Genomic DNA, 201,804 nt, shown 5'->3' with positions numbered 1-201,804 from the left:
TTCATCGGCTCGCCGCGCATGAACTTCGTCAAGGGCGAGGCGGCCAAGCCGTACAATGCGCCCACCGTCGGCATCCGGCCGGAGCACATAAAACTCTCGAAGGAGACCGGCAGCTGGAAGGGCGTGGTCGGCGTCGCCGAACATCTCGGCTCCGACACGTTCCTGCACGTCAATGTCGACGGCATCGGCATGCTCACCGTCCGCGCCGACGGCGACTTCCCCGTCACCCACGGCGATACCGTATGGCTCACGCCAGACGCAACACGCATCCATAGATTCGATGACAACGGATTGGCTGTGCGCGGTTGAAGCGCACGAAGCGCGGCCTTGTGCGGGCCGCGCCTGGCGGGGTCAAGCGAGGTATCTGCCTACGGCTGCCAATGGAGCGTCGGCGCGGTTAAGCTGCAGGCGCCTTACATCAGCATCAGCTTGTCGTTCAACGCCATCCAGCCGGCGGGCTCCCTGATCAGGGCGGCAGTGTCGTGTTTGCCGAAGATGCGGGTGAAGCTGCGTTTGGTGAAGATTTCGTAGAACATCGCCGAGGCGGGGCCGACGGGACCGTTGCGCCCGCCGAAGGCGCCGGCGATCACGGTTTCCTGGTAGGCGCGCCAATGCACCTCCATTGCGGTGCGGGCGACGAGCTTGCTGAGCGTGACCTTGATGCCGAGTTTCGCGACCGTCGTGGCGACGCTCGTGGCAAGGCCGACGGCGGGGATCGGAATGGCGGCGCCGGCGAGGCCCACGCCGCGAACGCCGATCTTGGCGACCTTGGCCTTCAGCATGGCATCGACCCAGCGGGTCACCGTCTCGCTCTTCTTGAAGCCCTTGCCGGCGGCCTTGATGCCAACGAGGTGGGCGGCGGTGGTGCCGACGGCGCTGCCTTCGCGAAGGATACTGCCGACATCGACAGCCGTCACGCCGGAGGCGAGACCGCCCGCGAGGCTGACGGCGCTGCCGCCAAGCCCCTTGAAGGTGCGGCCGGTAAAGTACTTGCGAGTCTTCGGCGACATGCCGTCATGACCGTTGGCAAGGAACGCCGGATTCGGGATGACCTTCTCGTCCGCGTCATCGGCGCCGTAGACTTCGCGCAGGAAGTGCACGAGGGCAATAACGCTGGATGCGGTGTCGTCCATGTCGGCGATGGATTCGACCACGCACCAGCAGACATCTTCCGCGTCGCTCTTGTCCAGAGCGCCAAAATTGATATTCGGCACGACTTTTCCTCCTCCGTGCGAGGCTTCGGGCAGCAGCCGTCCGCTCGCGGCGGCGCTACCTCATTGTTTTCACTGGATTGCGCAGGCGTCGCGTGATTCCCCTGCGACGGCGCAAGGCCCACGACAAGGCTACTGCAATGTCCCTGGGATTGACAGGGGGCAGTCGCGTTCCGGCTGCACTTTTCGTGCCTAACGCAACCGTCTGACGACCAGTACGGTGATGTCGTCGAATTGCGCGGCGCCGCCGGCAAAAGCCTGCGCCTTTGCGAGCACCGCGCCGGCCAGTTCCGCTGCCGGAAGCGTCCTGCTTGCGGAGATTTCGGCAAGGACGGCGTCGGTGCCGAATTGGGCCTGCTCGGCGTTCTGCATGTCCGAAAGACCGTCAGACGTCAGAAACAGGCAATCGCCCAGGGCAAGCATCAGATCATGGTCGTTGAAGTCGAGCCCGTCGATGACGCCGAGAGCGGGATCGGGCGGTGTCGCCACCTCGCTGACGCCGCCTGCGCCCGCCAGGACCGGATAGACATGGCCGGCATTGCAATAGGAAAGGCGCCCGGTCGACAGATCCAGGAAGGCAAGGAACAGGGTGACGAAGCGCGACTGCGGATTGTTCTTGTTGAGTTCGTCGTTGACGAGCGCGACGATTTCCGAGGGGCGCGGCACTCGGCCGGAGACGGCGTGGAACTGCAGCGTGCCGGCACGCAGCAGGCTGCGCGTGCGGGCCATGAACAGAGCCGCCGATGCGCCCTTGCCGGCGACATCGCCGATGGCAAGGGCGATGAGACCGGGCGTTACCTCGAAGACGTCATAGAGATCGCCGCCGATTTCCAGCGCCGGATCGACACTGGCGAAAATGTCGAGCACCGCCGGATCGACCGGAAAGGCGGTCGGCAGCATGGATTGCTGGCACAGCCAGGCTTCCGCAAGCTCACGTTCCAGCCGCTCTAGCTGGCGGCGGTTCAAGTCGCGCAGCAGCTTTCGCTCCAGAACCGCGCCGACGCGGGCGGCGAGCAGCGCGGGATTGAAGGGTTTGGGCAGATAATCCTCCGCGCCAAGCTCGATGCAGCGCACCACGGTTTCGATTTCCGAGGCGGCCGAGATCATCACGACTGAGGTGGTCTGAAGCCAGCCTTCATCCTTCAGCGCCTGGAGCGTATCGATACCGTTCATGCGCGGCATCATGACGTCGAGCAGGATGAGATCGAACGGTGCGTTACGGATCTTTTCGAGCGCATCAAGGCCGTCGCACGCCTGCTGGATATCGACGAGGCCCTGCCGTTTCAGGCGACGCGCCAATACGTCCCTGTTGTCCTCGACATCATCGACGATGAGGATTTTCGCCTGGGAGAAATCCAAAGAGGGCCTCATGAATGCGGTAAAAAAACAAACCCTAGAGTGTTCCCGATTACTGAGAGTTCACCGAATACTCTCGGGGAAGCAGTGCTTCGTGCGCCACGTTACGCCAGTCGCGAAACGTTGCAAGACGCTAGCGGCCGTTGATCGACATCGTGCCGGTGACGGGATCGATGGCGGTGTTGAAGATGACAGCCTCGCTGGAGGAATCCGTCTCGAGCAGCGCGTTGATCTGGAAGCGCAACACGCGTTCGATCTGGTTTTCCGGCACGATCAGCGAGACGGAAAGCTCTCGGAAACGCGGCTCGAATCGGCGGATGACCTCTTCGAGGGTCTTGCGGAACTGTTCCTGCTGGGCGGGCGAGGCGAGATGCTGGCTTTGTACCTCCTGCAGACCGTAGGAGAGGATCGACTGGCGAAGCTCGGTCAGCCGCGCGTCGTCGGACAGCCGGCCGGGCCGGGTGTTGAAGAGGATTTCGAGGTCGCGGCGCACGGATTCGTGCAGCTCCTGCATGGCACGGTCGGCGCTGCGGTCCGTCTCGATATTGTCGCCCTGCAGCAGCCGGTCGAAGAGCGGCAGGCGGGGTGGGACCTTGTTGGGGAGGCGAGCCATTGATGTCCCTTATCGTGTCCGCATGGTCTGCACTTCCGTGCGCATGCGAAAACCAGAGACGACCTGGTCGAACTGGAAATGCGGTTGGAGATGCAGCACGCAATTCATGACGCCGTGGCGACCGCTCACCTCGCTCATCTCGATGCGCGCGCCGGCAAGCGGATAACGCGCCTTCAGCTCCGGACCGGCGTCGGTGTTGCCGATCGTGTAGTTGCGCAGCCAGTCTTCCAGGTAGCGTTCCAGCTCATGCGGTGTCGTATATGCGCCGACACGGTCGCGAGCCATGATCTTCACATAATGGGCAAAGCGGCTCATGCACATGACATAGTGCAGCATGGCGGAAAGCCGGCCGTTAACTTGGGCGGGAAGCGCGCTGTCGGCGGGTGCCGCATAGAGCGATTGCGCTCCGAGGAAGACGACGGAACGGTCGAAATTCTGCGGCGTGAGCGCGATGAAGCCGAGCGCCTCCAGAATCTTCTGCTTCTTGTCGGTCAGCTCCACTTCCAGCGGGCGACGATAGGCGACGGCCTCTCCGGTCGAAAAACTGGCGACGGGAAGCTGGGCGACCACGCCGCCGGATTCGCGCTCGGTGCCGCGCGTTCCGCAGAGATCGGCAAACCAGCCCCGCTCGCGGAAGGCTCGGATGGCGATGACGCCGAAAGCGAAGGCGGCATTGCCCCAGAGCCAGGAATCGACGCCGGTGCCGCCCTCGCTGTAGCGGAAGCCGTCGAGCCGGGAGGCGCTGTCGCGATAGCGGTCGCGCAGGAGGATGCGGGGCATGGCGATGCCGAGGAAACGGCTGTCCTCGAGATCGCGCAATTGCCGCCAGCGGTGATATTCGGCGAGCTGGAAGCCGGAATCGAGCCGTTGCGCATAGGAAAGGTCGGCGAAGGTGGTGACGCCAAACAGCTCGGGTGCCGCACCCAGGATGCAGGGCGAAAAGGAGGCGGCCGCGACCTGGGCAAGGCCGGTCAGAGTACCGACATCGTCCTGGGTGCCCGTGCCGGGTGCCGGGCGGTGGCGCACGGCGTGATCGCAGAGCAGCAGGCCGTACGGCACGCCGCCGGGCATGCCATACTCTTCGTTATAGACCTTGGCGAAGAGCGTGCTCTGGTCGAACTCGATGGCACGGTCGAAATCGCGCGACAGTTCCGACCATGTGGCGTTGAAGAGTTTGACGCGAACCTTGTCGTCATTTCCCGTTTCGGAAAGCAGCAGGTCGACGCCGCGCCAGGAGGCTTCGAGGCGCTTGAAGTCCGGCTGGTGGATGATCGTGTCGATCTGGTCGCCGAGAAGAACGTCGAGGGCTGCTATGTCGCGCGTGAGAACCGAGCGGCGTGCGGCCTTGGGGCCGAACCAGAGACGGAGGCATTCTTCGGGGTCGTCGCTTGTCAGGAAGCGGTCGAGCGCATCGGTCTCGCCGTCCGCGCCGCTGCCGAGAGCGGCAGCGACAATGCGAAGCCGGAGACCGGCCTCGCGTTGTCCTGCACCATCGCCGCCGGAGGCGGAGTCCACGGCGATGGTGACATCTTCATCCATCCAAGCGTCAGCCCATCTGCGGGATGCGGGCGACGAGGCGCATGGAAGCGGTGAGTTCCTCCATCTGCAGCCATGGACGCAGGTAGGCGACGGCGTTGTAGGCGCCCGGCGAACCGGGGATTTCCTTCACCGTGACCTGGGCTTCGGCCAGCGGATACTGCGCCTTCATTTCGGCGCTCGCATCCGGATTGCCGTTGACGAAGTTGCGGATCCAGTTGTTCAGCCAGGTTTCGCAGTCGCTGACCTCGAGGAAGGAGCCGATCTTGTCGCGGCCCATGACCTTGAGATAGTGCGAGAAGCGCGAGGTGGCCATGATGTAGGGAAGGCGGGCGGAGATCGCCGCATTCGCCGTCGCATCCGGCTTGTCGTACTTCTTGGGGCGCTGCGTCGTCTGGGCACCGAAGAACACCGCATAGTCCGTGCTCTTGTAGTGGCAGAGCGGCAGGAAGCCGAGCTTGGAAAGCTCCGCTTCGCGACGGTCGGTGATGCCGATTTCCGTCGGGCACTGCTGGTCGGCATCGCCATCGTCGCTGGTGAAGGTGAAGGTCGGCAGGTTTTCCACCTTGCCGCCGCCTTCCGCACCGCGGATAGCGACGCACCAGCCGTATTTCGCGAAGGCCGAGGTCAGGCGCTCGCCCAGCGCATAGGATGCGTTCATCCAGGAAAATTCGTTCGATTTCATCTTCGATACGACGCCGTTGTCGTCGATCGGCGCTTCCTCGAACTTGAATTCCTCGATCTGCTTGCCCTGCGAACCGTAGGGTACGCGGGCCAGAACGCGCGGCATGGTGAGCGTGACGAAGCGGCTGTCGTCGCTGTCACGGAAACCGCGCCACTTGATGTATTCCGAGCTGTCGAAGATCTTTTCGAGATCGCGCGGCTTGGACAGTTCCGTGAAGTTTTCCAGGCCGAACATCTTCGGGCTTGCGGCCGAGATGAAGGGCGCGAAAGAGGCGGCGGCGACGTTCGACATGCCCTGCAGCACTTCGAGGTCTTCCGTGCCGTTGCCGAATTCGAAGTCGCCGATCAGCGCACCGTAGGGCTCGCCGCCGGGCGTGCCGAATTCGTTTTCGTAGAGCTTCTTGAAGATCTGGCTCTGGTCGAACTCGACGGCCTTCGTCAGGTCCTTGTGCAGTTCCTTCTTCGTCATGTTGAGAACGCGGATCTTCAGCGTGGAGCTGGTCTCCGAGTTCTTGACGAGATAGTTGAGGCCGCGCCAGGAGCCTTCCAGCTTCTGGAACTCCTCGTTGTGCATGATCGCGGTCAGCTGCTTGGAGAGCTTCTCGTCGATGGCGGCGATCGCCTTGTTGAAGGTCTGCGTCAGGTTCTTGCTGAAGGTGACGGTGCCGGAAAGGGCTTCCGACGTCAGCGTGCGCAGGAGGTCCTGGATCTCGTCCGGTTCGGCAGTCTTGGTGACCTGGATGGCCTGGTCGAGAAGGCTCAGCGAACCGGTTTCCTCGGTGGCGGCTGTACTGCTGGCTGCTTGGGTCTCGGCGCTCATATCCTTACTCCTTCTCTGCGCCAAGCTGGCCGGCGAGCGCCGTCAGCTTGTCGGTGTTCTGCAGGACTTCCTCGAGCAGGCTTTCCAGCTCTTCGGAGCGGTCGACCTTGGACATGAGGTCGCGCAGCTTGTTGCGCACGGCGAGCAGCTTGCGAAGCGGCTCGACCTGGTCGACGATCGCGCCGGGCTCGAAGTCGTCGATCGACTTGAACTTCAGCGAGACCGGAAGCAGCGATTCGTCGCCGGCCAGCGTGTTCTCGACCTTGAATTCCGCGCCGGGTGTCATGCGCTGCATGACATCGTCGAAATTGTCGCGGTCGACTTGGATGAACTTGCGGTCCCGCAAGGCCTTCTGCGGCTCATAGGGCTTGCCGGAGAAATCGCCGATCACACCGACGACGAAGGGCAGTTCCTTGCGGACCTGTGCGCCTTCGGTCTCCACGTCGTAGGTAATGTGGACGCGCGGTGCGCGCACTCTCTTCAGTTTCTGTTGAACGCTCTCTGCCATGGTGGCCCCCTCTTCAAGCGGTGGATGATGTGCAACTCGTTATCAGTAACCCTGTTCGGCCGGCTCCGGCGGCTTGATGCCCGCCGCCAGCAGGATCCGCTGCAGATGGGACGGGTCCTCGACCAGTTCCAACAGCAGTTCGGGCAGGCTCATGCGCGCTCGCCGGACGGCGTCGTCGAGCGTATAGGACATGGGCGAATGGGGCTCCGTCTTGCGGAAGTAGGCGGCGATGCGGGACAGCTCCGCCAATGCCTCTTCTCTCGACTGGTAGCCTTCGATCTTGCGCACGACGACGGTGGTGGTTTCTCCCGTCCCCGATCCGGCCGTCTCGCCCTCTTCCGCCGGACCGGATTCCTCGCTGGCTGCAGAGTAATTCGCGACGGCCAGCTTGTCAGCGGCGAAGTGGGTGATCGACCTCGATATTTCCTCCAGCAACTCCCGCAACGCCGAAACGGGCGGCGCATCCGCGCCGGCCGCCACATCGAAGGCGCTGGACATGTCCGCCAGCGCCGCCAGGGCTTCCACGATGGCCGCCTGGGTTTCGGCGAAGAACGAGGCCGGGGTATCGGCCACGCTCTCCATGAACTGCTCCATGGTCACGGCGCCGTTATCGATACGCTCCTGGCGACGGTTGTTGTCGGTGACCTTGGCGAGATCCGTCGCCTGCTCGTAGTTCCACAGCGAGAAGCTGCCCTGGGATCCCTGGGTGATCGACACGAGCCGGATCGGCTGGATGAGCGTGCCGACAGCGCCCGAACCGTTGAGACCGGCGACCGCGGAGACCTTGCCCTCCACACCATCCTCGTCGAGTTCCGGATAGCAGCTTCCCCAGAAACCGGTCACGAGGCCGGTCATCACTTTCAGCCCGTCGCGCAGACCGGCAAATCCCTCCTGGCGCAACAGCGCCTCGATCAGCCAGGCGGCGATTTCGAGATCCTTGCCATGGCCGCCGAGGATCTCACCTGCCGTATCCGCTACGGTGCCCCATTCTTCCGGCGGCGCGCCACCGATTTCGACGGTGGCGCGTTCGGCCGACCGGGCAGCGTTGCGGGCGTCCTTCGTGCGATAGTAGAGCGAGGTGGACGAACTGTCCGAGCGCGGGTCCACGCCCGAAGGTGCTTCCTCCGAGATCGGCTGGAGCAGAGCATCGACATCGATAACCTGCGGCAAAGCCATGGGTAGAGATCCCTTCTTCCCTCGCGGGGCGATCACGGGGTATCGGCTAAAGGCCGCTTCCGCCGCACGTCAAAATCAGAATGCACTCGTCTTGTTCATGCAGGCCCGGCCGCAAGTCGCTGCGCATTGTGGGCCTGCTTACTCGGGTACCGCTGTTTACGCGGGGCTGGAGTTGAATGCTTAGCCCCAAATACTTAATCGATCTTGAAGCGCATCTTGCGATTCCTTCAGGTTCCGGTTGCGCCCGTCGGCCGCTCTCCAGGTAGCCATCCGTTGCCCCCATTGGCAACGCTGACCCCCCGCACGATGGCCGTTTCGAACCGGTCGGTCAGTGTCGTCGCGTCTCCCGCCGTGATCGACAGAAGCACGGAAGCGCCCACGCCGATCGGGCCCAACCGAGGGTCCGCGTCCGCATCCGGCATGCCCTGCGGCGCAAGGCTCCCGCCCGACCAGAAGACGGCGAGTGCCGCATAGGCCGCAGCACCCGTGAAGTTGGCCGATTCGGCGCATTCCATGCAAGAGCGGCGATGGGCTTCGTCCGGCGCGTAGACCCAGGCGGCCGCGCGCTCCATGCACAAGAGTTCCAGTTCGGTCGGGGCATGCAGATTGGTCTTCGCCACCACATAGGCCCACCAGATCGCCTCGCGAATCGGCAGGGCGAAGGCCAGGAAGCGGATGGCGTCGCCAATATTCTCCGCATCGACGAGCAGCGACAGGAAACCCTGCGGCGAGAGATTGGGCAGCAGGAAAGGCCGGGCCTCGGCAGAGAGGTCCGCCCGGCCGCAGATCTCCTGCGCCGTTTCGGCCGTCACCTTGCGGAAGGCTTCCGTCTGGATCTTCACCATCTGCCCTTCGTTCTATCCAATGTCCCTGCACGACCCGCTTGCGGGCCGGGCCTAGTTGATTTTCACGATGCCGCCCTTGACGACGACCATGCCGTCGCCGGCGACGTTGACGATCGGTCCCTTGACGTCGGCCTTGGCGGAGCCCTGGATGGTCAGCGTTACGCCCTTCATGGTGATACCGGCCGGTGTCAGTTCGATCGTGCTGCTGCCGCATTTCAGCGTGATGCCCTGCATCGCCTCCAGCGTGATCTTGCCGGCACTCGCCTTGGTCGTCTGGTTTCCCTTGGTCAGGGTCAGACTGTCGTTGCCCATGGACAGCTCGACGGTCCGATTGCCCTTCTTGAGGGTCAGCCCGTCATTGCCGGTGGACAGCGTGACGGCGCGGTTGCCCGTGTCGATATCGAGCGTCTCGTTGCCCTTCTCGATCTTTTCGGTGCGGTTGCCCTTCTTGATCGTCAGGCTTTCATTGCCTTCGGTGATCGTCGTGGTGCGGTTGTTCTTGATCGTGCGCTTCTGGTCGTGGCCGACATCCAGAGTGTCGTCGTTCTCGACCTCGCGCAGAAAGTCCTTCTCGGCGTGGAAGGCTATCTTTTCCTCGCCCTTCTTGTCTTCGAAGGAGAGCTCGTTGGCGTTCGCCGTCTGGCCGGATTTGGTGCTGCGGGTCAGAAGCCCGCTCTTCGTCATGTTACCGGGCAACGCCCAGGGCGGCATGTTGTCGGCGTTGTAGACGGCACCCGTCACAAGCGGCCGGTCCGGGTCGCCGTCAAGGAACTGCACCACCACTTCCATGCCGATGCGTGGCACGAAGACCGAGCCCCAGTTGCTGCCGGCAAGCGACTGCGCCACGCGCACGAAGCAGGAGCTTTTTTCATTTTTCTTGCCGTAGCGGTCCCAGTGGAACTGGACGCGGATGCGGCCGTATTTGTCCGTATGGATCTCCTCGCCCGAGGGGCCGACCACGACGGCGGTCTGCGGTCCCTGAACGACGGGCTTGGGCATCGGCAGCGGATTACGGGCGATCCGCGATGCGGGCATGCACGTGAAACTGTTGCGATAATAGGGCTTCACCTCGGTGCCGGGCCGCGTGGTGAAATGCGCGCGGTCGATGGCCTCGTGGTGGACCTCCGTCAGCACGAGGCGCCGGTTTTCCGCGGCGACGGGATGGCCTTTCAGGGTGAAGGCATGTCCGCCGGTGAAGCTCGCGCATGTGCCGGCGCCCGTGGCGGTCTCGAAGCCGGCCTCGGCAGCGTCGATGGCGATGGCGGCGAATTGCTTGAGGCTGGCGGCCTTCACCGAGGCGCCGGGGAAGCGGTAGTGCTCCCATTTCTTGGTCGATGCGGGCGGCTGGTTCGTCTTGCGCTCGCCCTCGATATTGTTGGCGGGCTTCTCGAAATCGTAGTCCTCTATATGCCAGACGGCATCGGTGAGGCTGGCGCCGGTATCGAAGGCATGTACGCTGTCGACAGCCTCTTCCTGCGCCTGGCGATACTCGACCGTCGCCTGCAGGCCATCGGCATAGGCGGAGGCATTGTCGGCCAGCACCAGCTTGTGCTCGCCATCCTTGTGCTTGAAGAAATAGAAGATGCCCTCTTCGGCGAGGATGCGCTGGAAGAAATCGAAATCCGTCTCGCCGAACTGGACGCGATATTCCGAGGTCTCGTAGGTCGCGTTCAGCTTTTTTTCGAAAGGCACGTCGCTGTCGCCCAGCAACTGTTCGGCAATAGCGACGACGGTTTTTTCCTGAAAGACCTTGTGGTCGGAAGTGCGCTGCAGGAGCCAGAGGCTCGGCGAGATCGTCAGCGTGTAGAGCCGATGGTCGTTGCGTGTGAAGGCGCCGGCCGAAAAGGACGTGACGATGCCGTTGACGAAACGACGCTTGCCACCGGGCCTTGCAAGCGACAGCGTCACGCTCTTGCCGAGCAGCGTCTTCGGATCGATTGTGGTGCGAGGGGAAAGGGCGCTGACCGTGAAGGAAAAGAGGCTGGAAATGCCTTCGGTGCCGCGGGCTTCGGTCGCGACGAAGGCGTTTTCCCCGAGCGGTGTCTCGAGGGTGATCCAGCGGTCCTCTTGAACTAGGGTCGTCGCCATAGGGGATTATTGCCCGATGGATGCGCGTCGGGCACGCATCGCCGTAGGAATGCTGTCGAAATCGGAGCACGGCCGCGGCATCTGGCGGCGGCCGTGCCCTGAAGGGGCCTGAAGCGGGCGATCAGCCGCTCTTCGTCGTGGTGAGGTCGTAGTTGACCGTAACCGGCGTGCCGCCCTTGTTCTTGTCATCATAGGGGATGAACTTGAACTCGAGCTTGGTGAAGTTGATCGAGATCGATTCCGTCGGACGGTCGCCGCCCGACGAGACGCTGTAGCCCGAGATGAGGGCGTTGGTCAGCACGTATTCGACATAGGTGTTGCCCGGATTGCCGGTGCTGACGAGGTGGATTTCCACCTTCTTGCCGGCGGTACCCGTCACCGATTCCGTGAACAGCTTCGGCGAGGCGCCGTCGAGCTGCTTCGTCACGACGACTTCGCTGATGTTCGGTTCGCTCGCTTCGCGGTTCGCGGTCGAGCCGGCCGGCGTGGAAATGCCGCGGCCGGTGCCGAACGACAGCGATGTGATGTCGATCCACTTCTTGTGGGTATCGTGTGTCGCTTCCCCGTCGATGCCTTCGTATTTCAGATAGATTGCCATTGTGCGCTCCCTTCGTATTCGGATTGAGATCGATCGATATGTCCGGGGCGGCATGCGGCCGCCCGGTATGCCTTACTTCGCTGCCGCCAGTTCCGCCGGCTGTTCCGGTTGCACCACCGTACCATCCGAGGGTTGCGCGTGGAATTCGAATTGACCGTTCTCGTCGAGAACGGCTTTCAGACCGCCGACCTGCCCGCCCTCCGCCATGACGGCGAGCACGTGGGAGGAAAGGCGCGGCAGAAGCCCACGCGAAAGAATATATTCGATGTTGCGCGCACCGCTTTCCACCTCGGTGCAACGGCTGGCGATCGCCTCGACGAGCGAGTCGTCCCAGGACAGCGTCGCGCTGTAGTTTTCCGCAAAACGCTTGCGGATGCGGCCGAGCTGAAGTGCGACGATCTTGCGGATGACGTCGTCGGCAAGCGGAAAATAGGGTACGACCGAGCAGCGGCCGAGGAAGGCCGGCTTGAAGCTCTTCAGGAGTTCCGGCCGGATGGCCTCCGTCAGCTCCGTCACGTCAGGGCGCTTGTCCGGATCGGCATAGAGCTTGTGGATGAGATCGGTACCGGCATTCGAGGTCATGATGATGACCGTGTTCTTGAAGTCGATGTCGCGGCCTTCGCCGTCGCGCAGCATGCCCTTGTCGAACACCTGGTAGAACACGTCCTGCACGCCCGGATGGGCCTTTTCCATCTCGTCGAACAGAATGACCGAATAGGGGCGCCGCCGTACGGCCTCCGTCAGCACACCACCCTCGCCATAACCGACATAACCGGGAGGCGAGCCGACGAGCATCGAGACCTTATGCTCTTCCTTGAATTCCGACATGTTGATGACGGTGAGGTTCTGTTCGCCCCCATAGAGCAGATCCGCCAGCGCCAGGGCCGTTTCGGTCTTGCCGACACCCGACGTGCCAACCATCAGGAAGACGCCGATGGGCTTGCGCGGGTCGAGCAGTTTCGCACGCGAGGTGCGGATCGTCTCGGCGATGGCTTCCAGCGCATGCGACTGGCCGATCACGCGCTCGCGCAGCTTGTCGTTGAGGCCGAGGATCGTCTTGATCTCGTTGGAGACCATCCGGCCGACGGGGATGCCCGTCCAGTTGCCGACGACTTCGGCGATTGCCTGGCTGTCGACGGTCACCCGCATCAGCGGGTTTTCCCCCTGGAGCGCTTCCAGTTCGCCGTTGAGGGTGGAAAGCTCCGCCTTCATCTCCTCGGCACTTTTGTCCGCTGGCGTATCGTCCGGTGCGGTCAGGGCATCGTGCAGGCCGCGAATGCGGGAGACGAGATCCTGCTCGCGCTTCCACTGATCCTCGAGTTTTTCAAGCTCTTCGGCAACGCGCACACGCTCGTCGTTGAGATCGGCGATGCGGGTCTTGTGATCGGTGCCGATCCTGGTTTCGCGGGCGAGCACGCCCAGATCGACGTCGATCATGTCGAGCCGGCGGCGGCGGTCTTCAACAGCGGCCGGAATGGCGTTGCTGGCGATGGCGACGCGGCCGCAGGCCGTGTCGAGCAGGCTCACGGCCTTATCAGGCAATTGGCGGCTTGGAATGTAGCGGCGGGAAAGGCGCACGGCGTCTTCCACGGCTTCCGCCAGAACGCGCACGCCATGATGGCGCTCGAGCGTGGGAATGAGGCCGCGCATCATGGCGATGGCCGCCTCGTCGCCGGGCTCCTCCACCTTCACCACCTGGAAGCGGCGGGTCAGCGCCGGGTCGCGTTCGAAGTATTTTTTGTATTCGGCCCAGGTCGTGGCGGCGATGGTGCGCATCTCGCCGCGCGCCAGAGCGGGCTTCAACAGGTTTGCGGCGTCGTTCTGGCCGGCGGCGCCACCGGCGCCGATCAGCGTATGCGCCTCGTCGATGAACATGATGATCGGCTTGGCGGAGGCCTTGACCTCCTCGATCACCTTCTTCAGGCGGTTTTCGAATTCACCCTTCATGCCCGCACCGGCCTGCAGAAGGCCGAGATCGAGCGAGAGAAGTTCGACATCCTTGAGGGCGTCGGGCACTTCGCCGGCAGCGATCTTGAGCGCAAAACCTTCCACGACCGCGGTCTTGCCAACGCCTGCCTCGCCGGTGAGGATCGGGTTGTTCTGGCGCCGCCGCGTGAGGATGTCGACGATCTGGCGCGTTTCTGAATCGCGGCCGAGCACCGGGTCGATCTTGCCGTCGCGCGCGCGCGCCGTGAGGTTGATCGTATATTGGTCGAGCGCCGAGCCGCCCACCGCGCCACCGGCGGAGGAGGCGGCGGCCGACGTGCCGTCGGATGCGGCACTTCTGCTGCTGCCTGCGGCCGACTGGCCGGATTCGCTGCTGCCCGAGACGATCTTGAGAAGGCTGGTCTTCAGCGTTTCCGCATTGATTCGGGCGAATTGCGCGGAGGCGTCGCGGGCAAGTGCCGAAAGGCTATCGTCGCCGAGCAGGCTGACCAGCAGATAGCCGCTGCGGATCGACGTGTCGCCATATTGCAGCGAGCCGTAGATCCAGGCCTCCCGCACCCATTTCACGACATTGGGCGTTAGCGCCGGCGAACGGCTGTTGCCGGTCTTCATCCGGTCGAGGACCTTGGTCAGGTCGGCCGCAAGCCGGCTTGTATCGATCTCGAAATGGCGCAGGATCGCCGCGACATCATTGTCCGACGCCTCGATGAGCTTGGCGAGCCAATGCTCGATCTCGACATTGTAGTGTGTGCGCGACAGCGTCAGGCCGACCGCACCTTCGAGCGACGAACGGCAATACGCATTCAGTCGCCCCACGAGCGATTGCAGATCCACGTTCAGCAAGAAAGCCCCCCAGCTTTTGCCGCGCTGATCAGACAACCACAGATCAGCGCAAAAGACGAATCACATCAAAACACATATGGCGGAATTGTAACCAACTTAATTCCGAGTTCCCGTAAAAGTCCACGGACCGGATCGCTTCAGCCAACGATTGCGGCGTCGACCGTCGCATAAATCGGAAACAACCTTAAGAAACCGCTCATTTCGAACACCAGCCGGATACGGCTGTTGAGGCCGGCCAACGCCATGCTGCCGCCGGCCGCGCGAATTTTCTTGGCGGCGGACAGGAAGGCGGAGAGGCCGGTGCTGCTGATATAGTCGAGACCTGTCAGATCGATGACAAGATGCACGTCTCCCCGCTCGATGACGGCGGTCAGGTGCCGGTCGAAGAGGGGCGAGGTCTGGCTGTCGATCCGCCCGCTCGGGGTGACGACGAGCTTGTTGCCCTGCCGGGCCTCGGCGATGTTCATGGTGATATTGACCTTACGCTTTTCGTTGATCACTCTGCACGTCGCCTGACGGCGTCGAATGCGGGCGATGATTCCAGAAAGTTGTATCACTTGCCACAACCTTTTTTGAAACTCCGCGGTGGGCCGGCGTGATGGCGGGCGATCCGCTGTCGGACGCCGCGCTGGTCGCGCAGCTGCGCAGCTCGCTTGCGCCGCAGCGCTTTCCCGTGCGCCGCGAAACGGAGCTCGAAGGGGGCGCCTGCGACGCGGGCGACACGGTTTCCTTCCACGATCATTTCTGGCCGGCGCGCTCGGTGCTGGCCGTCAGTGCGGTGCGGGTTGCGGGTGCCGACATCGCCGCCGCCTTGCGGGCGACCGGCGTCAAACAGTTGATCCGCGCCATTCTCAGCAAGGTGCATACCGCCGGTGAGGCGCTGGAGGCGCTTTCCGCACGGATCGATACGGCCGGCCTCGACATCGCCCTTCTGGTCATCGACGTCGTGGCCGGCGTCGCCTCGGGCGCCGCGCGCGGCAAGGCGGGGGTAACGATCGGGAGCCATACGGCCCTGGCGGCCGGCGACATGTTGTGGCTTGCGGCGGGTGACATGGGCACCCCGGAGGAAGCGACTTTCGCTTCTGTCGAGGGGATCGCTGCCCCGGTGCGTGCCCGGATCGGCCACGGCAAATCGGGTGCGGTCTGCGCGCTGCTTTTCAAGACGCGTGGCCGTCTTGCGGAGGAGACGGTCTTTTCGATCGGCAATACGCATGGCGATATCCAGGCGGCGAGCGAGAAGGTGCGGCGCTTTCTGGAAATGCACGGAACCGGCGAGGAGGAGCTGACCGGCATCGACGTCGCGCTCGACGAGGTGCTGACCAATACCGTCAACTACGGCTTTGAGGACGGCAATGCGCACGAAATCCTTCTTTCGCTTGCCGTCGATGCGGGACATCTCACCATCGAGGTGCAGGATGACGGGCGGCCTTTCGACCCGCTCGGCATTCCCGCCCCCGATCTCGACGCCGATCTCGAAAGCCGGCAGATCGGCGGGCTCGGTATGCATTTCGTCCGCACGCTGCTTGACAGGGTCTCCTATGAGCGCCGTAATGGCTGGAACGTCTTGAAACTGGAAAAGCAGCTCGCCGGCCGGGCGGAGAAGGCATCATGAACGCCGCGCGCATGGGGGATATGGTCAAGCAGGACGCGCCGCATTGCCATGCGCCGATTCATCCGGCGGCGCTCGTCCCGACGCCCCAGCCGCATCCGGCCCTGCCGATCCCGATCATCAAGGGCCAGCCCAATGTGCTGATCGGCAACATGCCGGCGGCACGGGTGACCGACACGACGCTGATCTGCTCGCTGCCGGGCTGCATTCCCGGCGGTCCCGGCATGATCTCGAAGGGCTCTGCCACCGTGCTGGTCGGCGGCCTGCCGGCGGCGCGCATCAACGACCTGACGCTGCATCCCGCCTGCGTCGCGCCGATCCCGAGCCCTGTCGGAAAGATCCTGCCGCCCGGCTGCCCGACCGTGATGATCGGCGGCTAAGGTGCGGCTTTCTCATTTCGAAACACTGCGGCCGATCTGCCCCGTCTGCCGGCTGAACGGTCAGGACGGTCCGCTGGCCTTGACCACCGTCGAGGCTGAGGCGGCCGGCGATGTTCAGAGCGGCATTCTTACCTGCCAGAGCTGCGGCTCGGAATATCCCATTCTCGACGGCATGCCGGTCATCGTGCCGGAGGTGCGCCGTTTCGTGCAGGAGAACCTGTTTTACCTGCTGGCACGCAACGACCTCACACCGGCCGTCGAAAGTCTGCTGGGCGACGCGGCAGGGCCGGGAAGCGGTCTCGAATCGATCCGCCAGCATGTGTCCTCCTATGCCTGGGACCATTGGGGGGATCAGGATCCCGCTCCCTTCACGCCGGCGCCGGGCGGTGGCCAGCCTGGAGCGGTCTCGCGCAATCTTGCCGAAGCGTTCGACAGGCTTGGCGATAATCTGCCGGAGGGGCCGGTGCTCGACATCGGCTGCGCGGCGGGGCGCACGGTCACGGATGCAGCCGTACGGCTTGGCCGCGACGTCATCGGTATCGACCTTTCCGTGCCGCTGGCCCGGATCGGCCGGCGGGCGGTGGTGGATGGACGCATCGACTACGGTCTGCGCCGCGTCGGCCTCGTCTACGACCGGCGGTCCTATCGGCTCGGACATCAGGCAGGGGCGCGCGGGGACGTGTGGCTTTGTGACGCCCTGGCGCTGCCCTTTGCCGCCGGCAGCTTCGCGCTCGCCATCGGCATGAATGTCGTGGACTGCATGCGCGATCCGCGCGCCGGGCTGATCGAGATCAGTCGCGTGCTGGCGGATGACGGGCGGGCGGTTCTTTCCGTTCCCTTCGACTGGGCAGGGCAGGTGACGCCGGTGGAGGCATGGCTCGGCGGCCATTCGCAGCGTTCCGGTCACGCCGGCAGTCCCGAGGCGATCCTCGATCTCCTGCTTTCCGAGGGGCCGCTTGCGGCGGGCCATCTCAGGCGCACGGGCGCGGTCGGGGAGGTTCCCTGGCACGTGCGGTTGCATGACCGGTCTTGCATGTATTATTCCGCTTATCTTGTAGTCGCCCGAAAAACGGTAGGGTAAGATTTCCGCCAGCGATTCTGTCTATTCGTGTCGGCGGGGAGAAGCGGATCGCAAGCGGGGGTGGACCATGCGATTGCGACTCGTACTCAGGGGGCCGGAGCGCCTGACGGCTGGTCTGCGGGAAAGAACCGTAGAGACGGGATCCATTGTCATCGGCCGGTCGGACGAAGCCGATTGGGTCCTTGCCGACCTTGAACGCATTGTTTCCAAGCGGCATTGCCGCATCGAGCGTCAGGCCGGCGGTTTCCTCCTCACGGACATGTCGACCAACGGCGTTCTGGTCAACGGCGTGCCGCTCGGCCGTGAGGTGGGCAAGATGCTGGTCGATCGGGACGTGCTGACCCTCGGCGACGCGGTCATTGCCGTCGCCATCGAAACGGATCCCCCGATGGAAAGCACGCCGAGCGTGCAGGCCGTTCCGGCCGGCGATCCCTTCGCGGACGGTCCGTTCGGTTTCGACGAGGCGGCGCAAGGCGCTGCAAAGACGGCCGTCCTGCCGGAAACGACAGCGGAGAATGCCCGAGGCAAGGTTGCTGTCCTACAGGATTGGTGGGTGCCGGAAGCGACGGGGCGAGAGGGCGACACGAAACCTGTGGATATCTCCGGGGGTGTGGACGTTGCCTCGAATGAAAATACCAATGTGGCGGGCGCGGCGGTAGCCTCTCCGGTGACTGCGGAGGCGAATCTCGTTGCTGAAGCGGAAGGGCTTGATGTGGCGGTGTTCGCCAGGACTGTTGAAATGGCGATGTCGGTCTTGTCGATAGACGAAAAAAGAAAGTTTGAGGGGCAGTTGCGTGACCTTCTTCGCAAGGAGAGGGTGGGTTGACGACTGGATTGTCTCCAGCGGTATCGGGGTTGAACGGGTTGCGCGCGATTTTCTCGCGCCTTTTCGTGTTGGTATGCCTATGCGTCGTCGCGGTGTCGCTTGCCGGCTGCGGCCTTGGGCAGAAAAAGCCGCCACCGACGGAGATCGAGATCAAGCCGGCGCCGGCAGCGGCGAGCCTCGACGTGATCGCCGTCGCGTCGCCGCTGGTCAATCCGGGGCCCGATGGTCTGCCGCAACCGGTCGTGATGCGCCTCTATCAGTTGAACGGCGAGACGGCATTCGCCAATGCCAGCTTCCGCCAGCTCTGGGAGGCGGACGCCGAGACGCTCGGACCGACCATGCTCGGCAAGACGGAACTCTATTTCGCGCCGGGCGAGGTGCAGAGGGTGAAGGCCAACCTGATCGAAGGCGCCACGATCATTGCCGTGGTGGTCGGGTTCCGCAATTTCGAGGAGGCCAAGTGGCGTGCGATGGTCGGGCTTCAGGGGGACAAGAAGTTCAAGCTCAAGGTCGACCTGAAGACGCTATCCGTCGAAATGGGTCCGCAGGACTGAGATAGCCGAGGGGCATGGCGGTGTGCGGGCGGGGCCCGTGTCGCCAGCATAGGGAAGGGTACGGATGTCGTTCGATGACAAGGTGATCTGGTCGGAGGGGATGTTTATCCGCGCCCAGCACTTCCAGCAGGAAGCGCGCCATTTCGAGCGCCAGCTGCGCGCCCGCACGAAGGCCCTCGTGCCCTATGGCTGGGGCCTGACGGACCTGCGCCTCAACCGTGAGCTCCTTTCCATCGGCCAGTTCGCCGTCGAGCGTGCCGCCGGCGTCTTTGCCGACGGGACGTCCTTTTCTCTCCCCGACGATGGTGTCCGCCTGCCGCCGCTGATGTTGAACGAGAACGTCCGCAACGCCGTCATCTACCTCACCGTGCCGCTGACCGAACCGGGCGGGCGCGAGGTGGCCGAGGTCGAGGCCGAACTGACGACACGATATACGCTTGCCGAGATCGACATCGCCGACGCCAACAGTTCCGATCTTTCGGCGGCCCCGATCAATGTCGGCAAGCTGCGCCTGCGTTATGGCCTGGAGACAAGCGACCGCAGCGGCTTCGTCAGCATCGGTCTCGCGCGCATCGTCGAGGTGCGCAGCGACAATTCCGTGGTGCTCGACGAAAGTTACGTGCCGCCAGCCATGGACTGCGCCGTTTCGCCGATCCTGTCGGGCCTGCTGACCGAGATCGTCGGCCTGCTCAACCATCGTGGCGAGGCGATTGCCGGTCGGCTGGCCGGCACCAATGTCGGCACGGCCGCCGAAATCACCGACCTGATGATGCTCCAGACGATCAATCGCTGGCAGCCGGTCTTTGCCCATATGGCTTCCGCCACCCTTGTGCATCCCGAGCGGCTGTTCGTGGCGATGATCGGCCTTGCCGGCGAGCTTGCCACCTTCACCACCGCCGGCCACCGGCCGCGCCCCTTCCCGACCTATGATCACGAGCGCCTGCACCTGTCCTTCGCACCGGTGACCGCCGCCGTGCGCCAGGCGTTGAGCGCCGTCTTGGAGCGCAGCGCCATCACCATTCCGCTCATCGAGCACCGCTACGGCATCCGCGTCGCCGACGTGCCGGATCGTTCGATCTACGGGAAGTATTCCTTCATTCTGGCGGCCAAGGCCGACATGCCGGCCGATGCCTTGGTGCGCCGGCTCGTCGGGCAGATCAAGATCGGTGCGGCCGAACAGATCACGGAACTGGTGAATGCGGCCCTGCCGGGTATCATGCTGCGCGCGCTTCCGGTCGCTCCCCGCCAGATCCCCTACCACACCGGCAAGGCCTATTTCGAACTCGACCGCTCCAGCCCGATCTGGAAACAGGTCGCGGCCGGCAACGGTCTTGCCATCCATGTCGCCGGTGACTTTCCGGCGCTCGAACTCGACCTTTGGGCCGTGAAGGATTGAGGAGGCGCATGTGAACGACCCATTCGCCGGTCTTCCCGGCGCCGACGATACGATCCGCAGACCCCTGGGCGGAGCGCAGCCGCGCCAGACGGTCGGCTTCGGACAGGAGGCACTTGGAGGCAACGCCTTTTCCGGTGGCGGAATGGCCAATGACGGCGGGTTCTTTGCCGCCCGCCCGGCGGCTTCCGAGCGCCAGGACCTCGATTTCGGGCTCGACGTGCTGCCCGTGGAGCGGGCGCGTCACCGCGGGGATCCCGCGATCGAAAAGGCCTTCGACCTTGCGGCCGTCAATCCGCTGGTCGGTGCTGCTTCGCCGCTGCTCTGGCTCGCCGGGCGGCTGAACGAAAGTGCAGCGCCCGACGACATCGCAGAATTCCGCCGCCGCGTGCTGGAGGAAATCCGCAATTTCGAGACCGCCGCCATGGCGCGCGACATACCGGACCGGTTGGTGCGCGTCTCGCGCTATGCGCTCTGCGCCGTTATCGACGACATCATCCTCAACACGCGCTGGGGTGCGACGACCGGCTGGGCGAGCCAGAGCCTCGTCTCCATCCTCTACAACGAGACCTGGGGCGGCGAGCGGTTCTACGATCTGCTGCAGCAGCTTCTGCAGCAGCCGGAACAGAACATCGACGTGCTCGAACTGATGGCGATCTGCCTTGCCATCGGCTTCAGCGGCAAATACCGCGTCATGGATGGCGGGCAGGGGCAGTTCGCACGTCTGCGACAGGATCTCTACCGCGTCATTCGCCGCGTGCGCGGGCCTTATGAGCGAAATCTCTCGCAGGTCTGGCAGAGTGCGGCCGCACCGCACCGCGCCCCGCGCAGCATGGCGGCGCCTTGGGCGGCGGCACTCGCGCTGCTGGCGCTGCTCGCCGTCGTCTGGGCCTTCTCCTCGATCAGCCTGCGCTCCAGCATGGAAGAAACCGCCGCCGAGATTGCAGCCCTCGTTCCGGGCATTCCCATGCTTGTCGAGCGTGCCGGTATCCCGACCATTCCCGATCCGGTGCCGCCGGTGCGCAAGACGCAGATCCAGCGGCTGTCGGAGGCGCTCGCGGCCGAGGTTTCGGATGGCCGCGTCGAGGTAGCCGGCATCGGCGACAAGGTCGCGATCCGCATGCTGAAGGCTTCGTTCCCGTCCGGTGGCACCGATCTCGCGCTCGGCGAAGAGCCGCTGATCACGCGGATCGGCGACGCGCTGGACAGCGAAAACGGCGCCATCGTCGTCGTCGGCCATACGGACAATATTCCCGTCGGCGCGGGCAGCCCGCTTGGCGACAACATGGCGATCTCTCTGGCGCGCGCCCGTTCGGCGGCACAGATGCTGCAGCGTCATGTCGATGATCCCGCCCGGATCACCTTCGAAGGGCGCGGCGCCAACGATCCGATCTTGCCGAACACCAGCCAGGAGAACCGCGCGCGCAACCGTCGCGTCGAATTCCAGATCCCGGCGGAAAAAGTCCCATGAGGCCATGGCTGCTGCTGTTCTGGCTTCTCGGGCTTGCGGCCGCTCTCGCCGCGAGCTGGTTTCTGACGCAGCAACCGCTTGTCGCGGATCCGAATATCCGCCCGCTTCTGCCGCTCGTGCCCGTCGTGCTCTGGGCTCTTGTGCCGGTGCTCTTCTCCCGCTTTTTCCTGAAGCGTGGCGCTACGCCGGAAACGCCGGCCCTGCGCGAGTTGCGCCGGCAGGTCTCGGCCTTTCTCGCCGATCGCGGCCTGAAGGGCGCGCGCGGGCGCTATTCGGTGCCGTTCTTCCTCGTCGTCGGCCCGCCGGGCAGTGGCAAGACCTGCCTGCTGGAGGGGGCGGAGATGCGCCTCGGCATGCCGAAAACCATCGGACCCGCCAATTGGTGGGTGGGGCCGGATGCGGTCTTCATCGAGGCGCAGATTTCGGAAGGGGCGGGTGAGTTGTTCCGTCTTTTGCGCGCCGTCAAGCCGAAATTGCCGGTCAACGGCATATTGTTCGTTGTCAGCCCCGCCGATCTTGTGCTCGCCGACCAGCTCGAACAGCGCATGACCGCCGAGACCGTGGCCGCCTGGTTCCGTCAGGCCGATGAAATGCTCGACCAGACGCTGCCGGCCTATGTGCTCCTCTCGCGCACGGACCTCGTGCCGGGTTTCCAGGAGATTTTCGAGCGCATCGAGCCCGCCGACCAGGCGCAACCCTGGGGATTTGCCCTGCCCTACGACCCGAAGGAGCCGAAGACGGTCGAGGCGCTGCATGCGGAAATCGACGCCGGTTTCGGTGATATCGTCGAGACCATGCGCCGCCGGCATATCGAGCTGCTCTCCAAGGAAGCCGACGCGATCCGTTGCGGGCATATAAACGGTTTTTCCGCGCAGATCGCCGCAATCCAGCGCATCGTCATGCCGATCATCGACGCCATGCTGCCCGGAGGCAGCGGCGCATGGCGGGGTGTGCTGCTGCGCGGCATCTTCATGACCAGTGCACGTCAGGAAATGCTCTCCATCGACGCCTTACTGCCGGAGCTGTCACGCCGTTTCGCCATGCCGAGAAGCGGCATGCTGCCACCGGACCTCGGCGTCGATGACGAGTTGAACCGCGGTTATTTCATCAGCGGCGCCGTCAAAAAGGCGATCCTGCCGGAAGCCGGGCTCGTGCTGAAGGAGCGGCAGGGTTCCTCGCATCCGCTGCTGCACTGGCTACCGTTTGCGGCCGCTTTTCTCCTTTGTGCAGCAGGTGGCTACACGCTGTTTTCGACCTTCGACCATGAGATCGGCCTGCGCCGTCAGGCGCAGGAGGCGATTGGCGACGCGGCGCCGCTCACCAGTCCCGCCAAGCGCAGTGATGTACCGCGCATGCTCGCCACCCTCGACCGGCTCGATGCCGTCGGTGCGCGGCTGGCGGCGGAAAAGCCGGTGCCGGCCTATGCCTTCTGGCTCGACAAGCGCGACATGCTGCGAAACGGCATTGCCGACGCCAAGCGGGCGGTGCGGGTCAATGCGCTCGTGCCGGAGGTGGCCGCCTGGCTCGAGGCCGATCTTGTCGACGACACCAACGATACGGCGACCCTCAACGACCTGATCACCCTCGCCGACATGGCTGGTGATCCGGCATCTCCGGCGCTGAAGGCCTGGCTCGAAAGACGTGCCGTAAAAATCGCAGGCGACGCGCAGGATCGCTTCGTGGAAGAGGCGCTTGCCGCCATCGACGAAGCGGGCGGCCTTGCGGTAGACCGGGCCTATGTCGACGCGGCACGCCGGCGTGTCGCCTATCGGGAAAGCCTGACGTGAGCGTGCGCGGGCGGATCAGGAAAGGATTTCGGACGCTGCGGCGGCCGGGTGTCGTCCTGACGCTCGCCGTGCTGTTTCTGGCACTTCTCATCTGGTTCGTCGGCCCGCTGATCGCCTTTGGCGACATGCGTCCGCTGGGTTCCGCCGCCGCGCGCCTGTCCCTTCTCCTGATGCTTGCTCTTCTGTGGGGCGGTCTCGGTTTTCTCATTCGAATCAAGCGCAGCAATGAAGAAGAGGCCTTGATCTTGGCCCTGCGCAAGCAGGAGGAAGAGGCCGCGTCCCGCACCGACAAGGAGAAGGCTGCCACTGAGGCCGAGATTTCCGCCTTCCGCGAGGCTGCGGGCCGGGCCATGGGCCTCTTGCGCCGGGGCCATGGCGATCTCTTCGTTAGCGCACGTTATGCACTGCCCTGGTACATGCTGCTCGGTACGGACGGTGCCGGAAAGACTGCGCTGGTGCGTGCCAGCGGCCTGACGCTGCCGTTCGACGGAGACGGCCCGGTGGAGGCGCCCTCAGCCCGCTTCCACATCAGCGACCAGGCCCTGCTGATCGAGTTTGCCGGCAGGCTGACCGCAAGCGAAGAGCCGCAGGCGAGGCAGCTCTGGTTCGAAGCGCTCCAGCACATCAGAGGCCTGCGCTCCCGCCAGCCGGTCAACGGCATCATTGTTGCGGTGAGCGTCGATGAACTGCTTGCCATGCTGCCGGAACAGGCGGCGGCCTATGCCACATCCATCCGCCAGCGGCTCGACGAGGCCGTGCAGCGCCTGCGCGCCAATGCGCCGGTCTATATCGTCGTCACCAAGCTCGACCGGGTCGTCGGTTTCGAGGAATTGTTCGAAGACTTGACGACGGAGGAGCGCGCGGCCGCTTTCGGGCTTCCGATCGCGCCCGATATCGGCGGCGACGTGCGGGGGCCCTCGGAAGCGCTCGACCGCGGCTTTGCCGGGCTGACCGAGCGGATCATGCAGCGCCAGTTCGTCTGCCTTCAGGAGGAGCCGGACGAACTGCGTCGTCGGCGCGCCTTCGAATTCCCGGCGCAGTTCGCACTGTTGCGCGAGCGCATCCAGCCCTTCGTACAGCAGCTCGCCACGCTGCACCGTTTCGGCACCGCGACGAACCTGCGCGGTGTCTTCTTCACCTCCTGCCGGCAGTCGGGCGATAATGTCGATGCGCTGGCCGGCTCGCTCGCTCCGCTGTTCGGCCGCTCGCCCGCGACATTGTCGCTGGTGCCCGATCCCGGCATGCGGCGGGTACGGCCCTTCTTCCTCTACGGCCTGTTTCGCAAGGTCATACTGCCCGAGGCCGACCTTGGCGGCCTGACGCGACCGGCGCTGGTCGCGGCGCGGATGAAGGACCTCGCGATCAACATCGTACTCGGCGTCGCGGCCTTCGCGCTCCTTGTTTTCTGGTGGTTCGGTTTCAGCGACGGGCGAAGCTATGTCTCCGGTATAAGGGATCAGACGACGACGGCGCGCGGCGAGATCGCCGAGGCGGTGCCGGGCGGTGCGCTTTCCATGCGCTTCGAGCCTGTCCTGACGGTGCTCGACCGGTTGGCGGCCATCGCCGCAACGGAGCCGCGTGGCTCGACTTTCGGCCTCTACAGTCCCGGGCCGGTGCAGTCGGAGGCGCGCAAGGCCTATGACAAGGCGCTGGCGAACCTGTTTTTTCCCTTCGTTTGGCAATATCTGCGGCAGGGGCTTTCCAATCCCGCGACGCCGGCCGCACTGCGCTTCACCCAGTTGAAATTCTACCTGATGCTGACGGGCGAACGCCCGGCGGGCCGCGAGACGGCGGCGCTGCTCGGCCCGGATTTCGCAGCCAACTGGATGCTCTACGACCGTAGCGAGGCTGTCGACCGCCGCCTTGCCGCGCATTTTTCCGAACTCGCCTCGATCTCATTTTCGACGCCCGATGCGGATCCGGCGCTTGTCGAAAAGGCACGTGCGGAAATCACCAACTACAGTCTCGCGCGGCTTGCCTACGATCTTGCGCTCGATCTTCCCGAGGTGAAGGCGATGGCGCCGTGGCGGCCGGTCGATCACATGGGGCTGGCTGGTCCCGAGGCGCTGGCGCGCGTCAGCGGCGCCAGTTTCTTCGATGGGATCGAAGGCATCTACACCAAAGCCGGCGTCGGCGTGATGATGCGGGCCTCGGGCGAGGCGGCCGAGACGCTGGCCGATGACCTCTGGGTGATGGGGCGGCCCGATACGGCGCTCGACCGCGAGCGGGAAGCGGGCCGCATCCGTGACGGCCTCGCCGATCTCTATCGCGTCACCTATATGAGCCGCTGGGACAGCCTGCTCGCCGATCTCGGCATTGCCGGGGATACCGACCCGCGCCGCCTCGCGGATGCCGTCGCCATCGTTGCCGGCAACCCGTCACCTGCCAAGGAGTTGCTCGTCGCCGTCGCCTCCGAGGTCGACCTGCAGGATCTCTCGACGAGTGCCGCGGATGCCATCGAAACGCTTGCCGCCGAGCGGCTGTCGCAGGTCACGAAAACCGTGCGTGCGCCGCGCCGTGTCGTCAATGTACCGCAGTCCGTCACCAGCCATTTCAAGGCGTTCCGCCAGGCCGTCGTGCCGGCGGCGGAGGGCCAGCAGGCGCCGCTCGACGACATGCTGGCAGCGCTCGAACCGCTCTATCGCCAGCTCAACCACGTGGCGGCTGGCGGCGATGTGCTGGAACTTGGTGCCGAGCCGCAGACGCTGCTTGCCCAGTTGACCGACCGCAACGGCAAGCTTCCGCCGAGCCTTCAGCCGTTCTTCGCCCGGATTCTCGCCCAGGCCGGCGCGATCACCGGCGGCAGTTCTCGGGCGCGTCTGGTGGAAATCTGGAACTCGACCGTGCTGCCGCTCTGCACGGCAACGACGAGCGGGCGTTATCCCTTCGATCCGGAGAGCATCAATGACGCTTCCCTCGACGACTTTTCCCGCCTGCTTGGCCCGCAGGGCGCGATTGCCGGTTTCCGCGACACCTATCTGAAGCCCTATATCGACCGGACCACGAAGCCGTGGCGCTGGAAGACCGGCCAGCAATTCGGACTGGGTTTTTCGGATGAGGTCCTGGCGGCTTTCGAGAAGGCAGACGATATCACGACGGTGTTCTTTGCCGGACAGGAAAAGCCGAATGTCGATTTCACCGTCGAGGTCGGCAAGCTCGATCCGACGGCGCGCGCCTTCCTCATCGATATCGGCGGCAAGGTGGCGAGCTATACGCATGGCCCGCCGGCCGGTACGCAATATCTCTGGCCGCCGGAAAATCTCGTGGCCGGTGTCGCCATGTCCATGACGCCGGAGATGGAGGGCCAGCGCAATATCCTGACGGAGCAGGGTGCCTGGGCGCTCTTCCGTCTGTTCGACCAGGGCAGGAAGATCGAGAAGAACCCGACCGACGTCGTCACCTACCAGTTCCGGCTCGGCAAGCGTGCGGTCCTGATGCGCCTCACCGCGCCCGCAACGCGCAATCCCTTCGCCCGCGACGTGCTCTCGCCGTTCACCTGCCCGGCGCTGCTATGACGAGGCGTGGTTTTCTTGACAGGACGCGGACGTCCATGAAACCGTCTTGGCGCGCCCGGTTCGAATCGGCAAGGCGGCTTTTGAGAGGGAAACGGCCAGCCCATGTCGGATGATCTGCTCGTCCACTACAATCGCGAACTGCTCAGCATCCGCCGGGCGGCGGCGGCCTTTGCGGCTGAAAACCCGCGCATTGCCGGCAGGCTGCGCCTTTCCGAGGATGCCATCGAGGACCCGCATGTCGGCCGGTTGATCGAGGCCTTCGCCTATCTCACCGCCCGCGTGCGGCAGAAGATGGACGACGATTTTCCCGAGCTGACCAATGCGATGCTCGGTATCCTCTATCCGCATTTCGACCGGCCGATCCCCTCGATGTCCATCCTCCAGCTCGACCCGAAAGCGGAGCTTGCCGAACCCCATCATGTGCCATCCGCCACGCTCCTCGACACCGAGCCGGTCGATGGCGAGCGCTGCCGCTTCTCCACCGCCTTCGACGTCACGCTGCATCCGGTCGCCGTGCGCGCGGCCACATTGACCGGCCGTCCGATCACCGCGCCCGAAACACCGCAGGCGCAGAATGCGGCGGGCTGCCTGCGCCTGACGCTGGAAATGGCCGGCGAGGATCTGACCTTCGCGAGCTATAACCCGGGGCGCCTGCGTTTCTTCCTGCGCGGCCAGCCCCAGCTGGTCTATCCGCTCTACGAACTGTTGCTCAACGATGTGGTGGCTGTCGCCTTCGCCGAGGGGGCGAACGATCGCACGCCGGCGGTGCTCGATGCTTCCGCGCTGTCGCCCGGCGGTTTTGGGCCGGAGGAAAACCTGCTGCCCTACCCGCAGGCTTCGCATCCCGCCTACCGGCTGTTGACGGAATACTTCGCCTTTCCGGAAAAGTTTCTGTTCGTCGATCTCGCGTTTCCGGAGGCGGCAAAGCTTGCCGGCAAGGGACGCACGCTCGATGTCTTCCTTTATCTCAACCGTGCCGCGCCGACGCTGGAGCGTTCGCTGACGGCGGCGGCCTTCGCGCTCGGATGCACGCCGATCGTCAACCTTTTCCCGCAGACGGCCGAACCGATCAAGCTCGACCAGACCGTGACGGAGTATCGCGTCGTGCCGGACAGCCGGCGGCTGCATGCGCTGGAGGTCTATGGCATCGAGACCGTCTCCACCGTCACCGCCGATGGCGACGAGCGGACGCTGTCGCCCTTCTATGGCATCCGCCATGGCGTTGATGCCGATGAGGCGCTGGGCGAGGAAAAATCGGCCGTCTGGTGGCTTTCGCATCGGCGGCCGGCCGAGGAGGAAAATCCCGGCAGCGAGGTGTTCCTCTCGCTCTCCGATCCTCAGTTCAATCCGAAAGGCCTGTCCGACGACGTTCTGTCGGTCGAAACGCTCTGCCTCAATCGCAACCGGCCGGAGCGGCTGCCCTTCGGCGGCGGCCAGCCGCAATTGCGTATGGTCGAGCCCGTGCCGATGATGAAGGCGATGCGGCTCCTGACCGTACCGACCGCGACGATCCGGCCGGATTATGGCCAGGGCGGGCGCTGGCGGCTGATCTCGCATCTTGCGCTCAACCATCTCTCCCTGGTCTCGGATGGCGGGGTGGAGGCGCTGAAGGAAATCCTGCTGCTTTACGATTTCCGCAACTCGGCGGAAACGCGAGCCTTGATCGACGGTATCACGGCCTTGTCGTCGCAGAGCGGCACCGCGCGCGTCAGAAGCTTCGGCCAGAGCGCTTTCTGCCGCGGCGTCGATGTCACCATGACCTTCGAGGAGAGCAATTTCTCCGGCAACGGCGTGTTTCTCATGGCAAGCATAGTCGAGCGCTTCCTTGGCCTCTATGCGAGCGTCAACTCATTCTCGCGGCTCACCGCCCTCGTTCGGGGGCGAAGCGGAAAGCTGAAGACATGGCCGGCACGGGCAGGCGATCGCATTCTTCTCTGATCTCGCGGGCCTTCGATGCGCCGCAGGATTTCGAGCTGTTCCAGATGGTCCGGCTGCTGGAGGCGCTTGGCGCGCGGGAGGGACGCGACCTTGCCCATCCGCCGGTCGATCCGGTGGGGCAGGGGGTCGATCCGGAGCGTGCAACGCTGAAAATCCGCTCGTCGGTGCCCCTCGGTTTCGCCTCGGCGGAAGTGCTTTCGGTGCGCCGGCCGCGTGGTGGTGGCCCTGTGGAGATGACGCAGACGCTGGTCGGCCTCACCGGTCCCTCGGGTGTGCTGCCCCATGCCTTGAGCGAGCTCGTGCAGATGAGCGTGCGAGAGCGCAATTTCGCCCTGCGCGAATTCTTCGATGTCTTCAACAACAGGCTGTCCGGCCTGTTGTTCAACGCCTGGGCCAAGTATCGCCCGGTTATCGAGCGCGAGCGGACGGCGCAGGTGGGGGTGCCGGCTACGATCGACCATGCGTTGAAATCCATCGTGGGCCTCGGCTTGCCGGCCATGACGAACCGAACCGGGGTGGGCGACCACACCTTTGTCTTCTTCGGCGGGCTTCTGGGGCGTCAGGGCCGTTCGGCGGTTGCCATCGAGCGGGCGCTGGCGGGCGCGCTCGGCCACAGGCTGCGCGTCGAGCAATTTGCCGGCGAATGGTATCCGATCGCGCCTTCCGACCGCACGCGCCTTCCGGATCGCGCCCAGCCGCGCGGCGCCTTCGCCCGGCTCGGCGACGATGCCGTGATCGGCGTGAAGACCTTCGATATCCAGTCCGCCGTCACGCTGCATGTCGAGGCGCTGGACTATCCCGATTTTCGCGCGCTGCTGCCGGATGGTCGCCGATCGCGGCTGCTGACGGATCTCGCCGCCAGCGCGCTCGGTGCCGACAAGATGTTCAACATCCGCCTCGAGCTGAGGCCGGAGCAGGTGCCCAGCCTTCGTCTTGGCGGAAGCCGCGAAGCACCGAAGGCGAGCCGTCTCGGCTGGAACACCTGGCTCCATCAGGCGCGTCCGCGCACAGCTCCCGCCACCGTCGCTTTCCGCCCGCCGCCGCATCTTACCTGACAGGACTGCCCATGAACGACTGGACGCAAGGCTACGTCTCCGACATTGAATATCTGCCCGGCTTCTATGCCGAGCAGACGCCTGCCCATCTCGATGTCGCCTGTCTTCTGCGCGGCGTGGAGCCGCCGGTCGGCGAGGGGGAGCCCTTCTCCTACTGCGAACTGGGTTGTGGCGTCGGTGAGACGGCACTGACCATCGCTGCCGCCAACCCGCAGGCCGATGTCTGGGGCTTCGATTTCAATCCGGCGCATATCGCGCGTGGCCGTGCGCTGGCGGCGGCTGGCGGTGTCGGCAACATTCGTCTGGAGGAGGCCTCCTTCGAGGACCTGGCAGGTGGAAAACCCGGCGACCTGCCGATGTTCGACTATATCGCGGCGCATGGCGTCTGGAGCTGGGTGAGCTCGGAGAACCGCCGCTACATCGCCGCGTTCGCGGCCAAATATCTCAAGCCCGGCGGGCTGTTCTACGTGACCTACAATGCCCTGCCGCGCTGGACGCCCTCCATGCCGATGCAGCGGCTTCTGCGTCTTGCCGCCTCGCTCGACACCGACCGCAGTGACCGGCGCGTCATGAAGGCGCTCGATATCGCCCGCGCCTTCACCGACGCCGGTGCCGACATGATCCCGGTCGAAATGCTGGACAAGCTCGACAAGGAGCGTGGCGAGGGCACCGCCTATCTCAGCCACGAGTATCTCAACGCCCATTGGTCGCCCTGCTATCAGGTGGATGTCGCCCAGGACCTCGCGGAAGCAAAACTCTCGTTTGTGGCGACGGCCAATCTCTTCGAGAACTATCCGGATCTTTCCATGACCGACGAGCAGCGTCGTCTGGTCGAAAGTTTCCCCGCATCCTATGCAGAAACCGCGCGGGACTATTTCCTCGTCCGTAGTTTCCGCCGCGACATCTATATGCGCGGGCCGCGCCCGATTGCGGCGCGGCGGCTGGAAAAACGGCTGGCGGCGCGAAGCCTCTGCCTCGTCGTTCCACCGTCGGCGATCAAACTTTCGGTGAAGGTGCCGGTCGGCGAGGCGACTCTGAACGAGAGCTTTTATGGCCCCGCGCTGCGGGCACTTGTCGAGAAGCCGATGACGATCGGCGAATTGCGCAGCCTGCCCGAGGCGGATGGATCCAGCGCCACGGAACGCGAGGTTCTGGGCATGCTGATCGGCTCGCGCCAGGCGATGGCCTTGCCCAACGCCGAGAGCGAGGCGGCGATCGCGGCGGTGCGACGCTACAATCGCGCCCATCTTGCCATCTGCGCCGATGAGGGCCGGGCCGTCTGCGCGCTTGCCGCTGCCGGGCTCGGCTCCGGTATCACGGTGCGGCTTTTCGAGATGCTGGCCTATGAGGTGCTGCTCGACGGTGTCGCGCCGGAAGCGGATGCCGTCACGAAGGCTATCCGGACGCTGCTTGAGGCGCGCGGCGACAAGTTGCGCAACGAGGGCGTGCCCATCGAAGACGAGGCGGAGGTGCTTGCCGTCATCAGGGAGAACGTCGATCTCATCCTGACCATAGCCCTGCCGATGTGGCGGCGGGTCGGAGCTATCTGATCATGGCCGGTGCGCCTGACGCCGGCGAGATCCTGCGCGGGAGCGGCCCGGTGCTGGTCTATCGCCCGGCGGGTGGGGACCAGACCGTTGTCAAGCGCCTCGCCGATGCAGGCGATATCATCGCGCTCAGGCGCTTCGAGCGGGAACGCCGTTTCGCACGTCTGTTGCGGCACCCCTCCCTGCCGCGGCTGCTTGCCGAAGGCGACGACTGGATCGCCTTCGACGCGCTGGAGGCCCGGTCTCTCCAACATCGGGGCCTCGACCCTGCTGCGGTGCGGGCCATTCTGCTGGCGCTTGCCGATGCGCTCGCGTTCATTCACGCGCGAGGCATCGTCCATCGCGACATCAAGCCGGCGCATGTGCTGTTTCGCGGCGCGACGCCTGTTCTCATCGATTTCGGCATTGCCGGCACTCCGGACGACGATCTCCAGCAAGCGGAACTGTCCGGAACCCCGGCATGGATGGCGCCGGAGCAGCTTTTTGGCGGAGCCGTCGGGCCTGCGGCGGATATCTGGTCCTTCTCGGCGCTCGGTCTGTTTCTGTTGACGGGAGAAAAGCCCTATGCGGGGGATGCGGATACGGTGCTGCGTCTCAGGCGGGCGGGAGAGCCCCCGGCTTTCGCAATGCCGGCGACGTGTGTGCGGGACGATCCCGCTCTTGCCGGCTTGCTCAAAGCCGGGCTGGGGTCTGCGGCGGGGCGTCCCGCCGCCGCCGATTTCGTGCGGCGCCTGACCGTCAGGCGATGACCAGATTGACCGCCGGATGCAGCTTCTTCAGGTTCGGCAGCGACTTCGACTGCCACGGGATCTGCGTGCTGCCCTTGACCATCAGGCCGATGCCCGGCTGCTTGCGCACGTCGATGGTGAATTTGGCGAGCAGGTTGATGCCGGAGCTGTTCAGGAATTCCAGGCTCGACAGGTCGAGCGTGATGGTGTCCGGCTTGTCGTTCAGCACCTGCTGCATCAGATCGAGGATGGGCGCATAGGCTTCCGTACCGGAAAGGCGCATCGTGCCTTCGTAGTGGATCGTCGCACCCTCGCTCCAAACCCGGTATTCGTTGGTCTTGATTTCCATTTTCTGTAATAAACTCCCGGTGATGTCCGCTCAGACGATGTCGAGCGCGGCGTAGGTGTCGAGGCGCAGGACATCCGTACCTGCCGCCGGCTGGAAGCGCCAGCCGAGACGGGCGCCATAGTCGCTCATTAGGGTGAGCAGGCCAAGTCCCGAACCGCTCGATTCCATGTTCTCGGCGTTCTGTTCGATACGTTCGATCAGAAGCTCGCCCGGATCGCGCGTCGTCAGGTCGGCCAGCAGCGCCTGGAAACGGCCCGCGGTCTCGCTGGTGATGACGTTGCTGATACGGATCTCGAACGAGCTGCCTTCCAGCGATGCCTCCAGTGTGATGTCTGCGCCGCGGCGGAATTTCACCGCGTTCTCGAGCAGTTCGTTGGTAAGGTAGCCGATACTGTGGCGCGCCTCGTTGTAGTCGCCGCCCTCCGCCGCGCGGCGCAGGGCAAAGAAATCGCCGAGGAATTCCGACGTCACGCCGCAATGTTGCCAGGCGAGTTCGAGCGGGCCGTCGGCAAGACGGATGCGGTTCTGCAGCGCGTCGGCGCCGTTGGTGAGGTCCACCTGTCCGAATGTTGCTTCCATCGCGTTACCTGTGTTTCATGACGACGAGCGTGATGTCGTCGTGGATCTTCTGCGTGCCGATATGGGCCATCAGGTCGGAAATGATGCCGTCCTTGATCGCGTCGGCATCCTTCTGGCGGTGCCGTCTGGCGCTCTCGCACAGCCGGTCGAAGCCGAACAGCTCGCCCGCCGGATTTTCCGCCTCGGTGACGCCGTCCGTGTGCAGCACGATGACGTCGCCGGAATCGAAGGGGAATTCGTGCGTGCCGACGAACGGACCGATGTCGCTTTCAAGGCCGATGGGGAAGCCGAGGTCGATCGTATCGATGCGCTCGACCTCGTCATTGTCGCGCAGCACGAGCACTTCCTCGTGCTGGCCGGAAAGCGTCATCTTGCGGTCCTCGTAGTCGAGGAAGGCAAGCGAGAGATGCTTGTCCGTCTTGGTGCGCTGGATGTTCTTGAAGACGGCCCGATTCAGGACCTCGAGGAATTCGCGCGGATTCTCGTCGCCCTGTTCCTGCAATGCGCGAGCCACGGACTGTACCATCAGCATGAGCACGCCGCTTTCCAGGCCATGGCCGGTGACGTCGCCGATGCCGACCTTCATGCGACGCTCGTCATGCAGCACGTCGAAATAGTCGCCACCCACCTCGTCGGCGGGCTCCATGTAGCCGGAGACATCGATGCCCTTGATCTCGTCCAGCTCGTCGCGCTTCGGCAGGACCATCATCTGGATATGCCGGGCGACGTCGAGTTCGGCGCCGAGGCGCAGGTTTTCGCTTTTCAGCTTTGCGTTCAGCGCGTTGATTTCGCCATTGGCGGTTTCAAGCGCCTTCGTGCGCTCGGCCACGAGGTTTTCAAGGTTTTCCGTATGGTAGCTGATCTCTTCCGCCATGCGGTTGAAAGCCACGCCCACGGCGGCCACCTCGTCGCGCGCGGGAATGGCGACGCGTACCGAATAGTCCTTGTTCTGCAGCCGCTGCGCGGCATCCGCTAGCGCCCTGAGGCCGGCGGTAATGCGGCCGGAAATGGCGAAGACGGCCGAGAGCACGACGAGCAGCGACAGGATGACCGTGCCGATCTGCCAGCTCACGACCTGACGCGTCTCGTCGGAAATACCTTCCTTGGCCGCGATCAGCGAGGCGTAGATTTCGTGCTCCGGCACCATGAAGCCCAGCGACATGACCTCACGGGTGACCGGCACCTTGCCGGTATAGAGGTTTTCGGCGTCGAGCTGCTTCATGAGCACGACGTAGGGCACGTCCTCGCCGTTCTCCTTCAGCGTCAGCGTGGTGAGCACGGTTTCCTTGTCGGAGGGCATGGCAAGCGAGGCGAGCGCCGGTTGGCTGCTATGAGCCAGCCGGCGGTCGAAGCCGGCCTCGTTGTTGATCTTGAGGCCGAGAGTCTTCTCGCCCTGTTCGGTGACGGCCAGAACGTTGCCGTTCGACATGGTGAGGAAGGCGAAGCCGGTCTCGGCGATCTTCACGCTCTTGACGATGTCGGCAAGCTGGTCGAGCGTCAGATCCACGCCGACGATGCCGTTGAGCTCCTTGCGGTCGGGTGTCGTCAGCGGCTGGAAGAAGCTGACGATGATCTTGCCCGTGATACCGTCGAGATAGGGCGACAGCATCGTGATCGGGCTGTCGACCGGGCGCTCGGACGGGTTGGCAAGCCATGATTGCCAGGTTTCATAGAGGCCGGGGAAATAGAAGTCCCACCAGTTCGTCTGGTTGTGGCCGGGATAGACCTTGTCGAAGACGGAACCCTGGTCGTTATAGGGCGTCGAGCGGAGGATCGGGTTTTCGCGCGGGCCGATGTAATACATCTGCAGCTTCGGCGGGCCGGCGGAAAGGAAGCTCGGACCGACGAGGTTGAAGGCGGCGCTGTCGCGCACGGTCTTCATGGCCTCGGGTGTCGGCTGCTTGTTGTCGTCGAGCAGATAGCCCCAGACGGTAACGGCGGAGGCTTCCCCCGGCTGGTTCTGCCACCAGTTTCCGGCCTGGTTGTAGGTGAGCGGCGTCGTTAGCTTGCCGTCGCCCTGCAACTGCTCGCCGAGCTTGTCATAGAGCGAGGGGTTGTCCATCAGGGTCTGCATGGACCCGGCAAGACCGCTTACCTCCGAATGATACCGCTCGAGCAGCAGGTCGGTGCGCTCGACCGTCGTTTCGATGTAGTTCTGGAGGTATTCGATATTCGCCTTTTCCAGGCCGCGGCCGACTTCATCCATCGCATTGGTGGAAAGACGGTTGACGTTCCACAGCGCGATGCCGCCGGCGACCAGCAGATCCACCAGCACGGCACCGCCGACGACCAGAACGAACTTCGCTCGGAAAGAGGTGAGGGAGAACCCCCAGCGCGAGGGGTTGGTTTCCGCGACGTCGCTCATAGGGGCTTGCGCCCCGAGGCCACCCAGACCGGCCAACCGGCATAGCCGCCCGGATGCAGTGCTGCGGCGATATGATCCTCGAAACCGCGGCGGAATTTTTCGACGAAGGCGGCATCGTCACCGCGCTTTTCGCACATGCCGCCGGCAAACATCTCTTCCCAGGCCATGACCATGTCGGCAAAGGCCTGCGCATCGCCGTCGCGGTTGGTCACCATGAAGCTTTCGATGCGGATGTCCTCGAGGCCTGCCTTCTGCAGGGCCTGATAGCTTTTCGGACCGAACTCCAGGTCCATGTCGAAATCCGCAAAGAGCTTGGAAAGCTGTTCGTAGGTCCACTGGATGGAGGGACCGCGCGGCTCGCCGAGGCACTGGGAGATCTTTTCGTTGGAAACATAGACCCGGCCGCCCGGCTTGCAGATGCGCACCAGTTCGCTGACGATCATTTCCGGCTTGTTGAAGATCTGCAATGCATGACGGCAGGAGACGAAGTCGAACTGGCCATCCTCCAGCAGCATTTCGGCGGCGTCGCCATAGATGTATTCGATGCCGCCGATGTCGAACTCGCTGGCGACCTGGCGCGCATAGGCGAGGCTCGACTTCGAATGGTCGAGCGCCACGATGCGCGAGGGGGCGAATTCCTTGGCGACCAGTACGGCGAAATCGCCGATGCCGCAGCAGATGTCGGCCATCGTCACGCCGGGCGTCAGGCCATGGCGCGGCAGGATGGAGCGCTCGTGTTTCCAGGTCAGCTTCGTCTGCGTGCGCAACACCGGCACGAAGCCGCCCTCTTCGAGGAAGGACTGGCCCGGATAGAACTCGCTGTCATACTCCTCAACGACGATGCGCGGGTTCTTGGCCGTCAGCGTGCCGAATTTTTTCGTCGACCAGCCGATGACGCTTGACGTGATAATCGAGATCTTCACGTCCGGCCGCTCGTCTGCCGCCTTCAGAAGCGCGCCGGCAAGGGCGTGGAAAGCGACATTGTTGAGCCGCACCAGGCGTTTCACATTGATGTAGAACGTGCCGCGTATCGAAGCGATCGACGTTTCAAGCAGGCGGATGCAGGCCTCCATCTCGGCGCCCCGTTCGGGACGCAGCGAGCCGGAAAGCGCGAACTCCTGATTGTTGTCGTCGAAGGAAACCTTATAGGTCTGGACAAGCGTGTCGGCGATCATGCGTCGGATTCCTCCAGCTTGAGATCTGCGATGAGGCGGATGGCGTTTCCGTCGGCCGGTTCTATGGAGAAGCGCGCGGCATAGTCGACGGCGAGTTCCAGGAGGCCGATATTGGGTTGAAGCGGACCATCGGTGAAGAGCGCATTGTGGTAGCGCGAGGCGACGTCGCCCTCGTTGAGCACCCTCACGGCGCCGCGATAGAATTCGGCCGTTCGTGCGTCGACCGGGACGGTAAGAACGATCCGTTCGCTCGCCGCCTTGCGCGCAACCGAGCAGACGAACCTGCCCGATGGGGCGTGCAGCCGGTAGACGGTTTCCAGCAATTCGTTGAGCGCGGAGGAGAACAGGTTGGAATACAGCAGCGAGTCGCTGCGGTTGTGGCTGATCATGCGCGCGAAATAGGTCGATACCCGGTCGCAATACGCCCAGTTGGAGGCAAAGCCGTCCATGTCCATGTCAAATTCGAGAAGCTCGGCATATTCGCCGGCTCCCGTTGATGCTGCCCCCAGATCCATTGGCCCCTGCCTTATGATCCCGCAAACGGGCGTGCGGTCGCACGCTCTATCTTTCGCGAATAGACTATGTAATGTCCGAAGTGCCGGCACAAGCGCAGAGGTGGCCAGCGAGGCCGGCTTACGCGATATGATATCGGTGGTTGCGCCGTCCCCTTCGAACTCCAGCCGGAACCTTTCCATACAATCATGAAAGATTCGTCAAACCCAAGCCTTGCTTCTTCAGGATCCAGCGAAAGCGCGGAGACCGCCGAAGTCACCCAGCTGCGTCTCGATTTTGCGCAACTGCAAGCCGAATACGACGATCTGAAGCTGCTCTACGAAGCGATGATCGAGCATGGTGAGGCGGTGGAGGATCAGCTCGCCGAGCAGAACCTGCTGCTGGAAAGCACGCAGGCGCGCCTGGACGCGGAACTGAATGACGCCGGCCGCTACGTCTTCTCCATCCTGCCGGACAAGCGTGCGGCCAGCCCGGCGACCGATTGGCTGCTCGTGCCCTCCACGGAACTCGGCGGCGATTCGTTCGGCTATCACTGGATCGACGACGATCATTTCGCCATCTACCTGCTCGATGTCTGCGGCCACGGGGTCGGCGCGGCGCTGCTTTCCGTCACCGTCATCAACGTGCTCAGGGCCTCGGCGCTGGCAAACGCTGATTTCCGGGATCCCTCGACCGTGCTGAAGGCGCTCAACGACACCTTCCCGATGGAAAAGCAGAACAATATGTTCTTCACCATCTGGTATGGCGTCTACCGAAAGAGCACAGGAGAGCTGCGTTTTGCCACCGGCGGTCATCCGCCTTCGATCCTGCTGCGCGCCGACGGTGCCGGCCATGAAATGCTCATCACCGTCGGCGGCGTCGCGATCGGCGCCCTGTCCGACATGGACTACGACAGCAGCGTGACCCGCATCGCGCCCGGCGACCGCCTGCTCGTCATCAGTGACGGCACCTTTGAGGTGAATGGCCCCGGCGATGCCATGCTGAGCGTCGATGCACTGGCCGAGCAGGCCGCAGCACATGGCAGCCGCCCGCAGGATATCCATGAATGGGTCCGCTCCTTCAACGCGGCCGGCCCCTTGCCGGACGACTTCTCGTTGCTGGAAGTTCGCTTCTGACACACATCTTGGGATGGCGTTCACGCAATTGTGTTCGCGTGCCCCAGGCGACGCGCCCTTCCTGATTTGTCGATTGCCGGGCGGTGGAATTGCGCTATGTTTCCATCAGCGTACTGCCGGTTTGCTGTCTGTGATGAGGGAGGCGGCCATCATCCCGTTCGTGAAAAGCGGCCTTGCCGCATTCCTGGTTTTTCCGCTGCTTGCGGGCAGCGTTTCAGCTGAAGAAGCGGGACCGGAGGATCTTGCCATCGCGCGCAGCGTCGCGACGATGCTGCAGTCGGCGCGCGCGGTCGTTTCCGTCAATCAGGCGCGGATCAACGATCCCAATATCGGTGACAAGGGGCTTTCCGGCGCCGTCGTGCTGGCGGAGGCCATCGCCAATTACCAGAAGGCGACCCGGCGCGATCCCCGTACGGTCGATCCGGCCTCCTATGAGGGACGGCTGCTCAAGGCGCAGATGGATGCCGTGGTCGCGGTGATGGATGCCAACCAGGCGACGATCAACGCAAAGGGCAAGGGTTTCAAGGGTTTCATTCCCGCCACCTTCACCCGCCTGGTCAACGAGGCTTTCGAGGCTCGCATCGGCACGGAAGCCAGCATGAAATTCACTGCGCCGCCCGTGCTGATCCGCAACCGCAAGGCCCGGCCGGATGCCTTCGAGGCTGCGGCGATCCGCGACTATCTCGAGGCCGCCGACTGGCCGAAGGGCCAGATCTATTCGGCGACGGTGGAAGAGGATGGCCGGCGTCGGACGCGCGTGATGGTGCCGGAATATTACGCCCCCTCCTGTCTGACCTGTCACGGTGACCCGGCCGGTGAACTCGACATCACGGGCTATCCCAAGGAAGGCGCGCACGAGGGCGATCTCGGCGGTGTGATCAGCATCGGGCTGATACCGCAATGACAGCTGCGGCGGGTTCGGCCCTTTCGCTGCGACGCCTGCCGATCCGCGTGCGTCTCGTCCTGCTGGCGGCGGTGTTGCTGGTTGCCACCATCGGCAGCAGCCTCTTCACCCGCAGCGAGCTTTCCGAGGCGCTGCGCTCGGAGGACGAGGCGAACCGCATCGCCCAGATCATCGCCGTCGCGCATGAGGTGCGCGCCGATTTCAACAGTCTGCGTTACTGGCAGGCCGACCTCTCGGTCAGCCTGCTGACGCTCGCCGAAACCCGTGCCGAAGAGGCGCGCACGCGGCTTCGCGAACGGCTCGACACGCTGGCCGAATATCGCCCGACGGAGGCTGCGGCGATCCGTAAGGAGGTGGAGCGGTTTGACGATCTCGCCAACCAGGCCGTCGAGGCCTATACGGACGACCAGCGCGTCATCGGCAACACACATTTCGCAGAGGCGCGGCGGTATGGCATCGGCGTCGAGGACCAGCTCGCCGCGCTCCAGGCCGATCTCGGCCGGCAGGCGGCGGCGGCGCGGGCAAACATCCTTCTGCAGTTCGAGCGGGCCGCAAATGTCGCCTCGCTTCTGTCGATTGCCGCCGTCATCATCGGGACGGTGCTGACGGTCGTCATCCTCGGGTCAATCCTGAAGCCGCTCGGCGAGATCGTCACCGCCGTGCGGGGGCTGACGAACGGCGACACGAATGTCGCCGTGCCGCCGGCCGGCGCGGATGAACTTGGCCGGGTGAGCGAGGCGTTGCAATTGCTCAAACAAGGCCAGCGGGAGCGCGAGCGGCTGACGCGTGAAGCGGAAAACCAGCGCCGGACGATGGAGGACGCCATCGAAAGCATTGCGGAGGGCTTTGCGCTTTACAGCCCGGACGAGCGGCTGATCATCACCAATCAGCGGTTTCGCGACATGCATCCGATCCACGAAACCTTCGTGCCCGGCACATCGACGTTCCGCGATGTCATCGAGGCGGGCGGGCGTGACATCGTCGTGCTCGAACAGCCCTTCGACGAGTGGGTTGCGACACGGCTCGCCGCGCATGATCACAGCGCCACCCGCGTCGTTCCCTTCCGGGACGGCCGCTGGATGCAGATCAGCGAGCGGCCCACCCACGAGGGCGGCTTCACCATCGTCTATGTCGACATCACGGAGCTGCGCCGCCGGCAGGAGGAGCTGGAGCTTGCCCGCGACGAGGCGCAGCGCGCCACGCAGGTCAAATCCGAGTTCCTCGCCAATATGAGCCACGAGCTGCGCACACCGCTCAACGCCATCATCGGCTATGCGCAGATCTTGCAGGAGGACGCGCAGGATACAGGCCAGAGCGACTTCCTGCCCGACCTCAAGAAGATCGAGAGCGCTGGCAACCATCTGCTCGGCCTCATCAACGGCATTCTCGACCTTTCGAAGATCGAGGCCGGCCGCATGGAGGTCTACAAGGAGCGCTTCGGCATTTCGGCGCTTGTCGGTGATGTCGCGGCGTTGATCCGGCCGCTCGCCGCCAAAAACGGCAACAGTTTCGTGGTGGATTGCCCCGATGACATCGGATCGATCGAGACCGACGTCACCAAGGTCAAGCAGGCGCTGCTCAATCTACTTTCCAACGCCTGCAAGTTCACCGACAAGGGAACGGTCACGCTCGCCGTCGTACGACAGGGAACGGGCGCAGAGCGGCAGCTATTTCTGACAGTGACGGATACCGGCATCGGCATGAACGAGGAACAGCTCGGCCGGCTCTTCCAGGCCTTTTCGCAGGCCGACAGTTCGACGTCGCGCAAATTCGGCGGTACGGGCCTTGGCCTTGCGATCAGCCGCAGCTTCGCGCTGATGCTCGGCGGCGACCTCATCGTTGAGAGCCATCCGGGCGAGGGCTCGCGCTTTATATTCACGCTGCCCGATCCGGATGAGACCGCAGCGCTCAGCGAGGCCGCGGAGGAGAAGGTCACGCCCGCGAAAGCGGAGCCTTCCGACCGCCCGTCCGTGCTTGTCGTTGATGACGACGAGGCGTCGATGAACATCATCGGCTCGCACCTGAAGCGCGACGGCTACCGCGTGCTCTATGCCAGCAGCGGTGAGCAGGCGCTGGAAATGGCGCGCAAACACCGCCCGGCGGCCATCACGCTCGATATCCTGATGCCGCAGATGGACGGCTGGTCGGTGCTGGTCGCGTTGAAATCCGATCCCGATCTTTCGGGCATTCCCGTCGTCATCGTCAGCATCAGCAATGAAAAGGCGCTCGGCTTCACGCTGGGGGCCGCTGCCATGCTCACCAAGCCGGTCGATCGCGGCGAACTCAGCGATTTCCTGTCGCGTCTCACCGGCGGCGGGGAGGAGGGCACGGTGCTGGTCGTCGAGGACGACGCGGCGACGCGGCTTTTGATGCAGCGCACGGTGGAAAAGCTCGGCCGCAGCGCGGCTTTGACGGAAAACGGCCGGCAAGGCATGGCCTGGCTTGCCGAAAACCCGCCGCCGATCGCCATCCTGCTCGACCTGCAGATGCCGGAAATGAATGGTTTCGAATTTCTCGCGGCACTTCGGGGACGAGCGGAATGGAACGCCGTGCCGGTGCTTGTCGTCACGGCAAAACACCTTTCCAATGCGGAGCGCGAGCTTTTGAGTGCGCGTGCCACGCAGATCATCGGCAAGGGCGGCGCGCATGTCGAATTGACGCAGGCGCTGCGCGACGTGCTTTTCGCGCGCTCACCGAACGCCGACGGGAGTTGATGCCATGCCAAAAATTCTGTTGGTCGAAGACAACGAGATGAACCGCGACATGCTCTCGCGCCGACTGGAGCGCAAGGGCTACGCTGTGATCTTCGCGATCGATGGCGAGGAGGCCGTCATGCGGGCCGCCTCCGACGCGCCCGACCTCGTCCTCATGGATATCGGCCTGCCCGGTATCGACGGCTGCGAGGCGACGCGCCGCATCCGCGACAATCCCGCCAATGCAGGTCTGCCGATCATTGCGCTGACTGCCCATGCCATGAGCGTGGACGAAGCCCGCGCCCGCGATGCCGGTTGCAATGACTTCGACACCAAGCCCATCGATTTGCCGCGCCTGCTTGGCAAGATCGAAGCGCTGCTTCCCAGCGCCGGCTGATCCAATCTCAGCCCGCCTGCGCGGCGCTGGCCTCCGGCCCCTTTTTCCGCTCCGCATAGACGCGGGCGAGCCAGGCGCAGACCATCAGCTGGATCTGGTGGAAGAGCATCAGCGGCAGCACGATGGCGCCGATAGACTGGCCGGCGAAGATCACGCTCGCCATGGGCACGCCGCTGGCGAGGCTCTTCTTCGAGCCGCAGAAGACGGCGGTGATGCGGTCCTCGCGGTTGAAGCCGAAGAGCTTGCCGCCGAAGCTGGTAATGGCGAGGACGGCGGCCAGGAGCAGGCAATCGACGACGATGAGAAGGGCGAGGTCCTCGATGGCAAGCTTCTGCCATATGCCTTCCGTCACCGCCTCGGAGAAGGCGAGATAGACCACCATCAGGATGGAGCCGCGATCGAAGGGGTTGAGCAGGGTCTTCTTCGAGCGGATCCAGTTGCCGATGAACGGCTGCAACACCTGGCCCGCGACGAAGGGCAGGAAGAGCTGCAGCATGATCTTCCAGACCATGTCGAAGGACATGCCGACATGGCCGCCGGCGGAAAACAGCAGGGCGACGAGCGCCGGCGTCAGGAAAATTCCGAGAATGTTGGACGTGGAGGCCGCGCAGATCGCGGCCGGCACATTGCCGCCGGCCATCGAGGTGAAAGCGATCGACGACTGTACGGTGGACGGTAGAACGCAGAGAAAAAGCAGGCCGAGATAAATCGGCTGGTCGATCAGCCAGGGCGAGAACAGGCCGAGCCCGAGGCCGAGCAGCGGGAAGGCCACGAAGGTCGTGACGAGGATGAAGAGTTGCAGGCGCCAGTGCAGGAAGCCGGCGATCACCACATCCGTGGAAAGGCGCGCACCGTGTAGGAAGAACAGGAGCGCGATCGCGGCATTGGTGGCGATGGAGAACCATTGCGCCGGTTCGCCTGATATCGGCAGCAAGGACGCGAGCAGCACGGCGCCGACAAGCAGCAGCGTAAACGTATCAGGCAGGAGGCGTTTCATTGGTTACGGTCCGGAAGGTCTCGACAGGTTTCCAAAATGCGCTATCCTGTTTTGCGATGCAATCCGATAATGCTTATCGAGAAACGTGATATGCTCGATCTTGCCCAGTTGCGCAGCTTTGTCATGGTGGCCCAGACCGGAAGCTTCACGCTTTCGGCCGAGCGGCTCAACCTGGGCCAGTCGACGGTCAGCCAGCATCTCCAGCGGCTGGAGCGCAGCCTCGGCCGGCGGCTTCTCGACCGCGACACCCATGCGGTGCGGTTGACCAGCGACGGCGAAGCGCTTCTGCCGAATGCGCGCCAACTCCTCGCGTTGGAACGTCAGACGGTTGCGCGCTTCGATGCGCAAGCGCCGCGCGGCCCCTTCCGCCTCGGCATTTCCGAGGATCTGGTGAGCGGACAATTGCCGGGACTGCTGGAGGATTTCATCGCGGATCATCCCTCCGTCGATCTCCAGCTTTCCGTGGCACTCTCCAAGACGCTGGCCGACATGCAGGATCGTGGTGAGCTCGATCTCGTCATGGCAAAGCGCCGGATCGGCGAACAGCGCGGCGATGCCATCCTGCGCGAGCCGCTTGTGTGGCTGGCGAGCGATCCGGATGCGATTCTGACCAAGCCGACACTGCCGCTGATCGTGTTTCCGCCGCCGAGCCTGACACGCGTGCTGTTGATGGAGGCACTGGAGCGCAGCGGCGTGTCCTGGCGCATCGTCTGTTCCTGCCAGAGCCTCAGCGGGCTGACGGCGGCGGCAAGGGCGGGCATGGGCGTGCTGGTGCAGCCGCGCAGCCTGGCGCCGTCAGGTCTTCGCGAAATCGCCCCGCCCTCGCTGCCGGCGCTGGAGGATGTGGAATTCGTGCTCGTCACGGCGCGTTCGGCCGACCACGCCACCGTCTCGGCCTTTTCCCGCAAGGTGCGCGAGCGCTTCGGCAAGGGCTTCGCCCTCAACGCACGCCCCTGAAGCCAAACCATAAGAACCTGCCGATCCGGCGGGGTAAAAACATCCGAGGAGAACGAAGAGAATGCGCAATTTCGAAAGGCCGACCCGCTCCGTGGCCGTGTCCCGTCATGCGATGGCGGCGACCTCGCATCCCTCCGCGACGCTCTGTGCGTTGCAGATCATGGAGGCCGGCGGCAATGCGATGGATGCGGCCATTGCCGCTTCTGCCGTGCAATGCGTCGTCGAGCCGGGCTCGACGGGCATCGGCGGCGATTGTTTCGTGCTTTTTGCGCCTGACGGCTCCGACAAGGTGGTCGCCTATAACGGTTCCGGTCGCACGCCTGCCGCGCTGACGCTCGACTGGTTTGCCGAGCGTGGCCTTGCCGAAGTGCCGCGCCAGTCTCCGTCATCCGTGACCATTCCCGGCGCCATCGATGCCTGGACGCGGCTGCATGCCGATCACGGCCGCATGTCCTTTGCCGAGGTTCTGGCGCCGGCCGTCCGCTTTGCCGAGGAGGGCTACGCGATCAGCCCACGCGTTCATCGCGACTGGCAGCTGGAGGAGGAGCTTCTGGCCGCCGACCCAACGGCCGCTCGCATCTTTCTTCCGAATGGCCGTGCGCCAAGAGTTGGCGAGGTGCATCGCCAGCCGGAGCTTGCCGCCACGCTGAAACGCATTGCGGCAGAGGGGCGCGACGGGTTCTATACGGGGGCGGTTGCGGAGGACATGGTGTCCTATCTGCGCTCGCTGGGCGGGCTGCACACGCTGGAAGATTTTGCCGGCGCCCGGGGCGACTACGTGACGCCCGTGACCACGGATTTCCGCGGCTATACGATCCACGAATGCCCGCCGAACGGCCAGGGCATCATCGCGCTATTGATCCTCAACATACTGAGCCGCTTCGAGGCCAAGGGCGATCCGCAGTCGCCCGACCGGCTGCACCTGGAGATCGAGGCGACGCGGCTTGCCTATGCCGCACGCGACGCCTGGATCGCCGATCCGGACAAGGTGCATGTGCCGGTCGAGGAACTGCTGTCGGACGGTCTTGCCGACCGGCTGGCCGGCATGATCGATCTTAGTCGCGCGCTGACGGACCTGCCGGCCTTCGACATGCCGCTGCATCGCGACACCGTTTATATTTCCGTCGTCGATCGCGACCGCAATGCCGTCAGCTTCATCAACTCGGTCTTCGACAGTTTCGGCACCGGTCTCGTTGCACCGCGCTCCGGCGTGGTTCTGCACAATCGCGGCCAGAGTTTTTCGCTGAAGGCTGGCCACCCCAATGTCGTGGCGCCGGGCAAGCGGCCGCTGCACACCATCATTCCCGGCATGGTAACGCGCGGCGGGCGGGTGGAAATGCCCTTCGGCGTGATGGGAGGCTACTATCAGGCGCTGGGCCATGCCCATCTTATCTCGAAAGTCTTCGACTACGGCATGGACCTGCAGGAGGCGATCGACCTACCACGCCTCATTCCCAAGCCCGATGGCACGCTTGTCGAGACAGAACACACATTGCCGGCCGCGACGGCAAGCGAACTGACGCGTCGCGGCTTCTCGCTCGTTCCGGCGGAAGGGCCGATCGGCGGGGCGCAGGCGATCCGCATCGACTGGGAGAACGGCACGCTGATCGGGGGCTCCGAATCGCGCAAGGATGGCATTGCGCTCGGGCTTTGAAGGGAACGGCACATGGATACGGAACAGCCTAAACTGGACCTAGTGATGCGCATCGAGGCGGAGATCGCGCCCGCCCTCATCGTCGGCGAGATCGGCGGCGGCGTGCGCGAAATCATTCCGATCACGGGCGGACGCTTCACAGGGCCGGATATCCATGGCGAAGTCCTGCCGGGTGGCGCGGACTGGTGCCTGACCCGACCGGACGGCATCAGCGAAATATGGGCGCGCTATACATTGCGCACCCATGATGGCGTGCTGATCTCGCTGATCAACGCCGGAACCGTGCAGGCCGATGAGAACGGCGATTTCCGGGGGCGGACGGTGCCGCAATTCGAGGTAGCGGAGGGAGCCTATGCCTGGCTTCGCGATGCGGCTTTTGTCGGGACGTTGCTGACCAACGGCGCGGGGACGCTGGCCAAGGCCACCTTCTTTCGCGTGGTGTGAAACCGACGGACCGGCCGTCAGAAATGGCGGCCGGCGTCCAGGATGTTTTCGGCCTCCTCCAGTGTCATGGCGAAGACCTGTCTGCCGATGTCGAAGCTGAAACCGCCGCGGGCGAAGGCGGAAAACTCCTTGGCCTTGCGCTTTTCGTCCAGCCCCACCTTGCGAAACGGGCCGAAGGCGCGTTTGCGGGCGAGCACGATGGCGGCGTAGAGATCGTCCATTTCGGCGACCGCGGCGGCGGCTGTTTCCTTGGCGATGCCCTTCTGTGAAAGCCTCTGCACGACCGCGCGCTTCGACCTGCCGCTGCGCATGCCGGAGCGGCTGCTCATCTCGGCGAAAGCCGTATCGTCGAGCGCCTTGTTGTCATAGGCGAATTTCACCGCTGCATCGGCCAGCGCCTTCACCTGTGCGTCGCTGATGTCCTCGAATTTTTCGCGCGCCTTGCGGGCGATGGCATCGTAGAGCTGCTTTTCCGTGTGCATGCGCCGTTCGATACGATAGATCGTCGAATTGCGCGCCCAGGAAAACATGCGCGGGGTGGGCACATCGGCGGGCGTGTCGTCTTCCGGGCTCAAGGCGGGCTTTCGGCTACTGCGGTGCTTCGGATCCGGATCCTTATGGAAGAAGTTCCGCGCCCTGTCACCCTTTCGTCTCCGTCAGTTCTTCGCCACGACGAGATCGATCTCCACCAGCGCGTCGCGTCCGAGGGCGGCAACACCCACTGTCGTACGCGCCGGCAGATGCGCGTCTTCGCTGAAATGCCGGTGATAGACGGCGTTGAGGCCCACATAGTCGCGGGAGAAATGGGTGAGATAGATGCGGGCGAAGACGGTGTTTTCCAGCCGGTAGCCCGTGGCGTCGAGGATGCGGCGGAGGTTGAGGAAGACAAGCTCCGCCTGCGCTTCGATCGATGCGGGCAGCGATTCTTCCGGGCTGTCGGGGTAGATCGGCAGCTGACCGGTGACATGGAGCAGGCCAGCGGCTTCCACGGCATGGGCATAGCGAGCGGTGGCCGGCGGTGGAGCAGCATTGGCGACGACGTGGCGACGAAGCGACATGGCGGGAGTTTCCGGAAAACAGTCGGGTGCCGGCGGGGCCGGCACCCGGGATGATGTTCAGCTCCAGGCGTGACGCGGGGCATTGATGCCGTTGAGGTAGAAGTTTCCGATGTGGAAGAACTTCCAGCGCACGGGATCGTGCAGCGTATGCGCGCGCGCATTGCGCCAGTGGCGGTCGAGATTGTGCTTGGCGAGCGTGGAGCGCGTACCGGCCAGTTCGAACAGCTTGTTCGTGGCGAGGATGGCGATCTCGGTCGTCAGCACCTTGGCTTCGGCGGTCTTGACGGTCGCGTCGTTGATCGTCTCCTCCGTCGCGTTCTTCAGGCCGGCGTCGATTGCCTCGCCGGCAATGTCGAGCAGGGCTTCAGCGGCGTGCAGCCTGATCTTCAGGTCGCCGATGGCGGCAATGGTGAAGGGATCCTCGCTCGCAGTCTCCTTGCCGCTGTCGACCCACGGGCGGCTCTGGGTCTTGATGAAGGCGATGGTGTCGTCAATCGCACCGCGCGCGATGCCGGCATCGATCGCAGCCTGGATGATTTGAGAAACCGGGCCAGCGATGGTCGGCCGGTCGAAAGCGGCGACCGGCAGCAGCCGGCTTTTGGGCACACGCACATTCTCGATCTTCACCGCGCCGGAGGCCGTGGTGCGCTGGCCGAAACTCGACCAGTTGTTGCTGACCGTGAGGCCGGGCGTCTCGCGGTCGGTAAAGACCAGATAGCCCTTTTCGTCAGCATCGACGGCGACGATCGGGATGATGTGCGAAAGGAGTGCGCCGGTCGTGTAGAACTTTTCGCCATTCACGACCGCCTCGTCGCCCTCATGGACAACGCGCGTTTCGAAGGCGCCGACGGTCTTGCTGTTCAGCTCGGAAAAGGCATTGCCGAAGCGCAGGCCGGAGAGAACCCAGCCGAAAAACTCCCTCTTCTGCTCTTCCGTGCCGTCGAGGTCGATATGGCCGTTGATGGCGAGATGGTTCTGGGTGATCTGGGCGATCGAGGAGTCAGCGGCGGCGAGAATGGCGATCACGCGGGCCAGTGTCTTGTAGGAAACGCCGGGGCCGCCATAGGCCTTGGGTACGTTGATGCCCCATAGACCACTCTGAGAGTAGGTGTCGATTTCCTTGAGCGGCAGCAGGCCCTCCCGGTCGCGAAGGGCAGCTCCCTGCGCGAAGTCGGCGGCCAGCCGCTTTGCGACGGCAATTGCCTCTTCATCGCTCTTGATGACGTGGGCGGGTGCCGCAGGGCGTGGGCGCGGCGGAACCGGATCGTCCGAGTTCACGCGCGGATGCTGCGTATAGTCGATCGGCTGTTTTTCGATAATCCCCATGGCGAAACTCTCCGGTTGGTTTCGGGAGAGTTTCGCAGTTAAAAATAAAATCGATAGATATTATGTATTATAAAGAGGCCGCCCCGGGGAAAATCCTTCGAAGGGGCATGCTGCATTTCATGCCGCTCAGGCCTTTGCGCCATAATATTTCTGCGCGATGCTGGTCGCAGCCGCCATCGTCTTCTGTCCGATATCCAGCATGCGCGCCCTGTTCGCCCTCGGGGTCGGGGCGGCGACCGCCAGGGCGCCGACGGGCTTTCCGCTTGGAGCGAGGACAGGGGCCGCGGCACTGATGACGCCCATTTCAAACCCCTGCTGGTTGATCGAAAAACCGCGCCTTGCAGTTTCCTTCAGGAGAAGACGTACGGCGTCCGGTTCGGTGACCGTCTCGGCGGAAAACCGCTCCATCGGCCGTTTCAGCGCCCGTTCGATCTCCTCGGCCGGCAGGAAGGCCAGATAGGCAAGACCGGATGCCGTGGCATGGAAGGGCAGCGGCGTGCCGAGGTCGACAATCACGCGGTGGGCCTGTGAGGAATCCTCGACATGAATGGTGGAGAGCCGCCCGCCGGTAAATTCCGAGAGATGGACCGTTTCGTCGACCTCGTCCGCCAGCGCCTTGACGAAGGGGGCAGCGACGGACACGAAGGGAAACCGTGCCTGGCGAATACGCGCCAGCCGCACGGGGGCAGCCCCCAGCCGGTATTTCCGCGTCTCCTCGTCCTGCTCCACGAAGCCGTGTTTTTCCAACTCCACCAGGAAGCGGCGTGCCGTCGCCTTGTCGAGTGCCGCAAGCCGCGCGATGTCGGTCAGTCCGATGTCCTTACCGAGCTGGGAGATGGTGTCGAGGAGGGAAAGGGCCTTTCCGATGGTGCTCATGCTTCTTTTCCGCGCGTTTCGTTACGGCCTTGTCGCACCGGACGATCGGTGTTGCCAACCCCGCAGACTGCCTCCCACGCTTCTCCCATCTCTGTCGAGATACTTAACATGAGAATTAACTTGACGCGGGTACGAGCTTTTGCAAGTCTAATATTAAAATAAAGGTTCAATTAATGAACCGCAATGCAAATCTTCGAGTGGGAACCGCCGGACGCCTTGCGCACGGCAATGGAGGCGGCAGCCGTGTGGAGCGAGCCGTCAGGATGGGAGCAAGATCATGAGCAATGAAACCGTGTCGCCCGGCGGCACGAACCAACTGCGCAAGAACAGCCTTGGTGTCGGGGCCGTCACCTTTCTCGTCGTCTCGGCCGCAGCGCCGCTGACGGCTGTCGCCGGCGGCGTGCCGCTGTCGATGATGCTCGGCAACGGTGCGGGCATTCCGCTGACCTTCGCCTTCGTGACGGCTGTGCTGCTGCTGTTTGCCGTCGGCTATGTCGCGATGGCCCGCCACATCAGCAATGCCGGCGCCTTCTACGCCTACACGGCACAGGGTCTTGGCGGCCTTGCCGGCGGTGCGGCGGCGCTGATCGCCATTCTCGCCTATAATGCCATGCAGATCGGCGTTCTCGGCCTGTTCGGTGCCGCGACCGCCGGGTTCTTCGCCGGTTACGGCATTGACCTGCCCTGGTGGGTCTGGACCTATATCGGCATCGCGCTCGTCGCGGTCTTCGGTTATCGCCGGGTCGATTTTTCCGCCCGCGTTCTCGCCGTGCTGGTCGTGCTGGAATATCTCGTGGTGCTGGTCATCGACGCGGCGATCTTCGTCAAGGGCGGCGACAGCGGCCTGTCCGCCGTACCCTTCACGCCGTCGGCCTTCATGAGCGGCACGCCGGCCATCGGCATCCTGTTCTGCTTTGCCGCCTTCATCGGTTTCGAAGCCACGACCATCTATTCGGAAGAAGCCCGCGAGCCGGAAAAGACCGTGCCGCGCGCCACCTATATCTCGGTTCTGATAATCGGCCTCTTCTACATGCTGACCTCCTGGCTGATGGTCAACGGTGCCGGCGTCGACAAGCTCGTGCCGGAAATCCAGGGTCTTGCCGATCCGACGACCTTCCTCTTCGGTCTGGCGGACCGCTATGTCGGCAATGGTATCACCACCATCATGGGCATCCTCTTCATCACCAGCCTGTTTGCCGGCGTCGTCGCCTTCCACAACGGCGTTGCCCGCTACATGTATGTCGCCGGTCGTGAGGGTCTGCTGCCCAGGGCGCTCGGCGTCACCCATCCAGTGTTCCAGAGCCCGCATGCCGGTTCGGTCGTGCAGACGGTGATCGCCGTCGTCGTGGTCGCGCTCTTCGCCTTCACGGGGCTGGATCCGGTGCTGGCGCTGTTCTCCTGGCTGACGAATGTCGGCACGCTGGCGATCATTCTGCTGATGGCATTGACGGCCTTCTCCATTGTTGTCTTCTTCAGCCGCAATCCCGGCCTTGAAGGCAACAAGCTGGCGACAGTCGTGCTGCCGGTTTTGACGGGGCTGATCCTTGCCGCGCTGGTGTTCTATATTGCCACCAATTTTGGCGCGCTGGCCGGCGCGGAGGGGCCGCTTGCCGTGTTCCTGCCCGGTCTCGTGTTGATTGCCGCGGCCATCGGCCTCGTCTGCGCGCTGCGCCTGAAGTCCGGCGACGCGGCTGCCTTTGCGCGGCTTGGCGTCGGCCGCGAAGTCTGAAAAGTGGGGTGGCGCTTCGGCGCCACCCGTTCTTGCGAGGGAATGTCATGCAGGAAAAGATCGAAGCGCTCCGCAACCGCGCCATCGCCCCGCAGGGGCTGTTTATCGACGGCAACTGGCGGGAGCCCGCCGAAGGGGCGGCACTGGATGTCATCTCGCCTATCGACGGGCGTCGGCTGACGACCATCGCCGATGCCGGCCCTGTCGATGTCGACCGCGCGGTGAAGGCAGCGCGTGCCGCTTTCGAAAGGGGCCGCTGGGCGAAAGCCGCACCGGCCGAACGCAAGCGGGTGCTGCTCAAGATCGCCGAGCTGATCGAAAAGCATGCGCTGGAACTCGCCGTGCTGGGCGTGCGCGACAATGGCACGGAAATCGCGATGGCGCTGAAGGCCGAGCCCGGCAGCGCGGCCGGCAGTTTCCGCTATTATGCCGAGGCGATCGACAAGGTCTATGGCGAGATCGCCCCGACGGCGGGCGATATTCTCGGCTTGGTGCATCGCGAGCCGGTCGGCGTCGTCGGCGCCATCGTGCCGTGGAATTTCCCGCTGATGATCGGCGCCTGGAAGATCGCTCCGGCGCTCGCCGCCGGCAATTCCGTGGTGCTGAAGCCGGCGGAGGTGGCGTCGTTATCGCTGTTGAGGCTTGCCGAACTCTGTGCCGAGGCCGGCCTTCCCGAAGGTGTGCTCAACGTCGTGACCGGCCGCGGTGCCGTCACGGGCGAGGCGATGGGGCTGCATCCGGATATCGATGTGCTCGTCTTCACCGGCTCCGGCCCGGTCGGGCGGCGTCTCCTGGAATATTCCGCCCGCTCCAACCTGAAGCGCGTCTATCTCGAGCTCGGCGGCAAATCGCCGAATGTCGTCTTTGCCGACGCGCCCGATCTCGACAAGGCGGCGAAGACCTCGGCCTACGGCATTTTCCGCAATTCCGGTCAGGTCTGTGTCGCCGGTTCGCGCCTGCTGGTCGAGCGCTCGATCGTCGACGACTTTTCCGCCAAGGTAGCGGGAATTGCCGCCTCCATGAAGGTCGGCGACCCCCTTCTGCTGTCCACCGAGGCTGGCGCGATCTCCAACGAGATGCAGTTGCGCAAGGATCTCGGTTTTGCCGAGCAGGCGCTGGTCGAGGGCGCGAAGCTGCGCACTGGAGGTAAGCGTATCCTTACGGATACGGGTGGTTTCTACATGGAGCCGACGGTCTTCGACGTCACACCGGGCATGACGCTGGCTCGCGAAGAAGTGTTCGGCCCGATCCTCTCGATTATTCCTTTCGACACCGAGGAGGAGGCGCTCGCGATCGCCAACGGCACCGATTACGGCCTCGCCTCCGCCGTCTGGACATCCAACCTTTCGCGGGCGCACCGCATGGTGCGCGGCATCCGCGCGGGTGTCGTGCATGTGAACACCTATGGCGGAGCGGACAACACGGTGCCGCTCGGTGGTGTGCGCCAGTCCGGCAACGGGCATGACAAGTCGCTGCATGCGCTGGAAAAATATCTCGACCTGAAGACGGCCTGGATCCAGCTCTAAACGACCGTACCGACAGTGCGTCAAGATCGCCGCGATGCCGAACGCATCTGCGGCGGTTTCTGTTTCGGGGCTTCTGCGTCGCGCAGGGAAATCCTTGTCCATCCGGTCAATGTATTTAACGTGTGAACTATGTTGACAGCCGCCCCCGACTGCGGCACTCTCATATTGAATAGTAGGTTCAAATAATGAACCACAAGGGAACATCGCTATCATGACTGGGACGTCGCACGCTGACCTCATCCTCACCAGTGGCCGTATCTATACGGTCGACGCCGCCAATTCCTGGGCGGAAGCCGTCGCCATTGCCGGCGGACGCATCCTTGCCGTCGGCAGCGCCGCCGAGATCGACGCCTATCGCGGCGCGGCGACCGAGGTCGTCGATCTGGCCGGCCGCATGGCGATGCCGGGCTTCGTCGATATTCACAATCACATCATGATGGGCGGGCAGGCCGATCTCTTCGAAACGCAGATCGCCGCCGGTGCGTCGGTGGATGCGATCTGTGCCCATGTGACGGCGCAGGCGGAGGCCGCCGCCCCTGGCCAGTGGATCGTCGCCAACCAGTGGGGCGCCGACATGATCAGCGCGCTCAACTCGGAAGCGGCGCTTGCGAAACTCGATGCCGCCAGCCACGGCCATCCCGTGCTGCTGCGCGACGAGACCATGCACAACCGCTGGGTCAACAGCGAGGCGATGCGCCTTTCCGGCATTTCCGACAACCAGCCCGACCCACCGGCCGGCGCCTTCGGCCGCGATCCGGTGACCGGCAGGCTGACGGGCCTTCTCATCGAATCCGCCGCCGGTATCGTCGAGCGTGTCGCCGCTGATCATTTTACCGAGGATATGGGCGAGGCCGCCGTCGCCCGTGCCGTCGAGATCGTCAATTCCTATGGCGTCACCGCCTTCCAGGATGCTGCCTCGGTTCTCTCCATCCTCAAGGCGCTGAAGGGCCTCGATGACAAGGGCGATCTGACGGCCTGGGCCGTGACCTCGCTGCCGCTGATCGAGCCGTCCTTCATGTTCGGGCTTTCCGGCGACGAACTGCTGGCGCTGCGTGACGACTATCGCTCCCGGCATGTCCATCCCAACTACACGAAGATCTTCCTCGACGGCGTGCCGGGTGCCCGCACCGGCGCCTTCCATGACGCCTATATCGACGATGCCGCGCATCCGCATGGCTATCGCGGCGAGGTTCTGGTCAGCTATCCCGATCTCGTCAAATATATCGACAAGTCGGAAAAGCTCGGCATGGGCCTGAAGATCCATTGCGCCGGCGACTATGCCGTCACCGAAATGCTCGATGCGGTCGAGGCCGTGCGCCACTTCAACGGCCCGACCAAGGTCCTGCACCACATCGCCCATGCCAGCTATGTCCTGCCCGCGGATATCGTGCGTTTCGCATCGCTGAATGTGGTGGCCGATCTCTGCCCGATGATCTGGTATCCGACGACCTTCCTCGAAGGTCACAAGGAAGCGATGGGCGAAGAGCGCGCAACCCGCTTCTGGCCGATCGCCGATCTCCACAAGACCGGTGCGCTGCTGGCCGGCGGTTCCGACTGGCCGGTCATTCCGATCCCCGATCCGCTGAACGGCATCGAGGGCATGGTGACGCGCCAGAACCCGTCCGGTGCCTTCCCCGGCGTTTCGCTCTGGCCCGAACAGGCGATCGATGTTGCCACGGCCATCCGCATCTTCACGTTGAACTCCGCCATCGCCATGGGCCTTGGCGAGGAGACCGGCTCCATCGAGCCCGGCAAGTCGGCGGATATCATCGTGCTTGACCAGAACCTCTTCGATATCGAGGCCAAGCGCATCGCCGCCACCAAGGTCCTCACCACCTATTTCGAAGGCCGCGCCGTCTACCAGCGCTAGGCCTTTGTCGACAACAACAAGAAAGGGAGCAGCATGACCAAGACCCGTAATCTCCTCCTCGCCTCTGCGGCGATCCTCCTGGCCGCCACTGTCTCGGCCAAGGCCGCGCCGACCTGCGAAAACGGTCCGATCCAGATCGGCGCCGTCTCTACCGTGACCGGTGTCGTTGACTTCTCCGACGCGCCGCGCGCCACCCAGGCCGTCTTCCAGCAACTCAACGATGCCGGCGGCATCAACGGCTGCAAGATCGAGTTCACCATCGCCGACGACAAGGGCGACCCGCAGGTCGCTGCCCAGGCGGCGCGCGACCTCATCGACAACAAGGGCGTCGTGGCGCTGGCCGGCGGTGCGAGCCTGCTCGACTGTGCTGTCAACGCGGCGACCTATGACCGCAACGACGTGCTCGCCGTGCAGGGCGTCGGCGTCGATCCACTGTGCTTCAACGCGCCGAGCGTCGCACCCGTCAATGTCGGCCCCTACACGCTGACCACCGCCGTGCTCGACTATGCCACGAAGGATCTCGGCGCGAAGAAACTCTGCACCTTCTTCTCGATCATCGGCGGTACGCAGGAAGCCTATGCCGCGGCCGTCGCGCGCTGGGAGAAGATCAGCGGCAACACGATCACGCTCAGCGACATGACGCTGCCGCTGCAGGGCGATCTGACGCCCTATCTCGTCAAGGCGCGCGATGCCGGCTGTGACGCGGTGCTGACCAACCAGGTCGAGCCGGGCGTCGTGCAGTGGATCAAGACGGCCGATGCCCAGAAGATCACCGGCATCAACTGGCTGTTCCTGGCTCCCGGCTACACGGAAGGCGTCTCCAAGGCGCTCGCCGACAGCAAGCAGCCGATCTATGTCGGCACCGAATGGGAGCCCTATACGGAAGCGACCGAAGCCAATGCCGACTGGGCCAAGACCATGGAGACGGCGGGTCTCGCCAAGACCGCCTTCTCGCAGGGCGGCTATATGGCGGCAAAGGTCCTGATCGACACGATTTCCGGCATCGAAGGCGAAGTCACCCGCGAAACGGTGACGGCGGCGCTCAAGGAAGGCAAGGAACTGACCTATCCGATCGCCGGCAACGCCTATTCCTTCGGTGATGCGAAAGCCCATTCGCCCATGCAGGCCACCAAGATCATGCAGCTCGTCGACGGCAAGTGGACGGTGAAGACCAAGGATTGGTTCGTTTTGCCTGCGGCTGAGTGAGGTGCTGAGGGGAGAGGGCAAGCCGTTGCCACCTCCCCCCTTCTCCCCATGGGGAGAAGGGGGCTGGAGAGCCATCTCGTCTCTACCGCGAGGTCTGAAATGGCTCCCGCATGATAACGGACGGATCCCATGCGTGGGACCGGAGACCATGAGTGACTGACGCGGTGCGCCGCGCGCATCGACCCGGAGTTCCGGAATGGATTCATTGTTCACTGCCGCCGTTGCCGGACTATCGGCCGGCGGGGCCTACGCCATCCTTGGCGTCTGCGCCATCTTCACTTACCGGCTCGTCGCCGTGGTGAATTTCACCGGTGCGGCCATCGGCGCCGCAGGCACTTTCGCCATGGTCGCGCTGTTCGAGCTGGGCATGCCGCTGCTGCTGGCCGTGCTTTTCGGCGTTGCGGCCGGCGCGCTTGCCGGCCTGGCGATCGGCCTCGTTATGACCACGTGGTTTGCCGGCAGCAATGCCTCGACCAAGGCGGCCGTGACGGCGGCGCTGCTCGTCGGCATCATCGCGGTGGGCCTGCGCCTCACCGGCGGCCAGCATCCGCATTATTTCCCCGAGATCATTCCCGGTTCCGCCTTCCGGCTTGCCGGCGTGGAAGTGACCTGGGCCGCGGTCACGACGCTCGTGCTCTCCGTCGCCTTCACCCTTCTGACCGAACAGTTCCTTGCCCGCACCCGCACCGGGCTGCAATTGCGCGCGCTTTCGCAGCGGCCGATGGCAGCCGAGCTGATCGGCATTCGCGTGCGGCTGCTGGCGCTCGGCGTCTGGGCCGTCACCGGCGGCGTCACGGCCTTTGCGCTGATGATCATCGCGCCGCTGCGCTCGCCGGATTTCGCCTCGCTCAGCCTGCTCGTCGTGCCGGCGCTGGCCGCCGCGCTGATCGGCGCTTTCTCGAGTTTCCGTGCGGCCCTGATCGGCGGCGTGATGATCGGTCTGCTCGAAGGCAGCGTCAGCGCCATCGGGCCGGTCAGCCAATATCGCGGCGCCGTGCCGTTTCTTGTCATTCTTGCCGTCCTGCTCTGGTCGCAAAGAGGAGCCCGCTGGGATGAAGCACGCTAGTTTCCGCGCCGCCGCCACCACGGCCCTGTCGCTCGCCGTCCTCGGCGCCCTCATCTTCTTCCTGCTGCCGAAGTACTGGGTGTTCCTCATCACCGCCGTCTTCATCGTCGGCATCGCGCTGCAAAGCCTCGGTCTCGTCACCGGCCGCACCGGCATGATCTCGCTCTGCCAGATGTCCTTCGCCGGCGTCGGCGCCTGGGTGACGGGTTATCTGAACCTGATCGGCGCACCGGGCGGGCTCGCCGTCTGGATGTTGATCGGCGGGCTTGCCGCCGTGCCCGTCGGCATCGCCATCGGCCTACCGGCACTGCGCCTGCGCGGCATCAACCTCGCCATCGTCACGCTCGGCTTTGCGGCGGCCTTCGATACGGTGCTCGCCACCATCACCTTCCCCGGCCAGACGACCTTCACCCAGGTCGTCCGCCCGGCGGCCTTCGACAGCGACAAGGGCTATTTCCTCTTCGTGCTGCTGACCTACGGCGTCATCGCCGTTGTGCTGGAGTTCGTCAGCCGCTCGCGTCTCGGTGCCGCCTGGCTTGCCGTGCGCCATTCCGAGCGCGCCGCCGCCGCCAACGGCATCAGCATTCCGCGCGCAAAGCTCAGCGCCTTCGCCATCAGCGCCTTCATATCCGGCATTTCCGGCGGCTTGCTGGCCGGTTATCTCGGTACGCTGGTGTCGGAAAACTTCTCGATGATGCAGTCGCTTGCGCTGTTTGCCGTCGCCACTATGGCCGGCGCGCATTTCGCGCTCGGCGCCATTGCGGGCGGCATGATGATCGTGCTGTTCCCGGAACTGCTGCGCAGGCTCAACCTGCCACAGGATGTCGGCAACGTCTTATTCGCGCTCGGCGCCGTGCAGGCGCTCTCGACCGGCGAGACGATCGCTGAAACGTGGATGCGGCTTGCCCGCAAGCTGCGCCCGAAGCGCGTGGTGGAAGCGGCGACCGCCGCCGGCAGCCTGCCGGAAAAGACCAGCCATCCCGCCGGCATCGCGCTGGAAGTGCGTGACCTCACCGTGCGCTACGGTACGGTCACGGCACTCGACAAGGTCAACCTCAAGGTGCCCGCGGGTACCGTCGTCGGCCTCGTCGGCCCGAACGGCGCGGGCAAGTCAACGCTGGTCGATGCCATTGCCGGCTTCCTCTATCGTTACGACGGTTCGATCCTGCTCAACGGCAAGGCGCTCGAAGGCGTCTCCGCGACGTCCCGTTCCAAGCTCGGCATCCGCCGTACCTGGCAGACGACGCGCATCGCGCCGGAGCTGCGTGTCGGCGAATATATCCGCCTCGCCGCCGGTCCGATCAACGAAAGCGCGCTGGAAAGCCTGCTCGCCTGGTTCGGCTGCCCCGGCCCGGAAACGCCGATCTCGACCGTTGATGTCGGCACGCGCCGCCTGCTCGACGTGGCGGGTGCCGTTGCCTCCCGCGCGCCGGTCATCCTGCTCGACGAACCGGCTGCCGGTGTGTCCTATGACGAGGCATTGAAACTGGGCGAGCGCATCGCCGCCATCCCTGAAACCTTCGGCAGTGCCGTGCTCCTCATCGAGCACGACATGGATCTCGTGCGGCGGGCCTGTACGGCGATCACGGTGTTCGATTTCGGACGCGTGATCGCCGCGGGCGCGCCCGCCGCGGTGCTGGACATGCCCGTGGTGCAGAAGGCCTATATGGGCGTCGAATTCGAGGAGGCCGCAGAGTGACCACGTTTTCCATCGGTGCGTTGCAGGTCGACCGGTCCGGCATTCCCGTCATCCGCGGTGTGGATCTGGAAGCCAAGGGCGGCGAGATCAGCGTGCTGCTCGGTTCCAACGGCGCCGGCAAGACGACCTTTCTCGAAAGCCTCTCCGGCATCATTCCGGTCCGTTCGGGCTTCATCAATCTCGACGGGGTCGAACTCGCCAAGCTGCGCCCCGGCGCCCGCGCCAAGACGGGGCTGAGCCATGTCGAGCAGGGCCGCACCGTCTTCCCGGCCATGACGACGGAGGAAAACCTCAAGGTGGCGCTGCATCCCGATGCGGACCTGAAGGAGGCCTATGACCTCTTTCCGGAGCTTTTGCAGCGCCGGAATGTCGAGGCCGGCATGCTGTCGGGCGGCGAGCAGCAGATGGTCGTCATCGCCCGCTCCATCGTCAACCGGCCGCGTGTCATCCTCATCGACGAGATGTCCTCGGGCCTCGCACCCGTCATCGTCAGCCGCCTGATGCGGGCGGTGCGGCAGCTCGCCGATGATGGCATCGCCGTGGTGCTGGTGGAGCAGTTCGCGGCCTTGGCGCTTGCCATCGGCAACCGTGCCTATGTGCTGCGGCGCGGTCAGATCGTTTATGACGGTGACTGCGCAGCGTTGGCCAGGGATCCAGCGCATCTGCACCGGCTTTATCTCGGCGACGCCGCAGCCTGATTTGCTTAACAGGTGAACCACATTGACTCGACGGCAAGCGCGGCGCATCCTTGCCGTCCGTTCCGCACGCCCCGTGCGGGGCGACCGACCTTTGTTGGGAGGCAAAGTTGGATCTCGTTCAGCACAAGACCCTCGTGCCGGAAGCTTGGGCGCCGGTATCCTACGATCAATGGACCGACGACCTGCGTTCGATCTGCGGCAATTTCAATCCGAAGACCATGGAGCGCGGCGATAACGTGCTGGGCGCGGCGCGGCGCATCGATGTCTGCGGCATGGAGTTCGCCCATGTCTCAAACGATCTCGAATATGTCCGCCGCGGCTGGGACGATATCCGCCGCGACCCGAAGGAGCACCTGTTCCTCATCGTCCAGATAGAGGGGAGCTGCGGGCTGGAGCAGGGCGACCGGCAGAACGTGCTCGATGTCGGCGAATGCATCCTCGTCGATTCCACTCGCCCGACGACCTTCCATTTCGGCGGGCATTTTTCCAACCACATCTCGCTGCATCTGCCGCGCCAGATGATGTATTCCGACAGCCGCATTCATTTCGACGTGGCGCGCAAGCTCTTCGCCTATGATCCGATGGCGCAGATGCTGCATGCGCTGATCGCCAAGATCATGACGACGGCGGAATCGGATTCGGCCTCGCCGCATCTGCGCCAGCTGATGTTCACCGCAACACGCCAGGCTTTCCATTCCAGCCGCGAGACGGAGCCGCTGCATGCGCTGCATGACAGTGCGAGCAAGCGCCTGCAGATGGTCGATATGCTGATCGACCGGCATCTCACCGAAAACGATCTCTCCGCCCGCTGGCTGGCAACGCGGCTCGGGGTCTCGATCCGCACGCTGCAGCAGGATTTCCAGGGCATGGGGGTGACCTGCACCACCATTATCAGAGACAAGCGCCTGCGGCTCGCCAAGGAAAAGATCGAGCAGCTGAAAGAGCAGAAATCCGGCGGCACCATCGCAGAGGTCGCCTATTCCGCCGGCTTCAATGACATTTCCTATTTCAACCGCAGCTTCAAGGAACTGTTCGACTGCGCGCCGACGGACCTCCTGAAGGGCGCGGAACGATAAGGATCTGCGCTCCGGTCCAAGCCGGCGCGCGCTTCTCCCCAAGACGGCCGTGAGCCGCCCGGCGATACTCCTCCCGACAGTCAAGGGAGGACATGACTTTGAAGCAGTACACGCTGCTCATCGGCGGCGAACGCGTCGCCACGCCCAACCATGCCGAGGTGCGCAATCCGTCGACCGGTGAGGTCGTCGGGCTGATGCCGCTGGCGAGCGAGGCCGATCTGGACCGCGCGGTGGCCGCTGCCGCTGCCGCTTTCGAGACCTGGTCGAAGACGGATGACGCGCTGCGCGCCAACGCCTGCCGCACCATTGCGGAAAAGCTCGCTGAAAATGCCGAGGAGGTCGCCCGCCTGCTGACGCTGGAGCAGGGCAAGCCGCTCAACGGCCTCGGCTCGCGCTTCGAACTGGGCGGCGCGCTCGCCTGGACGCGCCACACTGCCGAACTCAGCCTGCCCGTCGAACTGGTGCAGGACGACAATGAGGGCCGGGTCGAGATCCACCGCAAGCCGGTCGGTGTAACGGGTTCGATCACACCGTGGAACTGGCCGGTCATGATCGCCTGCTGGCACATCATTCCGGCAGTGCGTGCCGGCAACACCGTCGTCATCAAGCCGTCGCCGCTGACGCCGCTCTCCACCATCCGTCTCGTCGAGATCATCAACGCGGTCCTGCCGCCGGGTGTCGTCAATGTCGTGACCGGCGAGAATGCCATCGGTGCCGCTTTGTCGGCCCATCCGGGCATTGCCAAGATGACCTTCACCGGCTCCACCGAGACCGGCAAGAAGGTCATGGCCTCGGCCGTCGCCACCCTGAAGCGCCTGACGCTGGAGCTTGGCGGCAACGATGCCGGCATCGTGCTGCCCGATGCCGATCCGGCCCGCATCGCGGAGGGCCTGTTCTGGGGCGCCTTCATCAACAACGGCCAGACCTGCGCGGCGCTGAAGCGGCTTTACGTGCATGACAGCCTCTATGACGACGTCTGCCAGCGGCTTGCCGATTATGCGGCGAACATTCCCGTCGGCGACGGCCTCGACGAGAAGAGCATTCTCGGCCCCGTCCAGAACGCCATGCAGTTCGACAAGGTGCGTGAACTGGTCGAGGACGCCAAGGCGAAGGGCGGCCGCATTCTGATCGGCGGCGAAGCGCCTGAAGGTGAAGGCTATTTCTACCCGATCACGCTGGTCGCCGATGTCGACAACGGCGTGCGGCTGGTGGATGAGGAGCAGTTCGGCCCCGTCCTACCCATCATCCGCTACAGCGATCTCGATGAGGTCATCCGCCGCGCCAACGACAACCCCGCCGGCCTCGGCGGTTCGGTGTGGTCCGGTGATGCGGACAAGGCGCGGGCCGTGGCGCTCCAGCTCGAATGCGGCTCCGTCTGGATCAACAAACACGGCGCCATCCAGCCGAACGCCCCCTTCGGCGGCGTCAAGCAGTCGGGCATCGGCGTCGAGTTCGGTGTCGATGGTCTCAAGGAATTCACCACGATCCAGACGGTGCTGAGCTGATGAGCGCGACCTACGATTATATCGTCGTTGGTGGCGGCTCGGCCGGATGCGTCGTCGTCAACCGTCTTTCGGAGAATCCCGCGAACCGGGTGCTGCTGATCGAATCCGGCCGGCGCGACAAGGATCCGTGGATCCATATCCCGGCGACCTTCTTCAAGGTGCTTGGCAAGGGCATCGATATCCACCCCTATGCCTCCGATCCGCAGGCGGGCCTGAACGGCCGTCCCAGCATCGTGCCGCAGGGCAACGTGCTGGGCGGCGGCTCCTCGCTCAATGCGATGATCTATATCCGCGGTCATCGCAACGACTACGATACCTGGTCGCAGATGGGTTGCCGCGGCTGGTCCTATGACGAGGTGCTGCCGGTCTTCAAGGCGCTGGAAAACAACCAGGCCTTCAACGGGCAATATCACGGGCAGGACGGCACGCTCACTGTCTCCAATCCCCGCCACCGCCATCCCTTGTCTGAAGCCTTCGTCAAGGCAGCCGTCGAATCCGGCCTGAAGCCGAATGCCGATTTCAACGGCGCGGAGCAGGAAGGCGTCGGTTTCTATCAGAGCACCACGAAAAATGGCCGACGTTGGAGCTCGGCTATGGCCTTCCTGCGCGAGGCGGAAAAGCGGTCGAACGTGACCGTGCTGACCGAGCGCAAGGTGGCGCGCGTGCTGTTCGAGGGCCGCAAGGCCGTCGGTGTCGAGCTCATTGACGGCATGGTCTATCGCGCGAACCGCGAGATCGTGCTTGCTGCCGGCGCCATCGCGACGCCGCGGTTGTTGCAGCTCTCCGGCATCGGCAACGGTGCGCATCTCGCCTCGCTTGGTATCGATGTCGTGGCGGACCTGCCCGGCGTCGGCGAGAACTATCAGGACCATATGGAAGTCCCGGTTCAGGCCGAAACGCGCGAGCCGATCTCCATCCTCGGTCACGATACCGGCTTGAAGGCTGTCGGCCACATGCTGCGTTATCTCACGTCGAAGCAGGGGCTCCTGACCTCGAATGTGGTGGAATGCGGTGGTTTCGTCGACACGCTGGGCGTCGGCCAACCGGATGTGCAGTTCCATGTGCTGCCGGTGCTGATCGGCTTCGTCGATCGCGAACCGGAGCCAGGCCACGGCTTTTCCATCGGCCCCTGCTATCTGCGGCCACGCTCGCGCGGTTCGATCCGCATCACCGCTGCCGATCCCGCGGCGAAGGTCGATTTCAACGCCAATGTGCTCTCCGACCGCGAGGATGTCGAAACGCTGGTGCGCGGCGTCAAGGCGGCGATCCGCATTCTTGATACGCCCTCGATGCAGGCGATCGTCAAGCGCCGCGTGCTGCCGCGTCCCGGTGTCGAGAACGATGCGGCGGCGCTGGAAGACTACATCCGCCAGAGCGCCAAAACCGTGTTCCATCCGGCCGGCACGGCGAAGATGGGCCGCGACGACGACCCGATGGCCGTCGTGACGCCGGAGCTGAAGGTGCGCGGCGTCGAGGGCCTGCGCATCGCCGATGCCTCGGTCATGCCGACGCTCGTCTCCGGCAACACCAATGCGCCCTGCATGATGATCGGCGCCCGCGCCGCAGCCTTCATGACCGCACGCTGAAAAACGGCCGGCGCGGAGGAGCGCCGGCCGGTCAAAACCAAGGAGGAGGAAACCATGATGAAAGTGTTGAAGGGACTGCTGGTCGGCCTGGCGTTCAGCCTTGCCGGTGCGGCAGGCGCACATGCTGCCGCATCCTGCGGCGATGGTACGGGCGCGGCCGCGACCGGCGAGCCGATCGTCATCGGCGCGATCACCGGCAAGACCGGGCCGGACGACTTTTCGAACTCTACCAAGGCGGCAAAAGCCTATTTCGATTGCCTCAACGCCAATGGCGGCATCAAGGGCCGTCCGGTGAAATATCTCGTCGAGGACGACCAGTGGGATCCGGAAAAGGCCGCCCAGCTTGCGGCAAAGCTCGTCGATGACGAGAAGGCCGTGCTGATGGTGGGCAATTCGAGCTATGTCGAATGCGGCGCCAATGCTGAGTACTACAAGAAGAGCGGCATCTATGTCGTGGCCGGCGTCGGCGTGCCGCGTGAATGTTTCTTTGCCGAAAACTATGCGCCGACCAATGCCGGCCCGCGCGTCTCCATGCTCGGCGCCATGGGCTTTGCGCTCGACCAGCTTGCCGCCAAGTCGGTGGTCTGCATCGGCCCGAACATCCCGAATGTCGGCACCTGGTCCTGCGACGGCGTGATGCTGCTCGCCAAGGAAAAGGGCTTTGCCGCCGAGACGATCCTGATGGATCCGGGCAGTGCGGATGCGACCTCGATCATGCTGCAGGCCGCTGCCAGCAAACCTGACGTCATCGTGCTCGGCATGTCCAAGGGCGTCGCCATTCCGCTCCTCGTCGCTGCCGAGGAACAGGGTCTGAACGAGCAGATCAAGTTCCTCTCGGCCGCGTCCGCCTATGACCTCTCCGTGCCGGAAACGCTCGGCGCCGGCTGGGATGGCAAGTTCTATGTCAACATGGAATTCAACGATCTCGAAGCCACGACGCCCGACAATGCCAACTGGCTTGCCGTGATGGACGAATACGGCCAAGCCTCCGACCCGCGCGACACCTTCGCCCAGGCCGGTTATCTCGCCGCGCGCATCGCCGAAAAGGCCCTGATGAGCCTCGACGGCGCCAACATCACCCGCGAGACCGTTTCGGCCGCGGTGCGCGGGGTCAAGGACTTCAAGAGCGATATCTTCTGCGCACCCTGGTATTTCGGCGAAGGCCAGCCGCGCCACAATGCCAACTCGACGACGCGCATGGCGATCAGCGAAGGCGGCAAGTGGAAGGTCGTCTCCGATTGCACCCCGTCGCCGGATCCGGAGCTGAAGGATGTGCGTGCCTTCGAAGCCAGCCTGAAGTGATCGATCGACCCTGCGGGCATCGCGCCCGCAGGGTCTCCTTTCCCGCATGATCGAGGGCCTCATGTCTCTCCTGCCATTCCTGATTTCCGGCCTGGGGATCGGCGCGGTCTACGCGCTGTCCGGCGTCGGCCTCGTCATTCTCTACCGCTCGACCGGCGTTCTCAATTTCGCCTTCGGCGCCTTCGGTGCGCTCGGCGCCCATGTCGCCTGGCAGGTCCTGCAATGGAACTGGCCGCTGGCGCTGGCCATTCTCTTCGGCGTGCTCACCTCGACTTTGGTGAGCTTCCTCTACGGCCGCCTTTTCGCGCCGCTACTCTCCCATCGGGACATCGTCGTGCGCGCCGTCGGCACGCTGGCGCCAGCACTGGTGCTGATCGCCGCCATGGGCGTCATCTGGGGCGAGCTGCCGCGCCGCCTGCAATTCCCGACCGACCAGATGTATCTCACCGTTTTTGGCGTGCGGCTCACTTTTACGCGGTTGATCGCGCTCGTCCTGTCGCTTGCCATGGTCGGCGCCATCACGCTGCTTTTGAACCGCACCCGCCTTGGCCTCGACATGCGCGCGCTTGCCAATGATCGTGACCTCTCCGCCATTCTCGGCGTGCGCGTGCTGCATACGGAGACGGCGGCCTGGGTCATCACCGGCCTGTTCTCCGGCCTCGCCGGCCTGCTGCTTGCCGATCTCGTACGCCTGCAGGGCACGTTCCTGACCTTCGTCGTCATCCCGGCCATCGCCGCCGCGATCCTCGGCCAGCTGCGGTCGCTCTACATCACCGCGATCGCCGGTGTCGGCATCGGCCTTGCCGAGGCCGTGCTGACGCCGATCACGCTGATCTCGCCCTATCGTGCCGCCGCCCCCTTCGTCATCGCGCTCATCGCCGTGACCATCCTCGGCAGCACCTCCCGTGCCTCGATGAGGGACCGATGAACACCCAGAGAACCCTTGTCCCGGCCGCCGTGCCGCTTGCCCCGGAAGCGACCGTTCGAAAGCCGCGCCCGCTGCTTGCCGTAGCCCTTGCCATGGCGATCTTTTCCGCCGCCATCGCGCTTCTCGCCAATGCCTTCTGGCTCTCGGCGCTGACCTCGGCCATGGCGCTGTCGCTCTCCGTTGCCGGCGTCGCCGTGCTCTATGGCCAGCTCGGGCTCGTCTCGCTCTGCCAGTTTGCGCTGGTCGGCGTCGGCGGCTGGGTCACGCTGCGCATCGGCCATGGTTTACAGCCGCCCTTCGAGGTGAGCCTGCTTGCCGGCGGCGTGGTCGCGGCGCTGCTCGGCCTCCTGTTCGGCGTGCCGGCGCTGCGCCTGCGCGGTCTCTATCTCGCGCTGGTGACACTGATGCTGGCCGGTGCCTTCCAGATCGTCATTTCCGCCTGGGGTTTTCCCGATGGCGGCCCCGGCTTCCTCGGCCGTGCCGATGGGGTAGGGCGCTCCATGCTCGCGCGCCCGGCGCTGGCGACCGAGGCGGTGCCGTATTTCCTCTATTGCGCCGTCATCGCCACGCTCGGCCTGATGCTGGTGCAGGCCCACAAGATCACCCGGCCGGGTCGCGCCTGGGCGCTGATCCGCAAGGGTGAGACGGTGGCGATCGCCTCCGGCGTCAATGTGCTCGCCTACAAGGCCTGGGCCTTCGCGCTCTCGGGCTTTCTCGCGGGCATCGCGGGCGGTCTTCTCGCCGGCAATGTCGGCCAGCTGGAAGGCCGTGCCTTCTCCGCCTTCGAGAGCCTCAACCTCTTCGCATTGGCGACGGTCGGTGGCGCTTTCCACTGGTACGGCGCCGTCATCGCCGGCCTGCTGCTGCGGGCGCTGCCGGCCCTGCTCACCGATCTCGGCATCGACGGCTATGTCACCATCGGCATTTTCGGCGTCGCGCTGTTCCATGCGCTGGCAACAGCGCCGACCGGCATTGCCGGCAAGATCGCCAGCCTTCTTGAGCGCGTTAGCAGAGGAGCCGAGCGATGATCGAAATCGAGACGCTCTCGGTCCGTTTCGGCGGCATCAAGCCGATCGACCAGCTGACCGCCATGTTGAGCGCACCCGTCTCCGGCCTGATCGGTCCGAATGGTGCCGGCAAGACGACGCTGCTCAACGTGCTCTCCGGTTTCGTGCGCCCCGTCGAAGGCGCCATCAGGCTGGATGGCCGCTCATTGCTGCCGCTTTCGCCGCTGCAACGGGTGCGGGCCGGCCTGCGCCGCTCCTTCCAGACGGAGCAGGTGGTGGAAGACCTGACCGCCCGCGACAATCTCGCGGCGCTTGCCGACAATGTCGCTGCCGTGGGCGAGCGCAGCCGCACGACGGATCGTGCGCTGGATTTCGTCGGGCTTGGCAGCGTCGCCCACCGCCTCGGCGCGCGGCTGAACCTCTTCGAGCGGCGGCTGGTGGAGCTCGGCAAATGCCTGATCGGCACGCCGCGCCTGATCCTGCTCGACGAACCCGCCGCCGGCCTGACAGACGAGGAGGGCGCACGGCTGCGCGACCTCGTGCTCGCCATTCCCGATGCTTTTGGCGCGCAGGTCATCGTCATCGACCACGACGTGGAGCTCATCCGCGCCATGTGCGCGGAAACGCTGGTGCTGGACTATGGCAAGCGCCTGGCGCTCGGCCGCACCGAAACGGTGCTCGCCGATCCCGATGTCCGCCGTGCCTATCTGGGAGAACTGTGATGAGCAAGGATACCATCACCGTCGACAATCTCGTCGTCGAGCGCGGCGGCAAGCGCGTGCTGCACGGCATTTCCTTCGCGCTCCAGCCGGGTGCGATCAGCACCCTTCTCGGCGCGAACGGTGCCGGTAAATCCAGCACTGTCATGGCGCTCTCCGGCGCCATTCCCACGGCATCGGGCAGCGTCTCGCTCGGCGATTTCAGGCTGACGGGGCTTTCGCCGGATGCGGTGCGCCGGCGCGGTGTGGCCATGGTGCCGGAAGGGCATCGCGTGCTCGGCCAGATGAGCGTCGAGGACAATCTGCTCGTCTCTGTGCTGGAGCGCGGAGCCGCTGCGCGACGCGACGGGCTGGCGCGGGCCTTCGCCATCTTTCCGGAACTTGAGGCCCGCCGCCACCAGCTTGCCGGCGATCTCTCGGGCGGCCAGAAGCAGATGGTGGCGATGGCGCAGGCCTTTCTGGCGAAACCGCGCTTCATGATCGTCGATGAACTCTCGCTCGGCCTTGCGCCCGCCATCGTCAAGCGGCTGGCGGAGGCGCTCACGCTTGCCGCCCAAGACGGCATCGGCGTGCTGCTGATCGAGCAGTTCGCCAATCTGGCGCTCGGCCTTGCCAGCCATGCGCTGGTGATGGAGCGCGGCCGCATCGTCTTCGACGGATCTTCGCAAACCCTGCGCCAGCAGCCGGATATCCTGCACGGCGCCTATCTGGCGGTGTGAGCCATGGGCACGCTTTCGCCGCTCGAAGCCGCAACCGGCACGGATGTCCGCTTCGTCGCCCGCCGGCTGTTCGGCTCCGTGCGGCTGCATTTCTCCGAGGGGCGGGAGCGGGCGAGCCGTATCGTTTCGGCCAAACTCGGCCAGTGCCGGCTGACGCGGCTGAATGCGGAGGCGCATCTGGTCGATGGCAGCCGTGTGCTGTCGGACGGCAATCGGCCGGATATGGTCAAGTTGATCATCCAGCCGCACGGCCGCTCCGTCTTCCACCAGGGCGGCTGCAATCTGACCGTCAGTTCGCAGGCCTTGGTGATCTACGATCCCGCCTATAGCTACCGGCTCGAAAACCCTATGCCCGTCGAGGTGCTGATGTTGCAGGTGCCGCGCGAGACGCTGCCGCGCGCGGTGGTCGGACGCCTGCGCCGGCCGATGGCGGCGCCGTTTGCGCCCGGCGGATTGCAAAACATTCTGCTCTCGATGATGCAGGGGGCTGTGGTCGAGATGGACCGGCTCGACGCCGCCGGCCGCGAAAGCCTCGGCCGGGCGCTTGCCGACCTGACGCGCACCATCATCACCGATTGCTCACTGGTCGATCACCCGGCCGATGCGCCGCCGCTGGCTTTGCTGTTCGATCGCATCAAGGCTTACGTGGCGGACAATATCCAGCGGACCGATCTCGACGCGGCGGATATTGCGCGGCGCATGGGCTGTTCGGTGCGCTATGTCTATCGGGCTTTCGAGGCGCAGGGGCAGACGCCGGCCGATTTCATCTGGGAACAACGCCTTCAGACGGCGGCCGAAGCCTTGCGCAACCGTCCGGTCCGTCCCGGCTCCATCGCCGAAGTCGCCTTCGAGTTCGGCTTTTCCTCCAGCGCGCATTTTTCGCGGCTCTTTCGCCAGCGTTACGACCGCACACCGTCGCAATGGCAGGAGGTGGCGGAGTGATCCGCCGCCTCCATCGGTGATTCAGGCTTGCATCGCCTCGGCAACGCGCAGCGTATCGGTGAACTGCTCGAAGCGGCGGATCTTGTCATCCGCCACGCCCCAGACATGCACGACGCGCACATTCATCGCTTTCCCGGTCGCTTTGAAAGTGGCCGTGTAGGTGCCGATGGCGACCACGTCGTTACCGGCATCGAGAAGGCGCTCCAGCGTGAAGGTGTAGTCGTCCCAGGCCGCACCCAGCGCTGCGAAGACGTTCTGCACGATGGCATCGGGGCCGACATAGGTGCCGGCGCAGGGAAAGCCGTCCATCTCCGTCCAGCGGCAATCCTCGGCGATATCGGCCAGCATGCCGGCCATGTCGCGGCGGGCATTGGCGTCGTAGTGGGCTTTGACGATCTCGTAAGCGGTGCGCATCAGACGGGTGCCTCGCCGGGTTGGTAGAAGGTCACGGAGGCCTTGCGGATGAAGGCGCCGGCATTGCTGTTCTGGATTGCGCCATCACCGTTGATGCCGAGGAACTTACCCGTCGAGCGCATGTCGGCGAAATTGTAGAAGAAGGTCGAGGCGACCGGAATCTTGAACTCGCGGAAGGTGAAGATGTACTGCCCCTCGGCGAATTTGTAGGTGGTGGCGAGGTCCACGTCGCCGTGGCCGCGCTGCACGCCGACCAGGCACTGCCAGGCATACCGCTTGGAGGACAGGTAGGTGTGCTCGTAGACATGGTTGGGGCTGTAGGTGAAATGGGCGCGCAGGCCGATCAGGTCGCGCGTCTCCTCCGGCACCATGCCGCTGGCTTCGCCACCGGCAATCACGCCTGGCCGGAAGATCTGGCCGACCTGCGGTTCGCCCACCGTCTCCTCTTTGGACCGCACGATCGAGAGGATCGACAGCGCGCGGCGGGAGGCCAGATTGAGGATGATGGTCTCGGCCTCGAGCGGTTTTCCAGCGAAAGCGATCTCGACGAAGTAGGTGTCGGGCGCGACCTCGACCACCTCGACGCTGTCGGTGCCCGAACCGGAGGCATCCGCCCAGGTCACCTTGTCCCCGGTGAAATCGAGGGCGAGTTCGCGGCCGTCGTCGAAATGGACGGTGTGTTTCGTGCCGGCCAGCGCTTCGGTCAAAGGCAGGCGGTTGGTGTCGATGCCATAGGCGAACTGGTCGTAGGTCTTCCAGTCCTTGGGGTTTTGCTGCGCCATATCGGGTTCCTCCTATTCCACAAAGGCAAGGGTCGGCAGGTCGACGGTGCCGGCGCCGCCGTCGACCGTCAGGATCGCGCCGTTGATCATCGCCGCCTCGCCGGAGGCGAGGAAGCAGACCGCATTAGAGACGTCTTCGGCGCTTGCCGGGCGGCCGAGCGGCACGTCCTTGGTGACGAGCGCATAGGCCTCGGCGATCGAGGCAAGCTTGTGCTTCTCGACCAGCATTTCCATCTGCTCGTCGGCCATCGCCGTCGTCACCCAGCCGGGGCAGACCGTGTTGGTGCGAACGCCGAGGCGGCCGTAGTCGCGGGCGAGTGATTTCGCCAGCCCGATGCAGCCATGTTTCATCGTGACGTAGCCCACGGCATCCGGCCCGGCGAAGAGGCCGGCAATGGAGGACAGCACGACGATATTGCCCTTGGAGCGGATGAGGTGCGGCAGGCTCTCGCGCGCCGAGACGAAGGCGGTGTTGAGGTTGAGGCGGACGGCGAGCTCCCAGGTCTCGTCGCTCATCGAGACCGTCGGGCCGACGCCGTGGCCGCCGGCATTGGCGATCAGGATGTCGATACCGCCGAATTTTTCGGCCGTCGCCGTGACGGCAGCCTTCATGCTCTCCGTGTCGGCCGCATCCGCCGCGAAGACGGCCGCGCCGATTTCCTCGGCGACGGCCTGCAGCGGCTCCGGCCGCCGCCCGACCAGCGCCACTTTGCCGCCCTCGGCGGCGATGCGCCGAGCGACCGCAGCGCCGATACCCGTGCCGCCGCCCGTGACGATGGCAACCTTGTTGTCAAAACGCATGGTTTCCTCCCTTTTCCGGATCGATCATGCAGCGATGGCGCGCGGTCGTCGCGTCCGGTTCTGCACATTCTCTTGTCCAGGACTGCACGAAGGCCGCCGGGAGGCGCGGCCCTTCGCACAAGAAAAAGGCGGCCCGCTGGGACCGCCTCTGGTTCAGTAGACCTTTGCGCCGGATGGCGCTTCGGCCGGCTCGGCGGCCTTGAAGTCTTTGAGCAGTTTCGTCGTGGCAGTGGCGAGCAGCGTCACATCGTTACCGATGGCGACGAAGGTCGCTCCGAGTTCGAGATAACGCTTGGCGAGGCCAAGATCGCCGATCAGGATACCGGCCGCCTTGCCATGCGACTGGATCTTCTTCAGCGCCTTCTCCACTTCTGCCTGCACCTCCGGCGCACCGGGCTTTCCGAGGAAACCCATATCGGCGGCGAGGTCGGCCGGGCCGATGAAGACGCCGTCGACGCCGTCCGTGCCGGCGATGTCATCAAGCGCTTCGAGGCCGGCACGGCTTTCAACCTGCAGCAGCAGGCAGACTTCGTCATTGGCCGTCTGGAGATAATCCACCGTGCGGTTGAAGGCCGAGGCTCGGGCGAGCGCTGCACCGACGCCGCGCACGCCATGCGGCGGATAGCGCACGGCCTTCACCATCGTCTCCGCCATCGCCTTGCTGTCGACCATGGGGATCAGCAGCGTCTGCGCGCCGATATCGAGCAGCTGCTTGACGATCCAGGTCTCGCCGATTGGCGGGCGGATGACGGCGTGGCTGGAAGAGCCCTTCATCGCTTGGAGCTGCGAGACGAGCAGCGGCACGTCGTTCGGCGCATGTTCGGCGTCGAGCAGCAGCCAGTCGTAGCCTGCCTCGGCGCAGATCTCCACCGTGTACGGATTGGCAAGCGCCTGCCAGAGGCCGATCTGCGGACGGCCTTCCTTCAGCGCCTGCTTGAAGCGGTTTTTCGGGGCGGGCATGACAACTCCTATGCGAAGAACAGGCTGACCGTGCCGTAGGGGCCGAAATCGCCGACGATGGTATCGCCGTGACGGGCCTCGACGGGGCGAATGAACGAGCCGGCGAGCACGATCTGCCCGGCCTCGATGCCGTCGCCGTATTGCGCGAGGCGGTTGGCGAGCCAGGCGACGCCGCGGGCGGGCTGGTTGAGCACGCCGGCGCCAAGGCCGGTTTCCTCGACTTCCGCATTGCGGCTGACGATGGCGCCCATCCAGCGCATGTCGATCTGGTCGGGACGCACCGCGCGGCCACCCGTGACGATGCCGGCATTGGCGGCATTGTCGGAGATCGTGTCGCAGATGCCGCGCGCCTTCTTCGTCTCGGGATCGACGCGCAGGATGCGCGTGTCGAGGATTTCGAGCGCTGGCGTCACGTAATCTGTGGCGTTCAGCACGTCGAAGGCCGTCACGCCGGGACCTTTGAGCGGCGCCTTCATGACGAAGGCGATTTCCGCCTCGACGCGCGGCTGGATGAAACGGTCGGCCGGCACGGCCGCGCCGTCCTCGAAGACCATGTCGTCGAACAGCACACCGGAATCGGGAATGTCGATATTCAAGGCATATTGCATGGCCTTGGAGGTGAGGCCGATCTTCCAGCCGATGACCTTGCGGCCGTCGGCGATCTTCTTTTTCACCCAGGCGCCCTGGATCGCATAGGCATCGTCCATGGTGATGCCGGGGTGTTTCAGCGAGAGCAGGCCCGTCTGGACGCGCGTGCGCTCGGCCTCGTCGAGGCCAAGCGCTGCGGCGCGGATCTCGTCTTGCGTCATCATGGTCAGAAAACCTCGTCGGCGATGGTGTTGCGCAGAAGGCCGATGCCCTCGGCCTCCACTTCTACCACGTCGCCCGGCTTCAGCCAGATTGGCGGGTCGAAGCGCGCGCCGGCGCCCGTCGGCGTGCCGCAGACGATGACGTCGCCGGGTACGAGTGTGGTGAAGGTGGAGATGTAATTGATGATTTTCCGGAAGGAGAAGATCATCCGGCTCGTGCGATCCTGCTGGCGCACCTCGCCATTGACGCGGGTTTCCAGCTTGATATCTGCAAGCTGGCTTTCGTCCTTGTAGGGGACCAGCCAGGGGCCGATGGAGCCGGTGGCGTCGAAATTCTTGCCCTGGGTGACGTTGAATTTCGCATGCCGCACCCAGTCACGGATCGTGCCTTCGTTGCAGAGGGTGAGGGCTGCGATGTGATCGAGCGCATCCGCCTCGGAAATGCGGCGGCCGCCCTTGCCGATGACGATGGTGACTTCGCCCTCGTAGTCGAGCTGCGGGCTTTCCGGCGGGCGGATCAGCGGCCGGTCGTGGCCGGTGAAGGAGCGCGGGAAGCGGATGAAGAGCGACGGGTTGGCGGGGGCCGCCTGGCCGTCCTTGTATTCCTCGTTACGGTCCGGAAAGTTCACGCCGACGCAGATGATCTTTTCCGGTGCCGGGATCGGGATCTCATAGGTGATCTCGGAGAGCGGGAAATCCGGCTGGTGGCCGGCGACGGCCTCGAGAAGCTCGTCGAAGGCATTGGCCTCGACGACCTCCCGAAGGGTCGGGTACCGGGCACCGAACCGGGCCGAGAGGTCGATCACGCCGGTCTCGGTGATCAGGCCATAGGCGTGGCGCTTGCCCGTGGTGAAGCTGGCAAAACGGGGATGGCTCATCTTCTCTTCCTTCACGCAATACCGCCGAGGCAGACATATTTGATCTCTGTGAACTCCTCGATGCCGTAGCGCGAGCCCTCGCGGCCGAGGCCGGAGAGCTTGACACCGCCGAACGGCGCCTCGGCGGTGGAGATCAGACCCGTGTTGACACCCACCATGCCGTATTCCAGCGCCTCGGCCACGCGGAACACCCGCGACAGCTCCTTGGCATAGAAATACGAGGCAAGCCCGAATTCGGTGTCGTTCGCCTGGGCGATCACATCGTCCTCGTCCTTGAACCGGAACAGCGGTGCGACCGGGCCGAAGGTCTCTTCCTTTGCCACGGCCATGTCCGGCGTCACATCGGCAATGACGGTCGCCTCGTAGAACGTGCCGCCCAGCGCATGGCGCTTGCCGCCCTGCACCACACGGCCACCCTTCTTCACCGCATCCGCGACATGCTCCTCGACCTTCTCAAGGGCTGCATTGTCGATCAGCGGGCCGAGGATGACACCCTCGTCGAAACCGTTGCCGGTCTTCAGTTTGCCAACGGCCGCCGCGAGTTTTGCCGAGAAGGCATCATAGACACCCTCCTGCACATAAAGACGGTTGGCGCAGACGCAGGTCTGGCCGTTGTTGCGGAATTTTGCGATCAGCGCACCTTCCACCGCCGCATCGAGATCGGCATCGTCGAACACGATGAAGGGCGCATTGCCGCCAAGCTCCAGGCCGAGCTTCTTGATGGTCGGCGCGCATTGCTTGTAAAGCTCCGCACCGATCTCCGTCGAACCGGTGAAGGTCAGCTTGCGCACGGTGGGGTTCGCCGTCATCTCCGCGCCGATCTCGCGGGCCGAGCCGGTGATGACCGAGAACAGGCCGGCGGGAAGGCCGGCGCGTTCGGCCAGCACGGCAATCGCAATCGCCGAGAACGGCGTCTGCGAGGCGGGCTTCAGCACCATGGCGCAGCCGGCGGCAAAGGCCGGGCCGGCCTTGCGGGTGATCATGGCATTGGGGAAGTTCCACGGCGTGATCGCCGCCACCACACCGATCGGCTGCTTCATGACAAGAATGCGCTTGTCCTTCTGGTGGCCGGGTACGATATCGCCATAGAGACGGCGCGCCTCTTCGGCGAACCATTCGACGAAGCTTGCGCCATAGACGATCTCGCCGGTGGCTTCGGCCAGCGGCTTGCCCTGTTCCATGGTGAGGATACGGCCGAGATCGTCCTTGTTGTCGATCATAAGTTCGAACCACTTGCGCAGGATGCCCGAGCGCTCCTTGGCCGTGCGCGCCGCCCAGCCCTTCTGGGCAACGGCGGCGGCATCGATGGCTTCCTTCGTCTCGGCCGCGCCGAGCTTTGGCACATAGCCGACAAGCTCACCCGTCGCGGGGTTCTTCACCGCGATGCCGCTACCATCCGCTTCGATCCAGCGTGTGCCAACCAACGCTGCCTGCCGCAAAAGGCTCGGGTCGTTCAAGGTCATGGTCACTTCCTTACGGTGCGATGATCGGCTGGGACTTCAGCTTGGCTTCCTCGGGCTCGACGCCGGCAAAGAGGCTGCCGTGCTCGAACCAGGACTTCGGCGCCGCGGCACCCCACAGCGTTTGGCGCTGCGGGTCCTTGAGATCCCACTTGATCGGCTCGAGGTCCGGATCGACGGTTTGGTAGTCCGAGCAGTAAATCTCGATGCGATGACCATCGGGATCGAGGATATAGAGGAAGAAGGCATTGGAGATGCCGTGGCGGCCGGGGCCACGCTCGATGTTGGACACCCAGCCGGTCGTCGCCATCAGGTCGAGCAGATCGATGATGTTGAGCGGCGTCGGCACCCAGAAGGCGGTGTGGTGCAGGCGCGGGCCGCGGCCGTTGGTGAAGGCGATGTCGTGCACGCCGCCCTTGCGATGCGTCCAGGCGGCCCAGAGGCGGCCGGTTTCGGCATCCTCGGTATATTCGGTCACACGGAAGCCGAGCTCGTTGTAGAAGCCGACGGAGGCATCGACGTCAGGCGAGAAGCAGTTGAAGTGATCGATGCGCAGCGGTTTCACGCCGCGATAGAGCGCGTATTTCTGGTGGATCGGCGGCAGGCGGTCCATCTTGGTGTAGAATTCGAGCGGAATGCCCATCGGGTCGCGCGTGCGGAAGGTGCGGCCCTGATAGGGACGTTCGACCCATTCCACCGGCAGGTCCTTGCCCTTGAAGAAATGCGCGGCCTTGTCGAGATCGTTTTCGTCGAAGACCTTGAAGCCGAGGTCGCGGGCTTCCGGCTTGTCGGATTTCTTGAGAACGATGCAGTGGTGGCCGCGCTCTTCCATGGCGCGCAGATAGATCGTGTCCTTGTCTTCGTCCGTCACCTGCAGGCCGAGCGTATCGACATAAAAGGCGCGCGATTTAGCGAGATCGGTGACGCCGAATTCGACGTGGCTGAGGCGCACGATGTTGAAGGGCGGGTAGAGATTGGGCTGCGGTACGGGCATGTTGTCCTCCTCAAGCCCGCCTCGCGAACGAGGACGGGCGCAGTCTTTTGGAATAAGCGGGATGAGCCGCCGAGTTTCGGGCCGGCGGCTTAACCGCCGAGTTTCGGGATCGCGTGGGCGCGGGTGGCGAAGGCGATGTTCTTCGTTTCCATGTAGAAATCGAAGGACCAGTCGCCGCCATCGCGGCCGATGCCGGAATTCTTGACGCCGCCGAAGGGCGTCGGCAGGTGGCGGACGTTTTCCGAGTTCACCCAGATCATGCCGGCATCGAGATGATCGGTGAAGCGGAAGGCACGGGTGACGTCAGCCGTCCAGAGATAGCCCGTGAGGCCGTACTGGACGTCGTTGGCGAGTGCCAGCGCCTCGGCTTCGTCCTTGAACGGGATGGCCGTCAGCACGGGGCCGAAGATTTCTTCCTGGGCGATGCGCATCTGGTTGTTGGCGCCGGTGAACAGCGTCGGCGAGACATAGCAGCCGCCGCCGGGACCGGCGAATTTCTCGCCACCCGCCGCAACCGTCGCGCCCTCGGACTTGCCGATCCCGATATATTCGAGAACCTTCTTCTCGTGCACCGGATGGATCAGCGGACCGACGACGGTTTCCGGATCGAGCGGATGGCCGACCTTGATGCGCTTGGCCTTTTCCGCGACCAGCGCGGTGAATTTGTCGTAGATGCTCTCTTCCACCAGCAGACGGGAAGAGGAGGTGCAGCGCTCGCCGTTCAGCGAATAGATCATGAAAACGGCGGCGTCCGCAGCGCGTTCGAGATCCGCATCGGCGAAAACGACCACGGGGTTCTTGCCGCCGAGTTCGAAATGTACGCGCTTCAGCGTGTCGGCGCCCTGCTTCATGATCATCGAGCCGGTGCGGCTTTCGCCGACGAAGCCGATGGCCTTGATGAGGGGGTGCTCGGTCAGCGCCTTGCCGGCATCCTCGCCGAAACCGTTGACGAGGTTCCACACGCCCTTCGGCAGGCCGGCGCTTTCGGCGATCTCGACGAGCAGGCGCGCCGTGAGCGGCGAGAATTCGGCCGGCTTGTGTACGATGGTGCAGCCGGCGGCGAGCGCAGGCGCAATCTTCCACGTCGAGAGCATGAAAGGCGTGTTCCAGGGCGTGATGATGCCGACGGGGCCGATTGGCACGCGGGTCGTCATGTTGACCTGATTTTCCGTGCGCAGCGTCTTGCCGTCACGGGCTTCCGGCGCACGGTCGGCAAAGAAGCGGAAGTTCTCCGCGCCACGCAGGGCGGCCTTGGCCATGAAACGCAGAGACTGTCCGGTATCCATGCATTCGACGAAGGCGATCTCTTCGGCGCGCGCGACGATGGCGTCGGCAACCTTGTGCAGGAGTTTCTTGCGCGTGTCGCCCGGCATTGCCGACCATTCTGCGAAGGCGGCCTTGGCAGCCTTGGCCGCACGGTCGATATCGGCGGCCGTACCGCGCGCCACCGTCGCCAGCGGCTTCAGGTCGATGGGAGAGATGCTTTCAAAGGTCGTGCCGTCGCCGCCCGCCACATCTTCGCCGGCGATGCGGTTCAGCACGCCCTGTTCCTTGAAGCGGGCGAGATAGGTTTCCGCCTTCGCGATGTTTTCCTGAAGTTTCGACATGATCGTCCCTGTTATTTGCCGCGCAGGCGCGGATGAATAGCGTTCTTCTTCCAGCTCAGCTCCGCGTCGATCTCGCGGATTTCGAGCGAGAGCGCGAAATGTGGCGTCTCGAAAAGGGGAGCGAGCAGCTTGCCCGCCGTGGCAAACAGCGCCTCGCCGGTGCGTTTCTTCTCATCCGCGCTGCGGCCCTTGCCGATGCGGAAATTGAGATCGATGAAGGCGTTTTCCGCCAGCCGGTCGGCGATGGCATAGTGCTCGGCCTTGAGGGCGCGCACGCGCACGGCGCCGATCTCGAAGAGGCCGGTTTCCAGCACCGTTTCGAGAAGTGCCGCACAGAGCGCGTCAAGGTCGGTGCGGCCTTCGAGATTGGCCGAATATTCGACGGTGAGATGCGGCATTGTTCCTCCCGACACGCGATCTTTTATTTAACATGTTAAATAGAGGGGCGCTTGTCAAGCGGTTATATCGCCGTCAACCGCCGAAGCTGCCGGCCTGTGTGGGAACATGCACATAGTTGCGATCAAAGTAGATCAGCGCGTGCCCGTCGCGCCTGCTACGGATGTCCACGACCTCGCCGATCAGGATGTTGTGCGTGCCGACAAGGCGCGCCTCAGTCAGCCGGCAATCGAAGGAAACGATGGCATCGGTCAGCGCCTGGTTGCCGGAAGGCAAATCGGTCCAGTTTGCATCGGCATACCGCGCCTCCATGTCGGCTTGTTGACCGGCGAAGGAGGCGGCCAATGTCTTATGTTCCTGGGTCAGCACATTGACGCAGAAACGGCGGTTCTCGATGAACAGGCCCGTCTGAGCCGAGCGGCTGTTCATGCAGACGAGCAGCGTCGGCGGCTCGTCGGTCACGGAGCACATGGCGGTTGCAGTGAAGCCGCCGCGACCGGCGGCTCCGTTGGTGGTGATCACATTGACGGGCGCGCAGACGCGGGCCATCGCATTGCGGAATTCGGTCTTGGAAACGCCGATGTCCATGGCATGGTCCTCATTCGGCAGCGTTGGGCAGGACGTCGTCGCCGAGCGGCGGCAGCCAGGTGTCGCCCGTCCAGCCGCTTTCGTCGTAATCGGCCATGCACTGGTCGACGAGGGCTTCCATCTCCCGGAGACGCCCGCCGCGTTCGGCGCCCTTCAGCACCTGCAGGCGAACTTCTTCCGGCGCGCCGGCATAGTTCAGCTCGTAGAGCGCATGGCGGCCGCCGAATTCCGTGCCGGTCGCATCCCAGAGCAGCTTCATGATCTTGATGCGCTCGATATGGCCCATATTGTCGGAACCGCGGACATATTGCGCGAGATAACGGTCGATCTCCGGATTGGCGAAATCCTTGGCCGAGGAGGGCAGGTAGATCAGGCCCGAGGCGACGGTACGGCGCACGATGTCGATGACCTTCGGATAGGCCTCCGACATGAAGGTGCGGTAGCAGAGCGCGGCTTCGAGGTTCGGCAGCACCGCGCCGTTCGCCCACGGGATCGGGTTATAGGCCATGGCGTTGGAGAAGGCCCAGAACTGGTGGCGGATGGCGATGACCTCGCCGAGCATGGCCTGGTTGCCGCGGAAGGCATCGCCGCCAGTGGCGCGCAGCGCCTTGGCAAGCAGGCCGGCCAAAAAGTCCATCTTCACCGCCAGGCGCGTGCAGCCCTGGAAGCAATAGCCGTGCATGAAGCCCGACGCCGGGTGGAAGGACAGGATTTTGGCCGCATCGCGCAACACCAGCACGTCTTCCCAAGGCACGAAGACATTGTCGAGCACGAGGATCGCGTCATTCTCGTCGAAGCGCGAGGACAGCGGATAATCGAAAGGATGGGCCGCCGTGTTGGCCGTCTGTTCGTAGGAGACGCGGCAGAACATCTTCACGCCCGGCGCATTCATCGGCAGGATGAACATGACGGAGAGCGACGGGTCCTCGGTGACGGTCGCCGAGCTCTGGGCGAGGAAGTTGTAATGCGTCAGTGCCGAGGAGGTGGCGACGACCTTGGCGCCGGAGACATAGATGCCGGCATCCGTCTCCTTCGTGATGTGCACGAAGACGTCCTTCACGGCATCGGCCGGCTTGTGGCGGTCGATCGGCGGGTTGACGATGGCGTGGTTCATGAAGAGCACGCTTTCCTGCGCGCGCTTATGCCAGGAAAGGGCGTTGTCCTTGAAGGGGCCGTACCAGTCCGCATTGGCGCCGAGCGTGTTCATCAGCGCGGCCTTGTAATCCGCCGTGCGGCCCATCCAGCCATAGGACATACGCGCCCAATCGGCGATGGCGCCCTGCTGGGCGACGAGATCGGCCGAGGAATGGGCGACGCGGAAATATTTGTGCGTGTAGCCGCCGGAGCCGGTATCGGTCGGTAAGGTCAGCCGTTCCTGACGCTTGGGATCGTGCAGCGCATCATACATGCGGGCGATGGAGCGGGCGGAATTGCGCATCGCCGGGTGGGTGGTGACGTCGGCGATGCGTTCGCCGTTGATATAGACCTCGCGTCCGTCTCGAAGGCTTGTAAGATATTCGGCGCCGTTGAACGGCCGGGTCTTTTCGCTGCGATGATCTTCCGCGCGCATAGGGTGGTCCTCCTCAAAAATCCTGACAAATGCTAGGTCGGGGATAGCGGATGCGCCATGGACAAAGCGGGCAATTCGCTGGTACTTTTTCCGGCATGACCACCAGTCGCGATGTCCCTGCCTTTTTCGTCTACGGTGAGCCGAGCCGCGCGCTCGATGTCGGCTTCCTGCATGTCGAAACCGTGATGGAGCGCAAGAGTTTGCATTTCGGGCGGGTCGCGCCGCACAAACATCCGCTGATGGGGCAGCTCACCTATTGGTTTAAAGGGGCGGGGCGCTACCAGATCGAAGATAGGACTTGGAATTTTTCCGCTCCGGCAATCAGCTTCGTGCCGAGCAATGTGGTGCATGGTTTCGAGGTGGACGAACAATCCGATGCCATCGTCGTGTCGATCTCCGACGATCTCCTGCGTGCCATGGCTTCGCAGGTGGACCTGTCGCTGACTGAACCCGTGCTGCTCTCCGGCGAGGCCGATGCGCCGGGATTTTCGCGTATCGGCGCGCTGCTTTATATGGTGATGGACGAATATCGCGGCGGCGCGGCGGCGAGCGAGCGGGTCATGGCGGGGCTGATCGGTGTCGTGCTGTCGCTGATGGCGCGGCTTGGCGGCACGGTCGGCTTCGAGGCGGCGGCGCCCGTGGTGGCGCTCGGGCTGGAGCTGCGCCGGGCGATCGACAGGCACTATCGCGAGGACTGGGCGGTCGGACGCTATGTCGAGACCCTGGCGACGACGCCGCATCTGCTCGACAAGGCGGCGCGCACGGTGTTCGGCCAGACGGTGAAGGATATGGTGCTGGAGCGGCGCCTCTTGGAGGCCAAGCGCCTGCTGCGCTTCACCATCCGCCCCATGGAGGATATCGGCCGGGAGATCGGCTTCGAGGACCCGGCCTATTTTTCGCGTTTCTTCCGCAAGCGCACGGGGGCCTCGCCTACGGATTGGCGCCGGCAGAACTCGGAAGCCGCCGGCGCCGGCTGATCAGGCATTCTGCCAGGTCGGCGACAGCTCCTCGCGGAATGCGAAGCGCACGAGATGGCGGATCACCACGTCCTTCAGCTGTTCCATATCCTCGGCATTGGGTGCCGTGAGGTCGATGCGCAGCGCGCCGTCTTCCGTCTTCAGCCGGCATTCGCCGATGGAGAAGGTAATCGAGCCAGCATGTTCATCGAAGGTGACGGCGAGCTTGTGGGCAAAGTGCTTGCAGAGTTGCTGCAGGTATTTGCTGGCATGTTCGGTCGGGATGGTCGTCGTGCTTGTGGTCATCAGCTTTTCTCCACGGTCTGGGCGGCAAGGTCGAGAGCGGCGGTGATGGCTTCGGCGGAGGTCGCATCGAGATCGCCGCGTCGCAACCGCAGCCGCAAGGCGAGTTTCAGGTTTTCCATGGCGCGAACCACGGGGGCGGGCACGCCCTCACGGCCGCCGGGGCCTCCGCCGCCGGCCCGCGCCATCAGTTCGTCGATGGCGGCGCGGTTGGCGGCCAGGAAGGCCTTGCCCTCCGGCGTGATGCTGTAGCGCTTGCGCCCGCCTTCGGCCGGCTCGATGGCCGCATAGCCCATGTCGTCGAGCCACGAAAGCGTCGGGTAGATGACGCCGGGGCTCGGGCTGTAACTGCCGCCGAAACGATCCTCGACGGTCTTGATCAGCTCATAACCGTGGCTCGGCGCATCCGAGATGATGGCGAGCAGCAGGAGGCGCAGTTCGCCGTAATCGAAGAGGCGCCCGCCATGACGGCCGCCCCGGCCGGGCCCATGATGCCGGCCGCGATGGAGGGGACCCGAACGGTCGTCGGGCGGTGAAAAATGGCGGTGAGGGCCGCATCCCATTCTGTGTCTCATGGTTCCGATATAAATCTCGATATATCGAAAATCAAGATATATCGAGATTTATATCTTTCAAAAGATTTTGCGGGTCGCTATCGTCGTATTCGGAAAAATATAGCGATGGAGATGCCCGTGGTTCGGCTGAACGAAATCCGCGAAAACGAGGTGGCTATTGCAGCGCCGGACGCAATGGATGCGGAGATCGTCTTCATCGGCCGGATTTCGACGCCCTGGACCTCGCGCATGGAAACGCCGCGGCAGGGGCGCCCCGACGGGCCGGTCTGCACGATCGAGATTTTCGAACCCTGGGTGCCGGCGCTGACGGGTGTCGAACGCTATGAACGATTGGAGGTGCTTTACTGGCTGCACCAGTCGCGCCGCGACCTCGTGCTGCAAAGCCCGGCCTCGAATGGCGAGGTGCACGGCACGTTTTCGCTGCGCTCGCCTGTGCGGCCCAATCCGATCGGCACCTCGATCGTGCTTCTGGAGAAGATTGAGGGCAACAGGCTTTTCGTGCGCGGCCTCGATTGCCTCGACGGCACGCCGCTGATCGATCTCAAGCCGGATCGTACGCTGTTCAAGCCGATCGCGCCGCGCCAGAAGGGCGACGACGAGACCGGCGAAGTGCATATGTGCAAGAAGGTCGACTAGGTTGATCCCTCAGTCATCGACGGCCACCATGACATCCGAGGCCTTGATCACCGCATAGGCTTCCTGGCCCGCGGCAAGGCCGAGTTCGTTCACCGCGTCATTGGTGATGGCGGCGGTGACGATCGAGCCGCCGACGTCGATGCGGACATGGGCGGTGGTCGCGCCGAGAATAACCTCGACGATCTTGCCCTTGAGGCGGTTGCGTGCGGTGATCTTCATAATGGTCTCCTCTGGTTTTATGAGGAGATCTAGCGGGGCTCTGGGCGATTGCCAGTTCAATCTGTGTAATTCGTATTTGAATGGATCATTCTTCTGTGCCAGTGTTCGTGCTCCGGAGGAGACCCGAATGATCGTCGATACCCATCTGCATCTCATCTACCGCGACCGGCTCTCTTATCCCTGGCTTTCCAGCGTGCCGCCGCTCGATGCGGATTTCACACAGGACCTTTATGCGCGCGAAGCTCGGCGGCTTGGCATCGTCGCGGCGCTGCATATGGAAGTCGATGTTGCCGAAAGCGACATTGCGCGCGAGACGGACATGGTGAAGGCGCTGTCCGGCGAGGAGGGTAGTCTGCTTGTCGGCGCGATCGCCGCCTGCCGGCCGGAATCGCCGGATTTCCCCGCCTATCTCGAGACGGTTCTGGCCAATCCATTCGTGCGCGGTTTCCGCCGCGTTCTGCATGTCATGCCGGATGACCTGTCAGAAGGCGCGCTGTTCCGGGAGAATATCAAGCGTCTGGCCGGCACGGGCCTCAATTTCGATCTGTGCGTCCTGCCGCACCAGATCGACAAGGCGATCGCGCTGGCCGATCTCGCGCCCGATGTCTCCTTCGTTCTCGACCATTGCGGCGTGCCCGACATCAAGGGCGGCGGTTTCGACGTCTGGAAGGGGCCGGTCACGGAGATTGCGCGCCGGCCGAACATGACCGTGAAACTCTCCGGGATCCCGGCCTATGGTTCGGAAAACTGGACGCTGGAGGATTTGAAACCCTATTTCGCCCATGTCGCCGAAAGCTTCGGTTTCGAGCGCATGGTCTGGGGCAGCGACTGGCCGGTCTGCACGCTGGGTGGCGGGCTTTCCACCTGGATCGGCGCGACGCAAGCGCTTCTCTCCGGTGTGAGTCTTGAAGAGAAGCGCCGCGTGTTTTCCGAAAATGCCCGGCGCCTTTGGAAGCTCTGATCAGCGCCAGCGTGTGGTGCGGGCGATCCATTCGCAGGTGCGGGTTTCCGGGTCTGCATTCAGCGTGATGTCCGTCACCACGGCCGCGCTGTCGGCGCCGTTTTCGAAGACGGCTTGCAGGCGATCCGGGTTAAGGCCGCCGATGGCGACGAGCGGGATCGGTGCGATCCGTGTTTTCCAATCCCGCAGCTTTTCCACCCCCTGCGGCGCCCATTTCATCTTTTTGAGGATGGTGGGCCAGACGGGGCCGAGCGCGATGTAATCGGGTTTTGCGGCAAGTGCCGTGTCGAGCTCGGCCTCGTCATGGGTAGAGAGGCCAAGCTTCAGCCCGGCGGCGCGGATGGCGGCAATGTCAGCCTCCGCAAGGTCCTCCTGCCCGAGATGCACGAAGTCGCACGCCTCCTCAATGGCGATCTGCCAGTAGTCGTTGACGATCAGCTGGCAGCCATGCGCGGCGCAGGTGGCCCTGGCCCGGCGGATGTCGTCGCGCAGGCGGTGCTCCGGCATGTTTTTCATGCGCAGTTGCACGAGCTTGACGCCGACGGGCACGAGGCGGTCGATCCAGTCGGCGCTGTCGACGATGAGGTAGAAGGGATCGAGCTTCACGAGAATACGGCCTTTCCAATGACGGGCGTGGAGGGGACGGCCATGTCGCGCGGTTCCAGCGGCACGGCCTTGTGCGCGAGCCGGCCGGCGGCGATGGCCAGTGCAAAGGCTTCGGCCATCGCGGCGGGATCGCCCGCACCGGCGACGGCGGTGTTGAGCAGCACGGCATCATAGCCACGCTCCATGACGTCGGCGGCATGCGAGGGCCGGCCGATGCCGGCATCGACGATCAACGGCACATCGGGGAAGTGTGCGCGAAAACTCCGGAGTGCCGTCGGATTGACGGGCCCCATCGCCGAGCCGATTGGCGCGCACCACGGCATCAGCACGCGGCAACCGGCTTCCAGCAACCTTTCCGCCACGACCAGATCATCCGTCGTATAGGGGAAGACCTGAAAGCCCTCATCGGTAAGAATGCGGGCCGCCTCGACGAGGCCGAAGACGTCGGGTTGGAGCGTATCGTGATGGCCGATCACTTCGAGCTTGATCCAGTCGGTGCGGAAGACGTCGCGCGCCATCTTGGCGGTCAGTACCGCTTCCTTCACGCTGTGGCAGCCGGCGGTGTTGGGCAGCACGCGCACTCCGAGATCGCGGATCAGTTCAAAGAAGGCACCGCCCGATTTGCCGCCTGATGTCTCACGGCGCAGCGAGACCGTGACGATCTCCGTCTTCGAGCGCCGCACGGCCTCCGCCAGGATGGAAGGGGAGGGATAGCGGGCGGTGCCGAGCAGCAGACGCGACTGCACCGCAATGTCGTAGAGCTTCAGCATGTCAGCCCCCCTGCATGGGCGAAAGGATTTCGATGCGATCATGCGCGCCGAGCGAGAAGCCGGCGCGATCCTCACGGTGCACCAGTTCGCCATTGACCGCCGTCGCCAGCCAGTCGCCTTCATAGTCGAGGGCGAGCAGCAGATCGGCGAGGGTTGTTGCGGCAACGTCCTGTTCCTCGCCATTGATGATGAAGGTCATGAGGCCATCCTTTCGGGTGAGGCATGTTCGGCAAGAAGCCGGCGCGCGACTTCACCGGCCATGGCCGGCGCGAGCAGGAAACCGTGGCGATAGAGCCCGTTCACATGCAGGGTTTCGCCGTCTTCCGTCACCCGCGGCAGATTGTCGGGATAGGCGGGGCGAATGCCCGCGCCGGTGTCGACCAGCCGCGCCTCGCCGAAGGCGGGGTGCAGGCCGTAGGCTGCGTTCAGCAGTTCCATCAGCGAGCGGGCGGTGATGGGGCCGGCATCGTCGCTTTCGATCATCGTCGCGCCGACCATGAAGCGATTGCGCTCGCGCGGCACGATGTAGATCGGGTGGCGCGGATGCAGCAGGCGGACGGGGCGGGAAAGCGTGACGTCGCTGGTTTCGAGCCGCAGCATTTCACCGCGCACGCCGCGCAGATTGGCAAGCCGCCCGATCTTTGCGGCGCCCGTGCAATCGACGATCCTGTCATAGCGGGTCGCATGGCTGCCGGGCCCGAAGAGGAAGCGCATGCGCGCCTCCTCCAGCCCCGCCGTCAGCGCGGAGAGCGCCTTGCCCGGATCGAGATGCGCCTCCTGCCGGAAGAACAGGGCCTTGCGGAAGCGGCCGGTAAGGTCCGGTTCCAACGCTGTGATAGCTTGTTCGTCCAGCCATTCCCAGCCGGTGGTTCGTGTTGCGAAACGCTCGAGTTCACCGGCATCGCGGCCGCTTGCCACGACCAGCGTGCCGCGACGATGCACATGGCCGGGCAATGCCGCCTCCCACCAGTCGGCAGCGAGACGGCCGAGCGTCAGAACAGGTTCCTCCGCGCTTTCCCGCTCGCACCACGGAGCGAGCATGCCGCCGGCAAAACCGGAGGCACCCTGGCCGACCTTTTCGGCCCGTTCATGAATGGTGACGTCGAAGCCGTGGCGGTAGAGCTGCCAGGCGACCGTCAGGCCGGCGACGCCGGCGCCCTTGACGAGGATGCGCATGGTCATTCTCCCGCAAGCGGCATGTAGAGATCACCGCCCTCGCGGAATTTCTGGGCCATCGCCTCCAGCCCCTCCTTCTGCGCTTCGGCTCGGATGTCGTGCGAGATGCGCATGGAGCAGAATTTTGGGCCGCACATGGAGCAGAAATGCGCGACCTTGTGCGCTTCCTTCGGCAGGGTCTCGTCGTGGAACGAGCGGGCGGTGTCCGGGTCGAGCGAGAGGTTGAACTGGTCTTCCCAGCGGAATTCGAAGCGCGCACGCGACAGTGCGTCGTCGCGGATTTTTGCCGCCGGATGTCCCTTGGCGAGATCGGCCGCGTGCGCCGCGATCTTGTAGGTGATGACGCCGACCTTCACGTCGTTGCGGTCGGGCAGGCCGAGATGTTCCTTCGGCGTGACGTAGCAGAGCATGGCCGTGCCGAACCAGCCGATCATCGCCGCCCCGATGCCCGAGGTGATGTGGTCGTAGCCCGGCGCGATGTCCGTCGTCAGCGGTCCGAGCGTGTAGAACGGGGCCTCGCCACAGACCTTCAACTGCTTGTCCATGTTTTCCTTGATCTTGTGCATCGGCACATGGCCGGGGCCTTCGATCATGACCTGGCAGTCCTTTTTCCAGGCGATCTGGGTCAGTTCGCCGAGTGTTTCGAGTTCTGCGAATTGTGCTGCGTCGTTGGCATCGGCAATCGAGCCGGGACGCAGGCCATCACCGAGTGAGAAGGAGACGTCATAGGCGCGGCAGATGTCGCAGATCTCTTCAAAGTGCTCGTAGAGGAAGCTTTCCCGGTGGTGATGAAGACACCATTTGGCCATGATCGAGCCACCGCGCGAGACGATGCCGGTGACGCGGTTGACGGTCAGCGGGATGTAATGCAACCGCACGCCGGCATGGATGGTGAAATAGTCGACGCCCTGTTCGGCCTGCTCGATCAGCGTATCGCGGAAGACTTCCCAGGTCAGGTCCTCGGCGATGCCGTTCACCTTCTCCAGCGCCTGGTAGAGGGGCACGGTGCCGATGGGGACCGGGGAGTTGCGGATGATCCATTCGCGGATGTTGTGGATGTTCCGGCCGGTCGAGAGGTCCATGACGGTATCGCCGCCCCAGCGGATCGCCCAGACCATCTTCTCGACCTCCTCCGCCATGGAGGAGGTGACGGCGGAATTGCCGATATTGGCGTTGATCTTCACCAGGAAATTGCGGCCGATGATCATCGGCTCGGCTTCCGGATGGTTGATGTTGGCGGGAATGATCGCCCGGCCGCTCGCGACCTCCTGGCGGACGAAGTCGGGCGTCACGAAATCGGGGATATGCGCGCCAAAACTTTCGCCGTCGCGGGCAAGCGCCTCTTTCGCAGCTTTGCGGCCGAGGTTTTCCCGGATGGCGATGAACTCCATTTCCGGTGTGATTATGCCGGCGCGAGCATAGGCGAGCTGCGTCACCGCCTTGCCGTCCTTCGCCCGGCGGGGATGGTTGCGGATGGGAAATTCTGGGGTCAGGCGCTCGCCGGTGGCAAAGCCGTTGTCCTCGGGGCGGATGTGGCGGCCCTCGTATCCCTCCGTATCGCCGCGGGCGACAACCCAGCTTTCGCGCAGCCGCGGCAGGCCGGCGTCGATGGCGACGACGTGGTTGGGGTCGGTGTACGGGCCGGAGGCATCGTAGACGATGACCGGTGGTTCGCCTGAGGTCGGGTGCAGTGAAATTTCGCGCATCGGCACGCGGATATCGGGATGCTGGTCGCCGGCAATGTGGATTTTGCGGGACGCGGGCAGGGCACCGGTCGTGACGGTCGGGGTAAGCTTTTGGGCGGCAATATTCATCGTGAGGCTCCAAGTTTTCGGTTGGAGACCCAGTCCTAGAGCCGGAATGATGGAAGGACGCCGGACGCGGACTCCGGGTTTACGGATATCCTGCCACAGCGCTTGCACCGTCCCTACGCCAGTATGAACTGGATCAGGTTCAACGGGTCACTGCGCTGCGAAAGCCAGCAGTATCTCAGCCCCTTGTCGGGACCCCCCTGGTGAATGCCTTAAGCAAAAACGCTGCGGGGCGATTTGTCAACGGGGATAGTTTACGTAAGTGTTTTCTTACGGTTTTTTGCGTTATGTACAAAAAGAAAAGGCGGAGCAAAGCCCCGCCGTTCCCTTTGAAATCATTTGCGAAAACTATTCGCGTTCGCCGGTGAAATTCAGCAGCAGCTGGAAGATGTTGACGAAGTTCAGGTAGAGCGAGAGCGCACCGAACACAGCCATCTTCTGGCTCGATTCCTGGTCGATGTTTTCGGCATACTGTTCCTTGATGTTCTGCGTGTCCCAGGCGGTCAGGCCGACGAAGACGACGATACCGATGACGGAAATCGCGAACTGCAGGGCGCTCGACCCGAGGAAGATGTTGACGATCGAGGCGATGACGACGCCGATCAGGCCCATCATCAGGAACGAGCCGAACTTCGACAGGTCACGCTTCGTCACGTAGCCGTAGAGGCTGGTGGCGCCGAACATCGTGGCGGCGATGAAGAAGGTGCGCGCGATGCTCATGCCGGTGAAGACGAGGAACACCGAGGCGAGCGACAGGCCCATGACGGCGCAAAAGGCCCAGAAAGTCATCTGTGCGGTGCTGGCCGACATCGTCTGGATCTTGAACGAGAAGAAGAAGACGAAGGCGAGCGGGGCGAGCATCACCACCCACTTGAGCGGCGAGGAGAAGATCGGCACGTAGAGCGCCGGCGTCGAGCCGACGATGAAGGCAACGAGGCCGGTGATGACGAGGCCGGCGCCCATGTAGTTGTAGACGCGCAGCATGTGCTGGCGCAGGCCCTCGTCGAAGAGGGCGGCCGACTGCGCCTGCGCGCCATAGCCAAATCGCTGTTGTACGGGTTCCATCTGAAATCTCCTTCTGGAAACGGTTGATCAGTAGAGCGTGCGGGAAAGATCCCGCGCGGTTTCGGCCAGGTCGTCGGCCTTGCGGCTTTCCGACACCAGCGCATAAGCAACATCGCCGATCTGCCAATAGGCAGCGCGGGCATTGTCTGCGTGGAAGAGCAGCACGTGCTGCACGGCGAACGAGCCGGGGCGGACGGCGAAGAGCGACAGGCGCTCATCCTTCCGGGGCTCCAGCACCAGCTCGACGCTCGGGCCGTAGGCGGAGGGGAAGACCTGCGTATCGACCACGTTCCAGCCCTTCGGCAGGTCCGGCAGGACGATCGCCGTCGCAGACCGGATTTCGGCGGGGTCGAAGCTTTCCGTCTCCGGCTGCGACACCATGGAATCGCGCAGAAGCGTCGTCTTGTGCGCCCGCACCGCCTCCTCCACGAAGGCGGGCGGCGGTGTCGATGCCACCACCTCGCTCGCGCCGAAAGGTCCGAAGGCGGCATGGGCAACCCAGCCGGCGGCGACGAACAGCGCGATGGTGGCGGCGCGGCGCAGGAAACCGAAGACGCGGCGGCGCGAGAGCGCACGTTCGAGCAGACGCGCGGCCTCGCGCGTTTCCTGCCGTGTCACGGTGCGGTGATCGGCGAGTGCCAGGCGCAACTCGTCGCGCACCCTCAGGTCCTTCATGATCTGGGCGGCGGTATCGGGCCGTTCCGAGAGATAGGCTTCCACCTCGATGCGCCGGCCGACGGCAAGCTGGTCGTCGACATAGGCGTTGAGATCGGCCTCGAGGATGGGGTCATTGCTTGTCATCGCCAGTGCCTCCGACGATCTTGAGATGGGTCACGGTCGCGGCCGGGCCGCTCTGTTCGAAGGAGCGCAGCCGTTCGCGGGCGCGGGCGACGCGCGACATCAGTGTGCCCACCGGAATTTTCAGCGTATCGGCCGCCTCCTGATAGGAAAGCTCTTCGATGGCGACGAGATGCAGCGCCGCTCGCTGGTCTTCCGGCAGGCCGAAAAAGGCGTCACGAAGCTGCGTCAGCCGCACCGAATGATCCTGGTTCGCCGGCATCGTGCGTTCGGCGAGCTCGGCGGCTGCATCGTGGCGACGTTCCAGAGAGCGGCGCTGGCGCAGACGATCGATATGCGCATTGTGCAGGATGGACATCAGCCAGTTGCGCACATTGGCGCCGGTGCGGAAGCTCGATTGCCGCTCATAGGCTTTCACCAGGGCATCGTGCACCAGGTCTTCCGCCTCGTCCGGATTGCGGACGAGCGACAGGGCATAGCGCCTGAGCGCTGCAAGCTGTCCGATCACGTTGAAGCCGGGTGTCTTTCCGTTCATGACCCAATATACGAAAGCTGCGCGGCACTCATTCCATCATCGGCGAAAAAAATCAGAACCAATGCAGGACAAAGGCGGCGAGCACGACGTAGCGGCCGAACTTGGCAATGGCGACGACGAGGAGGAAACGCGCAAACGGTTCGCGCATGATGCCGGCGGCCAGTGTCAGCGGATCGCCGACGATCGGCAGCCAGCTGAGAAGCAGGCTCCACCAGCCATAGCGGCGATACCAGCGTCCGGCACGCTCGAGGCTCTTGGCGCCAACCGGGAACCAGCGGGCATGACGATGGCGTTCGACGCCCCGGCCGAGCAGCCAGTTGACGACGGCACCGAGCACATTGCCGGTACCGGCGACGAGGATGAGCAGGCCAGGAGCATAGTCGCCGCTGGCGAGCAAGCCGGCAAGCACCGCTTCCGATTGCGCGGGCAGAATGGTTGCGGCAAGGAAGGCCGCGAGAAAGAGGCTGCCATAGGCGGCAAGGGCGCTCATGGCCAACGAGGCCGTGTTACGCTGGGATGATGCTCCATCCCGTAGCCTTGCTGCCAGCCCTTTGGGCCGAATCGGGTCGTGCCGGCCTGATCCAACATGCCATTCTTCCTTGCGGACGCCGGAATGGCCGTCTCGTGCTCCGACCTAAGCGGTGCTTGCGCCCTCGAAAAGGTGCAAAGCGCACTTTGCCGGCTCGAAGAGAATGGATGACGCGGTTGTGAACGGTTAGAAGGCGCTTCCCCATCGGCGACACAGAGAAGTCGGCGCGGGCTCGCATTGGGCTGGCCGCGCGCGATCGACGCCGTACGGGGCGTGTGTCGGCTGAGGACGGGTCCTGCTCAGCAGAGCGCCGACCGGTTCATCAGTGTGATATCGCTTGCCGTCAGCGTCATGCGGGCCGGCTCGGCGATCTGCTCGAGTACCGCGTGCAACGCCTTGTCTAGGCAAAATTCCACGATTTCCGCATCCAGCGATTTGGCGGATTCGATTGCAAAGGCCACGAGACGCGCCAGGGCGATCAGTTCGGTGGTGCGGTCTTCCGTTTCCGTGATATCGATGTTCATGTGTCATGCCCCCAGAGAAAAGCCTGTTTCAAGCCCTGACTGAACTATAGGCGTGACTCGGGATTCGCGCGCGTGACTCGAGCGTGACACACGCGGAATGGGAAACTACACGTTTCGCTTCGCTGCGGGTTGATCGGCCGCGCTGCGCCAGAGCGATGTGGACCGAAAGGTCCAGTTTCCCTGTTTGGCAGGGCCTTCCGGCAGAAATGACAACATCGCGGCAACGAGGGCGAGCGCATCCTCGCGCTTCTGGTTCACGGTTGTTGCGTGGAGAAGTTGTAGGAGAGAGGCTTCACTTTCTCTGCTCTCTGCCTTTTTCAGGACCGCCTGCCAGGTCCGATCCTTGTAGAAAAGGCTGCCGGCAACATCACGCAGTCTGGATAGGTCATGCTTATCAATGGCATCGAGCGCCTCCAGCCGGTCCAGCGTGGCGTCGGCATTGACGAGCGGAAGCGATAGTGCGGGATAGCCCAATTCGGCCGGGCCATGCAGCAGGGCCACGTCGGCATCATCGATCCGGCGCCCCGTCGCGTAGTCCTCATAGATGCGGCCGATGCCGAGCATGCCGAACGTATCGCATTCCGCGGCGCGCAGTGCCCCCATGCTGGCGGCACCGAAGACGGTCACGCCGTTGTCAAGCGCGTGCAGAATCTCCTTGTGCCAGACGGGGGCGACATGCTCGAAATTGCCATCGACAATGCCGATTGCCGTGGCGTCTGCTCGCACCGCCGCCAGCACATCGCCGTGTGCGGCCGGTGGAAGCACGCGGATAGCACCGCCACACAGGATGGCTGCATCGGGCAGGCTCGGGCCGACGAAGAGGACTTTCATGCCGAACCGAAGAGCATGCGGGACAGCGCACGCGGGCCGACGGTGTGCCGGCGCGCGCCCTCGGGATTTTCCAGCGCCGGCACGACGATCTTGACGACCGAAACCGGCAGCGAGGCATCGCCCAGAGGCACGGCGAGGACGGGGGTTATGCCGCCGGCCGCCAGCTTGTCGAGGCAGTCAGCAAGGAGGGCTGCGGCATCGCCCTTCGGCGAGGGGTAGGTCCTGGCCGGCCCTGGCTTGGCCTCGAACAGGGCCCGTGTCTCCGGTGCCAGCGATCGGGTGAAGCTCTCGGCGAAGAGGTCGTCGCGCGCGCCGCTGATATAGGTGAGGCGTGATTGTGCGACTTCGGTGAGCGCCCGGATCACGGCACGGGATGCTATCGGATGTGTGCCATAGCCGATCGTCGCATCGTGGAAGAGCGGCTGCTGCTTTTCGGCAAGGCCCTCGTTTGCGAGCACGGCGGCATAGGTGGGGACGGCAAGATCGCTGGTGATGTCGAAGAGTCTCAGATCGAGGCCGGCGTCACGGATGCGGTCCGTAAGCTGCGTGACGACGGGGTCGTCGATGCGGGCCGGATCGATGGCGCAGGCCAGGCGCCGCATGCGCGGCATGAGACGCCAGAGCCGATCGGCATCCCGCTCGATGCGCTCCAGCAGGCCATGCAGAATCGCCTCGCCATCCGAATTGCCGGAGGCCAGGCCATCGGAGGATTGCCAGAAGCGGGGTGTCGGGTTGGTCCGGTCGAGACAGATGGCCTCGCGCGGCATCCAGACACAGGCGCCTGTCACGACATCGTGGCCCGCCAGCCAGTCCAGTTCCTCATCCTCGTCGAGGAACGGTTGGCCGGCCGCAATGAAAATGTCGAGCGGCAGGCAGGCCTCGCCAGCAGCGGCAAGGGCCCGGCGCGAGGTTTTCCGCGCCGGGACGAGCGGATCGCCGGCAACCGCCCGCTCCAGCGCTTCCATGGCGGCGGAGACCTTGGCGTCGATGTCGGTGATGCCCTTGCCCTGGTTGATGACGATGGAACGCGCATTCGGGCTGACGGCGTTCCACACGGGAATGCCGACCCGGTCCAGGCCTGTCAGGCGAGAGAGGCGCGTGACGCCGAACCGAGGCAGCAGTGCCTCGATCCGGCTCCAGGTTTCATCGGGGCCGCAGATGCGGTCCGAGTAGGGATTCACGCTGCGGCCTGTCGAGGCCTCCTCACTTGTCCATGTATCCGCCATCGGCGTCCATGTAGCCGCCACCAGCATCCATGTAGCCGCCGGAAGCGGCGTCCACGGATGTTGCGAGCGCGGCGAGGTTGACACCCTTGGTGATGGTCGCACCCGCCTTGCGCAGGTCGTCGGCCGCCTTCAGGGCGCCGGTTGAAGGTACGGGCAAGGCCGCTACGGTTCCCGCGGTGAAATCGACCACCCAGAGGCCGTCCTCGCCTTCCACACCCAGCACAACGATATTTGCCATGTCGCGATCCCTTTCTATGGAGCGTCGTCGTCAGAAACCGGCCTTCTTCAAGCCCTCGTAATAGTGCTGGCGCTGCCATTCCTCCTTGAAAGGAACGATTGCCATCCAGCTGTCGAGGTCGAAGTTGGGATGAACATTGTAGGTGCGGCGAATGAACTGCCGCGCCTTGCTGGTGTCGCCCAGCATGCCCCAGCTTGCCGCCGCGAGGCGGTCTGTTGGGGAGCGGTCCTTCATGCGGGCGATATAGTCGAGGGCCTGTTCGTAAAGTCCGATGGAATAGCTCGCGCCGGCGGCAATCCAGTAATAGTCGTCCGGCGGAAGGGGATTGAGGTCGATCGCCCGCTGAATCTTCTTCAGGCCGAGGTCCGGGCGCGAGCCCTGGACCAGCGTGTCGGCATAACTCGCAACGACATTCGCATGGTTTGGACTGAGGGTTTCGGCCCGTTCCAGATGCTCGGCACTTTCATCGAACTGGCGCGCATAGAGCTTTGCGACGCCGAGTTCACGATAGCCCGAGGGAAGGTGATCGTCGGTGCGGACGGTTTCTTCCGCTTGCCGTTCCGCCTTCTTCAGAAGGTCTGCGTCGCCACGCGCCGTGACGAGCCATTCGAGGAAGTAACTGCGCGAGAGCCCGCCCATCGCGGGTGCGAAATCGGGCCGCACCTGCAGGGACTCGCGAAAGCTCTTGCGGGCGCGGCGGATGTCGCGCAGGTCGAGCTTCTTCAGAAAACTCTCTCCGATCAGGAAGCTGCGATAGGCGCCGGCGTCCCGTTCGTAGTCCGTGCGAACGAGTTCGTTCCTCTCGATCTGGGTCGCCAATGCACCGGCGATCTGCAGTGCCATCATCTGCCGAGAGCGGGCGAGGCCTTCCGCCGAGAGCGGGAAACGTTCGGCCCAAATCACTTCGTCGCTGCCGAAGAAGATGAGCTGGCTGAAAAGTGTGTGGCTATCGCCTTCGTCGCGCAGGCGCGTCTCGAGGATATAGCTGATCTTGTGTCGCTCATAGGTGGCGGCACGGTCAGCCTGCAACGAGATCTGCGCAGCCGTATGTGGCGCGATGATCGAGATCGAGCGCAGGGCGCACAGGCCGATGGTCACGTCCTCGATCAGGGCTTCGCAGAACCGGGTCGCATTGCGCGAAGTGAAGGAGGTGACCGGCGGCAGCAGCACGACGCGGGGCGGCATCGACCCGGGAGCCGTGATTTCCACCGTGTTCGGGGCCGGGGCCGGCGCCGGAGACCGCAGGGTCATCAACGATGCGGGAACCGATTGCCGGCCGGTCAGTGTCGCCCGGACCTCGTCGTCGTCGGGACTGTTTTCCAGCAGGCGAAGCGCTGCTGCGGAGCGAACCTGTCGCTGGTTTCCAGTGCCGTCGCGCACTGCGCCGTTCAAGAGCGTGCGGCGCAGGAGCGCCATATGCGCGGCTCGCTGCAACGTGATCCAGCTCGTCAGAGCCCTGCCGGGCTGCCTGACATATTTCAGAAAGTCGTCGGTCAAAAGACCCGACAATTCGACAAGGCTTGCACCGTCGTGCACCCGGTCGACATCACTTTCGACAGGCTCGGGGCCGAGCGTGATCGACGCGTCCGTGAAGGTGAGATAAATCCGGCCGAGTTCGCGCTGACGCTTCTGCACCCGCGACACGGTCTGGCGGAGGCTGGCATAGGACGCGGCCATGTTGGCCTCGTCCCAGAAGAGGCCGACCGCCTCGGCGCGCGACATGTGTGTCAGGCCGCGCGTGCGCATATAGCAGAGGATCAGAAGCGCCTTTTCAGGAAAGACGATATCGTTGCCGCCCTCATCGAGCAGGCGCAGATGACCGAACGTCTGCAGCCGTGCCGGCATTTAGGGTCAGATCCGCAGTTCCGGTGCGGTGTCGGTGCGATCGCCCGCCGTGTCGGCGGCGCTTGCCTTTGAAAGCGCGGTCGCGAGCTGGATGATCGACTTGCGCACACCGGCATCCTCGATCTTCAGGAAAGCGCGGTTGAGGTCGAGGCCTTCCTTGGAGGAAACGAAGGTGGAAACGTCGCCCGTCTCGTGTCCGGCGCCTGCGGCGGGCGCACTGCTGTCATCGTCCTGAAAAAAGAAGCTCGGCGGCACGCGGAAGACGTCGGAAATCGCCTGAAGGCGGCTTGCGCTGATGCGGTTGGTGCCCTTCTCGTATTTCTGCACCTGCTGGAACGTTACGCCCAGCCGGTCGGCCAGTGCTTCCTGGCTCATGCCCACCATCAGCCTGCGCAGGCGGACGCGGGAACCGACGAAGATGTCGATCGGATTCGGGACTTTTTTGTTCATGAGACTTTCTCCCCTTGAAGCATGCCGGGGCATGGCGAGATACAAATATCCCGTCACTCTGCTTGAATCGTAGCGCGGATGCAACTGCCGCACGGCGGAATTACTCGCTACCGTAACGTGAGGTCGCGTGCAGTCTAAATGTCGTAGTTCTGTGGTGCGCTGAGCGAAGCGATGAATTTTTTCGTGCGTTCCCGCTCCGGTGCCGAGAAGATCGCGCGGGGTGCGCCTTGTTCGACGACCACGCCGCCATCGAGGAAAACAACCGCGTCGGCAACGCGCGAGGCCAGCCGCAGGTCGTGCGTCGCCATGACCATCGTCGTGCCTTCGCGCGCGAGCCGGCTCAGCACTTCGACGACTTCTTCGGCAAGTTCCGGATCAAGCGCGGAGGTCGGTTCGTCACAGAGAAGGACGCGCGGCGATGGGGCGAGCGCTCGGGCAATGGCGACGCGCTGCTGCTGGCCGCCGGACAGCGTCGCCGGCCAGGCATCTGCCTTATGCGCCATCCCGACCTTTTCGAGCAGTTCCAGCGCTCGGGCGCGGGCCTTGTCGGCGGGCCATTTCAAGACGGTGACGAGGCCCTCCATCACATTGGCGATGGCTGTCTGGTGCGGGAAGAGCTGGAAATTCTGGAAGACCATGCCGGTCTGTCGGCGCAGCTTCTGGATCGCGTCCCAGCCGACCTTGCGGCCGGGCGCGAAGTCGATCTTCTCGTCGCCCAGCTTGATGGAGCCCGAAGTCGGTGTCTCCAGGAGGTTGATGCAGCGCAGCAGCGTGCTCTTGCCGCCGCCCGAGGGGCCGACGAGCGCCGTCACGGTGCCTTCCGCGAGGTTGAGGCTGATGTCGCGCAGGACGTGGTTGTCGCCGAAGCGTTTTTCGATGTGGCTGAGTTCGATCATGTGCGCGCCTCCAGGAAGCCGCCATAGCGGGCAAAGCGCTTCTCCAGCCGCACCTGCAGGGCAGACAGTACGGAGCTCAATGCCAGGTAGATCAGCGCCGCCTCGATATAGAGGATCAGCGGCTCATAGGTGGTGGCGACGATGCGCTGGGCCGTCTGGAAAAGTTCCGGCACGGTGACTGCAGCGGCAAGCGAGGTGTCCTTCACCAGCGAGATGAACGTGTTGGAGAGCGGCGGCACGGCGACGCGCGTTGCCTGCGGCAGGATGGTGCGGCGCATGGCCTGCGACCAGCTCATGCCGATCGAATAGGCGGCCTCCCACTGGCCGCGCGGCACCGAGGAAATGACGGCGCGGATGATCTCCGACGTGTAGGCGCCGACATTCAGGGTGAAGCCGATCAGCGCGGCCGGGAAGGCGTCGAGCAGGATGCCGACGCTCGGCAGGCCGTAGAAGATGACGAAGAGCTGCACCAGCAGCGGCGTGCCGCGGATCACCCAGACATAGAAGCGGGCGACGGCAACGAGCGGCTTCGGCCCGAACAGCCGTGCGATGGCGGTGAGCAGGCCGAGTGTCAGCCCCAGCACGAAGGACAGGAGGGTGAGCGGAATGGTGAAGACAAGCGCTGCCCACAGAAGGGGCGCAAGCGAGTCCAGCATCAGTTGAAGCCACGGCGGCACGGGAAACCCTCCGAAATGCGGCTGGCCGGGGGTATCCCCGGCCAGTTGGTCGTTTCATCTATAGGACAGGAAAACGCCGCCGCGAAGCGGCCGCCTCGTGATTACTTCGAGACGTCCTGGCCGAAATACTTGTCGGAGATCGCCTTATAGGTGCCGTCGGCCTTGATATCGACAAGCGCCTTGTTGATCGCTTCCAGGAGTTCCGGCTCGCCCTTGCGGATGATCACGCCGGAATAATCGGCATTTTCCTGCTCGGCGGCGATCTTCACGTTGGCATCGGGCTTGTGCTTCTTGAAGTCGAGGAAGGACAGGCTGTCGTTGATCGTGGCATCGGCGCGGCCGGTCAGCACGAGCTGGATCGACTGGTCGAAGCCGTCGGTACCGACGAGTTCGGCGCCGGCGCCCTCGGCGATCTTGCCGAAGTTGCTGGTCAGCGACTGGGCGGACTTCTTGCCCTTCAGATCGGCGAAGCCTTTGATGCTGTCGTCGTCGGCGCGCACGATCAGAACAGCCTTGGAGGCGATATAGGGCTCGGAGAAGTCATACTTCTGCTTGCGCGCTTCGGTGATGCCGACCTGGTTGATCACGGCGTCGTAGCGGTTGGCGTCGAGGCCGGCGATCAGGCCGTCCCACTTGCCTTCGAGAAACTCGGCCTTGACGCCAAGCTTCTTGGCGATGGCTTCCCCGATCTCGACGTCGAAGCCGACCAGCTTGCCATCGGTGTCGTGGTAGGTGAAGGGCGCGTAGGTGCCTTCGGTGCCGATCTTCAGGGCACCGGCCGACTGGACGGCGGCGAGGTTTTCGCCGGCATGGGCGGGTGCGAGGATGGCGGCCTGGAGCGCTGCGGCGGCAGCGAGGGTCTTCAACCAGTTCATCGTGGGACTCCGTTTCTGGCTCGTGTTCGATGGCGGATCAATCGCAGAAATTCGTGCAAAACGGTGGGCAGAAAACTGCGAATAATTTGGGCAAATGGAAATATTCTTCTCACTTGCCAGGTCTTCGCTACGCTTAAGGCCGTGTTTTTCCTGCTTTTGCGAGCGTCGCGCTGGTTGCAGGCGCGCGATGGATTTCCTGTTTTTGGGGTCTTGCCAATGGACAAAACAGCGACAATTGATTGTGCACCCAAAAAACAACAACGGGGAAGGACAACAAAATGGCAAACAAAATGATCGGTTTTCGTGCGGCACTTCTGGCCGGTGCGATCCTCATCGGCGCAAGCCCGGCACTTGCCGAAGCGGTGCTCCACCGCGGCAATGCCGGCGAGCCGCAGACGCTCGACCAGGCGCACACCTCCATCAATATCGAGGAGTTCATCCTCAAGGATCTTTATGAAGGCCTGACGATCTATGACGCCGCCGGCAAGATCGTGCCCGGTGCTGCCGAAAGCTGGACCGTCTCCGACGACGGCACGGTCTACACGTTCAAGCTGCGCGAAAACGCCAAGTGGTCGGACGGTTCGCCGGTGACGGCGGAGGATTTCGCCTTCTCGTTCACCCGCGTCGAGGACCCGAAGACGGCGGCCGGTTACGCCAACATTCTCTACCCGATCAAGAACGCCGAAAAGGTCAACAAGGGCGAACTCGGGCTCGACCAGCTCGGCGTGAAGGCCGTGGACGCCAAGACTGTCGAAATCACGCTGGAGCGCCCGACACCCTTCTTCCTCGAACTCCTGGCGCACCAGACGGCGCTGCCGGTTTCCAAGGCAAGTGTCGAGAAGAACGGCGCCGACTTCGTCAAGCCCGGCACGATGGTGTCGAACGGCGCTTTCAAGCTGGTTAGCCATGTTCCCAACGACAACCTCGTCGTCGAGAAGAATGCCAGCTACTGGGATGCCACAAACGTCAAGCTCGACAAGGTGGTCTTCTATCCGATCGATGACCAGGCCGCGTCCGTGCGCCGCTTCGAGGCCAAGGAAATGGACCTCGTCTACAATTTCTCGGCCGACCAGATCGAGCGCCTGAAGAAGAGCTATGGCGATCAGGTGCATGTCTCGCCGACGCTTGCCACCTATTACTACGCCTTCGACACCCGCCAGGAGCCCTATAGCGACGTGCGTGTGCGCCGCGCGCTCTCCATGGCCGTCGACCGCGACTTCCTCGCCAAGGAAATCTATTCCGGTTCGCAGCTTCCGGCCTATTCCATGGTGCCTCCGGGCATCCAGGGCTATACGCCGGCGACCGCCGATTTCGGCACCATGTCGCAGCTCGACCGTGAGGACGAGGCGCTCAAGCTGATGAAGGAAGCGGGCTACGGCGAGGGCGGCAAGCCGCTGAAGATCGAGATCCGCTACAACACCAACCCGAACCATGAGCGCGTGGCCACCGCCGTGGCCGACATGTGGAAGAACACCTTCGGCGCCGACGTCTCGATGGTGAACCTCGACGTGTCCTCGCACTACGCCTACCTGCAGGAAGGCGGCAAGTTCAACGTGGCGCGCGCCGGCTGGGTCGCCGACTATGCGGACCCGGAAAACTTCCTCGGCCTCAGCGTCAGCACCAACAAGACCTTCAACTACGGCCAGTTCAACAATGCCGACTACGACGCTCTGATGAAGACGTCGTATGAAGAGCGCGACCCCGCGGCCCGTGCCAAGGTCCTGCATGATGCCGAAGCGGTTCTCATGAAGGAGCAGCCGATCGCGCCGTTCCTCACGCAGGCCGATCTGTGGCTCGTCTCGGGCAAGGTCCAGGGCTGGCAGGACAATGCCGCCAACCAGCACCTCAGCCGCTTCCTCAGCGTTTCCGAATGATCTAACGTAACTGCGCGGCCCGGAAGGGTCGCGCACTGCGTATCTGGGGAGACCTGGTCATGCTTGCTTTCGTTCTGCGGCGCCTTGCCAGCGCCGTGCCGACGCTATTCATCGTCGTCACGATTTCCTTTTTCCTGATGCGCTTTGCGCCCGGCGGCCCGTTCAATCTCGAACGACCGCTGCCGCCCGCCACGATGGAAAACCTGATGCGGGCCTACCAGCTCGATCAACCGCTTTGGCGGCAATATCTCACCTATATGAGCAACGCGCTGACCGGCGATTTCGGTCCGAGCTACATCTACAAGGATAACAGCGTTGCCGAGCTGATCGGCAAGGGCCTGCCCTATTCGATGGAGCTCGGCTTCTACGCGTTGCTGCTCGCCCTCGTCGGCGGCGTCATCGTCGGCACGATCGCCGCACTCCGGCAAAACAGCGCGCTTGATTTCGCGGTCATGTCTGTCGCGACTGTCGGCGTGACGGTGCCGAATTTCGTGGTCGGCCCCGTGCTGACGCTGATCTTCGCCATCACGCTTGCATGGCTGCCGGCCGGCGGCTGGGGGGACGGATCGTTGCGTTTCCTCATCCTGCCGATGATCGCGCTTGCGCTCCCGCAGCTGGCCGTCTTCGCCCGCCTCACGCGCGGCTCGATGATCGAGGCCCTGCGTACCGACCATATCCGCACCGCGCGGGCCTATGGCCTGCCGGCAAAATCGGTGGTCGTGGTGCATGCCATGCGCGGCGCCATGCTGCCGGTGGTCTCCTATCTCGCACCCTGCGCGGCCGCGCTCCTGACCGGCTCGGCGGTCGTCGAGACGATTTTCACCATTCCCGGTGTCGGGCGCTATTTCGTGCTCGGCGCGATCAATCGCGACTATACGCTCGTCATGGGCACGGTCGTGCTGATCGCCATCTTCGTCATCGTGTTCAACCTGGCTGTCGACATTCTCTATGGCCTGCTCGATCCGAGGGTTCACCATGACTGATGTCATCCTCTCCGCCGCGCCCGAGGTGAAGGGCCGCAGCCTCTTCCAGCTCGCCGTCATGCGGTTCCGCCGCAACCGGCCCGCGATGGCCGGCGCCGTCATGCTGGTGCTGATCGCCTGCTTCTCGTTCTTCGGGCCGTTCTTCATCAGCCACAGCTATGATCAGGTCTTCTCTTCTTACGTCACCATACCGCCGAGCCTTGAGCCGCGGCCGGGCGAGGACACGCTGGAAGAGGCGATGAAGAGTGTCGCCGCCCGCGCCCGCGTCGAGCTGCAATCCTTCTCCGTCGAGGGAGAGGCCTTCACGGCCGTGATCACCGCCAAGGACCCGATCGATCCGCGCGCCACGCGCTATTTCGACCGGGCCAACGAGTTCGACAAGACCGAGGTGGCAGCAAAAGAAGACGAGGGCCGCAAGCTCACGCTCAAGGGCGTCGTCGATCGGGAATATTTCCTGTTCGGCACCGATACCAACGGCCGCGACCTGATGGCGCGCGTCATGCTCGGCGGGCAGATTTCCATCGCCGTCGGTCTGCTCGCCAGCCTCGTCTCGCTCGGCATCGGCGTCACCTATGGTGCGATCTCGGGCTATATGGGCGGGCGCGTCGACAATGTCATGATGCGCTTCGTCGAGATCCTCTATTCGCTGCCCTTCGTCTTCCTCGTTGTGGTGCTCGTCGTGTTTTTCGGGCGCAGCTTCATTCTGATCTTCCTGGTTATCGGGGCGGTCGAATGGCTTGATATGGCCCGTATTGTGCGGGGGCAGACCCTGTCTCTGAAACGGCGGGAATTCATCGGAGCGGCGGAGGCGCTCGGCCTGACGGACTGGCAGATCATCCGCCGTCACGTCATTCCCAACACGATCGGTCCGGTCGTCATCTTCGTCACCGTCATCGTGCCCAAGGTGATCCTGCTCGAAAGCTTCCTCTCCTTCCTCGGCCTCGGCGTCCAGGCGCCGCTGACGAGCTGGGGCTCGCTGATCGCCGAAGGTGCCAACAACATCCAGTCGGCGCCCTGGCTGCTCATCTTCCCTGCCATCTTCTTCGTCGTCACGCTGTTCTCGCTGAATTTCGTCGGCGATGGCCTGCGCGACGCGTTTGACCCGAAGGATCGCTGACATGGAAGAGACGAAAAAGACCATGGAACCGATCCTCGCCGTGCGCGGCCTGAAGGTTTCGTTCACGACGCCCGATGGCGACGTGAACGCGGTGAAGGGCATCAACCTCGATGTCCGCCCCGGCGAGACGCTGGCGGTGGTGGGCGAATCCGGTTCCGGCAAGAGCCAGACCATGATGGGCATCATGGGCCTGCTCGTCAGCAACGGCACCGTGTCTGGCTCGGCTAGATATCGCGGCCAGGAGATGGTGGGCCTTCCCCCGAAAGCCTTGAACGAGATCCGCGGCGCGAAGATCACGATGATCTTCCAGGAGCCGATGACCTCGCTCGATCCGCTCTACCCTGTCGGCAAGCAGATCGCCGAGGTGATCGTGCATCATCGCGGAGGCTCGCAGAAAGAGGCGCGGCCGCGCGTGCTGGAGCTGTTGAAACTCGTCGGCATTCCCGACCCGGAGCGCCGCATCAACAGCTATCCGCATGAAATGTCCGGCGGCCAGCGCCAGCGCGTGATGATCGCCATGGCGCTCGCCAACGAGCCGGATATCCTGATCGCCGACGAACCGACGACGGCGCTCGACGTGACTATCCAGGCGCAGATCCTCAAGCTGCTGCGCGATCTGCAGAAGCGCTTCGACATGGCGATCGTGCTGATCACGCATGATCTCGGCATTGTCCGGCACTTCGCTGAGCGGGTCGTCGTGATGCGGCATGGCGAAGTGGTGGAACAGGGCGCGACGGCCGAAATCTTCGGAAATCCGAAGGCCGACTATACGCGCATGCTGATCGAGGCCGAGCCGCATGGCCGCAAAGCGGCACCGGCGGACAACGCGCCGATCATCCTCGAAGGCCGCAATGTCGTCGTGGATTACAAGATCGACGGTGGCTTCCTGAAGAAGCGCGCCAACACCTTCCGTGCCGTCGACAATGTCAGCATCAGCCTGCACGAGGGGCAGACGATCGGCATCGTCGGTGAGTCCGGCTCGGGCAAATCGACGCTCGGGCGCGCGCTATTGCGCCTCATCGCCAGCAAGGGTGCCTACCGGTTCGGCAAAACGGATATATCCGACCTTGACCGGACGGGCATGCGGCCGCTTCGCCGCAGCATGCAGGTGGTGTTCCAGGATCCCTATGGTTCGCTCTCGCCGCGCCAGACGGTAGGCGAGATCATCACCGAGGGTCTCTATGTACACGAGCCGCAACTCACCCGCGCCGAGCGCGACAAGCGGGCGATCGAGGCGTTGAGGGAGGTCGGGCTCGATCCCGCGGCACGCAACCGTTATCCGCACGAGTTTTCGGGCGGCCAGCGGCAGCGCATAGCCATTGCCCGTGCGATGATCCTCAAACCCCAGGCCGTCATTCTCGATGAGCCGACTTCGGCGCTCGACCGCTCCGTGCAGGGCCAGGTGATCGAGCTTCTGCGCGATCTCCAATCCCGCCACGGCCTGTCCTATGTCTTCATCAGCCACGACCTGTCGGTGGTGCGCGCCATGTCGGATTATGTGGTGGTCATGAAGGACGGCAGGATCGTCGAAGAGGGGGTGACGGATGCTATTTTCAGCGCGCCGAAGGCGGATTACACCAAGACCCTGATCGGTGCCGCCTACAATATAGGCACCTGAAATCGTCCACGTTTTCGCATTGCCTCAAACCGTGAAAACGCCCTATTTCTATCGACAGATCCAACCCGGAAAGCGCATCCGCGTTTTCCGGGGTTCCTGTCCGGGAGATTGCATGGCCGCCGACCGCCTGCCGCATATCGTGCTGTTTTCCGGCGGCACGGCCTGCCGTTCCACCAATCTGGCGCTGTGCGCCAAACCGGCGCAGTTGACCCGCATCGTTCCCGCGTGGGACAGCGGCGGCAGTTCCAAGGTGATCCGCGAAAGCCTCGATGTGCTCGGCGTCGGCGATATCCGTCAGGCACTGATGACCATGGCGCATGGCGAAGGCCGGGCGGGCGATATCGTCAAGGTCTGCAATGCGCGCCTCACCAGCAGCAGTGCGGCGGATGCCAGAACCGAATTTGCGCTCTATGCCGAAAGCCACCATCCGCTACTCGAGCGCATGGAGCCGGGCTTGCGCGGTGCGATCCTCAACTACCTGCGCACCTTCCGCGCCGCCATCGGCACGGATTTCGATTTTCGCAATGGCAGTATCGGCAACTTCATCCTCGCCGGCGCGCATCTCGCCCACAACAGCGACATCAACACCGCAATCTTCGTCTTCCGCAAGCTTTGCGATATCGCCGGCCATGTCTGGCCTTCGACCGCGGAAAGCAGCGTCGGCCTATCGGCCGTGCTGAATGATGGAACCGCCCTCTCCGGGCAGCACGAGGTCACTGCACTTGGCGAGGAGCAGGGCAGGATCGGTATTCGCGAGATTGCGCTTTCTACGGCGGCGGGGGCGCCGGTCGCAGCGAACGAGGCGGTGATCGAAAGCCTCGAAAGTGCTGATATCGTGGTTTTCGGGCCGGGCAGTTTCTACACCAGCATTCTGCCGCATTTGCTGGTCGAGGATGTCGTGCCGGCGATTGCACGCAATGTGCATGCCCGGCGCGTCTTTATCGGCAACATCCTGCAGTGCCGCGAGACGCGGGGGCTTGATGTGGCGCAGTTGCTGCAAACGGCCGCGGCCGTCTGGCGCGAGCGCGGTGGGGCGGATGTGCGGCCTTTCACCCATGTGCTGGCGAACCGGCAGCTTCTACCTTTCGAAAAGACCGTCGGGGCCTTTGCCTATCTTGGAAACGGGGCGCTGGAGGAGGCCTGCATGCGGCTTGGCGCGGAGGCCGTTATCGGGGAGTTTGAAGATCCGTGGCAGCGCGGCCAGCATGACGGCAGCGCTGTGGCCGATATCATCGGCTCGCTTTTACCGGAGTGATCCTGGCGGCCGGCATCCAGCCGCGCGCCTTGGCGAAGGCGAGGAAATCGTCACCTCCCATCGGCCGCGCAAGAGCATAGCCCTGTAGCGTGTGACAGCCGAGATTGCGCAGGAGCTCGGCATGGTCGAGCGTCTCGACGCCCTCGGCGACGGTTTCGATGCCCCGCACCTTGCCGATGTCGATGATCGAGCGGACGAGGCTCTGCTGGGAGGGCGATTCGAGCAGCGGCTGCACCAGCCGCCGGTCGATCTTCAGGCGCTTGGGCGACAATTCCAAAAGGCTGACGATCGAGGCATGTCCGGTGCCGAAATCGTCGATCTCTATGTCGATGCCGAGCGCCTTGATCTCCTCGATCGCCTGGCGCAGCCCGTCATCGGCCGTATCGAAGGAGATCGACTCCAGAAGCTCGAAGGTCAGCGCGCCGGGGCGGATGTTCATCGCCCTGAGTTTGTCTATCAGGCCTTCATCGCGCAGGCGCTGGCAGGAAACGTTGACCGAGACACGCGGAATGCCGAGCCCCTGGCCCTCCCAGCGCATCGCCTGGAACAGCGCCTGATCGAGGATCGTCTCGTCGATGCGGGCGACGACATTGAGGGTCTCGGCGACCGGCAGGAAGACATCGGGCGCGATGAAGCCGCGCGTCGGATGCTGCCATCGGGCCAGCGCCTCGACGCCGACGATTTCCAGCGTCTCGGCATCGAACTGCGGCTGGAAGAAGGGGTGGAATTCGCCGCGTTCGAGCCCGCGCAGGATGTCGTCGCTGAGGCGTTTCACCTCCACCGTACGCAAGCGCAACTCGTCATTGAAGGCCTCGACCCGGTTGCGGCCGCGGCGCTTTGCTTCGTAGAGCGCTATATCGGCATTAACGAGCAGTTGCTCGGGGGATTCATCCGCATCGTTGCGCGTGGCGATGCCGATGCTGGCGCCGATGCGACAGTCATGGCCTTCGATTGTCATCGGCTCGCTGATCGCTTCGATGAGGCGGGCCGAAAGGGCGGTGAAGTCAGCCTCGGAGGGATCGCGGCGCGAAAGCAGAACGAACTCGTCGCCGCCGATCCGGGCGATGAAGTCTTCCAGTGGAATATGGGCGCGCAGCACACTGGCGGCGTGTTTCAGCACCTCATCGCCAGCGGCATGGCCGAGTGTGTCGTTGATATCCTTGAAGCGGTCGAGGTCGATATGCAGTAACGTCAGCGGGCGGCTCTCACCATTGCCTGATAGCGCCAGCTGCTGGTCGAGGAAACGGCGATTGGGCAGGCGCGTGAGGGCGTCGTGCAGGGAGTTGTGCTCCATGACGCGGCGGGCTTCTTCCAGCGCGCGGTTTTGTGCCTCGGCCGTCAGCTTTGCCTGGAGCAGCTCGTCCTGCAGCAGGATGTCTGCCGTCACGTCCCAGTTGGCGCCGACGATGCGCTTGGCGCCCGACAAGGCGCGATAGGTCATGCCATGGGCACGGATATGCCTGATGCCGCCGTCGCACCCGACGACGCGGAATTCCGTGATGTAAGGCTTTTCATCGGCGATGGCGGTCGCAAAGGTGCGTTCGGCTTCCGCGATGTCATCAGGATGAAGCGCGGCACGCCAGTCGTCGTAGCCGCAGATCGGCTGGCCCGGCGGCACATTGTAGAGCGCGCGCATGCGGGCGTCCCAAGAGAGCCCGGTGGTCTCGCTGTCATATTCCCAGACCCCCACCTTGGAGGCATCCAGTGCGAGCTGCAGGCGCTGCGAGACGGTCTCGAGCCGGTCTTCGCGGTCCTGCAATGCAAGAATATGCCGATGGCGATCCTTCATCAGGTAGCCAACCCAGAACATCGGCGCGACGATGATGATGGCGAGGAGCGCGAGACCGCCGCGGAAGATCCCGAGATCGGCCGAGGGCTGGTGCCATCCCTTCAGCGGGGCGGCCGACATGGTCCAGACCTCGTGGCCGATGTCGATGGTCATGACGACGGGGTCGATATCGACAGTGTCGGGCGTCGCGAAGAATGTTCTTGCCTCGCCTCCCCCATGGGATCTGCTGGAAAGCGAGGCGGCAATCTTGAGATCGTCGCTGAAGCCGCTGCTGGACAGAAGCCTGTCGAGATTGATGACGGCGGAGGCGATGCCGAAGAAGGCGTTGTCGCTGCCTGTATGGATCGGATAACGCGCGATGACGCCGCGGCCGCCCTGCACGAGATCGACCGGGCCCGTGACGATCATCCTGTCCTCCTCCAGCACCTGGAGTGCGGCGGCGCGCTGTCGTTCGTTCTTGCGGTAATCGAGGCCGAGGCTGCGTTCGTTGCCCTTCATCGGATAGACGAGCGAGACGACGAAATCGGGTGCGATGGCGAGGCTGCGGAGCTGGTTGTCCTCACCGAAGATGCGGCCGGCAAGATCGGCGAAGCGTGTGCTCGACATGTCCGGCTCCGTCGACAGCGTCGCGACAAGGCCCTGTACCAGCTTGATGTTGCCGAGAATGTTGCCTTCCAGGCGCGAGCGCAGCAGGCCGAGCTGTTCGGTGGTGGAGGACCGGAGGTACTCTTCCTCCAACCGGCGCTTCTGGGCATCGGCGAGCAAGACGGCGATGAGGACCGCGAAAGCAACAACGAGGGCGGGGATGTAGTAGCCCAGCCCCCGAAAGGAAAATTGCGCATTTCGGTCGTTCATTGCGATCCGTTCGTCTCCGTGGCTTGCGCCGCTTCAGGCGCACCGTGGGCGTTTTCGGACGATGGCAGATGCAACTTAATATTTGCTGACGAGGCGATTGCCGGTTCGGGCGGTTCTGGCAGCACTTTGTCGTCGGGGCTTTTCGTCGTCGTCCGTTCGCGCTAGTCCTCGGCGCACATGCAGCATGAGGGGGCAGCTTTGCCGTCGGAACAGGACAGGGTTGAGAGCGTGTTCGATACGCTGATGCGGACGATCCTGGAGGAAAGCCCGCTGAAAGCGGCCGGCTTCATCGTCACCATCTATGGCGACGTGGTGGAGCCGCGTGGTGGTGTGGTCTGGACCGGAAATCTCATCGAGACCTGCGGAGCCGTCGGCATCAGTGAGACATTGGTGCGCACTGCCGTCTCGCGCCTTGTTGCGGCGGGGCAATTGTCGGGTGAACGCGAGGGGCGCCGCAGCTTCTATCGGCTGGCCGCGCCGGCGCGCGCCGAGTTTGCCGCCGCGGCGCGCATGCTCTTCGGCCCGCCCGAAGTGGCGGACTGGCATTTCGTGCAATTGACGGGTTCGGCGCCGGACGAGGCGATGCAGGTGCTGGAGCGCGCCGGCCATGCGCGCCTTGGGCCACGGCTTGCGGTGGGCGCGCGGCCCATGCCGTCGCTGAAACAGCCGGCCGTGCTCTTTCGGGCAGAGGTCGTGAGCGGTGAAGGCGACCTCGGCGTCTTTGCGGCCGACCATTGGAACCTTGCGCAGCATGCGGACGCCTATCGCGCCTTCATCGGGCGGTTCGGCCGGCTTGCCGATCTGCTCGCGGGTGGCGCACGGCTGGGCACGGCCGAAAGCCTTGCCGCCCGGCTGGTGCTGGTGCACCAGTTCCGCCTCGTCGTGCTTCGGGATCCGCGCTTGCCGCAGGCGGCATTGCCGGCCGACTGGCCGGGCGAAGAGGCACGGCGGCTTTTCAGCGATCTCTACCTTCGCCTTTCGCCCGAGGCGGACCTGCATGTCGCCCGCCATTTCGTCACGGCTGATGGTGCGCTGCCGGAGGCGAGCGAGGCGACGCTGCGCCGTCTTTCACTGCTGCGCGACGCCGCCTGAGGCACATTTCATACGGAAAAACCCAGTTTGTGCTAGAGTAACAGCGGCTGAAATGAGACGTCACAGAAATCGGAGAAATCTCCATTGATTTGTGATGCATTGGGTGGTAAATAACCAACCGATCGGTCGGCGAATGTTTCGGGAGAGGCAAGCCGGCCTTGGGTACAGGGAGGAAACCGCGTGTCCGAAGCCTTTATCTGCGATGCTGTCCGTACGCCCATCGGCCGCTATGGCGGCCTGTTGTCGTCGGTCCGCGCTGACGATCTGGCGGCCCTGCCGCTTTCGGGCCTGATGGCACGCAATCCCGGCGTCGACTGGTCGAAGGTCGATGACCTCATCTATGGCTGTGCCAACCAGGCCGGCGAGGACAACCGCAATGTCGGCCGCATGGCCGTGCTGCTGTCCGGTCTCCCCGTTTCCATTCCCGCCACCACCGTCAACCGCCTCTGCGGCTCCGGCATGGACGCCGTCGGCATGGCCGCACGCGCCATCCGCGCCGGCGACTGCGATTTCGTCATCGCCGGCGGTGTCGAGAGCATGAGCCGAGCTCCCTTCGTCATGCCCAAGGCCGAGAGCGCCTTCTCTCGTGCGAATGCCGTCTACGACACGACGATCGGCTGGCGCTTCGTCAATCCAAAAATGAAAAAGGCGTTCGGCGTCGATTCCATGCCGGAGACGGCCGACAACGTCGCCGCCGACTTTGCCGTCAGCCGCGAGGATCAGGACGCCTTTGCGGCCCGCAGCCAGGCGCGCTGGGCCGCCGCCCACGCGGCCGGCGTCTTCGCCGATGAGATCGTTCCGGTCCATGTGCCGCAGAAGAAGGGTGATCCGCTTGTCGTCGACCGCGACGAACATCCGCGTCCCGGCACGACGGCCGAACAGCTCGGCAAGCTCAAGGGCGTCAACGGCCCGGACCTTTCCGTTACGGCCGGCAATGCGTCCGGCGTCAATGACGGTGCGGCCGCGCTGATTATCGCCAGCGAAGCCGTTGCCAGGGCGCAGGGTCTGACCCCCAAGGCGCGCGTCGTCGCAATGGCAGCGGCCGGGCTTGAGCCACGCATCATGGGCTTTGGTCCTGCACCCGCGGTGCGCCGGGTGCTGGACCGTGCCGGCCTTTCGCTCGGCCAGATGGACGTCATCGAGCTCAACGAGGCCTTTGCCTCGCAAGCGCTCGCAGTGCTGCGTGATCTCGGCCTGCCGGACGATGCCGCGCATGTGAACCCGAATGGCGGGGCGATTGCCATCGGCCATCCGCTCGGCATGAGCGGCGCGCGGCTCGTCACCACTGCGACCTACCAGCTTCACCGCCAGGGCGGACGTTATGCACTGTGCACCATGTGCATCGGCGTCGGCCAGGGCATCGCCATCATTCTCGAGCGCGTCTGACGCGCACAGCCTGAGGAGAAGACCATGTATGCCCAGATGGTAAAGACTGACGCCGCCCGCGTCCGGTCCCTCGAAGAGATGGAACCCCACGAGCGTGCCTTTCAGGAGCGCATCGACGCCGGCCAGAAGATCGAGCCGAAGGAATGGATGCCGGAAGGCTACCGCAAGACGCTGGTGCGCCAGATCAGCCAGCACGCCCATTCCGAAATCGTCGGCCAGCTTCCCGAAGGCAACTGGATCACCCGCGCGCCAACCCTTGAGAGGAAGGCCATCCTGCTCGCCAAGGTGCAGGACGAGGCGGGCCACGGCCTCTATCTCTACTGTGCCGCCGAAACGCTCGGCATCAGCCGCGACCAGATGTACGAGCAGCTGCATTCCGGCAAGGCGAAGTATTCTTCGATCTTCAATTATCCGACGCTGACCTGGGCGGATATTGGCGCGATCGGCTGGCTGGTTGATGGTGCCGCCATAATGAACCAGGTGCCGTTGCAGCGCTGTTCCTACGGCCCCTATGCGCGGGCCATGGTGCGCATCTGCAAGGAGGAAAGCTTCCACCAGCGCCAGGGCTATGATGCCCTGATGCGCATGGTGAAGGGCACGCCGGCGCAGAAGGCCATGGTGCAGGATGCGCTGAACCGTTGGTGGTGGCCGTCGCTGATGATGTTCGGTCCCTCGGACGACGCTTCCGTGCATTCGGCCCAGTCGATGGCCTGGAAGATCAAGCAGAATTCCAACGACGAGTTGCGCCAGAAATTCGTCGACCAGACCGTGCCGCAGGCAAAGTATCTCGGCCTCACCATCCCCGACCCGGACCTGAAATGGAACGAGGAAAAGGGCGGCCACGACTTTGGCGAGCCGGACTGGGAAGAATTCTTCAACGTGATTGCCGGCAACGGCCCCTGCAATGCCGAACGCCTCGACGCGCGCAAGAAGGCATGGAGCGACGGCGCTTGGTTCCGCGATGGCCTGACGGCCCATGCCGAAAAGGTCGCCGACCGCCGCGCCGCCGCCAAGATCGCCGCCGAGTAAGGGAGAGAGCACGATGTCCAGCGAATGGCCGCTTTGGGAAGTTTTCATTCGGGGCCAGCATGGCCTCAACCATCGTCACGTCGGCAGCCTGCACGCGCCCGACGCCGAGATGGCGATCAACAATGCCCGCGACGTTTACACGCGCCGCAACGAGGGCGTCAGCATCTGGGTGGTGAAATCCGCGGAGATCACCGCGAGCGCTCCCTCGGAAAAAGGCCCGCTCTTCGACCCGTCGAATTCCAAGGTTTACCGTCACCCGACCTTCTTCGACATTCCGGATGAAGTGGGGCACATGTGATGGCGACGGCAGCACGCGATCCGGCGGCCCGCCAGGCTGCGCTCTTCGAATTCCTCGTGCGTGTCGGCGATAATGCGCTGATCCTCGGCCACCGCGTTTCCGAATGGTGCGGCCACTCGCCCGCGCTGGAAGAGGATATCGCCCTTTCCAACACCGCGCTCGACCTCATCGGCCAGACGCAGCTCTGGCTCGGCCTTGCCGGCGAAGTGGAAGGCAAGGGCCGCTCGGCCGACGACCTCGCCTATCTGCGCGACGGCTACGACTTCCGCAACATCCTGCTGGTTGAGCGCCCGAACGGCGATTTCGGCAGGACGCTGATGCGGCAGTTCCTGTTCGATGCCTGGCACTATCTGCTGCTGAAGGCGCTGAAAGGCTCGTCGGACCAGCGCATCGCCGAGATCGCGGAAAAGGCCTTCAAGGAGGTTTCCTACCATCTCGACCGCAGCCGCGACCTGATCATCCGCCTCGGCGATGGCACGGCCGAAAGCCATCGCCGCATGCAGGAGGCCCTTGACGAGCATTGGCCCTTCACCGGTGAAATGTTCACGAGCGATGCGCTGGATGCCGAGTTGGTCGAAGCCGGCATCATCCCCGCACCGCAGGGCCTCAAGACCGGCTGGGACGAGATTGTTGCGGAAGCGCTGACCGAGGGCACGCTGAAGAAACCCGCCGACGGCTACATGCACAAGGGCGGCCGGCGCGGTGTGCACACGGAACATCTCGGCTTCATCCTCACCGAGATGCAGTTCCTCCAGCGCGCCTATCCGGGCGCCACCTGGTAGGAGGCGGTCATGGACCCGGCGCTCCGCCCTTCGATCGATGAGGTCTGGCACTGGCTGGCTGAGGTACCGGATCCCGAAATCCCGGTCATTTCGCTGACTGATCTCGGCATCATCCGTGATGTCGAATGGCGCGACGACACGCTGGTTGTGACGGTGACGCCGACTTATTCGGGCTGTCCCGCCACGACGATCATCAATCTCGATATCGAGACGGCGTTGGCGGAAAAGGGCCTTTCCAAGGTGAAGCTGGAACGCCAGCTTTCACCGGCCTGGACGACGGACTGGATCAGCGCCGAGGGCCGCGAAAAGCTGCGCGACTACGGCATCGCCCCGCCGATCGACGGAACGGCCGCCGATGGCGTGCTGATGAAACGCATCGACCGGCTGTCCGGCCGCTCGAATCTGACGATCGCCTGTCCGCGCTGCGGATCTGTGAATACCGAGAAGATCAGCCAGTTCGGCTCGACGCCCTGCAAGGCGAGCTATCGCTGCACCGACTGCCTGGAACCGTTCGACTACTTCAAGTGCATCTGACCACCAGAGCTTTTTGTTTTTACGCAATTCCGGACGCAAAACCGCGACGCACTTTTGCTGGAATTGCTCTATGGAAAGGGCCCACGCATGGCACGTTTTCATCCCCTGACCGTAACCGACGTTCGCCGCGAGACGCGCGATGCGGTCGTGGTCACGCTTAGGCCCGCCGACGAGGACCGCGCCGCCTTCGATTTCACGCAGGGCCAGTACCTGACCTTCCGCCGCAAGTTCGAGGACGAGGAGCTGCGCCGCTCCTATTCGATCTGCGCTGGCAAGGATGAGGGTGTCCTGAAGGTCGGCATCAAGCGTGTCGATGGCGGCTGCTTCTCCACCTGGGTCAACGAGACCCTGAAGGCCGGCGACACACTGGAAGCCATGCCGCCGATGGGCGCCTTCTTCACCGCGCTGGAGCCGGAAGTGTCCAAACACTATCTCGGCTTTGCCGGCGGCAGCGGCATCACGCCGGTGCTCTCGATCATCAAGACGGTGCTGTCGCGCGAGCCGCGCGCCCGCTTCACGCTGGTCTATGCCAACCGCCAGATCAGCTCGATCATGTTCCGCGAGGAGCTGGAGGACCTGAAAAACCTCTATCTCGGCCGCTTCTCCGTGCTGCATGTATTGGAAAGCGAAGCGCAGGAGATCGACCTCTTCACGGGCCGCATCGACGGCGAGAAATGCGCCGCGCTGTTCAGGAACTGGATCGATATCAAATCGATTGCCACCGCCTTCATCTGCGGCCCCGAGCCGATGATGCTGGCGATCGCCGCAGCCTTGCGCGAGCACGGATTGCGCGACGACCAGATCAAGTTCGAACTGTTTGCCTCCTCGCAGCCCGGCCGTATCAGGCGCAAGGTGGAAGCCGTTGCCGGCGCAGACCAGGGCGCGACTTGCGAGGCGACCGTCACGCTCGATGGCGCGACCCGCATCTTCAAGTTTCCGAAGCAGGGCCAGAGCCTGCTCGACGCCGCGCTCGAAAACGCCATGGACGCGCCGTATGCCTGCAAGGCCGGTGTCTGTTCCACCTGCCGCGCCAAGGTCATCGAGGGCGAAGCCGAGATGGAGGTCAACCACGCGCTGGAGGACTATGAGGTGCGCCAGGGTTACGTCCTGACCTGCCAGTGCTACCCGCTCACCGACCGCATCGTCGTCAGCTACGACCAGTAGGGGGGAATCGCATGTCCGATACCATGCCGATCGAGGATTATCTGGCCCAGGGCGGTGTTCTCTCGTCGCCGGCCAATGTGCCGCCGCGCTATCGTGGCGAACTGCTGCGCCTGATGGCGAGTTTCGTCGACAGCGAACTGGCCGGTTCCGCCGGTTTCGCCGATACGATCAACGACGCGCCGGGCATCCAGGAACGCATCTCCGCCGCCCGCATCGTGCTGGAAAAGGCCGACCATGCCGGCAAGGTCCTGCGGGTCATGGAAACCTTTGGGGCAGATGGCGGCCTATACGCCGTGCATCATCCCTGGGCAGAACGGCTTTCCCGAGAGGCAGATATCGGCGCGGCGCGGCAGGGTGGCGACATGCGCCTTTCCGTCTTCCACTATCCGCTTGAGGGCTGGGTGGACGCCGTCGTCATGAACGTGCTGATGGGGCGAGCGAGCGTCGTGCAGTTGAAAGAGCTGTCGCGGGTCTCCTACCAGCCGCTTGCCGAAGTCTTCCGCGCCATCCTGCCGCGCGAGACGCGGCATGCCGAGCTTGGCATCGCCGGTCTCGTGCAGATCGTTGACAATGAGCAAAGTCGTGCCAGCGCAAAGGCCTCCGTCGCCTACTGGTATCCGCGTGTTGCCGCGAGCTTCGGTCATTCCGGTTCGGCCCGCTTCGAGACGCTGTCCCGGTTCGGGCTCAGGCATACACCAAACGAGACCCTGCTTGCCGATTGGCAGGCCGAGGTCGATGCGCAGCTTTCTGCGCTCAATCTGAACTGAAGGGACGACGAGATGAACGTCATGGCAAACCGGCCGCGCCGGCTCGAAAGCTATGTCGGCGGCCAGTGGATCGCCGGTGCCAAAGAGGGCGTGCCGCTGCTCGACGCCTCCATCGGTGCACCCGTCGCCTTCATCGATTCCACCGGCATCGATTTCAAGGCGATCCTCGCTTATGGCCGCGACAAGGGCGGCCCTGCGCTGCGGCGCCTTTCCTTCCATGAGCGTGCCGCCATGCTGAAGGCGCTCGGCCAGGCGCTAATGGAGCGAAAAGAAGAATTCTACGCGCTTTCGACCGCGACCGGCGCCACCCGTGCCGACAGCTGGGTCGATATCGAGGGCGGCATCGGCACGCTGCTGTCCTATGCTTCCAAGGGTCGGCGCGAACTGCCGAACACCCGCGTTCTGCTGGATGGCGACGTGGAACCACTCTCCAAGGATGGCACCTTCTCCGCGCAGCATATCCTGAGCCCCTTGCAGGGTGTGGCCGTCCACATCAATGCCTTCAACTTCCCCTGCTGGGGCATGCTGGAAAAGCTCGCACCGACGCTGCTCGCCGGCGTTCCCGCCATCGTCAAGCCGGCAAGCCAGACGGCTTATCTAACCGAGCTGATGGTTCGCCGCATCGTCGAGACCGGCATCCTGCCGGAAGGCGCCTTGCAGCTCGTCTGCGGCTCGGTCGGCGATCTGCTCGACCATGTCGAGGGACAGGACGCCGTGACCTTCACCGGCTCGGCTTCCACAGGTCAACGTCTCAAGACGCACAAAGCCATCGTTCAGAACTCCGTGCGCTTCACGATGGAGGCGGACAGCCTCAACGCTGCCGTGCTCGGCCTCGATGCGGCGCCCGGCACGGAGGAGTTCGACCTCTTCGTCAAGGAAGTCGCACGCGAGATGACGGTGAAGGCCGGGCAGAAATGCACCGCGATCCGCCGCGTCATCGCCCCGCGTTCCTACAGCGAGGCCCTTATCGAAAGCCTGCGCGCTCGCCTCGGCAAGACCGTCATCGGCAACCCCGCCGACGAGGCCATCCGCATGGGCCCGCTCGCCAGCCTCGACCAGCGCGAGGAGGTTCGCGCCCGCATCCGCGATATATCGGCCGATGCGGAAATCGTCGCCGGCGATCCTGATAATCCGAGCGTCCAGTCCGGTGATGCGGCAGCCGGCGCCTTCCTCAACCCAGTCCTGCTTTATTGCGACAAGCCAGGGTCGGCCAGCGCCATCCATGATGTCGAAGCCTTCGGCCCGGTCAGCACTGTCATGCCTTATGACACCGCGGAAGAGGCGGTCGATCTCGCCCGCCGCGGCAAGGGCAGCCTCGTGGCCTCCGTCTTTACGAACGATCCGGCCTTTGCCGAAGAGGTCGTGCTCGGCCTTGCGCCCTTCCATGGCCGTGTGATGATCGGCAACCGCGTCAGCGCGAAGTCCTCCACCGGCCACGGTTCGCCGCTGCCGGGCCTCGTGCACGGCGGACCCGGCCGCGCGGGCGGCGGCGAGGAGCTGGGCGGCATGCGCGGTGTCAAGCACTACATGCAACGCACCGCCATACAGGGCGCGCCGACCATGCTGTCGGCTGTCACCGGCCGCTGGATGCAAGGTGCCGATGCAAGGGCGGACGGCGAGCATCCGTTCCGCAAATCCTTGGCCGAACTGAAGATCGGCGATCAACTCACCACGGCCTCGCGCACGGTGACGCTCGACGATATCGAGCACTTCGCCAACTTCACCGGCGACACGTTCTACGCCCATATGGACGAGGAGGCCGCCAAGGCGAACCCGTTCTTCGACGGGCGCGTGGCGCATGGCTATCTCATCGTGTCCTTCGCCGCCGGCCTCTTCGTCGATCCCGCACCGGGTCCGGTGCTCGCCAACTACGGCGTCGACAACCTGCGCTTCCTGACACCGGTCAATCCGGGTGATACCTTGCAGGTGCAACTTACCTGCAAGGAGATCAACCCGCGCGCCAATGCCGAGCACGGCGAGGTCCGCTGGGACTGCAATGTAACGAACCAGCTAGGCGCCACCGTCGCGCAATACGACGTTCTGACGATGGTGGCCAAAACGAGAGAGTGACCGCATGACGCCGATCGAGCAGGACCCGCACCGCCTGGAAATGACCGTTCTGATGACGCCCGACATGGCGAATTTTTCCGGAAAGGTCCATGGCGGCGCGCTACTCAACCTGCTCGACCGCGTCGCCTTCTCCTGCGCCTCGCGCTACTCACAGCAATATGCGGTGACGCTGTCGGTCGACCAGGTGATGTTCAAGGAGCCGATCAACGTCGGCGAACTCGTCACCTTCCGCGCCTCGGTCAACCATACCGGCCGCACCTCCATGGAGGTCGGCATCCGCGTCGAGGCGGAGAACATCCGCTCCGGCCACCGTCGGCACACCAATTCCTGTTACTTCACCATGGTCGCCGTCGATGAGGCCGGAAGGCCAGTGCGCGTGCCGGAACTGGACCCGAAGAGTGCCGTCGATATCCGCCGCTACAAGGCGGCGGAGCTTCGCCGGACGCTCCGGCGGGAGTTCGCGGAACGGCTGGAGTCGGTTGCGACGACTGGTAAAGATGTGGAGCGGGATGGGGATTGAGCGGGCTTGCGCCTCTCGTCATGACGCCACGGCGCCTTCCCACAACGTCATCCTCGGGCTTGACCCGAGGATCCATAAGGCGATGACAGCGTTTGTGGCGTGGATCCTCGGGTCAAGCCCGAGGATGACGGAGGAGAGATGGGGCGGGAAGTTGCAAGCGGGAAACGCGAGGGTTATGTAAGTCTTAACTTACAGCCTTCACGCCTTCAAGGATAAGCGTCGTGGCGATATCCGCATATTCGTCCCGCGTGACCGGCCCGTTCGGGCGGAACCACATATAGACCCAGTTCATCATTCCGAAGAGCGACATGGTGACCGGCATGAGCAGCGGCCGGTCCCTGTTGAGATCCGGATTGATGTCGCGGATGACACCGGAGAAGCGCTTGACGATCTGCCGCTCGATCGCCTGCAATTCGGCAAGCTGTTCGGGAGAGAGCGCGCTGGTGCCGTTGAGCTGCACCTTGTGCTCGTTGTCGCGGCCCTCGTAATTCGCCAGCACGGCCTTCACCAGCAGGCGAAGCCGGTCCTGCGGGGGAATATCCGTGCGGTCGGCCGCCTCGATGGCACTTTCCAGTTCCGACAGATGTGTGCGCACGATGTCGAAGATCAGCGCATCCTTGCTCGGATAGTAGTGGTAGAGCAGGGCCTTGGAGACATTGCTGTGCGAGGCGATCAGCGACATGGACGCCTTCTCCATGCCCATCTCGGCGAACACCGCCGCGGCACTCGATAGAATGCCCCGCTGCTTTTCTTCGAAATCGACTGCGCGCGTGCGTGCCATGGTTCCTGCTCTGCTCATTCCTGGCTGATTGGGTCGCGGGGAGGGGCTTGCCCTCCCTATACACAATCAGGCCGGTGCCGGGCTATACCGGCGTTTCACTCTTTCGGCCGATTATCGACCACACGTTTCGCCTTGCCTTCCGAGCGGGCGACGCCGCCTGGCTCGTGCACGGTGATCCTGGTGGAGACCCCCACGATGCTCTTGATATGGTGAGCGAGCTCCTTCGCCGAGCCGGCCCGCGCGCCCTCGTCGGCCATCTCCACCGTACATTCGACATGCACCGTCATGTTGTCCATGCGGCCGGCGCGCGTCAGTTCGATCTGGAAATGCGGCGCCAGACCGCGACATTTCAGGATCTGCTCCTCGATCTGCGTCGGGAAGACGTTGACGCCGCGCAGGATCATCATGTCGTCGGAACGGCCGGTGACCTTTTCCATGCGGCGCATGGAGCGGGCGGTGCCGGGCAGCAGGCGAGTCAGGTCGCGCGTGCGGTAGCGGATGATCGGCAGGCCTTCCTTGGTGAGCGTGGTGAACACCAGTTCACCGATCTCGCCATCCGGCAGCACTTCGCCAGTCTCGGGATGGATGATTTCCGGGTAAAAATGATCTTCCCAGATGTGCAGGCCATCCTTCGTCTCGACGCATTCGTTGGCGACGCCTGGGCCCATGACCTCCGACAGGCCGTAGATATCGACGGCATGCATGTCGAAGGCCTGCTCGATTTCCTCACGCATGGCGTTCGTCCAGGGTTCCGCGCCAAAAATTCCGACCGCGAGCGAGCTTTCGCGCGGGTCGATGCCATGGCGGCGGAACTCGTCGAGGATCGAGAGCATGTAGGAGGGGGTGACCATGATGATGCGCGGCTTGAAATCCTGCATTAGGGTGACCTGGCGCTCGGTCATGCCGCCGGAGATCGGCACGACGGTGCAGCCGAGCTTTTCGGCGCCGTAATGCGCGCCAAGGCCGCCGGTGAACAGGCCGTAGCCATAGGCGACATGGACAATATCGCCGGCCCGGCCACCCGAGGCGCGGATCGAGCGGGCAACGACGGTCGCCCAGGTGTCGATGTCGTTCTTCGTGTAGCCGACGACCGTCGGCTTACCCGTCGTGCCCGAGGAGGCGTGGATGCGCGCAAGCTTTTCACGCGGCACGGCGAACATGCCGAAAGGATAGGTGTCGCGCAGGTCCTTCTTGGTGGTGAAGGGGAATTTCGCGAGGTCCGACAGAGTCTTCAGGTCGGAGGGATGCACGCCGGCCTCGTCGAAGCGCTGGCGATAAAAGGGGGAATTCTCATAGGCGTGGGTCAGCGACCACTTCATGCGCTCAAGCTGCAGCGCGGAAATCTCGTCGCGCGACGCCGTCTCGATCGCTTCGAGCTCGCCGGGGCGGGGGGACAGGTCTTCCATGAAATTCTCCTCCAAGAATGTGCGGCAAGAATGTGGGTATGGTCTGCCTCATTCCGGCAGGTGCGTACCCTTGACTGTTCGCGAGTGGCCGCGGAATTCCGCGATGTGCTCGCCCTCCTGATTGATGATGCGGATATCGTAGATGCCGCCCCGCCCGCGGCGCGATACCTCGCGCGCCGTTGCCGTCAGCCGGTCGCCCTTGAAGGCCGGTGCGAGGAACGTCACCGAACAGTGCTGGGCGACGGTGCGCTGGTTGTAGGTGTTGCATGCGAAGGCGAAGGCCGAATCCGCTAGCGTGAACATGTAGCCGCCATGGCAGGTGCCGTGGCCGTTGGTCATGATCTCGGCGACGGTCATGGCGATCGTGGCCTCGCCGGGGGCGATGGAGGCGAGCTCCATACCGAGATGGCGGGTGGCGTTGTCGTCGTCCCACATGGCCTTGGCGCAGGCTTCCGCCAGCGCTTGCGGGGAAAGGGTCGCGGCGCTCATTTGCCTTTGAACTCCGGCTTGCGCTTTTCGAGGAAGGCGGAGACGCCCTCGGCATAGTCGGCGCTGCGGCCGGCCTCGCGTTGCAGGTCGCGTTCGAGGTCGAGCTGCTGGTCCAGCGAGTTGGTCGCTGCGGCCTGGATGGCGCGCTTGGTCATGCCGAGGCCACGCGTCGGGCCAGCGGCGAGGCGGGTGGCAAGCGCAGTTGCCTCTTCCATCAGCTTGTCGTCGTCGACGGCGCGCCAGATGAGGCCCCAGTCGGCGGCGGTTTCCGCGCCGAGCGGTTCGGCGGTCAGCGTCAGCGCCTTGGCGCGAGCTTCTCCGATGAGGTGCGGCAGGCTCCAGGTGCCGCCGGAATCCGGCACGAGGCCGATCTTGGAAAACGCCTGGATGAAGCGAGCGGAGCGGGCGGCCAAGGTGATGTCGCAGGCGAAAGCGATGTTGGCGCCGGCGCCGGCGGCAACGCCGTTGACGGCACAGATCACCGGCTTTTCGAGGCTGCGGATGAGACGGAGCAGCGGATTGTAGAAGGTCTCGATCGTGTGACCGAGATCCGGCACGCCCTTCTTCGGGTCGCGGTCGCCGAGATCCTGCCCCGCGCAGAAGCCGCGGCCGGCGCCGGTAAGCAACACGGCACGCACCGTTCCGTCGGCATGCGCCCGCTCGAAACCAGCACGCAGCGCCAGATGCATCTCTTCATTGAAGGCGTTGAGCTTGTCAGGGCGGTTCAGCGTGAGGGTGAGAACACCATCGGCAAGCGCCGACAGAATGGTGTCGGATGTGGACATTTTTCCTCCCTGTCGCCCTTCCCAGCGGCGACCGTAAAAAAACTCTTGCATAAACCGACCGGTCAGTCAATTATAAAAGCACTGACTGGGAGGAGCAGCCATGACCGCACTTTTCGAGCGCCATCGTCCGACGCTGGATGCAGCTTTGCAAGCGGCCGCCAAGCGTGATTTCTGGTCTGCCTATCCCGAAGTGCCGAGCGGCAAGATCTATGGCGAGACAGCCAAGGACGAGGGGCTCGCGGCCTACAAGGCGCGGCTCGGCAAGGCCTTCGTCCTCACCGATCATCCGGCGGAAGGCTCCGTTGGTGCGGAAGTGTCGCCTTACGGACCCTCTCTCGGCATCAACTATCCGGCAGCCTCCGCCGACATGCTGGTCATGGCGTCGCGCGCTGCCGCTCCGCAATGGGCCGCAGCCTCCCCGGAGGTGCGCACCGGCATCTGTCTCGAAATCCTCGCCCGCCTCAATGCGCGCAGTTTCGAAATGGCCAATGCCGTCATGCGCACGACGGGCCAGTCCTTCGCCATGGCTTTCCAGGCCGGCGGCCCGCATGCGCAGGACCGTGGCCTCGAAGCTGTCACCTATGCCTATGCCGAGATGACCCGCACGCCGGCGACGGCGATCTGGACCAAGCCGCAGGGCAAGGGCGAGCCGATCGTCATGGAAAAACACTGGCGCATCGTTCCGCGCGGTGTTTCGCTGGTCATCGGCTGCAACACCTTCCCGACCTGGAACAGCTATCCCGGCCTCTTCGCCAGCCTTGCCACCGGCAATACCGTCATCGTCAAGCCGCATCCGGCTGCCATCCTGCCGCTCGCCATCACCGTCGAGATCGCCCGCCAAGTGCTGGTGGAAGAGGGTTTTGCCGCCGATATCGTGCTGCTTGCTGCCGATGCGCCCGGTTCCGAAATCACCAGGGATCTCGTGCAGCATCCGGCCGTCGCCATCGTCGACTACACCGGCTCCAGCAGTTTTGGAGCCTGGGTCCGTGAAAACGCCGGCACCGCCGACGTCTACACGGAAGAGGCGGGCGTCAACTCCATCGTCATCGGCGCCACCGACAATTTTGCCGGCATGTGCAGTAACATCGCCTTCTCGCTGTCGCTCTATTCCGGCCAGATGTGCACCGCCCCGCAGGATATCTTTGTTCCCCGTGGTGGCATCGAAACGAACGAGGGCCACAAGAGTTTTGACGCGGTTGCTGCCGGGATCGCCGCCGCCGTCGATGGACTGCTCGCCGACCCGGCGCGCGCCGCCGGTGTCTGCGGCGCTATTGCCAATCCGGCAACACTCGCCCGCATCGCGACAGTCCGTTCGCTCGGCCGCGTCGTGCGGGATTCCGTACCGGTCGAGGGCCTTGACGACGCGCGCACGGCAACGCCGCTTATCCTCGCCGTCGACGCGGCGGACAGCGAAACCTATGCGGAAGAACGCTTCGGCCCCATCGCCTTCGTCGTCGCGGTCGATGATGTCGTCGATGGCGTGAACCGCGCGGCCGACCTCGCCGAGCGCAAGGGCGCGATCACCGCGGCCCTTTATGCCACCGACGAGGCGCAGATCCTTGCCGCCGCCGACCGGTTTGCCGCGGCGGGCGTCAATCTTTCGGTCAACCTGACCGGAGGCATCTACGTCAACCAGAGTGCCGCCTTCAGCGATTTCCACGTCACCGGTGCGAACCCGGCAGGCAATGCCAGCTTGACGGATGCGGCTTTCGTCGCCAACCGGTTCCGCGTGGTCATGTGGCGCCGCCCCGTGGCGGCGTGAGAGGAGTTTTCGCTTTAACCCTTTGTCTTTGTTGGGAGGAGAAACCGACATGAAATTTGCGCTCACCACCACGGCCCTTGCCCTGATCCTTGCCGCACCCGCGCTTGCCGATATCAAGATCGGCGCGACCATTTCCGAAACCGGCCCCGCCTCGTTCCTTGGCGACCCGGAAGCCAAGACGCTGAAGCTGCTGGTCGAGGAGATCAACGCGGCCGGCGGCGTCAACGGCGAGAAGCTGGAACTCGTCATCTATGACGATGGCGGCGACCCGAACAAGGCGCGCACCTTTGCTACCCGCCTCGTGGAAGATGACGAAGTGGTGGCCGTGATCGGCGGCACGACCACCGGCACTTCCATGGCGATCATCCCGGTCTTCGAGGATGCCGAAGTCCCCTTCATCTCGCTGGCCGGCGCCATCGAGATCATCGATCCGGTCAAGCCCTACACCTTCAAGACGCCGCACACGGACCGCATGGCCTGTGCGAAGATCTTTGAAGACATGAAGAAGAACGCCATCACCAAGATCGGCATGATCTCGGGTTCCGATGGTTTTGGCGCCTCCATGCACAAGCAGTGCCTGTCGATCGTTGGCGACTACGGCATCGAGGTGCTGGCCGATGAGACCTATGGCCCGACCGACGCCGACATGACGCCGCAGCTCACCAACATCAAGGGCAAGGAGGGCATCCAGGCCGTGCTGAACCCCGGTTTCGGCCAGGGCCCGGCGATCGTCACGCGCAACTACGCCCAGCTCGCCGTCGGCCTGCCGCTCTATCAGTCGCATGGCGTGGCCTCGGATGGGTTCATCGAGCTTGCCGGTGCGGAAGCCGCCGAAGGCGTGCGCCTGCCGGGCACGGCTCTGCTCGTCGCCAAACTGCTGCCGGAAAGTGATCCGCAGCGCGCTGTCGTCACCGCCTACAAGGACGCGTATGAGAAGGCGACCGGCAAGCCGGTCTCGACCTTCGGCGGTTATGCCCATGATGCGCTGCGCATCCTCGTCGATGCCATCACGCGCGCCGGCAGCGCCGAGCCTTCCGATATCCGCGATGCGATCGAGGCGACCAAGGGCCTCGTCGGCACGACGGGCACCGTCACCATGACGGCCGAGGACCACCTCGGTCTCGACCTCTCGGCCTTCCGCATGCTGCAGATCGAAAAGGGCGGCTGGAAGATCGTCGAGTAATCGAACCCTCCGGACCGCGCTTTTAGGGTGCGGGCCGGCGGAAACGTCGTGCGCGAAGCGGAGGCCACCATGCCCGAACTGCTGCAATTCCTTCTGTCCGGGATCACGGTCGGCGCGGTCTATGCGCTGGTCGCACTCGGCTTCACGATCATCTACAACGCTTCCGACGTCGTGAACTTCGCCCAGGGCGAGTTCGTTATGCTCGGCGGCATGATCACCTTCTTCGCGCACGCCGCCGGCCTGCCGCTGCCGTTGGCGGCGCTCATCGCCATCATCGTCACTGCGGCGATCGGTGTGGCGCTCAACAAGCTCGCCATCGAGCCAGCGCGCGGCGCCCCGGTCGTCTCGCTGATCATCATCACCATCGGCGCATCGATCTTCATCCGTGGGGCGACGCAACTCGTCTTCGACAAGCAGCTGCACCGCTTCCCGGCCTTTTCCGGCGACCAGCCGATCCTGATCGGCGGCGCGACCATCCTGCCGCAAAGCCTGTGGGTCATTGCCGGCGCGCTCGCTGTCTTCATCTGTCTCTGGCTGTTCTTCACGCGCACGCTGATCGGCCGCGCGGTGCTCGCGACCGCAAACAACCGCGTTGCCGCCCAGCTCGTCGGCATCAACACCAATTATGTGATGACGCTCTCGTTTGCCATGTCCGCCGCCATCGGCGCGCTCGCCGGCGTGCTGGTGACGCCGATCACGCTGACGGGCTACGATGTCGGTCTCGCGCTGGCGCTGAAGGGCTTTGCCGCCGCCATGCTCGGCGGCATGGGCAATCCGAAGGGGGCGCTGGTCGGTGGCCTGCTGCTTGGCGTGCTGGAGGCGATGACGGCGGGCTATGTCAGCTCGCAATACAAGGATGCGGCCGCTTTCGTCGTCATCCTCGCCGTGCTCTTCGCCATGCCGCAGGGCCTCTTCGGCCGCAAGTCGACGGATCGGGTGTGATCATGCGGCTCTCCAGCAAGGTTACCACGCTCCTCATCCTCGCCGCGGTCATCGCGATCGCGCCGGTCTTCTTCCCGTCGTCCTACTATTTCCGGGTGGGATCGCTGATCTTCGTCAACGGCCTCGCGGTGACGGGTCTTGTCATCCTTATCGGCTATGCCGGCCAGATCAGCCTGGGCCATGCCGGTTTCGCGGGCATCGGTGCCTATGCCTGTGCACTGGCGCCCGTCCATCTCGGCCTGCATCCGGCACTTGCCGCGCTGCTCGGCGCGCTTCTCTCGGCGGCTATCGCCTATCTCGTCGGCCGGCCGATCCTGCGGCTCAAGGGCTATTATCTCGCCGTCGCCAGCCTCGGCTTCGGCATCCTGGTCTCCATGGTGCTCTCGAACGAGGCGCAACTGACCGGCGGGCCGGATGGCATGGCGGTGCCGGAACTGGGGCTTCGCGCCGTTTTGAAGGCGATCGGCATCGACCTTTCGAACACCGAATTCTGGTATGCCTTCTCAGGCCTCGTGCTGGTGATCGGCGCCTGGCTTGCGCTCAACCTTTACCATAGCCCGACCGGCCGCGCGCTCAGGGCGCTGCACGGTTCGGAAGTCGCGGCCCGCACGGTCGGCGTCGATGTCGCGCACTACAAGCTCGTCGCCTTCGTCATCTCCGCAGTCTACGCGTCTGTCTCGGGCTCGCTGCTGGCGTTGCAGAACAAGTTCATAACGCCAGACGTCGCAGGCTTCATGCATTCGATCGAGATGGTCACCATGACGGTGCTCGGTGGTGCCGGCTCGGTGCTCGGTGCCATCCTCGGTGCGGCGATCCTGACGACGCTGCCGCAGGTACTGACGATCTTCCAGGAGTACGAACAGCTCATGCTCGGCCTCGTCATGATGCTCGTCATGATCTTCATGCGCGAGGGCCTGCTGCCCTCCATTGCGCGCCGCATCCGGGGGAGGGCAGAATGAGCCTGCTTCAGATCGAAGGTTTGGGCATCGATTTCGGCGGCCTGCGCGCCGTCAACGATGTCGGCTTCTCCTTGAAACCCGGCGAGATCGTCTCCGTCATCGGCCCGAACGGTGCCGGCAAGACGACGCTGTTTAATATGATTTCCGGCGTCTATGCCCCGGCGCGCGGCCGGGTCGTGCTGGATGGCGAGGACGTCACCCGCATGCCGCCGCATCTTCTGGCGCGCCGCGGCCTGTCGCGCACCTTCCAGAACCTCCAGATTTTTCAATCGATGAGCGTTCTGGAAAACGCCGTTGCCGGCCATCACCTGCATGAACGTGGCTCGGTCTTCGCCGATCTGTTCTCGTTGCCTGCCGCACGCCGCCGCAGCAAGGCATCCGAGGACAGCGCCCGCGCGCTTCTCGACCGCGTCGGCCTCGGGCGCGCTGCCGAACAGGAGGCAAGCTCGCTCTCCTATGGCGCACTGAAGCGGCTGGAAATTGCCCGTGCGCTGGCGCTGAAACCCCGTGTGCTGCTGCTCGACGAACCGGCCGCCGGCTGCAACGCGGTCGAGACGGAAGAGATCGATCACCTCATCGCACAGGTCGCCGCTGAAGGCGTGTCGATCCTGCTGGTGGAGCACGACATGAAAATGGTCATGCGCATTTCCAACCATATCGTGGTGCTCGATCACGGCGAGAAGATCGCCGAAGGCGAGCCGACGGCGATTTCACGCAATCCGCGCGTCGTCGAAGCCTATCTCGGCGTCCAAGCGACGGAGGCGAAACATGTTGACCGTTGAGGGACTGCGCTCGCGCTATGGTCGCATCGAGGTGCTGCACGGCATCGATCTCGATGTCGCGTCCGGCGAAATCGTCACGGTGGTCGGCGCGAACGGCGCCGGCAAGACGACACTGCTCAAATGTCTCTCCGGCATCCAGCCGGTGTCTGCCGGCTCGATCGTCTTTCGCGGCGAGACGCTGACAACGGTGCCGGCACATGCCCGCGTTCGGCGCGGCCTCGCCCAGTCGCCGGAGGGGCGGCAGATTTTCACCAATCTGACGGTCGAGGAAAATCTTCGCCTCGGCGCCTATCTCTTCGCCGACGACAAGGTGGAGCGCGACATGCAGGACGCCTTTGCGATGTTCCCGATCCTCAAGGAGAAGCGGAACCTCGCGGCGGGCGGCCTGTCCGGCGGCCAGCAGCAGATGCTGGCGATCGCCCGCGCCCTGATGGCGCGGCCGTCCTGCCTGCTTCTCGACGAGCCGAGCATGGGTCTCGCCCCCATCCTCGTCGCGCAGATCTTCGATGTGGTGAAGAGCCTGAAGGCGCTCGACGTCACCGTGCTGCTCGTCGAGCAGAACGCCTTTGGCGCGCTCTCCGTCGCCGATCGCGGCTATGTCATGGAGACGGGGCGCATCACCATGTCCGGTCCCGCCGCCGACCTGATCGCGGATGAACGCATCCGCGCCGCTTACCTGGGAATATGACACCATGACCGTCACCATCGCCCGCGAAAACGCCATCGCCGTCGTTACCGTCGATAACCCGCCCGTCAATGCGCTGTCGCAGGCGCTGCGGCAGGCGCTCGTCGAGGCGGTGGCGGAACTCGATGCGGATGCCGCGGTGAAGGCCGTCGTGCTGATCTGCGCGGGCCGCACCTTCATCGCCGGCGCCGATGTCAACGAGTTCGGGAAGCCGCCGCAGCCGCCGCTTCTGCCGGATGTGGTAGCGACCATCGAGGGTGCGAAAAAGCCCTGGGTCGCGGCCATTCATGGCAGCGCGCTCGGCGGCGGGCTTGAAGTGGCGCTCGGCTGCGCCTATCGCGTGGCGGTAGCCTCCGCCAGTCTCGGCCTGCCGGAAGTCAAGCTCGGCATCATTCCCGGCGCCGGCGGCACGGTGCGCCTGCTGCGCCTGATCGGCTCTGCTGCAGCCGTTGATCTCGTGACGAGCGGCAGCCCGGTTGGCGCGACGAAGGCCGAGGGGCTCGGTCTCATCGATGCAATTGTCGATGGCGACTTGCGCGCCGGCGCTATCGGCTTCGCAAACGGCATTGCTGAAAAATCCCTGCCGCAACCGATCTCCAGCCGCGCGGTGCCGGCCGTCGAACCCGGCTTCTGGGAGAATGCCGAAAAGGCCGTTGCCGCCAAGGCGAAGCGCGAGGTCGCGCCGCTGCGGGCACTCGCCAGTGTGCGCAAGGCCAGTGAGACGGATTTTTCCGATGCCATGGCCTTTGAGCGCGAAACCTTTCTCGCTCTGCGCGGCTCCGAACAGGCCGCAGCCCTGCGCCATGTCTTCTTCGCCGAGCGCGCCGCGCCGCGCCCGCCGGAGCTTGCCGGCATCACGCCGCGCGATATCCGTTCGGCTGCCGTTGTCGGCGGCGGCACGATGGGGGCGGGCATCGCCGCAGCCCTGCGCGATGCCGGCTTGCCGGTGGTTCTCATCGAGCGCGACGCCACGGCAGTCGAGCGCGGGCTTGCCAATATACGCGCGATCTACGACGGCTCCGTCAAACGTGGGCGCCTGACGCAGGAGGCTGCCGATCAGCGCATGGCCGGCGTGACCGGCGGCGATAACTATGGTCTACTGGCCGATACGGACCTCGTCATCGAAGCCGTCTTCGAGGATCTCGCGGTCAAGCGCGCCGTCTTCGAAAAACTCTCGTCGGTCTGCAGGCCGGATGCGGTGCTGGCCACCAATACCTCCTATCTCGATCCGAACGCGATCAGCGAAGGCGTAAGCCATCCCGAACGTTTCCTCGGCCTGCATTTCTTCAGCCCGGCGCACGTCATGAAGCTGCTGGAGATCGTGCTGACGGAAGCGACCTCTCCCGAGGTTCTGGCGACCGGCTTCGCCCTTGCCCGCCAGCTTGGCAAGATCCCGGTTCGCGCCGGCATCTGCGACGGTTTCATCGGCAACCGCATCCTGAAGGTGACGCGCGCGCAGGCCGAACGGCTGCTGCTCTCCGGCGCTACGCCATCGGCCATCGATGCCGCCATGCGCGCCTTCGGCCTGCCGATGGGGCCGTTCGAAGCGCAGGATCTCGGCGGTCTCGACATCGCCGCTTTCCAGCGCAAGGCTGCGCGTGAGCGCGGCGAAATACCCTTCGCGCCGGTGGCGGAACGGCTTTGCGCCCTCGGCCGATTCGGCCAGAAGACCGGCGGCGGCTGGTACGATTATCAGCCGGGCGACCGCGCGCCAAAACCATCGGAGACCGTGGCGACCGTCATCGCCGAAGAGGCCACGGGTCGTCCGCAGCATGCTTGGGACGAGGCCTCGATCGCCGATGCCATCATCCTGCCGATGGTCAACGAGGCGACGCGTATTCTGGAGGAGCGCGTGGCGCTCCGCTCCGCCGATATCGATCTGGTGAAAATCCACGGTTACGGCTTTCCGCGCTGGCGCGGTGGACCGATGCACTATGCCGAAGCGCGCGGGCTTGCCGAGGTTGTGGCAGTGCTCGACCGCCTTGCTGCGGAAGGCCTCGCCGATCCGCCCTGCGAGGGGCTGCGCCAGGCGGCGCAAGGCGATAGTTTTGCAGCGATTGCAGGGTAGAGAACGATAGGCAAGCGCTGCGCACTGTGATGAGATAGGTTTGGGAGAACAGGCATTCTGCTGGAGCCGGGGAGGGCGCGATGCAGTCGCTGATGACGCCGGGACACAAGCCGGTACAGGTGGAAATTCTCGAGGCGGAGATCCGGCGGGTCTGCGGTTCCTTCGATCTTGAGCCGATGCGGCGCACGGGCGTCGTCAATGGCGATGTCACCACGCGGCGCGTCGGCCCGTTCGACACGGCGATCGTGGCGCTCGATGCCTCGGAGGTTGCGCGCAACACCCGCTCCATCCGTCAAGATCCTGGCGAGCATTTTTTCCTGCTGGTTCAGGATGCCGGCCAGTGTCGGGTTGAGCAGGGCGATCAGGTGGCGGAGCTTTTGCCCGGCGACATGTTCCTCGTCGATTCCGTCAAGCCATCGACCTTCCTCTATCGTGGGGAACGCTCGAACCAGGTGTCGCTGCACATTCCGCGCGACGAGATCGTTCACCGTTTCGGCACGCTATGCACCGGCGGTCTTTCGATCTCGCGTGACGATCCGCTCTGGCTCGCCATGCGTGCCGTCATCGCAAAGATGCTCATGGAGGAGGGCGCGCAGGCGCAGCTCGGCGAAGCGTTCCTGTGCCTCATGGGCGCCTACCTGCATTCGACGCGCGTGATGGGCGCCACCAGCCCGGCCGAGACGCTGCTTTCGCGCGCGCTCGCGATGATCGACCGTCACCGCGCGGACCCGGGCTTCGGCCCACGCGAACTGGCATCCCGCCTCAACGTGCCGGAACGTACATTGCAGCGACATTTCCGGCCGCTCGGAGAAACACCCGGCCATCGCTTGCTCAATCGCCGGCTGGAGCTTGCTCATGCGCGGCTCTCCGACCGCAAGGGTGAACACCTTGCCGAAGGCGTGACTGCCGTCGCCTTCGATTGCGGTTTCAACGATCTTTCCTATTTCTACCGCGAATTCCGCAAGAAATACGGCACGACGCCGGGTGCGGTCGCGCGTTGCCATTGACGCTTTTGTCCAAAAGGCGGGACGGCACCGTCCAAGTCTGACGCCCCGCCCCCTTATATTCTCTGCCACCAGATGTGCCCGCCGGAGGTGGGCCGTTCCTTGGAGGAGGCGGAAATGATGGAGTTCAAGGCAACCATCGGCGGCAAGCCGGCAGCAGTCGGCTCGGACTTTGCCGTGCTGAACCCGGCGACGGGTGAGGAAGTGGGCCGCGCGCCGAACATGGGTGGAGCGGAGTTGGATGCCGCCGTCGCCGTCGCCAAGGCAGCGTTCGCGACCTGGTCGGTGCAGAGCGACGAGGCTCTACAGGCCGCCTGCGCTGCCGTGACGGCGAAGATCGAGGAGCATGCGGCAGAGCTTGCCGAGATCATCACGCTGGAGCAGGGCAAGCCGCTGAACGGTCTCGGCTCGCGCTGGGAGATCGGCGGCGCCGTTGCCTGGGCTGGCTACACGACCGGGCTCTCGATCCCCGTCAAGGTGCTGCAGGATAACGAACAGGGCCGGATCGAACTGACGCGCAAGCCGCTCGGCGTCGTCGGCTCCATCACGCCGTGGAATTTCCCTGTCATGATCGCCGTCTGGCATATCCTGCCGGCGCTGCGCACGGGCAATACGGTTGTGGTCAAACCCTCGCCCTATACGCCGCTCTCGACGCTGCGCCTCGTCGAGATCATGAACGAGGTTCTGCCGCCGGGTGTCGTCAATGTCGTGACGGGCGACGACAAGGCCTTCAATCTCGGCGGCGCCATGTCGGCGCATCCGGATATTCGCAAGATGGTCTTCACCGGCTCCTGTGCCACCGGCCAGAAGGTCATGCAATCGGCGGCCGAGACCATGAAACGGCTGACGCTGGAACTGGGCGGCAACGATGCCGGTATCGTGCTGCCGGATGCCGATCCGCAAGCGATTGCCGAGGGCCTTTTCTGGGGCGCCTTCATCAACAACGGCCAGACCTGCGCGGCGATGAAGCGGCTCTATGTGCACGACAGCATTCACGACGCCGTCTGTGATGCGCTCGTCGCCTATGCGAAGGCGATCCCCGTCGGCAACGGCATGGAGGAGACGAGCATTCTCGGACCGATCCAGAACCGGATGCAGTTCGACAAGGTGTCGCGCCTTGTCGCGGATGCCAAGGGACGCGGCAAGGTGCTGCTCGGCGGTGTGCCGGGCGAGGGCCTGTTCTTCCCGCCGACTATCGTCGCCGGTCTTCGCAACGGCGATGCGCTGGTCGACGAGGAGCAGTTCGGCCCGGCGTTGCCGATCATCCGTTATTCCGATGTCGAGGAGGCGATCCGGCTGGCCAATGACAGCCCGAACGGGCTCGGCGGTTCCATCTGGTCGTCCGACATTGCGGCGGCGAAGAAGGTCGCGAGCCGCCTCGCCTGCGGCTCCGTCTGGATCAACAAACACGGCGCCATCCAGCCCAATGCGCCCTTCGGCGGCGTGAAGGCCTCAGGTATCGGCGTCGAATTCGCCGAGGAGGGGCTCGCCGAATACACCGATATCCAGGTGGTCTTCGCCTGATAGAACCATGCAAGAAGAGGGAACGATCATGAGAGTTTTGAAACACCTGGCCTCGACGGCGCTGGCACTAGGCCTTGCCGCCGGTGCTGCGGCCGCCCATCCGCTCGACGGGCTGACAGCCGAGGAATACCAGAAGATCAACCAGATCCTGCGTGACGGAAAGGTTGTGGACGACAACACGCTTTATCCGCTGATCGAGCTGAAGGAGCCGGCCAAGGCCGATGTGCTCGCCTGGAAGGAGGGCGCCACGCTCGACCGCAAGGCGATGGTGCATTTCACCAGCGCAGAAGGTTTCAGCGAGGCGGTGGTCAACATCACCAAGGGCACGGTCGAGAGCAACGAGAAGACCAAGGGCCAGCCCATGGTGCTCTTCACCGAATTCATGGGCGCGCTGGAAGGCGCGCTCGGTCATCCCGAGATGGCGGCGGGCCTTGCCAAGCGCGGGCTGAAGCCGGAGCAGGCCTTCTGCCTGCCGCTGACGGGCGGCAACTTCTTCACCGAGGAATACCAGAACTCCCGCCTGATGAAGGTGCCCTGCTATCAGGTGCCCGAAGGCTCCAATTTCTACGCCAAGCCGATTGAAAACCTCTTCGCCATCTACGACATCGGCAAAAAGGAAGTGGTGCGCGTCGTCGATCTCGGCGTCGTCGACCTGCCAAAGGACGCTTGGGGTTATACGGAGGAGGAGGTCGCCAAGCGTCTGCCGCTGCGGCCGGAATCCAACCCCGTCAAGCTGGTGCAGGAAGGCGGCCCGAACTACAAGATCGACGGCAGCCATATCGAATGGGACATGTGGCGCTTCAACTTCCGCGTCGACAAGCGTCCCGGCCTCGTCGTCTCCAATCTCGACGTCAACGATGCCGGCACCTGGCGCTCAGTCATCTACCAGGCGCATCTTTCCGAGGTCTTCGTGCCCTATATGGACCCGTCTGAAGGCTGGTACTGGCGCACCTACATGGACAGCGGGGAATACGGTTTCGGTCTGTTTCTGACGCCGCTGCGCGCTGGTATCGACTGCCCCGCGCACGCCACTTTCCTGCCGGCGACCATCGCCGACGACAAGGGTTCGCCTTTGGTCATCCCGGATGCGGTCTGTGTCTTCGAGCGCAGCATCGGCGATCCGGCCTGGCGCCACTTCGAAGTCTTTGCCCAGACGCCTGAAAAGCCGGTTCCGGCCGAGGGGCGCCCGGCGACGGAACTGGTGGTGCGCACCGCCTCGGAAGTCGGCAACTATGACTATCTCATCGACTACCGCCTGCAGCAGAACGGTCAGGTCAACATCTATGTCGGCGCGACCGGCCTCGATGCGGTGAAGGGCGTCGCCTCCACGTCGATGAAGGACCCGACGGCAAAGGCCGATACGGCGCACGGCACGCTGATCGCGCCGAACCTCGTCGCCGCCAACCACGACCACTACTTCAACTTCCGCATCGACTTCGACGTCGACCAGCCGGTGAACCATTTCTCGACGATGGACATCGTGCCGGCGAAGCTCGATGCGTCAAGCCCGCGCAAGTCGATGTGGACGGTCGAGCACAAGATGCCGATGACGGAAATGGAGGCGCGCTACAAGCTCTCCTCCTCGCAGCCGCGCTACTTCCATATCTCCAACCCGTCACGCGAAGGTTATCTCGGTCACGAGCCGGGCTACATGATCCATCACGGCGACGTCTCCTACGGCCCGTTCGATTTCGAGAACGACCCGCCGATGAAGCGCAACGCCTATATCGAATATTCGGTGTGGAACACGGTCTATGACCCGGATCAACGGTATGCCGGTGGCAAGTTCGCCATGCAGAGCGATGGATCGGATACGCTTGCCGAATGGGTGAAGAAGGACCAAAACCTGATGGGCAAGGACATCGTCACCTGGTTCTCCGCCGGTTTCCATCACATTCCGCGCATGGAGGACTGGCCGGTCATGTCGACGGAGTGGAAGACCGTGCACATCATGCCGCACAACTTCTTCGCCCATAACCCGGCACTGACGATCCGCAATCCGAAGTGAAGATAGACGAGGCATGGCATATGCCATGCCTCGTCTCACAACTCGCTCCACAACCTTTTCTCCGTCAAGCCCGAGGGTGACGTAATGGGGATGCCGCGATCTGAAGAATGAAAGGCCCGGGAATGCCCCGGGCCTTTCTCATTCCACCGGCTGCATATCGCCGAAAACCGTGGGGATCAGCTCCGACACGGTCGGGTGGATGTGCACGGCGTGCGTGATCGTCGTGTACGGCTTGCCCGCATACATCACGTCCAGGATGCTCTGCACTGCCTCGTCGCAGCCGGTGCCGAGCAGGGAGGCGCCAAGGATTTCCTTCGTCTCGGCATCGGCGATCACCTTCATGAAGCCAAGCGTTTCGCCCTTTTCCTTAGCACGGCCGACACGCGTCATAGGCCGTGTACCGATCAAAAGTTTGCGGCCGGTCTTGCGCGCTTCCGTCTCACTCATGCCGGCGCGGCCGAGCGGCGGGTCGATATAGAGCGCATAGGTCTGGATGCGCTCGCTCACCTTGCGCTTCTCGTTGTCGAGCAAGTTGGCCGCGACGATCTCGAAGTCGTTATACGAGGTATGGGTGAAGGCACCGCGGCCGTTGCAGTCGCCCATGGCGAAAATGCCGGGCACGCTGGTTTCCAGCCGCTCGTCGACGGTGATGTATCCTCGCTTGTCCGTTGCGACGCCCGCCTTGTCGAGGCCGAGATCGTCGGTGTTCGGCCGCCGTCCGGTGGCGAGCAGGATGTGGGAGCCGATGATCTCGGGCGCGCCGGCCGTGCAATCGACAGCTACCCCGACATCGTCGCCGCTTTTGAAGAAGCGGATGCATTCCGCACCGGTGCGGATGGCTATGCCTTCCCGCTCGAGGATGTCGCGCACGGCATCGCTGACATCGGGGTCTTCCCGGGCGATAAGCCGCGGCCCTTTCTCGATGACCGTCACCTCCGAGCCGAAGCGGCGGAACATCTGGGCGAATTCCAGCCCGATATAGCTGCCACCGATGACGACCAGATGCTTCGGCAGTGCGGTGAGGTCCATCATCGAGACGTTGTTGAAGTGCGGCACGTCCGTCACGCCGGGAAAATCGGGTACGACAGCCCGGCCGCCCACATTGAGGAAGATCTGCTGAGAAGACAGAAGGTCGTCGTCGACGCGGATCTCCGTCGGGCTTTCGAAGCGGGCATGGCCGCGAAGGAAGGTCAGGCCCTCCATGCCTTCAAGCCAGTCCTCGTTGCCCTTGCGGGCGTCGAACCGTACCTTGTCCTTGCGCGCCATGACCTTGGCGAAGTCGATGGAAACCTCCCCTGTCACCACGCCGTGTTCGGCTCCACGGCGGGCGAGATGGGCGGCATAGGCGCTGGCGACCATGGCCTTGGTCGGCATGCAGCCGGTGTTGACGCAGGTGCCGCCGACGAGTTTTCGCTCGATGAGGGCGACCGTCTTGCCGGCGGCGGTCAGGCGGGCGGCAAGCGACGGGCCGGCCTGGCCCGCGCCGATGATGATGGCATCGAAGGTCTGCATCAGATCACCGACGAGACGACGAAGAGGCCGAGCAGAACGGCGACCAGATCCTCCAGCAAGGCAATCGGCAGATCCCTGCCGCCGGTGGCCGCGACGAGGCGTTGGCGGGCTTCCGCTCCGCCGAGGGTGCCGATGACGGCGCCGACGATGCCGGCAACCAGTCCGCCCAGAAGTGAGCCGCCGATGGTGCCGATCACGGCACCGCAGAATGCGCCGCTGACGATGCGGGCGCCGAATTGTTGCGGCACCTTGCGGCTCGGCGTGCTCGGAAGCTGGTCGGTGACGAATTCGACGAGCGCCAGGGCGCCGAAAATATAGGGCGTGAAGTGATAGGCCATGAAGGTGGCCCACGTGCCGGAAACCGGCAGCCAGCCGAGCGCGGCACCGATGCTGACGGCCGCCGGCGCCGTCATCGCGCGAAGCCCTGCCACGATACCGATCAGCAATGCGAGAATGTAAATGCTCATTGTCCCCTCAAAAAATTTGCGCCGGACATCGGGCCCGGGATGGTTCCCGGCAGTGATGAAATGCAATATCGAAATGGAGGATGGGCCGGCTGGGAGACTGTCCGATGGCATGGCCGATTGCAATGGGTTTCTTTTGCCTGATAGGCTATTCGTGCATAAATTTTAAAGCGCTTTGGACGCGGCAACAAACGTCGTGTTTTGTCCTGCATTCGCAGTCTGTTTTTTGCGATTCACTGCCATATATGGAATGCTTTGCCCGGACGGGCTTTCTGAAACGTGGTGAGAATGCCGTCACGGGTTTCCGCACAAAGGAGAGGTTTTCACATGCGCCCAGTCGTCAAATTTATCGGAGCAGCTCTGGCCCTGGGTCTTACGGCCGGTGCGGCCGATGCCCAGGTCGTCGTCTCCTCGAAGATCGACACCGAAGGCGGTGTGCTCGGCAACATCATTCTCTCCGTTCTGAACGCCAACGGCATCCAGACGACGGATCGCGTGCAGCTCGGCGCGACGCCGGTCGTGCGCCAGGCGATCATCGCAGGCGAGATCGACATCTATCCGGAATATACCGGCAATGCCGCCTTCTTCTTCGAAAAGGCCGACGATCCGGCCTGGAAGGATGCCACCAAGGCCTATGAGCTCGCCAAGACGCTCGACTATGACGCCAACAAGATCGTCTGGCTCAAGCCGTCGCCGGCCAACAACACCTGGGCCATCGCGTTGCGCAAGGACGTCACCGAGCCGAACAAGCTCGTCACGCTCAGCGACTTCGGTAAATACGTTTCCGGCGGTGGCCAGGTCGTGCTCGCGGCCTCCTCGGAATTCGTGAATTCGGCGGCCGCCCTTCCGGCCTTCCAGACGACCTATGGCTTCACGCTGAAGCCGGAACAGCTGATCACGCTGTCGGGCGGTGACACGGCCGCGACGATCGCCGCCGCCGCCAACCAGACCAACGGCGCAAACGCCGCGATGGTCTACGGCACGGATGGCGGCATTGCGCCGTCGGGTCTCGTCGTTCTCGAAGACGACAAGGGCGTACAGCCGGTCTACCAGCCTGCGCCGATCATCCGCGAAGAGGTGCTGAAGGCCAACCCGCAGATCGAGGAACTGCTGAAGCCCGTCTTCGAAAAACTGGACCTCGTGACGCTGCAGGATCTCAACGGCCGCGTCCAGGTCGGCGGTGAGCCGGCCAAGGCGGTTGCCGAGGACTTCCTCAAGAAGAACGGCTTCATCAAGTAAGCTCTTTTCGCCCTTCGCCCATACGGGCGGAGGGTTCCCCCCTTTGAAAGGCGTGCATGCGGTTCAGGATCGACAAGCTCGGCGTGGTGATTGCCGCTTTGCTGGCTTACGGCGCCTTTCTGGCGCCGTTTGCAAATTTTCGTGCCAACCGCATCGTGCCCGGTGAACCACGGGCGATCCTCGATGCGCTGCCGGCCGGTCTCGGCACGGCATTGCTCATTTTCATTGCCATCGCGCTCGTGTTCGTGGTGTTGAAGACGCCGACGCTGCTGCGGTTGCTGCTGGGCCTTGCCGCTTTGTCGGTGCTCGCCATCCTCATCGGCCTTTCCGCCAGCCATCTGACGCCGCCGGAAAACACCTATGCCCGCGTCTCGCCGGCCTCCGGCTTCTGGCTCACGAGCTTCGCCTTTGCGCTCCTGACCGCCGATGCGCTTGCGCGTCTGAGACTTTCACCGTTTGCGCGGGTGACGCTGTTGGCTGCCGCTGCCGCCGCTGTGGCCGCTCTCCTGATGTCCGGCGCCTGGGATGGCCTTTCGATCCTCAAGGAATATGGCAGCCGCGCCGAAACCTTCTGGCTGGAGGCCGGGCGCCATGTCCTGCTGGCGCTCGGCTCGCTGGTGGCAGCAACGCTGGTCGGCCTGCCGCTCGGCATCCTCTGCCACCGCGTCGAGACTCTGCGTGCCGGCGTGCTCAATGTGCTCAACATCATCCAGACCATCCCGTCCATCGCGCTGTTCGGCCTGCTCATCGCGCCGCTTGGCTGGATCGCCCTCAACGTGCCTGGTGCCGCCGCCATCGGCATCCGCGGCATCGGTGTCGCGCCGGCTTTCGTTGCGCTCTTCCTCTATTCGCTGCTGCCGGTCGTCGCCAACACGGTCGTCGGCCTTGCCGGCGTGCCGCGTGATGCCAATGATGCGGCGCGCGGCATCGGCATGACGGATCGCCAGCGGCTGTTCGGCGTCGAACTGCCGCTCGCCTTCCCGGTCATTCTCACGGGTATCCGCATCGTCCTGGTGCAGAATATCGGCCTGGCCACCATCGCCGCACTTATCGGCGGCGGCGGTTTCGGCGTCTTCGTTTTCCAGGGCATCGGCCAGACGGCCATGGACCTTGTTCTGCTGGGTGCGGTGCCGACGGTGGCACTCGCCTTCGCGGCGGCGACCGTGCTCGATGCCGCGACCGAGCTTTCCAATTCCAAACCCAGCAGGGCCGCATGATCGAGATCGACAACATCACCAAGCGTTACGGCGACAACACGGTCGTCGACAATGTCTCGATGACAATCGCGCCGCGCACGGTCACCGTCATCGTCGGCACGTCCGGTTCCGGCAAGACGACGCTGATGCGGATGATCAACCGCCTTGTCGAACCCACTTCGGGAGCAATCCGCATCGACGGCGAGGATAACCGTGGAATTCCCGGTTATGAACTGCGCCGTCGCATCGGGTATGCCATCCAGGGGCACGGTCTCTTCCCGCATCGTACGGTGGCTGAGAACATCGCCACCGTGCCGGGTCTGCTCGGCTGGGAAAAGAGCCGAATCGAGGCCAAAGTCAAGGAATTGCTGTCGCTCTTCCAGCTCGATCCCGCCGCCTTCGGTCCGCGTTATCCGCATGAGCTGTCGGGCGGCCAGCAGCAGCGTGTCGGCGTTGCCCGCGCCCTTGCCGCCGAGCCGAACATCCTTCTGATGGACGAGCCTTTCGGTGCACTGGACCCCGTGATCCGCGCCAAGGCGCAGGAGGATCTCCTGGCCATCCAGAAACACTTTGGAACGACCATCGTGCTCGTCACGCACGATATGGAAGAGGCCTTTCACCTCGCCGACAAGATTGCCGTGATGGACAAGGGCAGGATCGTGCAATACGCCGCGCCCGAGGACATGCTGGTGAACCCCGCGACGGATTTTGTCGAGACGCTGATTGGCGTTGGAGAACGGCCCTTCCGGCTGCTTTCGATCGGTACGGTGGGCGAGGCCGCGGAAGCAGGCACCGCGGAAGGTGAACCGCTTGCCGCGGCGACCAGCCAGCGCGATGCGCTCTCGTCGCTGCTCTGGTCGGGCCGTGAGGCTCTGCCGGTCGTCGGCGCGGATGGCGTGCCGCTTGGCCGCGTCACGCTGGCCAGTCTTGCCCGCCGCGCCGCGAGGCCGCGATGAAACGGCTCCTGCCCAATCTGTTGCGGCTGGCAGCGCTGATCATACTGGTCGCGTTTCTCGTTCAGCCTGCGCTGTTCGAGCCGCTTCTGAAGCCTTTGGTCCAGGCCAATGCGCCGGCGATATACAATCAGGGCAGCCTGCTGTCGCTGACGCTCTCCCATCTCACGACGGTCTTCATCGCAACCTTCGCCGCAACCGTTGTCGCCGTGGGTCTCGCCATACTCGTCACAAGGCCGATCGGGGCGGAGTTCCTGCCGCTGTCACGTAGCCTCGTGAATATCGGGCAGACCTTTCCGCCTGTCGCCGTCCTGGCGCTTGCCGTGCCGGTCGTCGGCTTTGGTGAGAAGCCGACGCTGATCGCGCTCTTTCTTTATGGCCTGCTGCCGATCTTCGAGAATGCCATGACCGGCCTCTCCACCCTGCCGCCTGCAATCGTGGAGGCTGCGCGCGGAACGGGCATGACCGCGTGGCAGCGTCTGACCAAGGTGGAACTGCCGCTGGCGCTGCCGATCATTCTCGCCGGCATTCGCCTGTCGGTGACCATCAGCCTCGCTACCGCGACGATCGGTTCGACGGTCGCGGCAAAGACACTCGGCGAAGTCATCATCGCTGGCCTGCAATCGAACAACCTTGCCTTCGTCCTGCAGGGCGGCCTTGTCGTCGCGGTGCTGGCGGTGCTGATCTACGACGCTTTCTCCGCCATGGAGCGCATGGTTTCGCGCCGGGCTGGAAGGGTCTAGTCGTCGGTTTCGAGATCGTAGACGAGAATGCCCGCGATACCGCCCTCTGCTGCTGCGACCAGGCGTCCGCCGGTCTGCTTGTGCTCGGGATCTTCCAGATAGGCGTCGCGGGCAAAACCATCCGCGAAATCGACGATGAAGCCGTCGCCAAATCCCTTGTCCATGCCCTCTTCCGGGCTGACATTGGTGCCGATGTGCACGGCGAGCATGCCGGGCAGACGGCTCTTCAGCGCGTCGATTTCGTTGAACAGTTCGGCCTTGTAGTGGGCGGAAATGGTCGGCTTGAAGTGGATGAAGACACAGTGGCGGATCATGGTTGCCTCTATCGGATATTGGCGCGTGCACGCGGTCGCGCGTCGTTGCGTTCATACTGGAAGACCTGGGCCGGCAGCGCCGGCAGGCCACGAATGATGTCTGCGCCCTTCTCCCCCACCATGATGGTCGGCGCATTGGTGTTGGCGGAGGGAACGCGCGGCATGACGGAACTGTCGCAGACGCGCAGACCGTCAAGTCCATGCACCTTCAAATCCAGCCCGACGACGGCATCCGCACCGGTGCCCATCTTGCAGGTACCGACCGGGTGATGGTCCGTCTTGGCATTGGCGCAGCCGTAGTTGAACAGGTCTTCGTCGCTCATCACCTTCGGCCCCGGCAGGCGTTCGGCCAGAACGTAGGATTTCAGTGCTGCCTGCTGCATGATCTCGCGGGCGATCTTCAGCCCCTCGATCGACATCTTGCGATCATACGGGTCTTCCCAATAATTCGGGTCGATCAGTGGGGCGGCGGAAGGATCGGCGGAGGCCAGCCGCACCGTACCCCTCGAGCGTGGATGCAGATAGGCGGAGTTCAGCGTCACGCCGGCATTCTTCAGCTTTTCCACGCCCGCCTCGATGCCCGAGCCGAGGCCGAGATGGAACTGGATGTCCGGCGAACGCGCGTTCGGATCGGCATACCAGAAACCGCCTGTCTCGAAGAGCGAGGAGGCGACGGGGCCGGAGCGGAACAGCACATATTGCAGGCCCGCCCAGAGCGTGCGGTGCGGTTTGGCGACGCCATCATAGGTGTGGTCGCCGGTGCATTCGGCAATCACGAACAGGTCGAGATGGTCCTGCATGTTCGAGCCAACGCCCGGCAGGTCGTGCTTGACCTCGACACCGACGGATTTCAGGTGGTCGGCCGGGCCGATGCCGGATTGCTGGAGCAGCTTCGGCGAGCCGATGGCGCCGGAGGAGACGAGCACCTCGCGCTCCGCCCGGATGGTCTCGACGCCCTTTCCGGTCACCACCTCGACGCCGACCGCGCGAGAACCTTCGAGCACGACGCGGGCGACGCGGGCGCCGGTGCGGATCGTCAGGTTCTTGCGATCCTTGATCGGCGAGAGATAGGCGAGCGAGGCCGAGGAGCGGCGGCGGTTGCGCTGGGTCAGCTGGTAGAAGCCGACGCCGGCCTGCTGGCGGCCATTGAAATCGTGATTGTAGGGAATGCCGAGTTCCTGGCCGGCGCGGATATAGGCGTCGCAGATCGGAAGCGCCGAGACGGGCATGGAAACGCCGAGCGGCCCGCCATAGGAGTGGTAGTCGTCGGCAAATCGCTGGTTGTCTTCGGCGCGCTTGAAATAGGGCAGGATTTCCCGGTAGCTCCAGCCCTCGCAGCCGTCTTCGCTGGCCCAGAGGTCGTAGTCCGCCGCATTGCCGCGGGCATAGAGCTGGGCGTTGATCGAGGACCCGCCGCCGATCACCTTGGCCTGCGTATAGCGCAGCACGCGGCCCTTCATGTGCTTCTGCGGCACGGTCTCCCAGCCCCAGCTCGCCACACCCTTGGTCATCTTGGCGAAACCCGCCGGCATATGGAACAGCGGATTCCAGTCCCCGCCGCCCGCTTCCAGCAGCAGCACGCGCACGGTGGGGTCTTCCGAGAGGCGGTTTGCCAACACGCAGCCAGCCGGTCCCGCGCCGGTGATGATATAGTCGTAGGTCATGCCTTGGTCCTCAGAATTGCGGTTGGGGCGCGTGGCGGCTCAAAGCCGGCCGATCGACAGCCCACCATCGAGATTGATCACCGAGCCGGTGGCGAAGCCGAACTTGCCGGTGGCAAGCGCTGCGGCCGCAGCACCGATATCGTCCGGTTCGCCCCAGCGTTTCATCGGCACCAGGCCGCCTTCGATCAGCGCGTCGTACTTTGTTGCCACACCGGCCGTCATGTCGGAGCGGATGATGCCGGGGCGGATCTCGAAGACGGAAATCCCGGTGTCAGCCAGGCGCAGCGCCAGTCCCTGGCTGAAGGCGGCAAGCCCGGCCTTTGTCATGCAATAGTCGAGCCGTTCGGGCGAGGTGAGCCCTGCCGAGACCGAGGTGATGTTGATGATTGCGCGCGGACCGGGTGCGTGCTTCGAGTGCAGCATCGCCTTCAGGACGGCCTGGGTGAAGAACACCGTGCCGCGCAGGTTTGTCGCGACGATCGTGTCGAAATTCTCCGGCGCCAGATCGAGGAAGTCGCCGCGGATGACGGAGGCGATGCCGGCATTGTTGACGAGGCAGCCGATGGCGCCGAGCTGGTCTTCGATCGCGGCGACGGTTGCCGCGTGTCCGGAAAGATCGGCGAGGTCGGCCTTCAGGTAGATCGCGCGGCTGCCTGCGGTCGCGAATTCGGCGAGCATGGCGTCGGTTGCCGCATCGCTGTCACCGATCCCGGTGATCGCTATGTCGAAACCGTCCGACGCGAGCGCTTTTGCAATGCCGAGGCCGATGCCGCGGCGGCCGCCGGTGACGATGGCGACGGGGCGGATCATGCTGACAACTCCTTTGTGCGGATATGGTCGGCGACGCGCAGCGCCTGGGCGGCGATGGTGAGCGCCGGATTGACGGCCGCCGAGGTCGGCAGGCAGCCGCCATCGACGACGTAGAGATTAGAGTGGTCGAAGGCGCGGCAATAAGGGTCGAGCGGGGCTGATGCCGGATCGAGGCCCATCCGCACGGTGCCGCATTGATGCGAGGGGGTGCGCTTGTCGAAGGGCTGCGTGAGGACGATCGGGTAGCCGGCGGCCTTGAAATGGGCGCGCATCTTCGCCTCCAGGCCGGAGAGCGCCTCCATGTTGGAACGCCGCCATTGCATGATGATGCCCTTGCCGTCGACCATGATGCGGCTTTCGGGATTGGGCAGGTCCTCGGTCATCATGTACCAGTCGATTGCGTGGCCGGCCATGAAGTCGAGCGCGAAGCGGGGGGCGTAGGCCGGCGCGTTGGCTTTCAGAATGTCGCCGTTGATCTTGCCCAGCAGCTGGACATTGCCGAGCGGCAGGCCGTCGCGGCCGCCGGTCAGGTAATAGTCGTTCAGCATCAGCGTCTTCTGGTAGATGCTGTCGTTGCGCCGGAACGGGTTGATCGCCAGCATGGCGCTGCAATTGTGGTTCATGAAGTTGCGGCCGACTTGGTCGGAGCCGTTGGCGAGCCCCTTGCCGTCGCCGGAGCGCAGCAGGATCGCGGCCGAGTTGATCGCGCCGGCCGAGAGGATGACGAGTTTCGGCGAAAGCCGCTTCCTCTCGCCGCCGTGGGTGTAGTGGATCGCGGTGATCCGGCCGTCCGGCCCTGCCTCCAGCGTATCGACATGGGCGGAGGTGACAAGCGTGATATCAGGATCGAGCAGGGCTGCGGCGAGCGGCGCGGTCTCGGCGTCTTTCTTGCCTTTGCCGGCGTTGGGGAAGCCGTCCCAGGGCGTGCGCCCGCCGGCAAGCCATGTGTCGATATCGACGCCGAGCGGCAGGGTGGCTGGATTGAGCCCCTGCGCCTTCAGTTCGGCGCGGGCGCGGGCGATGGCCGGCTCATCCGGCACGGGACCGTGCGGATAGGGTGTGGAATGGTGCGGTTCGGTCGGGTCCTGGCCCAGTTCGCCACGCACCTCGAACAGGCGCTCGGCCTTGCCGTACCAAGGCTCCAGCTCTTCGTAGGGGAATGGCCAGGCCGGCGAGACGCCGCCGAGATGCTGCATCTCGGTAAAATCCTCGGCGCGATAGCGCAGGAGCACCGCGCCAAAGAGCTTGGAGTTGCCGCCGACGAAATAGAAATTGCCAGGATTGAACGCCGTGCCGTCCGGCTCACGCCACATCTCCTTCGGTCGGAAATGGCCGTCGACGAAGATCGAGCGGTAGCTGCGCGTCTCGGGCGTGTCGGGCAGGCGCTCGCCGCGCTCGAGAATGACGATGCGCGCGCCCGAGCCGGCAAGGGCTGCGGCTATTGTGGAGCCGCCGATGCCCGATCCGATGATGACGATGTCCGGCTGCGTGGTCATGGCTGTCTCAGGCGATGCGAAGCTGGCTTGCGGGGTCGAAGAACACCGCCTTGTCGAGGTTGAACGCAAGGCGCGCCGTCTGGCCGGCGGCGATGCGCACGTCGGCACGAAGACGGGCGACGATCTCCTTGCCGCCGAGATGGGTGACGGCGAAGGTATCGGCGCCGGCCGGCTCTACCACCTCGATCAGGCAATCGCCCTCCGCAACCGTGCGGGCATTGCGGTCCGCGCCGTCAGGGTCCGTCAAGGCTTCCGGGCGGATGCCGAAGATCACGTCTTTGCCCTTGTAGGCGGCAAGCCCGCCGGGCGCGTTGGGAACGGACAGCACCAGCGGCTCCGCCTGATGGCGGGCGAGCGAGACGGCCATACCGGTGCCGTTCTGCTCGATCTTTGCCGAAAGCAGGTTCATGGCCGGTGAGCCCATGAAGTCGGCGACGAAGATGTTGGCCGGGTTGTTGTAGATTTCCGCCGGCGAACCGAACTGCTGCAGCACGCCGTCCTTCAGCACGGCGATCTTGGTGGCGAGCGTCATCGCCTCGATCTGGTCATGCGTGACGTAGACGATGGTGGTCTTCATGCGCTGGTGCAGGCGCTTGATTTCGGTGCGCATGTCGACGCGCAGCTTGGCGTCGAGGTTCGACAGCGGTTCGTCGAACAGGAAGAGTTTCGGGTCGCGCACCAGCGCCCGGCCCATGGCGACGCGCTGGCGCTGGCCGCCGGAGAGCTGGCCCGGCTTGCGATCGAGCAGATGGCCGATCTGCAGCATGTCGGCGACCTGCTTGATCGCCTTGTCGCGCTCGTCCTTCGGCACGCCGCGGATTTCCATGCCGAAGGCGATGTTTCCGGCCACCGTCATGTTCGGGTAGAGCGCGTAGGACTGGAACACCATGGCGATGTCGCGCTTGGACGGGTGCAGGCCCGCGACCGAGCGCCCGTCGATGGCGATATCGCCCGAGGTGATCGGCTCCAGGCCGGCGATCGTGTTGAGCAGCGTGGACTTGCCGCAGCCGGAGGGGCCGACGAGCACGAGAAAGCCGCCCTGTTCGATCTCCAGGTTGATATCCTTCAGGATTTCGAGTGCGCCGTAGGACTTGCGCAGGTTGCTGATCTTGAGGAACGACATGAGCGTTATCCTTTCACGGCGCCGGACATCAGGCCGCGCACGAAATACCGTCCGGAGACGATGTAGACGATGAGGGTGGGCAGAGCGGCGAGGATCGCGCCTGCGAAATGCACGTTGTATTCCTTCACGCCCGTCGAGGACTGGACGAGGTTGTTGAGCGCGACCGTCATCGGCGTCGTGTTCGCGCCGGAGAAGGAGGCGCCGAACAGGAAGTCGTTCCAGATGTTGGTGAACTGCCAGATGACCGAGACGACGATGATCGGGCCGGAGGACGGCAGCAGGATGCGATAGAAAATCTGGAAGAAGCTTGCCCCGTCGATCTGCGCCGCGCGCACCAGCTCGGTCGGGAAGTTTTCATAATAGTTGCGGAAGTAGAGCGTCGTGAAGCCGAGGCCGTATATGATGTGCACCAGGATCAGGCCCCAGAGCGAGCCGGCAAGGCCCATCATGCCGAGAATGCGCGCCATCGGGATGAGCACGATCTGAAACGGAATGAAGCAGGAGAGCAGAAGCAGGCCGAAGAAGACGTTCGAGCCCCTGAACTGCCACTTGGTCAGCACGTAGCCGTTCAGCGCGCCGATGATGGTGGAGATCGCCACGGCCGGCACGACCATCAGGATCGAGTTGATGAAGAAGGGGCGAAGGCCGGTCGGCTGCACGCCGATCTGCGCCGTCGACCAGGCTTGCAGCCAGGGTTCGATCGTCCAGACCTTCGGCAGGTTCAGCATGCCGCCCTGGCGGATTTCCTCCAAGGGCTTCAGCGAGTTCACCAGCATCACGTAGAGCGGCAGCAGGTAGTAGACCGCAAACAGGATGAGGGCGGTGTAGATCAGCGCGCGCGTCAGCTTGTTGTGCGAGATGACGTTGTCGGGGTTTTGAGCGCTCATCGGCCTTTGCCTCCGCGGATTTCGGAATAGAGGTAGGGGATGATGATCGAGAAGATCATGACCAGCATGATGATGGCCGACGAGGCGCCGATCCCCATCTGGTTGCGGGTAAACGTGTAGGAATACATGAAGGTCGCCGGCAGTTCGGTCGCCTGGCCCGGTCCGCCGCCGGTCAGTGCCACGACAAGGTCGTAGGCCTTGATGGCGAGGTGGGCGAGCACGACGAAGGCCGACAGGAAGACCGGGCGCATCAGCGGAATGATGATGCGGCGGTAGATGGTCGAGGTCGAGGCGCCGTCGATCTGGGCGGCCTTGATGATCTCGTTGTCGACGCCGCGCAGGCCGGCGAGGAACATCGCCATGACGAAGCCGGACGACTGCCAGACCGCGGCGATCACCACGCAGTAGATCGCGTAATTGCGGTCCTTGATCCAGTTGAAGGCGAAGCTTTCCCAGCCCCAGAGGTGCATGGTGTTCTCAAGCCCGATGCCGGGATCGAGGAACCACTTCCAGGCGGTGCCCGTCACGATGAAGGAGAGCGCCATCGGGTAGAGGTAGATCGGCCTGAGGATGCCTTCGGCACGGATCTTCTGGTCGAGCAGGATGGCGAGCCCGAGCCCCAGAACCGAGCAGATGACGATGTAGAGCGAGGCGAAGATCGCGAGATTCGAGATCGCCCGCCACCAATGTGGCAGTGCCCAGAGCTTGGAATAGTTGCTCAACCCCACGAAATTGTAGGAGGGCAGCATCTTGCTGTCCGTCAGCGACAGGAAGCCCGTATAGGCGATGAAGCCGTAGACGAAGACGAGCACGATGAGGAAACTGGGTGCCAGCACGAGCTTCGGCAGAAGCTCCTGCAGCCGGCTTCGGCTATCCATGGTCGGTACCACCGTTGAAATCGGGTTACAGGGCGGCGCGTGGCCCCCTCATCCGGCTGCCGCCACCTTCTCCCCACGGGGAAAAGGGCTTTGCCGCGACGTTCAAGTCCCTCTCCCCAGTGGGGAGAGGGCAGGGTGAGGGGCTAGCCCCTTACTTCGCGGCCTCGACGGCGGCCTTCAGTTCCGTCACGGCTTCCTCGGAGGTAAGCTCGCCGTTGAACTGGCGGGTCACGACGTCATAGATCGCGTTCTTGACGGAGGCCGGGTTGGCGTGGCCATGCGCCATGGAACCGAACAGCGAGCCGTTGGTGTTGGCTTCCGCGAGGTCCTTGATGGCCTTCTTGCCGCAATCGTCGAAGGCTTCGTCCGAGACGTCGGTGCGCGCCGGCGCCGAGCCCTTGACCACGTTGAAGGCCGACTGGAAGGCCGGGCTTTCGATGGCGGTCGCCATTTCGAGCTGCGACGGGATCTTGGCCTCGGCAACCTTGAACATCGCGAACTGGTCGGAGTTGAAGGTGACGGAGCCCTGCGTGCCCGGGAAGCGCATGCAGACGAAGTCCGTGCCCGGCTTCTTGCCGGCCTTGATGAACTCGCCCTTCGCCCAGTCGCCCATGAACTGCACGCCGGCCTTGCCTTCGATGACCATGGCGGATGCGAGGTTCCAGTCACGGCCCGAGAAGTTGTCGTCCACGTAGGAGCGCAGCTTCGTCATGCGATCGAAGGCTTCCTTCATCTGGGCGCCGCCCAGCGTTTCCGGATCGAGGTCGATGAACGCCTTCTTGTAGAAGTCGTTGCCGAAGGAGAGCACGACCGCGTCGAAGATCGTCGCGTCCTGCCACGGCTGGCCACCATGGGCGACCGGCGTGATGCCCTGTTCCTTGAACTTGTCGAGGAGAGCAACGAGTTCGTCCCAGTTTGCCGGCTCCTTGCCGCCCGCCTTGTCGAGGGCTGCCTTGTTGACCCAGACCCAGTTCGTGGAGTGCACGTTGACCGGTGCTGCGATCCAGTGGCCGTCATACTTCGAGAACTGCTGGAGCGCGGTCGGGATGACCTTGTCCCAGCCTTCCTTGGCGGCGATGTCATCGAGATTGCCGAGTGCGCCTTCCTTGGCCCAGTCGAGAATGTCGAAGCCGAGCATCTGCACGGCGGTCGGCGCATTGCCGGCCGTGACGCGGGCGCGCAGAACCGTCATGGCTTCCGTGCCGCCGCCGCCGGCAACCGGCATGTCGGTCCAGGAAATGCCCTTGGCTTCCAGATCCTTTTTCAGAACGTCTAGAGCGGCGGCTTCGCCACCCGAGGTCCACCAGTGCAGAACCTCGACGCCTTCGGCTGCCTTGGCGGACATGCCGCCCATGGTCATCATCACCGCGGCGATTGCGGTGGTTGTCAGAAACTTGCGCATCGTATTCCTCCCGTTTGCAAGTTCGAGGGCGAGAGCCTCCTCCCGCCGATTTCCCCGAGGCCGTTGACGGCGTCGGAATTTCGTTTGCGGCTCAAAGTGCCGCGCCAATTTAAAACGTTGTAAATTTGCGGAGTCAAGTCACCCGAAGCGTCGGCAGCAACAGCATTCGCAAATGCGGTAAATTCGGGCAGCGCAGGCAATTGATGCAAATTCGGGCGCTTGTTGCGTCGCACGGAAAACGTTTTAAATTCTGTGCAGTGCAAGATTGCTTGCAGCGTGGCGCGCCGGTATGGTTCCGCCGATCGACGCCCGCTATTCAAAGAAACGCACCCGTGTCCCGCATCGAAAAGCCCGCCGACAGTGAACCCGCCCGCAACCCGTCCCGAGCCGGCAAGCCGACGCTGAAGACGATTGCCGAAATGACGGGTCTGGCGATCACCACGGTCTCCCGCGCGCTCGGCAACGCCCCGCAGATTTCCGAAAACACCCGCCGGCGCGTGCACGAGGTCGCCGCCGAGATCGGTTACCTTCCCGACCGCGCCGCCCAGCGCCTCAAGACCGGCCGCACCAATGTCATCTCCGTGCTGCTTGATCCGCACGAGGAAATTCTGGGCTTCGGCACGTCGATCATGCATGGCCTGGCGCGCGCGCTCCAGGCGACGCCCTACCATCTCATCGTCACGCCGAATTTTCTCGACGGCAGCAATGTCGATGCCGTCAATTACATCATCCGCAACGGCATGGCTGACGGCCTGATCTTTTCGCGCACCGAGCCCTTCGATCCGCGCGTGCGGCTGCTGCTCGAAAACGGCTTTCCCTTCGTCACGCACGGCCGCACGGAATTTTCCACTCCGCATGCCTTCGTCGACTACGACAATTACGCCTTCGCCTACGAGGCCACCCGGCGGCTGATCGTCAAGGGCCGGCGCAAGGTCACGATCATCCTGCCGCCGAAGCGCCTGACCTTTCACCAGCACATGCTGCACGGCTTCATGACGGCGGTGCGCGAGGCCGGAATCGCCTACGAAATTCCCGACACGCTCGATCTTGACAGCCCCGCCGACATGATCCGCGACTATGTGCGCCGCCGCAGCGGTGAGCCCGATCCGCCGGACGGTTTCGCCTGTCCCGGCGAAGTCTCTGCACTTGCCACCATTACCGGCATGAGCGACCAGGGCTTTACCCTCGGCGCGGAATACGACATCGTCGCCAAGCAGACCTCGCTGCTCCTCAGCCAGATTCAGCCCAAGGTCGAGACGATCTACGAGGACCTCAAGGCGGCCGGCGAGGCGATGGGGCAATTGCTCTTGCAGCGCATCGCCGGCGAGCCCGTCGAGGACCTCACGATCCTGCAAAGCCCGCAATTCGGCTTCCCGACGCCCTGAGCGGGCGGCAAAGCCGGTCCCATCCATGGTTGTCGGGAAGGGTTTCGTCATCGCGGCATCCACCAGCCGGTGCGCGCGCCCATATGCATGTTGAGCGTCTTGGTTTCGGTATAATCCTCCACCGCATGGCGGCCGAGTTCGCGGCCGAGGCCGGACTGGCGATAGCCGCCGAAGGGCAGTTCGGACGCACCGTCCATGAAGGTGTTCATCCAGACCGTGCCGGCGCGCACCTTGCGGCCGACCGTCAGGCAGGTGTCGAAATCGCGGCTCCACACACCGGCCGAGAGGCCGTAGTCGATGGCGTTGGCGATGCGGATCGCTTCTTGCGTCGTCTCGAAGGTCAGCACCGACAGCACCGGGCCGAACACTTCCTCGCGGGCGACCGTCATCTCGGGCAGCACGCCGGAGAGGATGGTCGGCGCCATGAACTGGCCGAGGCCGAGATCGAGGGCGTTGCCGCCGAGGGCCACTGAAGCGCCGGCCTTGGTCGCGCCATCGACATAGGAGCCGATCTTTTCGAGGTGTTGCGGCGTGATGATCGCGCCGACCTGCGTCGTCGGATCGAGCGGATCGCCGACCTTCACTTTTTTCGCAAGTTCAGCGATGCGGGCGGTCACGTCCGCCGCGATCGACGTGTGCAGGATCAGCCGCGAGCCGGCATTGCAGCATTCACCGGCGTTGAAATAGGCGCCGAACACGGCGGCGTCGATAAATTCGTCGAGGTTGGCATCGGGGAAGACGATCTGCGGGTTCTTGCCGCCGAGTTCCAGCGAGACCTTCTTCAGTGTCTGTGCGGCATTGGCCATCGTCAGGCGGCCGACGCCGGTGGATCCGGTGAAGGAGACCATATCGACATCGGGATGCGTCGTCATCGGGGCGCCGACCTCCGGGCCGGTGCCGGTGATGATGTTGACGACACCCGCCGGCACGCCGGCCTCGATGAGGATTTCGCCCAGTACGAGCGTCGAGCCGGAGGTGAGTTCCGACGGCTTGACGACCGTCGTGCAGCCGGCGGCGAGCGCGAAGGGCAGCTTCTGGCTGACAATCAGGAAGGGGAAGTTCCATGGCGTGATGATGGAGACGACGCCGATCGCCTCGCGCAGCACGACACCGAGCGTGCCTTCGCCGAGCGTGTTGTAGCTCTCGCCGTGCAGGTCGCGGGCAAGGGCTGCGGCGTAGCGCCAGATATCGGCGGCACCGCCAAGTTCGCCCTTGGCCTGGCTGATCGGCTTGCCGCTCTCGATGCAGTCGAGGAAGGCGAGTTCATCGGCACGTGCGGCGATGAGGTCGGCGGCCTTCAGCAGGATGTTGGAGCGCTCGGCGCCCGTCATGGTCGGCCATGGGCCGTCGTCGAAGGCCTTGCGGGCGGCGGCGATAGCGCGTTCGGCATCGGCCTTGGTGCCGGCCGGATAGCGGCTGACCACGATGCCGTGGCCCGGTGCCACGCGTTCGAGCGCGGGGCCTGCGCCTTCCGTCCAGACGCCGTCGATCAGCATGCGGAAATCGCGTGCCTTGAAGTTTTCCAGCGCCTTCGGCTTCACATGCGCGGTCATTACCATTCTCCCTTGAACTCTGCGGGGCGCTTACCCGTGAAGGCGGCGACGCCTTCCTTCAGGTCCCCGGTCTTGGCGACGAGGATCGAGCCCAGGGCCTCCACCGCCGCACCATTGTCTTCGCCGTTCGCCACGGCGATCATCAGCTTCGAGACTTCCGTCGCCGCAGGGCCCCGGGCCGCGATGCGCGCGGCATAGGCCTTTGCAGCCTCGACGGCCGCACCTGTGTCCACAACCTGGTCGACTATACCGAGCGTCTGTGCCTCCACGGCGGTCAAAACCTCACCGCCGAGCAGCATGCGGCGCACGGGCTGCGCGCCAAATCGTTTCACCAGCCGTTGCGTGCCGGACCAGCCCGGCACCATGCCGAGACCGGCTTCCGGCAGGCCGATCTTCACCTGCGTTTCGGCGATGCGAATATCGGCGGCAGCCGCCAGTTCCAGCCCGCCACCTAGCGCGTGGCCATTGACGGCGGCAATCAGCGGCATGCGCAACGTCGCCAGCCGTTCGAAGACGCGGTGACCGAAGCGCACCCAGGCATGGCCGAATTCACTGGCTTCCATACCGGCCCAGGCGCGGATGTCACCGCCCGCCGAAAAGGCCTTGCCTTCGCCGGTCAGGATCGCGACGCGCACGGCGGCATTCGCCTCGACCGCGTCACAGGCGGCGGAAAGTTCCTTCAGCATGTCGATGTCGAAGGCGTTCGCCTTTTCAGGTCGCGCGACGGTGATCGTCGCGACGTCGCCTTCAACGGAGATGCGGATGCGCGGTTCAGCCATGGTGTGCTCCAGCCAGCCGGCGCGGCGCCTTCTGCGGCAGCGTCAGGCCGATCGGCGCATCCGCGAAAAGTGCTGCATCCATGACCTTCAGATCCGGCGAAACGATAAGGTCGAATTCCGACTGGTCGAGGATGTGCGCCTGGAGATCGACGCCCGGTGCGATCTCGGTGAGCACGATACCCTCCGGCGTCAGCTTCAGCACGCAGCGTTCGGTGACATAGGTGATGTCCTGCCCCTGCGCCACGCCGCGCGGGCCGGAGAAGGTGACATGCTCGACGGCGCTGACCAGCTTCTTGAGCTTGCCTTCCTTCTCGATTACCAGCTTGCCGCCCTCGACGGCGAGTTTTGCGCCGGCATTGAACATGCCTGAGAAGACGATCTTCTTCGCCCGCGCCGTGATGTCGACGAAGCCGCCGGCGCCCGCCGTAACATGCGGCCGGAAGGAGAGCTTTGACACGTTGACCGAGCCGTCCCTGCCGATTTCCAGGAAGGAGAGCAGCGAAGCGTCAAAACCCGCACCCTGGAAATAGGTGAACTGGTAGGGCGAGGGCATGAAGGCATCGGCGTTGGAGGCGCAACCGAAGGCGAAGTCGAGCAGCGGCACGCCGCCGACGGCCCCCTGTTCGATCACCCAGGTGACGGCGCCATGCAGGCCCTCTTCGAGCAGGATGCGCGGCACGTTGGCGGATATGCCGAAGCCGAGATTGACGGCACTGCCGGCTTCCAGTTCCTGCGCCACGCGGCGGGCGATGACCTTCTGGATGTTGAATTCCGGCACGCGGAATGTGTCGAGCGGCCGGAAGATCTCACCGGAAATCGCCGGATCGTAGAGCGTCTGCGTCGTCTGCTTCTGGTCGGGATCGACCACGATGTAATCGACAAGCACGCCGGGCACGCGCACGTCATGCGGTTTCAGCGAGCCGTCCTTGACGATGCGCTTGACCTGCGCAATGACGATGCCGCCATTGTTACGGGCGGCGAGCGCCTGGTCGAGGCCGCCGAGATAGGCGCCTTCGTGCTCATAGGTCAGGTTGCCGCGCTCGTCGGCCGTCGTGGCGCGGATGATCGCCACCTGCGGTGCGATCGCCTTGAAATACAGCCAGTCCTCACCGGCAAAGGTGATTTTTTCGACGACCGGGTTCTTCGCCGCCGAAGCGTTCATCGCGGAGCCTTCGCGGCGCGGATCGACGAAGGTGTCGAGGCCGACCTTGGTGATCACGCCCGGGCGCTTGGCGGCGGCCTCGCGGTGCATGTCGAACAGAATGCCGGACGGCACGTTATAGGCGGCCACCTCGTCGTTGCCGATCATCTGCCAGATCAGCGGCGGCTCGGAAGAGGACGGGCCGGACGGATAGGAGCCGCCGATGATCGTCTTCAGCAGGCCCTTTTTCGCGATGTAGTCCACGCCCTTGATGCCGCTCATGTCGCCGGCGGCGATCGGATGCAGCGTGGTGAGGTTCTGCGGATGACCGGTCTCGTCGAAGCGCTCGCCGATCGCCTTCAAGGTCAGGTCCGGGCAGCCGAGGCCGGAGGAGGAGGAGACCGAAACGACGGCGCCGTCCGGGATCAGGTCTGCAGCCTGGCGTGGCGTGATATGCTTGCTCATGGTGTTTCAGAGTCCAGGTTCGATGCTGACCGTGCGGCCGGTTCGTGCCGCCTCGACGACCGCCAGCCCGGTGGCCAGCGACCAGACGCCGTCCTCGCCCGTGGCGGAGGGCTGTCCCTTGCCGGCGATGGCCGCATGAAAGGCGGTGAGCGCAGTTTCATAGAGGTTGCGGTGGTCGAGCGGCAGGTCCTGTTCGCCGTTCGCATCCCGCAGCGTCACGGTGCCGGCGGCGCGCTGGGTCATGACGTTGCGGCCGATCAGCGAACCCTCCGTGCCATGCACCTCCAGGCCGGTTTCGGCATATTTGGTGGTGAAACCATCATGGAACTGCGCGATCACGCCGTTTCCGAAGCGCAGAACGCCCATCACGGCATCTTCCAGCCCGGCCTTGCCCATGCCGCCGGCCTGCGAAAAGGCGATCGCTTCCACCGGATTGTCGTCCAGCACGAAGCGCAGCGTGTCCGCGTCGTGCACGGTAATGTCCAGGATCACCCCGCCGCCGGCCTCCGGCTTGTCGAGGCGCCAGCCCTGCAGGTGCGGCGGCAGGTAGACGGCGTGGAAGACGCGGGCCGACAGCGGCTGGCCGATGCGGCCGGCCTTGATCGCCGCGCGCATGGCGCCATGCGTCGCCGCATTGCGCAGGTGGTGGTTGGTCGCCATGACGACGCCGGCATCCTTCGCGGCCTTGACCATGCCGCGGGCGTCCTCAAGCGACATCGCGAGCGGCTTTTCGCAGAGAATATGCTTTCCCGCCTTGGCCGCTGCCAGCGCCTGGTCGCGGTGCAATTCGTTGGTCGTCGAAATATAGACGGCGTCGATTTCAGGATCGTTGACCAGGTCGGCAAGCGTTGTGACCGATTTTGCGATGCCCTGCGCATCCGCATAGGCCTTGCCGCGCGCGGCATCCGTGCTCATCACGGAGACGATTTCGCCGCCGGTCGCGCGGATCGCGCCGATGACCCATTCCTTGGCGATCGTGCTCGCCCCGATCAGACCCCACCGTGTCATGCAAAAATCCTCCTCGTCTTGTCGCTCGATCCGGCGCCGCAGCTCTGGCGCACGACGAGGCGCACGGAACTGACGATCGCCTCGGGCTCGACCCGGCCCGCATTGATCTGTTTCAAAAGCAGTTGCGCCGCGCGCCGGCCCATGCCCTGCGGGTCGACGGAGACCGTCGTCAGCGCGGGCACTGCGGTTTCGGCCTCGATCACGTCGTCGAAGCCGACCACGCCGAAATCGCGGCCGGGCTCCTTGCCGGCGGCCCGCAGGCCGTCGCAGACGCCGAAGGCGGCCGCGTCGTTGAAGCAGAGGGCGGCGGTCGGCGGGTCGGGCAGCAGCAGGGCGCGCTCGATGGCCGCGACACCGCCGGCGCGCGACGCCGTCGAGGGAATGACGTGCGTATCCGGCGCGTCCATTCCGACTTCCGCCAGGGCTTCGCGCCAGCCCTGGACACGTTCGGTAAACACCGTGGTGTTCGAGATGCCGCCGAGGAAGGCGATGCGGCGATGGCCGAGTGCGATGAGGTGGCGCACGGCATCTTTCGCGCCGGCATAATTGTCGGAAAACAGCGTCGAGACCTTGGCGCCGACCACGTTGCGCACCACGGCGACGACCGGAATGCCGCTTGCCACCAGCGGCTTCAGGTCGGCGGCTTCCGTGCCGCGGGCCGGCGAGAGGATGAGGCCGGCAATGCCGTGTTCGCGCATGGAGGCGATGACCTCGCGCTGGCGGTCGATGCTTTCGGCGGAGTTCGACAGGAACTGCACATAGCCGGCAGACTGCATGACCATGTCCATGCCGACGGCAAGTTCCGCGAAGAAGGAGTTGGTGAGGTCGTTGACGATGATGCCGATGATGCGCGAGGAGGCGGACTGGCGCAGGTTCGCGGCACCCCGATTGTAGACATAGCCGAGCTCGCGAATGGTGGCGTTCACCTTGGCGCGGGTCGCCTCGTTGACGAGCGGGCTCGCCTGCAGGACGAGCGACACGGTCGACTTCGACACGCCGGCGGCGCGCGCAATGTCGATGACGGTCACCCGGCTCTTGTTCACGACGATCCTCCCTGTACGAGCGGCTGTCTGCTCGCTTGTTGGCTGTACTTAATTGGATCGTTCCAATTTTGTCAAGAGACGTTCGGCGGGTTTGGTGATGGGTTTGATCCTGCCGCTTTACGCCACCGTCTTGTTTCTGACATTCCCTCCTTCCGTCATGGTCGGGCTTGACCCGACCATCCATGCAGGCCGCTCAACTGCCGGATTTCTGGATCTTCGGCTTGCAGGGGAGAGGATGACGGAGTAGGGCGGGCAAGCGGCTTCCGGTGTTTTTCAGCGGCAGGGTCGTGTGCCGTGGTTTTCAGTGTCGGTTTCAAAAATCACCCTTGAAATTTGGAACGATCTAAATTATTGCCCTGAACAAACCTCGGGAGGACTCCATGCCGATCAGCCTTTCCCTGCCGCGTGCCGATGGCGGTGTCGAAACCTATACCCTTGCCGGCACGCCGACAGAGCGCCCCGCCGCAACCCCCGTCTTCAACCGTATCGCCTATGCCGCGGCCCATGTGGTGTCGGACCCCCGTCGCGATGCGCGACCCTGGGAGGCGCCGGCGGTCGATTGGGACGCCACCATGGCCTTCCGCCGCCACCTCTGGTCGCTCGGCTTCCGCATTGCCGAGGCGATGGATACGGCGCAGCGCGGCATGGGGCTCGATTGGGCCGGCGCACAGGAACTGATCCGTCGCTCGCTCGCCGAGGCGAAGACGGTGCCGGGCGCCGACCTCGCCTGCGGTGCTGGTACGGATCACCTGAATCCGGCCGACGCCCGCTCGCTGGACGATGTGATCGCGGCCTATGAGGAGCAGGTCGGCTTCGTCGAGAAACATGGCGGCCGGGCGATCATGATGGCGAGCCGCGCGCTTGCCCGCCTCGCCAGATCGCCGGACGATTACCGCAAGGTCTATGGCCGCATCCTCGGCCAGGCCAAGGACAAGGTCGTGCTGCACTGGCTCGGCGACATGTTCGATCCGCAGTTGAAGGGCTATTGGGGCTCGGACAGTTTCGAGCCGGCGCTCGATGCGGTTCTGTCGATCATCGATGAAAACCGCGACAAGGTCGAAGGCATCAAGATCTCGCTTCTCGAAAACGCCAAGGAAGTGGCGCTGCGCGACCGCCTGCCGGAGGGCGTGCTGTGTTTTACCGGCGACGATTTCAACTATGCCGAGCTGATCGAGGGCGACGGCCGGAAATACAGCCATGCGCTGCTCGGCATCTTCGATGCGGTGGCGCCGCAGGCCTCGACGGCGCTGGCGTCACTGGCGGCCGGCGACGTTGCGACGTTCCGTGCCGTCATCGAGCCGACCGTGCCGCTGTCGCGCAAGATCTTCGAGGCGCCGACGCAGTACTACAAGGCGGGCGTCGTCTTCCTCGCCTGGCTGAACGGCCACCAGGATCATTTCACCATGCCGGCCGGCATGCAGTCCGCCCGTGGCGTGCTGCACTATGCCGATGTCTTCCGTCTCGCCGACCAGGCGAATGTGCTCGACAAGCCGGATCTCGCGGCGGAGCGCATGAAAAGCCTGATGACCGTGCTCGGCGTGCGTTGAGATAGCTGTGGATGACCGGCCCTTTGGCCGGTCGCTCCGTCCATCCGGCGCTAAACTCCGCCTCCTCGAAGGTGTGACGGGAGCGGACGATGACGGATGTGAAGATCGGCGAAAGCTGGAAAGCGCCGCTCGCGGCGGAATTCTCCAGCCCCTACATGGCCGACCTGAAGACCTTTCTGCTGGAGCAGAAGCAGGACGGGCGGCGCATCTTCCCCAAGGGCCCTGAATATTTTCGCGCGCTGGACCTGACGCCGCTCGACGAGGTGCGGGTCGTCATCCTCGGCCAGGATCCGTACCACGGCGAGGGGCAGGCGCATGGCCTGTGTTTTTCTGTGCAGCCCGGTATTCGTACCCCGCCGTCGCTCGTCAACATCTACAAGGAAATGCAGGACGACCTGGGAATCCCCCCTGCACGCCACGGGTTTCTGGAACATTGGGCCAAACAGGGTGTGCTGCTTTTGAACAGCGTTCTGACGGTCGAAATGGGCCGCGCCGCCTCGCATCAGGGCAAGGGCTGGGAGCGGTTCACCGATGCCGTGATCCGCGCCGTCAACGAGCAGGAAAAACCCGTCGTCTTCATTCTCTGGGGCTCCTATGCCCAGAAAAAGGCCGCCTTCGTCGACAGCAAGCGCCATCTCGTGCTGCGCTCGGTCCATCCGTCACCGCTTTCGGCGCACAATGGTTTCTTCGGCACGAAACCGTTTTCCAAGGCGAATGCCTTCCTGGAAAAACACGGCCGCAAGCCGATCGACTGGCAGTTGCCGGGCACGCCGGAATAGAAATCGCCGGGATGCGGTGGTAGGGTCTGCCACATGGCTTCCACCGGTTCCGTCATCGACTGGCTGCTCGCTTCGGATCCCGCGATCCGCTGGCAGGTGATGCGTGACCTCCTCGATGCGCCGGAAGCGGAATGGCAGGCGGAGCGCGCCAAGGTGGAAACCGAAGGCTGGGGCGCCCAGCTGCTCTCCCATCAGGATCCGGACGGTCAATGGGCCGGGGGCGCCTTCATGCCGGCCGGCTACACGGAGGAGAATTGGCGCGAACTCGGCCAGGCCTGGACCGCCACCTGTTTTTCCCTGCAGCAGCTTTATGATTTCGGCCTCGATCCTTCATCCGAGCGGGCGCGGCGTACGGTTGATCTTATCGCGAAGAATTCGCGCTGGGATCATGACGGCCAGCCGTTTTGGGATGGTGAGGTCGAGGAATGCATCAATGCCCGCACGGTGATGGTCGGCGTCTATTTCGGTGTGGAGGTGTCACCGATCGTCGAGCGTCTGCTGGGCGAGCGACAGCCGGATGGCGGCTGGAACTGCGAGCGCTGTAACGGCTCGCATCGCTCGTCCTTCCACACGACGATCAATGTGCTGGAAGGGCTGCTCGAATACGAAAAAGCCAAGGGCGCCACGGCGAAAACGCACGCGGCGCGGGCAGCGGGTGAAGCCTATCTGCTGGAGCGCGGTCTTTTCCGCCGTCTCGGCACCGGCGCGCCGGTGGACGAACGCTATCTGAAATTCCTCAACCCGAACCGCTGGCGCTACGACGTTCTGCGCGGGCTGGAGTATTTTCGCGCGGCGTCGCTGGCGACAGGCGCTGTGCCCGATCCTCGCCTGCGCGAGGCGATCGACCATCTACGCTCCCGGCAGTCGGACGACGACACCTGGCCGCTCGACTGGACGCTGAAGGGGCCGGTCTGGTTTGAAATGGAGGTACCGGGGCAGCCCTCGCGCTGGATTACGCTTCGGGCGTTGCGTGTGCTGCGCTGGTGGGATGAACACGCCGGCCGGTGACGGACACCGGCCGGCGTTGCCCGGTTAGCGCACCAGCGTCTCGTCGAGCAGTGCCATCACCTTCTCCGCATCGATGCCGATGCAGGCATGCTGGCTCGGCAGGTCGTCCCAGTTGCCGGGCGGGAAGCCGCGGCTGTCCGGCTTCTGGATCGTCTGGCCATCGGCAATGCCGCCGGCGACGACGCGGATCGCGCCGCTGCAGGTCGTGAAGAGTTCGGGAGCGACGAGGTAGACGCAGGCGCAGCTGTCATGCACCACCATGCCCTCGTCCTTCACATGCTGGCCGTAGAAATCGATGTAGAACTGCGAGATGTCGGAGAGCAGTTTCAAATGCTTGCCGTTCTGCGCGGTGAGGTCGGCCAGCCGCTTGCGCAGCATCACGGTCTTCATCGTCACGTCGAGGCCGACGACGACCACCTTCCACGCGGCCCCCATCACCACGTCGGCCGCTTCCGGATCGCCATGGATATTGGCTTCGGCGGCGGGCGTGATGTTGCCGGGCACGTCGAAGGCGCCGCCCATGATGATGACCTGCTTGACGAGACCGGCGATGTCGGGGTCTTCCTTCAGTGCGTAGGCGAGGTTCGACATGCGGCCGACGGCGATCAGCGTCACCTCGCCGGGGTTGGCGCGGACCGTCTCGATGATGAAGCGATGCGCCGGGCGCGGGTCGAGCGGCAGGTCGATCGTGTCAGGCACGTCGATGTTGCCGAGCCCGTCATGGCCATGGATCATCACTGGCCAGTCGATCGGGTTGCGCATCGGATTGTAGGTCTTGCCGTCACCCTTCGCCACCGGCGCCCCGATGCCCCATTCGCGCTTCAAAAACAGCGCATTGCGCGTCGTCGTCTCGATCGAGGCATTGCCGAAGACAGTGGTGATGCCGATCAGGTCGATCTCGGGGTGATTGTGCAGGAACAGCAGCGCCATCGCGTCGTCGACGCCGGGATCCGTATCGAAAATAACCTTGTGCATGGTCGGTCTCTTTCTTTCTTATTATTCTGGTTTTTCTTGTTGTTCTGGAGATCGCGCGTCTACTGGAAGCGGGCAATCGAGAAGGGGGCAAGCGCGCTTTCGCCATCACCGGCGAGCAGCCGGGCGACATGGCGGCCGGTCGTGGCCGAGAGCGTGAGGCCGAGATGGCCGTGGCCGAAGGCGAAAGCGATGCGCGGATCGCGCGGATGCAGGCTGATGACGGGGATCGAATCCGGTGTCGAAGGCCGGCGGCCCATCCATTCGGTTCCACCCTCCTCCTGAAGGTCCGGCACATAGTGGCGCATCTTTCTGCGCATGGCGGCGGCACGCTTGTAGTTGGCGGGCGCGTCCGGCGAGGCCAGTTCCACCGCGCCGCCGATGCGCAGGGCGTTCTCGAAGGGGGTTGCGACGAAGCCGTGTTCGGAGAAGAAGACCGGCATTTCCAACGTGGTCGATGGATTCATGAAGGTCGTGTTGTAGCCGCGCTCGGTTTCGAGCAGCACCTTCAGGCCGAGATCGGCGACGAAGCGGCGCGACCAGACGCCGGCGGTGATTGCCAGCCTGTCGAAGGTGAACTCGCGGCCGCCTTCGGTGCGCACGGCGACACCATCTTGCGTCTGGGCTACCGAGGCGACGTTGGCATCAACGAGGGCCGAGCGCTCTCGCAGGGCTACCTGAAGACGGCGCAGGAAGGTCAGTGGGTATTCGAAGGTCTTGTGGCCGTCGTTGAAAACGGCGCCGGCAAAGGTGCCCTGCAAGGCCGGCACGCGGCGGCGGGTTTCCTCCACATCGAGCTTTTCGACATTGCAGCCGATCAGCTTCGCGTTTTCGGTCTCATGTGCAAAAACCTTGTCGCGGGCGGCGGCGCTGTCGAAGACCGTCATCGCGCCGGTGTCGCGGATATGGCCGGAAATACCGACGAACTGGCCGAGGCGCAGATGGTCATTCTCGGCGGTCTTCATGAGATAGAGCAGGGCGGCACGGCTGGTGGCGACCTTGCTCGCGCGGGCCGAGAGCAGCAGCCGGATAAGCCAGGGCGTCAGCGCAGGCAGGTCCTGCCAGCGCAGGGTGAGCGGTCCAAGCGGATCTAGCAGCCATTTCGGCACGGACAGCAACATGTCCGGCCGCGCCATCGGATCGATCTCCGGCGTTGCGAGAATGCCGGCATTCCCGACGGAGGCGGGCAGGCCACCGGCGTCCCGCTCGAGTATGGTGACGGTGTGGCCCTGTTCGAGCAAATGCAGCGCTGTGGCGCAGCCGATAAGCCCGCCGCCGACGATACCGATATGCGCCATGATGTCCCGTATGCGTTGATATTCTGGTTTTTTGCCGCCGGACGCGATGGTCGGCGGGCGATTGCGCCGGACGATAGACGGAAAAGGCAAAGCTGTCGACCGCAGGTTCCCCGTCCGCAATCACCGGACATGTGCCGTAGGAAACAGCCGGCAGTGACGCGATATGCGATCTTCTTCCCATGGAACGGACAATCCTGTTCCCCCTAGAGAGGAGAGAGTCCCATGAAGAAATCGATCGTAACCATCCTTGCCATCGCAACCCTCGCATCGTCCTTCGCCGGTGTCGCAGTCGCCCAGAGCCGCGGTGACAACGGCGGTGGTCGTGGCGGCCACGGCGGTCGCGGCGGCAGTGACAGCCAGGAATACCTGCGCGTCATTAACCAGCGCCCGCGTTATGTGAAGGTGGAGGGCGACGTCTTCTGCACGGTCCAGAAGGTTCGCCGCCATGATGCCTACGGCAACCGCTACTTCGAGCATGTCCGCAAGTGCGATAACCGGATCATCGACGTCTACTGATCCGGCGCTAGCGTCGCTATCGTTGCCTGTTGCCCGGCCTGCGCGCCGGGCTTCCGGTTTTGCAGCATCTGCCGCACGAAAGCGAAGACGAACAAGATGGTCATGAGCAGAACGATCGTTGGCGCTGGTGCACTGTCCAGGATGAAACTCAGCCAGATGCCGACGAAGGACGCGCCGACGGCGACGCTCACGGCGACGGCCAGCATGCTCGGGAAACGCCGGGTGAGAAGGGCCGCGATGGCGCCAGGCGCCACCAGCATGGCGATGGCAAGGATGATGCCGACCGCTTTCAAGGCACCGACGACGACCAGCGACAGCACGGCGAGCAAGCCGTAATGCAGCAGTTTTACCGGCAGGCCAATGGCGGAGGCGTGCTGGCGGTCGAAGGCATGCACCAAAAGGTCCTTGCGGAAGAGCAGGATGAAACCGGTGGAGGCGACGGCGATCACGCCGGTTTCGATGAGGTCCGAGGCGGCGATGCCCAGCATGTCGCCGAAGAGGATGTGATCAAGGTGGATATCCGGCTGTATCTTCACATAGAGCACCAGGCCGAGCGCGAACATGCCCGAAAAGACGATGCCGAGAACGGTGTCCTCCTTCACGCGGCTGTTGTCCTTGAGGTAACCGGCGGCGAGTGCGCAGAACAGGCCGGCGACGAAGGCGCCCGCCGCAAAGGGCAGGCCGACGACATAGGCGATGACGACGCCCGGCAGCACGGCATGCGAGACCGCGTCGCCCATCAGCGACCAGCCTTTCAGCACGAGATAGCAGGAGAGCAGTGCCATCGGCACGGCGATCATCAGCGTCACCAGAAAAGCGTTCTGCATGAAGGCGAGCTGGAAGGGGAGGAGGGCAAGTTCGAGCGTCTCGTTCATGGCTGGATGCCTTGCGCGGTTTCAAGCGCCAGCCGGCTGCGGCGGCGGGCAGCGAGCAAGCCGTGTTTCGGTGCGAAGAGGAAGGCAAGGAGGAAGATCGCCGTCTGCAGCACGACGATGATGCCGCCCGTCGCACCGTCGAGGAAATAGGAGGCGTAGGCGCCGACGAAGCTAGTGCCGGCGCCAAGGAGCGCGGCAATCACGACCAGGCGCTGGAAACGATCGGTCAACAGATAGGCCGTTGCGCCCGGCGTCACCACCATGGCGACGACGAGGAAGGCGCCGACCGTCTGCATGGCGGCGACGGTGGAGGCGCTGAGCAGCGTGAAGAACAGGATCTTCAGGCCGGTCGGGTTGAGGCCGATGGAGCGGGCATGGCTCTCGTCGAAGAAGGTGACCATCAGGTCCTTCCATTTGAGCAGCAGGATGACCAATGTCACCACGCCGATGATGGCGAGTTGGATCGTATCTTCCGGCGTGATCGCCAGGATATTGCCGAGTACGATGGTTTGGATGTTCACCGGCGTCGGCGAGAGCGAGACCATGAAGAGGCCAAGGCCGAAGAAAGAGGAAAAGATCATGCCGATGATCGCATCTTCCTTCAACCGCGTCTGGCGGTTGAGGAAGAGCATGGCGGCGGCGGCAAGCCCACCGGAGAGGAAGGCGCCGGCCGCAAAGGGCAGGCCCAGCATATAGGCGCCGGCGACGCCCGGCACGATGGAGTGCGAGAGTGCATCACCGATCAGCGACCAGCCCTTGAGCATCAGATAGGCCGAGAGGAAGCCGCAGATGCAGCCGACCAGCGCGCTCACCCACATGGCATTGACCATGTAGCCGTAGCCGAAGGGTTCGAGAAGCGCGTCGATCACGGCGTCTTCTCCTGCTCGCGATCGCCGTAGATAACGAAGGGACGCTCGTCGTCAGTGATGACCTTTACGGAACGCCTGTCCTCGTCGTCGTGCAGGTCGTGGCCGCCGAGGATGAAATGGCGCAGCACGCCGCCGAAGGCGCGCTCCAGATTGGCCTCCGTGAAGGTTTCCGCTGTCGGTCCCGAGGCGATGACTGTGCCTTTGACGAAGACCGTGCGATCGCAGAAATCCGGCACGCTGCCAAGATTGTGGGTGGAGACCAGCATGACGCGGCCTTCGTCGCGCAACTTGCCGAGCAGTTCGATGATCTGCTCTTCGGTCGTCACGTCGACGCCGGTGAAGGGTTCGTCGAGCAGGATGACCTGACCCTCCTGCGCCAGTGCGCGGGCAAGGAAGACGCGCTTGCGCTGGCCGCCGGAGAGTTCACCGATCTGGCGCTTGCGGAAGTCGGACATGTTGACGCGCGCCAGCGCCTCCGCGACCAGATCGTGGTCGCGTTTGCTGGGGATGCGCAGCCAGTTCATGTGGCCGTAGCGGCCCATCATGACGACGTCCTCAACGAGCACCGGAAAGGTCCAGTCGACCTCCTCGGCCTGCGGCACATAGGCGACGAGGTTCTTCTTCAGGGCTTCGCGCACCGACTGCCCAAGGATCGTCACCTTGCCGGCGGCGACCGGCACGAAACCCATGATCGCCTTGAAAAGCGTGGATTTTCCCGCTCCGTTGACGCCGACGAGTGCGGTGATCGTGCCCCTCGGTACGGAGAAGCTGGCATGGGTGAGCGCCGTGTGGCCGTTGCGATAGGTGACGGTCACGTCTTCGGCAACGATGCCATCGACCTTCTTCGTCTTGCTGCCCATCATCATTGTGAAAGACCCTTCACGATGGTCTCGGAGGTCACGCGCAGAAGGTCGAGATAGGTCGGCACGGGACCATCCGCCTCGCTCAGCGAGTCGACATAGAGGATGCCGCCATAGGCCGCGCCCGTTTCGGCGGCGACTTGCTTGGCAGGGTCGGCGGAAACGGTGCTTTCGGAGAAGACGACGTGGATGTTGTATTCCCGCACCGCGTCGATCACCGCCTTCACCTGTTTCGGTGTGCCCTGCTGGTCGGCATTGATCGGCCAGAGGAAAAGTTCCTTCAGGCCGAAATCGCGCGTGAGATAGGAGAAGGCGCCTTCGCTGGTGACGAGCCACCGCTTTTCTTCAGGCAACGCGCCGATCTTCGCCTTCATCTCCTCGCCGAGCGCCTTGATCTTCTCGCCATAGGCCTTTGCATTGGCGTCGTAGGTCGCGGCATTTGCCGGGTCGAGCGCGACCAGCGCCTTGCGGATGTTCTCGACATAGACGAGCGCATTGTCCGGCGACATCCAGGCATGCGGGTTCGGCTTGCCCTGGTAGGGGCCTTCCACGATGCTCATCGGCTCGATGCCTTCGGAAACCGTGACATTGGGTACGTCGCCGAGATTGCCCAGGAATTTCTGGAACCAGAGTTCGAGATTGAGGCCGTTCCACAGCACGAGCTTCGCGTCCTGGGCCTTCAGGATATCGCGCGGCGTCGGCTGGTAGTTGTGGATCTCCGCACCCGGCTTGGTGATCGATTCCACGATGGCTGCGTCGCCGGCCACATTCGCCGCGATGTCGGCGATGATCGTGAAGGTGGTCACCACCTTGGGCTTTTCCTGGGCGAAGGCCGGTACGGCGGCGAGAAGGGGCAGGCTGAGAAGGAGGGCATTGAAGGATCGGCGGAGCATGGGGTGTCCTGATCTGCTTTTGCGAATGAGTTGCATTAAACTATAGGGGGCTTTTCCAGCCTGTCAACGCTATTGCAAATCATTCGCAAAAACTGTCTCGAAATCGGACGCAGCCGTTTAAAACTTCCGAAACGCGATTGCCTGTAGAGTGCGCAAAGTTCGCGCGCTCTCGGCGTGTTCGTGTTCCTGCGTTTTAAGAGAAGTCACCGCCCGTGAAGCTGCTCCCGACCTCGTTCCGCCTGTCCCGGAAGCTTCTGATCATCCTTGCCGGCGTCATGGTGCTGACCGGTGCTTCCGGTGCCGCGGCCATCATCGTCGGGCGCGAGGCGCTGCTTGGCCCCCCGGCAGAGCAGGTGTCCGGCGCAGCCTGCACGGTCGTCACGACGGTGCGCCTCGACCGAAACGGGCAGCACTGGTTGCGCAAATATGTGCGTTCGGAAGCCAAGGAGGCGGACGTGCGCATCAAGACGGCGTTGCGTGTCGCCGGTGCGGTGTCCAATCACGAGGAAGCCGATCTCTACCAGGTCATTCTGCTTGATGCCGCGGGCCCGGCAAATCGTGCCGACATGCGCGGCCGCGCGATCGGTGCCGAAGTGCTTTTCGCCCGCAATCCCTCCGCCATTCCCGGCATGACGGCGCCGTTCGTCGCGCGTTATACCGACGGCAAACCGGCCGAAAACGGTGATTTCTACGGAGAGCGCAAGGAACTCTCGCTGGACGAGATCAAGACCATCGTGACCGCGATGAAAGACCGTGAAGATTGTGTCGATCCCAATGCCGTTGCTGAAGAGGGCGGGCATGGCGAAAGCGCCGGCCACGGTGAAGCCAAGGCGGAAGGTGGCCATGGCGAGGCAGCCGAGGGTGGGCACGGCGAGGCTGCGGAAGGTGGGCATGAGGCGCCTGCCGAAGGCGGCGAACATGCGCAAGCGGCTGAAGGCGGTTCGCATGAGGTCGCTGCGAGCGAGCACTGACGCTTGCGCTTAGGCCGCGGCGCGTCTGTGCGGCGAACGCCCCTTTAAAGATCACAAACCCAAAACAAAAAAATGCCGCCAGTTCGTTTCACCGAAGTGGCGGCACCAATGTTTGCGTGTCTCGCTGACCTCAGTCGGCCTTCGCCCGGCGTGCCGGGAAGAGGATGACGTCGCGGATCGATGGGGCGTTGGTGAGCAGCATGATCAGGCGGTCGACGCCGATGCCGAGGCCGCCGGCGGGCGGCATGCCCTGGTCGATGGCGTCAAGGAATTCGTCGTCGAGCTGCTTGGACTTTTCACCGCGGGCATGCGCCTGTTCGAGCTGCTCGACCATGCGGGCGCGCTGCTCTTCCGGATCGTTGAGCTCGGAGAAGGCGTTCCCGAGTTCCCAGGTATTGCAATAGGTCTCGAAACGCTCGACGAGGCGCGGTTCGCCCGGCACTTCCTTGGCGAAGGGCGAGATGTCCTTCGGGAAATGCGTGACGTGGCTCGGCTGGATCAGCGTGCCCTCGACCTTCTCCTCGAAGATGAAGGCAAGGCATTCGCCCCAGGTCCAGTCCTTCTCGACTTCGAAGCCGGCAGCCTTGGCGGCGGCGCGGGCTTCCTCGTCGGTCTTGATGGCGAGGAAATCGATGCCGGTCGCTTCCTTGACGGCGTCAGGCATCGGCACGCGCTTGAACGGACCCTTGAAGGAGATTTCCTTGTCGCCATAGGCGAACTCGGTCGAGCCGTGGATTTTTACGGCAAGCTCGGCGAACAGGCGTTCCACGAGGTCCATGATGTCCTCGTAGTCGGCATAGGCCCAGTAGCACTCCATCATGGTGAATTCGGGATTGTGCCTTGTCGACACGCCCTCATTGCGGAAGTTGCGGTTGATCTCGAACACCTTGTCGGTGAGGCCGGAGACCAGCGTGCGCTTCAAAAACAGTTCCGGCGCGATGCGCAGGTACATGTCGAGCTTCAGCGTGTTGTGATGCGTCTTGAAGGGTTCAGCCGTCGCACCGCCATAGACGGAGTGCAGCATCGGCGTTTCGACTTCCATGAAGCCGTCGTTTTCCATGAAGCGGCGGATGCCCGAAACGATCTTCGAACGTTGCTGGAACCGCAGCTTCGATTCCTCGTTGCTCATGATGTCGAGGTGCCGCTTGCGATAGCGGATCTCCACGTCGGCAATGCCGTTCCACTTCTCCGGCATGGGCAGAAGCGACTTGGTCAGCATGACGATCTCTTGTGCGTTGATCGTCAGCTCGCCACGCTTGGTACGGCGCACGACGCCGGTCACGCCGATGATGTCGCCGATATCGATCATCGGCAGCAGCGCGCGCGCCTCTTCCGGCGTGGTGTCCTTGTGCGAAAAGATCTGGATCTTGCCCGAGGCGTCATGGATATCCATGAACATGCCCGAGTTGCGCGAGGAATAAACGCGGCCGGCAACGGTCACGACGTCGCCGCTCTCCGTGTCGAGTTCCAGCGTCTCGTATTTCGCCGCCAGCTCCGCATTGGTCATCGTGCGGTGGAAATGCGCCGGATACACGTCGCCGATCGTCTCGCGCAGCTGGCCGAGCTTCTGGCGGCGGACTTCCGTCGGGTCGGAGGAAAGGGCGGTTTCTGTCTTGTCGTTCATTCTTTTCAGTCCTTACTTTCCGCTACCGACCATCGAAGCCACCACCTGTGCGGCGACCTTCAGGCGCTGGCGCACGACGGAGCGGCCGAGGATGGCCATCGAGTCGAAGAGCGGCAGCGAGCGCGACGAGCCGGAGACGGCGACGAAGAGCGGGGCCACCACGACCTTGAGCTTCTTGCCGAGCCGGTCGGCGCTGGCGCGCAGTTCCGCCTCGATGCTCTCGACGGTCCATTCCGGCATCTTTTCGAGGTCCGGCTGCACCTGGTTCAGCACTTCGAGGATTTCTTCCGGCGTGGATTTCACCTTGGCGAAGGCTTCCGGCGTCAGGCCGAGATCCGACTTCAGCAGGAAGCCGGCGAGATCGGGCAGTTCGCCGAGCTTGGAGATGCGCGACTGCGAGAGCTTGAGGCCCTGGCGGATGCGATCGTTCTCCATCGCCCATTCCAGCACGCGCTGGGTGAACTGCTCCTCGGTCAGCTGCTCGCGCAGCCAGCGGCCGTTCAGCCAGTCGAGCTTCTGGATGTCGAAGATGGCGCCGGCCTTGGAGAGGTTCTCCGGATCGAACTTTTCGGCGAGCTGCTCCATGGTCAAGAGCTCTTCGCCCTCGGCGATCTGGATGAAGAACAGGCCGAGGAAATTCATCAGGGCTTCCGGCAGGTAGCCGAGCGCCGAGTAATAGGAGATCGAGGTCGGGTTCTTGCGCTTCGACAGCTTCGACTTGTCGTGATTGCGCATCAGCGACAGGTGCATGAAGACCGGCGGCTCGAGACCGAGATATTGATAGATCAGGATGTGCTTCGGCACCGAGGCCAGCCACTCCTCGCCGCGCGCCACATGGGTGATCTTCATCATGTGGTCGTCGACCACATTGGCCATGTGATAGGTCGGCATGCCGTCGGCCTTGAGCAGGACCTGCATGTCCACCGCGTCCCACGGAATCTCGACCGGGCCGTAGACGCCATCGACGAACTTGCAGGAGCCCTCGGTCGGGATCTTCATGCGCACGACATGCGGCTCGCCGGCCTCGACGCGCTTCGTTACTTCTTCTGCCGAAAGATGCAGGCAGAGGCCGTCATATTTCGGCGGTTTACCGGCGGCGCGCTGGCCCTCGCGCATCTGCTCCAGCCGCTCGGGCGTGCAGAAACACTTGAAGCCGTGGCCGTTGGCGACGATCTTGTCGACATAGGGGCGATAGATGTCCTTGCGGTCGGACTGGCGATAGGGACCGTAGGGGCCGCCGATATCGGGACCTTCTGACCATTCCAGGCCGCACCATTTCAGCGCGTCCAGCACCTTCTGTTCGAATTCCGGCGTCGAGCGCGTGGCGTCCGTATCCTCGATGCGCAGGATGAAGGTGCCGTTGTTCTTCTTGGCGAACAGATAGTTGAACAGCGCGATATAGGCGGTGCCGACGTGGGGTTCGCCGGTCGGGGAGGGTGCGATGCGTACGCGAACGCCGGATGCGGTTCCGGAAGTGCTCATGATGGGGCCCGTCTTGACTTATGGGAGGAAGAGCCCGGTTTTGTGCCGTTTTATACGGCGGAAAGGGCTTTCCGTTGGGCTGGTTGAGACCATATTCAGCCCGGCGCGTCAAGAAAAACTCAAAGGCGTTATTGAAGCGGCCAGACGAGGAGCAGGGCAGGAATGCTGACGAGCACGATGAGGAAGGATAGCGGTAGGCCGACGCGCGGATAGTCGGCGAATTTGTAGCCGCCGGGGCCCATGACGAGTGTGTTGCACTGGTGGCCGACGGGGGTGAGGAAGTCGCAGCCCGCGCCGATCGCCACCGCCATCAGGAAGGCCTCGGGTTTGTAGTGCAGCGCGCCTGCGAAACTCGCGGCAATCGGCGCCATGACGAGCACGGTGGCGGCATTGTTGAGGAAGGGCGTCACGGCCATCGCCGTCAGCAGGATGAGGGCGAGCGCGCCGAAGGGCGGCAGGTGCACGGCGACGGTACCGAGCCAGCCGGCGATGAGCTCGCTCGCGCCTGTCGTGCGCAGGCTGTCGGACACCGGAATGAGGGCGGCGAGCATCACGAGGATCGGCCCGTCGAGTGCGCCATAGGCCTCGCGCAGCGGCACGGCGCGGAACAGCACCATGGCGACGGCGGCGGCGAAGAAGCCGGTCGCGACGGGGACGAGGCCGAGCGCTGTCGAGGCCATGGCGGCAATCAGGATCAGTACGGGAATGATCGCCTTGCGCGGCGAGCCGAGCAGGATTTCACGCTGCGCCAGCGGCAGCAGGCCGAGTTCCGGCAGAAGGGTCGGCAGCGCCCGGTTGTTGCCCTGGATGACGATCACATCGCCGGGCCGCAGCCGCACGGCGGAGAGCTTTTCGCGCAGGCGCTGGCCCTGGCGGCTGACGGCGAGCAGATTGATGCCGTAGGAATGGAAAAGCGCGATGGAGCGGGCCGAGATGTCGATCAGGCGGGATTCGTTGCCGACGACCACTTCGATGGCGCTGATTTCATCGGCTTCGCCGCGCCCGGATTGAATCGGCTTGCCGGAAAGCGTCAAGCCGGCGGCGGAGACGACCTTGTCGAGGGCGCTCGCCGTGCCCTCCATCAGGATCGTGTCGCCGGCGACGAGCCTCACGTCGGGCAAGGGTGCGAGGTGCACATGGCCGCGAATGATGGCGGTGGCGATGACATCGCCGTCGCCGTTGCGCAGGATTTCGTTCAGCGATTTTCCGACGGAGGGCGAGCCTTCCTCCACCGTCGCATCGGAGGAGTAGGCGGACGCTTCCAGCGATTCCTCGATGCTCGCATTGCTGTTTTCCCGCTCCGGCACGATGCGGTTGAAAAACAGCATGAAGAGGATGCCGCAGACCGTCAGTACCGCCCCGACGGGCGTGAAGTCGAACATGGTGAAGCTCTCGCCGGTGATCTCCTGGCGCAGGCGCGAGACAACGATGTTCGGCGAGGTGCCGATCTGCGTCATCAGGCCGCCGAGCAGAGCGGCAAAGGCCATGGGCATCAGGAACTTCGAGGCGGGCGTGCCCGATTTTTTCGCAAACTGGAAGGCGAGCGGCATCATGATGGCGAGCGCGCCGATATTCTTGATGAAGGCCGAGAGCACCGCGACCGAGACGAGCAGCAGCGCGAGCTGGCTCTGTTTCGAGATGAGGTTGGGAAAGAAGCGCTTTACCACCAGGTTGACGATGCCGGAGCGCGCCACAGCGGCGCTGACCATCAGGGCGCTCGCGACGATGATGACGATATCGTCGGAAAAGCCGGAGAAAGCCTTGTCGAAGGGTACGATACCGAGCGCCAGCGCCAAAAGAAGCGAACAGCAGGCGACGAGATCGTAGCGGAACCTTCCCCATATGAACGCCGCCATCATGAGCGCGATGACGACGAAGGCGAAGGTCTGCTCAAGGGTCATGTCGGGGTCCGTGCGGCGGGACTGGTCTCGGCAGGAATTCCGCAAAGGGCATTCGGTTCCGACGCCAGGCGGCGGAGCCTTCTCAATGTCTTTTGCGGAACAATCCCTCCGCCCGAAGGTTTGCCAAGGGAAGACGGGCCGTGTCAACCGGACATGACGGAGATGGAGAACGCAGGGATTTTTCCGGTTTCTCCCCGTGGCCAACGAAATGGCAGGCGAGCTCCCCACCCGTCCGGCCCGTCTTCGTCCCCATTACCTCCACGTCGACGATACAAGCTCCGCGCAAGCCTGACATTTTGAACCATCCCAAGATATTGTCTTTCAATAATTATGTGCCATAGTTTTGAATGAATGTTCAGTTAATGGTTCGGGGGCTTACCATGACGAAAAGAGCAGGCAGGGCAAGCACGTTTTCAACGATCAGGAGGAGAATTTCGCCGCTTCTTGGAACGGCGGCGGTGTGTGCGATATCCGGTTCCGCGCTTGCCGCCGACGCCATTGTCGCGGCCGAGCCGGAGCCGATGGAGTATGTCCGGGTGTGCGACGCCTATGGCAGCGGCTTTTTCTACATTCCCGGCACGGAGACGTGCCTGAAGATCGGCGGCTATGTGCGTTTTGATATCGGTGTGGGCAATATGCCCGACTACGGATTCGGCGCGGACGCGCCCGATGATATCGACACGGATGGCGACGGCATTGCCGATACGGGCGACGGGCGGGGAGACACGCGCTACGAGCAGGCCCGTTTTGCGCTGGACGTCGACGCACGAACGGACACCGAATACGGCGCGCTGCGCGGCTATACGCGGCTGCATTTCAACTACGATCAGGATGCGACCGACAGCTACCACTATGTCGAGGTCGAATTTGCCTATATCGAGCTCGGCGGTTTCCGCGTTGGCGTGAACGACTCGCTGTTTTCCACCTTCCCGGCCTATGCCGGCTATGTGATCAGCGACGATCTCGGCGTTCCCTACGGCCCCTTCGAAACCAGCCAGATCGTCTATACCCATACCGGGGAAAACGGCTTCTCGGCTGCGGGTGGTCTCGAGCTTCCCGGGGACGGTGCCATCGACTCGGACTATATCCCGAACATCGTCGCCGGTGCGTCGCTCACCAAGGATTGGGGGGCGATCACCTTTATCGCGGCTTACGACGCGGTTGCGGAGGAGGGGGCGGCGAAGCTGCGGTTTGACCTGACACTGAGTGACAAGGTGTCCGTCTTCGCCATGGCCGGCTACAGCACCAACGACCCGGCCGGCACCGGCGTCGGCAATACGGACACCAACAATTATTATGCCCAATGGAACGGTGATTGGGCTGTCTGGGCTGGAGCCAACTTCCAGGTCACGGAGAAGCTCGCCTTCTATACGCAGGCCGCCTATGACGAGGACGAGAATTTCGCTTTCGTCGCCGACCTTCCTGTCACCATCGTCGATGGCTTCACCGTCACGCCCGAGCTTGCCTATCGCGACAATTTCGACATCCCGGATGCCGATGCCTGGGGCGGCTATCTGCGCTTCGAGCGCACGTTCTGACAAGGTCCGGAGACGGAAAGCGACGAAAGAGAAAGGGCCGGCGGATCGCCGGCCCTTTCGTTTGTCTCAGTGTCCGCTCGACTTTTTCTTTTGCCGCGCGTTGCGCGAGATCATGTTGAGAAATTCCACGACGGCGGAGAAAGCCATGGCGGCGTAGACGTAGCCCTTCGGAACATGGAAACCCATGCCTTCGGCGATCAGCGTCGTGCCGATCATCAGGAGGAAGGCGAGCGCCAGCATGACGATCGTCGGGTTGCGCTCGATGAAGTTGGCAAGCGGCGTGGCCGCGACCAGCATGACGGTAACGGCGACGACGACGGCAACCACCATGATCGGCAGGTGAGGCGTCATGCCGACGGCGGTGATGATGCTGTCGACCGAGAACACCAGATCGAGCAGCAGGATCTGGCCGATCGCGGCGGCAAAGGTCGTCGTCACCGGGCCGCCGACCATGTCTTCCTTGTGATCGACAGGATCGACATTGTGGTGGATTTCCTTGGTGGCCTTCCAGACGAGGAAGAGGCCGCCGGCGATCAGGATCATGTCCTTCCACGAATAGCCGTGACCGAACAGTTCGAAGACCGGCGTGGTGAGCTGGACGATCCATGCGATGGTGCCGAGAAGCGCAAGGCGCATGACGAGTGCAAGACCGATGCCGATGCGACGGGCCCGTTCACGATGCTCGGGTGGCAGCTTGTTCGTCAGGATCGAAATGAAGATAAGGTTGTCGATACCGAGAACGACTTCCATCACGACGAGCGTGACAAGTGCAATCCAGGCGGCCGGGTCTTGCATGAGCGCAAGAATGCTGTCCATCCGGTCTTCCTCTCCTAATTTACGGTTTGAGAATGGACTTCCGTATGTATGCAGAATTCAACCGCTGGCAAGCCGGCCGGCCGCCGTTCCCGCCAATATCACGATTTCGTCATCTGATCGGTGAGCGGCAACCAGATTTCGATGCGGCCGAGCCCGGTTTCCGGGTCGAAATCCGCACCGTAGAATTCCAGCACGTCGGGAAACGCGCCGACCGCGCGGCCTGAGACCGGCAGCCAGGTGCGGAAGGCGGCATCCACCGTCGCGGCTATGCCGTTGACGTGTCCATGATGCTGGAACATGGCCCAGGTCTGTGCCGGTACGTGGATGGTTTCGAGTTCGGCCGGCACGTCGCTGCCCTTGCCTACTCTTGCGCCGGCGACGTAGCGGAAGCCTGGCTGGCCTTGTTGCATGGTGCAAAACCCGTAGGCGGTCTTGTCTGTCTGCCCCGGGATATGGCCGAAATAGGCGTTGAATTTCTGCCACAGCGCCGGAATGCCGGCGGTCTTGCCGGGTTCGAAGGTCGCGCCGAGGCCCACGATGGTGAAGGCGTCGAGCGTTTCGATGCGCGGCGATGGCAGGCTGTTTTTCTCGGTGGTCGACATGCGGATGGGCTCCTGAAGGGTGAGGCCGGAGAGATCGCGCCGTGCGCGAAGGGTTTCGGGTGTCAGGCCGAATTCCTCGCGGAAGGCGCGGGTGAATGCCTCATGGGAGCCGTAGCCGGCATCGAGCGCGACGGTCAGGATGTTCTCCGCTCCGCCGGCAAGCTGGCGGGCAGCCTCCGAAAGACGGCGCGCGCGCAGATAGCGGTTGAGATTCTGCCCGGTCATCTGGCTGAAGCGCCGGGACAGGTGATGCCGTGACATGCCGGCCACGGCTGCGATTTCGGAGAGCGCGATGGCCCGGCCAAAATGGCTTTCGATGAACCAGATCGCTTTCGCAACGGGGTGCATGGTCTCGGTCGCTCCTCATGGACAGCCATCTTATGGCGCCCTTCAAGGCCCGTCACTTGATCTTGGTTGCGCGTCTATTTTGCGCCGTATGCCGCAAGGAAGAGGCGGATCGCCGAGGTCACGTTCTTCTCTATCACCGCTGTGGCCGGCACCTCTTCCATTGCGCCGAAGATGCGTGGCTTGAAGAGGCCGACGGTCGTGAGTTCGATGAACTGCTTGGCGGCATGCGTGGTGTCGTCGCAGGCAAGAATCCCGGCTGCGACCTGCCGGTCGAGATAGTCCTGCAACACCGAAACCGGGTTGATCGACGATGTGGAGAAAAAACGGCTACAGAGCGATGGCAGGCGGTGGTTGGCGGCAATCACCATGCGCATGGCGCGAATCGTGTGGTCGGCCGTCATATGCGCGGCAAACAGCATGCCGAATTCCCTGAGTGCCTGGTCAAGCGGCTGGCCGCCGTCGAGCGCATGACGGATCGTCTCGGTAATCCGGCGACGCTCGCGCTCGATCATGTCGCCGAACAGATCCTCTTTGTTCTCGAAGTAGACGTAGATCGTGCCTTTCGAGACGCCGGCGGCGCGCGTGATGTCGTTCATGCTGGCGGCTTCGAAGCCTTGCTCCATGAACACGCGCTTGGCTCCGTCTAGGATCTGCTCGCGCTTGGCGGGGTCTTCTCCCGCCACGCGGCGACCCGTCTGCGGAGCGGCCGATCTGTCGTCGATGATGTCCATCTGCCTTTCCGAGCCTGATATCTTGATGTGAACTATTTCGAACCGAGCGGTTCGATTTCACTTGATATGCGGGATAAAGAGGTCTATGTCAAATCGAACCGAACGGTTCAGTTCAATTCTACCCCAGAGAATGGTGGCATGCGCATGTCGACTTCCCATGGTGCCGGCACGGCGAAGGTTCGCCCGGTCAACGACGATTTCCAGGCTGAGACGTCAGAGGCAAAGCCGGCGACGACCGCCGAGGCGGCCGCGCCCGCCGCTGCCGTATCCGAGCCCGAAAAGAAGAAGGGTGGCCGCCGCTTCATGCTGCCGGTCGTCGGCCTGGCGCTGCTTTCCGCTGCCGGCTGGTATGGCTACCAGTGGTGGACGCATGGCCGCTTCATGATCTCGACGGACGACGCCTATATCGAAGGCGACATCGCCTCCATCTCGCCGAAGGTTTCTGGCTATGTCGCGGCAGTGAATGTCGTTGCCAACCAAGCGGTTAAGGCCGGTGATCCGCTGGTCACGCTCGATGATGGCGACTACGTGCTTGCCCGCGAGCAGGCGGAAGCCCAGATCGCCACGCAGAAGCTTGCTCTTCACCGCATCGACGCGCAGATCGACGGCGCCAAGGCAAGCCTTGCCCAGGCCGAGGCGCAGAAGACCGCCTACCAGGCGGCGCTGAGCGGCGCCCAGGTCGCGGAAAGGCGCGCCAAGGAACTGGCGGCAAAGGAAGTGGGCACGACCGCCTCGCTCGACAGCGCCACGGTTGCGCTCGACCAGGCCAAGGCCAATCTCGTCGGCGCGGATGCCAATATCGTTTCCGCCAAGGCGAGCATCGCGGTGCTTCAGGCGCAGCGCGCCGAATCAGACAGCGGCATCCGCACGCTGGAACTCGCCCGCGACAAGGCGGTCCGCGATCTCGGCTTCACCGTGCTGAAGGCGCCCTATGACGGTGTCGTCGGCAATATTTCCGTCCAGGTCGGCGATCTCGTTTCGGCCGGCGGACGCCTTGCAGCGCTCGTTCCGGTGAAGGACCTCTATATCGAGGCGAACTTCAAGGAAACGCAGATCGCGCATCTCGTGCCCGGCTCGAAGGTGCACCTGCATGTCGATGCCTACGAGGACGACGATATCCTTGGCACGGTCGAGTCCATCGCGCCGGCCTCCGGCTCGGTCTTCTCGCTGCTGCCGGCGGAAAACGCCACGGGCAACTTCACCAAGGTCACGCAGCGTGTGCCGGTTCGCATCGCCCTTCCCAAGGATGTGCTCGATACCGGCAAGCTGCGTGCCGGCCTCAGTGTCGTCGTCGATGTCGATAGCCGCACGGCGCCGGACGGCACGGCGGTGGCCGCCAAGGCCGAGTAGATATCTGACGGATCGTTTTGACTGCATCCCGCGGCCGGGCGTCATTGCCTGGCTGCAATGCTTCCAGCAAAGGAACGCGGGCCATGGCCGCGACCGCTCAACCGACGGCAGGTGGCTTGATAGCCGCGCCTGTCCAGGCCGACAAAGTTCCCGTCCGCCGTGTCATCGCCTTCTTCGCGATGGTCTTCGGCATGTTCATGTCGATCCTCGATATCCAGATCGTCTCCGCCTCGCTTTCGGAAATCCAGGCCGGCCTCGGCGCCGGCGCGGACGAGATCGCCTGGGTGCAGACCTCCTATCTGATCGCCGAAGTGATCATGATCCCGCTGTCGGGCACGCTGGCGCGGATCGTCTCGACGCGTATCCTGTTCAGCTTCTCCGCCGCAGGCTTCACCCTGGCCAGCGCGCTTGCCGCGACCGCGACGAATATCGACCAGATGATCGTCTACCGCGCCATCCAGGGCTTCATCGGCGGCGGCATGATCCCCTCCGTCTTCGCGGCGGCCTTCACCATCTTCCCGCCCTCCAAGCGCTCCGTGGTCTCACCGATGATCGGCCTCGTCGCGACGCTGGCGCCGACCATCGGTCCGACCGTCGGCGGCTATCTCAGCCATGCCTTCTCCTGGCACTGGCTGTTCCTCGTCAACATCATCCCCGGCATCATCGTTACGGTCCTGACCTTCAATCTGATCGATTTCGACAAGCCGGAGTTCAATTTGATCAAGCGTTTCGACTGGTGGGGCCTCATATCGATGGCGGTCTTCCTCGGCTCGCTGGAATACGTGCTGGAAGAAGGCAACAACAAGGACTGGTTCAGCGACGAGCATATCGTGCTCGGTTCCGTCGCGGTGGTCATCGGCGCGACCGTGTTCTTCTGGCGGGCCTTCAAGGTGCCGTTCCCCGTTGTGGACCTGCGTGCCTTCGCCAACCGGAATTTCGCCTTCGGCTCGATCTTCTCCTTCGTGATGGGCATCGGTCTCTATGGCCTCACCTATCTCTACCCGCTCTATCTCGCCCGCATCCGTGGCTACGATTCACTGATGATCGGCGAGACCATGTTCGTTTCGGGTCTCGCCATGTTCCTGACGGCGCCGATTGCCGGCATGATGTCGTCCAGACTCGATCCGCGCGTCATGATGATGATGGGTTTCGGCGGTTTCGCGCTCGGCACATGGTCGATGACGCAGATGACGGCCGACTGGGATTTTTACGAATTGCTGGTGCCGCAGATCCTGCGCGGCGTCTCGCTGATGATCTGCATGGTGCCGATCAATAACGTGGCGCTCGGCACGCTGCCGCCCGATCGAATCCGAAACGCGTCCGGCCTCTTCAATCTGACGCGCAACCTCGGCGGTGCGGTGGGTCTGGCGGTCATCAACACGATCCTCACCCAGCGCACGCAGGAACACTATCTGCGCCTGTCCGAGCATGTTCAGTGGGGCAATCCCGAGGCAGTCGAGCAGCTCAACAATATGGCTGCAAACTTCACCGCCCATGGCCTCGACGGGCCGACGATCGCGATAAAGAAGATGGCCGGCATGGTGCAGCAGCAGGCCTACATCCTCTCCTTCATCGATATCTTCCTGCTGCTGACAGGCTTGTTTGCAACGCTCGTCGTCTGCGCGCTGGCGATCCGCAAGCCGCAGGCGGCCGTTGGCGGCGGCGGAGGCCACTGATCAGACGCTAATCGTGCCACTCATGACGGGCACGCAGGCGCCGCCGATGCGTACCGTGCCATCGGCATCGACCTCGACGGCGAGCAGGCTCGGCCGCCCCATATCGATGCCCTGCGCCACCGCGAAGCGGCGCGGGGCGCGGCCTGCCAGTTTGGTCATCAGCGCGCAGGTCGCCGCCGTGGCGCTTCCCGTCGCCGGGTCTTCCGGCAGGCCATCGAAGGGCGCGAACATGCGGGCTGTGAAATCCACTACGCCATCCTCCTCCGACAGGTCCCGGCAATAGAGATAGATCGCGTCGGCATGGTCCGTCGGCAGGATGGCGGAGAAGGCCGCCATGTCCGCCTTGGCACGCCGCAGGGCATCGCGTGTCGCGATCTCCACGACGATGAAGCCGAGGCCGACGGAGGCGATGCAGGGCTGGTGTGCGGCAAGCGCGATATCCGCCTCATCAAGCGACAGGCAGGCCGCGACGCTGGCCGGCGTGAAGGTTTTTCCGATGCTCAGCGGCTGCGGCGCGGTCAATTGCACCGCGTCGACCTCGCCATCGATCCGCAGGATTTTCGCCCGCACGAGACCGGCTGCCTCCTCGAAGACGAACTCCTCCGCCGCATCGTCGGCCAGCGCCAATGCATAGGCCGTGCCGACATTGGGATGGCCGGCGAAGGGCACTTCGACGGTTGGCGTGAAGATGCGCACGTGGGCCGTGTGGGCCTCGTTCTTCGGGCGCAGCACGAAGGTCGTTTCGGAGTAATTGAATTCGCGGGCGATGGTCTGCATCTCTGCGTCCGTCAGGCGATCCGCATCGAGCACCACGGCCAGCGGATTGCCGCCGAAGCGGGTCCGGGTGAAGACGTCAAGCGTGTGATAGGTGAGTTTCATCGGGGGCCTCCGTCACCATTTTGGTAGCAAGTCCACCCTCACCCCTCAAGCGGCGCTGTACCTCGGCGTCATCCTGATTCAGAATGTGGTCCTCTGTTCTTTTCATCGGAGCGTCCGCATGCCCTTCCGTCCCGCGCGCCGCCATTTTCTTATCGGAGCGGGTGGCCTCGGCCTGTCATTCGCTTTGCCGCGGCTTTCGGCGATCGCGCAAGGCGCGCGTCCCATGACGGATGCGACCTTCCTGTTCTCCTGCGACGTGCATGCCTGCCTCGTCTCGGCCGATAGCCTGAGCCCGAACTGCGCGGCAGAGGGCAAGACGGATGCGGCGCTGCTGCGGCATGTGGCGGCGCTGAATTCGGTCGGCGATCTCACCTGGCCGGTCGCGATCGGCGGCAAGCCATCGGGTCTCGCCAGTGCCGGCACGCAGATTGCGCCGCCGCTCGGCCTCGTGCTCGGCGGCGACATGACGGATGATGGCGGCGGGCAGGTGAAGGTGCCGGGGGAGGGGCGGCAGCTGCAGCAATTCGCCAGCCGTTACCAGCAGGGCACAGGGCCCGACCGCGTGCACTATCCCGTCTATAACGGCCTCGGCAATCACGATCTCGACCAGGACGGCGTCGCGCCGCATATCGACTGGTACCGGCGCGAACTGCGCGACTATGTCGAGCTGAATCATCGCTCCACCGTGTTCTACAAGGCGCCCGTGCCGGCAGGAAATTACGATATCGATTCCGACAATTATTCCTGGGACTGGGGCGGCCTGCATCTCGTGCAGCTCCAGCGCTTCGGCGGCGACGACACGAAACATGCCATCAGCGGCCTTGCCTGGCTGAAGCAGGATCTTGCAGATGCCGCGGCCGACGGTCGCCCCGTCGTGCTGTTCCAGCACTATGGCTGGGACCAGTTCTCCACCGAGCATTGGGATCCCACGGCGAAGACGTTCGATCCGCACGGGGCCGGTCCTGCCCATTGGTGGACGGATGCGGAGCGTGCGGCCCTGCTCGATGTGCTCAAGGGCTACAATGTCATCGGTATCTTCCATGGCCATGAGCACCCGACTCCGATGATCTACAACGGCGCGGGCCATGACATCTTCAAGCCCGTCGCCGCCTTCCTCGGTGGTTTCGCACTGGTGCGCGTGACGGACGGTTTTCTGGATGTCGCGCTTGCGCAAGCCGATGAAACTTCTGGCGAAATCACCTTCACAAACGCCTTCAGCAAACGCCTCTCCGGCTGAGAAAATCCATGCCGGAAACGGCGTCCGCAAATTTCTGATTTACGTACATCAAAAATTCCTCTAAGGGTCTCGGCACGGAGGAGAGATGAGACCCACAGTCCATGACATTGCTGCGGAAGCGGGCGTGAGCCTTGCCACCGTCGATCGTGTCTTGAACGATCGGCCGGGTGTGCGCGGCGTCACCAAGGCCAAGGTCGAGGCGGCGATCGCATCACTCGGCTATGTGCGCGATGTCGCGGCGGCCAACCTCGCGAAGAGCCGTGTCTACCCGCTCGTCTTCATTCTGCCCGAGGGTGACAACCCCTTCATGCGCGGCCTGGAAGCGGAGGTGCGTCGCGCCGGCCTGCATTCCGCCATCGAGCGCACCCGCCTGTCCGTCGTGACGGTTCCGGCTTTCGATGCGGCAGCACTGGCGGACGCGATGGATGCAGCCATCGCCGAAGGCGTTTCAGGTATCGCCGCTGTTGCTGTCGATGCCCTCGAGGTTTTTGCCGCGATCGACCGTGCGCGGGAGGCGGGCGTTCCGGTCGTTACCCTGGTCTCCGACCTCTCTGGCTCGGGCCGCGATCATTTCATCGGTGTCGACAACATTGCTGCCGGCCGCACCGCCGGCAGCCTGATGGGCCGTTTCCTCGGTAATCGGCCGGGGCGGGTGGCCGTGCTCGCCGGCTCGATGCGCGTGCGCGACCATGGAGAGCGCCTCGAAGGTTTTCTCGCTGCCATGTCTGCCATGCCGAACGCTCGCGCCATCCTGCCCGTACTCGAAGGCCAGGACGATCCGGACCTGTCTTTCAAACTGATCGCCGATTGCCTCGCGGCCGTGCCCGACCTCGCCGGCATCTACAATCTCGGCGCCGGCAACCGTGGCCTGCTGAAGGCGCTCGCGGTGCGCGGCACGGGTCTTTGCGTGATCGTGCACGAGCTCACCGGCGAGACCCGTGGCGCGCTTGAAAGCGGGGTCATCGACGCCGTGCTCAACCAGGATGCCGGCCACGAGGTGCGCAGCGCCATTCGCGTGCTGCGCGCCAAGGCGGATGGCCTGTCGGTCAATGCCGCGCAGGAGCGCATCCGCCTCGACATCTTCATCAAGGACAACCTTCCGCCGGCTGGTCCGGACGAGGAATAGGAGAGCCACATGTATCTCGGGATCGACTTGGGCACGTCGGGCGTCAAGGCCATGCTCATCGATGGCGACCAGAATGTCATCGGCTCGGCGACCGGCAAGGAGGTCGCCACCGCGCGCCCGCATGCCGGCTGGTCCGAACAGGACCCGGCCGACTGGATCCGCGCGACGGAAGAAGCGATTGCCGGCCTGCGCGCCGCCCATCCGGCAGCCCTTGCGGCGGTGCGCGGCATCGGTCTTTCCGGCCATATGCATGGTGCGACCCTGCTCGATGCCGAGGACAAGGTGCTGCGTCCCTGCATCATGTGGAACGACACGCGCAGCCATCGCGAGGCGGCAAGCCTCGATGCCGATCCGCGCTTCCGCAAGATCACCGGCAACATCGTCTTTCCCGGCTTTACCGCGCCGAAACTTTCCTGGGTGAAGAACAACGAGCCGGATGTCTTCGCGAAAGTCCGCTGGGTCCTGCTGCCGAAGGACTTCTTGCGCGTCTGGCTGACCGGCGAGCATCTGTCGGAAATGTCGGATTCCGCCGGCACCTCCTGGCTCGATACCGGTGCCCGCAAATGGTCGGCCGACCTTCTCGCTGCGACGGATCTCGAAGACCGCCAGATGCCGGGGCTGGTTGAAGGCACGGATGCCGCCGGCATACTTCGTTCTGAGCTTGCTGCTCGGTGGGGCCTCGGCGAGGGCGTCGTCGTGGCTGGCGGGGCGGGCGACAATGCCGCCTCGGCCTGCGGCATGGGCACGGTGCGCGAGGGTGCGGCTTTCGTGTCGCTCGGCACGTCGGGCGTGCTGTTTGCCGCCAATGCTAGCTACCTGCCGAACCCGGAAAGTGCGGTCCATGCCTTCTGCCACGCACTGCCCGCCACCTGGCACCAGATGGGCGTCATTCTCTCCGCGACCGATGCCCTGAACTGGCATTCGCGCGTCACCGGCGCCTCCGCCGCCGACCTGACGAAAGAACTGGGCGAGACGCTGCAGGCGCCCTCCGGCATTACTTTCCTGCCCTATCTCTCCGGCGAGCGCACGCCGCACAATGATGCCGCGATCCGCGGCGCGTTCCTCGGGCTTGGCCATGAGAGCAGCCGCGTGGTGCTGACCCAGGCCGTGCTGGAGGGCGTGTCCTTCGCCATCCGCGACAGCCTCGAAGCCCTGAAATCCGCCGGCACCAGGCTTTCGCGCGTCACGGCGATCGGTGGTGGCTCGCGCTCGCGCTACTGGCTGAAATCCATTGCCACGGCGCTCGGCCTTCCCGTCGATCTTCCGGCGGATGGCGATTTCGGCGCGGCTTTCGGTGCCGCCCGCCTCGGCCTCATCGCGGCGACCGGCGCCGACCCCGTCGCGGTCTGCACGGCACCCAAAACGGCCGAGACCATCGATCCCGAGGCGGCGCTCGGCGCTGCCTATGAGGATGCCTATCAGCGCTACCGCCGGCTCTATCCGGCCATCCGCGCCGCCTACTGACCTTAAAACATTTCAAGAGGAGACATCATGGCTACCGGCTTTTTCGGCGATATCGCCAAGATCAAATATGAAGGTCCCGACAGCACCAATCCGCTGGCCTTCCGCCACTACAATCCCGACGAGATCGTCGCGGGAAAACGCATGGAAGATCACCTGCGCTTTGCCGTTGCCTATTGGCACACCTTCGTCTGGCCGGGCGGCGATCCCTTCGGCGGCCAGACCTTCGAGCGCCCGTGGTTCGAGGACTCGATGCAGGCGGCGAAGTTGAAGGCCGATGTCGCCTTCGAATTCTTCCAGCTGCTCGGCGTGCCCTTCTACTGCTTCCACGACGCGGATGTGCGCCCCGAGGGCAAGGACTTCGTCGAGAACACGAAGAACCTCAACGAGATCGTCGACTATTTCGCCAAGAAGCAGGCAGACACCGGCGTGAAGCTGCTCTGGGGCACGGCGAACCTCTTCTCCAACCGCCGCTATATGGGCGGTGCGGCGACCAATCCCGATCCCGACGTCTTTGCCTTTGCCGCCGCGACGGTGAAGACCTGCATGGACGCCACGCACCGCCTCGGCGGCGACAACTACGTGCTGTGGGGTGGCCGCGAGGGCTACGAGACGCTGCTCAACACCAATCTCGGCCAGGAGCTCGACCAGCTCGGCCGCTTCGTCAACATGGTTGTTGAATACAAGCACAAGATCGGCTTCAAGGGCGCGATCCTGATCGAGCCCAAGCCGCAGGAACCGACCAAGCACCAGTACGACTATGACGTCGCAACGGTCTTCGGCTTCCTCAAGAAGTACGGCCTGGAAAACGAGGTGAAGGTCAATATCGAGCAGGGCCATGCGATCCTGGCCGGCCATTCCTTCGAGCACGAGTTGGCGCTGGCCAATGCGCTCGGCATCTTCGGTTCCATCGACATGAACCGCAACGATTACCAGTCCGGCTGGGATACCGATCAGTTCCCCAACAACGTGCCGGAAATGGCGCTGGCCTTCTATCAGGTTCTTTCCGGCGGTGGCTTCACCACGGGCGGTACGAACTTCGATGCGAAGCTGCGCCGCCAGTCGATCGATCCGGAAGACCTGCTGATCGGTCACATCGGCGGCATGGATTGCTGCGCGCGCGGCGTGAAGGCCGCGGCGAAGATGATCGAGGACAAGGCCCTGTCCGGCCCGCTCGCGGATCGTTATGCCGGCTGGCAGTCCCCGGAAGCGAAGAACGTCCTTTCGGGTGGCTCGTCGCTGGAGGCACTGGAGGCCTATGTGCTGAACCACGGCGTTAATCCGAAGCCGCGCTCGGGCAAGCAGGAATTCCTGGAAAACGTGGTCAACCGCTACGTCTGATCCCTGCCGCTATCAGCTGAAGATCGAAGGGCGCCCTTGCGGCGCCCTTTGTTTTTGGAGCTGGAGAGTTTTGCCTCACGTAAGGTAAGTTTATCTTATGATTATATTTAAAGGTAATGATTTTAAATGATGTAGTTTATAGCAATACGTCCGCATTGCCGGATATTTTGATTCAAAATTATCGTTCGTCAATTTCGATACAAGTATTGTCGCCTTCGCTATAGTCTTTGTTTACTATCAAATGCAGAAAATCACGACAAACCGGAAGCCGGCCTCGTGATTCGGGACTTGGCGCCAGTTGCCCTCCGCAGCAAAGGAATTTTCGGATGTCGGCACACGATAGCAAGACCCAGCAGCTCAACGAACGTCTCCAGTTCGTCAATTTCGACACGGCCCAGCGCGCGGCGCTGAAGAATGCCCTGCCGACCATCTCCGCTTCGCTCGACGGCGCGCTCGATACCTTCTACGCAAAGGCCCGCGCGACGCCCGAGACGGCCCGGTTCTTTGCCAGCGAGGCGCATATCCAGAGCGCCAAGGGACGGCAGGTCAAACATTGGGAAGTGATCGGCTCGGCAACTTTTGACACACACTATGTTGATGCTGTCACCACGATCGGCAAGACCCATGCCCGCCTTGGTCTCGAGCCACGCTGGTATATCGGCGGCTATGCGCTGATCCTCGAGGCGATCGTCGAAAGTGTCATCGCCAAGCATCTCGAAGGGTTTCTCTACCGCAAGAAAGCGGCGGCGATTAGCGATGAAATCACCGCCATCGTGAAGGCTGCGCTGGTCGATATGGACTACGCGATCTCGGTCTATCTAGAGGCTCTTCAGGACGAACGTGAGAAAGCGGAGGCCGAGCGGCGGGTTCGCAACGCCGAGCAGCAGGAGGCGCTGAGCGCGCTCGACACCTCGCTCAACCGGCTTGCCGGCGGCGATCTCACCGCCTCCATCGCCCAGCCCCTCGCGCCGCAGTTCGAACGGCTGCGTTCCAATTTCAATGCCGCCATCGAGAAACTGGACGACACGCTCGGCTCCATCGTGACGGCGGCAGAAGATGCTGCCGGCAATTCCGGCGAACTGGTCAATGCCACCGACGACATGGCCAGGCGCACCGAGCAGCAGGCTGCGTCACTCGAAGAGACCGCGGCGGCCGTCGAGGAGATCACCACCATTTCCCGCGAGGCGGCGATCCGGGCAGAAGAAGCCCGCCGCGTCGTCGGTAGTGCGACGGAAGAGGCCAAGCGCTCCGGCCAGATCGTTGAACAGGCCGTCACCGCCATGGGGGCGATCCAGGAATCTTCGGGCAAGATCACCCAGATCATCGGCGTGATCGACCAAATCTCCTTCCAGACCAACCTTCTCGCGCTCAATGCCGGCGTCGAGGCGGCGCGGGCGGGCGAGGCCGGCAAGGGCTTTGCCGTCGTGGCGCAGGAGGTTCGCGAACTCGCCCAGAAATCAGCGGAAGCGGCCAAGGAGATCAAGTCGCTGATCGACAAGTCCTTCGAGGATGTGCAGCTCGGCGTATCCCTGGTCCACAAAACCGGCGAGGCGCTGCATCACATCGGCGAGCAGGTGGTGTTTATCAATGCGCATATCGACGCCATGAGCAATTCCGCCCGCGAACAGTCGGCCGGCATTTCCGAGATCAACACGGCGGTCGGCAGCATGGACCAGATGACCCAGCAGAATGCCGCGATGGTCGAGGAAACCAATGCGGCGACGCACAATCTGATGCAGATCAGCACGACGCTGAAGGGGCTGGCCGACCGGTTCACCGTCTCGGCGGCACGCGTGCAGCGCACGGCGAAGCTGGCGTATCGCCGCTACGGCTAAAAATGCTCTAGGTTTTTGTTTTTGCCGCATTATCCGACGCCGAAGCGACCTCGCTTCGGCTGGAAATGCTCTAGCGGCGCACGAAGCGCCGCGCCGGAGCCGATACAGAGTTGCGCACGATCAGGTCCGGCCGAAGCAGGATTTCCGTTTCGGCCGGTTCGTTGTTGGACAGCAGCTCGAAGAGCAGCGCCATGGCGCTCTTGCCGATGGCGGTGCGCGGCTGGCGGATCGTCGTCAGCGACGGCGTCATGAAGCTCGCCTGCGGCACGTCGTCGAAACCGGTCACGGAAAAATCGGTCGGGATATCATAGCCGCGCGCGCCAAGCCCGATCATCACGCCGATGGCGGTCTGGTCGTTGACGCACATGAAGGCGCTCGGCAGCGTGTCGCGCATGAAAAGCTGTTCAAGCGCAAGGCGGCCGCTTTCGATCGTTCCGTCGCCTTCCAGGATGATACGATCGCCGACCGGTACGCCGGCGGCATCCAGCCCGGCGTCATAGCCCTGCCGGCGGCGGCTATAGGCAAGCCGTGTGCGCGAATCACCGATGAAGGCGATCTTGCGGTGTCCCTCAGCGATCAGAAGATCAACGGCCTTGCGCGCACCCTCGATATCGTCGACGCCGACATAGGGGATGCCGCCATTATAGACCGGCTCGAAAACGCCGACGCTGGGCGGTAGGCGCGCGGTCATGCTCTGGTGGCCGAAGGGCAGGATGCCGGTGAACAGGATGAGGCCGGCCGCCTGGTTGGAATTGAGGAATTTCAGATATTCCAGCCCGCGCTGCGGATCGTTCTGCGTGTGGCCGATAAGGATGCCGTAGCCATGCGCGCGTGCCTCGTTTTCCAGGCCGACGAGGATGTTGGAGAAGTTGGGATCGCCGATATCGGGGGCGACGACCAGAATCATGTTCGAGCGACCGAGCCTCAGGCTGCGCGCCATGGCATTGGTCGTGTAGCCGGTGATGGCGATTGCCTGATTGACCTTCAGCCGCGTCGAGTTCGCCACTTTTTCGGGCGTGTGGATGGCCCGCGATACGGTCGCGATCGACACCTGCGCGATGCGCGCGACGTCCTCGATCGTGGCGGGGCTGGATGACGACAAACTGGCTCTCACTCGGCGGTGCAATACCAGTCTGGCGATCTGGGATTGCTGAAATCAAACGAAGTGCGGGGACACTACACAGACTGGACCGGCGGTCAAACGGCGCTTGCTGAAAATTCCTGATATCCCATGATGTAAACCTTTACATAGATCGTGTAAAGGTTTACATCATGCTCAAGCGGTCGAGGAGCCGCAGGGAGGAAATCGATGAATCCGGACGCTGCAGACGGGGCTCCCGTCGTTCTTTCCGCGCGCCGTATCAGCAAGTCGTTCAACGGCGTGCAGGTCCTGTTCAGCGTCAATTTCGAGCTTCGCGCCGGCGAAATCCATGCGCTGATGGGCGAGAATGGCGCGGGCAAGTCGACGCTGGTGAAAATCCTCTCGGGCTTCGAGCAGCCGACCTCGGGCGAGATCCTGCTGGACGGCAAGTCCGTCAAGTTGCCGCCGAACGGCCAGGCCGAGCATCTCGGCATCGTCATCATCCACCAGGAATTCAACCTTGCTGAGCACCTGACCGTCACCGAGAGCCTGTTCCTCGGTCGTGAGGTCACGCGTTTCGGCGTGCTCGACCGCAAATTCATGCGCGCCGAAACGCGCCGCGTTCTCGACCAGCTCGGTTCGCATGTCGATGAAAATGCGATGATCAGTTCGCTCTCCATCGCCGACAAGCAGATGGTGGAGATCGCCAAGGCGATCAGCCGCGATGCGCGCATAATCTTCATGGACGAGCCGACCGCTGTGCTCTCCCGCGAAGAAACCAACTACCTCTTCCGCCAGGTGCGCAAGCTGCGCGAAAACGGCACGTCCTTCGTCTTCGTCTCGCACAAGCTGGACGAGGTGATGGAGCTGACCGACCGCGTCACCGTGCTGCGCGACGGGCAATGGGTAAAGACCGCGCCGACCAGCATTCTCGACGGTGAATCCATCGCACAGCTGATGGTCGGTCGTGAGTTGTCGAGCCTCTATCCCGGCAAGCAGGAGCCGAGCATCGATGAAGAGGTGACGCTCGCCGTCGCCGGGCTGACGACGCATTATGTGCAGGATGCGAGCTTCGAGGTGCGCAAGGGCGAAATCCTCGGCTTTTCCGGCCTGATCGGTTCGGGCCGCACGGAGTTGATGGAAGCGGTCGCGGGCCTGCGTTCTCGCGCATCGGGCGAGGTCACGGTGCGCGGTGAAAGTGTGCCGGCCGGCGACGTGCATGCCGCCAACCGCGTCGGCATCGCCTATATGACCAAGGACCGCAAGCACAAGGGACTGCTGCTCAATTCGCGCATGACAGCGAACCTCACGCTGCAATCGCTCGGCAAACACGGCCAGTACGGTTATCTCAGCCCGAAAAGCGAGGCCGAGTCGCTGGAGCGCGCGCGCCGGCGCTTCGATATCCGCGTGCGGGACGGCCGTGTCGTCGCTGGCCGCATGTCGGGCGGCAACCAGCAGAAACTGCTGCTCGCCAAGGTCATGGAGACCGAACCCGACGTCATCATCATCGACGAGCCGACGCGCGGCATCGATGTCGGCACCAAGCAGCAGATCTACCATTTCATCTCGGCGCTCGCCCGCGACGGCAAATCGATCATCGTCGTCTCCTCGGAGATGCCGGAGATCATCGGCCTGTGCACTCGCGTCGCCGTGATGCGCGAAGGGCGGATCGTCGGCATTCTCGAAGGCGAGGAAATCTCCGAACAGGAGATCATGCGCTATTCGGCAGGCCTGAAGAAAAAGACCGCTGCCTGAGCCCATCGGCCGGCAGCATAAGAACAACGCATTCACGTCGGGGACGAACATGACGGCAAGCGAAGACGCGGTCGAAAGCAAGGGCAGGGGCCGCAGTTGGCGGGATGTCGATCTGAGAGCCGTCGCGCCCTTTGCGGCGCTGGCGCTGCTTCTCATCGTCGGCGCACTGGTGAACCCCAATTTCATCGGCATCACCAATCTGGCGAACGTGGCAACACGCAGCGCCTTCATCGCCATCGTCGCGGTCGGCGCCACCTTCGTCATCTCGTCGGGCGATCTTGACCTGTCCGTCGGCTCGATGGTCGCCTTCGTCGCCTCGATCATGATCCTCTTCATGAATTCCGGCGCCATTGCCGATCCTTCGCTCATGCTGACGGCGGCCATTGCGCTGACGATCGTCATCGGCGCCGGCTGCGGGCTGCTGAATGGTCTCATCACCACGGTCGGCAAGATCGAGCCGTTCATCGCCACGCTCGGCACGATGGGCATCTATCGCGGCCTGACCACCTGGCTTTCCCAGGGCGGCGCGATCACGTTGCGCGAGCCGGAATTGCAGACGCTCTATCGCCCGGCCTATTTCGGCACCCTGTTCGGCGTGCCGATCCCGATTGTCGTCATTTTCGCCGTCACCATCGTCGCCGCCTTCGTTCTCTATCGCACGCGCTACGGCCGCCATGTCGTCGCGGTCGGCTCGAACAGTGATGTCGCGCGCTATTCCGGCATTCCGGTCAACCGCGTGCGCACCATCGCCTTCGTCATCCAGGGCCTGTGCGTCGCCATCGCCGTGCTGCTTTATGTGCCGCGCCTCGGCTCCACTTCGGCCACCACCGGCATTCTCTGGGAGTTGCAGGCGATCACCGCGGTCGTCGTCGGCGGCACGGCGCTGAAGGGCGGGGCGGGCCGCGTCTGGGGCACGATCTGCGGCGCCTTCATTCTCGAATTGGTAGGCAACATCATGCTGCTATCCAACTTCATCAGCGAATACCTGATCGGGGCCATCCAGGGCGCGATCATCATTATTGCGATGCTCGTCCAGCGCTCGCTGGTGCGGAAGTCGTAAAGCCAAGCGGGTCCGGCTCCGTGTAAGGGGTCGGATCTGCGAGGGGAATAGCCGGGTTTTACGGGTCGCCCGGCCACGAAGCGAGACCTGATTTTGGGAGGAAACTCATGCGCAAGAAACTACTCGGCCTGACGGTTGCGGCATTCTCCGTCGTTGCCGGCTTTGCCCACGCACAGGAAGAGAAGAAGGTGACGATCGGCGTCTCCATCCCGGCCGCTAGCCATGGCTGGACGGCGGGCGTGATCTATCATGCCGAGCGCGTCGCCAAGCAGCTGATGGCAAGCCATCCGGGCCTCAACGTTATCGTCAAGACCTCGCCGGATCCGGCAAGTCAGGCGAATGCCGTGCAGGACCTTGCAACGCAGGGCATCGACGCACTCGTCATCCTGCCGACCGATCCGGATCCGCTGGTCAACGCCATCAAGGAAATCAAGGACAAGGGTACGTTCGTCTCGCTCGTCGACCGCGCACCGAGCGTCAACGACAATTCCGTGCGTGACCTCTATGTCGCCGGCAACAACTTCGCGCTTGGCCAGACGGCCGGCGAATACATCAAGACCACGACGCCGGAAGCCGAGGTCGTCGTTATCCGCGGCATGCCGATCCCGATCGACCAGGAACGCCAGAACGGCTTCGACAAGGGTATCGAAGGCTCCGGCGTCAAGGTTCTCGACCGCCAGTACGGCAACTGGAACCGCGACGACGCCTTCAAGGTCATGCAGGACTACCTGACCAAGTACCAGAAGATCGACGTCGTATGGTGCCAGGACGACGACATGGCCGTCGGCGTTCTCCAGGCCATCGAACAGGCCGGCCGTACGGACATCCAGTATGTCGTCGCCGGTGCCGGCTCGAAGGACATGATCAAGAAGGTCATGGACGGCGACAAGATGATCCCGGTCGACGTGCTCTATCCGCCGGCAATGGTCGGCACCGCGCTCGAAATGACCGCCGCCAACTTCTATGGCCAGGTTCCGGTCCGCGGCGTCTACACGATCGACGCCACGCTGGTGACGAAGGACAACGCGAAGGACTTCTACTTCCCGGATTCCCCGTTCTGATCTGACGACATCAAGGCCGCCCGGGACATGATGACCCGGGCGGTTCGCCATGACCATGCCCCCCACCCACCGCCGTCATCCTCGGGCTTGAACCGGGGATTCATGCCGCGGGTAGGGGCGTGGATGGTCGGGTCAAGCCCGACCATGACGAAGGAGAAGTGGGAACGCTGCCTCTTCATTCAATTCCATTTTACCGAATTTGACATTGCTCGCCCCACCAAAGGCCGCTAGCTTTCACGCGTTGCGGTACGTACCGCAAAAATATCCGAGACTGGCCGCGAGGATGGCCGTTTCCATGGGAGGACGTCACACATGAAGACGATCAAGGGCCCGGCCCTGTTTCTTGCACAGTTCGCGGGCGATGCCGCGCCGTTCAATTCCTGGGAGTCGATTACCAAATGGGCCGCCGATATCGGCTACAGGGGCGTGCAGGTCCCAAGCTGGGATGCGCGCTTCATCGACCTGAAGAAAGCCGCGGAATCCAAGACCTATTGCGATGAATTCGCCGGCAAGGCGCGTGAAAACGGCGTCGAGGTTACCGAACTCTCGACCCACCTTCAGGGTCAGCTCGTCGCCGTGCATCCCGCCTATGACGAGGCCTTCAACGGCTTTGCGGCGCCCGAAGTGCGCGGCAATCCGAAGGCGCGGCAGGAATGGGCCGTGGAACAGGTGAAGATGGCGCTGACCGCCTCCAGGCATCTGGGCCTCGATGCCATGGCAAGCTTCTCCGGTGCGCTCGCCTGGCCCTTCGTCTATCCTTGGCCGCAGCGGCCGGCCGGCCTCGTTGAGACTGCTTTCGATGAGCTTGCCAAGCGCTGGAAGCCGATCCTCGACCATGCCGAGGAGAACGGCGTCGATATCTGCTACGAAATCCATCCGGGTGAGGACCTGCACGACGGCATCACCTACGAGATGTTCCTGGAGCGCACCGGCAACCATGCCCGCGCCTGCATGCTCTACGATCCCTCGCACTATGTCCTCCAGTGCCTAGACTATCTCGACAATATCGACATCTACAAGGACCGCATCCGCATGTTCCATGTGAAGGATGCCGAGTTCAACCCGACGGGCCGGCAGGGCGTCTATGGCGGCTATCAGGGCTGGGTGAACCGCGCGGGCCGCTTCCGTTCGCTGGGCGACGGCCAGGTCGATTTCGGCGCCGTCTTCTCCAAGATGGCCGCCAACGACTTTGCCGGCTGGGCTGTGGTCGAATGGGAATGCGCGCTGAAGCACCCGGAAGACGGCGCCCGCGAGGGTGCGGAGTTCGTCAAGGCGCACATCATCCGCGTGACGGAAAAGGCGTTCGACGATTTTGCCGATGCCGGCACGGATGACGCCGCCAATCGGCGCATGCTTGGGCTCTAGGGAGGAATATCAATGGCAATCGAAGGAAGCGCAAGCGAAACGCGGGAACGGCGGATCCGGCTCGGCATGGTCGGCGGCGGCTCCGGCGCCTTCATCGGCGCGGTGCACCGCATCGCCGCCCGTCTCGACGATCACTATGAGCTCGTCGCAGGCGCGCTCTCGTCCTCGCCGGAAAAGGCCGAGCAGTCGGCGCGTGAACTCGGGCTCGATCCGTCGCGCAGCTATGGCAGCTTCAAGGAAATGGCGATCCGCGAGGCCAAGCTGAAGAACGGCATCGAGGCCGTGGCGATCGTAACGCCGAACCATGTGCATTACGAGGCCGCCAAGGAGTTCCTGAAACGCGGCATCCATGTCATCTGCGACAAGCCGCTGACCTCGACGTTGCCGGATGCACGCAAGCTGAAGAAGCTCGCCGAGGAAAGCGATGCGCTCTTCGTTTTGACGCACAACTACACCGGCTATCCCATGGTCCGGCAGGCGCGCGAGATGGTCGCCAATGGCGAGCTCGGCACGATCCGTCTCGTGCAGATGGAATATCCGCAGGACTGGCTGACGGAAGATATCGAGTCGAGCGGCCAGAAACAGGCCGCTTGGCGGACGGATCCCAGCAAGTCGGGCGCGGGCGGATCCACCGGCGACATCGGCACGCATGCCTACAATCTCGGTTGCTTCGTCTCGGGTCTGGAACTGGAAGAGCTGTCGGCCGATCTCGACAGCTTCGTGCCGGGTCGCAAGCTCGATGACAACGCTCATGTTATGATGCGCTTCAAGGAGAAGGACGGCGCGCGCGCCAAGGGCATGCTCTGGTGCAGCCAGGTCGCGCCCGGCCATGAGAACGGTCTCAAGGTGCGCGTCTATGGCACCAAGGGTGGCCTCGAATGGGTGCAGGCCGATCCGAACTATCTCTGGTACACGCCCTTCGGCGAGCCGAAGCGCCTGATCACCCGCAACGGTGCCGGCTCGGGCGCTGCTGCCGCCCGTGTCAGCCGCGTGCCCTCGGGCCATCCGGAAGGCTATCTCGAAGGCTTTGCCAATATCTATTCGGAAGCCGCACGCGCCATCTATGCCAAGCGCAACGGTGCGAAGGCCGATCCGGCGATTGTCTATCCGACGGTCGATGATGGCCTCAAGGGCATGCTCTTCGTGGACGCCTGTGTGCAGTCGTCGAAGAAGAACGGCGCCTGGGTCAAGGTCTGAGGCACTCAGAACATCGGCCGTCGCTCAAAGCGGCGGCCGAACTACTCGAAAATACTGCCGAGGCGGAGCACCAGCTTCTTGTCGAAGAGGTGGCCGCGATCGAACATCCAGTTGAGCGCATCGCGTGTCGTCCAGGCGCGCTTGTAGGGACGGGCGCTTGTCAGGGCCTCGAAGACGTCACAGACGGTGGCAACGCGGATTTCCTGGCTCAGCTGGTCCGCCTTCAGACCAAGCGGATAACCGCTGCCGTCGAGTACTTCATGATGAAACCGCGTAATGTCGAGCGTCAATGGCGACATGGTGCCGAGGTCTTTCAGCAGCCGGTAGCCGATTTCGGGGTGGCCGCGCACGAGGTTCTTCTCTGCGGCCTCCAATTGACCGGTTTTGTTGAGAATGGCGTTCGGCACCATCAGTTTGCCGACATCATGCAGAAGCCCGGCGACGCCGAGTTCGCGGACTGTTGCGTCCTCATAGTCGAGCAGCCGCGCAAGGCGCATCATCAATGCGCTGACGGCGAGCGAATGCACATAGGTGCCTTCGTCCTTGGACTTCAGGCGCGTGACCTTCAGAAAGATTTCCGGGGAGGCATCGATGCGGTCGGAAATCTCGTCGGCGAGTGGTCCCAGTGTCTCGACCTGCAGATCGCCTGAGCGGACGGCGGCAAAACTGTCGCGCAGCATGCTGGCGCCCTGGGCAACGGTCTCCTGCGTGCGTTTTTGCTCTTCCACTGCAAGGGTGGCATCCGCATCGATGTTGATCGTGCTGCGTTGCGGGTTTATTAGGGCGTAGGCGGCGGAAGTGGCAAGAATAGCGCGCACCGTTTCATCGGTTTGCACGAGAAAACGCCGGTGAGAAAACTCGGCATTCGGGCATTCCACCGATTCGATGAACATGCCTTTACGCACGAGATGCTTGGGAATTCTCCGTACCACGTTTAAGTCCTCGTCCCACCGATGGATATTTTGCAGGAATAAAACCTAACCTTTGTTTAAGCATCGTCTGTTTTGCCGCATTTCTTTTGATCACGTGCAAACTGCCGACAACGACGGCAGGGCATTGATTTTTGCCACTCAGCCCCTTACTGCAACGTTGCAGTTAGCGCGTGAATTTCCCGATCGAGACCCGAGAGACGCACCATGATGGACCCCAAGACCCTTTCCGACCGGTTTCCCGGCGATTTCGTGTTTGGCGTGGCCACCGCCGCCTTCCAGATCGAGGGGGCATCGAAACTGGATGGCCGCAAGCCGTCGATCTGGGATGCCTTCTCCAACATGCCGGGCCGGGTCTATGGCCGGCACAATGGGGATGTGGCCTGCGATCACTACAATCGCCTCGATGAAGATCTCGACCTCATAAAGTCGCTCGGCGTCGAGGCCTATCGGTTCTCGATCGCCTGGCCGCGCATCATCCCCGAGGGCACCGGGCCTGTGAACGAAAAAGGGCTGGATTTCTACGACCGGCTCGTCGATGGCCTCAAGGCGCGCGGCATCAAGGCCTTCGCGACGCTTTACCACTGGGACCTGCCGCTGATGCTGGCCGGTGACGGCGGCTGGACGGCGCGGCAAACGGCCTATGCCTTCCAGCGTTATGCCAAGACGGTCACTGCCCGGCTCGGCGACCGGCTGGATGCCGTGGCGACCTTCAACGAGCCCTGGTGCTCCGTCTGGCTAAGCCACCTCTACGGCATCCATGCACCGGGCGAGCGCAGCATGGATGCGGCCTTGCATGCGCTGCATTTCACCAATCTCGCGCATGGCCTCGGCGTTGCGGCCATTCGCTCCGAGCGGCCGGATCTGCCCGTCGGCCTCGTGCTGAATGCGCATTCCGTCTATGCCGGCAGCGACAGCGCGGCCGATCAGGACGCTGCCGCCCGTGCTTTCGATTTCCACAACGGGGTGTTTTTTGGGCCGGTCTTCAAGGGGGAATACCCCGAACGCTTCCTTTCGGCGCTCGGTCACCGCATGCCGGAGATCGAGCCAGGCGACATGGAGACGATCGCCCAGCCGCTCGACTGGTGGGGCCTGAACTACTATACGCCGATGCGTGTGGCACACGATCCCGCCGAAGGCGTGGATTTTCCGGCAATGCAGCCTGCGCCGCCGGTTGTGGATATCAAGACGGATATTGGCTGGGAGGTTTTTGCACCCGCGCTCGGCGATCTCATCCGCAAGCTCAACGCGGACTACACGCTGCCCGATTGCTACATCACGGAAAACGGCGCCTGCTACAATATGGGCATTGAGGGCGGCGTGGTCGACGACCAGCCGCGCCTCGACTACATCGCCGACCATCTCGGCATCACGGCGGACCTGATCGGCGAGGGCTATCCCATGCGCGGCTACTTCGCGTGGAGCCTCATGGACAATTTCGAATGGGCGGAAGGCTACAGGATGCGCTTCGGCATCGTGCATGTCGACTACGACACGCAGGTACGCACGGTGAAGAAGAGCGGCCATTGGTATGGTGAACTCGCCGCCCTTTTCCCGAAGGGAAATCACAAGCTGGCTGAATAGGCGGTGCCCAAGACCGCTTGTATTGGCATGAAAGCCGTAAAGGATTCATAACGCTTCTGCCGCATCATCCTCTTCTGGTCGGAGAACCTGATGCGGCGGCTTGCGCACCATCTTTCTGGCATGCTCGGCGCCCGGCGGCTCGCAGTCGTTCTTGGCGTGCTCGGCGCGTTCGCGGTCGTCGTCAGCCTTGCCACCGTGCTGGTCATGATGGCATTGGGTTTCCTCGCCAACCGGGCAAACGAACTGGACGAGGAGCGCACGCGCCAGACCGTGTTCGGCGCTCTCTCCTCCATGCGCAACGCCATCGTGACCACCGCACGGGATTACTCCGTCTGGGACGACGCAGTCGAGGGCGTCTACGGCACGCCCGACATGCCATGGCTCGTCACCAATTTCGGCCTTGCCACCGAAGGCGGGCCGCTGTTCGATACCGTCTTCCTCGTCGATGAGACGGGCGGCACGATGCTGGCCTATCGTAATGGCGAACCCTTCGACATGGATGCCGGAACGTTCGGCGGGGCGGCTTTCGAGGCCATGCGTCGGGAGGTGGTGGAAGCGGGACTAACGCCGGGCAAGGAACTCGGTGCTTTCCTTCGCACATCGAAAGGCCCTGCTGTCGCCGCCATTTCCGCCATTCGGCCCGCCTCCGAAGCCGCCGAGGTACCGGAACATGGCCTGCGCACGCTGTTCATCTTGCGGCACCTGACGCCCGCCCGTATCTCGAAGATATCGGAAAATTTCCTCGTATCCGGTCTTATCCTCACGGAGAGTGCGCCGGCTGTCGGTGAAGCCGTCGCCCTCAATGCCCCAGACGGGCAACCGCTCGGTTACCTCTCCTGGACACCGGAAGCGCCTGGCGACAAGAGCTATGACAAGGTTCGCCCGCTCGTGCTTCTGGCGCTTGCCGTCGTGGTTGTCTTCTTCGCGCTGCTGGTGCTGACAGGGGCGATCTTCGCAGTCCGGCTCAAGGCGGATGAGAACAGCGCACGCATGCAGGCGCTGACCGACCGGCTGAGCGGACTTCGCAACCGTACCGGCCTCTATCTCGGCCTCGATGAGCTGAACGCGCGCGCTATCGCCGAAACGCGTGACGTCCTGATGCTCTATCTCGACCTCGATGGTTTCAAGGACGTCAATGACTTCTATGGCCATGCGGTCGGCGACCGGCTTATTCGCGGCGTTTCGGCCGGCCTGTCCCGTCTCGTGCCTGATGACGCCATGCTCGCCCGCATCGGTGGCGATGAATTCGCCATCGTGTTCCTTGCCGGCGCTGACGGTGTCGAAACGGAATGTTTGACGCGCGCGCTTCTCGATTTTTTTACCGAACCCTTCGTTATCGGCGAGCGCGTCGCCATTGTCGGCGCAAGTATCGGAATTGCTGTTTCGCACCGGGGCGTGGTTGCCGGCGAAGAGCTGCTCAGGCGCGCCGATGTCGCCATGTATCGCGCCAAACATGCCGGCCGCGGCCGCGCCATGCATTATGAAGCCTTGATGGATGACGACCGCGACCTGCGGCGCGAAATGGAGGAGGCGCTCAGGGCGGCGGTGGCGCGCGGCGAGATCGATGTGGTCTATCAGCCGATCGTCCGCGCCCGTGGGCGGGATATTTGCGGCGTCGAGGCACTGGCCCGCTGGACGCGCGATGGCCAGCCCGTGCCGCCGGATGTCTTCATTCCGCTGGCGGAGGCGACGGGCATCATCGATGCGCTCGGCCCGCTCATTCTGAAACGGGCCTGCGAGGCGGCGCGGCAATGGCCGGATCTCGGCATTTCGATCAATGTCTCGCCGGCGCAGTTCCGCAACCCCTATTTTCCGGATCAGGCCCTCGCGATCATCTCGGAAGCCGGCATCGATCCCGCGCGTATCACGCTCGAAATCACCGAAGGCTACTTCATCCAGAATCCTGGCCGGGCGAAGCTTGTCATGGACCGTTTGAAGGCGGGCGGCGTGCGCATCGCGCTCGACGATTTCGGCGCCGGCTTCTCGTCGATCGGTTATCTCATCCGCTTCGGTTTCGATCGCATGAAGATCGATCGTTCGCTCACCATGGCCGGGCAGCAATCGATCAAGGGCGGCGCGATGCTGCAGGCGACGGTGGCGCTCGCCGCATCCTTCGACATGCCCGTCACGGCCGAGGGCGTGGAGACAGCCGAGCAGGCGGCCTTCCTGCATCTATGCGGATGCGACCAGCTCCAAGGCTATTTCTACGGCCGGCCGATGAGCGAAAAGGCGATCTGCGACCTCATCGCCCCGCCGGCTGCTTCCCAAAGCATCGCCGGCTGATTATTTGCCGAGGTGGCGTTCGCCGCGCTGTTTTGCCAGGTCCATCTGCTTCTGCCGCTGGCGAAAGCGCATGCGATCTTCTTCGCTGCGGGTTGCATGGCAATGCGCGCAGGATACGCCCGCCTCGTAGAGCGGGGACGCGATCTCTTCCGCCGTCAGCGGGTGGCGGCAGGCACGGCAGAGCTTGAGATCGCCTTCTTCAAGGCCATGCAGCACGGAGACGCGTTCGTCGAAGACGAAGCAGGCGCCTTCCCAGAGGCTGTCCTCCGGCGGCACCTCCTCGAGGTACTTCAGGATTCCGCCCTTGAGGTGATAGACCTCCTCGAAACCTTCTTCCTTCATGAACGCCGTCGCCTTTTCGCAGCGGATGCCACCGGTGCAGTACATGGCGATCTTCGGCTTGTTGTGCAGGCCGGTATTGTTGCGCACCCAGTCCGGAAACTCGCGGAAGGTCTTGGTGTTCGGATCGACCGCACCCTTGAAGATGCCGATCGCCGTCTCGTAGTCGTTGCGCGTATCGATGACGATCGTGTCGGGATCGGAGATCAGCGCGTTCCAGTCCTGCGGATCGACATAGGTGCCGACGGAGCGCGTGGGGTCGATATCCTCGACGCCCATCGTGACGATCTCCTTCTTGAGCCGCACCTTCATGCGCAGGAAAGGCATGGCGCTGGCATGGCTTTCCTTGTGCTCCAGGCCGGCGAATTCCGGCTGGCTGCGCAGGAAGGAAAGCACGGCGCGGATGCCGGCGGCCGGGCCGGCGATCGTGCCGTTGATGCCCTCATGGGCGAGCAGCAGCGTGCCGCGCACGCCGTTTTCCTCGCAGAGCGCCTGCAAGGGGTCACGCAGTTCCGCAAAGCGCTGAACCGAGACGAAATGGTAGAGCGCGGCAACCAGAAAGCCGTCATTCGCCGCCGGCGAAGAAATCTCGTGTGCGATGTCTGTCATGGGGTGGCCACATACAGCTTTCGCGCTTTTCAGGCAATGCGGCGCAAAAGCACGCTACCTCTACGCCAGCTGGTGCAGCCGTGCGCTGTCGCTGGTGCCAAGCGCCATCGACTGGTTGGAATATTGGCTTTCGCCTGTGACCTCGCGGCCGACCCAATTTGGCAGTTCTGGATCGTCGTGAATGGAGGTCAGCTCCACTTCCGCAATCACCAGGCCGCGATGGGCGCCGCTGTAGACATCGACCTCCCAGACATAGCCTTCGTGCGGCACCTTGTAGCGCACCTTCTCGATGATCGTGCCGACGGCGTGCCGCAGCATATCCTCGGCTTCATCGCGGTCGATCTCGACCTCATACTCGTCGCGAACCAGCGCGGTATGGCCGACTTTGATGGTGAGGCGGGCGCGCCCGTCGCCATAGATACGGACGCGAAGCGACCGATCGTCCTGGGCCACGATATAGGCTTGCCTTATGGCGACGCCTTCGTTTGCGAAGGTGCGCCATCGCTGGCCCGACACCAGGAACTTACGCTCGATCTCTTTAGCCATAGGCTCGCTTTCGCTGTCTCTGAGATGGGCTTGGGCGAGGGGCAGACTACACGATACGTGTGTCATGACAAGTCCATGAATCAGGCTTAAGCCTCGACACAAGGTCGCAGACGCGCTATGTCGAGCGAAATTCAATCGTTTTAAAAGGTCCGTGCCATGAGCGAGAAGAACGCCAAGCTCCTTTCCGTCCTGAAGCTGCAGCCAGTGGTGCCGGTGCTGGTCATCGACGACCTCAAGACGGCCGTGCCGCTTGCGCGGGCACTGGTGGCCGGTGGCCTCAAGGCGATCGAAATCACGCTGCGCACGCCCGCGGCTCTCGAAGCGATCCGCGCGGTTGCCAATGAAGTCGAGGGCGCCGTCGCCGGTGCCGGTACGATCCTCAATGCCGCACAGTTCGAAGCTGCCGTCGAGGCAGGCTCGCAGTTCATCGTCAGCCCAGGCACGACGCAGGAGCTGATCGATGCCGCCGCCGATTCCGACATCCCGTTGCTGCCGGGCGCGGCCACCGCGAGCGAAGTCATGGGCCTGCGCGAAGAGGGGTATCAGGTGCTAAAGTTCTTCCCGGCCGAACAGGCTGGTGGGGCCGCCTACCTGAAGTCGCTGTCTTCGCCGCTCGCCGGCACGCTGTTCTGCCCGACCGGCGGTATTTCGCTGTCGAATGCCCGCGACTATCTCTCGCTGCCGAACGTTGTCTGCGTCGGCGGCTCCTGGGTTGCGCCCAAGGACCTCGTCGCCAAGGGCGATTGGGCGGGCATCGAGAAGCTCGCTGCCGAAGCAGCTGCCCTCAAGGGCTGAGCAAGGTTCAGCGGATTTGTAGACGGGCGGCCTCTGGTCGCCCGTTATGCGTTTGTAATCAGGCGCGCGCATTCCTATCTTGCCCTTGCATTAGGCCCCGGTGCTGGGACGAGAGAAACGGAGACGCTCCCTATGTTTGACGCCAAGAAGTTGCTTGACCAGTTCCTCGGTTCACAGGTGCCCGGCGCCGGAGGATCCGTGCGCGACCGTGCCGGTCAGGTCACCCAGCTCGCCAAGGACAATCCGCTT

At 63.8% G+C, this 201,804-nt stretch carries 184 protein-coding genes and 1 riboswitch (1 of these 185 running past the window's edge); of the genes, 92 read left to right on the top strand and 92 right to left on the bottom strand.

The window, feature by feature from the left end; genetic code table 11:
* A partial coding sequence (locus MUU55_RS20835; RefSeq protein ID WP_244762678.1) for a TOBE domain-containing protein occupies positions 1–309 on the top strand: 309 nt, incomplete at its 5' end.
* 104 nt (positions 310–413) lie between these two features.
* Here the strand turns inward: MUU55_RS20835 and MUU55_RS20830 are convergent.
* The 12 genes from MUU55_RS20830 to MUU55_RS20775 all read right to left on the bottom strand — a co-directional run bounded on the left by MUU55_RS20830 (position 414) and on the right by MUU55_RS20775 (position 14,725).
* A complete protein-coding gene (locus MUU55_RS20830) occupies positions 414–1,214 on the bottom strand; it encodes a hypothetical protein (RefSeq protein WP_244762677.1) in 801 nt (266 codons plus the stop codon).
* A 189-nt stretch (positions 1,215–1,403) separates the two neighbouring features.
* Positions 1,404–2,570, bottom strand: a complete 1,167-nt coding sequence (locus MUU55_RS20825) for a PP2C family protein-serine/threonine phosphatase (RefSeq protein WP_244762676.1) — start codon at positions 2,568–2,570, stop codon at positions 1,404–1,406.
* A 130-nt stretch (positions 2,571–2,700) separates the two neighbouring features.
* Positions 2,701–3,180: a type VI secretion system baseplate subunit TssE gene (gene tssE, locus MUU55_RS20820; protein WP_244762675.1), complete on the bottom strand. Its 480-nt coding sequence runs from the start codon at positions 3,178–3,180 to the stop codon at positions 2,701–2,703.
* Between the two features lie 9 nt (positions 3,181–3,189).
* On the bottom strand, positions 3,190–4,719 hold the full coding sequence (gene tssC, locus MUU55_RS20815; RefSeq protein WP_244762674.1) for a type VI secretion system contractile sheath large subunit: 1,530 nt from the start codon (positions 4,717–4,719) through the stop codon (positions 3,190–3,192).
* A 7-nt stretch (positions 4,720–4,726) separates the two neighbouring features.
* The gene (gene tssC / locus MUU55_RS20810) at positions 4,727–6,220 is read right to left on the bottom strand and encodes a type VI secretion system contractile sheath large subunit (RefSeq protein WP_244762673.1); all 1,494 of its coding nucleotides are present in this window, start codon (positions 6,218–6,220) and stop codon (positions 4,727–4,729) included.
* A 4-nt stretch (positions 6,221–6,224) separates the two neighbouring features.
* Positions 6,225–6,728, bottom strand: coding sequence for a type VI secretion system contractile sheath small subunit (tssB, locus tag MUU55_RS20805; protein WP_244762672.1), 504 nt, complete (start codon positions 6,726–6,728; stop codon positions 6,225–6,227).
* A gap of 42 nt (positions 6,729–6,770) precedes the next feature.
* Positions 6,771–7,904 (bottom strand): type VI secretion system protein TssA, encoded by a 1,134-nt coding sequence (gene tssA / locus MUU55_RS20800; protein WP_244762671.1) that lies wholly within the window; start codon positions 7,902–7,904, stop codon positions 6,771–6,773.
* A gap of 227 nt (positions 7,905–8,131) precedes the next feature.
* A complete protein-coding gene (locus tag MUU55_RS20795) occupies positions 8,132–8,749 on the bottom strand; it encodes a DUF6931 family protein (protein ID WP_244762670.1) in 618 nt (205 codons plus the stop codon).
* Between the two features lie 51 nt (positions 8,750–8,800).
* Complete coding sequence (locus tag MUU55_RS20790) at positions 8,801–10,837, bottom strand: type VI secretion system Vgr family protein (protein WP_244762669.1); 2,037 nt, start codon at positions 10,835–10,837, stop codon at positions 8,801–8,803.
* A 121-nt stretch (positions 10,838–10,958) separates the two neighbouring features.
* Entirely contained in the window at positions 10,959–11,435 is a 477-nt protein-coding gene (locus MUU55_RS20785) for an Hcp family type VI secretion system effector (RefSeq protein ID WP_244762668.1), read from the bottom strand.
* A gap of 72 nt (positions 11,436–11,507) precedes the next feature.
* Positions 11,508–14,216, bottom strand: a complete 2,709-nt coding sequence (gene tssH / locus MUU55_RS20780; RefSeq protein WP_244762704.1) for a type VI secretion system ATPase TssH — start codon at positions 14,214–14,216, stop codon at positions 11,508–11,510.
* Positions 14,217–14,362: 146 nt separating this feature from the next.
* Positions 14,363–14,725 carry an STAS domain-containing protein gene (locus MUU55_RS20775; RefSeq protein ID WP_244762667.1) on the bottom strand — a complete coding sequence of 121 codons (363 nt, stop codon included), beginning with the start codon at positions 14,723–14,725 and terminating at the stop codon, positions 14,363–14,365.
* Between the two features lie 98 nt (positions 14,726–14,823).
* Here MUU55_RS20775 and MUU55_RS20770 point away from each other — a divergent pair, with 98 nt between their 5' ends.
* The 13 genes from MUU55_RS20770 to MUU55_RS20710 all read left to right on the top strand — a co-directional run bounded on the left by MUU55_RS20770 (position 14,824) and on the right by MUU55_RS20710 (position 32,130).
* Entirely contained in the window at positions 14,824–15,837 is a 1,014-nt protein-coding gene (locus MUU55_RS20770) for an ATP-binding protein (protein WP_244762666.1), read from the top strand.
* The gene (locus MUU55_RS20765) at positions 15,834–16,214 is read left to right on the top strand and encodes a PAAR domain-containing protein (RefSeq protein ID WP_244762665.1); all 381 of its coding nucleotides are present in this window, start codon (positions 15,834–15,836) and stop codon (positions 16,212–16,214) included. The genes MUU55_RS20770 and MUU55_RS20765 overlap by 4 nt, the downstream gene beginning before the upstream one ends.
* Position 16,215: 1 nt before the next feature.
* On the top strand, positions 16,216–17,295 hold the full coding sequence (locus MUU55_RS20760) for a methyltransferase domain-containing protein (RefSeq protein ID WP_244762664.1): 1,080 nt from the start codon (positions 16,216–16,218) through the stop codon (positions 17,293–17,295).
* A gap of 67 nt (positions 17,296–17,362) precedes the next feature.
* Positions 17,363–18,121, top strand: a complete 759-nt coding sequence (locus MUU55_RS20755) for an FHA domain-containing protein (protein ID WP_244762663.1) — start codon at positions 17,363–17,365, stop codon at positions 18,119–18,121.
* Positions 18,118–18,675, top strand: coding sequence for a type VI secretion system lipoprotein TssJ (tssJ, locus tag MUU55_RS20750; RefSeq protein ID WP_244762662.1), 558 nt, complete (start codon positions 18,118–18,120; stop codon positions 18,673–18,675). The genes MUU55_RS20755 and tssJ overlap by 4 nt, the downstream gene beginning before the upstream one ends.
* 64 nt (positions 18,676–18,739) lie before the next feature.
* On the top strand, positions 18,740–20,071 hold the full coding sequence (gene tssK, locus MUU55_RS20745; protein ID WP_244762661.1) for a type VI secretion system baseplate subunit TssK: 1,332 nt from the start codon (positions 18,740–18,742) through the stop codon (positions 20,069–20,071).
* Between the two features lie 10 nt (positions 20,072–20,081).
* Positions 20,082–21,539: a type IVB secretion system protein IcmH/DotU gene (gene icmH / locus MUU55_RS20740; RefSeq protein ID WP_244762660.1), complete on the top strand. Its 1,458-nt coding sequence runs from the start codon at positions 20,082–20,084 to the stop codon at positions 21,537–21,539.
* Positions 21,536–23,326, top strand: coding sequence for a type VI secretion protein IcmF/TssM N-terminal domain-containing protein (locus MUU55_RS20735; protein ID WP_244762659.1), 1,791 nt, complete (start codon positions 21,536–21,538; stop codon positions 23,324–23,326). Before icmH ends, MUU55_RS20735 begins: the two co-directional genes overlap by 4 nt.
* Positions 23,323–26,841 (top strand): type VI secretion system membrane subunit TssM, encoded by a 3,519-nt coding sequence (gene tssM, locus MUU55_RS20730; RefSeq protein ID WP_244762658.1) that lies wholly within the window; start codon positions 23,323–23,325, stop codon positions 26,839–26,841. Before MUU55_RS20735 ends, tssM begins: the two co-directional genes overlap by 4 nt.
* A gap of 102 nt (positions 26,842–26,943) precedes the next feature.
* Positions 26,944–28,779 (top strand): type VI secretion system baseplate subunit TssF, encoded by a 1,836-nt coding sequence (tssF, locus tag MUU55_RS20725; RefSeq protein WP_244762657.1) that lies wholly within the window; start codon positions 26,944–26,946, stop codon positions 28,777–28,779.
* Positions 28,743–29,834, top strand: coding sequence for a type VI secretion system baseplate subunit TssG (gene tssG / locus MUU55_RS20720; protein WP_244762656.1), 1,092 nt, complete (start codon positions 28,743–28,745; stop codon positions 29,832–29,834). Before tssF ends, tssG begins: the two co-directional genes overlap by 37 nt.
* Positions 29,835–29,845: 11 nt before the next feature.
* A complete protein-coding gene (locus MUU55_RS20715) occupies positions 29,846–31,384 on the top strand; it encodes a methyltransferase regulatory domain-containing protein (protein WP_244762655.1) in 1,539 nt (512 codons plus the stop codon).
* Positions 31,385–31,386: 2 nt separating this feature from the next.
* Positions 31,387–32,130 carry a protein kinase domain-containing protein gene (locus MUU55_RS20710; RefSeq protein WP_244762654.1) on the top strand — a complete coding sequence of 248 codons (744 nt, stop codon included), beginning with the start codon at positions 31,387–31,389 and terminating at the stop codon, positions 32,128–32,130.
* On the opposite strand, the gene MUU55_RS20705 is transcribed toward MUU55_RS20710, so the two are convergent.
* Genes MUU55_RS20705 through MUU55_RS20685 form a run of 5 tightly spaced genes read right to left on the bottom strand, consistent with a single transcriptional unit; the run spans position 32,120 to position 37,092 of the window.
* Complete coding sequence (locus tag MUU55_RS20705) at positions 32,120–32,458, bottom strand: slr1659 superfamily regulator (RefSeq protein ID WP_244762653.1); 339 nt, start codon at positions 32,456–32,458, stop codon at positions 32,120–32,122. The genes MUU55_RS20710 and MUU55_RS20705 overlap by 11 nt on opposite strands.
* A gap of 30 nt (positions 32,459–32,488) precedes the next feature.
* Positions 32,489–33,037 (bottom strand): slr1658 superfamily regulator, encoded by a 549-nt coding sequence (locus MUU55_RS20700; RefSeq protein ID WP_244762652.1) that lies wholly within the window; start codon positions 33,035–33,037, stop codon positions 32,489–32,491.
* 4 nt (positions 33,038–33,041) lie between these two features.
* Positions 33,042–35,402, bottom strand: coding sequence for a SpoIIE family protein phosphatase (locus tag MUU55_RS20695; RefSeq protein WP_244762651.1), 2,361 nt, complete (start codon positions 35,400–35,402; stop codon positions 33,042–33,044).
* Complete coding sequence (locus tag MUU55_RS20690) at positions 35,399–36,577, bottom strand: class I SAM-dependent methyltransferase (protein WP_244762650.1); 1,179 nt, start codon at positions 36,575–36,577, stop codon at positions 35,399–35,401. The genes MUU55_RS20695 and MUU55_RS20690 overlap by 4 nt, the downstream gene beginning before the upstream one ends.
* Positions 36,574–37,092, bottom strand: a complete 519-nt coding sequence (locus tag MUU55_RS20685; RefSeq protein WP_244762649.1) for a ubiquinone biosynthesis methyltransferase UbiE — start codon at positions 37,090–37,092, stop codon at positions 36,574–36,576. Before MUU55_RS20685 ends, MUU55_RS20690 begins: the two co-directional genes overlap by 4 nt.
* 186 nt (positions 37,093–37,278) lie before the next feature.
* On the opposite strand from MUU55_RS20685, the gene MUU55_RS20680 reads away from it, so the two are divergent.
* The 4 genes from MUU55_RS20680 (at position 37,279) to MUU55_RS20665 (ending at position 42,199) form a co-directional block, all read left to right on the top strand.
* A complete protein-coding gene (locus MUU55_RS20680) occupies positions 37,279–38,205 on the top strand; it encodes a PP2C family protein-serine/threonine phosphatase (protein ID WP_244762648.1) in 927 nt (308 codons plus the stop codon).
* Positions 38,206–38,338: 133 nt separating this feature from the next.
* The gene (locus MUU55_RS20675; protein WP_244762647.1) at positions 38,339–39,109 is read left to right on the top strand and encodes a Tll0287-like domain-containing protein; all 771 of its coding nucleotides are present in this window, start codon (positions 38,339–38,341) and stop codon (positions 39,107–39,109) included.
* A complete protein-coding gene (locus MUU55_RS20670) occupies positions 39,106–41,823 on the top strand; it encodes a response regulator (protein WP_244762646.1) in 2,718 nt (905 codons plus the stop codon). The genes MUU55_RS20675 and MUU55_RS20670 overlap by 4 nt, the downstream gene beginning before the upstream one ends.
* Before the next feature lie 4 nt (positions 41,824–41,827).
* Positions 41,828–42,199 carry a response regulator gene (locus tag MUU55_RS20665; RefSeq protein WP_244762645.1) on the top strand — a complete coding sequence of 124 codons (372 nt, stop codon included), beginning with the start codon at positions 41,828–41,830 and terminating at the stop codon, positions 42,197–42,199.
* A gap of 7 nt (positions 42,200–42,206) precedes the next feature.
* Here MUU55_RS20665 and MUU55_RS20660 read toward each other — a convergent pair whose 3' ends face one another.
* On the bottom strand, positions 42,207–43,196 hold the full coding sequence (locus MUU55_RS20660) for a bile acid:sodium symporter family protein (RefSeq protein ID WP_244762644.1): 990 nt from the start codon (positions 43,194–43,196) through the stop codon (positions 42,207–42,209).
* 90 nt (positions 43,197–43,286) lie between these two features.
* Here MUU55_RS20660 and MUU55_RS20655 point away from each other — a divergent pair, with 90 nt between their 5' ends.
* The 3 genes from MUU55_RS20655 to MUU55_RS20645 all read left to right on the top strand — a co-directional run bounded on the left by MUU55_RS20655 (position 43,287) and on the right by MUU55_RS20645 (position 46,251).
* Positions 43,287–44,153: a LysR family transcriptional regulator gene (locus MUU55_RS20655; protein ID WP_244762643.1), complete on the top strand. Its 867-nt coding sequence runs from the start codon at positions 43,287–43,289 to the stop codon at positions 44,151–44,153.
* Between the two features lie 61 nt (positions 44,154–44,214).
* Positions 44,215–45,807 carry a gamma-glutamyltransferase gene (ggt, locus tag MUU55_RS20650; RefSeq protein ID WP_244762642.1) on the top strand — a complete coding sequence of 531 codons (1,593 nt, stop codon included), beginning with the start codon at positions 44,215–44,217 and terminating at the stop codon, positions 45,805–45,807.
* Positions 45,808–45,819: 12 nt separating this feature from the next.
* Positions 45,820–46,251, top strand: coding sequence for a DUF3237 domain-containing protein (locus MUU55_RS20645; protein ID WP_244762641.1), 432 nt, complete (start codon positions 45,820–45,822; stop codon positions 46,249–46,251).
* Positions 46,252–46,268: 17 nt separating this feature from the next.
* Here MUU55_RS20645 and recX read toward each other — a convergent pair whose 3' ends face one another.
* From recX to MUU55_RS20625, 4 genes are all read right to left on the bottom strand, one after another.
* The gene (gene recX, locus MUU55_RS20640) at positions 46,269–46,826 is read right to left on the bottom strand and encodes a recombination regulator RecX (RefSeq protein ID WP_280519037.1); all 558 of its coding nucleotides are present in this window, start codon (positions 46,824–46,826) and stop codon (positions 46,269–46,271) included.
* 81 nt (positions 46,827–46,907) lie between these two features.
* Complete coding sequence (locus MUU55_RS20635) at positions 46,908–47,309, bottom strand: RidA family protein (protein ID WP_244762640.1); 402 nt, start codon at positions 47,307–47,309, stop codon at positions 46,908–46,910.
* Between the two features lie 57 nt (positions 47,310–47,366).
* A complete protein-coding gene (locus MUU55_RS20630; protein ID WP_244762639.1) occupies positions 47,367–48,635 on the bottom strand; it encodes an SfnB family sulfur acquisition oxidoreductase in 1,269 nt (422 codons plus the stop codon).
* A gap of 126 nt (positions 48,636–48,761) precedes the next feature.
* Complete coding sequence (locus MUU55_RS20625; RefSeq protein WP_244762638.1) at positions 48,762–49,511, bottom strand: IclR family transcriptional regulator; 750 nt, start codon at positions 49,509–49,511, stop codon at positions 48,762–48,764.
* 277 nt (positions 49,512–49,788) lie between these two features.
* On the opposite strand from MUU55_RS20625, the gene MUU55_RS20620 reads away from it, so the two are divergent.
* From MUU55_RS20620 to MUU55_RS20545, 16 genes are all read left to right on the top strand, one after another.
* The gene (locus tag MUU55_RS20620) at positions 49,789–51,240 is read left to right on the top strand and encodes an APC family permease (RefSeq protein ID WP_244762637.1); all 1,452 of its coding nucleotides are present in this window, start codon (positions 49,789–49,791) and stop codon (positions 51,238–51,240) included.
* A gap of 47 nt (positions 51,241–51,287) precedes the next feature.
* Positions 51,288–52,766 (top strand): aldehyde dehydrogenase, encoded by a 1,479-nt coding sequence (locus MUU55_RS20615; RefSeq protein WP_244762636.1) that lies wholly within the window; start codon positions 51,288–51,290, stop codon positions 52,764–52,766.
* Between the two features lie 211 nt (positions 52,767–52,977).
* Positions 52,978–54,636: an amidohydrolase gene (locus MUU55_RS20610; protein ID WP_244762635.1), complete on the top strand. Its 1,659-nt coding sequence runs from the start codon at positions 52,978–52,980 to the stop codon at positions 54,634–54,636.
* A gap of 33 nt (positions 54,637–54,669) precedes the next feature.
* Entirely contained in the window at positions 54,670–55,842 is a 1,173-nt protein-coding gene (locus tag MUU55_RS20605; RefSeq protein WP_342346067.1) for an ABC transporter substrate-binding protein, read from the top strand.
* A 196-nt stretch (positions 55,843–56,038) separates the two neighbouring features.
* Positions 56,039–56,908, top strand: a complete 870-nt coding sequence (locus MUU55_RS20600) for a branched-chain amino acid ABC transporter permease (RefSeq protein ID WP_244762634.1) — start codon at positions 56,039–56,041, stop codon at positions 56,906–56,908.
* Complete coding sequence (locus tag MUU55_RS20595) at positions 56,895–58,607, top strand: branched-chain amino acid ABC transporter ATP-binding protein/permease (RefSeq protein WP_244762633.1); 1,713 nt, start codon at positions 56,895–56,897, stop codon at positions 58,605–58,607. Before MUU55_RS20600 ends, MUU55_RS20595 begins: the two co-directional genes overlap by 14 nt.
* On the top strand, positions 58,604–59,305 hold the full coding sequence (locus tag MUU55_RS20590; protein WP_244762632.1) for an ABC transporter ATP-binding protein: 702 nt from the start codon (positions 58,604–58,606) through the stop codon (positions 59,303–59,305). The genes MUU55_RS20595 and MUU55_RS20590 overlap by 4 nt, the downstream gene beginning before the upstream one ends.
* Positions 59,306–59,412: 107 nt before the next feature.
* Entirely contained in the window at positions 59,413–60,381 is a 969-nt protein-coding gene (locus MUU55_RS20585; protein ID WP_244762631.1) for a helix-turn-helix domain-containing protein, read from the top strand.
* A gap of 98 nt (positions 60,382–60,479) precedes the next feature.
* Positions 60,480–61,886 (top strand): aldehyde dehydrogenase family protein, encoded by a 1,407-nt coding sequence (locus tag MUU55_RS20580; RefSeq protein ID WP_244762702.1) that lies wholly within the window; start codon positions 60,480–60,482, stop codon positions 61,884–61,886.
* Positions 61,886–63,472 carry a GMC family oxidoreductase gene (locus MUU55_RS20575; protein WP_244762630.1) on the top strand — a complete coding sequence of 529 codons (1,587 nt, stop codon included), beginning with the start codon at positions 61,886–61,888 and terminating at the stop codon, positions 63,470–63,472. The genes MUU55_RS20580 and MUU55_RS20575 overlap by 1 nt, the downstream gene beginning before the upstream one ends.
* Before the next feature lie 54 nt (positions 63,473–63,526).
* On the top strand, positions 63,527–64,774 hold the full coding sequence (locus MUU55_RS20570; protein WP_425314204.1) for an ABC transporter substrate-binding protein: 1,248 nt from the start codon (positions 63,527–63,529) through the stop codon (positions 64,772–64,774).
* 61 nt (positions 64,775–64,835) lie between these two features.
* On the top strand, positions 64,836–65,702 hold the full coding sequence (locus MUU55_RS20565; protein WP_244762629.1) for a branched-chain amino acid ABC transporter permease: 867 nt from the start codon (positions 64,836–64,838) through the stop codon (positions 65,700–65,702).
* Positions 65,699–66,730 carry a branched-chain amino acid ABC transporter permease gene (locus MUU55_RS20560; protein WP_244762628.1) on the top strand — a complete coding sequence of 344 codons (1,032 nt, stop codon included), beginning with the start codon at positions 65,699–65,701 and terminating at the stop codon, positions 66,728–66,730. The genes MUU55_RS20565 and MUU55_RS20560 overlap by 4 nt, the downstream gene beginning before the upstream one ends.
* On the top strand, positions 66,727–67,431 hold the full coding sequence (locus tag MUU55_RS20555; RefSeq protein WP_244762627.1) for an ABC transporter ATP-binding protein: 705 nt from the start codon (positions 66,727–66,729) through the stop codon (positions 67,429–67,431). Before MUU55_RS20560 ends, MUU55_RS20555 begins: the two co-directional genes overlap by 4 nt.
* A complete protein-coding gene (locus tag MUU55_RS20550) occupies positions 67,431–68,147 on the top strand; it encodes an ABC transporter ATP-binding protein (RefSeq protein WP_244762626.1) in 717 nt (238 codons plus the stop codon). Before MUU55_RS20555 ends, MUU55_RS20550 begins: the two co-directional genes overlap by 1 nt.
* Positions 68,148–68,150: 3 nt before the next feature.
* Complete coding sequence (locus MUU55_RS20545; RefSeq protein WP_244762625.1) at positions 68,151–69,089, top strand: helix-turn-helix domain-containing protein; 939 nt, start codon at positions 68,151–68,153, stop codon at positions 69,087–69,089.
* A 21-nt stretch (positions 69,090–69,110) separates the two neighbouring features.
* Here the strand turns inward: MUU55_RS20545 and MUU55_RS20540 are convergent, their stop codons facing one another.
* From MUU55_RS20540 to MUU55_RS20485, 12 genes are all read right to left on the bottom strand, one after another.
* Entirely contained in the window at positions 69,111–69,503 is a 393-nt protein-coding gene (locus MUU55_RS20540) for a nuclear transport factor 2 family protein (protein WP_244762624.1), read from the bottom strand.
* Complete coding sequence (locus MUU55_RS20535) at positions 69,503–70,285, bottom strand: MoaF C-terminal domain-containing protein (protein ID WP_244762623.1); 783 nt, start codon at positions 70,283–70,285, stop codon at positions 69,503–69,505. Before MUU55_RS20535 ends, MUU55_RS20540 begins: the two co-directional genes overlap by 1 nt.
* A 12-nt stretch (positions 70,286–70,297) precedes the next feature.
* A complete protein-coding gene (locus MUU55_RS20530) occupies positions 70,298–71,086 on the bottom strand; it encodes an SDR family NAD(P)-dependent oxidoreductase (RefSeq protein WP_244762622.1) in 789 nt (262 codons plus the stop codon).
* Positions 71,087–71,239: 153 nt separating this feature from the next.
* The gene (gene hpaI, locus MUU55_RS20525; protein WP_244762621.1) at positions 71,240–72,046 is read right to left on the bottom strand and encodes a 4-hydroxy-2-oxoheptanedioate aldolase; all 807 of its coding nucleotides are present in this window, start codon (positions 72,044–72,046) and stop codon (positions 71,240–71,242) included.
* Positions 72,047–72,054: 8 nt separating this feature from the next.
* On the bottom strand, positions 72,055–72,858 hold the full coding sequence (gene hpaH, locus MUU55_RS20520; protein ID WP_244762620.1) for a 2-oxo-hept-4-ene-1,7-dioate hydratase: 804 nt from the start codon (positions 72,856–72,858) through the stop codon (positions 72,055–72,057).
* A 2-nt stretch (positions 72,859–72,860) separates the two neighbouring features.
* The gene (locus MUU55_RS20515; protein WP_244762619.1) at positions 72,861–73,733 is read right to left on the bottom strand and encodes a fumarylacetoacetate hydrolase family protein; all 873 of its coding nucleotides are present in this window, start codon (positions 73,731–73,733) and stop codon (positions 72,861–72,863) included.
* An 11-nt stretch (positions 73,734–73,744) separates the two neighbouring features.
* Positions 73,745–75,196, bottom strand: a complete 1,452-nt coding sequence (gene gabD / locus MUU55_RS20510; RefSeq protein WP_244762618.1) for an NADP-dependent succinate-semialdehyde dehydrogenase — start codon at positions 75,194–75,196, stop codon at positions 73,745–73,747.
* A 10-nt stretch (positions 75,197–75,206) separates the two neighbouring features.
* Positions 75,207–76,187 (bottom strand): 3,4-dihydroxyphenylacetate 2,3-dioxygenase, encoded by a 981-nt coding sequence (gene hpaD, locus MUU55_RS20505; RefSeq protein WP_244762617.1) that lies wholly within the window; start codon positions 76,185–76,187, stop codon positions 75,207–75,209.
* Between the two features lie 89 nt (positions 76,188–76,276).
* Entirely contained in the window at positions 76,277–77,794 is a 1,518-nt protein-coding gene (gene hpaE / locus MUU55_RS20500; RefSeq protein ID WP_244762616.1) for a 5-carboxymethyl-2-hydroxymuconate semialdehyde dehydrogenase, read from the bottom strand.
* 11 nt (positions 77,795–77,805) lie between these two features.
* Positions 77,806–78,192: a 5-carboxymethyl-2-hydroxymuconate Delta-isomerase gene (locus MUU55_RS20495; RefSeq protein ID WP_244762615.1), complete on the bottom strand. Its 387-nt coding sequence runs from the start codon at positions 78,190–78,192 to the stop codon at positions 77,806–77,808.
* 73 nt (positions 78,193–78,265) lie between these two features.
* The gene (locus MUU55_RS20490; protein ID WP_244762614.1) at positions 78,266–78,778 is read right to left on the bottom strand and encodes a flavin reductase; all 513 of its coding nucleotides are present in this window, start codon (positions 78,776–78,778) and stop codon (positions 78,266–78,268) included.
* Positions 78,779–78,788: 10 nt separating this feature from the next.
* Positions 78,789–80,348: a 4-hydroxyphenylacetate 3-hydroxylase family protein gene (locus MUU55_RS20485; protein WP_244762613.1), complete on the bottom strand. Its 1,560-nt coding sequence runs from the start codon at positions 80,346–80,348 to the stop codon at positions 78,789–78,791.
* A 95-nt stretch (positions 80,349–80,443) separates the two neighbouring features.
* Between MUU55_RS20485 and MUU55_RS20480 the strand changes: the two genes are divergently transcribed.
* Positions 80,444–81,325 (top strand): helix-turn-helix domain-containing protein, encoded by an 882-nt coding sequence (locus MUU55_RS20480; RefSeq protein ID WP_244762612.1) that lies wholly within the window; start codon positions 80,444–80,446, stop codon positions 81,323–81,325.
* Here the strand turns inward: MUU55_RS20480 and MUU55_RS20475 are convergent, their stop codons facing one another.
* Together MUU55_RS20475 and MUU55_RS20470 are read right to left on the bottom strand one after the other, a co-directional pair.
* A complete protein-coding gene (locus tag MUU55_RS20475) occupies positions 81,326–81,610 on the bottom strand; it encodes a DUF2218 domain-containing protein (RefSeq protein WP_244762611.1) in 285 nt (94 codons plus the stop codon).
* Positions 81,610–82,170 carry a PadR family transcriptional regulator gene (locus MUU55_RS20470; protein WP_244762610.1) on the bottom strand — a complete coding sequence of 187 codons (561 nt, stop codon included), beginning with the start codon at positions 82,168–82,170 and terminating at the stop codon, positions 81,610–81,612. The genes MUU55_RS20475 and MUU55_RS20470 overlap by 1 nt, the downstream gene beginning before the upstream one ends.
* A gap of 129 nt (positions 82,171–82,299) precedes the next feature.
* Between MUU55_RS20470 and tsaA the strand changes: the two genes are divergently transcribed.
* Positions 82,300–82,818 (top strand): tRNA (N6-threonylcarbamoyladenosine(37)-N6)-methyltransferase TrmO, encoded by a 519-nt coding sequence (gene tsaA / locus MUU55_RS20465; RefSeq protein ID WP_244762609.1) that lies wholly within the window; start codon positions 82,300–82,302, stop codon positions 82,816–82,818.
* A gap of 9 nt (positions 82,819–82,827) precedes the next feature.
* On the opposite strand, the gene MUU55_RS20460 is transcribed toward tsaA, so the two are convergent.
* A complete protein-coding gene (locus MUU55_RS20460; RefSeq protein WP_244762608.1) occupies positions 82,828–83,037 on the bottom strand; it encodes a TOBE domain-containing protein in 210 nt (69 codons plus the stop codon).
* Positions 83,038–83,164: 127 nt separating this feature from the next.
* On the opposite strand from MUU55_RS20460, the gene MUU55_RS20455 reads away from it, so the two are divergent.
* Positions 83,165–83,998 (top strand): amidohydrolase family protein, encoded by an 834-nt coding sequence (locus tag MUU55_RS20455; RefSeq protein ID WP_244762607.1) that lies wholly within the window; start codon positions 83,165–83,167, stop codon positions 83,996–83,998.
* Here MUU55_RS20455 and MUU55_RS20450 read toward each other — a convergent pair whose 3' ends face one another.
* From MUU55_RS20450 to MUU55_RS20365, 18 genes are all read right to left on the bottom strand, one after another.
* Positions 83,999–84,604, bottom strand: coding sequence for a thiamine phosphate synthase (locus tag MUU55_RS20450; RefSeq protein WP_244762606.1), 606 nt, complete (start codon positions 84,602–84,604; stop codon positions 83,999–84,001).
* Entirely contained in the window at positions 84,601–85,374 is a 774-nt protein-coding gene (locus MUU55_RS20445) for a thiazole synthase (RefSeq protein WP_244762605.1), read from the bottom strand. The genes MUU55_RS20450 and MUU55_RS20445 overlap by 4 nt, the downstream gene beginning before the upstream one ends.
* Position 85,375: 1 nt before the next feature.
* The gene (gene thiS, locus MUU55_RS20440; RefSeq protein WP_244762604.1) at positions 85,376–85,573 is read right to left on the bottom strand and encodes a sulfur carrier protein ThiS; all 198 of its coding nucleotides are present in this window, start codon (positions 85,571–85,573) and stop codon (positions 85,376–85,378) included.
* Positions 85,570–86,550: a glycine oxidase ThiO gene (gene thiO, locus MUU55_RS20435; protein ID WP_244762603.1), complete on the bottom strand. Its 981-nt coding sequence runs from the start codon at positions 86,548–86,550 to the stop codon at positions 85,570–85,572. The genes thiS and thiO overlap by 4 nt, the downstream gene beginning before the upstream one ends.
* Positions 86,551–86,552: 2 nt before the next feature.
* Positions 86,553–88,364 carry a phosphomethylpyrimidine synthase ThiC gene (gene thiC / locus MUU55_RS20430; protein ID WP_244762602.1) on the bottom strand — a complete coding sequence of 604 codons (1,812 nt, stop codon included), beginning with the start codon at positions 88,362–88,364 and terminating at the stop codon, positions 86,553–86,555.
* 92 nt (positions 88,365–88,456) lie between these two features.
* A riboswitch (TPP riboswitch) is annotated at positions 88,457–88,573 on the bottom strand.
* Between the two features lie 136 nt (positions 88,574–88,709).
* The gene (locus MUU55_RS20425; protein ID WP_244762601.1) at positions 88,710–89,426 is read right to left on the bottom strand and encodes a Bax inhibitor-1/YccA family protein; all 717 of its coding nucleotides are present in this window, start codon (positions 89,424–89,426) and stop codon (positions 88,710–88,712) included.
* A 27-nt stretch (positions 89,427–89,453) separates the two neighbouring features.
* Positions 89,454–90,227, bottom strand: a complete 774-nt coding sequence (locus MUU55_RS20420; RefSeq protein ID WP_244762600.1) for an anti-sigma factor — start codon at positions 90,225–90,227, stop codon at positions 89,454–89,456.
* Complete coding sequence (locus tag MUU55_RS20415) at positions 90,214–90,759, bottom strand: sigma-70 family RNA polymerase sigma factor (protein ID WP_244762599.1); 546 nt, start codon at positions 90,757–90,759, stop codon at positions 90,214–90,216. The genes MUU55_RS20420 and MUU55_RS20415 overlap by 14 nt, the downstream gene beginning before the upstream one ends.
* Positions 90,760–90,811: 52 nt before the next feature.
* Positions 90,812–91,249, bottom strand: coding sequence for a YqaA family protein (locus MUU55_RS20410; protein WP_244762598.1), 438 nt, complete (start codon positions 91,247–91,249; stop codon positions 90,812–90,814).
* A gap of 338 nt (positions 91,250–91,587) precedes the next feature.
* On the bottom strand, positions 91,588–91,812 hold the full coding sequence (locus MUU55_RS20405; RefSeq protein ID WP_244762597.1) for a hypothetical protein: 225 nt from the start codon (positions 91,810–91,812) through the stop codon (positions 91,588–91,590).
* 105 nt (positions 91,813–91,917) lie between these two features.
* The gene (locus MUU55_RS20400) at positions 91,918–92,643 is read right to left on the bottom strand and encodes a TfuA-like protein (protein ID WP_244762596.1); all 726 of its coding nucleotides are present in this window, start codon (positions 92,641–92,643) and stop codon (positions 91,918–91,920) included.
* Positions 92,640–93,869, bottom strand: coding sequence for a YcaO-like family protein (locus MUU55_RS20395; protein WP_244762595.1), 1,230 nt, complete (start codon positions 93,867–93,869; stop codon positions 92,640–92,642). Before MUU55_RS20395 ends, MUU55_RS20400 begins: the two co-directional genes overlap by 4 nt.
* Positions 93,847–94,107, bottom strand: coding sequence for a hypothetical protein (locus tag MUU55_RS20390; protein ID WP_244762594.1), 261 nt, complete (start codon positions 94,105–94,107; stop codon positions 93,847–93,849). The genes MUU55_RS20395 and MUU55_RS20390 overlap by 23 nt, the downstream gene beginning before the upstream one ends.
* Before the next feature lie 30 nt (positions 94,108–94,137).
* Positions 94,138–95,952 (bottom strand): tetratricopeptide repeat protein, encoded by a 1,815-nt coding sequence (locus tag MUU55_RS20385; RefSeq protein WP_244762593.1) that lies wholly within the window; start codon positions 95,950–95,952, stop codon positions 94,138–94,140.
* 6 nt (positions 95,953–95,958) lie between these two features.
* Positions 95,959–96,402, bottom strand: coding sequence for a helix-turn-helix domain-containing protein (locus MUU55_RS20380; protein WP_244762592.1), 444 nt, complete (start codon positions 96,400–96,402; stop codon positions 95,959–95,961).
* A gap of 134 nt (positions 96,403–96,536) precedes the next feature.
* The gene (locus tag MUU55_RS20375; protein WP_244762591.1) at positions 96,537–97,298 is read right to left on the bottom strand and encodes an amino acid ABC transporter ATP-binding protein; all 762 of its coding nucleotides are present in this window, start codon (positions 97,296–97,298) and stop codon (positions 96,537–96,539) included.
* On the bottom strand, positions 97,295–97,975 hold the full coding sequence (locus MUU55_RS20370; RefSeq protein ID WP_117370703.1) for an amino acid ABC transporter permease: 681 nt from the start codon (positions 97,973–97,975) through the stop codon (positions 97,295–97,297). Before MUU55_RS20370 ends, MUU55_RS20375 begins: the two co-directional genes overlap by 4 nt.
* Before the next feature lie 101 nt (positions 97,976–98,076).
* Positions 98,077–98,850, bottom strand: a complete 774-nt coding sequence (locus MUU55_RS20365) for an amino acid ABC transporter substrate-binding protein (protein ID WP_244762590.1) — start codon at positions 98,848–98,850, stop codon at positions 98,077–98,079.
* Positions 98,851–99,128: 278 nt separating this feature from the next.
* Here MUU55_RS20365 and MUU55_RS20360 point away from each other — a divergent pair, with 278 nt between their 5' ends.
* The 5 genes from MUU55_RS20360 (at position 99,129) to MUU55_RS20340 (ending at position 105,697) form a co-directional block, all read left to right on the top strand.
* Positions 99,129–100,724, top strand: coding sequence for a peptide ABC transporter substrate-binding protein (locus MUU55_RS20360; RefSeq protein WP_244762589.1), 1,596 nt, complete (start codon positions 99,129–99,131; stop codon positions 100,722–100,724).
* Positions 100,725–100,783: 59 nt separating this feature from the next.
* Complete coding sequence (gene oppB, locus MUU55_RS20355; RefSeq protein ID WP_244762588.1) at positions 100,784–101,707, top strand: oligopeptide ABC transporter permease OppB; 924 nt, start codon at positions 100,784–100,786, stop codon at positions 101,705–101,707.
* Entirely contained in the window at positions 101,700–102,824 is a 1,125-nt protein-coding gene (locus tag MUU55_RS20350) for an ABC transporter permease (protein WP_244762587.1), read from the top strand. Before oppB ends, MUU55_RS20350 begins: the two co-directional genes overlap by 8 nt.
* Before the next feature lies 1 nt (position 102,825).
* Positions 102,826–104,442 carry an ABC transporter ATP-binding protein gene (locus MUU55_RS20345; protein WP_244762586.1) on the top strand — a complete coding sequence of 539 codons (1,617 nt, stop codon included), beginning with the start codon at positions 102,826–102,828 and terminating at the stop codon, positions 104,440–104,442.
* Between the two features lie 112 nt (positions 104,443–104,554).
* Positions 104,555–105,697: a gluconeogenesis factor YvcK family protein gene (locus tag MUU55_RS20340; RefSeq protein ID WP_244762585.1), complete on the top strand. Its 1,143-nt coding sequence runs from the start codon at positions 104,555–104,557 to the stop codon at positions 105,695–105,697.
* On the opposite strand, the gene MUU55_RS20335 is transcribed toward MUU55_RS20340, so the two are convergent.
* The gene (locus MUU55_RS20335; protein ID WP_244762584.1) at positions 105,672–108,341 is read right to left on the bottom strand and encodes a bifunctional diguanylate cyclase/phosphodiesterase; all 2,670 of its coding nucleotides are present in this window, start codon (positions 108,339–108,341) and stop codon (positions 105,672–105,674) included. The genes MUU55_RS20340 and MUU55_RS20335 overlap by 26 nt on opposite strands.
* Positions 108,342–108,584: 243 nt before the next feature.
* On the opposite strand from MUU55_RS20335, the gene paaX reads away from it, so the two are divergent.
* The 10 genes from paaX to MUU55_RS20285 all read left to right on the top strand — a co-directional run bounded on the left by paaX (position 108,585) and on the right by MUU55_RS20285 (position 117,983).
* Positions 108,585–109,433, top strand: a complete 849-nt coding sequence (gene paaX / locus MUU55_RS20330; RefSeq protein ID WP_244762700.1) for a phenylacetic acid degradation operon negative regulatory protein PaaX — start codon at positions 108,585–108,587, stop codon at positions 109,431–109,433.
* Positions 109,434–109,613: 180 nt separating this feature from the next.
* On the top strand, positions 109,614–110,819 hold the full coding sequence (gene pcaF, locus MUU55_RS20325; RefSeq protein WP_244762583.1) for a 3-oxoadipyl-CoA thiolase: 1,206 nt from the start codon (positions 109,614–109,616) through the stop codon (positions 110,817–110,819).
* A 24-nt stretch (positions 110,820–110,843) separates the two neighbouring features.
* Entirely contained in the window at positions 110,844–111,848 is a 1,005-nt protein-coding gene (paaA, locus tag MUU55_RS20320) for a 1,2-phenylacetyl-CoA epoxidase subunit PaaA (RefSeq protein ID WP_244762582.1), read from the top strand.
* Between the two features lie 13 nt (positions 111,849–111,861).
* Positions 111,862–112,146 (top strand): 1,2-phenylacetyl-CoA epoxidase subunit PaaB, encoded by a 285-nt coding sequence (gene paaB / locus MUU55_RS20315; RefSeq protein WP_244762581.1) that lies wholly within the window; start codon positions 111,862–111,864, stop codon positions 112,144–112,146.
* Complete coding sequence (gene paaC, locus MUU55_RS20310) at positions 112,146–112,928, top strand: 1,2-phenylacetyl-CoA epoxidase subunit PaaC (protein WP_244762580.1); 783 nt, start codon at positions 112,146–112,148, stop codon at positions 112,926–112,928. Before paaB ends, paaC begins: the two co-directional genes overlap by 1 nt.
* A gap of 9 nt (positions 112,929–112,937) precedes the next feature.
* Positions 112,938–113,462: a 1,2-phenylacetyl-CoA epoxidase subunit PaaD gene (paaD, locus tag MUU55_RS20305; protein WP_244762579.1), complete on the top strand. Its 525-nt coding sequence runs from the start codon at positions 112,938–112,940 to the stop codon at positions 113,460–113,462.
* Between the two features lie 87 nt (positions 113,463–113,549).
* The gene (paaE, locus tag MUU55_RS20300; protein WP_244762578.1) at positions 113,550–114,626 is read left to right on the top strand and encodes a 1,2-phenylacetyl-CoA epoxidase subunit PaaE; all 1,077 of its coding nucleotides are present in this window, start codon (positions 113,550–113,552) and stop codon (positions 114,624–114,626) included.
* 11 nt (positions 114,627–114,637) lie between these two features.
* Positions 114,638–115,393 (top strand): Phenylacetic acid catabolic protein, encoded by a 756-nt coding sequence (locus MUU55_RS20295; RefSeq protein ID WP_244762577.1) that lies wholly within the window; start codon positions 114,638–114,640, stop codon positions 115,391–115,393.
* Positions 115,394–115,405: 12 nt separating this feature from the next.
* Positions 115,406–117,463 (top strand): phenylacetic acid degradation bifunctional protein PaaZ, encoded by a 2,058-nt coding sequence (gene paaZ, locus MUU55_RS20290; protein WP_244762576.1) that lies wholly within the window; start codon positions 115,406–115,408, stop codon positions 117,461–117,463.
* A 4-nt stretch (positions 117,464–117,467) separates the two neighbouring features.
* Positions 117,468–117,983, top strand: a complete 516-nt coding sequence (locus MUU55_RS20285; protein ID WP_244762575.1) for an acyl-CoA thioesterase — start codon at positions 117,468–117,470, stop codon at positions 117,981–117,983.
* Between the two features lie 184 nt (positions 117,984–118,167).
* Here MUU55_RS20285 and MUU55_RS20280 read toward each other — a convergent pair whose 3' ends face one another.
* The 4 genes from MUU55_RS20280 to paaG all read right to left on the bottom strand — a co-directional run bounded on the left by MUU55_RS20280 (position 118,168) and on the right by paaG (position 121,444).
* A complete protein-coding gene (locus tag MUU55_RS20280; protein ID WP_244762574.1) occupies positions 118,168–118,764 on the bottom strand; it encodes a TetR/AcrR family transcriptional regulator in 597 nt (198 codons plus the stop codon).
* Positions 118,765–118,859: 95 nt separating this feature from the next.
* Complete coding sequence (paaK, locus tag MUU55_RS20275) at positions 118,860–120,170, bottom strand: phenylacetate--CoA ligase PaaK (RefSeq protein WP_244762573.1); 1,311 nt, start codon at positions 120,168–120,170, stop codon at positions 118,860–118,862.
* A 48-nt stretch (positions 120,171–120,218) separates the two neighbouring features.
* Positions 120,219–120,659: a hydroxyphenylacetyl-CoA thioesterase PaaI gene (gene paaI / locus MUU55_RS20270; RefSeq protein ID WP_244762572.1), complete on the bottom strand. Its 441-nt coding sequence runs from the start codon at positions 120,657–120,659 to the stop codon at positions 120,219–120,221.
* Positions 120,656–121,444 (bottom strand): 2-(1,2-epoxy-1,2-dihydrophenyl)acetyl-CoA isomerase PaaG, encoded by a 789-nt coding sequence (paaG, locus tag MUU55_RS20265; RefSeq protein ID WP_244762571.1) that lies wholly within the window; start codon positions 121,442–121,444, stop codon positions 120,656–120,658. Before paaG ends, paaI begins: the two co-directional genes overlap by 4 nt.
* Before the next feature lie 100 nt (positions 121,445–121,544).
* On the opposite strand from paaG, the gene paaN reads away from it, so the two are divergent.
* The 10 genes from paaN (at position 121,545) to MUU55_RS20215 (ending at position 134,361) form a co-directional block, all read left to right on the top strand.
* Positions 121,545–123,206 carry a phenylacetic acid degradation protein PaaN gene (gene paaN / locus MUU55_RS20260; protein WP_244762570.1) on the top strand — a complete coding sequence of 554 codons (1,662 nt, stop codon included), beginning with the start codon at positions 121,545–121,547 and terminating at the stop codon, positions 123,204–123,206.
* Between the two features lie 49 nt (positions 123,207–123,255).
* Positions 123,256–124,389 (top strand): ABC transporter substrate-binding protein, encoded by a 1,134-nt coding sequence (locus MUU55_RS20255; protein WP_244762569.1) that lies wholly within the window; start codon positions 123,256–123,258, stop codon positions 124,387–124,389.
* Between the two features lie 69 nt (positions 124,390–124,458).
* A complete protein-coding gene (locus tag MUU55_RS20250; RefSeq protein WP_244762699.1) occupies positions 124,459–125,331 on the top strand; it encodes a branched-chain amino acid ABC transporter permease in 873 nt (290 codons plus the stop codon).
* 2 nt (positions 125,332–125,333) lie between these two features.
* On the top strand, positions 125,334–126,290 hold the full coding sequence (locus tag MUU55_RS20245; RefSeq protein WP_244762568.1) for a branched-chain amino acid ABC transporter permease: 957 nt from the start codon (positions 125,334–125,336) through the stop codon (positions 126,288–126,290).
* The gene (locus MUU55_RS20240; RefSeq protein ID WP_244762567.1) at positions 126,287–127,072 is read left to right on the top strand and encodes an ABC transporter ATP-binding protein; all 786 of its coding nucleotides are present in this window, start codon (positions 126,287–126,289) and stop codon (positions 127,070–127,072) included. The genes MUU55_RS20245 and MUU55_RS20240 overlap by 4 nt, the downstream gene beginning before the upstream one ends.
* A complete protein-coding gene (locus tag MUU55_RS20235; RefSeq protein WP_244762566.1) occupies positions 127,059–127,760 on the top strand; it encodes an ABC transporter ATP-binding protein in 702 nt (233 codons plus the stop codon). Before MUU55_RS20240 ends, MUU55_RS20235 begins: the two co-directional genes overlap by 14 nt.
* A gap of 4 nt (positions 127,761–127,764) precedes the next feature.
* Positions 127,765–129,825, top strand: coding sequence for a 3-hydroxyacyl-CoA dehydrogenase NAD-binding domain-containing protein (locus MUU55_RS20230; RefSeq protein WP_244762565.1), 2,061 nt, complete (start codon positions 127,765–127,767; stop codon positions 129,823–129,825).
* A gap of 80 nt (positions 129,826–129,905) precedes the next feature.
* Positions 129,906–130,832: a helix-turn-helix domain-containing protein gene (locus MUU55_RS20225; protein ID WP_244762564.1), complete on the top strand. Its 927-nt coding sequence runs from the start codon at positions 129,906–129,908 to the stop codon at positions 130,830–130,832.
* A gap of 114 nt (positions 130,833–130,946) precedes the next feature.
* Entirely contained in the window at positions 130,947–132,353 is a 1,407-nt protein-coding gene (locus MUU55_RS20220; RefSeq protein WP_244762563.1) for an aldehyde dehydrogenase family protein, read from the top strand.
* 28 nt (positions 132,354–132,381) lie between these two features.
* Positions 132,382–134,361: a copper amine oxidase gene (locus tag MUU55_RS20215; RefSeq protein WP_244762562.1), complete on the top strand. Its 1,980-nt coding sequence runs from the start codon at positions 132,382–132,384 to the stop codon at positions 134,359–134,361.
* 138 nt (positions 134,362–134,499) lie between these two features.
* Here the strand turns inward: MUU55_RS20215 and MUU55_RS20210 are convergent, their stop codons facing one another.
* The gene (locus MUU55_RS20210) at positions 134,500–135,876 is read right to left on the bottom strand and encodes an FAD-containing oxidoreductase (protein ID WP_244762698.1); all 1,377 of its coding nucleotides are present in this window, start codon (positions 135,874–135,876) and stop codon (positions 134,500–134,502) included.
* On the bottom strand, positions 135,873–136,340 hold the full coding sequence (locus tag MUU55_RS20205) for a DUF4126 domain-containing protein (RefSeq protein ID WP_244762561.1): 468 nt from the start codon (positions 136,338–136,340) through the stop codon (positions 135,873–135,875). Before MUU55_RS20205 ends, MUU55_RS20210 begins: the two co-directional genes overlap by 4 nt.
* A 324-nt stretch (positions 136,341–136,664) precedes the next feature.
* On the opposite strand from MUU55_RS20205, the gene osmF reads away from it, so the two are divergent.
* From osmF to MUU55_RS20185, 4 genes are read left to right on the top strand one after another with little or no spacing between them, the layout of a single operon-like run.
* Entirely contained in the window at positions 136,665–137,576 is a 912-nt protein-coding gene (gene osmF, locus MUU55_RS20200) for a glycine betaine ABC transporter substrate-binding protein OsmF (RefSeq protein WP_244762560.1), read from the top strand.
* A 56-nt stretch (positions 137,577–137,632) separates the two neighbouring features.
* Complete coding sequence (locus tag MUU55_RS20195) at positions 137,633–138,793, top strand: ABC transporter permease (protein WP_244762559.1); 1,161 nt, start codon at positions 137,633–137,635, stop codon at positions 138,791–138,793.
* Complete coding sequence (locus tag MUU55_RS20190) at positions 138,790–139,728, top strand: ABC transporter ATP-binding protein (protein ID WP_244762558.1); 939 nt, start codon at positions 138,790–138,792, stop codon at positions 139,726–139,728. Before MUU55_RS20195 ends, MUU55_RS20190 begins: the two co-directional genes overlap by 4 nt.
* Entirely contained in the window at positions 139,725–140,468 is a 744-nt protein-coding gene (locus MUU55_RS20185; RefSeq protein ID WP_244762557.1) for an ABC transporter permease, read from the top strand. Before MUU55_RS20190 ends, MUU55_RS20185 begins: the two co-directional genes overlap by 4 nt.
* Here MUU55_RS20185 and MUU55_RS20180 read toward each other — a convergent pair.
* From MUU55_RS20180 to MUU55_RS20145, 8 genes are all read right to left on the bottom strand, one after another.
* A complete protein-coding gene (locus MUU55_RS20180; RefSeq protein ID WP_244762556.1) occupies positions 140,465–140,782 on the bottom strand; it encodes a Dabb family protein in 318 nt (105 codons plus the stop codon). The genes MUU55_RS20185 and MUU55_RS20180 overlap by 4 nt on opposite strands.
* A gap of 8 nt (positions 140,783–140,790) precedes the next feature.
* Complete coding sequence (locus tag MUU55_RS20175; protein ID WP_244762555.1) at positions 140,791–142,446, bottom strand: GMC family oxidoreductase; 1,656 nt, start codon at positions 142,444–142,446, stop codon at positions 140,791–140,793.
* A gap of 39 nt (positions 142,447–142,485) precedes the next feature.
* On the bottom strand, positions 142,486–143,256 hold the full coding sequence (locus MUU55_RS20170) for a 3-ketoacyl-ACP reductase (RefSeq protein ID WP_244762554.1): 771 nt from the start codon (positions 143,254–143,256) through the stop codon (positions 142,486–142,488).
* Positions 143,253–144,752, bottom strand: a complete 1,500-nt coding sequence (locus MUU55_RS20165; RefSeq protein ID WP_244762553.1) for a GMC oxidoreductase — start codon at positions 144,750–144,752, stop codon at positions 143,253–143,255. The genes MUU55_RS20170 and MUU55_RS20165 overlap by 4 nt, the downstream gene beginning before the upstream one ends.
* 7 nt (positions 144,753–144,759) lie before the next feature.
* Complete coding sequence (locus tag MUU55_RS20160) at positions 144,760–145,875, bottom strand: ABC transporter ATP-binding protein (RefSeq protein ID WP_244762552.1); 1,116 nt, start codon at positions 145,873–145,875, stop codon at positions 144,760–144,762.
* A 5-nt stretch (positions 145,876–145,880) separates the two neighbouring features.
* Positions 145,881–146,762: a carbohydrate ABC transporter permease gene (locus MUU55_RS20155; RefSeq protein ID WP_244762551.1), complete on the bottom strand. Its 882-nt coding sequence runs from the start codon at positions 146,760–146,762 to the stop codon at positions 145,881–145,883.
* Positions 146,759–147,640, bottom strand: coding sequence for a carbohydrate ABC transporter permease (locus MUU55_RS20150; protein ID WP_244762550.1), 882 nt, complete (start codon positions 147,638–147,640; stop codon positions 146,759–146,761). The genes MUU55_RS20155 and MUU55_RS20150 overlap by 4 nt, the downstream gene beginning before the upstream one ends.
* A gap of 151 nt (positions 147,641–147,791) precedes the next feature.
* A complete protein-coding gene (locus MUU55_RS20145) occupies positions 147,792–149,042 on the bottom strand; it encodes an ABC transporter substrate-binding protein (protein WP_425314203.1) in 1,251 nt (416 codons plus the stop codon).
* Positions 149,043–149,383: 341 nt separating this feature from the next.
* Here MUU55_RS20145 and MUU55_RS20140 point away from each other — a divergent pair, with 341 nt between their 5' ends.
* Complete coding sequence (locus MUU55_RS20140) at positions 149,384–150,427, top strand: LacI family transcriptional regulator (protein ID WP_425314209.1); 1,044 nt, start codon at positions 149,384–149,386, stop codon at positions 150,425–150,427.
* A 47-nt stretch (positions 150,428–150,474) separates the two neighbouring features.
* Here MUU55_RS20140 and MUU55_RS20135 read toward each other — a convergent pair whose 3' ends face one another.
* The 5 genes from MUU55_RS20135 to MUU55_RS20115 are packed head-to-tail and all read right to left on the bottom strand — an operon-like array spanning position 150,475 to position 156,416.
* Complete coding sequence (locus MUU55_RS20135; RefSeq protein WP_244762549.1) at positions 150,475–151,980, bottom strand: aldehyde dehydrogenase family protein; 1,506 nt, start codon at positions 151,978–151,980, stop codon at positions 150,475–150,477.
* Complete coding sequence (locus tag MUU55_RS20130; RefSeq protein ID WP_244762548.1) at positions 151,980–152,759, bottom strand: enoyl-CoA hydratase/isomerase family protein; 780 nt, start codon at positions 152,757–152,759, stop codon at positions 151,980–151,982. The genes MUU55_RS20135 and MUU55_RS20130 overlap by 1 nt, the downstream gene beginning before the upstream one ends.
* Complete coding sequence (locus MUU55_RS20125) at positions 152,752–154,365, bottom strand: acyl CoA:acetate/3-ketoacid CoA transferase (RefSeq protein ID WP_244762547.1); 1,614 nt, start codon at positions 154,363–154,365, stop codon at positions 152,752–152,754. The genes MUU55_RS20130 and MUU55_RS20125 overlap by 8 nt, the downstream gene beginning before the upstream one ends.
* Positions 154,366–154,371: 6 nt before the next feature.
* Positions 154,372–155,373, bottom strand: a complete 1,002-nt coding sequence (locus MUU55_RS20120; protein WP_244762546.1) for a Gfo/Idh/MocA family protein — start codon at positions 155,371–155,373, stop codon at positions 154,372–154,374.
* Positions 155,370–156,416, bottom strand: a complete 1,047-nt coding sequence (locus MUU55_RS20115; protein WP_244762545.1) for a LacI family DNA-binding transcriptional regulator — start codon at positions 156,414–156,416, stop codon at positions 155,370–155,372. The genes MUU55_RS20120 and MUU55_RS20115 overlap by 4 nt, the downstream gene beginning before the upstream one ends.
* Before the next feature lie 380 nt (positions 156,417–156,796).
* Between MUU55_RS20115 and MUU55_RS20110 the strand changes: the two genes are divergently transcribed.
* The 3 genes from MUU55_RS20110 (at position 156,797) to MUU55_RS20100 (ending at position 159,750) form a co-directional block, all read left to right on the top strand.
* Complete coding sequence (locus MUU55_RS20110; RefSeq protein ID WP_244762544.1) at positions 156,797–157,963, top strand: dihydrodipicolinate synthase family protein; 1,167 nt, start codon at positions 156,797–156,799, stop codon at positions 157,961–157,963.
* A gap of 89 nt (positions 157,964–158,052) precedes the next feature.
* Complete coding sequence (gene ung, locus MUU55_RS20105) at positions 158,053–158,742, top strand: uracil-DNA glycosylase (protein WP_244762543.1); 690 nt, start codon at positions 158,053–158,055, stop codon at positions 158,740–158,742.
* A 33-nt stretch (positions 158,743–158,775) separates the two neighbouring features.
* Entirely contained in the window at positions 158,776–159,750 is a 975-nt protein-coding gene (locus tag MUU55_RS20100) for a squalene cyclase (RefSeq protein WP_244762542.1), read from the top strand.
* A gap of 24 nt (positions 159,751–159,774) precedes the next feature.
* On the opposite strand, the gene MUU55_RS20095 is transcribed toward MUU55_RS20100, so the two are convergent.
* The gene (locus tag MUU55_RS20095) at positions 159,775–160,725 is read right to left on the bottom strand and encodes a nucleoside hydrolase (protein ID WP_244762541.1); all 951 of its coding nucleotides are present in this window, start codon (positions 160,723–160,725) and stop codon (positions 159,775–159,777) included.
* 59 nt (positions 160,726–160,784) lie between these two features.
* On the bottom strand, positions 160,785–162,020 hold the full coding sequence (locus tag MUU55_RS20090) for an NAD(P)/FAD-dependent oxidoreductase (RefSeq protein WP_244762540.1): 1,236 nt from the start codon (positions 162,018–162,020) through the stop codon (positions 160,785–160,787).
* A 222-nt stretch (positions 162,021–162,242) separates the two neighbouring features.
* Between MUU55_RS20090 and MUU55_RS20085 the strand changes: the two genes are divergently transcribed.
* Positions 162,243–162,536, top strand: a complete 294-nt coding sequence (locus tag MUU55_RS20085) for a hypothetical protein (RefSeq protein WP_244762539.1) — start codon at positions 162,243–162,245, stop codon at positions 162,534–162,536.
* Here the strand turns inward: MUU55_RS20085 and MUU55_RS20080 are convergent.
* Genes MUU55_RS20080 through MUU55_RS20065 form a run of 4 tightly spaced genes read right to left on the bottom strand, consistent with a single transcriptional unit; the run spans position 162,530 to position 166,033 of the window.
* Complete coding sequence (locus MUU55_RS20080; protein ID WP_244762538.1) at positions 162,530–163,411, bottom strand: metal ABC transporter permease; 882 nt, start codon at positions 163,409–163,411, stop codon at positions 162,530–162,532. The genes MUU55_RS20085 and MUU55_RS20080 overlap by 7 nt on opposite strands.
* Positions 163,408–164,280: a metal ABC transporter permease gene (locus MUU55_RS20075; RefSeq protein WP_303277107.1), complete on the bottom strand. Its 873-nt coding sequence runs from the start codon at positions 164,278–164,280 to the stop codon at positions 163,408–163,410. The genes MUU55_RS20080 and MUU55_RS20075 overlap by 4 nt, the downstream gene beginning before the upstream one ends.
* Positions 164,277–165,146, bottom strand: a complete 870-nt coding sequence (locus MUU55_RS20070; RefSeq protein ID WP_280519036.1) for a manganese/iron ABC transporter ATP-binding protein — start codon at positions 165,144–165,146, stop codon at positions 164,277–164,279. Before MUU55_RS20070 ends, MUU55_RS20075 begins: the two co-directional genes overlap by 4 nt.
* Positions 165,143–166,033 carry a metal ABC transporter substrate-binding protein gene (locus MUU55_RS20065; protein ID WP_244762537.1) on the bottom strand — a complete coding sequence of 297 codons (891 nt, stop codon included), beginning with the start codon at positions 166,031–166,033 and terminating at the stop codon, positions 165,143–165,145. Before MUU55_RS20065 ends, MUU55_RS20070 begins: the two co-directional genes overlap by 4 nt.
* 212 nt (positions 166,034–166,245) lie before the next feature.
* Between MUU55_RS20065 and MUU55_RS20060 the strand changes: the two genes are divergently transcribed.
* Positions 166,246–167,004, top strand: a complete 759-nt coding sequence (locus tag MUU55_RS20060) for a hypothetical protein (RefSeq protein WP_244762536.1) — start codon at positions 166,246–166,248, stop codon at positions 167,002–167,004.
* Between the two features lie 130 nt (positions 167,005–167,134).
* On the opposite strand, the gene lysS is transcribed toward MUU55_RS20060, so the two are convergent.
* From lysS to MUU55_RS20045, 3 genes are all read right to left on the bottom strand, one after another.
* The gene (gene lysS / locus MUU55_RS20055) at positions 167,135–168,628 is read right to left on the bottom strand and encodes a lysine--tRNA ligase (protein WP_244762535.1); all 1,494 of its coding nucleotides are present in this window, start codon (positions 168,626–168,628) and stop codon (positions 167,135–167,137) included.
* Between the two features lie 12 nt (positions 168,629–168,640).
* Entirely contained in the window at positions 168,641–170,110 is a 1,470-nt protein-coding gene (gene gltX / locus MUU55_RS20050; protein WP_244762534.1) for a glutamate--tRNA ligase, read from the bottom strand.
* A 128-nt stretch (positions 170,111–170,238) separates the two neighbouring features.
* Positions 170,239–172,011, bottom strand: coding sequence for an SLC13 family permease (locus tag MUU55_RS20045; RefSeq protein WP_244762533.1), 1,773 nt, complete (start codon positions 172,009–172,011; stop codon positions 170,239–170,241).
* A 458-nt stretch (positions 172,012–172,469) separates the two neighbouring features.
* On the opposite strand from MUU55_RS20045, the gene MUU55_RS20040 reads away from it, so the two are divergent.
* Positions 172,470–173,549, top strand: coding sequence for a porin (locus MUU55_RS20040; RefSeq protein WP_244762532.1), 1,080 nt, complete (start codon positions 172,470–172,472; stop codon positions 173,547–173,549).
* Between the two features lie 66 nt (positions 173,550–173,615).
* On the opposite strand, the gene MUU55_RS20035 is transcribed toward MUU55_RS20040, so the two are convergent.
* The 3 genes from MUU55_RS20035 to MUU55_RS20025 all read right to left on the bottom strand — a co-directional run bounded on the left by MUU55_RS20035 (position 173,616) and on the right by MUU55_RS20025 (position 176,046).
* Complete coding sequence (locus MUU55_RS20035; RefSeq protein ID WP_244762531.1) at positions 173,616–174,365, bottom strand: TerC family protein; 750 nt, start codon at positions 174,363–174,365, stop codon at positions 173,616–173,618.
* A gap of 98 nt (positions 174,366–174,463) precedes the next feature.
* Positions 174,464–175,315 carry an AraC family transcriptional regulator gene (locus MUU55_RS20030; RefSeq protein ID WP_244762530.1) on the bottom strand — a complete coding sequence of 284 codons (852 nt, stop codon included), beginning with the start codon at positions 175,313–175,315 and terminating at the stop codon, positions 174,464–174,466.
* A 74-nt stretch (positions 175,316–175,389) separates the two neighbouring features.
* On the bottom strand, positions 175,390–176,046 hold the full coding sequence (locus MUU55_RS20025) for a TetR/AcrR family transcriptional regulator (protein ID WP_244762529.1): 657 nt from the start codon (positions 176,044–176,046) through the stop codon (positions 175,390–175,392).
* Between the two features lie 144 nt (positions 176,047–176,190).
* Between MUU55_RS20025 and MUU55_RS20020 the strand changes: the two genes are divergently transcribed.
* Together MUU55_RS20020 and MUU55_RS20015 are read left to right on the top strand one after the other, a co-directional pair.
* Positions 176,191–177,396: an HlyD family secretion protein gene (locus MUU55_RS20020; protein ID WP_244762528.1), complete on the top strand. Its 1,206-nt coding sequence runs from the start codon at positions 176,191–176,193 to the stop codon at positions 177,394–177,396.
* 83 nt (positions 177,397–177,479) lie between these two features.
* Positions 177,480–179,072 carry a DHA2 family efflux MFS transporter permease subunit gene (locus MUU55_RS20015; protein ID WP_244762527.1) on the top strand — a complete coding sequence of 531 codons (1,593 nt, stop codon included), beginning with the start codon at positions 177,480–177,482 and terminating at the stop codon, positions 179,070–179,072.
* Here the strand turns inward: MUU55_RS20015 and MUU55_RS20010 are convergent, their stop codons facing one another.
* Positions 179,073–179,951 carry a PhzF family phenazine biosynthesis protein gene (locus MUU55_RS20010; RefSeq protein ID WP_244762526.1) on the bottom strand — a complete coding sequence of 293 codons (879 nt, stop codon included), beginning with the start codon at positions 179,949–179,951 and terminating at the stop codon, positions 179,073–179,075.
* A gap of 118 nt (positions 179,952–180,069) precedes the next feature.
* Between MUU55_RS20010 and MUU55_RS20005 the strand changes: the two genes are divergently transcribed.
* From MUU55_RS20005 to MUU55_RS19985, 5 genes are all read left to right on the top strand, one after another.
* Complete coding sequence (locus MUU55_RS20005) at positions 180,070–181,188, top strand: metallophosphoesterase (RefSeq protein WP_244762525.1); 1,119 nt, start codon at positions 180,070–180,072, stop codon at positions 181,186–181,188.
* Positions 181,189–181,273: 85 nt separating this feature from the next.
* Positions 181,274–182,314: a LacI family DNA-binding transcriptional regulator gene (locus tag MUU55_RS20000; RefSeq protein ID WP_244762524.1), complete on the top strand. Its 1,041-nt coding sequence runs from the start codon at positions 181,274–181,276 to the stop codon at positions 182,312–182,314.
* A gap of 9 nt (positions 182,315–182,323) precedes the next feature.
* Positions 182,324–183,778 (top strand): xylulokinase, encoded by a 1,455-nt coding sequence (xylB, locus tag MUU55_RS19995; protein WP_244762523.1) that lies wholly within the window; start codon positions 182,324–182,326, stop codon positions 183,776–183,778.
* Positions 183,779–183,805: 27 nt separating this feature from the next.
* Positions 183,806–185,116 (top strand): xylose isomerase, encoded by a 1,311-nt coding sequence (gene xylA / locus MUU55_RS19990; RefSeq protein WP_244762522.1) that lies wholly within the window; start codon positions 183,806–183,808, stop codon positions 185,114–185,116.
* Between the two features lie 326 nt (positions 185,117–185,442).
* Positions 185,443–186,951 carry a methyl-accepting chemotaxis protein gene (locus MUU55_RS19985; protein WP_244762521.1) on the top strand — a complete coding sequence of 503 codons (1,509 nt, stop codon included), beginning with the start codon at positions 185,443–185,445 and terminating at the stop codon, positions 186,949–186,951.
* Positions 186,952–187,021: 70 nt separating this feature from the next.
* Here the strand turns inward: MUU55_RS19985 and MUU55_RS19980 are convergent, their stop codons facing one another.
* A complete protein-coding gene (locus tag MUU55_RS19980) occupies positions 187,022–188,053 on the bottom strand; it encodes a LacI family DNA-binding transcriptional regulator (RefSeq protein WP_244762520.1) in 1,032 nt (343 codons plus the stop codon).
* A 207-nt stretch (positions 188,054–188,260) separates the two neighbouring features.
* Here MUU55_RS19980 and MUU55_RS19975 point away from each other — a divergent pair, with 207 nt between their 5' ends.
* From MUU55_RS19975 to MUU55_RS19955, 5 genes are all read left to right on the top strand, one after another.
* Positions 188,261–189,787 (top strand): sugar ABC transporter ATP-binding protein, encoded by a 1,527-nt coding sequence (locus MUU55_RS19975; RefSeq protein WP_244762519.1) that lies wholly within the window; start codon positions 188,261–188,263, stop codon positions 189,785–189,787.
* Between the two features lie 49 nt (positions 189,788–189,836).
* Positions 189,837–190,847: an ABC transporter permease gene (locus MUU55_RS19970; RefSeq protein ID WP_244762518.1), complete on the top strand. Its 1,011-nt coding sequence runs from the start codon at positions 189,837–189,839 to the stop codon at positions 190,845–190,847.
* A 107-nt stretch (positions 190,848–190,954) separates the two neighbouring features.
* On the top strand, positions 190,955–191,908 hold the full coding sequence (locus MUU55_RS19965; RefSeq protein ID WP_244762517.1) for a substrate-binding domain-containing protein: 954 nt from the start codon (positions 190,955–190,957) through the stop codon (positions 191,906–191,908).
* 312 nt (positions 191,909–192,220) lie between these two features.
* On the top strand, positions 192,221–193,273 hold the full coding sequence (locus MUU55_RS19960) for a sugar phosphate isomerase/epimerase family protein (protein WP_244762516.1): 1,053 nt from the start codon (positions 192,221–192,223) through the stop codon (positions 193,271–193,273).
* Between the two features lie 12 nt (positions 193,274–193,285).
* Positions 193,286–194,470 (top strand): Gfo/Idh/MocA family protein, encoded by a 1,185-nt coding sequence (locus tag MUU55_RS19955; RefSeq protein WP_244762515.1) that lies wholly within the window; start codon positions 193,286–193,288, stop codon positions 194,468–194,470.
* A 41-nt stretch (positions 194,471–194,511) separates the two neighbouring features.
* Here the strand turns inward: MUU55_RS19955 and MUU55_RS19950 are convergent, their stop codons facing one another.
* Entirely contained in the window at positions 194,512–195,402 is an 891-nt protein-coding gene (locus MUU55_RS19950) for an HD-GYP domain-containing protein (protein WP_244762514.1), read from the bottom strand.
* Between the two features lie 204 nt (positions 195,403–195,606).
* Between MUU55_RS19950 and MUU55_RS19945 the strand changes: the two genes are divergently transcribed.
* Both MUU55_RS19945 and MUU55_RS19940 read left to right on the top strand, forming a co-directional pair.
* On the top strand, positions 195,607–196,983 hold the full coding sequence (locus MUU55_RS19945; protein ID WP_244762513.1) for a GH1 family beta-glucosidase: 1,377 nt from the start codon (positions 195,607–195,609) through the stop codon (positions 196,981–196,983).
* A 90-nt stretch (positions 196,984–197,073) separates the two neighbouring features.
* Positions 197,074–199,266, top strand: a complete 2,193-nt coding sequence (locus tag MUU55_RS19940; RefSeq protein WP_244762512.1) for a bifunctional diguanylate cyclase/phosphodiesterase — start codon at positions 197,074–197,076, stop codon at positions 199,264–199,266.
* On the opposite strand, the gene trhO is transcribed toward MUU55_RS19940, so the two are convergent.
* Positions 199,267–200,214, bottom strand: a complete 948-nt coding sequence (trhO, locus tag MUU55_RS19935) for an oxygen-dependent tRNA uridine(34) hydroxylase TrhO (protein WP_244762511.1) — start codon at positions 200,212–200,214, stop codon at positions 199,267–199,269. It lies immediately after the preceding gene.
* A 60-nt stretch (positions 200,215–200,274) separates the two neighbouring features.
* Positions 200,275–200,760, bottom strand: coding sequence for a CYTH domain-containing protein (locus tag MUU55_RS19930; RefSeq protein ID WP_244762510.1), 486 nt, complete (start codon positions 200,758–200,760; stop codon positions 200,275–200,277).
* Between the two features lie 156 nt (positions 200,761–200,916).
* Between MUU55_RS19930 and MUU55_RS19925 the strand changes: the two genes are divergently transcribed.
* Positions 200,917–201,555: a 2-dehydro-3-deoxy-phosphogluconate aldolase gene (locus MUU55_RS19925; RefSeq protein WP_244762509.1), complete on the top strand. Its 639-nt coding sequence runs from the start codon at positions 200,917–200,919 to the stop codon at positions 201,553–201,555.
* A gap of 132 nt (positions 201,556–201,687) precedes the next feature.
* Positions 201,688–201,804, top strand: partial view of a tellurite resistance TerB family protein gene (locus MUU55_RS19920; protein ID WP_244762508.1) — the 5' end (the start) only. The gene runs 576 nt beyond the window's last position; the window shows 117 of its 693 coding nt (coding positions 1–117); the start codon lies at positions 201,688–201,690; its stop codon lies beyond the right edge, outside the window.

The organism is Shinella curvata, assembly GCF_022899935.1.
In the GTDB taxonomy this organism is placed as follows: domain Bacteria; phylum Pseudomonadota; class Alphaproteobacteria; order Rhizobiales; family Rhizobiaceae; genus Shinella; species Shinella curvata.
The sequence above is the reverse complement of the archived record's forward strand: the minus strand, read 5'-3'. Positions and strand labels throughout refer to the sequence as shown.

Coding starts and splice junctions, on each gene's coding strand:
- tssE (WP_244762675.1), bottom strand. CDS start 3,180: ATGGCTCGCCTCCCCAACAAGGTCCCACCCCGCCTGCCGCTCTTCGAC.
- tssC (WP_244762674.1), bottom strand. CDS start 4,719: ATGGATGAAGATGTCACCATCGCCGTGGACTCCGCCTCCGGCGGCGAT.
- tssC (WP_244762673.1), bottom strand. CDS start 6,220: ATGAGCGCCGAGACCCAAGCAGCCAGCAGTACAGCCGCCACCGAGGAA.
- tssB (WP_244762672.1), bottom strand. CDS start 6,728: ATGGCAGAGAGCGTTCAACAGAAACTGAAGAGAGTGCGCGCACCGCGC.
- tssA (WP_244762671.1), bottom strand. CDS start 7,904: ATGGCTTTGCCGCAGGTTATCGATGTCGATGCTCTGCTCCAGCCGATC.
- MUU55_RS20795 (WP_244762670.1), bottom strand. CDS start 8,749: ATGGTGAAGATCCAGACGGAAGCCTTCCGCAAGGTGACGGCCGAAACG.
- MUU55_RS20790 (WP_244762669.1), bottom strand. CDS start 10,837: ATGGCGACGACCCTAGTTCAAGAGGACCGCTGGATCACCCTCGAGACA.
- MUU55_RS20785 (WP_244762668.1), bottom strand. CDS start 11,435: ATGGCAATCTATCTGAAATACGAAGGCATCGACGGGGAAGCGACACAC.
- MUU55_RS20770 (WP_244762666.1), top strand. CDS start 14,824: ATGGCGGGCGATCCGCTGTCGGACGCCGCGCTGGTCGCGCAGCTGCGC.
- MUU55_RS20765 (WP_244762665.1), top strand. CDS start 15,834: ATGAACGCCGCGCGCATGGGGGATATGGTCAAGCAGGACGCGCCGCAT.
- MUU55_RS20755 (WP_244762663.1), top strand. CDS start 17,363: ATGCGATTGCGACTCGTACTCAGGGGGCCGGAGCGCCTGACGGCTGGT.
- tssK (WP_244762661.1), top strand. CDS start 18,740: ATGTCGTTCGATGACAAGGTGATCTGGTCGGAGGGGATGTTTATCCGC.
- MUU55_RS20735 (WP_244762659.1), top strand. CDS start 21,536: ATGAGGCCATGGCTGCTGCTGTTCTGGCTTCTCGGGCTTGCGGCCGCT.
- tssF (WP_244762657.1), top strand. CDS start 26,944: ATGTCGGATGATCTGCTCGTCCACTACAATCGCGAACTGCTCAGCATC.
- tssG (WP_244762656.1), top strand. CDS start 28,743: ATGGCCGGCACGGGCAGGCGATCGCATTCTTCTCTGATCTCGCGGGCC.
- MUU55_RS20715 (WP_244762655.1), top strand. CDS start 29,846: ATGAACGACTGGACGCAAGGCTACGTCTCCGACATTGAATATCTGCCC.
- MUU55_RS20710 (WP_244762654.1), top strand. CDS start 31,387: ATGGCCGGTGCGCCTGACGCCGGCGAGATCCTGCGCGGGAGCGGCCCG.
- MUU55_RS20705 (WP_244762653.1), bottom strand. CDS start 32,458: ATGGAAATCAAGACCAACGAATACCGGGTTTGGAGCGAGGGTGCGACG.
- MUU55_RS20700 (WP_244762652.1), bottom strand. CDS start 33,037: ATGGAAGCAACATTCGGACAGGTGGACCTCACCAACGGCGCCGACGCG.
- MUU55_RS20695 (WP_244762651.1), bottom strand. CDS start 35,402: ATGAGCGACGTCGCGGAAACCAACCCCTCGCGCTGGGGGTTCTCCCTC.
- MUU55_RS20690 (WP_244762650.1), bottom strand. CDS start 36,577: ATGATCGCCGACACGCTTGTCCAGACCTATAAGGTTTCCTTCGACGAC.
- MUU55_RS20685 (WP_244762649.1), bottom strand. CDS start 37,092: ATGGATCTGGGGGCAGCATCAACGGGAGCCGGCGAATATGCCGAGCTT.
- MUU55_RS20680 (WP_244762648.1), top strand. CDS start 37,279: ATGAAAGATTCGTCAAACCCAAGCCTTGCTTCTTCAGGATCCAGCGAA.
- MUU55_RS20675 (WP_244762647.1), top strand. CDS start 38,339: ATGAGGGAGGCGGCCATCATCCCGTTCGTGAAAAGCGGCCTTGCCGCA.
- MUU55_RS20670 (WP_244762646.1), top strand. CDS start 39,106: ATGACAGCTGCGGCGGGTTCGGCCCTTTCGCTGCGACGCCTGCCGATC.
- MUU55_RS20665 (WP_244762645.1), top strand. CDS start 41,828: ATGCCAAAAATTCTGTTGGTCGAAGACAACGAGATGAACCGCGACATG.
- MUU55_RS20660 (WP_244762644.1), bottom strand. CDS start 43,196: ATGAAACGCCTCCTGCCTGATACGTTTACGCTGCTGCTTGTCGGCGCC.
- MUU55_RS20655 (WP_244762643.1), top strand. CDS start 43,287: ATGCTCGATCTTGCCCAGTTGCGCAGCTTTGTCATGGTGGCCCAGACC.
- ggt (WP_244762642.1), top strand. CDS start 44,215: ATGCGCAATTTCGAAAGGCCGACCCGCTCCGTGGCCGTGTCCCGTCAT.
- MUU55_RS20645 (WP_244762641.1), top strand. CDS start 45,820: ATGGATACGGAACAGCCTAAACTGGACCTAGTGATGCGCATCGAGGCG.
- MUU55_RS20635 (WP_244762640.1), bottom strand. CDS start 47,309: ATGTCGCTTCGTCGCCACGTCGTCGCCAATGCTGCTCCACCGCCGGCC.
- MUU55_RS20630 (WP_244762639.1), bottom strand. CDS start 48,635: ATGGGGATTATCGAAAAACAGCCGATCGACTATACGCAGCATCCGCGC.
- MUU55_RS20625 (WP_244762638.1), bottom strand. CDS start 49,511: ATGAGCACCATCGGAAAGGCCCTTTCCCTCCTCGACACCATCTCCCAG.
- MUU55_RS20620 (WP_244762637.1), top strand. CDS start 49,789: ATGAGCAATGAAACCGTGTCGCCCGGCGGCACGAACCAACTGCGCAAG.
- MUU55_RS20615 (WP_244762636.1), top strand. CDS start 51,288: ATGCAGGAAAAGATCGAAGCGCTCCGCAACCGCGCCATCGCCCCGCAG.
- MUU55_RS20610 (WP_244762635.1), top strand. CDS start 52,978: ATGACTGGGACGTCGCACGCTGACCTCATCCTCACCAGTGGCCGTATC.
- MUU55_RS20605 (WP_342346067.1), top strand. CDS start 54,670: ATGACCAAGACCCGTAATCTCCTCCTCGCCTCTGCGGCGATCCTCCTG.
- MUU55_RS20600 (WP_244762634.1), top strand. CDS start 56,039: ATGGATTCATTGTTCACTGCCGCCGTTGCCGGACTATCGGCCGGCGGG.
- MUU55_RS20595 (WP_244762633.1), top strand. CDS start 56,895: ATGAAGCACGCTAGTTTCCGCGCCGCCGCCACCACGGCCCTGTCGCTC.
- MUU55_RS20575 (WP_244762630.1), top strand. CDS start 61,886: ATGAGCGCGACCTACGATTATATCGTCGTTGGTGGCGGCTCGGCCGGA.
- MUU55_RS20570 (WP_425314204.1), top strand. CDS start 63,527: ATGATGAAAGTGTTGAAGGGACTGCTGGTCGGCCTGGCGTTCAGCCTT.
- MUU55_RS20565 (WP_244762629.1), top strand. CDS start 64,836: ATGTCTCTCCTGCCATTCCTGATTTCCGGCCTGGGGATCGGCGCGGTC.
- MUU55_RS20560 (WP_244762628.1), top strand. CDS start 65,699: ATGAACACCCAGAGAACCCTTGTCCCGGCCGCCGTGCCGCTTGCCCCG.
- MUU55_RS20555 (WP_244762627.1), top strand. CDS start 66,727: ATGATCGAAATCGAGACGCTCTCGGTCCGTTTCGGCGGCATCAAGCCG.
- MUU55_RS20550 (WP_244762626.1), top strand. CDS start 67,431: ATGAGCAAGGATACCATCACCGTCGACAATCTCGTCGTCGAGCGCGGC.
- MUU55_RS20545 (WP_244762625.1), top strand. CDS start 68,151: ATGGGCACGCTTTCGCCGCTCGAAGCCGCAACCGGCACGGATGTCCGC.
- MUU55_RS20540 (WP_244762624.1), bottom strand. CDS start 69,503: ATGCGCACCGCTTACGAGATCGTCAAAGCCCACTACGACGCCAATGCC.
- MUU55_RS20535 (WP_244762623.1), bottom strand. CDS start 70,285: ATGGCGCAGCAAAACCCCAAGGACTGGAAGACCTACGACCAGTTCGCC.
- MUU55_RS20530 (WP_244762622.1), bottom strand. CDS start 71,086: ATGCGTTTTGACAACAAGGTTGCCATCGTCACGGGCGGCGGCACGGGT.
- hpaI (WP_244762621.1), bottom strand. CDS start 72,046: ATGCCCGCCCCGAAAAACCGCTTCAAGCAGGCGCTGAAGGAAGGCCGT.
- hpaH (WP_244762620.1), bottom strand. CDS start 72,858: ATGATGACGCAAGACGAGATCCGCGCCGCAGCGCTTGGCCTCGACGAG.
- MUU55_RS20515 (WP_244762619.1), bottom strand. CDS start 73,733: ATGAGCCATCCCCGTTTTGCCAGCTTCACCACGGGCAAGCGCCACGCC.
- gabD (WP_244762618.1), bottom strand. CDS start 75,196: ATGACCTTGAACGACCCGAGCCTTTTGCGGCAGGCAGCGTTGGTTGGC.
- hpaD (WP_244762617.1), bottom strand. CDS start 76,187: ATGCCCGTACCGCAGCCCAATCTCTACCCGCCCTTCAACATCGTGCGC.
- hpaE (WP_244762616.1), bottom strand. CDS start 77,794: ATGTCGAAACTTCAGGAAAACATCGCGAAGGCGGAAACCTATCTCGCC.
- MUU55_RS20495 (WP_244762615.1), bottom strand. CDS start 78,192: ATGCCGCATCTCACCGTCGAATATTCGGCCAATCTCGAAGGCCGCACC.
- MUU55_RS20490 (WP_244762614.1), bottom strand. CDS start 78,778: ATGGACATCGGCGTTTCCAAGACCGAATTCCGCAATGCGATGGCCCGC.
- MUU55_RS20485 (WP_244762613.1), bottom strand. CDS start 80,348: ATGCGCGCGGAAGATCATCGCAGCGAAAAGACCCGGCCGTTCAACGGC.
- MUU55_RS20480 (WP_244762612.1), top strand. CDS start 80,444: ATGACCACCAGTCGCGATGTCCCTGCCTTTTTCGTCTACGGTGAGCCG.
- MUU55_RS20475 (WP_244762611.1), bottom strand. CDS start 81,610: ATGACCACAAGCACGACGACCATCCCGACCGAACATGCCAGCAAATAC.
- MUU55_RS20470 (WP_244762610.1), bottom strand. CDS start 82,170: ATGGGATGCGGCCCTCACCGCCATTTTTCACCGCCCGACGACCGTTCG.
- MUU55_RS20460 (WP_244762608.1), bottom strand. CDS start 83,037: ATGAAGATCACCGCACGCAACCGCCTCAAGGGCAAGATCGTCGAGGTT.
- MUU55_RS20455 (WP_244762607.1), top strand. CDS start 83,165: ATGATCGTCGATACCCATCTGCATCTCATCTACCGCGACCGGCTCTCT.
- MUU55_RS20445 (WP_244762605.1), bottom strand. CDS start 85,374: ATGCTGAAGCTCTACGACATTGCGGTGCAGTCGCGTCTGCTGCTCGGC.
- thiS (WP_244762604.1), bottom strand. CDS start 85,573: ATGACCTTCATCATCAATGGCGAGGAACAGGACGTTGCCGCAACAACC.
- thiO (WP_244762603.1), bottom strand. CDS start 86,550: ATGCGCATCCTCGTCAAGGGCGCCGGCGTCGCCGGCCTGACGGTCGCC.
- thiC (WP_244762602.1), bottom strand. CDS start 88,364: ATGAATATTGCCGCCCAAAAGCTTACCCCGACCGTCACGACCGGTGCC.
- MUU55_RS20425 (WP_244762601.1), bottom strand. CDS start 89,426: ATGGAACCCGTACAACAGCGATTTGGCTATGGCGCGCAGGCGCAGTCG.
- MUU55_RS20420 (WP_244762600.1), bottom strand. CDS start 90,227: ATGACAAGCAATGACCCCATCCTCGAGGCCGATCTCAACGCCTATGTC.
- MUU55_RS20415 (WP_244762599.1), bottom strand. CDS start 90,759: ATGAACGGAAAGACACCCGGCTTCAACGTGATCGGACAGCTTGCAGCG.
- MUU55_RS20410 (WP_244762598.1), bottom strand. CDS start 91,249: ATGAGCGCCCTTGCCGCCTATGGCAGCCTCTTTCTCGCGGCCTTCCTT.
- MUU55_RS20405 (WP_244762597.1), bottom strand. CDS start 91,812: ATGAACATCGATATCACGGAAACGGAAGACCGCACCACCGAACTGATC.
- MUU55_RS20400 (WP_244762596.1), bottom strand. CDS start 92,643: ATGAAAGTCCTCTTCGTCGGCCCGAGCCTGCCCGATGCAGCCATCCTG.
- MUU55_RS20395 (WP_244762595.1), bottom strand. CDS start 93,869: ATGGCGGATACATGGACAAGTGAGGAGGCCTCGACAGGCCGCAGCGTG.
- MUU55_RS20390 (WP_244762594.1), bottom strand. CDS start 94,107: ATGGCAAATATCGTTGTGCTGGGTGTGGAAGGCGAGGACGGCCTCTGG.
- MUU55_RS20385 (WP_244762593.1), bottom strand. CDS start 95,952: ATGCCGGCACGGCTGCAGACGTTCGGTCATCTGCGCCTGCTCGATGAG.
- MUU55_RS20380 (WP_244762592.1), bottom strand. CDS start 96,402: ATGAACAAAAAAGTCCCGAATCCGATCGACATCTTCGTCGGTTCCCGC.
- MUU55_RS20375 (WP_244762591.1), bottom strand. CDS start 97,298: ATGATCGAACTCAGCCACATCGAAAAACGCTTCGGCGACAACCACGTC.
- MUU55_RS20365 (WP_244762590.1), bottom strand. CDS start 98,850: ATGAACTGGTTGAAGACCCTCGCTGCCGCCGCAGCGCTCCAGGCCGCC.
- MUU55_RS20360 (WP_244762589.1), top strand. CDS start 99,129: ATGGCAAACAAAATGATCGGTTTTCGTGCGGCACTTCTGGCCGGTGCG.
- oppB (WP_244762588.1), top strand. CDS start 100,784: ATGCTTGCTTTCGTTCTGCGGCGCCTTGCCAGCGCCGTGCCGACGCTA.
- MUU55_RS20350 (WP_244762587.1), top strand. CDS start 101,700: ATGACTGATGTCATCCTCTCCGCCGCGCCCGAGGTGAAGGGCCGCAGC.
- MUU55_RS20345 (WP_244762586.1), top strand. CDS start 102,826: ATGGAAGAGACGAAAAAGACCATGGAACCGATCCTCGCCGTGCGCGGC.
- MUU55_RS20340 (WP_244762585.1), top strand. CDS start 104,555: ATGGCCGCCGACCGCCTGCCGCATATCGTGCTGTTTTCCGGCGGCACG.
- MUU55_RS20335 (WP_244762584.1), bottom strand. CDS start 108,341: ATGAACGACCGAAATGCGCAATTTTCCTTTCGGGGGCTGGGCTACTAC.
- paaX (WP_244762700.1), top strand. CDS start 108,585: ATGCGGACGATCCTGGAGGAAAGCCCGCTGAAAGCGGCCGGCTTCATC.
- paaA (WP_244762582.1), top strand. CDS start 110,844: ATGTATGCCCAGATGGTAAAGACTGACGCCGCCCGCGTCCGGTCCCTC.
- paaB (WP_244762581.1), top strand. CDS start 111,862: ATGTCCAGCGAATGGCCGCTTTGGGAAGTTTTCATTCGGGGCCAGCAT.
- paaC (WP_244762580.1), top strand. CDS start 112,146: ATGGCGACGGCAGCACGCGATCCGGCGGCCCGCCAGGCTGCGCTCTTC.
- paaD (WP_244762579.1), top strand. CDS start 112,938: ATGGACCCGGCGCTCCGCCCTTCGATCGATGAGGTCTGGCACTGGCTG.
- paaE (WP_244762578.1), top strand. CDS start 113,550: ATGGCACGTTTTCATCCCCTGACCGTAACCGACGTTCGCCGCGAGACG.
- MUU55_RS20295 (WP_244762577.1), top strand. CDS start 114,638: ATGTCCGATACCATGCCGATCGAGGATTATCTGGCCCAGGGCGGTGTT.
- paaZ (WP_244762576.1), top strand. CDS start 115,406: ATGAACGTCATGGCAAACCGGCCGCGCCGGCTCGAAAGCTATGTCGGC.
- MUU55_RS20285 (WP_244762575.1), top strand. CDS start 117,468: ATGACGCCGATCGAGCAGGACCCGCACCGCCTGGAAATGACCGTTCTG.
- MUU55_RS20280 (WP_244762574.1), bottom strand. CDS start 118,764: ATGGCACGCACGCGCGCAGTCGATTTCGAAGAAAAGCAGCGGGGCATT.
- paaK (WP_244762573.1), bottom strand. CDS start 120,170: ATGGAAGACCTGTCCCCCCGCCCCGGCGAGCTCGAAGCGATCGAGACG.
- paaI (WP_244762572.1), bottom strand. CDS start 120,659: ATGAGCGCCGCGACCCTTTCCCCGCAAGCGCTGGCGGAAGCCTGCGCC.
- paaG (WP_244762571.1), bottom strand. CDS start 121,444: ATGTCCACATCCGACACCATTCTGTCGGCGCTTGCCGATGGTGTTCTC.
- paaN (WP_244762570.1), top strand. CDS start 121,545: ATGACCGCACTTTTCGAGCGCCATCGTCCGACGCTGGATGCAGCTTTG.
- MUU55_RS20255 (WP_244762569.1), top strand. CDS start 123,256: ATGAAATTTGCGCTCACCACCACGGCCCTTGCCCTGATCCTTGCCGCA.
- MUU55_RS20250 (WP_244762699.1), top strand. CDS start 124,459: ATGCCCGAACTGCTGCAATTCCTTCTGTCCGGGATCACGGTCGGCGCG.
- MUU55_RS20245 (WP_244762568.1), top strand. CDS start 125,334: ATGCGGCTCTCCAGCAAGGTTACCACGCTCCTCATCCTCGCCGCGGTC.
- MUU55_RS20240 (WP_244762567.1), top strand. CDS start 126,287: ATGAGCCTGCTTCAGATCGAAGGTTTGGGCATCGATTTCGGCGGCCTG.
- MUU55_RS20235 (WP_244762566.1), top strand. CDS start 127,059: ATGTTGACCGTTGAGGGACTGCGCTCGCGCTATGGTCGCATCGAGGTG.
- MUU55_RS20230 (WP_244762565.1), top strand. CDS start 127,765: ATGACCGTCACCATCGCCCGCGAAAACGCCATCGCCGTCGTTACCGTC.
- MUU55_RS20225 (WP_244762564.1), top strand. CDS start 129,906: ATGCAGTCGCTGATGACGCCGGGACACAAGCCGGTACAGGTGGAAATT.
- MUU55_RS20220 (WP_244762563.1), top strand. CDS start 130,947: ATGATGGAGTTCAAGGCAACCATCGGCGGCAAGCCGGCAGCAGTCGGC.
- MUU55_RS20215 (WP_244762562.1), top strand. CDS start 132,382: ATGAGAGTTTTGAAACACCTGGCCTCGACGGCGCTGGCACTAGGCCTT.
- MUU55_RS20205 (WP_244762561.1), bottom strand. CDS start 136,340: ATGAGCATTTACATTCTCGCATTGCTGATCGGTATCGTGGCAGGGCTT.
- osmF (WP_244762560.1), top strand. CDS start 136,665: ATGCGCCCAGTCGTCAAATTTATCGGAGCAGCTCTGGCCCTGGGTCTT.
- MUU55_RS20195 (WP_244762559.1), top strand. CDS start 137,633: ATGCGGTTCAGGATCGACAAGCTCGGCGTGGTGATTGCCGCTTTGCTG.
- MUU55_RS20190 (WP_244762558.1), top strand. CDS start 138,790: ATGATCGAGATCGACAACATCACCAAGCGTTACGGCGACAACACGGTC.
- MUU55_RS20185 (WP_244762557.1), top strand. CDS start 139,725: ATGAAACGGCTCCTGCCCAATCTGTTGCGGCTGGCAGCGCTGATCATA.
- MUU55_RS20180 (WP_244762556.1), bottom strand. CDS start 140,782: ATGATCCGCCACTGTGTCTTCATCCACTTCAAGCCGACCATTTCCGCC.
- MUU55_RS20175 (WP_244762555.1), bottom strand. CDS start 142,446: ATGACCTACGACTATATCATCACCGGCGCGGGACCGGCTGGCTGCGTG.
- MUU55_RS20170 (WP_244762554.1), bottom strand. CDS start 143,256: ATGATCCGCCCCGTCGCCATCGTCACCGGCGGCCGCCGCGGCATCGGC.
- MUU55_RS20165 (WP_244762553.1), bottom strand. CDS start 144,752: ATGACCACGCAGCCGGACATCGTCATCATCGGATCGGGCATCGGCGGC.
- MUU55_RS20160 (WP_244762552.1), bottom strand. CDS start 145,875: ATGTCGTTCCTCAAGATCAGCAACCTGCGCAAGTCCTACGGCGCACTC.
- MUU55_RS20155 (WP_244762551.1), bottom strand. CDS start 146,762: ATGAGCGCTCAAAACCCCGACAACGTCATCTCGCACAACAAGCTGACG.
- MUU55_RS20150 (WP_244762550.1), bottom strand. CDS start 147,640: ATGGATAGCCGAAGCCGGCTGCAGGAGCTTCTGCCGAAGCTCGTGCTG.
- MUU55_RS20145 (WP_425314203.1), bottom strand. CDS start 149,042: ATGCGCAAGTTTCTGACAACCACCGCAATCGCCGCGGTGATGATGACC.
- MUU55_RS20135 (WP_244762549.1), bottom strand. CDS start 151,980: ATGACCGCGCATGTGAAGCCGAAGGCGCTGGAAAACTTCAAGGCACGC.
- MUU55_RS20130 (WP_244762548.1), bottom strand. CDS start 152,759: ATGGCTGAACCGCGCATCCGCATCTCCGTTGAAGGCGACGTCGCGACG.
- MUU55_RS20125 (WP_244762547.1), bottom strand. CDS start 154,365: ATGAGCAAGCATATCACGCCACGCCAGGCTGCAGACCTGATCCCGGAC.
- MUU55_RS20120 (WP_244762546.1), bottom strand. CDS start 155,373: ATGACACGGTGGGGTCTGATCGGGGCGAGCACGATCGCCAAGGAATGG.
- MUU55_RS20110 (WP_244762544.1), top strand. CDS start 156,797: ATGCCGATCAGCCTTTCCCTGCCGCGTGCCGATGGCGGTGTCGAAACC.
- ung (WP_244762543.1), top strand. CDS start 158,053: ATGACGGATGTGAAGATCGGCGAAAGCTGGAAAGCGCCGCTCGCGGCG.
- MUU55_RS20100 (WP_244762542.1), top strand. CDS start 158,776: ATGGCTTCCACCGGTTCCGTCATCGACTGGCTGCTCGCTTCGGATCCC.
- MUU55_RS20095 (WP_244762541.1), bottom strand. CDS start 160,725: ATGCACAAGGTTATTTTCGATACGGATCCCGGCGTCGACGACGCGATG.
- MUU55_RS20090 (WP_244762540.1), bottom strand. CDS start 162,020: ATGGCGCATATCGGTATCGTCGGCGGCGGGCTTATCGGCTGCGCCACA.
- MUU55_RS20085 (WP_244762539.1), top strand. CDS start 162,243: ATGAAGAAATCGATCGTAACCATCCTTGCCATCGCAACCCTCGCATCG.
- MUU55_RS20080 (WP_244762538.1), bottom strand. CDS start 163,411: ATGAACGAGACGCTCGAACTTGCCCTCCTCCCCTTCCAGCTCGCCTTC.
- MUU55_RS20070 (WP_280519036.1), bottom strand. CDS start 165,146: ATGATGATGGGCAGCAAGACGAAGAAGGTCGATGGCATCGTTGCCGAA.
- MUU55_RS20065 (WP_244762537.1), bottom strand. CDS start 166,033: ATGCTCCGCCGATCCTTCAATGCCCTCCTTCTCAGCCTGCCCCTTCTC.
- lysS (WP_244762535.1), bottom strand. CDS start 168,628: ATGAACGACAAGACAGAAACCGCCCTTTCCTCCGACCCGACGGAAGTC.
- gltX (WP_244762534.1), bottom strand. CDS start 170,110: ATGAGCACTTCCGGAACCGCATCCGGCGTTCGCGTACGCATCGCACCC.
- MUU55_RS20045 (WP_244762533.1), bottom strand. CDS start 172,011: ATGACCCTTGAGCAGACCTTCGCCTTCGTCGTCATCGCGCTCATGATG.
- MUU55_RS20035 (WP_244762531.1), bottom strand. CDS start 174,365: ATGGACAGCATTCTTGCGCTCATGCAAGACCCGGCCGCCTGGATTGCA.
- MUU55_RS20030 (WP_244762530.1), bottom strand. CDS start 175,315: ATGCACCCCGTTGCGAAAGCGATCTGGTTCATCGAAAGCCATTTTGGC.
- MUU55_RS20025 (WP_244762529.1), bottom strand. CDS start 176,046: ATGGACATCATCGACGACAGATCGGCCGCTCCGCAGACGGGTCGCCGC.
- MUU55_RS20020 (WP_244762528.1), top strand. CDS start 176,191: ATGTCGACTTCCCATGGTGCCGGCACGGCGAAGGTTCGCCCGGTCAAC.
- MUU55_RS20015 (WP_244762527.1), top strand. CDS start 177,480: ATGGCCGCGACCGCTCAACCGACGGCAGGTGGCTTGATAGCCGCGCCT.
- MUU55_RS20010 (WP_244762526.1), bottom strand. CDS start 179,951: ATGAAACTCACCTATCACACGCTTGACGTCTTCACCCGGACCCGCTTC.
- MUU55_RS20005 (WP_244762525.1), top strand. CDS start 180,070: ATGCCCTTCCGTCCCGCGCGCCGCCATTTTCTTATCGGAGCGGGTGGC.
- MUU55_RS20000 (WP_244762524.1), top strand. CDS start 181,274: ATGAGACCCACAGTCCATGACATTGCTGCGGAAGCGGGCGTGAGCCTT.
- xylB (WP_244762523.1), top strand. CDS start 182,324: ATGTATCTCGGGATCGACTTGGGCACGTCGGGCGTCAAGGCCATGCTC.
- xylA (WP_244762522.1), top strand. CDS start 183,806: ATGGCTACCGGCTTTTTCGGCGATATCGCCAAGATCAAATATGAAGGT.
- MUU55_RS19985 (WP_244762521.1), top strand. CDS start 185,443: ATGTCGGCACACGATAGCAAGACCCAGCAGCTCAACGAACGTCTCCAG.
- MUU55_RS19975 (WP_244762519.1), top strand. CDS start 188,261: ATGAATCCGGACGCTGCAGACGGGGCTCCCGTCGTTCTTTCCGCGCGC.
- MUU55_RS19970 (WP_244762518.1), top strand. CDS start 189,837: ATGACGGCAAGCGAAGACGCGGTCGAAAGCAAGGGCAGGGGCCGCAGT.
- MUU55_RS19965 (WP_244762517.1), top strand. CDS start 190,955: ATGCGCAAGAAACTACTCGGCCTGACGGTTGCGGCATTCTCCGTCGTT.
- MUU55_RS19960 (WP_244762516.1), top strand. CDS start 192,221: ATGAAGACGATCAAGGGCCCGGCCCTGTTTCTTGCACAGTTCGCGGGC.
- MUU55_RS19955 (WP_244762515.1), top strand. CDS start 193,286: ATGGCAATCGAAGGAAGCGCAAGCGAAACGCGGGAACGGCGGATCCGG.
- MUU55_RS19945 (WP_244762513.1), top strand. CDS start 195,607: ATGATGGACCCCAAGACCCTTTCCGACCGGTTTCCCGGCGATTTCGTG.
- MUU55_RS19940 (WP_244762512.1), top strand. CDS start 197,074: ATGCGGCGGCTTGCGCACCATCTTTCTGGCATGCTCGGCGCCCGGCGG.
- trhO (WP_244762511.1), bottom strand. CDS start 200,214: ATGACAGACATCGCACACGAGATTTCTTCGCCGGCGGCGAATGACGGC.
- MUU55_RS19930 (WP_244762510.1), bottom strand. CDS start 200,760: ATGGCTAAAGAGATCGAGCGTAAGTTCCTGGTGTCGGGCCAGCGATGG.
- MUU55_RS19925 (WP_244762509.1), top strand. CDS start 200,917: ATGAGCGAGAAGAACGCCAAGCTCCTTTCCGTCCTGAAGCTGCAGCCA.